The 186,316-nt window shown below is 68.1% G+C and carries 174 protein-coding genes, 4 tRNA genes and 2 pseudogenes; 94 read left to right on the top strand and 86 right to left on the bottom strand.

Annotated elements, in window-relative coordinates:
• Positions 1 to 63 precede the first annotated feature (63 nt).
• The 6 genes from F8566_RS41655 to F8566_RS41630 all read right to left on the bottom strand — a co-directional run bounded on the left by F8566_RS41655 (position 64) and on the right by F8566_RS41630 (position 5,636).
• Entirely contained in the window at positions 64 to 993 is a 930-nt protein-coding gene (locus tag F8566_RS41655; protein WP_151568461.1) for a sulfotransferase, read from the bottom strand.
• Positions 990 to 1,883, bottom strand: a complete 894-nt coding sequence (locus tag F8566_RS41650) for a family 3 encapsulin nanocompartment shell protein (RefSeq protein WP_225993999.1) — start codon at positions 1,881 to 1,883, stop codon at positions 990 to 992. Before F8566_RS41650 ends, F8566_RS41655 begins: the two co-directional genes overlap by 4 nt.
• Positions 1,884 to 1,954: 71 nt before the next feature.
• Entirely contained in the window at positions 1,955 to 3,205 is a 1,251-nt protein-coding gene (locus F8566_RS41645) for a DegT/DnrJ/EryC1/StrS family aminotransferase (RefSeq protein ID WP_225993998.1), read from the bottom strand.
• Positions 3,206 to 3,391: 186 nt separating this feature from the next.
• Positions 3,392 to 4,600 carry a PucR family transcriptional regulator gene (locus tag F8566_RS41640; RefSeq protein ID WP_151568459.1) on the bottom strand — a complete coding sequence of 403 codons (1,209 nt, stop codon included), beginning with the start codon at positions 4,598 to 4,600 and terminating at the stop codon, positions 3,392 to 3,394.
• Positions 4,601 to 4,892: 292 nt separating this feature from the next.
• Positions 4,893 to 5,081: a hypothetical protein gene (locus F8566_RS41635; protein WP_151568457.1), complete on the bottom strand. Its 189-nt coding sequence runs from the start codon at positions 5,079 to 5,081 to the stop codon at positions 4,893 to 4,895.
• Positions 5,082 to 5,390: 309 nt separating this feature from the next.
• Complete coding sequence (locus F8566_RS41630; protein WP_151568455.1) at positions 5,391 to 5,636, bottom strand: hypothetical protein; 246 nt, start codon at positions 5,634 to 5,636, stop codon at positions 5,391 to 5,393.
• Between the two features lie 854 nt (positions 5,637 to 6,490).
• Here F8566_RS41630 and F8566_RS50475 point away from each other — a divergent pair.
• Positions 6,491 to 6,889: a recombinase family protein gene (locus F8566_RS50475; RefSeq protein WP_192810127.1), complete on the top strand. Its 399-nt coding sequence runs from the start codon at positions 6,491 to 6,493 to the stop codon at positions 6,887 to 6,889.
• Positions 6,890 to 6,902: 13 nt separating this feature from the next.
• On the opposite strand, the gene F8566_RS41620 is transcribed toward F8566_RS50475, so the two are convergent.
• The gene (locus F8566_RS41620) at positions 6,903 to 7,631 is read right to left on the bottom strand and encodes a class I SAM-dependent methyltransferase (RefSeq protein ID WP_151568453.1); all 729 of its coding nucleotides are present in this window, start codon (positions 7,629 to 7,631) and stop codon (positions 6,903 to 6,905) included.
• A 215-nt stretch (positions 7,632 to 7,846) separates the two neighbouring features.
• Between F8566_RS41620 and F8566_RS51910 the strand changes: the two genes are divergently transcribed.
• The 9 genes from F8566_RS51910 (at position 7,847) to F8566_RS41585 (ending at position 15,201) form a co-directional block, all read left to right on the top strand.
• Positions 7,847 to 8,089 (top strand): hypothetical protein, encoded by a 243-nt coding sequence (locus tag F8566_RS51910; RefSeq protein ID WP_225993997.1) that lies wholly within the window; start codon positions 7,847 to 7,849, stop codon positions 8,087 to 8,089.
• Positions 8,090 to 8,329, top strand: coding sequence for a cation:proton antiporter regulatory subunit (locus F8566_RS51905; RefSeq protein ID WP_225993996.1), 240 nt, complete (start codon positions 8,090 to 8,092; stop codon positions 8,327 to 8,329).
• 7 nt (positions 8,330 to 8,336) lie between these two features.
• Complete coding sequence (locus tag F8566_RS52735) at positions 8,337 to 8,750, top strand: cation:proton antiporter (protein ID WP_318836472.1); 414 nt, start codon at positions 8,337 to 8,339, stop codon at positions 8,748 to 8,750.
• On the top strand, positions 8,647 to 9,642 hold the full coding sequence (locus F8566_RS41610; protein WP_318836474.1) for a cation:proton antiporter: 996 nt from the start codon (positions 8,647 to 8,649) through the stop codon (positions 9,640 to 9,642). Before F8566_RS52735 ends, F8566_RS41610 begins: the two co-directional genes overlap by 104 nt.
• The gene (locus F8566_RS41605; protein WP_225993995.1) at positions 9,639 to 9,938 is read left to right on the top strand and encodes a LysR substrate-binding domain-containing protein; all 300 of its coding nucleotides are present in this window, start codon (positions 9,639 to 9,641) and stop codon (positions 9,936 to 9,938) included. Before F8566_RS41610 ends, F8566_RS41605 begins: the two co-directional genes overlap by 4 nt.
• A gap of 1,016 nt (positions 9,939 to 10,954) precedes the next feature.
• On the top strand, positions 10,955 to 11,239 hold the full coding sequence (locus F8566_RS41600; RefSeq protein ID WP_151568451.1) for a hypothetical protein: 285 nt from the start codon (positions 10,955 to 10,957) through the stop codon (positions 11,237 to 11,239).
• A 636-nt stretch (positions 11,240 to 11,875) separates the two neighbouring features.
• Positions 11,876 to 12,379 (top strand): hypothetical protein, encoded by a 504-nt coding sequence (locus F8566_RS41595; protein ID WP_151568449.1) that lies wholly within the window; start codon positions 11,876 to 11,878, stop codon positions 12,377 to 12,379.
• Between the two features lie 427 nt (positions 12,380 to 12,806).
• Positions 12,807 to 13,739 carry a pentapeptide repeat-containing protein gene (locus tag F8566_RS41590; protein WP_225994004.1) on the top strand — a complete coding sequence of 311 codons (933 nt, stop codon included), beginning with the start codon at positions 12,807 to 12,809 and terminating at the stop codon, positions 13,737 to 13,739.
• A gap of 58 nt (positions 13,740 to 13,797) precedes the next feature.
• On the top strand, positions 13,798 to 15,201 hold the full coding sequence (locus F8566_RS41585; protein ID WP_151568445.1) for a pentapeptide repeat-containing protein: 1,404 nt from the start codon (positions 13,798 to 13,800) through the stop codon (positions 15,199 to 15,201).
• Between the two features lie 155 nt (positions 15,202 to 15,356).
• Here the strand turns inward: F8566_RS41585 and F8566_RS41580 are convergent, their stop codons facing one another.
• On the bottom strand, positions 15,357 to 16,274 hold the full coding sequence (locus F8566_RS41580; RefSeq protein WP_151568443.1) for a WD40 repeat domain-containing protein: 918 nt from the start codon (positions 16,272 to 16,274) through the stop codon (positions 15,357 to 15,359).
• A 333-nt stretch (positions 16,275 to 16,607) separates the two neighbouring features.
• Entirely contained in the window at positions 16,608 to 17,216 is a 609-nt protein-coding gene (locus F8566_RS41575) for a DUF6183 family protein (RefSeq protein WP_151568441.1), read from the bottom strand.
• 204 nt (positions 17,217 to 17,420) lie between these two features.
• Here F8566_RS41575 and F8566_RS41570 point away from each other — a divergent pair, with 204 nt between their 5' ends.
• Together F8566_RS41570 and F8566_RS41565 are read left to right on the top strand one after the other, a co-directional pair.
• Positions 17,421 to 17,747: a GYD domain-containing protein gene (locus tag F8566_RS41570; protein WP_151568439.1), complete on the top strand. Its 327-nt coding sequence runs from the start codon at positions 17,421 to 17,423 to the stop codon at positions 17,745 to 17,747.
• 1,117 nt (positions 17,748 to 18,864) lie between these two features.
• Positions 18,865 to 19,356 carry a hypothetical protein gene (locus F8566_RS41565; RefSeq protein ID WP_151568437.1) on the top strand — a complete coding sequence of 164 codons (492 nt, stop codon included), beginning with the start codon at positions 18,865 to 18,867 and terminating at the stop codon, positions 19,354 to 19,356.
• Positions 19,357 to 19,562: 206 nt separating this feature from the next.
• On the opposite strand, the gene F8566_RS41560 is transcribed toward F8566_RS41565, so the two are convergent.
• The 7 genes from F8566_RS41560 to F8566_RS41530 form a co-directional block, all read right to left on the bottom strand.
• Positions 19,563 to 19,847, bottom strand: a complete 285-nt coding sequence (locus tag F8566_RS41560; RefSeq protein ID WP_151568435.1) for a hypothetical protein — start codon at positions 19,845 to 19,847, stop codon at positions 19,563 to 19,565.
• Positions 19,848 to 20,988: 1,141 nt separating this feature from the next.
• Positions 20,989 to 21,342: an SLC13 family permease gene (locus F8566_RS41555; protein ID WP_264159530.1), complete on the bottom strand. Its 354-nt coding sequence runs from the start codon at positions 21,340 to 21,342 to the stop codon at positions 20,989 to 20,991.
• 194 nt (positions 21,343 to 21,536) lie between these two features.
• On the bottom strand, positions 21,537 to 21,884 hold the full coding sequence (locus F8566_RS41550) for a hypothetical protein (RefSeq protein ID WP_151568433.1): 348 nt from the start codon (positions 21,882 to 21,884) through the stop codon (positions 21,537 to 21,539).
• A gap of 22 nt (positions 21,885 to 21,906) precedes the next feature.
• On the bottom strand, positions 21,907 to 23,436 hold the full coding sequence (locus F8566_RS41545; protein WP_151568431.1) for a potassium/proton antiporter: 1,530 nt from the start codon (positions 23,434 to 23,436) through the stop codon (positions 21,907 to 21,909).
• 244 nt (positions 23,437 to 23,680) lie between these two features.
• Positions 23,681 to 24,334 (bottom strand): SPFH domain-containing protein, encoded by a 654-nt coding sequence (locus F8566_RS41540; RefSeq protein WP_151568429.1) that lies wholly within the window; start codon positions 24,332 to 24,334, stop codon positions 23,681 to 23,683.
• A 97-nt stretch (positions 24,335 to 24,431) separates the two neighbouring features.
• Positions 24,432 to 25,622, bottom strand: a complete 1,191-nt coding sequence (locus tag F8566_RS41535) for a rod shape-determining protein (RefSeq protein ID WP_264159531.1) — start codon at positions 25,620 to 25,622, stop codon at positions 24,432 to 24,434.
• A gap of 206 nt (positions 25,623 to 25,828) precedes the next feature.
• Positions 25,829 to 26,116, bottom strand: a complete 288-nt coding sequence (locus tag F8566_RS41530) for a TraR/DksA C4-type zinc finger protein (protein ID WP_225993994.1) — start codon at positions 26,114 to 26,116, stop codon at positions 25,829 to 25,831.
• Between the two features lie 457 nt (positions 26,117 to 26,573).
• On the opposite strand from F8566_RS41530, the gene F8566_RS41525 reads away from it, so the two are divergent.
• Positions 26,574 to 27,545 (top strand): HAMP domain-containing sensor histidine kinase, encoded by a 972-nt coding sequence (locus F8566_RS41525; protein ID WP_151568423.1) that lies wholly within the window; start codon positions 26,574 to 26,576, stop codon positions 27,543 to 27,545.
• A complete protein-coding gene (locus F8566_RS41520; RefSeq protein WP_151568421.1) occupies positions 27,542 to 28,249 on the top strand; it encodes a response regulator in 708 nt (235 codons plus the stop codon). Before F8566_RS41525 ends, F8566_RS41520 begins: the two co-directional genes overlap by 4 nt.
• Before the next feature lie 1,001 nt (positions 28,250 to 29,250).
• Here the strand turns inward: F8566_RS41520 and F8566_RS41515 are convergent.
• Both F8566_RS41515 and F8566_RS41510 read right to left on the bottom strand, forming a co-directional pair.
• Complete coding sequence (locus tag F8566_RS41515; RefSeq protein WP_151568419.1) at positions 29,251 to 30,792, bottom strand: tetratricopeptide repeat protein; 1,542 nt, start codon at positions 30,790 to 30,792, stop codon at positions 29,251 to 29,253.
• Between the two features lie 54 nt (positions 30,793 to 30,846).
• Entirely contained in the window at positions 30,847 to 31,635 is a 789-nt protein-coding gene (locus tag F8566_RS41510) for a helix-turn-helix domain-containing protein (RefSeq protein ID WP_192810125.1), read from the bottom strand.
• A 155-nt stretch (positions 31,636 to 31,790) separates the two neighbouring features.
• On the opposite strand from F8566_RS41510, the gene F8566_RS41505 reads away from it, so the two are divergent.
• On the top strand, positions 31,791 to 32,006 hold the full coding sequence (locus tag F8566_RS41505; RefSeq protein WP_151568416.1) for a hypothetical protein: 216 nt from the start codon (positions 31,791 to 31,793) through the stop codon (positions 32,004 to 32,006).
• An 808-nt stretch (positions 32,007 to 32,814) separates the two neighbouring features.
• Here the strand turns inward: F8566_RS41505 and F8566_RS41500 are convergent.
• Together F8566_RS41500 and F8566_RS41495 are read right to left on the bottom strand one after the other, a co-directional pair.
• Positions 32,815 to 33,987 carry an ABC transporter substrate-binding protein gene (locus F8566_RS41500; RefSeq protein WP_264159529.1) on the bottom strand — a complete coding sequence of 391 codons (1,173 nt, stop codon included), beginning with the start codon at positions 33,985 to 33,987 and terminating at the stop codon, positions 32,815 to 32,817.
• Positions 33,988 to 34,779: 792 nt separating this feature from the next.
• On the bottom strand, positions 34,780 to 37,167 hold the full coding sequence (locus F8566_RS41495) for a beta-glucosidase family protein (protein WP_151568412.1): 2,388 nt from the start codon (positions 37,165 to 37,167) through the stop codon (positions 34,780 to 34,782).
• Between the two features lie 91 nt (positions 37,168 to 37,258).
• On the opposite strand from F8566_RS41495, the gene F8566_RS41490 reads away from it, so the two are divergent.
• Positions 37,259 to 37,876: a TetR/AcrR family transcriptional regulator gene (locus F8566_RS41490; RefSeq protein ID WP_151568410.1), complete on the top strand. Its 618-nt coding sequence runs from the start codon at positions 37,259 to 37,261 to the stop codon at positions 37,874 to 37,876.
• Positions 37,877 to 37,885: 9 nt separating this feature from the next.
• On the opposite strand, the gene F8566_RS41485 is transcribed toward F8566_RS41490, so the two are convergent.
• A complete protein-coding gene (locus F8566_RS41485) occupies positions 37,886 to 39,346 on the bottom strand; it encodes an MFS transporter (protein WP_151568408.1) in 1,461 nt (486 codons plus the stop codon).
• A gap of 122 nt (positions 39,347 to 39,468) precedes the next feature.
• Between F8566_RS41485 and F8566_RS41480 the strand changes: the two genes are divergently transcribed.
• Complete coding sequence (locus F8566_RS41480; RefSeq protein ID WP_151568406.1) at positions 39,469 to 40,443, top strand: alpha/beta hydrolase; 975 nt, start codon at positions 39,469 to 39,471, stop codon at positions 40,441 to 40,443.
• A 28-nt stretch (positions 40,444 to 40,471) separates the two neighbouring features.
• A complete protein-coding gene (locus tag F8566_RS41475) occupies positions 40,472 to 42,946 on the top strand; it encodes a glycoside hydrolase family 78 protein (RefSeq protein WP_151568404.1) in 2,475 nt (824 codons plus the stop codon).
• A 176-nt stretch (positions 42,947 to 43,122) separates the two neighbouring features.
• On the opposite strand, the gene F8566_RS41470 is transcribed toward F8566_RS41475, so the two are convergent.
• On the bottom strand, positions 43,123 to 44,481 hold the full coding sequence (locus tag F8566_RS41470; RefSeq protein WP_151568499.1) for a GH1 family beta-glucosidase: 1,359 nt from the start codon (positions 44,479 to 44,481) through the stop codon (positions 43,123 to 43,125).
• 295 nt (positions 44,482 to 44,776) lie between these two features.
• Between F8566_RS41470 and F8566_RS41465 the strand changes: the two genes are divergently transcribed.
• Together F8566_RS41465 and F8566_RS41460 are read left to right on the top strand one after the other, a co-directional pair.
• Positions 44,777 to 47,065 carry a glycoside hydrolase family 3 N-terminal domain-containing protein gene (locus tag F8566_RS41465; RefSeq protein ID WP_225993993.1) on the top strand — a complete coding sequence of 763 codons (2,289 nt, stop codon included), beginning with the start codon at positions 44,777 to 44,779 and terminating at the stop codon, positions 47,063 to 47,065.
• 155 nt (positions 47,066 to 47,220) lie between these two features.
• A complete protein-coding gene (locus tag F8566_RS41460; protein WP_225993992.1) occupies positions 47,221 to 48,357 on the top strand; it encodes an endo-1,4-beta-xylanase in 1,137 nt (378 codons plus the stop codon).
• A gap of 168 nt (positions 48,358 to 48,525) precedes the next feature.
• On the opposite strand, the gene F8566_RS41455 is transcribed toward F8566_RS41460, so the two are convergent.
• Positions 48,526 to 49,149, bottom strand: a complete 624-nt coding sequence (locus F8566_RS41455; RefSeq protein WP_151568400.1) for a TetR/AcrR family transcriptional regulator — start codon at positions 49,147 to 49,149, stop codon at positions 48,526 to 48,528.
• A gap of 294 nt (positions 49,150 to 49,443) precedes the next feature.
• On the opposite strand from F8566_RS41455, the gene F8566_RS41450 reads away from it, so the two are divergent.
• From F8566_RS41450 to F8566_RS41440, 3 genes are read left to right on the top strand one after another with little or no spacing between them, the layout of a single operon-like run.
• Positions 49,444 to 50,787 (top strand): ABC transporter substrate-binding protein, encoded by a 1,344-nt coding sequence (locus F8566_RS41450; protein WP_151568398.1) that lies wholly within the window; start codon positions 49,444 to 49,446, stop codon positions 50,785 to 50,787.
• A 7-nt stretch (positions 50,788 to 50,794) separates the two neighbouring features.
• The gene (locus F8566_RS41445; RefSeq protein ID WP_151568396.1) at positions 50,795 to 51,718 is read left to right on the top strand and encodes a carbohydrate ABC transporter permease; all 924 of its coding nucleotides are present in this window, start codon (positions 50,795 to 50,797) and stop codon (positions 51,716 to 51,718) included.
• Positions 51,719 to 51,728: 10 nt separating this feature from the next.
• A complete protein-coding gene (locus tag F8566_RS41440; protein ID WP_225993991.1) occupies positions 51,729 to 52,601 on the top strand; it encodes a carbohydrate ABC transporter permease in 873 nt (290 codons plus the stop codon).
• Between the two features lie 65 nt (positions 52,602 to 52,666).
• On the opposite strand, the gene F8566_RS41435 is transcribed toward F8566_RS41440, so the two are convergent.
• From F8566_RS41435 to xylA, 4 genes are all read right to left on the bottom strand, one after another.
• Positions 52,667 to 53,428 (bottom strand): SDR family NAD(P)-dependent oxidoreductase, encoded by a 762-nt coding sequence (locus tag F8566_RS41435; protein WP_151568392.1) that lies wholly within the window; start codon positions 53,426 to 53,428, stop codon positions 52,667 to 52,669.
• Positions 53,425 to 53,970 (bottom strand): nuclear transport factor 2 family protein, encoded by a 546-nt coding sequence (locus F8566_RS41430; RefSeq protein ID WP_151568390.1) that lies wholly within the window; start codon positions 53,968 to 53,970, stop codon positions 53,425 to 53,427. The genes F8566_RS41435 and F8566_RS41430 overlap by 4 nt, the downstream gene beginning before the upstream one ends.
• Positions 53,971 to 54,081: 111 nt before the next feature.
• Positions 54,082 to 55,233, bottom strand: a complete 1,152-nt coding sequence (locus tag F8566_RS41425) for an ROK family transcriptional regulator (protein ID WP_151568388.1) — start codon at positions 55,231 to 55,233, stop codon at positions 54,082 to 54,084.
• Positions 55,220 to 56,368: a xylose isomerase gene (xylA, locus tag F8566_RS41420; RefSeq protein ID WP_225993990.1), complete on the bottom strand. Its 1,149-nt coding sequence runs from the start codon at positions 56,366 to 56,368 to the stop codon at positions 55,220 to 55,222. Before xylA ends, F8566_RS41425 begins: the two co-directional genes overlap by 14 nt.
• Before the next feature lie 329 nt (positions 56,369 to 56,697).
• Between xylA and F8566_RS41415 the strand changes: the two genes are divergently transcribed.
• From F8566_RS41415 to F8566_RS41360, 12 genes are all read left to right on the top strand, one after another.
• Positions 56,698 to 57,909 carry a hypothetical protein gene (locus F8566_RS41415; protein ID WP_151568384.1) on the top strand — a complete coding sequence of 404 codons (1,212 nt, stop codon included), beginning with the start codon at positions 56,698 to 56,700 and terminating at the stop codon, positions 57,907 to 57,909.
• 89 nt (positions 57,910 to 57,998) lie between these two features.
• Positions 57,999 to 58,745: an SDR family NAD(P)-dependent oxidoreductase gene (locus F8566_RS41410; RefSeq protein WP_151568382.1), complete on the top strand. Its 747-nt coding sequence runs from the start codon at positions 57,999 to 58,001 to the stop codon at positions 58,743 to 58,745.
• 2 nt (positions 58,746 to 58,747) lie between these two features.
• Positions 58,748 to 60,001, top strand: a complete 1,254-nt coding sequence (locus F8566_RS41405) for a sulfotransferase family protein (protein WP_151568380.1) — start codon at positions 58,748 to 58,750, stop codon at positions 59,999 to 60,001.
• A gap of 38 nt (positions 60,002 to 60,039) precedes the next feature.
• Positions 60,040 to 60,942 carry a sulfate adenylyltransferase subunit CysD gene (cysD, locus tag F8566_RS41400; protein ID WP_151568378.1) on the top strand — a complete coding sequence of 301 codons (903 nt, stop codon included), beginning with the start codon at positions 60,040 to 60,042 and terminating at the stop codon, positions 60,940 to 60,942.
• On the top strand, positions 60,942 to 62,846 hold the full coding sequence (gene cysN / locus F8566_RS41395; RefSeq protein ID WP_151568376.1) for a sulfate adenylyltransferase subunit CysN: 1,905 nt from the start codon (positions 60,942 to 60,944) through the stop codon (positions 62,844 to 62,846). Before cysD ends, cysN begins: the two co-directional genes overlap by 1 nt.
• Positions 62,847 to 62,899: 53 nt before the next feature.
• Entirely contained in the window at positions 62,900 to 63,940 is a 1,041-nt protein-coding gene (locus F8566_RS41390; protein ID WP_151568374.1) for an alcohol dehydrogenase catalytic domain-containing protein, read from the top strand.
• A gap of 143 nt (positions 63,941 to 64,083) precedes the next feature.
• A complete protein-coding gene (locus F8566_RS41385) occupies positions 64,084 to 65,610 on the top strand; it encodes an FAD-dependent oxidoreductase (protein ID WP_225993989.1) in 1,527 nt (508 codons plus the stop codon).
• A 78-nt stretch (positions 65,611 to 65,688) separates the two neighbouring features.
• Positions 65,689 to 66,552: an alpha/beta fold hydrolase gene (locus tag F8566_RS41380; RefSeq protein WP_151568372.1), complete on the top strand. Its 864-nt coding sequence runs from the start codon at positions 65,689 to 65,691 to the stop codon at positions 66,550 to 66,552.
• An 8-nt stretch (positions 66,553 to 66,560) separates the two neighbouring features.
• Positions 66,561 to 67,748 (top strand): acyl-CoA dehydrogenase family protein, encoded by a 1,188-nt coding sequence (locus F8566_RS41375; RefSeq protein ID WP_225993988.1) that lies wholly within the window; start codon positions 66,561 to 66,563, stop codon positions 67,746 to 67,748.
• Between the two features lie 26 nt (positions 67,749 to 67,774).
• Positions 67,775 to 68,689 carry a biphenyl-2,3-diol 1,2-dioxygenase gene (gene bphC, locus F8566_RS41370; RefSeq protein WP_151568370.1) on the top strand — a complete coding sequence of 305 codons (915 nt, stop codon included), beginning with the start codon at positions 67,775 to 67,777 and terminating at the stop codon, positions 68,687 to 68,689.
• 112 nt (positions 68,690 to 68,801) lie between these two features.
• Positions 68,802 to 69,509 carry a 2-keto-4-pentenoate hydratase gene (locus F8566_RS41365; RefSeq protein ID WP_225993987.1) on the top strand — a complete coding sequence of 236 codons (708 nt, stop codon included), beginning with the start codon at positions 68,802 to 68,804 and terminating at the stop codon, positions 69,507 to 69,509.
• Positions 69,510 to 69,594: 85 nt separating this feature from the next.
• Positions 69,595 to 72,549: a glycoside hydrolase family 2 TIM barrel-domain containing protein gene (locus F8566_RS41360; protein ID WP_225993986.1), complete on the top strand. Its 2,955-nt coding sequence runs from the start codon at positions 69,595 to 69,597 to the stop codon at positions 72,547 to 72,549.
• A gap of 138 nt (positions 72,550 to 72,687) precedes the next feature.
• On the opposite strand, the gene F8566_RS41355 is transcribed toward F8566_RS41360, so the two are convergent.
• Positions 72,688 to 73,704, bottom strand: coding sequence for a Gfo/Idh/MocA family protein (locus F8566_RS41355; RefSeq protein WP_151568366.1), 1,017 nt, complete (start codon positions 73,702 to 73,704; stop codon positions 72,688 to 72,690).
• Between the two features lie 132 nt (positions 73,705 to 73,836).
• On the opposite strand from F8566_RS41355, the gene F8566_RS53180 reads away from it, so the two are divergent.
• Positions 73,837 to 73,941: a cholesterol oxidase substrate-binding domain-containing protein gene (locus F8566_RS53180; RefSeq protein ID WP_151568489.1), complete on the top strand. Its 105-nt coding sequence runs from the start codon at positions 73,837 to 73,839 to the stop codon at positions 73,939 to 73,941.
• A gap of 12 nt (positions 73,942 to 73,953) precedes the next feature.
• On the opposite strand, the gene F8566_RS41345 is transcribed toward F8566_RS53180, so the two are convergent.
• A complete protein-coding gene (locus F8566_RS41345) occupies positions 73,954 to 75,525 on the bottom strand; it encodes an FAD-dependent oxidoreductase (protein WP_151568364.1) in 1,572 nt (523 codons plus the stop codon).
• A gap of 43 nt (positions 75,526 to 75,568) precedes the next feature.
• Complete coding sequence (locus F8566_RS41340) at positions 75,569 to 76,750, bottom strand: acyl-CoA dehydrogenase family protein (protein WP_151568362.1); 1,182 nt, start codon at positions 76,748 to 76,750, stop codon at positions 75,569 to 75,571.
• Between the two features lie 100 nt (positions 76,751 to 76,850).
• Here F8566_RS41340 and F8566_RS41335 point away from each other — a divergent pair, with 100 nt between their 5' ends.
• From F8566_RS41335 to F8566_RS41320, 4 genes are read left to right on the top strand one after another with little or no spacing between them, the layout of a single operon-like run.
• Positions 76,851 to 77,741, top strand: a complete 891-nt coding sequence (locus F8566_RS41335) for an enoyl-CoA hydratase (protein ID WP_151568360.1) — start codon at positions 76,851 to 76,853, stop codon at positions 77,739 to 77,741.
• A complete protein-coding gene (locus F8566_RS41330; protein WP_151568358.1) occupies positions 77,738 to 78,880 on the top strand; it encodes an acyl-CoA dehydrogenase family protein in 1,143 nt (380 codons plus the stop codon). The genes F8566_RS41335 and F8566_RS41330 overlap by 4 nt, the downstream gene beginning before the upstream one ends.
• Positions 78,877 to 79,884, top strand: coding sequence for an acyl-CoA dehydrogenase family protein (locus tag F8566_RS41325; protein ID WP_225993985.1), 1,008 nt, complete (start codon positions 78,877 to 78,879; stop codon positions 79,882 to 79,884). Before F8566_RS41330 ends, F8566_RS41325 begins: the two co-directional genes overlap by 4 nt.
• Before the next feature lie 11 nt (positions 79,885 to 79,895).
• Entirely contained in the window at positions 79,896 to 81,017 is a 1,122-nt protein-coding gene (locus F8566_RS41320) for an acyl-CoA dehydrogenase family protein (protein WP_151568356.1), read from the top strand.
• A 61-nt stretch (positions 81,018 to 81,078) separates the two neighbouring features.
• Here the strand turns inward: F8566_RS41320 and F8566_RS41315 are convergent, their stop codons facing one another.
• Complete coding sequence (locus F8566_RS41315) at positions 81,079 to 81,609, bottom strand: nuclear transport factor 2 family protein (RefSeq protein WP_151568354.1); 531 nt, start codon at positions 81,607 to 81,609, stop codon at positions 81,079 to 81,081.
• Between the two features lie 45 nt (positions 81,610 to 81,654).
• A complete protein-coding gene (locus F8566_RS41310) occupies positions 81,655 to 82,443 on the bottom strand; it encodes an SDR family NAD(P)-dependent oxidoreductase (protein WP_151568351.1) in 789 nt (262 codons plus the stop codon).
• Between the two features lie 170 nt (positions 82,444 to 82,613).
• Between F8566_RS41310 and F8566_RS41305 the strand changes: the two genes are divergently transcribed.
• From F8566_RS41305 to F8566_RS41280, 6 genes are all read left to right on the top strand, one after another.
• Positions 82,614 to 83,471: an LLM class F420-dependent oxidoreductase gene (locus F8566_RS41305; protein WP_151568349.1), complete on the top strand. Its 858-nt coding sequence runs from the start codon at positions 82,614 to 82,616 to the stop codon at positions 83,469 to 83,471.
• Between the two features lie 11 nt (positions 83,472 to 83,482).
• Positions 83,483 to 83,965 (top strand): nuclear transport factor 2 family protein, encoded by a 483-nt coding sequence (locus tag F8566_RS41300; RefSeq protein WP_151568347.1) that lies wholly within the window; start codon positions 83,483 to 83,485, stop codon positions 83,963 to 83,965.
• Entirely contained in the window at positions 83,962 to 85,470 is a 1,509-nt protein-coding gene (locus F8566_RS41295; RefSeq protein ID WP_151568345.1) for a glycoside hydrolase family 43 protein, read from the top strand. Before F8566_RS41300 ends, F8566_RS41295 begins: the two co-directional genes overlap by 4 nt.
• A gap of 66 nt (positions 85,471 to 85,536) precedes the next feature.
• On the top strand, positions 85,537 to 88,386 hold the full coding sequence (locus tag F8566_RS41290; protein ID WP_225993983.1) for a glycosyl hydrolase: 2,850 nt from the start codon (positions 85,537 to 85,539) through the stop codon (positions 88,384 to 88,386).
• Positions 88,387 to 88,532: 146 nt separating this feature from the next.
• Positions 88,533 to 89,369 (top strand): CoA transferase subunit A, encoded by an 837-nt coding sequence (locus F8566_RS41285; protein ID WP_151568485.1) that lies wholly within the window; start codon positions 88,533 to 88,535, stop codon positions 89,367 to 89,369.
• A 2-nt stretch (positions 89,370 to 89,371) separates the two neighbouring features.
• Complete coding sequence (locus F8566_RS41280) at positions 89,372 to 90,127, top strand: CoA-transferase subunit beta (protein WP_225993982.1); 756 nt, start codon at positions 89,372 to 89,374, stop codon at positions 90,125 to 90,127.
• Here F8566_RS41280 and F8566_RS41275 read toward each other — a convergent pair.
• Positions 90,124 to 90,753 carry a TetR/AcrR family transcriptional regulator gene (locus F8566_RS41275; protein ID WP_151568339.1) on the bottom strand — a complete coding sequence of 210 codons (630 nt, stop codon included), beginning with the start codon at positions 90,751 to 90,753 and terminating at the stop codon, positions 90,124 to 90,126. The two genes, F8566_RS41280 and F8566_RS41275, sit on opposite strands and share 4 nt — an antisense overlap.
• 101 nt (positions 90,754 to 90,854) lie before the next feature.
• On the opposite strand from F8566_RS41275, the gene F8566_RS41270 reads away from it, so the two are divergent.
• Genes F8566_RS41270 through F8566_RS41260 form a run of 3 tightly spaced genes read left to right on the top strand, consistent with a single transcriptional unit; the run spans position 90,855 to position 94,563 of the window.
• Positions 90,855 to 92,495, top strand: coding sequence for an AMP-binding protein (locus tag F8566_RS41270; protein ID WP_151568337.1), 1,641 nt, complete (start codon positions 90,855 to 90,857; stop codon positions 92,493 to 92,495).
• Between the two features lie 29 nt (positions 92,496 to 92,524).
• Positions 92,525 to 93,745, top strand: a complete 1,221-nt coding sequence (locus F8566_RS41265; RefSeq protein WP_151568335.1) for an acetyl-CoA C-acetyltransferase — start codon at positions 92,525 to 92,527, stop codon at positions 93,743 to 93,745.
• Complete coding sequence (locus F8566_RS41260) at positions 93,742 to 94,563, top strand: MaoC/PaaZ C-terminal domain-containing protein (protein WP_225993981.1); 822 nt, start codon at positions 93,742 to 93,744, stop codon at positions 94,561 to 94,563. The genes F8566_RS41265 and F8566_RS41260 overlap by 4 nt, the downstream gene beginning before the upstream one ends.
• A gap of 7 nt (positions 94,564 to 94,570) precedes the next feature.
• Here the strand turns inward: F8566_RS41260 and F8566_RS41255 are convergent, their stop codons facing one another.
• Complete coding sequence (locus F8566_RS41255; RefSeq protein WP_151568333.1) at positions 94,571 to 95,737, bottom strand: acyl-CoA dehydrogenase family protein; 1,167 nt, start codon at positions 95,735 to 95,737, stop codon at positions 94,571 to 94,573.
• A gap of 119 nt (positions 95,738 to 95,856) precedes the next feature.
• Here F8566_RS41255 and F8566_RS41250 point away from each other — a divergent pair, with 119 nt between their 5' ends.
• Entirely contained in the window at positions 95,857 to 96,678 is an 822-nt protein-coding gene (locus F8566_RS41250) for an IclR family transcriptional regulator (protein ID WP_192810121.1), read from the top strand.
• On the opposite strand, the gene dmpG is transcribed toward F8566_RS41250, so the two are convergent.
• The 8 genes from dmpG to F8566_RS41210 all read right to left on the bottom strand — a co-directional run bounded on the left by dmpG (position 96,675) and on the right by F8566_RS41210 (position 104,378).
• Positions 96,675 to 97,709, bottom strand: a complete 1,035-nt coding sequence (dmpG, locus tag F8566_RS41245; protein WP_151568329.1) for a 4-hydroxy-2-oxovalerate aldolase — start codon at positions 97,707 to 97,709, stop codon at positions 96,675 to 96,677. The genes F8566_RS41250 and dmpG overlap by 4 nt on opposite strands.
• Positions 97,706 to 98,623 (bottom strand): acetaldehyde dehydrogenase (acetylating), encoded by a 918-nt coding sequence (locus F8566_RS41240; RefSeq protein ID WP_192810120.1) that lies wholly within the window; start codon positions 98,621 to 98,623, stop codon positions 97,706 to 97,708. The genes dmpG and F8566_RS41240 overlap by 4 nt, the downstream gene beginning before the upstream one ends.
• 82 nt (positions 98,624 to 98,705) lie before the next feature.
• On the bottom strand, positions 98,706 to 99,743 hold the full coding sequence (locus tag F8566_RS41235) for a ferredoxin--NADP reductase (RefSeq protein WP_225993980.1): 1,038 nt from the start codon (positions 99,741 to 99,743) through the stop codon (positions 98,706 to 98,708).
• Complete coding sequence (locus F8566_RS41230; RefSeq protein WP_151568327.1) at positions 99,740 to 100,012, bottom strand: hypothetical protein; 273 nt, start codon at positions 100,010 to 100,012, stop codon at positions 99,740 to 99,742. The genes F8566_RS41235 and F8566_RS41230 overlap by 4 nt, the downstream gene beginning before the upstream one ends.
• Positions 100,009 to 101,157: a Rieske 2Fe-2S domain-containing protein gene (locus tag F8566_RS41225; RefSeq protein ID WP_151568325.1), complete on the bottom strand. Its 1,149-nt coding sequence runs from the start codon at positions 101,155 to 101,157 to the stop codon at positions 100,009 to 100,011. Before F8566_RS41225 ends, F8566_RS41230 begins: the two co-directional genes overlap by 4 nt.
• Positions 101,158 to 101,350: 193 nt before the next feature.
• Positions 101,351 to 102,559: a cytochrome P450 gene (locus tag F8566_RS41220; protein ID WP_225993979.1), complete on the bottom strand. Its 1,209-nt coding sequence runs from the start codon at positions 102,557 to 102,559 to the stop codon at positions 101,351 to 101,353.
• A gap of 16 nt (positions 102,560 to 102,575) precedes the next feature.
• Positions 102,576 to 103,457 carry an SDR family NAD(P)-dependent oxidoreductase gene (locus tag F8566_RS41215; protein WP_151568323.1) on the bottom strand — a complete coding sequence of 294 codons (882 nt, stop codon included), beginning with the start codon at positions 103,455 to 103,457 and terminating at the stop codon, positions 102,576 to 102,578.
• A gap of 24 nt (positions 103,458 to 103,481) precedes the next feature.
• Positions 103,482 to 104,378, bottom strand: a complete 897-nt coding sequence (locus tag F8566_RS41210) for an SMP-30/gluconolactonase/LRE family protein (protein ID WP_151568321.1) — start codon at positions 104,376 to 104,378, stop codon at positions 103,482 to 103,484.
• Positions 104,379 to 104,616: 238 nt separating this feature from the next.
• Between F8566_RS41210 and F8566_RS41205 the strand changes: the two genes are divergently transcribed.
• Positions 104,617 to 104,889 (top strand): nitroreductase family deazaflavin-dependent oxidoreductase, encoded by a 273-nt coding sequence (locus F8566_RS41205; protein ID WP_151568319.1) that lies wholly within the window; start codon positions 104,617 to 104,619, stop codon positions 104,887 to 104,889.
• A 9-nt stretch (positions 104,890 to 104,898) separates the two neighbouring features.
• Here F8566_RS41205 and F8566_RS41200 read toward each other — a convergent pair whose 3' ends face one another.
• Positions 104,899 to 106,080 (bottom strand): acyl-CoA dehydrogenase family protein, encoded by a 1,182-nt coding sequence (locus F8566_RS41200; protein ID WP_192810119.1) that lies wholly within the window; start codon positions 106,078 to 106,080, stop codon positions 104,899 to 104,901.
• A gap of 101 nt (positions 106,081 to 106,181) precedes the next feature.
• Positions 106,182 to 106,784, bottom strand: a complete 603-nt coding sequence (locus F8566_RS50470; protein ID WP_192810118.1) for a TetR family transcriptional regulator — start codon at positions 106,782 to 106,784, stop codon at positions 106,182 to 106,184.
• A 147-nt stretch (positions 106,785 to 106,931) separates the two neighbouring features.
• Between F8566_RS50470 and F8566_RS41190 the strand changes: the two genes are divergently transcribed.
• A complete protein-coding gene (locus tag F8566_RS41190) occupies positions 106,932 to 107,495 on the top strand; it encodes a flavin reductase family protein (protein WP_225993978.1) in 564 nt (187 codons plus the stop codon).
• A gap of 64 nt (positions 107,496 to 107,559) precedes the next feature.
• On the opposite strand, the gene F8566_RS41185 is transcribed toward F8566_RS41190, so the two are convergent.
• On the bottom strand, positions 107,560 to 108,342 hold the full coding sequence (locus F8566_RS41185; RefSeq protein WP_151568311.1) for an IclR family transcriptional regulator: 783 nt from the start codon (positions 108,340 to 108,342) through the stop codon (positions 107,560 to 107,562).
• Between the two features lie 295 nt (positions 108,343 to 108,637).
• On the opposite strand from F8566_RS41185, the gene F8566_RS41180 reads away from it, so the two are divergent.
• A complete protein-coding gene (locus tag F8566_RS41180) occupies positions 108,638 to 109,672 on the top strand; it encodes a MarR family winged helix-turn-helix transcriptional regulator (RefSeq protein ID WP_225993977.1) in 1,035 nt (344 codons plus the stop codon).
• Here the strand turns inward: F8566_RS41180 and F8566_RS41175 are convergent.
• From F8566_RS41175 to F8566_RS41145, 7 genes are read right to left on the bottom strand one after another with little or no spacing between them, the layout of a single operon-like run.
• Positions 109,638 to 111,140, bottom strand: coding sequence for a class I adenylate-forming enzyme family protein (locus F8566_RS41175; protein ID WP_151568309.1), 1,503 nt, complete (start codon positions 111,138 to 111,140; stop codon positions 109,638 to 109,640). The genes F8566_RS41180 and F8566_RS41175 overlap by 35 nt on opposite strands.
• A gap of 13 nt (positions 111,141 to 111,153) precedes the next feature.
• On the bottom strand, positions 111,154 to 111,450 hold the full coding sequence (locus F8566_RS41170; RefSeq protein ID WP_151568307.1) for a hypothetical protein: 297 nt from the start codon (positions 111,448 to 111,450) through the stop codon (positions 111,154 to 111,156).
• A 43-nt stretch (positions 111,451 to 111,493) separates the two neighbouring features.
• Positions 111,494 to 112,621, bottom strand: coding sequence for an FAS1-like dehydratase domain-containing protein (locus F8566_RS41165; RefSeq protein WP_151568305.1), 1,128 nt, complete (start codon positions 112,619 to 112,621; stop codon positions 111,494 to 111,496).
• A 28-nt stretch (positions 112,622 to 112,649) separates the two neighbouring features.
• Positions 112,650 to 113,774 carry a CaiB/BaiF CoA transferase family protein gene (locus F8566_RS41160; RefSeq protein ID WP_151568303.1) on the bottom strand — a complete coding sequence of 375 codons (1,125 nt, stop codon included), beginning with the start codon at positions 113,772 to 113,774 and terminating at the stop codon, positions 112,650 to 112,652.
• A gap of 25 nt (positions 113,775 to 113,799) precedes the next feature.
• Positions 113,800 to 116,118 (bottom strand): CaiB/BaiF CoA-transferase family protein, encoded by a 2,319-nt coding sequence (locus F8566_RS41155; RefSeq protein ID WP_225993976.1) that lies wholly within the window; start codon positions 116,116 to 116,118, stop codon positions 113,800 to 113,802.
• Between the two features lie 10 nt (positions 116,119 to 116,128).
• The gene (locus tag F8566_RS41150) at positions 116,129 to 117,241 is read right to left on the bottom strand and encodes an acyl-CoA dehydrogenase family protein (protein ID WP_151568299.1); all 1,113 of its coding nucleotides are present in this window, start codon (positions 117,239 to 117,241) and stop codon (positions 116,129 to 116,131) included.
• A 35-nt stretch (positions 117,242 to 117,276) separates the two neighbouring features.
• Positions 117,277 to 118,461, bottom strand: a complete 1,185-nt coding sequence (locus tag F8566_RS41145; RefSeq protein ID WP_151568297.1) for an acyl-CoA dehydrogenase family protein — start codon at positions 118,459 to 118,461, stop codon at positions 117,277 to 117,279.
• A 196-nt stretch (positions 118,462 to 118,657) separates the two neighbouring features.
• On the opposite strand from F8566_RS41145, the gene F8566_RS41140 reads away from it, so the two are divergent.
• Genes F8566_RS41140 through F8566_RS41100 form a run of 9 tightly spaced genes read left to right on the top strand, consistent with a single transcriptional unit; the run spans position 118,658 to position 126,423 of the window.
• Entirely contained in the window at positions 118,658 to 119,206 is a 549-nt protein-coding gene (locus F8566_RS41140) for an FAS1-like dehydratase domain-containing protein (protein WP_225993975.1), read from the top strand.
• Positions 119,206 to 119,664 carry a Zn-ribbon domain-containing OB-fold protein gene (locus F8566_RS41135; protein ID WP_151568293.1) on the top strand — a complete coding sequence of 153 codons (459 nt, stop codon included), beginning with the start codon at positions 119,206 to 119,208 and terminating at the stop codon, positions 119,662 to 119,664. The genes F8566_RS41140 and F8566_RS41135 overlap by 1 nt, the downstream gene beginning before the upstream one ends.
• The gene (locus F8566_RS41130; protein ID WP_151568291.1) at positions 119,661 to 120,062 is read left to right on the top strand and encodes a hotdog family protein; all 402 of its coding nucleotides are present in this window, start codon (positions 119,661 to 119,663) and stop codon (positions 120,060 to 120,062) included. Before F8566_RS41135 ends, F8566_RS41130 begins: the two co-directional genes overlap by 4 nt.
• Positions 120,059 to 121,237, top strand: a complete 1,179-nt coding sequence (locus F8566_RS41125; RefSeq protein WP_151568289.1) for a lipid-transfer protein — start codon at positions 120,059 to 120,061, stop codon at positions 121,235 to 121,237. Before F8566_RS41130 ends, F8566_RS41125 begins: the two co-directional genes overlap by 4 nt.
• A 49-nt stretch (positions 121,238 to 121,286) precedes the next feature.
• On the top strand, positions 121,287 to 122,492 hold the full coding sequence (locus tag F8566_RS41120) for an acyl-CoA dehydrogenase family protein (protein WP_151568287.1): 1,206 nt from the start codon (positions 121,287 to 121,289) through the stop codon (positions 122,490 to 122,492).
• Positions 122,492 to 123,604 (top strand): acyl-CoA dehydrogenase family protein, encoded by a 1,113-nt coding sequence (locus F8566_RS41115; RefSeq protein ID WP_151568285.1) that lies wholly within the window; start codon positions 122,492 to 122,494, stop codon positions 123,602 to 123,604. The genes F8566_RS41120 and F8566_RS41115 overlap by 1 nt, the downstream gene beginning before the upstream one ends.
• Positions 123,601 to 124,515, top strand: coding sequence for an SDR family NAD(P)-dependent oxidoreductase (locus tag F8566_RS41110; RefSeq protein WP_225993974.1), 915 nt, complete (start codon positions 123,601 to 123,603; stop codon positions 124,513 to 124,515). The genes F8566_RS41115 and F8566_RS41110 overlap by 4 nt, the downstream gene beginning before the upstream one ends.
• Entirely contained in the window at positions 124,512 to 125,381 is an 870-nt protein-coding gene (locus F8566_RS41105; protein WP_151568283.1) for an SDR family NAD(P)-dependent oxidoreductase, read from the top strand. Before F8566_RS41110 ends, F8566_RS41105 begins: the two co-directional genes overlap by 4 nt.
• Positions 125,382 to 125,412: 31 nt before the next feature.
• The gene (locus tag F8566_RS41100; protein ID WP_151568281.1) at positions 125,413 to 126,423 is read left to right on the top strand and encodes an amidohydrolase family protein; all 1,011 of its coding nucleotides are present in this window, start codon (positions 125,413 to 125,415) and stop codon (positions 126,421 to 126,423) included.
• Positions 126,424 to 126,487: 64 nt separating this feature from the next.
• Here the strand turns inward: F8566_RS41100 and F8566_RS41095 are convergent, their stop codons facing one another.
• From F8566_RS41095 to F8566_RS41050, 10 genes are all read right to left on the bottom strand, one after another.
• Entirely contained in the window at positions 126,488 to 126,931 is a 444-nt protein-coding gene (locus tag F8566_RS41095; protein WP_192810117.1) for a VOC family protein, read from the bottom strand.
• 13 nt (positions 126,932 to 126,944) lie between these two features.
• Positions 126,945 to 128,654, bottom strand: coding sequence for an AMP-binding protein (locus tag F8566_RS41090; RefSeq protein WP_151568277.1), 1,710 nt, complete (start codon positions 128,652 to 128,654; stop codon positions 126,945 to 126,947).
• Between the two features lie 74 nt (positions 128,655 to 128,728).
• Positions 128,729 to 129,088, bottom strand: coding sequence for a hypothetical protein (locus F8566_RS41085; RefSeq protein ID WP_151568275.1), 360 nt, complete (start codon positions 129,086 to 129,088; stop codon positions 128,729 to 128,731).
• A 1-nt stretch (position 129,089) separates the two neighbouring features.
• Positions 129,090 to 129,824, bottom strand: a complete 735-nt coding sequence (locus tag F8566_RS41080; RefSeq protein ID WP_151568273.1) for an ABC transporter ATP-binding protein — start codon at positions 129,822 to 129,824, stop codon at positions 129,090 to 129,092.
• Positions 129,821 to 130,552, bottom strand: coding sequence for an ABC transporter ATP-binding protein (locus F8566_RS41075; RefSeq protein ID WP_151568271.1), 732 nt, complete (start codon positions 130,550 to 130,552; stop codon positions 129,821 to 129,823). Before F8566_RS41075 ends, F8566_RS41080 begins: the two co-directional genes overlap by 4 nt.
• Complete coding sequence (locus F8566_RS41070; protein WP_151568269.1) at positions 130,539 to 132,770, bottom strand: branched-chain amino acid ABC transporter permease; 2,232 nt, start codon at positions 132,768 to 132,770, stop codon at positions 130,539 to 130,541. Before F8566_RS41070 ends, F8566_RS41075 begins: the two co-directional genes overlap by 14 nt.
• 76 nt (positions 132,771 to 132,846) lie before the next feature.
• Complete coding sequence (locus tag F8566_RS41065) at positions 132,847 to 134,229, bottom strand: ABC transporter substrate-binding protein (RefSeq protein ID WP_151568267.1); 1,383 nt, start codon at positions 134,227 to 134,229, stop codon at positions 132,847 to 132,849.
• Between the two features lie 168 nt (positions 134,230 to 134,397).
• Positions 134,398 to 135,765: an amidohydrolase family protein gene (locus tag F8566_RS41060; RefSeq protein ID WP_225994002.1), complete on the bottom strand. Its 1,368-nt coding sequence runs from the start codon at positions 135,763 to 135,765 to the stop codon at positions 134,398 to 134,400.
• Between the two features lie 5 nt (positions 135,766 to 135,770).
• Positions 135,771 to 136,682: a CoA transferase gene (locus F8566_RS41055; RefSeq protein WP_225993973.1), complete on the bottom strand. Its 912-nt coding sequence runs from the start codon at positions 136,680 to 136,682 to the stop codon at positions 135,771 to 135,773.
• 290 nt (positions 136,683 to 136,972) lie between these two features.
• Entirely contained in the window at positions 136,973 to 138,004 is a 1,032-nt protein-coding gene (locus tag F8566_RS41050) for an enoyl-CoA hydratase/isomerase family protein (protein ID WP_151568261.1), read from the bottom strand.
• Between the two features lie 569 nt (positions 138,005 to 138,573).
• Here F8566_RS41050 and F8566_RS41045 point away from each other — a divergent pair.
• The 5 genes from F8566_RS41045 (at position 138,574) to F8566_RS41025 (ending at position 143,725) form a co-directional block, all read left to right on the top strand.
• Positions 138,574 to 140,754 (top strand): sensor histidine kinase, encoded by a 2,181-nt coding sequence (locus F8566_RS41045; RefSeq protein ID WP_192810116.1) that lies wholly within the window; start codon positions 138,574 to 138,576, stop codon positions 140,752 to 140,754.
• The gene (locus F8566_RS41040) at positions 140,751 to 141,191 is read left to right on the top strand and encodes a roadblock/LC7 domain-containing protein (RefSeq protein WP_151568257.1); all 441 of its coding nucleotides are present in this window, start codon (positions 140,751 to 140,753) and stop codon (positions 141,189 to 141,191) included. The genes F8566_RS41045 and F8566_RS41040 overlap by 4 nt, the downstream gene beginning before the upstream one ends.
• 4 nt (positions 141,192 to 141,195) lie before the next feature.
• The gene (locus F8566_RS41035; protein ID WP_151568255.1) at positions 141,196 to 141,570 is read left to right on the top strand and encodes a DUF742 domain-containing protein; all 375 of its coding nucleotides are present in this window, start codon (positions 141,196 to 141,198) and stop codon (positions 141,568 to 141,570) included.
• A gap of 22 nt (positions 141,571 to 141,592) precedes the next feature.
• Positions 141,593 to 142,186 carry a GTP-binding protein gene (locus F8566_RS41030; RefSeq protein ID WP_225994001.1) on the top strand — a complete coding sequence of 198 codons (594 nt, stop codon included), beginning with the start codon at positions 141,593 to 141,595 and terminating at the stop codon, positions 142,184 to 142,186.
• Positions 142,187 to 143,215: 1,029 nt separating this feature from the next.
• The gene (locus F8566_RS41025; RefSeq protein WP_151568251.1) at positions 143,216 to 143,725 is read left to right on the top strand and encodes a hypothetical protein; all 510 of its coding nucleotides are present in this window, start codon (positions 143,216 to 143,218) and stop codon (positions 143,723 to 143,725) included.
• A 27-nt stretch (positions 143,726 to 143,752) separates the two neighbouring features.
• On the opposite strand, the gene F8566_RS50465 is transcribed toward F8566_RS41025, so the two are convergent.
• The 3 genes and pseudogenes from F8566_RS50465 to F8566_RS41015 form a co-directional block, all read right to left on the bottom strand.
• Positions 143,753 to 144,406: a hypothetical protein gene (locus F8566_RS50465; RefSeq protein ID WP_192810128.1), complete on the bottom strand. Its 654-nt coding sequence runs from the start codon at positions 144,404 to 144,406 to the stop codon at positions 143,753 to 143,755.
• Positions 144,386 to 144,568: pseudogene (locus F8566_RS41020) on the bottom strand (helix-turn-helix domain-containing protein); the annotation flags it as partial. The pseudogene F8566_RS41020 and the gene F8566_RS50465, both read right to left, overlap by 21 nt.
• Positions 144,569 to 144,938: 370 nt before the next feature.
• Positions 144,939 to 145,121: an NUDIX domain-containing protein gene (locus tag F8566_RS41015; protein ID WP_318836473.1), complete on the bottom strand. Its 183-nt coding sequence runs from the start codon at positions 145,119 to 145,121 to the stop codon at positions 144,939 to 144,941.
• A 289-nt stretch (positions 145,122 to 145,410) separates the two neighbouring features.
• Here F8566_RS41015 and F8566_RS41010 point away from each other — a divergent pair, with 289 nt between their 5' ends.
• A complete protein-coding gene (locus F8566_RS41010; protein WP_151568249.1) occupies positions 145,411 to 146,145 on the top strand; it encodes a hypothetical protein in 735 nt (244 codons plus the stop codon).
• A complete protein-coding gene (locus tag F8566_RS41005) occupies positions 146,142 to 147,140 on the top strand; it encodes a hypothetical protein (protein WP_151568247.1) in 999 nt (332 codons plus the stop codon). The genes F8566_RS41010 and F8566_RS41005 overlap by 4 nt, the downstream gene beginning before the upstream one ends.
• Positions 147,141 to 147,350: 210 nt before the next feature.
• Here the strand turns inward: F8566_RS41005 and F8566_RS41000 are convergent, their stop codons facing one another.
• Positions 147,351 to 148,076 (bottom strand): PP2C family protein-serine/threonine phosphatase, encoded by a 726-nt coding sequence (locus F8566_RS41000; protein ID WP_151568245.1) that lies wholly within the window; start codon positions 148,074 to 148,076, stop codon positions 147,351 to 147,353.
• An 18-nt stretch (positions 148,077 to 148,094) separates the two neighbouring features.
• On the bottom strand, positions 148,095 to 148,886 hold the full coding sequence (locus tag F8566_RS40995) for a GntR family transcriptional regulator (RefSeq protein WP_151568243.1): 792 nt from the start codon (positions 148,884 to 148,886) through the stop codon (positions 148,095 to 148,097).
• Between the two features lie 176 nt (positions 148,887 to 149,062).
• On the opposite strand from F8566_RS40995, the gene F8566_RS40990 reads away from it, so the two are divergent.
• From F8566_RS40990 to F8566_RS51895, 16 genes are all read left to right on the top strand, one after another.
• Positions 149,063 to 149,272, top strand: coding sequence for a helix-turn-helix domain-containing protein (locus tag F8566_RS40990; RefSeq protein ID WP_151568241.1), 210 nt, complete (start codon positions 149,063 to 149,065; stop codon positions 149,270 to 149,272).
• A complete protein-coding gene (locus F8566_RS40985) occupies positions 149,272 to 149,490 on the top strand; it encodes a hypothetical protein (protein WP_151568239.1) in 219 nt (72 codons plus the stop codon). The genes F8566_RS40990 and F8566_RS40985 overlap by 1 nt, the downstream gene beginning before the upstream one ends.
• Positions 149,491 to 149,590: 100 nt before the next feature.
• Positions 149,591 to 150,445 (top strand): hypothetical protein, encoded by an 855-nt coding sequence (locus tag F8566_RS40980; RefSeq protein ID WP_151568237.1) that lies wholly within the window; start codon positions 149,591 to 149,593, stop codon positions 150,443 to 150,445.
• A complete protein-coding gene (locus F8566_RS50460) occupies positions 150,445 to 150,915 on the top strand; it encodes a GIY-YIG nuclease family protein (protein ID WP_192810115.1) in 471 nt (156 codons plus the stop codon). The genes F8566_RS40980 and F8566_RS50460 overlap by 1 nt, the downstream gene beginning before the upstream one ends.
• Positions 150,912 to 152,276, top strand: a complete 1,365-nt coding sequence (locus tag F8566_RS40970) for an AAA family ATPase (protein WP_151568235.1) — start codon at positions 150,912 to 150,914, stop codon at positions 152,274 to 152,276. The genes F8566_RS50460 and F8566_RS40970 overlap by 4 nt, the downstream gene beginning before the upstream one ends.
• Positions 152,273 to 152,680 (top strand): hypothetical protein, encoded by a 408-nt coding sequence (locus F8566_RS40965; RefSeq protein ID WP_151568233.1) that lies wholly within the window; start codon positions 152,273 to 152,275, stop codon positions 152,678 to 152,680. The genes F8566_RS40970 and F8566_RS40965 overlap by 4 nt, the downstream gene beginning before the upstream one ends.
• The gene (locus tag F8566_RS40960; RefSeq protein WP_151568231.1) at positions 152,677 to 153,135 is read left to right on the top strand and encodes an ATP-binding protein; all 459 of its coding nucleotides are present in this window, start codon (positions 152,677 to 152,679) and stop codon (positions 153,133 to 153,135) included. The genes F8566_RS40965 and F8566_RS40960 overlap by 4 nt, the downstream gene beginning before the upstream one ends.
• Positions 153,136 to 153,359: 224 nt before the next feature.
• Positions 153,360 to 154,085: a hypothetical protein gene (locus F8566_RS40950; RefSeq protein WP_151568227.1), complete on the top strand. Its 726-nt coding sequence runs from the start codon at positions 153,360 to 153,362 to the stop codon at positions 154,083 to 154,085.
• The gene (locus F8566_RS40945; protein WP_151568225.1) at positions 154,082 to 154,318 is read left to right on the top strand and encodes a hypothetical protein; all 237 of its coding nucleotides are present in this window, start codon (positions 154,082 to 154,084) and stop codon (positions 154,316 to 154,318) included. Before F8566_RS40950 ends, F8566_RS40945 begins: the two co-directional genes overlap by 4 nt.
• Positions 154,315 to 154,623 (top strand): hypothetical protein, encoded by a 309-nt coding sequence (locus F8566_RS40940; protein ID WP_151568224.1) that lies wholly within the window; start codon positions 154,315 to 154,317, stop codon positions 154,621 to 154,623. Before F8566_RS40945 ends, F8566_RS40940 begins: the two co-directional genes overlap by 4 nt.
• 2 nt (positions 154,624 to 154,625) lie before the next feature.
• Complete coding sequence (locus F8566_RS40935; protein WP_151568222.1) at positions 154,626 to 154,934, top strand: hypothetical protein; 309 nt, start codon at positions 154,626 to 154,628, stop codon at positions 154,932 to 154,934.
• A gap of 84 nt (positions 154,935 to 155,018) precedes the next feature.
• Entirely contained in the window at positions 155,019 to 155,378 is a 360-nt protein-coding gene (locus F8566_RS40930; protein WP_151568220.1) for a hypothetical protein, read from the top strand.
• Positions 155,378 to 157,732 carry a DNA translocase FtsK gene (locus F8566_RS40925; protein ID WP_151568218.1) on the top strand — a complete coding sequence of 785 codons (2,355 nt, stop codon included), beginning with the start codon at positions 155,378 to 155,380 and terminating at the stop codon, positions 157,730 to 157,732. The genes F8566_RS40930 and F8566_RS40925 overlap by 1 nt, the downstream gene beginning before the upstream one ends.
• Positions 157,733 to 158,150: 418 nt before the next feature.
• Entirely contained in the window at positions 158,151 to 160,133 is a 1,983-nt protein-coding gene (locus tag F8566_RS40920) for a DUF3987 domain-containing protein (RefSeq protein WP_151568216.1), read from the top strand.
• Positions 160,134 to 160,573: 440 nt separating this feature from the next.
• Positions 160,574 to 161,137, top strand: coding sequence for a site-specific integrase (locus tag F8566_RS51900; RefSeq protein WP_225993972.1), 564 nt, complete (start codon positions 160,574 to 160,576; stop codon positions 161,135 to 161,137).
• Between the two features lie 51 nt (positions 161,138 to 161,188).
• Entirely contained in the window at positions 161,189 to 161,596 is a 408-nt protein-coding gene (locus F8566_RS51895) for a tyrosine-type recombinase/integrase (protein WP_225994000.1), read from the top strand.
• Between the two features lie 89 nt (positions 161,597 to 161,685).
• Here the strand turns inward: F8566_RS51895 and F8566_RS40910 are convergent.
• Positions 161,686 to 161,757: transfer RNA gene (locus F8566_RS40910), tRNA-Val, on the bottom strand.
• A 76-nt stretch (positions 161,758 to 161,833) separates the two neighbouring features.
• Positions 161,834 to 162,244, bottom strand: a complete 411-nt coding sequence (locus tag F8566_RS40905) for a PGPGW domain-containing protein (protein WP_151568214.1) — start codon at positions 162,242 to 162,244, stop codon at positions 161,834 to 161,836.
• Between the two features lie 313 nt (positions 162,245 to 162,557).
• Between F8566_RS40905 and F8566_RS40900 the strand changes: the two genes are divergently transcribed.
• The gene (locus F8566_RS40900) at positions 162,558 to 162,971 is read left to right on the top strand and encodes an SsgA family sporulation/cell division regulator (protein WP_151568212.1); all 414 of its coding nucleotides are present in this window, start codon (positions 162,558 to 162,560) and stop codon (positions 162,969 to 162,971) included.
• On the opposite strand, the gene sthA is transcribed toward F8566_RS40900, so the two are convergent.
• Both sthA and F8566_RS40890 read right to left on the bottom strand, forming a co-directional pair.
• Positions 162,972 to 164,375, bottom strand: coding sequence for a Si-specific NAD(P)(+) transhydrogenase (gene sthA / locus F8566_RS40895; RefSeq protein WP_151568210.1), 1,404 nt, complete (start codon positions 164,373 to 164,375; stop codon positions 162,972 to 162,974).
• 115 nt (positions 164,376 to 164,490) lie between these two features.
• Positions 164,491 to 165,105 carry a TetR/AcrR family transcriptional regulator gene (locus F8566_RS40890; protein WP_151568208.1) on the bottom strand — a complete coding sequence of 205 codons (615 nt, stop codon included), beginning with the start codon at positions 165,103 to 165,105 and terminating at the stop codon, positions 164,491 to 164,493.
• Positions 165,106 to 165,220: 115 nt separating this feature from the next.
• Here F8566_RS40890 and F8566_RS40885 point away from each other — a divergent pair, with 115 nt between their 5' ends.
• From F8566_RS40885 to ppgK, 3 genes are all read left to right on the top strand, one after another.
• Positions 165,221 to 165,961, top strand: a complete 741-nt coding sequence (locus F8566_RS40885) for an SDR family NAD(P)-dependent oxidoreductase (RefSeq protein WP_151568206.1) — start codon at positions 165,221 to 165,223, stop codon at positions 165,959 to 165,961.
• A complete protein-coding gene (locus F8566_RS40880) occupies positions 165,958 to 166,281 on the top strand; it encodes a DMT family transporter (protein ID WP_151568204.1) in 324 nt (107 codons plus the stop codon). The genes F8566_RS40885 and F8566_RS40880 overlap by 4 nt, the downstream gene beginning before the upstream one ends.
• Before the next feature lie 78 nt (positions 166,282 to 166,359).
• Entirely contained in the window at positions 166,360 to 167,130 is a 771-nt protein-coding gene (gene ppgK, locus F8566_RS40875; protein WP_151568202.1) for a polyphosphate--glucose phosphotransferase, read from the top strand.
• 78 nt (positions 167,131 to 167,208) lie between these two features.
• On the opposite strand, the gene F8566_RS40870 is transcribed toward ppgK, so the two are convergent.
• The 9 genes from F8566_RS40870 to F8566_RS40830 all read right to left on the bottom strand — a co-directional run bounded on the left by F8566_RS40870 (position 167,209) and on the right by F8566_RS40830 (position 178,591).
• Positions 167,209 to 170,070 carry a glycoside hydrolase family 38 N-terminal domain-containing protein gene (locus F8566_RS40870; protein WP_225993971.1) on the bottom strand — a complete coding sequence of 954 codons (2,862 nt, stop codon included), beginning with the start codon at positions 170,068 to 170,070 and terminating at the stop codon, positions 167,209 to 167,211.
• Complete coding sequence (locus tag F8566_RS40865; protein WP_151568200.1) at positions 170,061 to 171,281, bottom strand: CehA/McbA family metallohydrolase; 1,221 nt, start codon at positions 171,279 to 171,281, stop codon at positions 170,061 to 170,063. Before F8566_RS40865 ends, F8566_RS40870 begins: the two co-directional genes overlap by 10 nt.
• Positions 171,282 to 171,413: 132 nt before the next feature.
• Positions 171,414 to 172,505 carry an ABC transporter ATP-binding protein gene (locus F8566_RS40860; protein WP_151568198.1) on the bottom strand — a complete coding sequence of 364 codons (1,092 nt, stop codon included), beginning with the start codon at positions 172,503 to 172,505 and terminating at the stop codon, positions 171,414 to 171,416.
• Entirely contained in the window at positions 172,505 to 173,326 is an 822-nt protein-coding gene (locus tag F8566_RS40855; protein ID WP_151568196.1) for a carbohydrate ABC transporter permease, read from the bottom strand. Before F8566_RS40855 ends, F8566_RS40860 begins: the two co-directional genes overlap by 1 nt.
• On the bottom strand, positions 173,323 to 174,330 hold the full coding sequence (locus tag F8566_RS40850) for a carbohydrate ABC transporter permease (protein WP_151568194.1): 1,008 nt from the start codon (positions 174,328 to 174,330) through the stop codon (positions 173,323 to 173,325). The genes F8566_RS40855 and F8566_RS40850 overlap by 4 nt, the downstream gene beginning before the upstream one ends.
• A gap of 46 nt (positions 174,331 to 174,376) precedes the next feature.
• Positions 174,377 to 175,756 (bottom strand): extracellular solute-binding protein, encoded by a 1,380-nt coding sequence (locus F8566_RS40845; protein ID WP_225993970.1) that lies wholly within the window; start codon positions 175,754 to 175,756, stop codon positions 174,377 to 174,379.
• Positions 175,757 to 176,044: 288 nt separating this feature from the next.
• A complete protein-coding gene (locus F8566_RS40840) occupies positions 176,045 to 176,884 on the bottom strand; it encodes an aminotransferase class IV (protein ID WP_225993969.1) in 840 nt (279 codons plus the stop codon).
• Positions 176,832 to 177,860, bottom strand: a complete 1,029-nt coding sequence (locus tag F8566_RS40835; RefSeq protein WP_151568190.1) for a chorismate-binding protein — start codon at positions 177,858 to 177,860, stop codon at positions 176,832 to 176,834. The genes F8566_RS40840 and F8566_RS40835 overlap by 53 nt, the downstream gene beginning before the upstream one ends.
• A gap of 29 nt (positions 177,861 to 177,889) precedes the next feature.
• Positions 177,890 to 178,591 (bottom strand): ArsR/SmtB family transcription factor, encoded by a 702-nt coding sequence (locus F8566_RS40830; protein ID WP_151568188.1) that lies wholly within the window; start codon positions 178,589 to 178,591, stop codon positions 177,890 to 177,892.
• 131 nt (positions 178,592 to 178,722) lie between these two features.
• Here F8566_RS40830 and F8566_RS40825 point away from each other — a divergent pair.
• The 3 genes from F8566_RS40825 to F8566_RS40815 all read left to right on the top strand — a co-directional run bounded on the left by F8566_RS40825 (position 178,723) and on the right by F8566_RS40815 (position 179,000).
• Positions 178,723 to 178,795 (top strand) — tRNA-Gly (locus F8566_RS40825).
• Between the two features lie 29 nt (positions 178,796 to 178,824).
• Positions 178,825 to 178,895: transfer RNA gene (locus tag F8566_RS40820), tRNA-Cys, on the top strand.
• Positions 178,896 to 178,925: 30 nt separating this feature from the next.
• Positions 178,926 to 179,000, top strand: a tRNA-Val gene (locus tag F8566_RS40815).
• Positions 179,001 to 179,108: 108 nt separating this feature from the next.
• Here F8566_RS40815 and F8566_RS40810 read toward each other — a convergent pair.
• The 4 genes from F8566_RS40810 to F8566_RS40795 all read right to left on the bottom strand — a co-directional run bounded on the left by F8566_RS40810 (position 179,109) and on the right by F8566_RS40795 (position 182,120).
• Entirely contained in the window at positions 179,109 to 180,323 is a 1,215-nt protein-coding gene (locus F8566_RS40810; protein ID WP_225993968.1) for a tyrosine-type recombinase/integrase, read from the bottom strand.
• Between the two features lie 43 nt (positions 180,324 to 180,366).
• Complete coding sequence (locus F8566_RS40805) at positions 180,367 to 180,573, bottom strand: helix-turn-helix domain-containing protein (protein ID WP_225993967.1); 207 nt, start codon at positions 180,571 to 180,573, stop codon at positions 180,367 to 180,369.
• A 153-nt stretch (positions 180,574 to 180,726) separates the two neighbouring features.
• On the bottom strand, positions 180,727 to 181,131 hold the full coding sequence (locus F8566_RS40800) for a hypothetical protein (RefSeq protein WP_151568186.1): 405 nt from the start codon (positions 181,129 to 181,131) through the stop codon (positions 180,727 to 180,729).
• Positions 181,128 to 182,120, bottom strand: coding sequence for an AAA family ATPase (locus F8566_RS40795; RefSeq protein ID WP_151568184.1), 993 nt, complete (start codon positions 182,118 to 182,120; stop codon positions 181,128 to 181,130). Before F8566_RS40795 ends, F8566_RS40800 begins: the two co-directional genes overlap by 4 nt.
• Positions 182,121 to 182,270: 150 nt before the next feature.
• Between F8566_RS40795 and F8566_RS40790 the strand changes: the two genes are divergently transcribed.
• Positions 182,271 to 182,903, top strand: a complete 633-nt coding sequence (locus tag F8566_RS40790; protein WP_192810114.1) for a 4'-phosphopantetheinyl transferase family protein — start codon at positions 182,271 to 182,273, stop codon at positions 182,901 to 182,903.
• Between the two features lie 206 nt (positions 182,904 to 183,109).
• On the opposite strand, the pseudogene F8566_RS40785 reads toward F8566_RS40790, so the two are convergent.
• Positions 183,110 to 184,363 (bottom strand): annotated as a pseudogene (locus F8566_RS40785) (acyl-CoA carboxylase subunit beta); the annotation flags it as partial.
• Positions 184,364 to 185,367: 1,004 nt separating this feature from the next.
• Between F8566_RS40785 and F8566_RS40780 the strand changes: the two are divergent.
• Positions 185,368 to 185,766, top strand: coding sequence for an MmcQ/YjbR family DNA-binding protein (locus F8566_RS40780; RefSeq protein WP_151568182.1), 399 nt, complete (start codon positions 185,368 to 185,370; stop codon positions 185,764 to 185,766).
• A gap of 61 nt (positions 185,767 to 185,827) precedes the next feature.
• On the opposite strand, the gene F8566_RS40775 is transcribed toward F8566_RS40780, so the two are convergent.
• Positions 185,828 to 186,145: a serine protease family protein gene (locus tag F8566_RS40775; protein WP_151568180.1), complete on the bottom strand. Its 318-nt coding sequence runs from the start codon at positions 186,143 to 186,145 to the stop codon at positions 185,828 to 185,830.
• Positions 186,146 to 186,316: the final 171 nt, after the last annotated feature.

Here is a 186,316-nt window from a genome sequence, read left to right as displayed (position 1 = left end):
GGCCGAGCCCGCTGCCGCCGCCGGCCACCAGGGCGATCTTTCCGGTGAGTCCGAGATCCATGGTCACCTTCCGGTGGGGGCCGGGAGCAGCGGGTAGCGGTACCGCCCCAGCAGCGGCGCGGCGATCACCGTGCCGGTGAGGGCCTCCCCGCGCGGCAGGCCCCGGATCCACCTGTTGTCCGGCCGGATCCGGACCTCGCCGCGCTGGAGACGGTCGGGGTTGCCTGTGACGGTGTGGTTCTCGCCGAGCGTCGCCACGCCGCCGGCGGTCACCGGAGGCGTGCCGGGCAGGCCCGCCCAGCGGCCGAGCGCCGCGAGGACGCGGGCGGGCTCGGCGGCGAAGTCCTCGTAGCGGAGCCTGCGGTACCGGCCGGGGAAGGCCTCGCCGATCCATTCGGACGCGATGTTGAAGCCGGTCCAGTAGGCGGTGCTGCGGCGGACGTCCATGGCCGGGATGTAGGCCTTGGCGCGCCGCCACGAGTACGCCGTGGCACGCGGGTCGCGGACAAGGTGCAGCGCGTACGCGTCGATCCCGTCCAGCCCGAACAGCGCGGCGGCCTCGGCGGGGAACTTGGAGCTGTCCACCAGGACGTCGGCGCCGAGCACTTCGGCGGCCGTCTCGTACAACGAGGTCATCGCGGCGAGGGTTTCCCGCACGTCGGCGTCCTGGACCGGCCGCCCCCGCGCCTCGGCGAGCCGGCGCCGCGTATGCCGGGTGCGCAGGTGGGCCTGATGACGTCGTACGCGTTCGGCGGCGACCTCGCGCAGCGCGGTCTCGTCGGCGGCCGTGAGGGACAGGACCTTGCCCCAGACCCGGCAGGCGCGCAGGTCCTCGCCGCAGCCGCAGGTGGGGTTGGTGCCGATGCCGAGCACGCCGTTGGACCACAGGTAGGACAGCTCCCCCACGTGGGCCACGCGCGGCAGCTCGCCGAGGATGTTGCCGAGCAGCGTGCTGCCCGACCGGCACCAGCCGGTGATGTAGAGCACCTTCACCGGAGGGCCTCCCCCAGGTCGGCGAGCACCAGGTGCTGGGGCAGGTGGACGGCCAGCCCGACCTGGCAGGACGCCTCGACGGTGTCGGGTCCGCCGTCGCCGCGCCGCAGCACTAGCCGGGAGCGGGCCGGGTCGAGCAACGTGGCGACGGCGCGGAAGTCGCCGAACAACGCCTGGTGCCGGTCGATCATGCGGGTGCGGGACACCCGCACGCCGACGGCGTTGAGGTGGGCGAGGCGGCCGTCCAGCGTGAGCCTCCAGTAGACGTCCGGGTGCACGACGATGCCGTCGCAGGACCCGCCGGTCTCCTCGACCAGCGCGGCGGCCCACGCCACGTCGTCGGCGAGGCGCCCGCGTCCCCGTGCGGTCCGGCGGCCGCGCACGTTGAGCAGCCCGGGAACGGCCTCGTCGGCGCTGCCGTGCAGCAGCACCTCGTTCTCCGCGGTGCAGAGCCGCACGACCACGCGGCGGTCGACGTGGGCGGCGAAGAGGTCGGGATGCCCAGTCAGCCCCTCGGGGAGCGCGACGGAGACGCGCACCTCGGTCACCCCGGCGTTCTCCAGCCGCGGTTCGAACGCCGACTCGGGGCTGGAGGCGTACGAGACGCCGGACCGCGACGGGGTGTCGGACCGGACCGGCTCGGTGACGTGCCAGGCCTGGTCCTCCCCGGCGAGGTCGCGGCTGCCCAGCAGATGCCGGACCGTGTAGCGGGGACGGGCGGTGAAGAAGGGGAAGGTCGTCGTCAGGGTGAGGGGCAGGTCGAGTTCGACCACGGGAGCGTCCGGCCGCGCGGCGGCGAGGGCGGCGGCCAGTTCACGGCCGGGCGAGGGGGCGGCCGGGTCCGCGGTCATCGGCGGGGCGACGGTCTGGGCGACGGTCGGCACGGGCATGCGGTCTCCTTCAGGCGGCTTCAGGCGGCGCGGGCTTCAAGCGGCGCAGGCTTCAGGCGAGCGCGCGGGCTTCAAGCGAGCGCGGACAGCACCTTGCGGACGGCGGTCACGAGGTCGTCGCAGTCGTCCAGGCCGAGGTTGGCCGACAGCGGGATGTCGATGGCCTCCCCCACATATCTGGTGGTCTGCGGCAGCGCCGCACGGGCGGCGTCCGCGTCCGGGCCGAGCAGGAAGCGCCAGTTCCAGAAGGAGCGCACGTTCTTGTCACCGCGGTCGCCGAGCGCCCGCGCGTCCACGCCCTCGGCGCACAACGCCCGCGCGAACCACGCGCACTGCTCGGGCGTCGCGCCCTCCAGGCGGAAGACCAGGGCCTCACCGAGATAGGCGCCGGACGCCACCGGCCGGCGCAGCGCGATGCCGTCCACGCCGTCCAGGCGTTCGGCGACGTGTCCGTAGTTGCGCTGGTGCAGCGCGAGCCGCCGCGGGAGCCTGTCGAGGAGCGCGTCGGCGAGCGCGGCCCGGATCTCGTCCATCCGGAACGAGAAGATCGGGTAAGCGAGGTCGTCGACGGCGGGCGGTTCACCCTCGAAGTGGCGGTTCATACGGTTCTCGTACGCGCCGCTGTAGACGACGGCGCGGGCGTGCGCCTCCTCGTCGTCGGTGAGCAGGAAGCCGCCCTCGCCGGTGTTCAGTGATTTGTCGGACTGCGTGCTGAAGGCCCCGAAGCGGCCGAACGTGCCGAGGTGACGGTCGCCGATGCGCGCACCCAGCGCGGGCACGGCGTCCTCGATGACGGGCACTCCCCACTCGTCGGCCAGGTCGCAGATCGCGGGCATGTCGCTGGCGAACCCGCGCATGTGCACGACGACGACGGCCTTGACGCCCTCGCTGAGCACCCGCTTGAGGTCGTCGAGATCCAGGTGCAGGTCGGCGTCGCACTCCACCAGCACCGGCCGGTGCCCGGCCAGCAGGATCGCGCTCGGCGTGGCGGCGAAGGTGAACGCGGGACAGGCGACCGGGGAGCCCGGCTCCAGCCCGCAGGCCAGCAGGCCCAGCGCGATGGCCGTCGTACCGCTGCTGCACGCCAGCGCGTGGGCGGTTCCGAAGTAGCGGGAGAGACGGCGTTCGAACCGGCCGGTACAGGTGTCGGGATAGGGCCGGTGGTCGTATCGGAAGTACAGGCGGGAACGGACGGCCTCGGTCACGGCCGCCTCGTCCTCCGTGCTGATGAAGACGTCGCCCTTGTCGTAGGTGGGCCACGGTCCGGTCCGGACCGGAGACCCTCCCTCGACGGCGAGTCGTGCCTCCTGACTGGTGAACACGGTAGGTCCTCCACTCGTCGGCGCACGCCGGGCGGCCACCGATCGGCGGCCCGTCACCCGGGTGGCAGCGCCGAGCGTATGTAGAGGATGTCCAGCCCACGTCGACTGGAACGTTCGCAAATTGACGGAATTGTCAGGCGTTGTTTCGACACTTGACTGATCCGCACTCGCCCCGTCGCGGCGCGTTCACAGAGCGGGGTCGTCGTCGCCCAGTTCGGCCGAATAGAGCCCGGCCGAATAGAGCAGGATGCCCTGGACGCTCGTCGGCGAGACACCGGCGAGCGCCTCGACCCGGCTCAGCCGGTAGTCGAGAGTCGAGCGGTGGATGCCCAGTGAACGGGCCGTGCGCCCACGATCGAGGTCGCTACGGTAGAGCGTGCGCAGCGTCTCCCACAACTGCTCGTGGGAACGCACCACGGAGAGCCGCGACTCCAGCCGGTGACGCAGGTCGCCGCGTCCCGCCAAGGCGACGCCGACGGCCGCGTCGGTCAGGAACGCGACCTGGTCATGCTCCCCGAGACTCGCCAGCAGTCCGCCGATCCCGATGGCCTCCTCGATCGCGGCCTTGGCGTCGTCGCGGGTCACCGCCGCCAGCCCGGCCACGAACCCGCGGCCGTAGGCGGCGTGACAGGCCGCGACCAGCCGGATGGCGGCGTTGCGGACCGCGGGACGGCTCTCGGGGTCCTCGTCGTGCGGCGCGGGCAGCAGCGCGATCAGCCACTCCCGGTCCGGGGACGCGGCGCACATCCCGCCCGCCGGAAGCTGGCCGAGCACCCCCGGAGGCACCGCCCCGAACCGCACGGGCTCGGCGTCCGTTTCATCCGGCGGCACGACCGGCGAGAGCGCGGCGAGCACGCACGAACCGGGCATGCCGGTGCCCGCCACCCGCGCCACGCTGGCAACGTCGCCGCCGTTCCACAGCGTGGTCACGACCAGGTCGGCCACGGTACGGCCGCCGGTCCTGCCCATCTCGTCGATGTAGGCGCGGCGGAGCATGGTGGTGACGCGCGGCAGGATCTGCGCCGCCCCCGCGGAGATGCCGAGCAGGTCCTGCGCCGCACGCGGTCTTGCCACGTTCCACAGGTGGCGGAACAGGACCGTGAGCACGATCTGGCAGCAGTGTTCGAGTTCCTGCAGCGGGACCCAGTCGCGGGCGCACCGGCGGGCGACGTCCACGACCCGCCTGCGGTCGTGGACGGAGGGTTCACCGGCGACCGCCGCCTCCAGGAGGCGGCGCACCAGTTCGGGGACGATCTCCTCCCACTCGTAGCGGGATCCGGCGGAATGCAGGGAGGAGGCCAGCGCGGGGGCGGCGTCGGCGGCGATCGCCCGGACGAGGTGATCGAGGTCGAGATCGGGATCGAGGGCAACGGGCAGTACGGGAGACTTCGGCACGGGAACTCCACGGTGGCACGCGTCCTGATGCGGAACAGGGCCACCTTGCGATTGCCGCGTCCGTCCCGTCCATGCACGCAGCGCGACAGCCGTGCCGCACGCAGCGAACACGCCAGGTGATCAGATCAACGCGCCGGGTGGCCGGAACCGGTCATCCCCGGGCGGCCGTCAGTCGCGGACGGCGATGGTGTCGCCGATGCGATGGACGCGCAGCGCGCTGGTCGAGCCGGCGGTGCCGGAGGGCGAGCCGGCCACGATCGCTGAACTGACCGCGTTCAAGATCACGGCTATCTCACGTCTGGCCGCCCAGCACGCCGAACTGGTACGCCTGCGACACCGAGGTCCGCACCATGACCGGCCCCAACACCATGGAGCCCAGGCCACCATCACCAAGATCGGTCAAGCCGATCCAGACAGCGCCGGCCCTGGCTGAGAAGCGCTGCCGGTCGCTGGGAGCCTGGCCTCCGCAAGTCAGGCTCATCGCCCGGCTTCCACCGGCCACGACGACGCCGGAGTATGTCCGAGGTGAGCAGGCGCCCACCGGACCGGGCTGGGGCCAGGCATCTGGCACCCTCCCGGCGCCAGGCCCCGCGGCCGATGCCGCTCACCAGATGTGCTTAGCCGCACATGAGACTCGCTTGTGTGATCAGACCTCGTGCGGCCTGCCGACGCGGGCACCATCGGGTCTATGTCGGTTGGGCTAGGGCGCCGTACTTGGCGCGGTAGGCGGCGTCGATCCGGGCATTGAGTGCGGCAGCTTCCGGAGAGCGCCCGGTGTGGGCGTTGCTGCTCACCCGCCTTGGCTAAGGGTGAGTCCGACCATGGCGAACGCGAACAGGAATCCGATCACGGTGAATGCCATGATCCATGTGCGGACGTCGACGGTTGATGACGCAGGCCAGTAGGGCGGGTGCAGTCCTGGCCTTTTTCGGTACGAGCGTCCTTGGGCGAGCAGGGCGGCTAGTACGGGGTCTTCCTGTTCAACGTGGTGCTCCAGCGCTCGGAGCGCACGCAGCTCGTCTGGGTCCAGCGTCATTGCTAGCTCCTGGTGGTGAGTGGATGGGTGGTGTCATCACGGCCGTGCCCCCGCCGTCCGCGTCAGCCGGTGGGCCAACAAACTGTGATCTGACCGCCGGTGACGCAGGGACAGGAAGTAGTTCTTCTGGGTTCTCTTCCACCATGAGCGGTCGCGGCGGCGGCCACCATCGGGGGCGACACCCATTTGCCGGAGGGGCACCCTGTAGCCGCTGGGGATCCCACCGCGGGGTGGCCGGGGACATGGGTGCCGAACGGGATCGGCACACCGCAGGGCCACTGGCAGCCCGAGAGCTCGACAGGCGGGACACGCAAGTGGCCGATCAGCGCTTGTGGGGCGGGTGTTGGACGTCGGGCGGCGTCAGGGTTCGATGAGACCGGTGCGGATGGCATAGCGGACCAGCTCCAGGTGGATCCTTCATACCGGGTTGGGCCAGGATGTTGGCGCGTTGCCGATCACGGTCGGGCACGGTCGCCGGCAGCTACCCCACCGGCCGGTCCACCAAAGTGCTCTGGCTCTCCAAGCGGCTGCGCGTGATGACGCCCGCCGACCGCGGCTCCGGCATTCGCATCGGATATGCCGCTGTTCCTCACTCACCTAGGAACTGCAGTCCCGCTAGGCGCCTTGGCCGCACACGGCATCAGCCGCGACAAGATCTTTCTCAGAGAAGATCTCCACCCGCGTCAAGTTCTGCCCCCCGCTCGAAAGGCTCCGGCGACCGCCCGGCAGATCAAGGTGCACGCGCCGCGCTGCCGCGTCATCCGGACGGTGTATGAGATGAAGCGGCTGGTGCCGCGACGCCGCCACACTCACCGCCTTGGCCCGACCACCGACCACACGGCCTGATCCTGGAGATGCTCGCCGGACCCCTGACCGGAATCTACGACCCGGCCGGGCCTGGGACGCTGTTGTTCGCCTTCTTCGCCGCCATGGCCGAAACCGAACGCGAGACCATCCGCGAGGCCACGCTGGAAGGGCTGGATGCCGCCGCCCGCAATTGCCGCCCCGTCGTCTTCACCGACGACATGATCCACAGTCCTTCGCCGCCGGGCCGCCGGGCTGCGGGTGAGTCGGTGGAGTCCATTAGCAAGGACCTGATCATCCCCACCGGCAACGGGCTTTGGACCAGGCGCGGTGGGATAAGACCGGCCCGGCACGCGGCATCCCCAAACCTCGATCATCCGGGCGGCAACGGGCACACCAAGAACGCGCAGGTCCACGGATCGCAGGACCCTGCAGTTCAGGGACACTGAGCCTACTTGTCAGTCAACGGACGGCGCTGCGGCGGCGGGCGACGATGAGGGTGGTCGTGGTCATCGGCATGGTGAGGTGGATGAGCTCGAGGTGGTCTGGCTCTAGCCCGGCCACGGTGACGGCGTGGTGAACGCCGGCGGGCACGGGCATCTGGTCGCGGTGGCGCGCCGACCGGGGCCACTGGGGCGTCCACCGGCGGGGTTTGTGTTGGCGTGGTGGCGGCTGCAGCACGTCGGCGATGACGACGACGCCGGTGCGGGTGGTGACGCGGCTGATCTCGGTGAGGCCTTTCCGGGCGTCGTGCCAGTGCCGCAGGGCCAGGGTGCTGAGCACCAGATCGAAGGTGGCGTCGCGGAAGGGCAGAGCCTCGACGCGGGCGCGCGCGAACCAGATGGCAGCGGCGGGCATGACCTGTGCGGCTCGGCCGAGCATCTCGGTCGAGGGATCAATACCGGCCAGGTCGGCATGTGGATAGGTCTGTGCGGCCGATCGCAGCAAATGTCCGGTCCCGCAGCCTACGTCCAGTATCCGGGCCGGGTTGGGTTGGTGCTGGTGGGCGTGCTGCAGGACGGCTTGGTGGACCGGCCGGTAGAGGAGGTACTGAAGCAGACTGCTGTCGTAGGTGCTGGCCCAGGCGTCGAAGGGGCACGGTGGTTCGACGTGCGAGGGTGGTGCAGGCCGGGGAAGCTGGGCGGCCGAAGCGGTCTGTTCCTGGTGGCTGGGTGTGCGCGGCAGTGCCACCTGTTCACGATCTCACCACCCGGTTGGTGGTCCAACGTCCTTCGGTCATCGGTTCTGCCGTGTAGGTACTGATTTGACGGGCGATGGGACGGCTCTGGGATCATGACCCGCCAGGTGGTCGCCCGGCAGCAAGCCTGGTCACCAGGCGATACGCGCGCCCAGGTCTGGGGACGGTGATGTTCTCCGGGGCGGCGACCAGTTCACCAGGAGGGGTCATGGACGTCGAGCGGACATCGTTGCCGGGGGTCGGCCTGCGGCATGTGTTCCCCACGGCCCGGGGCCGCCAGGTGGGTGTGGTGTCGCACCACACCGGCCGCCGTGACCTGGTGATCTATGACAAGGAGGACCCCGACACGCGCGTGTTGTCGGTGGCGCTGGGCGGTGAGGAGGCCAACGCGCTGGCCGAACTGCTGGACACCGGGCGTGTGGTGGAACGGCTGGCCGAACTGCACCGGTAGGTGGAAGGGCTCGTCACCGAGCAGACCCCGATAACGGCAGGCTCCCCCTTTGACGGGCGCAGTCTGGGTGACACCCAGGCACGTGCCCGGACCGGTGCCTCGATCGTGGCGGTGGTCCCCGACGGTCAGGTGATCGCCAGCCCGCGCCCGGACTTTGTGTTCGCCGCCGAGGACGTGGTGGTGGCGGTCGGCACCGGTGAGGGCACCGCGGCCGTCGCCGACATCCTGGCCAGTGGGTGATACGGCAATGCATGGTGCGATCCAACTGATCGAACTCGGTGCGATCATCCTGGCGCTCGGACTGCTGGGCGCGGTGGCCAACCGGTTCTCGGTCTCGGCGATCCCGCTGTACCTGATCGCGGGGCTGGCGTTCGGTTCCGGTGGGGTACTGCCGCTGGGCGCCAGCGAGGACTTCGTCGCGATCGGCGCCGAGGTCGGGGTGATCTTGCTGTTGTTCACCCTGGGGTTGGAGTACACCGCCGGGGAGCTGGTCGGCACGCTGCGGACCCTCGGCGCCCTCAGGGTTGGCCGATCTGGTGCTCAACGCCGCGCCCGGGGTGATCGCGGCATTCCTGCTCGGATGGGGCCCGGTCGCGGCCGTGGCGATGGGCGGCGTCACCTATGTGACCTCGTCGGGGATCACCGCCAAGGTGATGGGTGACCTGGGCTGGCTGGGCAACCGCGAGACGCCGGCGGTGCTGTCGATCCTGGTGTTTGAGGACCTGGCGATGGCCGCCTACTTGCCCATTTTGACCGCGCTGCTGGCCGGGGCCTCCCTGCTGGCAGGCGCCACCACGCTGGGGATCGCGGCCGCCACCATCGCGGTGATTCTTTTCATCGCCCTCAAGCACGGGCGGCTGGTGGAGCGGTTTGTGGCCAGCCCCAGCGATGAGGTGCTGCTGCTGAAGGTGCTGGGACTGGTGGTGTTGGTCGCAGGGCTGGCGCAGCAGCTGCAGGTTTCGGCGGCGGTGGGGGCATTCCTGGTCGGCATCGCTTTGTCCGGGCCGCTGGCGCACACCGCCCGCGAACTGCTGGCACCGCTGCGGGACCTGTTCGCGGCGGTGTTCTTCGTCTTCTTCGGCCTGCACACCGACCCCGCCGATCTGCCTCCGGTGCTGGGGGTGGCCGCGCTGCTGGCGGTGGCGGGGATCGTCACCAAGCTGGCCTCGGGCTGGATAGCCGCGCGGCGAGCCGGAGTGAGCACCACCGGCCGGATGCGCGCCGGGGCGGCGCTGGTCCCGCGAGGTGAGTTCAACATCGTCATCGCCGGACTGGCGGTCTCCGCCGGGATCAACCCCAAACTGGGGCCCCTGGCCGCGGCATTCGTCCTCATTCTCGCCGTCGCAGGGCCATTGCTGGCGCGCACCGCCGAACCGGCGGCCCGCACCCTGCGTACCGCGCGGGCACGCCGCACCACCAGGTTCCAGGAGGTTCCCGGTCCTGGCGGCAACCAGGCCGGATCCCACCACGAGCGCGATGACGAGGGCAACGGCCTCGGGGGTGAGGATCGCCCGCTGGACGACCTGCCTGACGGGGGTGCCCGCCGAAGATGACCCAATCCGCCCACCAGCCGGCACGTCACGTCGGGGTGGACAAACGGCCGCGACGGCCGCCCGCCGCGCATCGGCGCCGTCACCGACCAGGCCGACGACTGGCTGAACGCGATCGCCACGGCTACGGCATCGCCCTCGCTCCCAAGTCCTGCACGCGGTTCTACGCCCGTCCCGGCATCACCTACCGTCCCGTGACCGGGGTCGGCCCCAGCCAGGTAGGCGTGGCCTGGCCGCCCGCCGCCGATACCGATCCCGTCGTTCAGGACTTCGTGCGCTGCTGCCTCGACGTCAGATGACGATCCCTCAGGGGTTGCGTCATGGGGCACGATCCTGACGGGTGAATACCGAATAAGTGCACTGCCCCGGTACCCGCGGCACCACGATGGCCAGCGACGACGGCCTGGTTGGCGGATGGACCCGGGCACGATCGCTGACCACCGGCCGTTCATATGAGGAATAACCCTTGGGTTCGCTGAGCCCTCACGTATGCCTGGGACCCTTGGAGCAGGGGTTAGTCTTCGGATCTATGCCCGTTCTGGCATCTGAAGGGACTTCAGGGTCCCTGAAGATTCATCGTTGCTCGTGTTCGTTTTGCGGCTTCGGTGAAGGTGAGGGGGCTGGAGTTGGCGCTGGCGGTCGTGAAGGACCTACGGGTCGCGCGGGCTCCGGCGACGCCTCAGCGTCATCCACTCTCTGTTCCGGCACTGCAAGAAGCGCCGCTCGATCTTCAAGGACCCCTCCGCCCGGATCCGCATCGGCGAACACCCGCCCAGCCTGGCCCAGCCGCTCGGTGACGACGACATCGACAATGCCGTCCACGCAGCCACCGCACCTTAGGCTCGCCTCACAATCGCCCTGGCCGCCATCCACGCCGCCCGCCCCAAAGCGATCTGCGACCTCCAACTCGACGACGTCGACCTCGGGAACCGACGCCTCACCCTCGCCGGCCGAGCCCGCCCTCTCGACGAACTGACCTACCAAATGCTCCGCGAATGGCTCGACTACAGGCAGAAACGCTGGCCCCACACCGCGAACCCGCGCGTCATCATCAACATGCAGACCGCGATGGAGATCGGCCCCATCAGCAAGGTCTCGCTCACCACACCCTTCCGCGGCCAAACCGCCACCTTGGAACGCCTGCGAGTGCACCGCCAACTCGACGAAGCCCTCTCCTGCGGACCCGACCCCTCCACCTCGCCACGGTCTTCGGCCTCGCCCCCAAGACCGCCATCCGCTGCGCCTCCAGTGCCCAAGCCCTCCTGACCACCACAGCAGAGGAGCAAGATCCAGCACGTCGATATGATCCGCGGCAGTGAGCGACAGCGCGATCATCATCGTGGACCTCTCGGCGAACCAGGAGTCGGCCACCGAGCGGGCAACGCTCGCAACGGCCTGGCTGGTCGAACATGCCATCATCGTGCCGAACGAGCACCCTGACTCGCTCTTCTCCGCAAGCCGGTTTTCACCTGGTCCGAACGTGACGGCAGCAGCGCCCGACTTCCACGTCTACCCGCCCGTTCACTACAACGGAGTCGACATCATCAGCGAACCCGACCGAGTGTCCCGGACCCACGGCCGCCACCGGATCCCGGCCTGACCAGCGCCGGTTTCATAGAGCCGACCACGTGCAAGCCAGCGCCGCGCGGTTATCCGACCCTGCCGGGGCGTACCGTGCCGGTCTTATCCCGCCGTGCCCTGGACCAGCTCGCCGAGGCGCACGGCTACTCCGCGCGCAGCGAACTGATCTCAGTTGCGTCGAGGCCGCAGTTCTGCCGCGACGCACTGTCGCCGATAGCTGGCGGTGTGAGCAGCGGGGGCCTGTACAGATGAAGACCTGTACAGGCCCTCACTCTTGTGATCGGCGGGGCGTCGCCCAATGTGGCGGCACTCCGGCCTGCGACGACGTCCCCGGAATTGTGCTTGCGGCCTGCCATCATCACCGCCATGGCCACGTGCTCCTCCACCACCAAGAGCGGCAAGCCCTGCCCAATCGACGCTCGACCATCGGGGTTGTGCCATGTCCACGATCCTGCCGTGCAATGCGGCCGTCCCACCAAGAGCGGCAGCCCTTGCACGGTTGCCAGCGGCGGCGGTGCCTGCATTTACCACCGAGATCAGGTCGACATCCTGCCAGGGCAACTCCGCATCGACCTGCCTGCTCCCAGCGGGCAACTGGCTGCTGTGATGCCGCCCTTGGACATCTTGGACTTCAGCTAAACGAAGGAGGCGCTCTATGCCGAGGTCAGCCAACGACTTGCACCTGTACGACAAGGCCACCGATACCGTGCGTGTTGGCCGCTATGACCTGTGGCGCCTCATCCTGGCCTTTCGGGAACTGACCGAGAGCGGTGGGCACGGCTGGGCTCACATGCAGGACTGGGACATCTCGTTCGAGCGGCTTGCCGATGCCGTCGACGCAGGCAATCACGTCCCGGACGGCCGCACTGACCCCGACTATCGGATGAGATGCAACCTGAACCATCCTTACCGCTGGCCGACAGACGCTCCCTACAACGGCGGCGCGGTGACGACGGTGCGTGTGACAGACGGCGACTTCGGGACCGACCACGGATCCCACTACGTGCCCTCCGAGAACCTTCAGGACCCGCAGGCGTTGTGCGGCTTCAGTTTCGCGCCCGAAGAGGCCAGACCGATCACCGGCGAGCCCCGCTGCAGGGAATGCCGACGCGAACTCTCCCTGGCTGTCCACCTGCGTGTCCAGCGCCCCGTCTCCTGACCAGCGCGGTCCGACCGTCAAAGCCCCCAGCCCGTCGGGACCTAGACGGACTGGTGGCAGCGGATCGAGCCAGTCGCGAACGGCGGCCACATCGTCGCAGGTCCCCACCCCAGGCGGCGAGTCGGGAGTTGGGTCGAGTCCGTGCGTTCGACTCCGACGTCGAAAAACGATGGTCCTCGCCCCGTTGTGGCCATTGGATGGCAGTGGTGGGCGGCGAGCCGTTGACTGATCCCTTGTGGATCGGATGACACGGTTTCGCCGTCGGGGACAGTACGAGTTCGCGCGGCCAGCCATGCGTGGGGTCGGCACGGTGTTGGCCGGCGGGGGCCTGGTCGCCTTGGCGGCTGTTTATGCGGTGGCGTTGTGGCGGATGCCCGACTGGATGCACCAGCACGATCCCAAGGATCGGCACAGTGCGCGGTTGCTGGTGGTGTCGGCGGGCGGTGCGGTGGTGGTTGCGGTGTCGCTGTTGTACACCGCGCGTTCCTACCGGCTGTCGCACCGAGGGCAGGTCACCGACCGGTTCACGAAAGCGTTGGAGCGGCTGTCCTCCGGCGACATCGACGCCCGGCTCGGAGGAATTCACGCCCTAGCCCACGTCGCCGCCGACTCCCGTCCTCACCACGATGACGTCGTGGAAGTGCTGGAGGCATTCCTGCGCCGCCGCGCACCCAAAGCTCGCCGCGACGACGGGCCGGCCCTGGCCCCACGCCCCCGCATGCCTGAGCGGCCCGACTCCGACGTCCAGGCCGCGTTGACCGCGCTCGGCCGGCGGCCCCGCCGCCCTGAACGCCGCAACCTCGACCTCAGCGATCTTCACCTGGCCCGCGCTCGCCTGGCCGACCTGGACCTGCGCAATGTCTACCTGAGGGGCGCGGACCTGAGAGGCGCGAACCTCGGCCGCATATTCCTGGCGAGCGCGATCCTGAGAGAGGCGAACCTTCGAGGCGCGAGTCTGGATGGCGGGAACTTGGTGGGCGCGTCTCTGGTGGACGCCGACTTGAGAGACGCGAGCCTGGAGCGCACGAACTTGGAGGGCGCGATCTTGAGGAACGCGAGCCTCAGGCGCGCATGGTTGTGGAGTGCGATCTTGAGGGGCGCGAGCCTAAGGGGAGTTGACCTAGGGGAAGCAGGTCTGTCGTACGCGGATCTAAGGGGCACGAGGTTGGAGGGCTTGAATCTGGAGGGTGCGGACCTGAGAGGTGCGAACCTGAGGCGCGCAACGCTGAGGGGCGTGGATCTGAGGGGCGCAAACCTGACAGGAGCGAGCTTGGAGGGCGCGGATCTGCGCGATGTGACCGGCTGGTCCGAGCGGGAGATCCGGGCGGCGGCAAAGGTGGACGAGCGCACACGCTTTTGAGCCTCAAAACGATCGTCGTGAACGCGGTTAGGCGATCGGAGCGCCCGGTTGTGGCCAGGTGACGGCGGAGCTGGAGCGGGCCGCCGTTGACTGGTCGACTGTGAGCGGACGGGTGGGGCGTGCTCTGGAGCCGGTACGACGTCGCTGGACCAGCGTGGTCGAACGGCGTGCGGGCAAGCCGTTGCGGGTGCGGCCGCTCGCGGCGGGATTTTGGATGCTTGTGGCTGCCGGAGCGGCTGCGGCGGCGATCTGGGTGACGACCGCCTGGTTGCTAGATGTCGCCGATGACGCCAAGGCCGGTACCGAGCGGGCCCGTATCCGGGTGGAGGCGGTACGGACCGGGCTGGCCGCCGGCGCCGGTGCGGCGGCTGCGGTCGGGTTGATGCTGGCTTTCCGGCGGCAACGCCACGCCGAGCTCGCCACCGCGCTGAACGAACTGGACGCCGTCGAACGCCGGATCACCGAGCTGTACAACGCGGCCGCCGAGCAGCTCGGCTCTGACAAGGCTCCGGTCCGTCTCACCGCGCTGTACACGCTGGAACGCCTGGCTGATGGCAATGAACGGCATCGGCAGACCATAGTCAACATCATCTGCGCGTATCTGCGGATGCCGTTCACCCCGCCTGGCACACCTACTGCGGAGGAGGAGCGTCGGGAACGCGCACGCCGACACGCCGCTCGCTACCGCGCCGCCCGTGACGGCCAACCCGCGCCAGCCGTCTCGGCAGGTTCGACGGGACTCGATCCGCATGAGGAACACCAGGTCCGCCTCACCGCGCAACGCCTCCTGTACACCCATCTGCAACCCGATGCAGACATCTACTGGAAGGACATCTCCCTAGACCTGACGGGCGCCACCCTCACCGCCTTCATGCTGACCGACTGCCATCTCAATGCCGCCGACTTCAGCCACGCCATGTTCATTGGGAACGCCTGGTTCAACTCAACGGCCTTCACCGGAGAAGCCAACTTTGTCGAGGCAACCTTCACCGGGTTCGTGATGTTCATGAATACGACCTTCACCAAGCGCGCCTGGTTCAGCAGCGCGACCTTTGCCGGGAAAGCTGGGTTCAACGAGGCGACCTTCACTGAGGAAGCCATGTTCACTGACACGATCTTCACCGGGGAGGCCAGATTCATCAAGACAGCCTTCAACCGGGACGCCGGGTTCATCAGAACAATCTTCACCGAGCGCGCCGAATTCGACCGCACGACCTTCTCCAAGGACGCCTGGTTCAACTCGGCAACCTTCACCAGCGACGCCGTGTTTAGCAGAGCGGCCTTCTCCGGAACTCTGAAGTTCAACAGCGCGACCTTTGCCCGCAGGCCCCTGCTGGAGACCTCGCAGGTAGCGGATGTCGAGTTGCCGCATCATGTCCCGGACGGATGGCGGATCGAGCCCGCCAGGGTGACCGGAGGTCGGCTCGTGCAAGCGGCACCCCCGGTGCCGCCCAGTGTCTGACGGCTGAACGCGAAGACTCGCCAATCTGTCTGCGCCACCGACTGGTGCACCAACACCAACATCTCCTCCAGGGGACTATGCAGACGGTGCTACACCCACGTCTGCAGTTCCGACTTTGAGTCCTCGCCGGAGCCACTCCGCTCGGCAGACGGACGCTATTCGGCCAGGGGCTCGCCGGGCTGGTAGACGCGTATCTCGCCGCCATAGCCCTGGAATCCCGTTACAACAGAGGTGGCGAGCATGCCACCGTCAGGTGACCAGTCGAACGCGGGGAGGTAATACCCACCAGACCAGCAGCGCATCAGCAGCGCCATGTCGGAGATCCGCCAAAGGTCGATCCGCTCGTGCTCGCTCGTGAACCGACTCCGTCCAGCGGTCGCCACCAGATAGGCCCCGTCCGGCCGGACGACCGCATCGGCTCCGACCCCGGCAAGCGACGCGACAACTGCTCCGCTTTCGAGATCCACCATGTGAACGGCATCCCCCAGCCCGACGAACATCCGCCGCTCGTCGCCGGTGAAGGAGACCCTCGCGACGCGCGCCTTGCCCCGTGGCAGGTGCAGCCGGCGCGACCCGCCGGCGGAGGACAGCACATCGACCCAGGCGCCGTAGCCGGTGAAGCCGCCGTAGCCACCGTCGGCCTGGTAGCGGCCGTAGCCGGTGTCGGCACGGTATCGGCCAGTGCGGGAACGGACCTCGCGCGGCTGCGGCGGGATCACCACTTCGGCACGCATGTCGACGTCATAGGCGCGGGTCGGCGCCTCCTCGTCCTGGCGCCCCTCGCCCTCCAGGAGGCGCTTGCAGATCCGGTGGGTGCCGGGCACCCACTGGATGTCCTGGCCCCAGAGCACGCTGCCGCTGACGCGGACGTGCTCGGTCCAGTCCTCGGTGCGGAACACCACCAGCTCGCAGTCCTGGCTGGTGACAGCAAGGTACCGGCCGTCGTCGGAGAAGACGAGGTCGCCTGGGGTGCTGGCAGCAGTGCCCTCACCAGGGAACGGGTCGAGCACCAGGGCGGGGGCCCGTAGGTCCAGCACTGCGGGGGCGTCATCCTCAACTATCTGGTCGGTCATCAGTACTTCCATGAAACGGGGAGGTGGAGAGGTCCACGATCGTCACAGAAGGGTCTGACAGTGGGGTCGCGGACGACGCAGCGGACGGAGCGCGCGGCGCGCCCGATCAAGAGTAACGATGCGTCAGCGGCCGAACAGATCGCGGCACGTCGCCAGAACCTCGATCCGGACGGGCCTCAGAGACCGGAGTGATCGCACCACTGTGCATCAGCCAGTGAAGACCACTTCGGGAATCAATGCAGAGGACTCCGGAAACCGACAGATGTTGTCAACGCCGTGCGTCGAGTTAACGTCAGTGGCATGTCGGCTTAAGACTGAGGGTCTCACTCCCGCTCAGTCGCTATCGGTCGCGGCCAGGATCGCGATCGTGTCCCGGCCCGGCCACAGCGCCGCAATACCGAGATCCCAGAACGCGGCCGCCCGGGTGTGCCACGGCGAGCTGAACATCAGCCATTCGCACCGGTGAGCAGCTCTTGCGATCTCCCGACGCGCCGGTACCGGACCTTCCGCGTCCCCGGACAGGGCCCCGGACAGGGCGGCGTACGAACTCCACGCGTCCAGCTCAGCGAGCTCTCGATTCCGACCGTGACTGAGAAGACCGTCGCGGCGGGCGTAATACCGGAGCGCCTCCCGCACCTCGCCGGCATCGGCCTGCCGAACGTCTAGGTCGCCGCGCCGTTCCTCCCAGATCGACTCCGCTTCGAGCCGCAGCAGCACGCTCTTGCCGAATCTGACACGGCCGAGCGGCCGGTCGAACTTGAAGAGGCGCGCCTCGCAGATCGCATCGTCTTGGGCCTGGTAGGCGAGCAGCACGGCCTTTGCGTAGCGAGCGGCCGGCCACCCGACCTCCACGACCTTGAAATCGGACGGTTTCACGGCGCGCAACGGATCGCCGGAGGGGTGCGCACGATCTTGATCCTTTGCCGTCAGGGGCGGGATCACGCTACCGGCTCGTACGTCTTCTGAAGTTTCGTCCCGGGCGGAACGCGCAGGAGCAGGAGCTCCTCCCCGCCGGAAGGCGGATCGTCTCCGGGGTGTGGCCGGAAAAGTCGGGGTAGGCGGCCAACGATCTTCTTCTCAAGTCCGGGGTGTTCGAGGTCGGCCGAGTTCAAGACTGGTGTGGGCTTCGGGGCGAGAGGAGAAACGATGCCGCTCTATCTATCGAGGTTCAGCTACACGCCGGAGACTTGGGCCAGGCTGATCGACAACCCGGAGGACCGCCGACAAGCCGCTCAGTCGTACATCGAGTCGGTCGGCGGGAAGCTCCACGGGTTCTGGTATGCCTTCGGCACACACGACGGCTTCAACCTGTGGGAGGCCCCCGACAACGTGTCGATGGCCGCAGTTGCGCTGGCGCTCAGTAGCGGCGGCGCGCTCAGCTCGTTCGAAACGACGGTCCTTTTGACCATCGACGAAACGCTGGATGCCCTACGCAAGGCCGGACAGGTCCACTACCGAGCTCCCGGCGCGTAGCAGTTCACGCAGCGTTGGCAGTACAGCTAGGGCTCCCGGCGTGCGTAAGGGTCTCCCAGGCCAGGAAGTTGGCCCTGAGCCCTCCCGGCCGCCGGAGCGCGCTTGTCTACGTCTTCGTCTACGCGCACCTCAGCGCCCAACGCGTGCAGGCGCGCGAGCCCGTAGACGTAGACAAACCGCGGCGGCCCCGAGGGGGCGCGGCCGGGGGCGAGATCCTATGGATTTCCATTTTCTTGCTCCGCGCCGACGTGACGTGACACCGGCGCGGGTGCGCGCCTGGCGGCCGCGTGCAGCTCGTCGCCGGCGGCGCGCTGGTGTCACGTCACGTCTGGCCGGGCACGAGGACGCTCGATCGCCAACGGCAGGCTTGGGCGATCGCGTGACCTCGGCAGGCAACCTGTCGTTTGATGCGGAGTCGGCCGGATACCCAAACCGCGATCACAACGACGCGCGCCTGGTGCGCGGCACGAGCGCGCCTTCGTGGCGGATGCGCGCTCCCCAGCGGGAGAGGCGGGCACACAATAAGGGGTCCCGGTAGCAATCGCCGAAAATTCAACGGATATGGGCCCGGCCTGCGCCGATGGGCGTCCTGGTGAGCGCGAAGTCTCTCACGCGGATGGAGGTCGGGTGGTGAGGCGACTTGCTTGTATCGGCGGCGTTTCGGCGTTGGGTGACCGTCCGGCAGCCGGGACCGGATTGCCCTCGGAGTAGCGGTCAGCTATCTGAACTGCGGTGATGTTCGTCTTGGCACCGCACAGAGCTGGCGTTCTGTCCGGTCTGGCGCACTGCGGAAATTCTGCCTTCATGCTGGTCGAACGAGGTCTGGGACCGTCACCAGTCCGGTCGGGTCGCCCAGGGCATCTCAGCCCTGGGCGACCCGACCGAACTCAAGGTTCGGCAGCGTGAAGGTTCTTCGAAAAAGTGAACTCAGGACTGGGCTGACACCCGACAGAACCCCCGCTCTGTCTGGGTGCGGACGGGCGCGCGGTGGAGTGATCGGCGAACCAGCCGCTGTGAGTGCCCGTCTGAAGGGCAAATGGTTTGGCGCTGTGAGTGCCGGGTCGGGGCGGTGAAGGCGAGGGTGGCGATGCCGGATTCCTCAGCTCAAGGACCGCAGTTGCCCGCTGTGCCGGGGGCGCCTTTGGCGTCGAACGGGGCGGGCGAGGCCGAGCGGCGGTCGGCGGTGCGGGTGCTGCCATGGTGGGCCTACAGCTTTCGCGCGGTGGTGGTGGCGGTGCTGAACGGCTTAGCGATCTGGTGGCTGTTGGGCGAGGCCGAGGGCGATCCCAAGTTGCGGATCGAGGCGATCCGTACCGCCTTGACGGTCGGGCTGGGCTCGGGCGGTGCGTTCGCGTTGCTTATCAACGCTCGCCGCCAGTGGTTGCAGGAGCAGGCCCACGTCCACGCCGAACGCGTCGACGCGATCAACCAAGCGCATCAGGAACGGCTCCATGCCCACCAGGCGGCCGTGGACGCCGCGGCGCACCGCCGCGAACCCTCCCGACGAGGACGGCGCCCGGCCCGGCCGATGGCCCCTGCCGAGGCTGGCTCCGCGGACCGGGAGGCTGTCCACGACGACGACCGTCGTCACGCCGAGGAGATTCCCTGACCAGGAGATCGTGAGCATCCGGGGAGGCGGGGATGTGGCAGTCTCGGCGTACTCGCCGAGTTATCAGGGTGCAGCGTCGCCTGCCGCGGTCCGGGGCAGGCGCTGCCTGGATCGCACCTGCTGATTTTTTTGCGGCCCAGTTCGGTGACCTGTGTCGACGGCACGGGTCCGAAGTGCCCCGGCCGGATCCAATCAGGCGCCCGCGGTCAAGGGGAGGTTCCACCCGCGGACCGTCCCCTGGTGCGGGCTGTGACCCTGTCGTACAGGCCCATGAGGATCTGCAGGGGGAACAACACTGTGCAGACGAACGGCAGCGCGCCGGCGAGGAGCAGGAACGCCCCCATGAAGATCGTGACCAAGAGCGCCGTGCCCCAGCCGCCGCCGGCGTAGGCATGGTGCCGATCGGTGCCGGTCACCCAGTTGTCCGGCTCGGCACGCATCAACCGGGCCTGGGCCGTGCGGCCCGCTTTGCAGCCGTCTTGCAGATGCACGCGGACATCCGTCAGGGGCACGCCCCCGCCTACGGGAGTGAAGTCACCGAAGCAGTGCGTGCTCTGGTGGCCGCCGCCCCGACCGCCTCCCTCGTACACACGCCGAGACTGGGTGACGGTGATGGTTCCCCGCTCCCCCGACCAGTCAAGCCCGGCTGCCACGACTCTGGCCGTGTACACGGGTATGTCGTTGATCAGCTTCCCGAAGAGGCAGGCAAGGGGCAGACAGACCAGCAGCCACGTCCAAAAGAGTGGCCCGACAGCGACGTCTCGCCCGTCCCGTTTTCTGACCATGCCCCTCGATCGGATGCCACCGGACTTCGCCCCCTTGATCACAAGCACACCCCTCCCCACCTCGGTGACAGCATGCAACAATTCAATTACGATGCGAAGGATGGCTGTCCCGTGGGCAGGCGCAAGCCACTCCACACTCGCACACCCAGGGGATCGCGGGCGCCGTCCGCCCCCCCGTGGATGGACCCGCAGGGCCCAAGCAAGGTTGCGGAGCGGGCCGAGCGGTGCGGCTCCAACGGCCGTTGCCTGCCTTCCTGTCACCGACGCGAGGGGCGCCATGAGCGTGAGCATGATGGACCAGGTCCTGCGACCACTCGGCCTTGGCCGACGCCCGCATGCCCGATTCTGCGCCGCCCGGCGGCATGCCCCTGACGGCCATGCAGCACCAGGAGCTGGCCGACACCCTGCGGCACCTGCCCGACCGCTATCACGACCGGCTGCCCCGCCCGGTGCTGCAGGTGCATCACCGCCTCGGCGGCCAGCGGACGGTGGGAGAAGGCCGTCGATCAATTCGTCATGGCCCTGTACGTGCGCCAGACGCCGGTCACCGCCGGCGAACGCGACGAGCTGCGCACCATGCTGCAGGCGCTGAACATGCCGACCCACCGCCTCGACACGCTGCCTCGCTCCGCCCCCCTTCCGTTGAGCGCACGTCGACGAACGTGGCCGACTGACGTGACACCGTGCCGCCCGCGACCTGGCGGCCGGACAACCTGCGATCCCACTGCGCGGCGTAGAAGATCACGGTGGACATGTCTGTGGCCGTCGAGCGTGACCAGGCGGCCCCATAAGCCCGGTTCGTGTCCTTTGGATCTTGCCGTTGCCTGATCCTTGCCAGTGGGCGGCGTTAAGCACAGGCAGCTGAATCAGGAGGGGTCCCCGAAGCGAAGACTCGGCTGCGGGACGCAGGTCCAGCCGCTCTCACACCAGGAACGTCACGGGCGGTCAGCAGCACGGTGGTGACGTTGTCCAGCAGCGCCGACGCCGCCGCGGTGATCACGCACAGCATCACCATCAGCCGGTAGGGGCGGCCGCGGGCGCGTTTGGCGGCCCAGATCCCCAGGTATTCGAACACGCCGGTCTGCCGCAGCACCGACGCGATCACCATCATGCCCAGCAGCAGGAAGATGACGTTCCAGTCGACTCCGGTCTGTTCGGAGAAGAACGCGGCGTGCGCGTCGGTGATGTGCAGGGTCAGCATCAACGCCGCCCCGCCCAGCGCGACGTTGGTCCGGTGGGATCTTATCGGTCGCGATCAGGACATACGCGCCGACGAAGATGACGATCGCGGCGACGGCACCCACCAGGCGGCCTCCCGGGACGAGGACGGAAATGACAGAACGACGAATGCATTGCTGGCCAGGCCTCCAGGCACAGCCGGTGCCGCAGGGCGCACTACCGCTGGCTCACGGCGGGGGAGTGGTGGGTGTCACCGGGTGGGGTGAGTTCGACCAGGCGGCGTTCCAGTGCGGCGAGCCGGTCGCTGATCGGCTGGTCGTGCAGCAGTTGGGCGAGCTGGTCGGCTTCGTCACGGTCCAGGACCATGCTGGCGGCAGGGTTGTCGGGATCTGGGTTGTCGGGAGCGGTGTCGTGGCCGGGATCGGCGGTGTCGGGTGGGGTGCTGTAGATGTACAGGGTGCGTGCGCCGGAGATGTGGGTGAAGACGCCGAACCGCTGACCGCGGCGGGTGCGGATGTGGTGCAGGATGCCGGTGCCCGGGACGGTGGCGGGGATGACGTGCATGGTGGTGTGCCTCCGCTTGTGTTCAAGTGACGTGGTCGGATTCGGGGTCGGGCTGTGGGTCGGGATGGCCGTATTCGCCGTGCCAGTAGGCCAGCCGGCCGCGGCGGCCTACCGCGCGCAGGCGACGTTCGGTGGCCTTGCGGGTCGTGCTGGTGGCCACGATGAGCACCTCGTCGCCCTCCAGCAGCACGGTGGTGGGGCCCGGAACCAGGGTGGTGCCGTCGCGGATGATCAGGTTGATCGCGGCCGGTGCGGGCAGCCGCAGCTCGCAGATCTCCACGCCGTGCAGCCGGGAGCCGGGTGGGATGGTCAGGGTGAGCAGTTCGGCGCCCAGAACCTCCAGCGGGGCGGCCTCGACCTGCAGTTCGCGAGCCTGGCCGGGGCGGGTCAGGCGCAATAGCCGGGCCGCCGGCGCCAGGCCAGGCCCCTGGATGAGGGTGAACACCACGACCAGCAGGAACACGATGTGCAGCAGGTCTCGGGCGCCGGTGACGCCAGAGACGATGGGGAAGGTGGCCAGCACGATCGGCACCGCGCCGCGCAGCCCAGCCCAGGAGACGAACGCCTGTTCCCGCCAGGGGATGCGGAACGGCAGCAGGCACGCCAGCACCGAGACCGGCCGGGCGGTCAGCAGCAGGACCAGGCCCACCACGATGGCCGGGCCGATGGCCGACGGCAGCTGGCTGGGGTTGACCAGCAGCCCCAGCATCACGAACAGGGTGATCTGGGCGAGCCAGCCGAGGCCCTCGGCGAACGAGCGGGTGGCGGCGCGGTGCGGCAGCCGGCAGTTGCCCAGCACCAAGCCGGCCAGGTAGGCGGCGATGATCCCGCTGGCATTCACCGCACCGGCGGCGGCGAAGGCGACAATGCCGAACCCGACGATGGCCAGCGGATACAGGCCGGTCGCGGGCAGCGCGGTACGCCGCAGCGCGCTGACCCCCACGCGTGCGACCAGCAGCCCGAGAGCGGCGCCGACGGCCAGTTGGTAGGCGACGTTGCCCACGATGGCGGCCGGGCTGGGCGAGTCGGTGTTGGTGCTGAACACCAGCACCAGGATGATGGTGGGCGCGTCGTTGAATCCCGACTCGGCCTCTACCAGGCCGGTGACCTTGGACGGCAGCGGCAGCGAGCGCAGCACGGCGAACACCGCCGCGGCGTCGGTGGACGACACGATGGCGCCCAGCAGCAGCGCCAGCTGCCAGTCCATGCCCAGCAACAGATGCGCGCCGGCGGCGGTGACCACCACCGAGACGGCCACCCCCGCGGTCGCCAGCACCCCGGCCGGAGCCAGCAGCCTCCGCACATCGGCCCACGAGGTGCTCAGCCCGCCCTCGATGAGAATGACGGCCAGTGCCGCCGTCCCCAGCGCCTGGGCCAGCTGGGCGTCATCGAAGTCCAAGCCCAGCCCGTCCTCGCCCACGACGACCCCGACGGTCAGGAACAACAGCAGGCTGGGCAGCCCCGCCCGGTGCGCCAGGCGGGCGGCGGCGATACTGGCCAGCAGCACCGCCCCGCCGACCAGCAGCGCCAGATACAGCTGCGGCAAGGTCATCGCCCCGCTCCCCGCCCATCGAGGGCTCCGCTACGGCCTTCGGTGTCGGGCGGGGCGGCGCCCACAGTGCCCCTCCCTGCCGGCCATGACGAACTCGCCGGTGAGCGTGCCGCCAGGTCACCGGTGGATCGGGGGCGAACCCATGAGGCGGCTCGGGGCAGGCCGCGGCGGCGATGGATGACGACGGTGTCGATCAGGATGACGATCAGTTCGTGGTGGCGCATGCCGGTCCCCCGTACGGGCGCTAGGAGCGGCCCGGGTCGCTCGCCGTCGGGGCGGCGGGGGCGCGGGCAGTCCAGTGGTGCAGGCTGTGCAGGGGGACGTCGGCCTGGACGATCTGGATCACCGACACCGCCAGTCCCCACTGCCCAAGCACCCACCTGCGGGCGGCGTCCCCGGCGTCGGGGACCGGCGAAACACCGCCGGCGATCATCACGGTCAGCTGGGTCAGATCCCGCTCGGCGATGTAGCGGCGCACCTGGCCCTCCACGATGACACCGGCCGCGACATCGGCCGACGCCGACGGTTCGGCCGCCCGGGCCGCGTAGCGGGCCGGGTCGATGACCGACACCACAGCGATGATCTTCAGCCGCAGGAGCACACCGTCGCGGGTGAAGGCCTGCGACCACGTCTCCAATGGGTCCACCCGCAGCCAGACCCGTTCCCACCGGTCGATGCCCGGCAGCACCCACACCAGGCCCGGACCCCGCACCACCGGGGCACCACCCAGCCGCCAGACCACCAGACGCTGATGCTCGGGGATCACCCGCACCGTCGCCACCACTACGATCCCGGCCACGACCAGGGCCACCACGATGAAGACCACGACCGGCGGCGGCTCCACGCCCTGACGCGGCATGCCGGCAGCCACGCTGCCCACCGTAAGGTCCCCGGCCATGGTGCCCTCCTCCCTCCAGGTCCCGTTACTCCCGCTCGGTCTATCCCGCTCGGTCGCTCCTGGTTGGTTACGCACGTTGGAGCCTGTCTGGCGTCAATCACCCTGGTGCTCGCCCGGTTGTCTCAGCCTGACCAGCGGCGGGCTCCTTTTGCGGGCATCGCAGGCACTGGCGGGCCAGTGGCCGCAGTTTCAGGAGGCCGAAGGCGATAGGCCCGTCACAGCTCCGGCAGTGTCCGTAGTCGCCGGTGCGCATGCGTTCGAGGGCTTGTTGCAGGTGGGAGGTGTGTGCCTCGGCGCGGGTGATCTGGGCGTACAGCGTGGTGCGGTCCGCGGCGGGGCCGGGGCGGTAGCGCAGGGTGGTCAGGAGCTGGTCCAGTTCGAGGCTGCGCCGCAGCAGCTGCCCGAGCAGCTGTTCACGCAGGGCCTGCAGCTGCACGCTGGACAGGTGGTCACGGGCGTCGAGCGGCATGGATGACCTCCGTTTCTCCCGGTCGGTGCCAGCGACCGGTGCTGGCAGCTCGTACACCTGCGGCGCGAGCGATGTCCGCACTGCCGCAGGCGCTGAGCAGATGCGGGCCAGGCCGCGGATGGTGGCGTGGGCGGGGTCAGGCGCGATATGGACGGTCATGGCCAGCTGGGCGGTGACCCAGCCCGGCAGGGAGGGCAGCAGGGCACCGCCTCCGGTCAGCGCCAGCCCCTGGGCGCGGGCCTGGACGCGCAGCCGGACCGGCAGGTCATCGAGCATCTGCTGCAGTTCGGCCGCCAGCTGGGCGCACACGTACCGCGGCAGCCGCGGACCGGGGTGGCCGGGCGAGTGCTCGGGCAGGTACTGGACGAACCGCGCGAGACTCACGCGTCCGCGCATGATCACGGCTAGCTCGACGATGCCGGCGCCGATGTCCATCACCAGGTGAGGACACCGGTCGGTGACCGGCCGTCCGGCTCCGATCGCCGCGGCCAGCGGGGCCTGCACCGTGCGCACCGGGCAATCGGCGGCCGCGTGCACGGCACTGACCGCCCGCCGCAGGTCGCCGCGGGTGGCCGCGACCGGTACCGCCAGCAGGATCTCGCGTGGCAGGGACAGGACGGCGGCCTCGGCCAGCGTCCAGCCGACCAGCTGAGCGCAGCGTTGGGCATCGGTCACCACGCCATGCTCGATGGGATGCACCCGAGCCGACCGCCCACCTTCGGCGCCACCCCTGCGAGTGGTCGGCCAGTCCCGGCGCCTGCGTGCGCGCCGGACGGGCGCGGGCGCCGACAAGGACATCGACGAGGGGCGATCGATCATCACTTGGTGGGCGGGCACACTGACCCGGATGCGGCTGCTGCCCAGATCGAGGGCGGCGTACGGACCGGACTGCGAGTCCGGCTGCGGGCCGGTGTCAGAGATAGTGGTGTCAGAGGGTGAGATGAGCAGCATGCAGATCACCTGATAAGGCTTGGTCAGCGCCGGGATTCAACGCCGGGATTCAACGCCGGGATTCAACGCCCGGATCAGCGCTCGGTCGGCTGTCGGCGGTGCTGGCACGGCACGCAGCAGCGGGCGTAGGGCAAGATCTCCAGGCGGTCGTGGGCGATCGGTTCCCTGCAGTCCTGGCAGATTCCATAGGTGCCCGTGTTCACGCGGGCCAGGGCGGCCTCAATCTCCGCCAAGGTCCGCCGCAGCATGTCACGCCGGCCCGCTGCCTCATCGGAACCTATGTCGACCTCACGCTCAACGAGGACCAGCTGCGCTGCCCGGGCGCGGCGCTCCTGCTCCAGCCGCTCGCAGGCCTGCAGCACGGCCACACTCCCCGGTTCAAAGGCGCCGGCCACGCCACGCGGGGCACCACTCACAGTCATTGCTAAGACACTCCCTTCGGGCCCTGCCCCGCCTTGGTCAGACCGCCTCATCGGCGGCCGGCCGCAGGTTCGGATCGGTGATCTGGCCGCTGGTGACGCTGCGCGGGCAGGAGCCGCGGGTTCTGCTGGGTTCTCTTCCACCCTGGGCGAGCGATACGGCGGCCACCATCGGGGGCAACACCCATTTAGCGCGGGGAACACCCTGTAGCCGCAGGTCACCCCCATGCCCGGCAGCCAGCTTCTTGGGTGCCGCACTGGATCGACTCCTGCGGCCCACCGGCTGCACGATGGACAGACCAGGGCACAGAACAGGAACACAGACTGGGGCGCCTACCGTGAGAGGAAGCGCCCACACCCAGGCCAACGGCCGGGGCGGGCGATGAAGGGGGCGTGATCAGTGCGGCTGTTTTGGCGGGTGTTCTGGCTGAACGCGCTGGTGGGCGTGGTGGCCACCGTTCTTTTGATGGTGGGGCCGTGGACGGTGTCGGTGCCGATCCGGTTGATCGAGGCGGTGGTGCTGGTGGCCGGGCTAGCGGTGATGCTGGCGTTGAATGCTGCCCTGCTGCGGTGGGGGCTGGCGCCGTTGGACCGACTGAGTCGGCTGATGACCACCGTGGACTTGCTGCGTCCCGGGCAGAGGCTGCCTGTCACCGGCAGCGGTGAGGTCGCGGCGCTGATCGAGGCGTTCAACCAGATGCTGGCGCGGCTGGAGGCCGAACGCGGCGCCAGCAGCATCCGCGCTCTGTCCGCCCAGGAGGGCGAGCGCCGCCGCATCGCCCGAGAACTGCATGACGAGATCGGCCAGAGCTTGACCGCCGTGCTGCTGGAACTCAAACGGCTCGCTGACCGGGTCCCCGAGTCGCTGCGTGAGGACGTCCGGTACACCCAGGAGACCACCCGTACCAGCCTGGAGGACGTGCGCCGCATCGCCCGCCGGCTGCGTCCCGACGTGCTGGAGGACCTGGGGCTGGTCAGCGCGCTGACCGCGTTGACCACCCAGTTCGCCACCCACACGGCCCTGCGCGTCCGACGCCACCTGCCCGCGGACCTGCCGCCGCTGAGCCCGCAGACCGAACTGGTGCTGTACCGGATCGCCCAGGAGGCCCTGACCAACACCGCCCGCCACTCCGACGCCACCGCCGCCGAACTGAGCCTCACCCACCAGGGCGGCGGCGTGCTGCTGCGCATCGACGACAACGGCAAAGGACTCAACGGCGCGCCCGAAGGCGCCGGCATCCAGGGCATGCGCGAACGTGCCCTGCTGGTCGGCGGGCAACTCACCCTCGGCCCCGGCCCCGCAGGCGGCACCCGCATCTCGCTGCAGGTGCCCATCACCGTGTCCATCGCCGAGGAAGGACCACCACCATGACCGGCGGCACCACACCGCCCCCCAACACGGGCCGCGCTCCCACCAAGACGCGCATCCTGCTCGCCGACGACCACACGCTGGTGCGCCGTGGCGTCCGGCTCATCCTGGACGGCGAACCCGACCTGCAAGTCGTCGCCGAGGCCGGCGACGGCGCCGAAGCGATCCAACTGCTCCAGGGCACGGCCACCGACCCCCCGGTCGAGGCCGATCTGGCCATCCTGGACGTGGCCATGCCACGGATGACCGGCCTGCAGGCCGCACGCGAGCTGTCACGGCTGCGCCCCGGCCTGCGCATCCTCATCCTCACCATGCACGACAACGAGCAGTACCTGTTCGAGGCCCTCAAGGCCGGCGCCGCCGGCTATGTGCTCAAGTCGCTGGCCGACCGCGACCTGGTCCAGGCGTGCCGGGCGGCGATGCACGGCGAACCGTTCCTGTACCCCGGCGCGGTCACCATGCTGATCCGCAGCTACCTCGACCAGGCCAGGCAGGGGCAGCCCCCCGACACGCCGCTGACCCCGCGGGAGGAGGAAATCCTCAAGCTGGTCGCCGAAGGCCACTCCTCCAAACAGATCGCCGACACCCTGTTCATCAGCGCCAAGACCGTCGAACGCCACCGCGCCAACATCCTGGCCAAGCTCGGCATGAAAGACCGCCTGGAACTGACCCGCTACGCCATCCGCGCCGGCCTCATCGAACCCTGACACCGCTCGACCTACATCCGACTGCCTCCTGCCCCTTCGGCCTTCTTGGCGTTCTGCGCTACGCCGGTCACATTGCAGGAGCCTTCAACCAGTCGGACCTTCAACCCCACGACACCAACGACCAGCAATGCCAGGCAGACAACGCGGGCGACTTGCTAAGGATGGCCATGCCGTAAACGGCTGAGCCGGCGTCCCGACGCAGAAACCGCGTATCCGCTGCCGATGCGGCACGATGAACAGCTCGAGACGCCGTCGATGTGCGCGGTGGCCGCAGATGGCGTCGGCGCGTGGCGGCTACCGTGCCCCTGAGGGCGGTCGGCTGGGCACCGCTCGGCGAGGAGGCGGACGCCCGGACACTGCATCCGCTCCAGCAGCAGGTGTGCCGGCATCGAGACCGCGCCGCCCAGCACCTACGGTTCGGCGGTCCTGCGCACCCCGGCCCCTGCGCCGATCGGGCCGTGCACTGCGCCGGGGCAACCAGAAGTGACCCCGAGCCCAGTCAAGCCCATCGCGGGAGTCGGCGCCCAAGAACGGGGCCAGCAGACCGAGAATGATCACCACACTGAAGAGAATGTATCCGCTCATGGAGGGTCCTTCGCAGATCGCAAGCCCCGGCCGCGCCGTGGGCTTTGGATGGGCCGCGGCACCGGCGTCCAGTGGGTTCGGGCGGTGATCCGGCCGCCGGTGACACGGAGCCAAGAGCTGTTCTCCTGGGTTACTTCCACCATGAGCGGTCAACGCGGCGGCCACCATCCGGGACGACACCCATTTACCAGCGGCAGACCCTGTAGCCACCAGCCGATCCGGTCACCGGCGGCCCGACTCCAGCTTCCCCACAGCTTTCCCGGCCGAACCGAGCACGGGATGCACCACCTGGCGGTGTTATCCCGAACGTGGCCCACGCAGCCAGGTAGCGACACCAGTTCCTGGACGTAGGTTCTTGGACGGCCTCCGCCCTGGTCGCTACGGCGTCCGAAAAGGTACACGTTCCCGGACGTGCGCTACCGTCGGGCAGCCTTCAGGTTCTCTCGCACCGTCCTGGTCAGGGAGTGATCGGGGCCCAGTGCCCGTTCGCAGTCGACGAGAGTCTGCTCATAGAGCGGGATCGCTTGCTCAAGATCACCAACCGTCTGGTAGGCGTGCGCTAGATTGCTGCGGGAGCCCAGAGTGAGGGGATGGTTGTGGCCCAGCACCCGCTCTCGGGCGGTGAGAGTCTCCTCGAACAGAGGGATGGCGCGCGCCAGGTCCCCAGCCATCAGATAAGTGCGGGCGAGGCTGTTGCGTGAGCCGAGAGTGGTGGGGTGGTCTGTCCCGAGAACCCGCTCCTGGACAACGAGGTTCTGTTCGAAGAGCGGGATCGCGTCAGCCAGATCTCCAGCAGATTGATAAGTGTGTGCCAGGCTGTAGCGTGCGCCCAATGTGTTCGGGTGGTCGGGTCCGAAAATCCGCTCGAAGTCCGCGAGGACCTGCTTGGACAAGGGGATGGCGCGGGCCGTGTCCCCGGCCGCCATATAGCCCCTAGCTAGATTGTGACGCGAGACCAGGGTGTCGGGATGGTCGGGTCCGAAAATCCGCTCAGAGTCTGCGAGGACCTGCTTGGACAGGGGGATGGCGCGGGCCGTGTTCCCGTCCAGCATGTCGACCCTGGCCAGGTCGTTACGTGAGACCAGGGTGTCGGGATGGTCGGGCCCGAGAATCCGCTCAGAGTCCGCGAGGACCTGTCTGAACAGAGGGATGGCGCGGGCCAGATTCCCGGCCGACTCGTATGCCCTAGCGAGACCGTTGCGCGAGACCAGGGTGTTCGCATGCTCGGCGCCGAGCAGGCGTTCGAAGGTGGTGACTGCATGCTGGTGGAAGGTGATGGCGCCACTGGAGTCGCCTTGGTCACTGAGGAACAGACCGGTCTCGTTGAGCAGCAAGGCAGTAGTCACAGTGTGGGTGGTGGGTGAGGTGTAACTGGTGAGGGCATTGATGTGGGGTAGCAGAGTGCGCCACAGCGGCCAGTCTGCAGGGGCCCGGTGATCGGCGGGGATCGCCTTGTGAAGAAGCTGAGTGGCTTGGTCGCGAGCTCGGTTGATATCGGTGGCGTGCCGATGTGGGTCGTCAGGGTCGGGGGTGCGGGCGACGGCCTGGACGAGTCGGTGCACGGTGATGGTGTCTGATTCCAGGGTGATCATGTTGTAGGCGTGCAGTGCGCCCAATGCGATGGCAACCTCGACCGGGCCGGCGAGCGGGGCCAGCAGAGTACGTGGGATGGCGTCGGGCGCCCACCAGGCTAGGATCCGCAGCAGGTCACCGGCGAGTGGGGTGTCGGTGAGCGTGTCCAGGGTGATGCGCCAGATCCGGGCGATGGTGCGCTCGCTGTCGGAGCCGCGGGCCGCCTGGTCGTACATCACAGCCGGACTGTCGTGCAGCAGCTGCAGATAGCGGGCCGCTGACAGCTGGGACTGGCGCAGGAAGGCCCCGGCCTGTTCGATCGCCAGCGGCAGAAACCCCAGCTCGCTCACCAACTCTGCGGCACCGACCAGGTCGACGTCGGTCACCTTGGTGTCGGAATGGTCGCCGGTCGCCAGGGTGGTGAGCAGGGCGATCGCCTGCTACTGCGTTAGCACATCCAGCCGGATGACGGTGGCGCCAAGCCGGTGCCAGCCTTGGGCCAGCCGGCTGGTCACCACGATCTGGCCGGGTAGATCGCGATCCAGCAGCGGCGCCACATGAGCGGGATTGGTGACGTTGTCCAGCACCAGCAGCCAGCCCTGGTTGGCGGTCAGCCAGCCGATCGCGTGTGTGACCAGCGCCTCCAACGGCTGCCCGGCCAGCTCGGGTTGCACCGCGACCGCCAGCCCGGCCAGTCCGGCCTCCAGCCCGGTTGTGGTGTCGGCGGTGATCCACCACGCCACCCCAACCTCATCTAGGCGGGTGCGTGCCCAGTAGGCGGCGAGCGTCGACTTGCCGACCCCGCCCAGCCCGTGCACGGCTTGCACCACCACCCCGGCCCGCGTCCCTGCGGCACCCGTCCTGCGGGCCGGCGCTGTCCACGCCCGCGACAGCTGAGCCAGTTCCTCGGTGCGGCCGACGAAGGTGGCCTCCACCCGCGGCACGTTCACCACCCGCAACCGCGCCTGGGACTCCTTGGCGGCTCGGACCGCGCGGCCGCGCGCCGCCACCCACGGAGCGGGCTTCTGCCCGCAGGCGGTCACGAACGCCTTCAAGGTGCCGGTCTGCGGCAGTCCGGTAGCACCGTTCACGATCGCCTGCACCGTCGCCGTGCTCAACCCCGACGCCTCAGCCAACCGGTGGATACTCCACCCGCCCTGCCGGTACAGCTCTGCCAGCTGCTGCACCAACTGCTCAGCCGTACCGATCTGCTCCGGGTCGATCGCCACCACAACCCCCGCCGGGTGTTCGGATCCATAGCAGAAACCAGCACACACCACCCCAGGCCAGCAGGCGCGACAAACAGGACCCAATCGCATCTCGGAATCAAACAGCCGTCCGGCCGACGGTGCTGTCACCAACTCAGCAGGAAGGACATCCCAAGGTGACCAGCACACCCCACCAGCCTGGCGGCCGCGGCCCCGGCCTCTTCATTCCCCAGCACGTGATCGTCGGAGCCCTCTGCCTCCTCCTCGGCGCCCTGGCCGCCGTGCTGGTCTGGCTCGCCCCGGCGGTATGGCTGCCGATCGGCGCCGGCATCGCCGTCACCGGACTGGCACTGGCGCTCTACAACCACTGGCATGGCCGCCACCATGTCTGAACACCCATGGCGCCCGCGGCGCGCCGGACGCTCGTATAACGTCCAGGAAAGTAAACGTTTCCGGACGGGTGGCGTCGTTCATCGCACCACGAGACGTGGCCGGCTCGCCGACGAGCTGCTGCTCTCTGAGCTGGCCTCCGAGGAGCACGCCGTCCCGACGGGCTTTGCCGGGAGCTACTGCTGTACCTCGTGGCTGTACGGAGATCAAAAAGGCCGGTTCCTTGATCGGAACCGGCCTCTGAGCTGGGTGGGCGATACTGGGTTCGAACCAGTGACCTCTTCGGTGTGAACACGGTCAGCTAACCACCGTGACTATCTGTTTCCGCGTTACCGCTGGTACAAGGTCTCTGTTGCGTACTGTTCAACGCTCTCCAAGGAAGCTCAGGGCAATTCACGCGCCCCGCAATTGACGGGTTCAGTCACTGGCGGCTAGGTGACTGAGCGTAGTCGACCTTCATTGGGCCGCGTCTCCCTCAAGTCCACCGAGAGACAAGCGTCACTCTCCTCGCGATGCCCGGAAAGCGAACCGAGTCTCGTTCATGGACGACGCCTCAACCCCGGCGAAACTTCAGCGAGCCAGCGCGGCTGATGCTGATCATCCTTATCGATCACGATGACCTGTACGGAGCGGTGCGGTTTACCAAAGTGGCCTGTGGCGCCAGGCTGGAGACGGCGTTGACTCAGAGATGGCGATCGGCGCCATCGTGCCGCAGGCCAGATCGATTGACCCTGGCAGCGCCGAAGGTCATCTCTGCCACAAGCTGGGTCGAGTTCGCCGCTCGAGCGGATGGCGCGTGGGTGGTGCTGGTCAGCGTGTCGGTGTGACGTCGGCGGTGACGGGGACGTCGGGGCAGGCGGTGTTGGTGACCACGGCGAGCTGGTGCCCGTGGTGGGTGGGCTGCCATTGGCCGCCGATCAGCGGGATCAGCGCGATGTTGGGCGTGGGGCCCGAGGTCCAGTCGAGGTGGCCTGCGATGGTGTCCAGCCGTGTGCTGCCGATCGCCTGGGCGACGGCCCGCCGGTCGGTCGGGGCGTCTGCGTGGGCGAGGGCGTGATGGGCGACCTCGACGAGAGCGTGGGCCAGCCCGAGCGGTTGCAGCCAGAGGTTGCCGGTGCAGTCCTGGTAGGCCGCGGCCAGCTCGCCGGTGGTGATTCCGTCCAGGGACGACCGGTGGGGATGTCCGGGTGTCCAGTACACCAACGTCGCCACGCGGGCTTCGGCGAGTTCATGTTCCATGTCGGCAATGTTCCTTGCGCCGCCGCGCGAGCTGGTGTGGGGGTAGGCCAACCAGCGTGAGCACGTGATGAGTCGCGGGAGACAACCGGCCTCGCGCGCCTGGCGGTGGAACAGCGCCAGATCGGTGGCGGTCGCGGCGCTGGTCACAATGGTCACCGCGTGCCGACGGAGGTCCTCGATCTGGGGACCGAAGTCGGCCGCGGGTTCCCGGTAGCCACCCGGGTCGATCAGGGTGTGCCCGCGTGAGGCCGCGGCGGGGGCGAATCCGTGGCGGTCGTGGCGCAGCAGCCGTCCTTGCAGGTCGTCGTTCCACAGGCAGCCGACCGCGGACGCGTCGCCGAAACTTTCCCAGATGTCGGCGAACACGGTGGCGATGTCGTCCAGTCCCCAGGCGAAGTGGTAGGTCCAGTCGAACCGATGGCCCATGTCGCCGGCGCGCGAATACACATACGCCTGCCATGGGAAGGTGGTCGAGATGCACGGCACGCCGAGTGCCTCGCACGCGTCGGCCACCGCGGGCAGCACCTTGGTGCCCGCCATCGTGATCACCACATCGGCCCTGTCGCGTTCCACCAGCTCCCGCACGGCCTGACGAGCGCGCCCAGGTTCCGACCTGCTGTCGCGGGTTGCGAACCGCAGCGGTCGGCGGCCGGCGTTGCCCACCTCGGACAGGCGGGGCGCCAGCAGGTCGATCACAAAGGACAGCGGGTCGCCCAGTGCGGCCAGGCGCCCGGTCCGCGGCACCACCGCACCTATGCACAGCGACGAGTCCGGCCGCATCCACTACCTCTGCTTCCGTCCATCCGAGGCGACGTTTGCCCTCTGCACCAACCTGATCCAATGAGTAACCAGGCGGCTACTTAAGGTCGCAATCCAGTGGAGACGCTAACCGCACTGTGAGATGAGCGCCGGGGTACACAGAGAGATCTCCCAACGATCTAGCTGCGAATCGGAGTTCCAATCCGCGCCGTACGCCTGACCGGTCCCACCAGCCAGACCTAAGCTCGGGACCTTGATCTCGCGCCGCGACCGGGCGATGCCCCTGGGGAACCTGCCTCCGCGCCGATGCCCTCTCCACTTCATCCGAGGTGTCAGCATGTCCAGGGCCGCGTCCCCACCGACCTTCAGGATGCTGCAGGCGTCGACCGGACCATGGCGGTCGAGGAAAGACCGCTCGAAGTAGTGCCTGCCGAGTGGTGCGTCCTCTCGAGTGGTGGCCGCGGTGCCATCAGCGCGGCATCCGCCCAAACGATTGGCATTCAGGCAGATCGCGTCGTACGCGGATGCTCGTTTCGGCAGTTGCGCACGCGCCGCAGGAGGTAAGCACAGCAAGCCCCGGTCCCCCGGTCGCAGGTCGCCGGTGGCCGATAGCCGGTGGCCGGTGGCCGGGTCGACGGCCTCAGCAACACCCGCCCCCTCTCGGCCGAGCACGCCGGGCAGGGGAATGGCGGAGCACCGAGGATGGCTCCTGGCTCGGTATGGAACAGGTCGCCGTGGTAACAAGGAGCTCGAATACATGGCCGACGGTATCTCGTCTCACACTGAGAGCTCCAAGAGCAGCTCAGCAGCGGATCGGCCGATGCGCAGACGGTGGGGCGCAGCCGGTTGGGCCCAGGCGCCGTCGATCCAGCGAGCCAGGCTGTGTCGGTCGATCTCGAGGGCAACGGTGATGGTCTCCCCTGGTCCGGCCTCAACGGCGGAGAAACCGACTAGGCGCAGAGGCTCGTCCTGGCTGTCCAGGTATGCCTGGACGACGTCGCGGCCATGCCGGTCGCCGGTGTTGCGCAGCGTCACCTGGACGGTGAGGTCATCGGCGGTGGCCTCAAGGTATTCCCAGGAGGTGTAGGACAGGCCATGGCCGAAGGGGAACAGCGGTTCGGTGCCAGCGTCCGCGTAGGCGCGGTAACCGATCAGGCCGCCTTCGGCGTAATCCAGCACTCCCTGATCAGGCTGGGTGGACAGGATCGGGACCTCGGCCTCGGCCGCCGGGAAGGTGGTGGGCAGGCGTCCGCCGGGCTCGGTCCCGGTGAGAATGTCGGCGATCGCGTCACCGCACTCCTGACCCGGGAACCACGACCACAGGATCGCCGCGGGCCGATCTGCCCACGGCATCAGCCAGGGGGCGCCCGCATTGACGACGACGACCGTGCGCGGATTGGCCTCGCAGACCGCGGTGACCAGTTCGTCCTGGCGTCCGGGCAGCGCGAGACCAGGCCGGTCGATGTTCTCGGCCTCGATGTACTCGTCGCTGCCCACGATGACGACGGCGGCATCGGCTGAGCGTGCGGCCTCGACGGCTTTTGCCAGCGCGGTGTCGTCGTCATCGCGAGGTTCGGCGTAGCCCAGGCCGAGCAGTGCGACCGGGTGGGGCAGGTCACGCTGGGGTGTCACCCTGAGCTCGATCACGGGGTCGCCGGTAGGGGTATCGAAGATGAAGGTGTGCGACGGCGGGTTGAGAACCAGGGCTCCGATGTCAGATCCGTCGACGTACTGCTCACACCGCTGCGGTTCCTGATCGAGCACGCGCAGTACGTATTCGCCCGCGCCCAGCACCGAGAGCAGATGGCCGGGACCGGAGGCCAGATGCAGGCGAGCCCGGACGACGAGCTCGGTGACGCCGTCCTCAAGGATCAACGGAAACCACCACTCGGCTGGGGACCGGTGTTCCTCCGATCGGACGCTACCGTCGACCGCCACGTACTGGAGCTGTACTCCTGGCTCGCCCGTCACCGGATGGGATGCGGCAGTGAGCGGCTCCAGCCTGGCCTGCGGAAAGGCTCCGGGGTGCAGGCTGATCTGCACATCGTCTCCGAGGACCCGGCGCAGACCCTCCAACGGGGTGACGACGCGCTCGGGGTTGACGTGAGCGCTCCCGCCGCCCTGAGCGGCGAGCCGGGTGGCGTTCGGCCCGATCAGCGCGATCCTCCGTACGCCGCGCAGTGGAAGAACGCCGTCGTTGCGCAGCAACACCGCACCGCGGACCGCCAGGTCACGGAGCCTGTCCCGGGCGTCGGGCGGAACCGCCGGAGCCGGTGGAGCCGGTATCCCGTCCAGGCCACCGACCCGGGCGGCGAGCCGCAGGATCCGTCTGACCTTGTCGTCGATGACCTGCTCAGGAACCCGTCCCTCCACCACGGCCGCGACCAGCGCATCGCCCCAGGGCCCGTCGGGTCCGGGCATGGCGAGATCGAGCCCGGCCAGGGACGATTCGACGGTCGAGCGAGCGGCGTTCCAGTCTGAGACGAGGACACCGTCAAAGCCCCACTCCTCCTTGAGGAGCTCGTGCTGCAGTGATCGGTTCTCGGTCATCGTGCTGCCGTTGACGCCGTTGTAGGCGCTCATCACCATCCAGACGCCTGCCTTGCGCACGGCCGCCTCGAAAGGCCTCAGATAGACCTCTCGCAGTGCCTTGTCCTCGATGCGCGCGTCATACGACATTCGTTCGGTCTCAGAGTCGTTGCCCACGAAATGCTTGACGCAGGCCGCCACCCCGGCGGACTGGACGCCCTCGATGAAAGCCACGGCGATGTCTGCGGTGAGTAGCGGGTCTTCGGAGAAGCATTCGAAATGGCGTCCCCCCAGCGGAGACCGATGCAGGTTCACGGTCGGCGCCAGTAGCACGTGCACGCCCATCTCCCGTGCCCGCGCCCCCATCAGCCGACCGGAATCGTAGGCCAGCTCGGTGTCCCATGTCGCCGCCAGCGAGGTCGGGCTGGGGAAGAGCAGCGAGGGCGGTGCCCCCGGGCCGAACTCGGTTCCCCGCGGCCCGACCGGGCCGTCCGACAGGCGCAGTGCTTCCAGGCCGACCGCCGGCAAGGGCGTCAGGCTCCAGGCGTCCGCACCGGTCAGGAGCGCCACCTTCTCCTTGAGGGTCAGGGCGGCGAGCCTGCGGGTGAGGTCGGCCTCATTGACGGGATCGGTCATCACTGCTGTTCCTCCTTGTGGTGATCAATCTCAATACCTAGTATTACTCGGTTTTAGCTGTCGCCGTCCGCCGTGGAGTACGGTCATGCGGGTGACAGGCAAGAGAAAACCGCGCGGCCCCTACCGCAAGGGCATCGAGCGACGGGAGCAGATTCTCGACACCGCCCTTGAGGTGTTCTCCCAGCATGGGGACCGCGGCTCCTCACTCCAGGAGATCGCCGACCGGGTGGGGCTCACCCAGGCCGGAGTGCTGCACTACTTCGGTTCGCGAGAAGAGCTGCTGCTCGCCATCCTCAAGCGGCGCGACAAGCTGGACTCACAGGTCGGCGAGGACGTGCGATCCCCTGGCGAGGCGGTGACCCGGACGGTGCGGCACAACATGGAGCAGTCGGGGCTGGTGAAGCTGTTCGTCGCCCTGTCGGCGGCGGCGGCCACCGACCCGGTGCACCACGCGCACGGCTATTTCGCCGATCGCTACCGCGAGCTCACCGGCCAGATCGTGCGGGGGTTGGAGCAGGGCCAGCACTCCGGCCAGGTGCGGAAGGACGTGCAGGCAGATCACATGGCACGGCTACTGCTGGCCGTCTCGGACGGCCTCCAGCTCCAGTGGCTGATGGACCCTTCCGTCGACATGGTCGCGCTGGTCGAGACCTTCAACCAGATGTGCCTGGCATGGGCCGGCCCCGCGGAGGCCGAGCCGGCCCGATGACCGGCGCTCTCACACGGCCGCCTGCCCCACCTCGGTCTCCTCTAGGCTCTTGCCCTTTGGGATCAGCAGGACGGCGAGCAACCCGGCTCCCGCGAAGCCCGCGGCCAACCAGAAACCGTTGGTGAATCCGGCGTCCAGGTAGAACTGGGTGCCCTTGAGCACCTTGCCGTCCTGGGCCATGGTCACGAAGATCAGCTGAGTCAGCATCGTCAGCACGATGCCCTGCATCATGCCTTGCATACCGTTGGCCAGCACCTGCTCCTGCGGCGACACCGCCTCGATCACCAGAATGGGCACGACCGCGACGATCAATCCGATGCCGACCGCGGGCACGATGCCGACGGCGAGGAGCTGGGACGCCGTGTGGTGGAACTGCGACTGGAGGACATATCCCAGCAGGGCCAGCGCCGCACCGGTTCCCAGCAAGAGCCGGGCGTCCACCCTGCGGGCGAGTACTCCCGCCGCCAGCGCCGTCGCCACCAGGAGCACGCTCGCCGGAGCCCCGATCCAGGCCGCCTTCGTGGCACTGAAGCCCAGGCCGTCGGAGATGGTGGGGATCTTCGGCAGGAGGCCGAGCAGCTGGTTGATCGTCCCGGCGCTGTAGACCGTCCCCGCGATCAGTGCCGTCGCGAGGAAGACCGTCCAGACCTGCCGCCGCGCCAGCATCGAGAGATCGAACAGCGGATGCGCGATGACACGTTCCACGACCACGAAGGCGACCACCGCGACGATGCCGCCGCCGATGAAGGCGAACGTCGTGCCGCTCGTCCATCCCCACTCCGCGCCCTTGCCGATGCCGTAGGTGATGGAGGCCAGGCCACCACCGAGCAGAAGCCCGCCGAGCCAGTCGATCCTGGTGCGCTCCTCGCGCACCGGACTCTCGGGCACGAAGACCAGCAGCAGGACCAGGCTCAGCGCGGTGGCGGCGGTCAGGAACCACAGCACGCCGCGGAAGCCATGGTTGTCGATCAACCAGCCGGACAGGAACGGCCCTCCGAGCGCGACCAGCCCGATGCCGCCGCTGATGAGGCCGCTGGCCGGCCCGACGAGCCGGGGCGGGAACACGTCCCGGGCGATCGCGTAGACGAGCGCCGCGATCGCGGCGTAGAAGCCGGCCATTCCCCGCCCGATCAGCAGCAGCGTGTAGTTGGGCGCCAGAGCCGCGATCAGGTCTCCGATCAGCCCGAGCACGGTGATGATCACCATGACGCGCTTCTTGCCGTACATGCTGGCGAACTTGACCACGAACGGCGCGATGAACGTGCCGACCAGGTTGGTGGCCAGCATGAACCACGCGACCTGGGTGGTGTGGAAGTGGATCGCGACCTGTGCCTGGGCGTTGCCTGCGAGCAGTCCGACCACCGACAACAGCTGAGCGGACCAGAGGAGCGCGATGAGCATGAGCGCGTACCGCGCACCGAACCCGGCTCCCTTGGCCGCATTCCGCGGCGATGCATCAGTCGAGGTCATAGGGGCCCTTCCTCGGGGTGGGGTCTTGTGAGCCGGGACACTAGCCGCTAAAACTAAATGACACTAGGTTTCTAATCCGGAAAGTTGCTCTACCTCGCTCCACGTCACGGAGGCGGAACACCATGCCCAGCAGGACCTACGAGCTGCTGGCGAACCTCTTCCGAGAGGCACGCGAAGCCCAGCTCACCGCGGGTCGGGCTGAACTCACCGAAGAGCGCAACCAGCACGAGGCCCTCGGCGACGGTTACCAGCCGAGAGCCGGCGTCAGCGACGAACTCATCGAGGGAACGGTTCCCGGCACCCGTCTGATGACCCCGGCCGGCGCCCGCGACGACCTCGTGATCGTCTTCGTCCACGGCGGCGGTTTCCGGACGGGCTCGCCGCGTACCATCCGACAGCTCGGCTCGCAGCTGGCCCTGAACGCACGTGCCCGGGTGCTGCTGCCCAAATACCGGCTGGCTCCCGAGCACCCCTATCCGGCCGCACTCGACGATTGCGAGAGCGTCTACACCCATGCTCTGTCGCTGGTGCCCGGCGCCAAGGTCGTGATCGGCGGCGAATCGGCCGGTGCCAACCTCGCCGCGGCGCTCCTGCTGCGCCGCCGCGACGCAGGTGACGAACGAGTTCTGGCGGGTTTCCTCTACGGCGGCGTCTTCGACCTGAGCCTGGAGAACTACACCGCCGGCAGCTGGGTCGGCAACGCCGGCACGGATCTGGCCCTGCACCCCGCCCTCGGCCCGATCATGACTTGCGACTATCTCGCGGGCCAGCGGGCCTCCGACGGCTACGCCTCACCGGCACTCTGCGATCTGACAGGGCTGCCGCCGTTGTTCCTCCAGGTGTCCAGCGCGGAATGCCTGCTCGACGACACCCTGGCTCTGACCACTGCCGCCGCCCGGGCGGGTGTCCACGTGGAGCTGGAGGTCTGGCCGCGCATGCTGCACAGCTGGCAGGCCGCGGCCGGATTCTTGCCCGAGGCCACCGAAGCCGTCGAACGTACCGCCGCATTCATCCAGCGGGTCGCCGACGGCCGGATCGTCGACGGTGCCGAGTTGTCGGGTGGCCCGGCCTCCCTCGACGACATTCAGCAATCCTGACCCACATCCCAGTTGCAGGAGCACCACCATGTCGCACGCCTGGCAGGCCGACTTCATCACCCCTTCCTTCCGGACCGGCAGCGAGCCGGGCGATCCCGCGCCCTACTTCCGAGGCGAGTTCACTACCTACGACGTCCCGAACCGGGCGACCCTGTATGTGACGGCGCTCGGCATCGTCGAGCCGTACCTGAACGGGTGCCGAGTCGGGGATGAGGTGCTCGCGCCGGGCTGGACCTCGTACCAGCACAGGCTCCGCGTCAGCCGGTACGACGTCACGGACCTGGTCAGGCCTGGGCCGAACGCGCTGGGCGCGATCGTCGGCGAGGGCTGGGCGGTCGGCCGCCTCGGCTTCGAAGGCAAGCGCAACCACTATGTCGAACGCCCCGCGCTGTTTCTTCAGCTGGAGCTGGAGTACGACGACCGCACCGAGATCGCGGGTACTGACCGGTCCTTCACCGCCGGCACCGGCGCGATCCTGGCCAATTCTCTCTACGACGGCCAGACCTACGACGCGCGGCTGGACCCCGACGGCTGGAACCTCCCCGGCTTTGATGACAGCCGCTGGTCGCCAGTGGAGTTGTTCGACTGGGACCGGGAAACGCTCACTCTCGACACCGCACCACCGATCCGGCGGATCGAGGAGCTCCCGCCCGCCGAGGTCATGACCGCTCCTTCCGGTAAGACAATCGTCGACTTCGGCCAGAACATCTCAGGCTGGGTACGGCTCACCGTCACCGGAGAGGCGGGTCAGACGGTGACCCTCCGTCACGCGGAAGTGCTCACCAAGGGTGAGCTTGCCGTCGAGACGCTGCGCACCGCCGAGGCGACCGACCGCTACACGCTTCGCGGCGGCGGGCCGGAGACATGGGAGCCACGCTTCACCTTCCACGGCTTCCGCTACGTCGAAGCGGACCAGCCCTTCGACGCGATCACCGCCGTGGTGGTGCACAGCGATATGACCCGGACCGGATGGTTCGAGACCTCCGACCCCCTGCTCAACCAGCTGCACTCCAACGTCGTGTGGTCGATGCGCGACAACTTCGTGGGCGTCCCCACCGACTGTCCGCAGCGCGACGAACGACTCGGCTGGACCGGCGACATCCACGCCTTCGCGCCCACCGCAAGTTTCCTGTATGACGTCCGCGGGGTCCTCAGCTCCTGGTTGGCGGACCTGGCCGCCGAGCAGCGGGAGAAGGGGCATGTCCCCTGTGTCGTCCCAGCCGTGGACATGCCGATGCCGACCACCCCGACGGCCCTGTGGAGCGACGTGGCCGTCGGCCTGCCCTGGACGCTTTATCGCGAGTACGGCGACCTGGAGATTCTCCGGCAGAGCTACGATTCCATGGCCGCGTTCGTTCGCGACATGGAGAGCCGGCTGGACGAGGCGGGTCTGTGGAGTACCGGCTTCCAGTTCGGAGACTGGCTCGATCCCGACGCGCCGATGAACAACCCGGCCGGTGGTAAGACCGATCCCCACCTGGTGGCGTCGGCGTTCCTGTGTAAGACCACCGCGGAGATGGCTCAAACCGCCAAGCTGCTGGGCCAGGAGGCCGACGCCGCTCACTTCGCGGCGCTGGCCGAGCGGGTGCGCGACGCGTTCCGCCGCGAGTACGTCACCCCGGCCGGGCGGTTGGCTAACGAGACCGCGACCGCGTACGCACTGGCGATCATGTTCGGGATCCTCGACCAGGACCAGCGCGGCCGGGCGGGCGAACGGCTCGCCAAGCTCGTCGCGAAGGCCGGATACAAGATCTCTACGGGCTTCGCGGGGACGCCGTTCGTCACCGAGGCGCTGAGCAGCACCGGCCACATCGACGAGGCCTACCTGCTGCTGATGGAGACCGGCTGCCCATCGTTCCTCTATCCGGTCACGATGGGAGCGACGACGATCTGGGAGCGCTGGGACTCGATCCGCCCCGATGGCACGATCAATCCCTCGGGCATGACCTCGCTGAATCACTACGCCCTCGGCGCGGTCGCCGCATGGCTGCACCGCGTCGTCGGTGGTCTTTCTCCCATCGAGCCCGGCTACCGGACCATGCGGGTCGCACCGCAACCCGGCGGCGGCCTCACGCACGCGACCACTACGCACGACACCGTGCACGGGCGGGTCCGCGTCGCCTGGCGCATCGCGGAAGGGCGCATGCAGGTCGACGTGACGATCCCCTCCGGCACCGAGGCCGAGGTGACACTCCCTCTCCACCCCGACGCCGCCGTGGTCAAGGTGACGGGCGGAAGTCACAGCTGGCAGTACGACCTCCCCGAAGACCATGGCGTTCGCCCGGACTACACCTTCGACACGCCGTTGGGCACCATCGCTCAAGACCGCGCCACCTGGCGCTCCCTCACCGACGCGTTCGGCAAGCACTTTCCCGGCGTCCCGTTCGACGAGCCCTCCCCCGACACCCTCGACCTGACTCTCAGCGCGGTCCTCGACATGATCCCGGGCGCATCGGCAGAGCTCAGGGCAGATCTCAGCGCCGCCCTCAGCACACCAGCGTGAGTCCTCCAGGTCTCGCACACCCCCTGTCAGCAGTACGCGTTCTCTCCGCTCCCGCATCACCCCTTCGGTTCTGCGTTCATGTGCGAGTTCGCCGTGCCCGCCGCCGCGTCCCATTACTCCGCTGTGAGTGCGCAGCCAGCGGACGCGGCGCGCGAGCCCGAGCCGGTGGGAGGTGGCTATTCGGTGAGGAATCGCTGTAGCCAGCGGCCGCTCTTCTTGACCGTTCGGGTCTGCGTCGCGTAGTCGACGTAGACGATCCCGAAGCGCCGGCTGAAGCCCAGCGCCCATTCGAAGTTGTCCATCAGGCTCCAGACGAAGTAGCCCTTCAGCGGCACACCTTCGGCGACGACTTGGTGGGCGGCGGCGATGTGCTGCTCGATATACCGTTGCCGGTCGTCGTCTTCGATCGTCCCGCCCGCGGCCGGCGTATCCGGGTAGGCCGCACCGTTCTCCGTGACGTACAGCGGTAGCTCAGGCGCCAGCTCGTTGATGCGGGTGAGGATGTCGCGCAGTCCGGAGGGCTGGATCGGCCAGTCCATCTGGGTGCGCGGGAGACCGGTATCGACGGCGATGACGTTTTCGCTGCCTGGCTGGGTGCTGGGCTTGCCGGGGTCCGAGATCGGTCCCGTCGGCGCGGCCACCGTCGTGGGGCAGTAGTAGTTGACGCCCATGAAGTCCAGCGGCGCCGAGATCAGTGGCAGATCGTCCTCGTACTGCTCGAACCACGCCGCCATGCCGGTGTCGCCGAGCACGTCGGCGGGGTACTTGCCGAACAGCAACGGCTCGAGGAACAGGCGGTTCTGCAGCCCGTCCACGCGCCGCGCCGCGTCACGGTCCGCAGGAGACTCCGACGCGGCGTGAACGGGCGCGAGGTTGAGGACAATGCCGTAGGAGCCTTCCGGCGATCGGATCGCTTCCAGGGCCAACCCGTGACCGAGCAGGAGGTGATGCACTGCCTTCATGGCGTTCGCGCCCTCGGTCCGGCCGGGCGCGAGATTGCCGCTCCCGTAGCCGTCCAGTGACGAGCACCAGGGCTCGTTGAGCGTCATCCAGTGCTTGATCACGTCCGACAGGGCGTCATGCGTCACCGCTGTGTAGTCACGGAACCGCTCGGCCGTGTCGCGAACCATCCACCCGCCGGCGTCTTCGAGCGGCTGCGGCAGATCCCAGTGATAGAGCGTCGCGTACGGTGTGACGCCATTCTCCAGGCAAGTCTCGGCGAGCCGCCGATAGAAGGCGAGACCGGCCGGGTTCACAGGGCCCGACCCGTCGGGAACGACCCGCGGCCACGCAATGGAGAACCGGTAGGCCGTAAATCCGAGGCTCGCCAGCAGTCTGATGTCGTCGGCGAACAGGCGATAGTGGTCGGCGGCGACATCTCCGGTGCTTCCGTCAACGATCCGGCCAGGCGTGTGGGCAAAGGTGTCCCAGATACTCGGGCCGCGGCCGTCCGCCGTCACAGCTCCCTCGACCTGGTACGACGCCGTTGCGGTGCCCCAGATGAATCCGGCCGGGAAGTCTTTCCTGCTCGTCACGGTCTCTCCTTCGTGCGTTAGTGCTGCGATGACGCTCGGTGCATCGTTCTCGTCAACAGCGCCGACGAGGTCCCGAGCCAACCTCGACCGCCCTGAAGCATCGCTGCGAAACTAGTACGACTGATACATTTTCACTCTCGCGGCTCTGGCCGCAAGCCCCGCGCGGGGACCCCTGCGCCGACGGTGTAGCTCAACGCCAAGGTCCGCTGGGAGAAAGGGAACGCCGATGAAGCAGTACGCCTACCGCGACTCGTCCCTCTCGATCGACGAACGAGTCCGTGACCTCTTGGGCAGGATGACGCTCGAAGAGAAGGCTGCCCAAACGGCAGCGCCGTTCGGGGCGGTCGTCGATGTGCACACCCCGCCCGAAACGGGCTGGGGATGCGCTGCCGCTGCACTGTCCACGCTCGGGTTGCCACCGCGCGAGACGGCACGCAGGGCGAATGAGCTTCAACGAAAGCACGTTGAGGACACCCGGCTCGGGGTGCCGGTTCTTCTCGCCGAGGAGGCGCTGGTCGGGCTAAAGGTGCGAGACGCGACCTCGTTCCCGGCTGCGATCGCACAGGCCGCTACCTGGGAGCCTGAGTTGATCGAGGCAATGGCCCGCACGATCGGCGCCCAGATGGCCCGCCTCGGAGTGCGCCAGGCGCTGTCTCCACTCGCCGACGTGGCTCGGGATCCTCGGTGGGGTCGTGTCGAAGAGACCTACGGCGAGGAACCGTACTTGGTCGGGGCGATGGCGACCGCGTTCGTCCGCGGGCTCCAGAACTCCGTCGAAGACGTTCCGCTCATCGCCACACTGAAGCACTTCCTCGGCTATAGCGCCAGCGACGGCGGGCGGAACACGGAGCCGGTCCAGCTCGGCCACAACGAGTTGCGCGAGGTGCACGCGACGCCCTTCGAGAGGGCGATCCGTGAGGGAGGTGCGCGGGGTGTGATGCCTGCGTACAGCGCGATCGACCGTGTGCCCGTGTCGGGGTCGAAGGCGTACCTGGCAAGACTATTGCGCGGCGAGTTGGGGTTCGACGGCTTGGTGATCTCCGATCTCGCGGCGGTGGGGCAGCTCCACACCAAGCACGGGACCGCCGGCGACAGTCGCCAGGCGCTCGCCCAGGCGCTGCGCGCCGGCGTTGACCTGGATCTGGACAACACAGTGTCGTCGGATCTGATCGTCGAAGCCGTCCGGTCGGGCGTCCTCGCTGAGGCGGACCTCGACCGTGCCGTGTCCAGCGTGCTACGGGCGAAGTTCGAGATCGGATTGTTCGAGCGACCTTATGTCGACCTCGACGCTGTGCCCGAGACGCTCGATTCGACGGAAGAGCGGGAACTCGCACGCACCATCACGGAGAAGGCGGTCGTGCTGCTGAAGAACGATCCGGTCGGCGGCACCCCGGTCCTCCCTCTGAGCGACGCCCCCCGCACGATCGCCGTGATCGGCCCGAATGCCGATCGGCCGATGGGCCAGCTGAGCAGTTACAGCTATCAGGTTCTCGACAGCATCACGAAGCGGTTCGCACTGGCCGCCGACCCGCAGGCGCGGATGGAGGATCCGAGTCAGACCGCCCCGGACGATGCCCACCTTCTGGTCGACTCGGTCCCGGTCGTGACGTTCTTGGAGGGCATCCGGCTTCGGGCCGGCGACGACTCGACCGTGCTGTACGAGAGGGGCTGTCCTGTCGCCGCGGAGGATCGCTCGGGCTTCGCGGCGGCGGTGAAGGCGGCGTCCGCCGCGGACGTAGCGGTGCTCGTCGTGGGCGATCAGGCCGGGATCAATTCGTCCGGAACGGTCGGGGAAGGCCTCGACAGCACCGAGTGCGCTCTGCCTGGTGTGCAGCGCGAGCTCGTCGAAGCCGTCGTAGCGACCGGCACCCCGACGGTCGTGGTGCTCAGCCACGGTCGTCCCTACGTTCTCGGTTGGATGGCTCAGTCGGTGCCGGCGATCCTCACCTCGTTCTTCGGTGGTGAGGAAGCCGGGAGTGCCGTCGCATCCGTCCTCTTCGGAGATGTCAATCCTGCCGGCCGGTTGCCGATCGCGCTGCTGGAGTCAGTGGGCGCGGCACCCGTCCCGTACTGGCGAACGCTGCAGCCCGGGGCCTACGTCGCCGGATCGACGGCGGCCGTCTTCCCCTTCGGGCATGGGCTGAGCTATACGAGCTTCGAGTATCGCGACCTGGCGGTGGCCTCCCCCCAGCTGCCGACAGACGGACTGGTGCGGCTCTCGTTCACCGTCACCAACACCGGTGAGCGAGCCGGCGACGAAGTGGTGCAGGTATACGGTCACGACGCCATCGGGCGCACCGTGCGGCCGGAACGCACCCTTGTCGCGTTCCGTCGCCTGCGGCTCGAACCGGGTGCGGCGGCGCGGGTCGCGGTCGAGATACCGACGAGCCTTTTCGCGCTATGGGATGCCGAAGACGGCTGGGTTGTAGAGCCAGGAGAGATCCGCTTCTACATCGGAGCCTCGTCCGCCGATGTCCGGCTCCGCACCAGCGTGACTCTGACCGGTGCCGACTACCTGCCCAGGGTGGACCGCGCCTTCGCGAGCCGAACCATCGTCGAGGATGTCGACCAGGTAGCCCCTTAGGCGAACATCGACGCCGGCCAACTGCTCCGTTACCCAGGGCTCTCCTGGTGACCTTACGCCATTTGAAAGTGTGGCAGCTGTACTAATTTCGTGTTAAGTTCTCCTCACCCCGGCCAGGGTTACGTCGGCGCGTTCACGTCTTCACAGGAGGTACGGTGAGCAACCTACGATCGACTCTGCCTGGTGCATGCGCTTTCCGAAGACAACCGAGTCACAGCTACGGGCGTGCCAGGACACGGTCCCTTCACCGTCGTGGATTCCGGCGGATCAGCGCGCTCATCATCGCCACCGTTCTCACCTTCGTCACCAGCGCATACCTTCCGGCCGCCAATGCTGATGCGGCGGCGCTTACCCTGCGAGGGCAAGCGGCTCGGACGGGCATTCTCATCGGTTCCGGGGCGATCAATCCGGCCTATCTCGATGAGCCCCTGTTCGCGAAGGTGCTCGCGACACAGTTCAACAGCCTGTCGCCCGAGAACGAACTGAAGTGGGCCTTCAGCGAACCGCAGCAAGGCGTCTTCGACTTCACAAAGCTCGACCGGCTCGTCGCCTTCGCGAAACAAAACCGCATGGCGGTCAAGGGCCACGGCCTCATCTCCAACTGCTGCAACCCGCCCTGGCTGGAGCAGATCCAGGATCCGGCTCAGCTGCGCGCCGCGATGACCACCCACTTCAAAACACTCATGACTCGGTACGCCGGAAAGGTGGACCGGTGGGACGTCATCACTGAGGCCTTGTCCACCTTCGGCGGTACCGGGCTCGAGCAGAACTACTTCTACCGGGTCCTCGGCCCTGACTACATCGCCGAGGCGTTCCGCATCGCGCACGCCGCAAACCCCAAGGCCAAGCTGTTCCTCAACGAGGCCCTGGTGGAGTACTACCCGGCCAAGCGCCAAGAGCTCTATGACCTCGTCGCCGGCCTGGTGCGGAAAGGTGTGCCCATCAGCGGTGTCGGGCTCGAAACGCACCTGACCTTCTCGCCGCCCGAGCCCGGGGTGATCACAGACATCGTGAAGTCCTACAAGGCACTCGGCCTCCAGGTCGCCATCACGGAGATGGACGTGCACCTGACTCCCCTTCCCGACAATGGCGAGTTCGGGAACCAGGCGGAGATCTACGGGAAAATCGTCAACGAGGCGCTGGACGCCGGGGTACGGGACATCAGTTTCTGGGGCTTCACCGACAAGCACGCATATACCTGGGTCCCGGGGGCGAAGCCACTGGTGTTCGACGACAAGTACCGCCCGAAGCCGGCCTTCTTCGCCATCTGGGCCGCTCTGGCGCGTCACTGATTCGTCTCGCAACAGAAGACCTCGGGGACGACCGGGATGAAGCACGACCGCCCTCATGGCGGCAGTCCCTACTCGCCTTGAACAGGGTCATCCTTCGGTGCTTGCCGGCCCGCAAGCCGGCAGAACCGAAGGATGGCCCTTCCGAGGCCCTCAGCTGCATCGTGACTCTCACGAGAGCGCTTCAGGGACCGCCCACTCGAAGAACGTGCGCATGGCCCGCTCCATGTCATGTGACGGATCGATGAGCCACTGCAACTGAATCCCGTCCCAGGTGCCGATGAGCAAACTGCTCAGCAGCCGGGGATCGCGAGCCGCATCGACGCGGCCCTGAGTCTGATCGTAGGCGAACGCCTCGGCGAGCGATGCGCTCTTCTTTCGGTAACGTTCGACGAACCAGCCGTGAGCAGGATGATCCGGGGCGGACGACTCCGCGGCGAGAATCGCCAGGAGCCTGAGCAGTTCGGGTCGTTCGAGATTGGAACGCACCCTCTCGATGGTTGCGAGGGCGACGCCACGCTCGACGCAGTCGGCCTCGAAGTCGAAGGGCGCGAAGCCCGTCCCGACAGTCACGTCTGCCCGTTCCAGAACCGCTTCGAGCAGCTCGTACTTGGTGCCGAAGTGGTGCACGATGCTGGTCAGGCTCAGATTGAGCTGACGTGAGATGTCGCGCAGTGTTCCACCGTGATAACCGCGAGCCGCGAAAACAGCGGTAGCCGCCTCAAGGATCTCTTTCGAGCGTTGTGCCGACTTGGCATACGGGCCTCGGACACGGCCGGGTCTCGTCGCGCTCATGCCAGGAACCATAGTACGGCCGCCGTCGTGTCCCGCCGCTGCGACCGTGCTGTCTCAGCCGGCCTGGCACGCGCCGCTTCTCGAATCTCGATCACTTGCAGCTCCCCGAACGCCATCGGCTCCACCGCGGGTCGGCACCGCCGGGATGGGCTCGACGTTATGACGAATTAACCGAGGGAAAATGTAGCAGGTGTACGGGTTTCGCTGTAGTGTCGCCTCCACCTGCCCCGGGTCGCTCGAACCACCCCGGGTCGCTCGAAGGAGCCTGAGTCACACCCGCGCCAGGAGGTCGACATGAACACATCTGGACTGATCAGCAGGCGGCGACTGCTCACAGGAGCAGCCGCCGCCGCGGGCAGTGCCGCGGCGGGGTCGCTGCTCAGCGGTTGTAACGCAGGTTCATCAGGCAGCGGCGGCTCGGTGACGCTCACCGCGATGTTCAGCGCCGAGGACCTCCCCAAGGAGACCATCGCCGACTTCGAGGCGAAGAACCCCGGCATCAAGATCAGGTTTTTGCAGCACGACCCTGCGCGCCTCAGTGCGATGCTGGCCTCGGGCAACCCGCCGGACATCACGATCGGCGGCGCGGTGGGCAGCGCGAACACGAACGCCCGGGGCCTCGCGATGGACCTGACTCCCTACCTGGAGAAGAGCCAGGTGTTGAAGAAGGACGATCTCCATCCCGTCAACGACAGCTTCCGCTGGGACGGCCACAGGATCGGCCAAGGTGGCTACTACGGCATCGTCAAGGACTGGAGCCAGGACGCGACGCTCTGGTACAACACCGCGCTGTTCGACCAGGCGAAGGTTCCGCACCTGAGCGACTCGCAGCCCATGAGCTACGACGAGCTGCTGGCCGTCGCCAAGCGTCTGACAGTCAAGCAGGGCGGATCGACGAAGGTCTTCGGCCTCGGTGTCGAGTGGGCTTGGAGCCTGTACGCCCCGATGGCCACGATGGTGCTCCAGCAAGGCGCGCAGCTGTACAGCGCGGACCTGAGCGAGGTCGACTTCACCACGACCGCCGCGCGCCGCGCCTTCAGCTGGTACGTCGACTTCGCCAAGGCGGGCGTTGGCCCGACGTCGTTGAACCCCCTGCCGGACGGCTCGGACATGTCCACCTTCAGCGCCAAACGGATGGCGATCACACAGGACGGCTACTGGTTCGGTGGCAACTTCATCAAGGACTCGGCCCTGAACAAGGACATCCGGATGGCGCCCGCCCCGCTCATGGGCGACAGGCGGATCAGTCCTTGCTACTCCGGCCAAGGAGCATGGATTCCGGCCAAGACAAAGCACAAAAACGAGGCCTGGAAGTTCATGGAGTACTTCATTGCAGGCCCGCCTGCGCAGGAACGGGCCAAGAGCGGGTGGGGGCTTCCTTCATTGAAGTCGTTGCTCCCTAAGCTGCCGCAGGACCTGCCGTACCAGAAGCAGGCGCACAAGGTCGCCCAGAGCGAGCTCCAGTACCTCGCCCCTCTCCCCGACTCGCCGTACGTCACGGCCGACGCTTGGAACGCCACGCTCGACAAGCACCTGCAACGAGTGATCAAGAACAAGCAGACCGTCGACGCCGCCTGCGCCGCGGTCACCGATGAGATCAACAAGCTGCTGAAGCAGGGCAAAGAGCGAATCGGCTGAGGCGGACATGGCACGACACACCTGGTCCCGCTACCCGAGGAGAACGTTCTACCTGTTCGTGGGACCGTGGGTAGTGGGCTTTCTCCTCCTGACCGCCGCACCGCTCCTGTACGCGTTCGGCATCAGTCTGACCAACTTCGACGGCAGCTCGCCCCGGTGGAACTGGGTCGGCCTGCGCAACTACACAGAGCTGCTCGGCGACCAGGACGCCTGGGCGGCCCTGGTCAGGACGATCGTCTTCACGGCGATCGTGGTGCCGCTCAGCGTCGTCGGCGCGCTCGGCCTGGCCGTTCTGCTCAACCGCCGGCTGAAAGCGGTGGGGCTCTGGCGCACCGTCTTCTACCTGCCGTCCGTCGTTCCGATCGTCGCGACGGCCATCATGTGGAAGCTCATCCTGAACCGGGACGCCGGCATTCTGAACGCCATCCTCAGCGTCACCGGACTCGACCGGATCACCTGGCTCGTCGATCCGATGGCCTTCTACGCACTCATCCTCCTGTGCCTGTGGGGCGTCGGCGGCGGCATGATCATCATGCTCGCCGCGCTGCAGGGAGTGCCCACCGAGCTCGAGGAGGCGGCCCGCATGGACGGCGCGGGCCCGTGGAGGGTGTTCCGCCACGTCACCGTGCCGATGATCTCACCGGTCATCTACTTTCAGGTGATCACCGGTGTCATCGCGACCTTTCAGATCATCGTGCAACCGCTGCTCCTCGCCGAAACCAACAGCATGGTGACTCTTGGTCAGGTGCCGCAGGGCACGCACCTGTACATGGTGCAGGTGTGGGAGCAGTTCTTCTTGAGCAACCGCTTCGGCTACGGCTCGGCGATGTTGTGGGTCCTCTTCCTCATCACTCTCGCCTTCACCCTGCTGCTCATGCGGTCGAGCCGTTCGTGGGTCCACTACGAGGTCGACAGCGATGCAGACCGTTAGGAGTCATGCGGTGCACACGAGCAGGACACGCCTGGTCGGCAGTCGCCCGGCACTGCGGCGCCGACGCCGAAGCGCCGGCGCCACCTACATCATCCTGCTGGCGCTTGCCGTGGTCTTCGCCGGTCCGTTCTTCTGGCTGCTGCTGGCCGCGCTCAAGACACGCGGCGAGTGGGTCGCCGTGCCTACAAAGATCCTGCCCGCGGAACCGCAGTGGAGCAACTTCACCCACGCGTTCACGGACATCAACTTCCCCGCCTACGCGATGAACTCGCTGTTCCTGGCAACGACCTACGCGGTGCTCATCACACTGTCCAGCGCGGTGGTCGGGTTCGGATTCGCACGGCTGCAGGCCCCCGGCAAGCGCGTGATGTTCCTCGTGCTGCTGTCCACGATGATGCTGCCGCAGGTTCTGACGATCCTGCCGACATACGTGCTGTTCTCCCGGATCGGGCTGGTCAACACCTACTGGCCCTGGGTTCTGTGGGGCCTGGCCGCGTCCCCCTTCCTGGTCTTCCTGTTCCGGCAGTTCTTCGCGGCGATCCCGCGCGAGCTGGAGGACGCGGCGATCATCGACGGCTGCGGCTGGGGACGGATCTTTGTCAGGATCTTCCTGCCCCTCTCCCGTCCCGTGCTGGTCACGGCATTCCTGCTGTCCTTCACCTGGAACTGGGGCGACTACATCGCACCCGCTCTGCTGCTCGACGCCGACCACACGACGCTGTCCGTGGCCATCACGGCCTGGTACCAGGATCCACACGGCAACCCCCTGCCGACCGTGCAAGCAGCGGCGGCCGCCCTGTACGTCCTGCCCGTGATGCTGATCTTCTTGTTCGCCCAGCGCTACTTCATCCGGGGCGTCGTCGGGTCCGGAGTCAAGGGATGAGGAACTTGGAGCCGGACGGCAGGCTGCGGTGACCTGCCCCCAGGGCGGGGGCAGGTCACTCGACCCTATTGATGTGCGCCGCCGTCAACGCGGATCTCGGTGCCGGTGATGAAGGAACCGTCTCCGGAGACGAGCATCGCGACGACGCCGGCCACCTTCTCCGGCCCGGGGATGCCACCGGGCAGCGCCGGGCTCAACTTCATGAACAGGCCCCAGTCGGTGTCCGGCGGGACGAGACCGCCGATATTGTCGGTGATACCGCTGCTGATCCCGCCGGGAACGATGTTCACCGCCCGCAGTCCCTGCTTGCCGTATTCCGAGGCGAGGCTATGGGTGAACGAGGCGACGCCGCCCTTGCTGGCCGAGTAGGCCGCCATGTAGGGGTGCGCGAAGAAGGCCGAGGTCGAACTGAAGTTGATCACCACGCCGTCCCGCGTCGCCAGGAGGGCGGGGAGCGCCTCGCGGGTCATCAGGAATGTTCCGGTCAGGTTGATCGAGATGACCCGGTTCCACAGGTCCAGAGAACATTCGTGGGTGTGCGCGCCGCGCAGGATGCCTGCGGCGTTGACGAGGACGTCCAGTCCGCCGAGCTCCTGGATGGCCGCCGGAACGACCTGCTGGACGGCGGCCTCGTCGGAGATGTCCAGGAGCTTGGTCGAAAGACGGTCCCCCGCGTCGGCCAGTTCGGTGGTCTCCTTCAAGCCGGTCTCGGCGACGTCCACGGCCACGACCTGGGCGCCCTCTTCGAGCAATCGAAGCACGATGGCACGTGCGATGCCGGAAGCCGCCCCACTGACCAGAGCCCGTTTGCCTTGCAGTCTGTTCATGCGCTCTCGCTATTCGAGGGGAGGGAAGGACTAGGGCGCTCCAGGATGTGGGGGTAGGCGGTGGCGAACCATGCCAGTTCGTCCTCGTTGAGGCTGCCGAGCTCGTAGCACCGGCGGCCCCAGGACTCGATCAGCTTGATCATGGTCGCCGAGTCGTAAACGTCCTTCTCGCAGCGGAACCGGCCGTTGCCCGCGTAGTCGAGGACGGTGATGTTGTTCTCCTCGAAGGAGCTGCCGTCGCCGGGATTCCGCAGGACGTTGCGCAGCTCGCAGACGATTCTGCCGCGTTCGGTGTCCACGAGGTGCCAGGCTTCGGGATAGCGCATCGCGGAGCCGGGAAAGGTGCCGAGCGTCGTGGTGACCCATGGGCGTATCTGTTCGTGGCCCCGCATCGTGCCCACCATCGGGTCGATGTAGGTGGCGTCCGGCAGGAACAGCCGCACGAACGGCTCCCAGTCCCCCGACTCGGCCGCGGCGGTCACCGTATCGGCGTGTAGGCGGAAGGCGTCTTCCAGCTCTTGGCCCGTCCATTTCTGGGTCATGCCGCGAGTCTGGCGATACCCCACATGGCCGACAAAGAGAGATCCCGTTCAGCGGGAAGGATCCGCTGAACGTCGGACGGCTCCGCCTGGGCGAATCCGGCTCCTCGTTCCTTAGTTCTGCCGCCGGACGAGTGGATCGGCGAAGATTCGGTTGAGCACCAGGTCTGCGGCGCCGAGGGAGGCTGCGGAGACACCGAGCGTCGACAGGCGCAGTTCACACGGAGCCAGGTCCGCGGCCAGCACATGCGCGTCGAGTTCGGCCCTGAAGGTGTCGAGGAACCAGGGGGCCAGATCGGCGAAGAAGCCGCCGAGGATCAGCGCTCGCGGGTTCACAAGGTTGATCAGCACAGCGGCGCCCCGGCCGAGCCATACGCCATGTTCACGCAGTGCGTCCAGCACACGTGGTTCGCCTGCTTCTGCACGCTGAGCTATGGCCGCGACCTTGTCGTCGTACCTATCCCCGGCGGCAAGCGCCGTCCGCTGCCGCAAGGCTTCCAACCCGACGACCGCTTCCCAGCAGCCCGTCCGGCCGCAGCCGCAGCGAGCGTGGCTTCCAGCGATCGGCATGTGGCCGATTTCGCCGGCGTAGCCGAAACCACCGCGGTAGACCCTGCCATTCAGGAGGAGCCCTGCCCCGATGCCGATCGTCCCGGTCAGGTAGGCCGAGTCCACCGGCGATCCCCTGCGGTGCTCGGCCACGACGGCGAGGTTGGCGTCGTTGTCGCAACCAACGCCACCGGGTAGCCAGTCGGCGACGCGCACGTCCCGCCAGCGCAGGTTGGGGGCGTGCCGGACAGTAGCGGTATCGGGGTCGACCAACCCTGGTACGGCCAGGCATACCCCGAGCAGGGGCCGGTCCAGCCGGTCGACCAGGGCCGTGAGCGTCGCCCTGGCCTCTTCCGGCGAAGGAGCACGAGCGGCGATCCGTTCTCGCAGGACGACCTCGCCGGAGAGCGTCACCGCGACCGCGTTGACGAAGTCGACGTTGATCTCGACTCCGAGCGCCACCGCCGGGCCGCCGTCCAGCCGCAGAAGCGTCACCGGACGGCCCCTGCCGCCGTCGGCCGCGGGGGCGGTCTCCGCGAGCAGCCCGGCTTCGATCAGGTCGGCGACGATCGCGGAGACCGCCGCCTTGACCAGGCCGGTGTCGCGCGCCAGATCGGCCCGCGACCGGGTGCCGTGGGCCCGGACCTTGCCGAGGACGATCCGGGCGTTGTGCCTGCGCACCGTCGCCGGGGTGGCGGGACCGTCAGCGAACGCCATACAGGTGCTCGAGCGCGAGCTGATCGAGCCGCTCGAACGCCATGCCGCGAGCCGCCACGGCGTCCACGTCGATGATCACGTCCCGCAGCGTACGCCAATCCTCTCCGGCGGCCAGCGTCGGTACGGCCAACTCCTCCACCCTGGCCTGGGCCAGGGCTTCGACCACTTCGGGATCGGCACGGAACGCCCTGACCTTCTCCCGAAGGATCAGGTAGTTGGTCATGCAGGCCTTCGCCGACACCCACACCCCGTCGTCATCCTCGGTGCGCGGCGGCTTGAAGTCGAAGTGGATCGGGCCGTCATAGCCGCCGGCCTCCAAGGCGTCGACCGTCCAGAACGCACCCCGCACATTGCCCGCGCCGAACCGCAGGTCCTGGTCGAAGCGAGGACCGTGCTGGCCGTTGAGGTCAATGTGGAACAGCTTCCCGTGCCAGAGCGCCTGGCCGATGCCGTGGGCGAAGTTCAGCCCGGCCATCTCCTCGTGTCCGACCTCCGGGTTGAGCCCGACGATCTCAGGGTGTTCGAGCCTCTCGATGAAGGCCAGAGCGTGTCCGATCGTCGGCAGCAGGATGTCGCCGCGAGGCTCGTTGGGCTTGGGCTCGATCGCGAATCGCAGCTCGTAGCCTTGCTCCAGAACGTAGGAGCCGAGGATGTCGAAGGCCTCCTTGTAGCGGTCCAGCGCGGCCCGAACGTCCTTGGACGCGCCCGACTCGGCGCCCTCACGGCCGCCCCAGCAAACGTAGGTTCGTGCACCCAACTCAGCGGCGAGGTCGAGGTTCCGCATGACCTTGGCGATCGCGAAGCGGCGCACGTCGCGGTCGTTGGAGGTGAACCCGCCATCCTTGAAGATCGGATGTGAGAAGAGATTGGTGGTCGCCGTGGTGACGCGCAAGCCGGTCTCCGCAAGCGCCTTGCGGAAGGCTCCGAGCCTTTCCTCACGATCCGACTCGTCGAACGCAAACACATCGTTGTCGTGGAAGTTCACGCCATAGGCGCCGAGTTCGGCGAGTTTGCGAACGGCACGGTCCGCGGGCATCAGAGCGCGGGTCGCCGCTCCGAACACGTCCTGCGCGGCCCAGCCGACCGTCCAGATGCCGAATGAGAACTTGTCTGCTGAGGTGGGGGTGTAGGCCACGGGCACTCCTTGTTCCAGGGCAGGGCCGCGCAGCGCCCGCTACCAGCATGAACTATTTTGTTCACTAGATGAACTAAATGTCAACAGCCCCACAGCGCCCGGCAGGACTCCGGGCTGCCGGGCCCGCGACGCCCTCGCTCCCGGTGAATGGGACCGGTGGTTGTCCCACCTGGCGCGTGGCTCTTAACGTCGGCGAAGCCCGGTTGCACCGTCATTGCCGACAAATGCAAACCAGGTTGAACGCGGCCGAAACGTATTTGGGCCCGGCATGTCAATGTGCGCACCGCTAGCGCCCAAGTGGAAAGCCCCTTTCGGAGAAGCGAATGCCGATGCCCGGGTCAATTGACTCCCCCCAGGCCGAACCTCTGCTGCCCGCGTGGAATGCCTTCCTCGACGGCCTTCGCGAACTCGCGCCCGCGATGCTGGACAAGCTGCCCGGACACCTGCGTGACGATCCGCAGACCCAGCACGAGATCGGGCGGTTGATGCTCAGCGCGCTCGCGGCCCGCAGCATCGACGCGATCGCCAAGGACGGCGACCATCCCATGTTCCTGCCCTCGCTCAACGTCGTGCTCAACGTCTTCCAGCCGAACGCCGACACCGTCTACAAGACGGCGCACATCACTCCCGGCGGCAGCTACCGGCTCCGTGGGCGGGCGGGTTCGCTGCGCATCGCCAAAATCGGCACCATGGCCCCGCCCTCGGCGGATGGCGCAATCCAGGCCTCGACCTACCACGACATCAATTCCCTCAAGACCGACGAGGACGGATCGTTCGACGTCCTTCTCTCCCCGTTTCGGCCACCGGACCATGCCGGTGACTGGTGGGAGCTGGACCCCCGGGCCCACACGCTCCTGCTCCGCCAAGTCGCCTACGACTGGTCGGCCGAAAGCGACCCGGCGATCTCCATCGAGCGCCTCGACGTCCCGCCGAACCGTCCCCGTCCCGCTGCCACCGACCTCGCACGACGGCTGCACGAGCTCGCGCCCGGCGTCAGCCGCACCGCCATGCTCCTCATCGAGCATGTCGCGCAGTTGCAACGTGAGGGCTTCGTCAACAAGTTCAAAGTCTGGGACGTCGCCTCGACCCACGGCGGACTGTTCGGCCAGTTCTACTACGAGTGCGCCTACGAGCTGGAGCACGGCGAGGCGTTGCTCATCGAGTCGGATTACCCCGAGACCTGCGCCTACGCATCCCTGATCCTCACCAACCAGATCTTCGAGACCACCGACTGGTACAACAACCACAGCAGTCTCAACGGAAGCCAATGGCGTCTGGACTCCGACCGCAGGCTTCGGGTGGTGGTCTCGGCCACGGATCCCGGCGTGCCCAACTGGCTCGACACGGCGGGCTATCCGACCGGCGTCGTGCAGGGGCGCTGGACCGACTGCAGTTCGAATCCCCTGCCGTCCGCACGCAAGGTCGCCGTCGCCGATGTGCTCGGGATGCTACCTCCCGACACGCCACGGATCACCAGACAAGAGCGTGAACGGATCATCCGCGAACGGCGTGCCAGGCTTCAGCAGCGCCCGCTCTGGTAGCCAGCCCCGCAGGAGTCCGTTCTCACCCATCCCATCGGACCGGTGCTCAGCGCCGCTCCGACCCGGAAGCCCCCGGAGGAACCCGCCCCGTGGCAGCCATCCACTTCGACTTCACCGGCAGCCGCGTGCTCGTCACCGGCGGCTCGAACGGCATCGGTCTCGGTATCGCGAACGCGTTCAGCGAAGCGGGCGCGGAGGTGGTCATCACCGGGACCCGCCCAGCCGCGTCCGACTACGACCACGATCTTTCCGGCTTCGTCTACCGCCCGCTCAACCTGACCGACGAGGCAGGCATCGACGAGCTTGCCGCCTCGCTGGAACGGCTCGACGTGCTCGTGAACAACGCGGGCCAGAACCTCGCGGGCCGGGGCGAGTCGGACCCGGACGTCTTCGCGGAGGTCGTGGCGGTCAACCTGACCGCGACCTTCCGGCTTTCCACCGCGTGCAGACCGCTGCTGGCCGCCAGCAAGCTCGACGGTGGCGCCAGCATCGTCAACATGGGCTCGATGACGAGCTTCTTCGGTCAGAGCCTCGTCCCCGCCTACGGCGCCGCGAAGGGCGGCGTCGTCCAGCTCACCAAGGGCCTGGCCGTCGCCTGGGCATGCGACGGGATCAGGGTCAACGCCGTCGCCCCCGGCCTCATCGAGACCAACATGACCCGCCCCATGCTCGGTGTGGACGCGGTGATGGAGCCCTTGCTCAAGCGCACACCGATGCGCCGGTGCGGGACGCCGGCCGATGTCGCCCCGGCGGTGCTGTTCCTCGCGGGTCCCGGGGCCCGCTTCGTGACCGGACAGACGCTGCCGGTCGACGGCGGCTACTCGGTGCAGGGATGACCATGACCAACAAGATCCGTATCGACGACCTGGCCGAGCCGCGGCTGACGCCCGCACAGGAGGCCGCCCTCGCCTACGGCGAGGCTCAGCTGGTCGACCTCAGCGTCGATGCCGTCCTGGCAGCGGCCGTCCAGGCAAGTGGACTGGACGACTTCGGGCCCGACGACTTCCGCGAACGCCTGGCCCTGTGGCTGTCGGAGATGAACGAGGACGACGAGCGAACAGGGCTCGGCCGGATGTCGATGTTCGGCGACTGCGTACGCCACGCGGTCAATCGTCTGCGCATCCATGACCTGCTCAAACGGCATCCCGAGATCCACGACGTGCCGATCGAGCGGCCCGTCGTCGTGGTCGGCCTCCCCCGGTCCGGCACCACTCACCTCGTGAATCTGATCGCAGCCGACAAGCGCTTCCGCTCCATGCCGCTGTGGGAAAGCCGCGAGCCAGTGCCCGACCAGCGGGAGACCGTTCCGCCCGGCGGCGTCGACCCCCGATGGGACAGGTGCAACAAGGCCTGGGAGGCTGCGCGGAGCGCGCTCCCCCTTCTCGCCTCCATGCATCCGATGGACCCCGACCATGTGCACGAGGAGCTGGCCCTGGAGCTGCCCGACTTCTCCAGCTACCACATCGAGTGGGCCGCCCGCTGCCCAGGCTGGCGGGACTACTACCTATCCCACGACCAGACCCCGCACTACGCCTACCTGCGGACGGTGCTGCAGATCCTGCAATGGCGACGCCCGCGAGAACGCTGGGTACTGAAGTCGCCGCAGCACCTGGAACAGCTCGGGCCGCTGATGACCACGTTCCCGGACGCCACCGTCGTGGTTACCCACCGGGATCCGGTCTCGGTCATCCAGTCGACCGCCACGATGATGACCTACAGCGCGCGGCTGCACTATGGGCACACCCGCCCCGACTGGTACGTCGAGTACTGGGCCGACCGGATCCGCCGCCTGCTCGACAGCGCTGTCCGCGACCGCGACCTGCTGCCCGTGGACCGTACGGTCGACGTGCGCTTCCACGAATTCATGGCCGACGAGATGGGCACGGTCGAGCGCATCTACGACGCCGCCGGTCTGGAGCTCACGCCCGAGGCCAGGGCGCAGGTCGTCGCCTATCGCGACGATCACCCGCGCGGGCGGGACGGTCAGATCGTCTACGACCTGCGTGCCGACTTCGCGGTCGATCCCCAGGAAGTGCGTGCGCCGTTCCGCTCCTACATCGAACGGTTCGGCGTCCGCGAGGAGGTCCGATGACCGGCGGACACCCTCAACGATCTTGGACTGGAGCGGCCGTGAAGCCTCTGACCCATCTCCAGCGGCTCGAAGCCGAGAGCATCCACATCATGCGGGAGGCCGTCGCCGAGAGCGAGCGCCCGGTGATGTTGTATTCGGTCGGGAAGGACAGCGCGGTCATGCTGCGGCTGGCCATGAAGGCCTTCTACCCGTCCAAGCCGCCGTTCCCGCTGCTGCACGTCGACACGACGTGGAAGTTCCGCGAGATGTACGCGTTCCGCGACCGGACCGCGCGCGAGCTCGGTCTGGACCTGATCGTGCACCGGAATCCCGAGTGCGTACGGCTGGGCATCAACCCGTTCGAGCACGGTTCGGCGACGCACACCGACATGTGGAAGACCGAGGGCCTCAAACAGGCGCTCGACCAGCACGGCTTCGACCTCGCGTTCGGCGGAGCCCGCCGGGACGAGGAGAAGTCGCGAGCCAAAGAGAGGGTGTTCTCCATCCGTTCGCCGCAGCACCGGTGGGACCCCAAGCGGCAGCGGCCCGAGCTGTGGCGCGCCTACAACGCGCGGACCAACCCCGGCGAGACCGTACGTGTGTTCCCGCTGTCGAACTGGACCGAGCTCGACGTGTGGCAGTACATCAACATCGAGCGGATCCCGATCGTCCCGCTGTACTTCGCCGCACCGCGGCCGGTCGTGCGGCGCGACGGGATGCTGATCATGGTCGACGACGACCGGATGCCCCTCGAACCGGGTGAGACGCCGACGAAGCAGAGCGTGCGGTTCCGGACGCTCGGGTGCTATCCGCTGACCGGGGCCATCGAGTCCACGGCGGACACCCTGCTCGACATCATCCGGGAGATGCTGCTGACCACCACGTCGGAGCGTCAGGGCAGGGCCATCGACCACGACTCCAGCGCTTCGATGGAGAAGAAGAAGCAGGAAGGCTACTTCTGATGGCCCATGCCGACAGCCGGATAGCCTCCGATATCGAGGCATACCTCGCCGGCCAGCAGGAGAAGTCACTGCTGCGGTTCATCACCTGCGGCAGCGTCGACGACGGCAAGAGCACTCTCATCGGGCGGTTCCTGTACGAGTCCAAGCTCGTCTTCGAAGACCAGCTCGCGGCGCTGGAAACCGACTCGAAGAAGGACGGCACGCAGGGCGACGACCTCGACCTCGCGCTGCTCGTCGACGGGTTGGCGGCCGAACGCGAGCAGGGCATCACCATTGACGTCGCCTACCGGTACTTCTCCACCGAACGACGCAAGTTCGTCGTCGCCGACGCGCCGGGCCACGAGCAGTACACCCGCAACATGGTCACGGGTGCATCCACCGCTGACCTCGCCGTCATCCTGGTCGACGCCCGCAAGGGGTTGCTCACCCAGACGCGCCGCCACAGCTACCTCGTCGCGCTGCTGGGCATCCGCCACATCGTGCTGGCCGTCAACAAGCTGGACATCGTCGGTTACTCGCGCGAGGTCTTCGAACAGATCGATGCCGAGTACCGGGCATTCGCCGCTGAACTCGGCCTCCCCGACGTGGTCAGCATCCCGTTGTCGGCGCTGCGGGGCGACAACATCACGCAGTCCAGCCCGAACACCCCGTGGTATTCAGGCCCGACCCTCGTAGAACATCTGGAGACCGTCGACGTCGACGACGACCGGGCAGGGGAGCCGTTCCGGCTGATAGTGCAGTGGGTGAACCGGCCCCATCTCGACTTTCGCGGCTTCTCCGGCCTCATCCCGAGCGGCGTGATCCGTCCCGGCGATCGAGTGCGCATCCTGCCCTCCGGCGCGGAGAGCACCGTCGCGCGGATCGGCACCTACGATGGCGACCTGCCGGAGGCGGTCGCAGGCCAGTCCATCACACTCATCCTCACTGACGAGATCGACGTCAGCCGGGGCGACATCATCGCCGCGGCGGACGCACCGCCTGCCATCGCCGACCAGTTCGAGGCGCACATCGTATGGATGAGCGAGGACGAATTGCTGCCCGGACGACGCTACCTCGCCAAGATCGGCGCGAGGACCGTCGGGATGGCCGCCGACCATCCCAAGTACCGGGTGAACGTCAACACGCTGGAGCACACGGCAGCCAGGACGCTGAGCCTCAACCAGATCGGTGTGTGCACGGTCCATTTCGACCAGATGACACCGTTCGACCCCTACAAGGACAACCGGGACCTGGGCGGATTCGTCATCATCGACCGCCTGACCAACGCCACAGTGGGGGTCGGGCTGCTGAACTTCGCCTTGCGGCGCGCCGACAACGTCCACTGGCAGGCACTTGAGGTCGACAAGGCCGCCCGCGCCGCCTTGAAGCGGCAAAGGCCGACAGTGGTGTGGTTCACCGGGCTGTCCGGCGCGGGAAAGTCGACCATCGCCAACCAGGTGGAGCGCAGGCTGCACGCGCTCGGGCACCATACCTATCTGCTCGACGGAGACAACCTGCGACACGGTCTGAACCGCGACCTGGGCTTCACCCCGGCCGATCGCGTCGAGAACGTTCGGCGCAGCGCTGAGGTCGCCGCCCTCATGACGGACTCCGGCCTCATCAGCTTGGTCTGCCTGATCTCTCCGTACCGGGAGGACCGCCGCATGGCTCGGGACCTGGTCGAGGACGGAGAATTCGTCGAGGTCTTCGTCGACACCCCGCTGGCAGTCGCCGAGGCCCGGGATCCCAAGGGCTTGTACGCCAAGGCCCGGCGTGGCGAACTGCCGAACTTCACCGGGATCGACTCCCCCTACGAGCCTCCGGAACAGCCTGAACTCCACATCCGGATGAGCGAGACCACCACCGAACAGGCGGTGGAGCGGATCGTCACCTACCTGCTGAACCGGCCCGCCGAGCCCCGCTGACAACCCGGGAGTCCGCCCGATGGCTCCCTCCCAGAACTGAACGAGGAACGCAGATGCAGGCGTATCGACTCTTCGGACAGCATGACCTCCGGTTGCAGGACGAGCCCGACCCCGACTTGAAGGCCGGCGAGGTACGCCTGCGGATGGCCTATGTCGGCATATGCGGCACCGACCTGCACTACTACTTCGCCGAGGACGACGCGCTGCCGAGCCGCCCCCGGCACATCGGGCATGAGCTGTCGGCGACCGTCGCCGAGGCGGCTCCGGACGTCACCTCGGTCTCGGTGGGCGACCGTGTCGCCGTGTTCCCGCTGATCTCGTGCGGCGAGTGCGGCGAGTGCCGCGCCGGCCATCCGATCTCGTGCGAGCGGGTCGACCGTTCGGTCTCGACGGTGGGGTGCGGCGGCCCGATCGGCGGTCTGGCCGAGCACACCGTGATCCCTGCCGATCTGGCGGTGAAGCTGCCTGACAGCGTCAGCCTCCTGCAGGGTGCGCTGATCGAACCCCTCTCCGTGGCGGCCACCGCGGTCCTCCGGGCCAACACCAACAGGGACGGCGTGGCGCTCGTCACAGGCGCCGGGCTCATCGGCATCGGCTGTGCGCTGGCCCTCCGGGCGACCGGGGTGTCGACGGTCGTCGTCGAACTCTCCGAGGAACGCCGGAAGACCCTGGCCGACATCGAGGGGCTGACGGTTCTCGATCCGGTGAGCGACGACATCGACGGCATCGTCCGCTCGATGAGCGGCGGTTCCGGCGCTGACGTCGTCTTCGAGTGCGCGGGTGCGGCTAAGGCCATGGACCTCGCGTTCTCGATCACCCGCAGGCGCGGCCGCATCGTCGTCATCGGGCTGCACGAACGGCCGTACTCGATGAACGCGCTTCTCGTGCTGGCCAAGGAGCTGACCATCCAGGGACACAGCGGTGAGTCCCGAGAGGCATTCGAGGCGGTCATCGACTGGATGGACCGGGGGCTGCTCCCCGTCGACCAGTGGGTGACCCTCGTCGGCTATGACCGGATCGTCGAAGACGCGCTCGAACCGTCCCGCCGGGGACGACTCATCAAGGCCGTAATCGAAGTACCGCGACCTCGTTGAAGGGGCTCATAGGTCCAGGGCAGCTCGTTCAGCACGGGAGCCACACGAGCGTGGGTCTCCGTCGAACCGCATGGCCGCCGTCACCCGACCTAACTCCCGATCAGCGGGAAGGCCAGGGATCACGGGCGTGACACCTTCCTACGATGACGCTGGAATTCACGCAGCGAAGGGACGGATCGATGGCCTACGAGCGCGGGGACAATCCGCCGGCAGGTGACGGCGTCGTCGAGCCGGTCTCCCTGGCCTCGGTTGGGTCCTTCGAGCACGACGCGGACGTCGTCATCGTCGGCTTCGGATGCGCAGGGGCGGCCGCGGCCTTCGAAGCCGCGTCGGCGGGAGCCGACGTGCTGGTTCTCGAACGGTTCTCGGGCGCCGGCGGATCGTCGGCCCAGTCGGGCGGTGAGATCTATCTCGGCGGCGGTACCAGTGTGCAGAAGGCCTGCGGCTTCATCGATACGCCCGAGGACATGTTCGACTACCTTGAGGCCGCGCTGGGGCCGCATGCCGACACGGAAAAACTGCGGCTCTACTGCGAAGGAAGCGTCGAACACTTCGAATGGCTCTGCGCGCGAGGGGTGCCCTTCCAAGAATCGCTGTACGCCGAACCCGCATGGATGGCGCCGACGGAGGACGGGCTGATGTGGCTCGGCGAGGACGCCTGGCCGTTCTCGACGCTCGCCCGGCCGGTTCCGCGCGGACACCGACCACCCGTAGCCGGGTACGGAGGTGGTCTGCTCATGGACAAGCTCGTCGGTGCGGCGACGGAAGCCGGAGCCCGATGCCACACCGACACCCGGGCTGCGGCGCTTGTCGTCGACGAATCGGGACGCGTCGCTGGAGTGGTGGCCCGGCGGTTCGGTGAGACGGTCCGGTATCGGGCCCGCAAGGCTGTCGTGCTGACCACCGGGGGCTTCGTCGACAACGAGCGGATGCTCGCCGACCACGCTCCGGTGCTCCTCGGGCACGGCAAGGTCAGCGACGGCGGCGATGACGGCAGGGGAATCCTCATGGCAACGGCGCTGGGGGCGGCCACGCGCCGGATGGCGAGCGTCGAGGCGGCACTGACGGTGACTCCGGCCATGGCGTGCCGGGGCATCCTCGTCAACGCCCTCGGACAGCGTTTCACCAGCGAGGACGGGTACCCGGGGAGGTTCAGCCACGCAGCCCTCGGCCAGCCCGCCCCCTGGTGGCTGATCCTCGACGAGGAGGGTTTCGCTGCCGCCTCCGCAGGCGCGCCGCCAGAACATGTGGCGGAGACGCTGGCCGAACTGGAGCAGGAACTCGGAATGCCGCCGGGCGTGCTGGAGATGAGCGTCCACCTCTACAACCGGCATGCCGCTCGCGGTGAGGACCCTCTCTTCCACAAGGATGCGAAGTGGCTGCGCGAGCTCAAGGGACCGTTCGCCGCAGTCGATCCGCGGGTCGCGGCCAGGTTCGTGGAGAACCGACGGGAGGCGACCGGGATCTCCGGATTCACCCTCGGCGGGCTTCACACGACGGTCGACGGGCAGGTGCTGCACGTCTCGGGACGGCCGATCGCAGGTTTGTTCGCGGCGGGGCGGGCCTCCTCCGGCATCCACGGGGACGGCTATGTCAGCGGTACCTCACTCGGGGACGGCACGTTCTTCGGCCGGCGCGCCGGGTGGTCCGCCGCCGAGCCCTCCCACTGATCGGGACGGCGAGCGCGGCCCGAGTCGGGCGCGGACTACCGTCACGGCAAGCCCCCGAACTTCCCGGTTAGGACACCAATGACGGAGTTGACCCACGCGTCGACCCTGCGGGAGCTCGCTACCGACAGCGGCGTCCTGCGCTACCACGAGGCGGGCGAAGGCCCGCCTCTCCTGCTGCTGCACGGTTCCGGGCCCGGCGTCACCGGCTGGCGCAACTTCCGCGGGAACCTGCCGGTGCTCGCGGAGCGGTTCCGCTGCCTGATCCTGGAACTTCCCGGGTTCGGCGTCAGCGACCCGACCGACCAGCATCCCATGATCGCCGCCGGGGCGGCCGTCACCCGCTTCCTCGACGGCCTCGGCCTCCCCCAGGTCGATGTCATCGGCAACTCAATGGGCGGGATCATCGGCGTCCAGGTCGCGCTCGCCCACCCCGAGCGCATCAGGCGGCTGGTGACCATCGGCGGCGTCGGCAGGAGCCTGCTCAGCCCCGCGCCCGGCGAGGGCATCCGCCTGCTTCAGGAGTTCACCGACCACCCCACCCGCGAAGCCCTCGTCCAGTGGCTGCACTCCATGGTGTACAACCCGGCGCTGGTCACCGAGGAGCTGATCGAGGAGCGCTGGCAGCAGGCCACCGACCCCGCCACCCTCGAGAGCGCAAGGCGGATGTACGGGAAGGCCGCGTTCGCCGCCGGCACAGCCGCGGCAGCAGCGGCCGACACCCCGCCTTACTGGGCCATGCTGCACAAGCTGAAGGCCCGCACCCTGATCACTTGGGGCCGCGACGACCGGGTCAGCCCCGTCGACATGGCGCTGCTGCCCATGCGGACGATCCCCGACGTCGAGGTGCACGTCTTCCCCGACTGCGGCCACTGGGTGATGATCGAGCAGAAGGACGCTTGGGAGAGCGTCGTCCTCTCCTTCCTCACCCGCAAGGACGGCTGAGGAGACCCATGATGACCAACCGCGTCCTCAACACCCTGATGGAACGGGCCGAGGAGATCCGCGCGCTCGGCCCCGTCAACGAACGGCTTGGCAGGCTCGAGGAGCCGGCCGTCAAGGCCCTGCGCGACTCGGGCGCGATCCGGATGCTGCAACCCCGGACGTACGGAGGCATGGAGGCCCACCCGCGAGAGTTCGCCGAGACCGTCATGGGAATATCCGCGCTCGACGGGTCGACCGGCTGGGTCGCCGGGATCGTCGGCGTCCACCCGTGGGAGATGGCGCTGGCCTCCCCCGAGGTCCAGCGGGAGGTGTGGGGTGACGACCCTGACACCTGGATCGCCTCGCCGTACGCGCCGATGGGTGTCGCCCGGCCCGTCGATGGCGGCTACGTCTTCAACGGGCGGTGGCAGTTCTCCTCCGGCACCGACCACTGCGACTGGATCTTCCTGGGCGCGCTGCTCGGCGACACCGACGGGAAGCCCGTCCAGCCGCCTGCCGGACTCCACATGGTGCTGCCCCGGCGCGACTACGAGATCGTCGAGGGCTCCTGGGATGTGGCCGGGCTCAAGGGCACCGGCAGCAAGGACATCATCGTCCGCGATGCCTTCGTCCCCGAGCACCGGGCGCTTCCCTTCGCCAAGGTCATCAGCGGTGAGGCCGCCCGCGAATCCGGGCTGGACGACCCCGTCTACCACGTGCCGTTCTCGTGCATGTTCCCCCTCGGTATCACCGCCGCCGTCATCGGCATGGCCGAGGGCGCGCTCGCCCACCACCTGGCCTACCAGCGCGACCGGATCCAGATCACCGGGACCAAGGTCAGAGACGATCCGTACTCCCTGTACGCCCTCAGTGAGGCGGCCGAGGAGATCGCGACTTCGCGAATCCGATTCCTGGACAACGCCTGCCGTATGTACGACACGGTCGCGGCCGGCGGCGAGGTCACCTTCGCCGGCCGGGCGGCCGGGCGCCGGGCCCAGGTTCGGGCGGCCTGGCGGGCCGTCCAGGCCATGAACGAGATCGTCCTGCGTTCCGGGGGCAACGCCATGCGCAACGACAATCCGATCCAGCGGTTCTGGCGCGATGCCCACGTCGGGCTGGCCCACGCCATCCACGTTCCGGGCTCGGTCTACCACGCCTCGGCGCTCACAGACCTGGACATCGAACCCCCGCAGGGCCCGATGCGCTCGATGATCTGACCACTCCGCCGATGGGAGGCACACCGATGTCCATCCGAGGACTCGGCTACTTGCAGGTTCAAGCGACCGACGTCGGCCGCTGGCGCGAGCTGGCGATCGACGCGCTCGGCTTCGCGGAGGGCTCCGGGCCTGACCCCGAGGGTCTGTATCTGCGCATGGACGAGCGCCGCCATCGGCTGGCGGTGCTGCCCGGTGAGTCCGACCGTGTGCTCGCGGTCGGCTGGGAGGTCCGCGACCAGTACGCTCTGGCCTCCGTCCGGGAGGCGGTGGAGAAGGCCGGCATCGAGGTGACCGTGTTGTCCGCCGCCGAGTCCGCCGAGCGGAACGTCGAGGCGGCAATCGCTTTCACCGACCCGGTCGGGACGCCGGTCGAGGTGTTCTTCGGCCCTGTGCTCGACCACGGCCCCCTCCGCACGGGGTTGGACCAGCGATTCATCACCGGCCCCCAAGGCATGGGGCATGTCGTCCTTCCGACGCCCCGTCCGGAGGAGGCCGTCGCGTTCTACTGCGAAGTGCTCGGCTTCCGGCCGCGCGGCGCGATGAAGGTCGCCGAGGCGGCGGGCCATCCGGTACGGGTGCGCTTCCTCGGGATCAACGAGCGCCACCACAGCCTGGCGATCTGCCCCGCCCCGCACCAGGGCGACCCGGGCCTCGTCCACCTCATGGTGGAGGTCGACACGCTCGACGCGGTCGGGCGCGCCTTGGACCACGTGAACAGGCTCGGCTTCTCCGTGTCCTCCACACTCGGCCGCCACACCAACGACAAGATGATCTCCTTCTACGTCCGGGCGCCCGGCGGCTGGGACATCGAGTACGGCACCGACGGCCTGCGAGTCGACGAGCGCTACTACACAGCCGAGGAGATCACCGCGGACAGTTACTGGGGCCACGACTGGTCGGGCGCGGAGCCGCTGGCGGCCTTCGTCCCACCCCAGGCGTGAACCCGGGATGATGAGCTCCTCGCGAGCGGCGGCCTGTGCCCGCGCTCTGTATGAAGCACGGGCCTCCCGAAAGCCGATCCCGCCGTTCACCGATGAGGACTCCTCCCTGGGGATGGACGACGGGTACGCCATCCAGCGCGAGCTGATCTCCCTGCTGCTCGCCGACGGCGAAGAGATCATCGGCTACAAGTGCGGAGTGACCTCCGTGCCGATGCAGCGCATGCTCGGCGTGGACTCCCCTGACTACGGGCCGGTCCTCGCCTCGACGGTCTACCCCGACGCCGGGACGGTCCCCCTGGACCGATTCATCGCACCCAAGATCGAAGCCGAGATCGTCTTCGTTCTCGGCGGCCGCCTGGAGGGACCGGACGTCACCTACGCGCAGGCGCGCGCGGCCATCTCCGGCGTGCTGGCCGGGCTGGAGATCGTCGACTCCCGGATCGAGGACTGGCGGATCAAGCTCGCCGACACCGTCGCGGATCTCGCCTCCAACGGAGCCATGGCCGTCTCCCCGACCGCGGTGCCGTTCGCCGATCTGCCCGATCCACGGCTGGTCGGCATGGTGCTCACCCGCAACGGCGAACTGGTCGACACCGGCGCGGGCGCCGCCGCCCTCGGCGACCCGGTCGCCGTGGTGGCGTGGCTGGCGAACGTCCTCGGCCGCAACGGGATCGCGCTGGAACCCGGCCATCTGGTGATGACCGGGGCGCTGCACGCCGCCGTGCCGATGAACGCCGGCGACGTGTTCGTCGCCGAGTTCGACCGCCTCGGCTCCGTCTCCCTGCACGTCGCGGAGGCCCCGGAGCGAACCGAGGCATGACCGAATGCGAGAACTGAGAACCTTGGCATCGCACCTGCCTGCTCCCGGGAACGACGCCGGGCTGCGGCACCCGGGACGACTTCCCATGCACGCCCTGCGTCGCCTTCCCGAGATCGACCTCGACGGGCCATGGGACTTCCAGCTCCTCGACGCCCCCGACATGCCGATCGCGGATGCGTGGAAGACCGTGGACGTGCCAAGCCTGTGGACGATGCACGAGGACCGCGACCGGCCGCACTACACCAACGTCGTCATGCCCTTCGACGAGATCCCACCGCACGTCCCCTCGCACAACCCCACCGGGGTGTACCGCCGCACGGTCGAGTTCTCGCCGCCCCCTGACCGCCGGGTCATCCTGCACGTAGGGGCCGCCGAAGGGCTGCTGCAGGTGTACGTCAACGGCCGACCGGCCGGCATGAGCTCAGACTCGCACCTGGCCGCCGAGTTCGACGTCACCGACCTCCTGCACGACGAGACGAGCACCTTCGAGCTGCGGCTGAGCAAATGGTCCGCCGCCACCTACCTGGAGGACCAGGACCAATGGTGGCAGGCGGGTCTCAGCCGTTCGGTCTTCTTGTACTCCGTCCCGCTGATCCGGCTCGCCGACCTCGACGTGGTCGCCGATTGGGACCCGGCCACCGCGCTGGGCAGCCTGCGGGTCACCGTCGCCACCGAGGGCTTGGCCGGCCTCGACGACACCGGCTGGCAGGTCCGGATCGAGACGCTCGGCCAGTCTTCAACGGCGCCCGTGGCTGCGCGGATACCACCGCAGACCCCGCCCGTGCTTCCGCAGGACCGCTCGACCCGGCATCAGCCGCTGATCCCGCCGGACACGATGGACCTGCTGAGCGAAACCGCTGCGGGCATGGCCCTCCCCCCGGACAAGCGCGCGACCGGCGACGCCATCAGGAACCACCTGAGGCCCGCACAGCGGCCCGGCACCGCGACCTTCGCACTCAACGGCCTGGACGTGCCCCCGTGGACCGCGGAGACCCCGCATCTGGAAGACCTTCTCGTCCAATTGGTGTCTCCGGCCGGGGAGGTCGCCGACGAGACGCGCACCAGGATCGGCTACCGCCGGGTGCGGATCGAGGGACGGGATCTGCTCGTCAACGGCCGGCGGATCCTGATCCAAGGGGTCAACCGCCATGACGTCGACCCGCGCACCGGACGCGTGCTCTCCCCCGAGACGATGCTCGCCGAACTCAGCCTCCTGAAGAGGTTCAACGTCAACGCCGTTCGCACCTCGCACTACCCCAACGACCCGGTGTTCCTGGATCTCTGCGACGAGATCGGTTTCTATGTGGTGGACGAGGCCGACATCGAAGGGCACGCGTTTCTCACCACGCTGCCCGCCGATCCCCGGTACCTGCCCGAGTTCGTCGAACGCGTCTCGCGGATGGTGCTGCGCGACCGCAACCACCCCTCGGTGATCATCTGGTCGCTCGGCAACGAGACCGGTTACGGTCCCGGCCACGATGCCGCCGCCGCCTGGATCCGAGCGGCCGACCCCACCCGGCCGTTGCACTACGAGGGCGCCATCACCATCGACTGGCATACGGGGCACGCCGCCACCGACATCGTGTGCCCGATGTACCCGTCATTCGCGAGCATCGAGGCGTACGCGGCCGATCCTCGCGGCGACCGGCCTCTGATCATGTGCGAGTACGCGTACAGTCAGGGCAACTCGACAGGAGGCCTGGCCTACTACTGGGCATTGATCGAAACGCTGCCCGGGCTGCAGGGCGGCTTCATCTGGCAGTTCAAGGATCACGCGCTCGATCCGGACGGGGATGGCGCCTACCGTTACGGCGGAGACTTCGGCGACCAGCCGAACGACGGGGTGACCGTGCTCAACGGTCTGGTGTTCCCCGACCTCACGCCCAAGCCCGCCCTCTACGAGGCCCGCGGGCTGTTCAGCCCGGTACGGGTCTCGGCAACCGCGGAGGAAGTCCGCTCTGGTGCGTTCACCCTGCGCAACCGGCAGACCTTTTCCGACATCAGTGGTTACACCATGGAACTGCGCGTCGAAACCGATAGCCGCCCTCACGACCCGGTCACCATCCCCACGCCCGACCTCGCACCAGGGAGCGAGACCGCCGTCGACATCCCCGCGTCCCTCCGTGAACAACTCGCGGATGGCTCGGCCCTGGCACTGACCGTCACGATCCGCACGCGGTACTCGACGATGTGGGCACAGGCCGGCACGGAGGTCGCCATCGAGCAGGTGCGCCTGCCGCGGGCGCCGAAGCCCCTCACGTCGTCGCCGCATCACGTGGCCGGGGTTCCGAGCGACGGCGTCCTCACACATCCGCTGTTGCGCCGGGCACCGCGCCTTTCACTGTGGCGTGCCCTCACCGACAACGACGGCTCCTTCCCCCTGGACAACCGATTCGTGCGTACCGGCTTTTTCGAGTTGATCCCCGCGGACGTGCAGATGGACAAAACGGAGGGCATGGTCGTCGTCACCACCCGATACAAGACCGCTTTCGGCGACGAGGTCGTGCACCGGCGGACCATTACCGCGCTCGACGACGCCGACTGGGTTCTCCACGAGACCGTGGAGCTACCCGAAGTCGAGGAGACGCTCCGCGTGGGCATGGAATTCGAGCTCGGCGAGGGATTCGACCGCGTGCGCTGGACCGGTCTCGGACCTTGGGAGAACTATCCCGACCGGTGCGCCTCGGCCCTGCTAGGCACGTGGGAGAGCAGCATTGACGGCTTGGCCGTTCCTTACATCCTTCCGCAGGAGAACGGCACGCGCGGCGCGGTGACCGCGCTGGAGCTCAGCGGGCCGGCGGGCAAGGTGCGAACCCGGCACGCCGGTCCGCTGCACATGAACGTCAGCCGCTTTTCGGTCGCCGAGCTGGAGGCGGCCGCGCACTGGTGGGAACTGCCCCGCAACGCCACCACCATCGTCCATCTTGACGTGGCGCATCGCGGAGTCGGCACCGGCGCTCTGGGTCCGGACACCCGCCCGTGGCACAGGCTCTCGTGCCGTCATTACGACTGGGAGTGGCGACTGACGATCGAGCGCTAAGCCAGTCGCTCAAGAACAAGGAATCGCATTCATGACTTCACAAGCATCTGAACTGACGCTCGACGAGAAGACCTCGCTGCTGAGCGTGACGTAGACGTCCTGACGGCCGAGGAAAGCACAACCTGCGTGGGGACGCCGTCAGACCGACAGTTGCTCGGACGGGTAAGCGACGCCCAGCGCGGCCCTGGCGGTATCCAGCACCTCGAGGATGTCGATGGTCTCGGTGTGCGGGATCAGCGGGCTTTCGAGAAGACCCTCGCGGAGGCAGCGCTCCACCTCGACGATCTCCGGGCCGTAGCCCCAGCCCTGGCCCGCCAGCGGATCCGCGAAATCGGTGCGCCCGTCCGGGCCGTGCAGGGTCATGGACCACGGGCGGCAGACACCCTCCAGCGTGATCGAACCGGTGGATCCGAGGATCGCCGCTTGGTCGGGTGCGGCGGTGGAGACCGAGCACCACAGGTGGGCACGCGGAACGCCGCCGTAGCTCCATTCCATGGCGACGGTGTCGTCGGCGCCTGTAGCAGCCAGTTCGCCCGAGGCGGTGACCACTTCAGGGCGGCCGAGCAGCAGGTAGGCGAAGGTCGCCGGATAGATGCCCAGGTCCAGCAGGGCGCCGCCGCCGTTGGCGATGTCGTAGAGGCGGTGGGCCGGGTCGAACGGGAGGCCCGCGCCGAACTCGGCACGCACCCACCGCGGTTCGCCGATCGCGCCGTCGGCCACGAGCGCGGCGGCCTTGCGGATCAGCGGGTTCAGCCGCATCCACATGGCCTCCATGGCGAAGACTCCGGCGGCGCGGGCGGCGTCGAAGACCTCCCGGGCGTCGGCGGCGTTCAGGCACACCGGCTTCTCGATCAGCACCGCCTTGCCCGCCTGGATGGCCAGCAGGGCCTGCTCGCGATGGTAGGGATGCGTCGTGGCGACATAGACGACATCCACGTCGTCGTCGGCGAGAAGCTCAGCGTAGCTGCCGTAACTGCGGGCGGCGCCGTACCGGGCGGCGAATGCCTCGGCCCGTCCCGCGTCTCGCGCGGCGACGGCGGTGACGACACTGCCCGTGCTCAGCGCGATGTCATGGCACACCGACCCGGCGATACCCCCCGCACCCAGAATTCCCCAGCGAATCACGAACGCCCCTTGGCTCGTCTTGATCAACATGGCTGCGGCCCGCAGCCTGTCACTTGGCTGTGCGGAAAGACCAGCGTTTCCCGCTAAGCGGGAGGCGGGGGTGGTTGGGGTGTGGCGCAGGTCATAGAACCGGCACAAGCGTTAGCGCACCGATCGTGACCACTGCAGCCCGCCTGCAGCAACTTCGAGACCGCCCGCGCCACCCTCAACTCCTACGATCCCGCCCGCGTCTTCAGCAACACCTTCCTCGACATACTGCTTCCCTGACCATCATCTGGACTACGAGCGGTCAGAGCGGTCATCGGGCTGTGACAGGAGGCGAAGGGCCGCTCGATACCCGAACACCATGCCTGAGCCGAGCGGGGTGCCGGGACCGGGATAGACGTGGCCCGCGACGGACGCCGCCGCATTGCCCACAGCGAACAGGCCGGGAATGGGGTCGCCCGCGGTGTCGAGGGCGCGCCCGTCGCCGTCGGTCCGCACGCCGCCCTTGGTACCCAGGTCACCGAGGACGATCTGGACGGCGTGGAACGGTGCCCGCTCGACGGGGACCAGACACGGGTTCGGCCCCTCACCGGTGCCGAAGAATCGGTCGAACGGGTCTTTCCCCCGCTGGAAATCCTCGTCCACGCCCGTGGTGGCGAATCCGTTGAACCTCGCGATCGTCTTGTCCAGGGCGTCGACCGGAACGTCGATCAGCTCGGCGAGTTCCGGCAAGGTGGCCGCGCTGCGCCAGAGCCCGGCCCGGCGGAAAGCGTCCGGGTCCGGGACAGGCTGGGTAACCGCCGGCAGGTTGTCGAACCGGTCGTCGAAGACGAGCCAGGCGGGGACGTGGGTGATCCCGGTGGCCTGTCCCTCGTGCATCGCGTGGCCGAGGCGGTCGTAGGGCAGGGACTCGTTGGCGAACCGCTCGCCCGCCGCGTTGACGAGAACGCCACCGCGCAGGCCGAGCGTGAAGGCGGCATGGCCGTTGGGGAACAGGGTGGCCGGGCACCACCATGCCTCGTCCATGAGGTCGATCGCGGCGCCGACCTCGAGTGCCGCGGCCAAGGCGTCACCGGTGTTGGAATCCGGCGCGGAGGACGTCCAGGACGCCCCGGGCAGCCCGTGATGGCGCTGCCGCAACGTGTCGTCGCACTCGTAGCCTCCTGCGGCGAGGACGACCCCGCGCTCGGCCAGCAGCCGGAAGGTCTTCCCGCCCGTCTCGGCGACGACACCTGCAGCCCTGCCGTCCCGGACGATCGCTGACCGCATACGAACGCCGGTGCGCAGCTCGGCCAGGCCTGTCGCGTCCAACGCGAGCAGGAGCCGCGCGACGAGAGCCTGCCCGCCGACGAGGGTCTCGCGATCCTGGTCGACCCCGTACTGGTCGACGCCGATCGGCGGTCGCAGCACCGCGCGCCTGCCCGCGAGCCGGACGGCGGACAGCGGCTCGGGGAAGATCGCCCGGCCGCCGTCGATCCGGCCGGGCGCGTCGTAGTAGTCGGGAAACGGCTGGTGGGTGAAGGCCACGGACGGGTCGCGTTCGAGGAACTCCACCAACTCCGGCCCGGTCGACACGTAGGCCTTCTGAAGGTCAGCGGGGGTACGGTCGCCGACGACCGCCGAGAAGTACTCAAGTCCCTGTTCGACGGTGTCGGCGACCCCGGCGCGCAGCAGCGCCGGATTGCCCGGCAGCCAGATGGCGGCGCCGGAGTATGCGCTGGTGCCGCCGACATGGTCGGTCTTCTCCAGCACGACGGTCCGCAAGCCGCCGGCGGCGGCCGTGTAGGCGGCGGTCAAGGCGGCCGCGCCCGACCCGACGACGATGACGTCCGCCGTCTCGTCGGGGCGCTCACTCGTTGTGGCCATCAGTTCTCTCCTCAGGTCATCTCTCAGTGCGCTGCGCTCTGGGTCACGGACGTGCCTCTCTGGGCAGGCCGAGCACCCGCTCGGCGAGGATGTTGCGCTGGATCTCGTTCGAACCGCCGTAGATGGTGTCGGCGCGGGTGTACAGGAACAGGCGCTGCAGATCGTCCAGCTCGTAGGGTTCCGCCACGACGAGTGCGGACGCGCCGGCCACCTGCATGGCCAGTTCACCGAGCGAGCGGTGCCAGGTCGCCCACACCAGCTTGGCCACGGACGCGGCACCCATGGCGCCGGTCTCACCGGGCGATCCGGCCAGGGTGCGCAGCGCGTGCAGCCGGAGCAGGTCCAAGCCCATGTGAGCGTGCGCGATCCGGTCCTGGATCACCGGGTCGTCGATCGCGCCGTTCCGCCGGGCGAGCGTGACGACCGCTGCGAGTTCGCGGGCGAAGGCGACCTGCTGGCCGATGGTGGAGATGCCGCGCTCGAAGCCGAGGGTGGCCATGGCGACCTTCCAGCCGTCGCCCGGCTCCCCGACGACGAGTGACGTCTCGGTGCGGGCGCCGTCGAAGAAGACCTCATTGAACTCGGACGTGCCCGTGAGCTGGGTGATCGGCCGGACCGTGACGCCCTCCTGGCGCATCGGCACCAGCAGATAGGACAGCCCGTCGTGGCGACGGGAGCCGGGGGTCGTCCGGGCGACCACGAAGCACCAGTCCGCCTGGTGAGCCAGGGACGTCCAGATTTTCTGACCGTCGACGACCCAGCCGTCGCCGTCGTTGACCGCCCGGGTGGCGACGGCGGCCAGATCCGAACCGGCGTTTGGTTCTGAATAGCCCTGGCACCACAGCTCCTCCACCGCTCTGATCTTCGGCAGGAAACGCTCACGCTGGGCGTCGCTACCGAAGGCGATGAGGGTGGGCCCAAGCAGTTCCTCGCCCAGATGGTTGACCCTGGCCGGAGCTTCGGCGCGAGCGTACTCCTCGTGGAAGACGACCTGCCGGAGCAGGCTCAGGCCGCGTCCGCCGTGCTCAGGCGGCCATCCAAGGGCAGTCCAGCCGTGCGCGCCCAAATGCCGGTCCCAGGCCAGCCGTTCCTCGAAGGCCTCGTGCTCGCGTCCCGGACCGCCCAGCCCGCGCAACCCGGCGAAGTCATCGGACAGATAGGTCTCCAGCCAGTCGCGCGCTTCACGGCGGAAGCGCTCGTCCTCCGCGGAGTACCTCAAATCCATGCGCTACGCTCCTACTGGATGGCCTACCAAACAAATGTTTGGTATATGCGGCTTCCGGGCGGTGCCGCAACCCCCATGTCCGCTCAGAGGGAGAAACAGCATGAGCACCGAGTCAGCCGCGGCTGAAACCCTCAACCCCGCGCAGTCGGCCCAAGAGGTCGTCCTCTACGAGAAGCGCGGGCCCGTCGCCGTAGTCACGCTGAACCGGCCGCAGTACCGCAACGCGCAGAACTCCAAGGTCACCTACGCCCTTGACGCCGCCTTCGTGCGCGCCGTCGACGACAACGATGTGAAGGTCATCGTGCTCACCGGTGCCGGCGAGCACTTCTGCGCGGGCCACGACATCGGAACGCCTGGACGCGACATCGACGAGTCGTTCGAACGCAAGGCCGTCATCTGGTGGGACCACACCGACCGGCAGGGCGTGGACCGGCGGCTCGCCCGTGAGGCCGAGGTGTACCTCGGCATGTGCCGGCGCTGGCGGGAGATCCCCAAGCCGATGATCGCCATGGTGCAGGGCGCCTGCATCGCGGGCGGCCTCATGCTCGCCTGGTCGTGTGACTTCATCGTCGCCTCCGAGGACGCGTTCTTCTCCGATCCCGTGGTCCGGATGGGCATCCCCGGAGTCGAGTTCTTCGCCCACCCCTGGGTGATGAACCCGCGCGCCGCCAAGGAGTTCCTGTACACCGGCGACCGGTTCGACGCGGGGCGCGCACACGCCCTCGGCATGGTCAACCACGTCGTCCCACACGCCGATCTGGAGTCGACGACCCTGGCGATGGCCGCGCGGATCGCCGACATGCCCCCGTTCGGACTGGCGCTGGCCAAGAAGGCGATCAACCAGGCCGAGGACCTCCAAGGCATGCGTGCCGGGATGGATTCGGTGTTCGGGCTGCACCACGCCGCCCATGCCCACAACGCCGAGGTGAGCGCCGACTCCCTCGCCGGGATGGACGCCCGGCGCATGCGCGATGCCGGGGCGGCCCGGTGAATCTCGACCTCGACGAGCGCGTCCGCGCATTCCGTGACGAGGCGCGCGCCTGGCTGCGCGAGAACGTGCCCGCCGAGCCACTGCCGCATATGGACACCGCCGAGGGGTTCGAGGCCCACCGGGAATGGGAGATGACGCTCGCCGCCGACCGCTGGTCCGTGGTGTCGTGGCCGACCGCCTTCCTCGGCCGGGACGCCTCGCTCCTCGAATGGGTGCTGTTCGAGGAGGAGTACTACCGCGCCGGTGCCCCGTCCCGTGTGGCGCAGAACGGCATCTCGCTGCTGGCTCCGATCCTGTTCGAGCACGGAACGCCCGAACAGCAGGAGCGCTACCTGCGGCCCATGGCCGATGGCAGCGAGATCTGGGCCCAGGCCTGGTCCGAGCCGGAGGCCGGAAGCGACCTGGCGTCCTTGCGCGCGACCGCCGTCCGTGACGATGCCCGTGGCGGCTGGATCCTCAACGGCCAGAAGACCTGGAGCTCGCGGGCCGCGTTCGCCCATCGCGGATTCGGGCTCTTCCGGTCCGATCCCGAGGCCGAGCGCCATCGCGGGCTCACCTACTTCCTGTTCTCCCTCCGCGCGCCCGGCATCACCATCCGGCCGATCACCAAACTCGACGGCCACCCCGGCTTCGCCGAGATCTTCTTCGAGGACGTCTTCGTTCCCGACGCCGATGTCCTCGGCACGCCCGGCGACGGCTGGCGAGTCGCGATGAGCACCGCGGGCAACGAGCGTGGCCTGTCGCTGCGCTCCCCTGGCCGCTTCTGCGCCGCAGCCGACCGTCTCGTCGAGCTGTGGAGCGCCGTCCCGGACGCACCCGCCGGGCTCGGCGACCGCGTCGCCGATGCCTGGATCGCCGCTCAGGCCTACCGCCTGTACACCTTCGGCGCCGTCACCCGGATCGCGGAGGGCGGTGCGATCGGCGCCGACGGCAGCGCCAACAAGATCTTCTGGTCGGAGCTGGACGTCCGTCTGCACGAGACGGCACTCGACCTGCTCGGGCCGGAGGCCGAACTCCGCGAGAGCGCGTGGATGGACGGTTACCTGTTCGCCCTCTCGGGCCCCATCTACGCCGGGACGAACGAGATCCAGCGCAACATCGTGGCCGAACGGCTGCTCGGCCTTCCCAGGGGGCGATGATGAGGTTCGCACCGACCGATGAGCAGCGGGACTTCGCCAGGGCGCTCGACGATCTGCTGGGCGTGGCCGCCGTTCCGCACATAGCACGGCTCTGGGCCGAGGGCCACCACGCGGCCGGGCTTCACCTATGGCGCCGCCTCGCCGGCCTGGGCGTGACCGCGCTGGCCGTACCGGAGGAGCACGGCGGGCTGGACGCCGCGCCCGCAGACCTCGTCGTCGCTTTCGAGGCTCTCGGGCGGTATCCGGTTCCCGGACCCGCGATCGAATCAGTCGTTCTCGCCCCCACGCTGCTCGCGGCCGTCCCGGACGGACCGGCCCCCGAAGACCTCGCTGAGGGAAAGATCCTCGTAACGGTCGCCGCGCCTCCGATGACGCCCTACGCGCTGGACGCCGACATGACCGACGCGGTGCTGTTGCTGGAGGGCACGACGCTGCGTGCCGCCACCCCCGGCCGACGACTCGAGTCAGTAGACAGGTCGCGGCGGCTTTTCGAGACGGTACCCGGGCCGACCCTCGTGCGGCTCGAACCCGACACGGTCGCCACGGCCCTCGCTACTGCCGCGCTCACCTGTGCGGCTCAACTCCTCGGTGCCGGGGAACACGCGTTGGCCGTGACGGTGGAATATGTGAAATCGCGACGCCAGTTCGGCCGCGTGATCGGTGAATACCAAGCGATCAAGCACCTGCTCGCCGACGTCCGGGTGGCCCTCGACTTCGCGCGGCCCCTCGTCCACGGCGCCGCCGTGTCCCTGGGCGCGGGCAGCACGGATGCGAGGCGTGATGTCGCGGCGGCGAAGGTCTCCGCCTCCGAGGCGGCCTACCGCGCTTCCCGTGCCGCGCTTCAGGCGCACGGGGCGATCGGCTACACCGAAGAGTACGACCTCAGCCTGTGGATCACCAAGATCCGCGCCCTGGTCTCCGCTTGGGGAACCCCCGCCCATCACCGAGCCGAGCTCCTGGCCGCGCTGACCACCGGCCGCCCCACTCACGCCTCCGACCTTTGAGGAGCACCTGAATGTTCTTCGCGCCGAGCGACGAGCAGTCCGAGCTCGCCGTCACAGTCCGCAACCTGCTCGAACGGCGCGCGGACAGTGCGGCCGTCCGCCGGGCCGCCGCCTCCCCCACCGGCTATGACCCGGCCTTGTGGCGGACCCTCTGCGAGCAGATCGGCGCGGCGGCCCTCGCGGTGCCCGAGGAGTACGGCGGGGCCGGGTTCACTCTCATGGAGACCCACATCGTCCTGGAATGCCTCGGCTACGCTCTCGCCCCGTCGCCGATGCTCGGCTCGGCGGTCCTCGCCGCTCAGGCCCTTCTGCGTTCCGGGAACGCCGAGGTCTGCGCCAGGCTCCTTCCGGACCTCGCCGCAGGCTCCACGACGACCGCGCTCGCTTGGGCCACCGCAGACGGCCGCTGGCCCACCGATCGGTCCGATGTGCGTGCCTACGAAGAGCCCGACGGTCGAGCCGCGCTGACCGGCACCGTCCATCTCGTTCTCGACGGTGCCACGGCCGACACTTTGGTCGTCGTGGCCGAGCGGTCAGACGGTCTCTGCCTGTACGAGGTCGACCCTTCAGCCGAGGGCGTCCTGCGCGCACGGACACCGGGGCTGGACCCGACCCTGCGGTTCGCCCGGGTCGACCTGCGCTCGGCTCGCGCCAGTCTGATCATGGCGGACGCCTCTGAGCTGCTCGCCAGCCTCCATGACGTGGCCGCGGTGGCCGTGACCGCCCTCCAGCTCGGCACCGCCCGGCGCGCTCTGGACATGACGGTCCGCTACGCAGGGGAACGAGTGCAGTTCGGCCGGCCGATCGGCTCCTTCCAGACGCTCAAGCACCGCATGGCCGACATGCACGTCGCCGTCGAGACCTCCCGTACCCTGTCCTGGGCCGCCGCCTGGTCCGCCGCCACCGGTTCGCCGGACCTGTCCTCCCGTGCGTCCACCGCCAAAGCCTGGTGCTCCGACGCACTTTCAGACGTCGCCTCCGAGACCATCCAGCTCCACGGCGGCATAGCCATCACGTGGGAGCACGACGCTCACCTAGTCTTCAAACGCGCGCACGCCACCGCGCAGTTGTTCGGCCAGCCCCACGAGCACCGGCGCCGGTACTTCACTGAGCTCGCCGGGACACCGGCCTGACCGAGCAGCCGTCAGCCGGTCAGAGTCACCAGGCCGAGCCGCTGGCCGGCCGTGTTCGGGCTCACGGTCGCTCCAGGAAGTCGTAGAACCCGGGCGTGCGGTCCTCGCGCAGCCGGGAAAGGTTCCGGTAGCTGATCAGCCAACGGTCCCCCACCTGGCGATACTCCTCGTGATAGTGGCCGTACCCGTGAAGATGTTCCTCGCGATCACCATTCGTCCACCACAAATGGTCCTCCATGGCCCAAACGCCGCGTGCGGTCGTATCGGATGTCAGCTCGATGATGGGCGCGTGGCCGTGGTGGACGGTGGTGAGAGGAATCGGCCCGTCGAGCAGGCCACGGATCGTGGCGGTGAGTTCGTTCTTCCCGGTCACGCGCCTGCGTTCTCCATCGGAAGAAGGTCGTTTCTCCGGAGGGAGGACGCCGAACGTCTCACTGACGACGTCATCGGTGTGAAGGGTGGGGTAGATCTCCCATTCCTTGGAATCCATGCAGCGGAGCCGCTCTGCGAAGACCGTCTTGATCTCCTCGATCGCCAGCAGCCTGTCGACGGCGCTCAGCGTGATCGCTGTGCCGAGTTCATTTCCTGTCATGGTTCTCCTCAGCCGCACCTGGGGGTGGGACTCGCCGACCTGGTGTCAGCTGCCGATCAGGCGCCTAACACCGTCGGCATGGCCCTCGACGATCTGGGCGCGCGACATACCGCTGTGGGCCCGCGCGATCTGCAGGTTCCCTCCTGCCACCCACACCGGCCCGTCGGCCAGGTGCTCAAGCCCCTCCCTGGCGATGTCCTCGGGCTCCGCGATGTTGAGGCCGGGCAGGTCGAGCCGCAGGCCGACCCGCTCCATCGCCGGGGTCCGCGTGATGCCCAGCACGAGGGTGAGGACGTGCACTCCATACGGTTTGAGTTCCAGCCACAGCCCTTCGGCGAAGATCCGGCTGAACGCCTTGGACGCCGCGTACACGCTCAGGGTCTCCTGACCGACGTAGCCGGCCAGGGAGCCCAGCAGCATGATCCCGCCCTTGCCGCGCTTCTTCAGCCTGGCGCCGAAATGCTGGGACAGAAGCAGCAGACTGTCGACGTTCAGGCCGACGACCTCGTGGAACCTGGCCAGATCCCCTTCCACGAACTCGGCACCGTAGCTGCTGGCGCCCGCGTTGAAGATGAACAATCCGACCTCGACGTCATCGGATGCCTCGCGGATCGCCTCGAAGGTTCCGGGATCGAGCAGATCCGCCGCGACGGTCCGAACCTCGACGCCACGGGCCCGGGCGCGGTCGGCCGTCTCCTCCAGCGGTCCGGGCTTGCGGGCGATCAGGACGAGATTGATCCCAGCCCCTGCCAGTTCGTCGGCGAGCGCCGAGCCGACGCCTTCGGATCCGCCTGCCACGACGGCCCAGGGACCGTAGACCTCGCTGTCCAGCATGCCTGCTCCTCCTCGTTCGCCAGAGTGATCACCAGGTGATCTGCCGCTTGAGTCTCTGTGTCGAGGCAACGGCGTCCAAGGCGCGGTCCCGTTGAGCGGGAGGCACGAGGCCACTCCTCCGATCTGACGAGTACCTTCGCGGCGTCGTCGAGAGTTTCGAAGGGTGCTGGATGCGTGTAGGGATCATCAGCCCGGTGGTGACTCGTGTGCCCGGCGAGCACTCCGCATGGGAGGCATCAGCGGGTATCGAGCAGTTGGGGCGGATCGCTCGCGTAGCCGACGATCTCGGATTCGACCACCTGACCTGCAGCGAACACGTCGCCGTTCCAGCCGGGGTCGCTGCCGTGCGGGGAGGGATCTATTGGGACCCGCTCGCGACCTTCGGGTTCCTCGCCGCTTGCACCAGCCGCATCAGGCTCGCCACCCATGTTCTCGTGCTGGGCTACCACCACCCGCTCGAGATCGCCAAACGTTACGGCACGCTCGATCGGGTCTGCGGGGGCCGGCTCGTCCTCGGGCTCGGCGTCGGCAGCCTGCGCGAGGAGTTCGCGCTGCTGGGCGCTGATTTCGAGACGCGTGGGCAGCGGGCCGACGACGCTCTCGCGGCGCTGCGAGCCGCGATGTCGCAGCGTGAACCCGCCTACCACGGGGAGTTCTACGACTTCTCGGAGATCGTCGTTGATCCGCCCGCGGTTCAGCCGCGGGTACCCCTGTGGATCGGCGGTCGGACCCCGCGCTCGCTTCGCAGGGCCGTGCGACTCGGCGACGGCTGGGTGCCGTTCGGTCTCTCCTGCGACGAGCTGGCCGCAGTGCTGGCCGAAGCGGACATTCCCGACGGGTTCGAAGTCGTCCTGGCCGTCGGAGGGCCAATCGATCCGATCGGGGCTCCCGAGGCCGCCGAGCACAGGTTGCGACGCCTTGGCGCCGCGGGCGCGACCGTGGCCGACGTCCGCATCTCCGCGTCGTCGGCCACGCACTACTGCGAACAGCTCGAAGCACTGCACGCGCTGGCCCAGAAGATCCGCTGACGGGAGATCCCATGACCGACATCGAGGAGCGACTAGCCGGGTTGGAGGCCCGTCTCAACCGCCTCGAAGACGAGAAGGCCGTTGAACGGCTGATCTCCTCCTACGGGCCGCTGGTGGACAGCGGCAGCGCCGATGCGGTCGCCGGGCTGTGGGAACCCGGGGGCGTCTACGATGTCGAGGAACTGCTCATGGAAAGCCGTGACGCGATCGCTGCCATGGTCCGCTCGCAGGCACACCAGGAGTGGATCTCGGGCGGGTGCGCCCATGTCACCGCTCCGCCACACGTGACGGTCGCCGGCGATGAGGCCGTTGCCGTCGGCTACTCGCTCATGCTCCTGCGGACGCAGAACGGCTTCGAGGTCCGCCGCGCCACCGCCAACCGCTGGCAGTGCCGCAAGGGGCCTAACGGATGGCGGATCGTGAGACGAACCGCCCGTATCCTCGACGGCCGCCCCCAAGCACCGGCCCTGTTCGCCGACGGTGTCACCGCATGACGTCAGAGCGGGCCACCGGCCCTGAGAACCCCGTCATTCCCGGCTTCCACCCCGATCCGAGTGTGTGCCGGGTCGGCTCCGCGTACTTCCTGGCCACCTCGTCGTTCACCTACTTCCCAGGGGTTCCGATCTTCCGGTCGACCGACCTGGTCAGCTGGACTCAGATCGGCAACGCGCTGGACCGCCGCTCGCAACTGGACCTTTCCGCCACCCGGGGCTGGTCGTCGTTGGGTGTATACGCGCCGACGTTGCGCCACCACGCCGGCCGGTTCTGGCTCATCACCACCACCACGAGCTCGTCCGGCAAGCACAGCTTCTTCGTGACCACCGAGGACCCGGCCGGCCCGTGGTCGGAGCCGGTGCCCGTGGACATCGACGACATCGACCCGGACATCGCCTGGGACGACGCCGGCAACTGCTGGGTCACCTACGCGGGAATCAAGCAGTGCCGCATAGACGACACGACCGGCAAGATACTCGAAGGCCCCCACCCGACTTGGTCCGGGACCGGCCTGCAGTTCCCCGAGGCACCGCACCTGTTCCGCCGCGGCGACCAGTGGTATCTGCTCATCGCGGAAGGCGGCACCGAGCGCGGGCATTCGGTGTCCATCGCCCGGGGCCCGTCACCGCAGGGCCCCTGGGAAGGCTGCCCGGCGAATCCGATCCTGTCCCACCGCAGCACCGACCGGCCCGTCCAGAACACCGGTCACGCCGACATGGTGGAAGCCCCGGACGGCAGTTGGTGGATGGTGCTGCTGGGCGTGCGTCCCCGGGGCCTGACGCCTGGCTTCCACATGCTGGGCCGCGAGACGTTCCTGACCTCGGTCACCTGGGGTGACGACGGCTGGCCGACAGTGGGTCCGGTCGAGCTGAATCCCGCTTCCACACCTGCCGGGACCACCACGTCGACTGAGACTGCAGGTGGCCGTTCACTCCGCGACGACTTCGACGCAGCCGCCCTGCACCCGAGCTGGATCACAGTTCGCCGCCCCCTCGATAACGAACTCTCGCTCGCGAGGCGCCCAGGCTGGCTCACCCTGATCGGCACATCCGCCACCATGGACGATCCGGAACCCGTCTTCGTAGGCCGCCGCCAGCAGCATCACCGATGCCGAGCGCGTTCCCTGATCGACGCCGACGGGTGCGCCGAAGCGGGACTCAGCATCCGCATGGACGAATACAGCCACTACGAGGTGGCCGTACAGGAAGACCAGATCCTCGCGCGCGCGCGGATCGGGCCGCTGGCGTCCGTCGTCGCCCAAGCCCCCAAGCCTGACGGCCCGGTGATCCTGGGCATCGACACCGAAACCGAGTCGGCCCTAGGAAACCCCGACGAAATCGTCCTCGGTTACGAAGCCGCCGAGGGCTTCGTCGCGCTGGCCACGCTCGACGGGCGGTACCTGTCCACCGAGGTGGCCAGCGGCTTCACCGGCCGCGTGATCGGCATGTACGCCCACGAAGGCACCGCCGCCTTCGACTGGTTCAGCTACGAGGGGCTCACCTGACGCTTGGTTCCGTCCCATCCCCTGAGGAGACCCATGTCCCTTCACCTCGGCAAAAGGCGTTCTGCCTTGGCCGCGCTCACTCTGGCCAGTGCCCTGGTCTCGCTTCCCACCACAGTGTCGGCCTCGCCGTCCCCGCTCGGCCTGGGGTTCGAGCGTGGCTTCGCCGCTCCTCCCCTCGACGCCAGGCCCAAGACCCGCTACTGGTGGCCGTGCGCCGAGATCGACCCGAACTCGATCGACGCGGAGATCAAGCAGATCGCCGATCGCGGTTTCGGCTCGGTGGAGATCCAGTGCATGCTGGCCTTCGACCCCGTGAAGAACGGCTGGGGCAGTGCGTCCTTGACCGACCGGATGGAGCGTGCCGCGCAGGCCGGTCGCAAGTACGGCATCGACATCGACTTCACCGTCGGCCCTTCATGGCCGCTGGTGGTTCCTGGCCTCACCCCGGACAGTCCCGAGGCGGCGCAAGAACTCGCCTACGGAAGAAGCGTCGTCGCGGGCGGTACCGCCTACTCAGGGCCGGTGCCCGCCGCACCCGCGCCCACGGCCGGAGTGACCAAGCAGAAGCTGGTGGCCGTCCTCGCGGTCGAGTGCGCCGGATCCTGCACCATGGCCAAACCGGTCAAGCTCAAACGCGATTCGCTGGTCGACCTCACCGGCACCGTCCGCGATGCCTCCCTGTCCTGGACGGCTCCGAACGGCGGTGAGTGGCTGCTGCTCGGCTACTGGCAGCGCGGCACCGGCCAGGCGTCGGTCTCCCGGCAGTCGGTGTCCGGCTCACCCTCCTATGTGGTCGATCACTTCAGCACACGCGGAGCCACGGCCGCGACGCGCTACTGGGACGACCACGTCCTGTCACCACGGTTGCGCGACCTGGTCAAACGGACGGGCGGCGACCTTTTCGAGGACTCCCTCGAACTCGACGCGAACCTGCACTGGACCAGCGGCCTGCTCGATCGTTTCCAGGATCTGCGCGGATACTCTCTGCGAGAGAACCTGCCGGTGCTGTCCATCGACCGCATTCACCGCCAGTACACCTCCGCGACCCCCGCCGACACCCCCGACTTCGAGTTCGACGACGGCAGCGGCGCCCGCATCCGCGATGACTACTACCGCACGCTCACCGACCTCTACATCGGCGAGCACGTCGGACCTCTGAAGAAGTGGGCCAACGCGCTGGGCCTTCGGTACCGGGCACAGCCCTACGGCACGACCATCGACACAGCGCGGATCGACCTGTCGGTCGACGTGCCGGAGACCGAGTCGCTCGGTGCCCAGGACGACTACAGCGAGGAACCGTTCTTCTGGACGGCCGGCGGCGCCGTGCACCTGTCCGGCAAGAAGCTGTTCTCACTGGAGTGCTGCGCGGTCTATAACAGCGCCTACGCCCAGACCTGGCCGCAGATGCTGCGGCATTTCAACACCGCGTTCACTCACGGTGTCAACCAGATCGTCCTGCACGGTGTCGCCGCGGGGCATGTTCCAGGCATGGCCTGGCCGGGGTTCTCGCCTTTCACCATGCAGGGCGGCAACGGCTTCTCCGAGGCATGGGGTCCGCGCCAACCCACCTGGGACGACACCGGCAAGATCACCGGCTGGGTCTCGCGGATGCAGTACCTGCTCCGGCAGGGCCGCCCGTCAGTGGATCTTGCTGTCTATCGGCAGAGCTACGGCAGAGACGTTCGTATCCAGGACGGCGCCAAGGGCTTCACCCTCGACTATGTCGGTCCGACTGACCTGGCCCAGGTCAGCGTGCGCGACGGGCGTCTTGCCCCGGACGGCCCCGCCTATCGGGCACTGATCCTGGATCACCAGCCCACGATGCAGGTCGAAACGGCCCGCAAGCTCCTGGAGTTCACTCAGCGAGGTCTGCCGATCATCATCGTCGGCGAGCCGCCGGCACGCACGCCCGGCGCGAACCGGGCCGCAGCACAGGACGCCGAACTCGGCCGGATCATGCGGCTGCTGCTCGCCCGACCCTCGGTCCGCAGGATCGCCGGCCAGAACGAGCTCGCCCCTGCCCTGGCCGGGCTCAAGGTGCGCGCGGCGGCCGAGTCCAGCGTTCCAGGCCTGGTCACCGTCCGCCGCGCCCGTACCGGCGGAGACCTCTACTACGTCTACAACCCGACCGCCTCCCCCGTCTCCACTTCCCTCTCGCTGGAGGGAGCGGGCAGCCCCTACAAGCTCGACGCCTGGACCGGAAAGATCAGTCCGGTGGGGCAGTACCAGGCCGCCCGATCTCGGACGGTCGTACCGGTCGGCCTGGCCCCCGGCCAATCCACCGTCCTGGCGCTCGGTCGCGACATCTCCCGGCACGCCACAGCGACCACCGGCGGTGAGATCGTGTCCGACGGGAAGGGGATCCGGCTCCGCTCCTCCACAGCGGGTTCTTACACCGTCACTTTGGACAACGGTCGTCCGGTACAGGTGGATGTCCCGTCAGTGGGCGTGCCTCAGGAACTCGCCGAGTGGAAACTCACCGTCGATGACTGGCGGCAGGGCCCGGCCGGTGACCGGGAGACGGTCCGGCACGAACTCGGCCTTCACGGCCTCAAGCCCTGGAAGGAACTCCCCGGGCTCGCCGATGTCTCAGGAACCGGCGTCTACACCACGACGGCCACGCTCAGCGATCTCGACGGCGCCTACCTCGACCTCGGCGACGTCATCGATACCTTCCAGGTCACCGTCAACGGGCGTGTCCTGCCCGCTCCCGACCAGGTGGTCCGGCGGCTCGACCTCACGGGCTATGTGAGGCCGGGCTCGAACACGATCACAGTCCGGGTGGCGACCCCCCTCAGGAACCGGCTCCGGGTGACACCGGGGTTCCCGCTCCAGGCCGAACAGCCCCGCCAGTCCTACGGGCTCCTCGGCCCCGTCAAGATCATTCCTTACCGCGAGGTGCCGATCCAGGAGTAGACGACCGGCGAGGTGTCAGCGGCCGGGTTCCCGGCCGCTGACACCTCGCCGGGCCGGGACGGTCTCGGTGTCCGCGATGCTCCGTTCCAGCAGGTCGTTTGCTTGATGTCCCCTTGAAGGAGCGAAGTTCCGTGGGCGACAAGTCGATGTCCCTGGAGGACTTCGCGGCCACGATCGAATCGGGGATGACCGTCGGGATCGGCGGGTGGGGATCGCGCCGCAAGCCCATGGCGCTCGTCCGCGCGCTGCTGCGCACCGACGTCAAGGACCTCACGATCATCAGCCTGGGCGGGCCCGACGTCGGTCTGCTGTGCGACGCGGGCAAGGTGCGCAGGGTGGCGTACGGCTTCGTCTCCCTGGACAGCATCCCGCTCGATCCGCATTTCCGCGCCGCACGCGAAAGCGGATCGATCGAGATCTCCGAGTACGACGAGGGGATGTTCGTCGCAGGCCTGCGGGCGGCCGCACAGCGGATCTCGTTCCTGCCCACCCGGGCCGGCCTGGCCTCCGACGTCCTCACCATGAACCCGGATCTGCGCACCGTCGCCTCGCCCTACGACGACGAGGTCTACGTCGCCATGCCCGCACTGCGCATGGACGTCGCGCTGATCCACCTCAACCGCGCCGACGCAGCGGGCAATGGCCAGTACCTCGGGCCGGATCCCTACTTCGACGACCTTTACGCGATGGCCGCCGACCGCTGCTACCTCAGTTGCGAAGAGATCGTGCCGACCGAGCGGCTGCTGGACGACGCGCCATTCCAGTCTCTTCTGGTCAAGCGGATGTATGTGACCGGGGTCATCGAGACGCCGCGAGGAGCGCATTTCACCTCGTGCGTTCCCGACTACGACCGGGATGAGCGGTTCCAGCGCGAATACGCGGCGGCCGCCAAGGAGCCGGCGGCTTGGGAGTCCTTCGCTGAGACCTACCTGCGCGGCGACGAGGCACGCTACCAGTCCGCCGTCGATCAGAGGAGCAACTGACCATGCAATGCACGCGTGCGGAGGTCTGTGTGGTCGCCGCCTCCGACTCCTGGCGCGGCGCCGGCGAGGTGCTGGCCCACGCCGTGGGGGCCGTCCCCGCGATCAGCGTCCGGCTCGCCCGGCTGACCCACTCTCCCGACCTGGTGCTCTCGGACGGCGAGGCCTTCTTCATGAGCGATCCTCCGCCGCTGGGGAAGACCGCGGCCGAGGCCGGGACCGTTGAGGCGTGGACGCCGTACCGGGAGGTGTTCGACATCGTCCAGTCCGGCCGCCGGAGGAGCATGATGGGCGCCAGCCAGCTCGACCGGTACGGCAACCAGAACATCTCCTGCATCGGTGACTGGCGGCGGCCCGCACGCCAGCTCATCGGTGTTCGCGGTGCACCGGGCAACACGGTCAATCACCGGACGAACTACTGGGTGCCCAAGCACTCCCCGCGGGTGTTCGTCGAACAGGTCGACGTCGTCTCCGGTGTGGGCAATGACCGGGCCAGGGCCGCGGGCGGCGCGGCGGCGCGATTCCACGATCTCGGAGTGGTCATCACCGAGCTGGCGGTCTTCGACTACGGCCCGGACGGCGCCTTGAGGATCAGATCGGTGCATCCGGGCGTGACCGTCGAGGAGGTCCGGCACGCTACCGGGTTCGCGGTGGACGCATCGACCGCCACGGAGACCCGGATGCCGACCGCGGAGGAGCTGCGGCTCATCCGCGAGGTGATCGACCCCATGGGACTACGGGCGCGGGAGGTGCCGGGCTAACCGAGGCCACCGTAAAGCAGCTTCAGGTACTGGTCGGCCACGTTGTCGGACTGGAGCGGACCCTTCGCGCGGTACCAGCGCACGGACGACCAGACGGCGTCGCGTATGAACAGGTAAGCGAGCTTGACATCGAGATCCGGCCGCACCACGCCCGAGGTCTGTCCGGCGGTCATCACCCGCAGCCAGATCTGCTCGATCCGCAGGCTGTAGTCGGCGACGTAGGCGAAGCCCTTCTCGCCGGCGAGGTTGTCGCTCTCGTTCTGGTAGACCGCCACGGCGTGCGGGGTGTCGTGGATACAGGAGAAGGAAATCTTGATCAGGTTGATCAGCGCCTCGCGGGGATCGCCGCCCTGCCGCTCCACCCCGGCGAACCGGTCGTACAGCCGGGTGAGGAAGGTGCGGAGGATCTCGTCGAGCAGCGCCTCCTTGGAGGGAAAGTGATGGTAGATGCTCCCCGCCAGGATCCCGGCGGCCTCGGCGATGTCCCGCGTGGTCGTCCCCGCGTAGCCCCGGGTGGCGAACAGCTCGGCCGCGACCGCCAGGAGCTGCTCGCGGCGATCGGCACGGCTCGGCGTCCGGCCACCCTCGCGCTTGCCGCCCTGCTCGCGCGACTTGGCCACCACCATCTGCTCCCCCTCACCGCAGGACGCCCTGCCCCATCACCGCCGCCGTATCCGACGCGTCCTCATGGTACCGAACAAACATTTGGTCATGGCGAGGAGCGTCATTGAGCACCTTCGAACGCGCGACGACCGTCCCCGGTCTGCTACGCGGCGCCGACCTGCGCTTCGGAGCCCATCGGGCCGTCGTCGACGGAGAGACCGAGCTGAGCTACCGCGAGCTCGCCGCGCTCGCGGAGCAGGCGGCCCGGGCCTTCCGCGCATGCGGCACGCGCCCCGGCGATCGGGTCGCCCTCTGGATGCCCAACAGGGCGGAGTACATCGTGGCCGCGCTGGGAGCACTCTCAGCGGGTGCCGCGCTCGTCCCGCTGAATACCCGCTACCGGGGCCAGGAGGCCGCGGCCATTCTGGCCCGGTCGCGCGCCACGACGCTTGTCACCTCGAACGGTTTCCTTGGCACCGACTACCTCGGATTGCTGCGCGCGGCCGCCGCGCCTGGCGCGGCGGGGAGCGGGCCCCTGCCCGGCCTGCCGTTCCTTCGCACCCTTGTCGACGTGCCCGGCAGCGGGGAGCCGCACTCACCAGGAACGCTGAGCTGGTCACGCTTCCTCGAACGTTCCGGGGAGGTCCCCGCCGAGGAGGCCAGGGCGGTGGCCGCAGCCGTCCAAGAGGATGATCTCTGCGACGTCCTGTTCACCTCGGGCACGACCGGACGGCCGAAGGGCGTCATGAGCGCGCACCGGCAGACGGTCGACGTGGCACGCATCTGGGCGACGGGGGCACGGCTGACCAGCCGGGATCGGTACGCGATCGTCAACCCGTTCTTCCACGGCTTCGGCTACAAGGCGGGGATCATCGCCGCACTCGGGGCCGGCGCGACCGTCTACCCCGTCGCGACGCTCGATGCCGAGGCGCTCCTGGCGCTCGTGGAACGAGAGCGGATCTCAGTCATGCCCGGGGCCCCGGCGCTCTTCCTCACCCTGCTTGAGCATCCGCGCAGGACCGCCTACGACCTGTCGTCCTTGCGGTTCGCCACCGCCGGCGCCGCGACAGTGCCGGAGTCCCTGTTCAGCCGGATGCGCGACGAACTCGGATTCACCGAAGTGGCACAGGCTTATGGCCTTACCGAGTGCATCATGGTGAGTCGGTCCCGCATCGGCGAGGATCCCCACCACATTGCCGAGACCACCGGTCCGCCCGTCCCGGGGATCGAACTGCGCCTCGTCGACACCACGAGCGGCGCGGAGGCGCCGGTCGGCGCGGACGGCGAGATCCTCGTGCGGGGCAGGAACGTCATGCTCGGCTACTTCGAGGACGAGACCGCCACCCGCGAGGCCATCGACGCCAACGGCTGGCTGCACACCGGCGACATCGGGCGCCTGGACGACCACGGGTGCCTGAAGATCACCGATCGGCTGAAGGACATGTTCACCGTCGGCGGGTTCAACGTCTACCCGGCCGAGGTCGAGAACGTCCTCGCCGCCCACCCGGACGTCTCCGAGGCCGCCGTCGTGGCCCGGCCGGATCCACGGCTCGGCTCGGCCGCTCACGCCTTCGTCGTGCCCGTCCCGGGCGCCTCGCCGGACCCGGCGGAGCTGATCGCTCACTGCCGGGCGCGGCTGGCGAACTTCAAGGTCCCCCACGAGCTGACGCTGGTGGTCTCGCTGCCCCGCAACGCCAGCGGCAAGATCGTCAAGCGGGAGTTGAGCGCGGCCGAACCGGCTCCCGGACCGCCAAAGATTGACTAACAAATGTTTGATAGGTAACGGAGGTCCCCATGCCCGAAGCAGTCATCGTCGCGATGGCGCGCTCGCCGATCGGTCGAGCGCACAAAGGCTCTCTGAAGGACGTGCGTGCCGATGATCTGCTCCGCCAGATCGTCACGGCCACGCTGAAGCAGGTTCCCGACCTCGATCCGAGCACCATCGACGACCTCATGGTGGGCTGCGCCCAGCCCGCCGGGGAACAGGGTTACGGTCTCGCCCGCCAGGTCGCCATCGGTCTGGGGCTCGACGGAGTGCCGGGGACCGTGTCGCAGCGGTACTGCGCGTCGAGCGTCCAGACCACCCGGATGGCCTTTCACGCGATCCGATCAGGCGAGGGTGATGTCTTCGTCTCCGCCGGAGTGGAATGCGTTTCCCGGTACGGCCTTGGCAAGTCCGACGGCCTCGATGGCACCCGCAACCCGCGTTACGCCGCCGCGGAGGAGCGGACGAGGGCCAGGTCCGCCGCGGGCGCGGAGCCCTGGACCGACCCTCGAACCGCCGGTGAACTGCCTGACCCCTACATCGCCATGGGCCAGACCGCCGAGAACGTCGCCCAACTGCGCAGCATCAGCCGCGCCCGGCAGGACGAGTTCGGCGTGCGCAGCCAGAACCTCGCGGAGAAAGCCCTCGCCGACGGGTTCTTCGAAGTCGACATCACGCCCGTCACCCTTCCGGACGGAACAGTCGTCACCCATGACGACTGCCCGCGCCCGGGCGTGACCCTTGAGTCGGTCGCCCGCCTCTCCCCCGTCTTCCGGCCGGACGGCACCGTCACGGCGGCCAACTGCTGCCCCCTCAACGACGGCGCCGCCGCTCTGGTGATCATGTCGGACAGGAGGGCACACGACCTGGGCATCCAGCCTCTGGCCAGGATCGTCTCCACCGGCGTGTCGGCCCTCTCTCCCGAGATCATGGGGCTCGGGCCCTCCGAAGCCATGGCTCAAGCGCTCTCCCGGGCGCGGCTGACCGTGGCCGATCTCGATCTAGTGGAGATCAACGAGGCGTTCGCGGCTCAGGTGCTCCCGGTCTGCGACGATCTGGGACTCGCCCTCGATCGCGTGAACGTGCACGGCGGAGCGATCGCGCTCGGCCATCCCTTCGGGCAGACCGGAGCACGGCTCACCACCACCCTGATCAACGGACTCCGCCGTCGCGACGGCCGTTTCGGCGCCGTGACCATGTGCGCCGCAGGCGGCCAGGGTATGGCCCTCGTCATCGAACGCCTGTCATGACCGGAATGGTGAACACCGACCGTCCGGCCGGCGAGTGGATCGGCCATCCTCTCGGCCGGCGCTCGGTCGCCTGGACCGAGCGCGACGCGATCCTCTACGCGCTCGCCGTCGGAGCGAGAGCCGACGAGCTCGATCTCGTCTTCGAGGCACGGCTCCGCCCGCTCCCGACCTTCGCTCTCACACTCGCCCAGTGGGCGCCCGACGCGCTCGGAGCGCTGCGCGCGTTCGAGCCCGGCCTGGCGCTGCACGGCGCGCAGCGGCTGGAGGTGCTCGAGCCGCTGCCGGCGCGCGGCGAGCTCACCATGACCGCCGAGGTGGAGGCGGTGTGGGACAAGGGCTCCGCCGCCGTCTTCGACGTGCGCGTCGAGAGCCGTTGCTTCATGGCCCGCTGGTCGATCTTCGCACCGGGGCGCGGCGACTTCGGTGGCGATCGCGGACCCGCCGCCTCGCCCACCGCGGCCGAGGGCGACGAGCTGACCGTGGCGTTGGCGACCTTTCCCGAGCAGGCGGCGCTCTACCGGCTCTGCGGCGATCGCCACGCGATCCACATCGACCCGGCCGCCGCGCGGGCGATCGGGCAGCCCCGCCCCATCTTGCATGGTTTGTGCACCCTGGCGACGTCCGCGTTGGGCCTCGCCCGCGCGCTCGGCGCCCACCCCGCGGACCTGCGGAAGCTGAAGGGTAGATTCACCGCGCCCGTCCTGCCCGGCGACACACTGGAGCTGCGAGCCAAGACTTCCGGCACCGCCGCCGACTTCACCGTCGCGAAGGAAGGTCACACGGTCATCGCTGCGGGCCATGCGCTGTACGGCGACTGAGCGCGGCTCACACCATGGGAGGGTGGGCACCGACGTTCAGCTCCCCCGCCCCGTACATCGCCAGGGTCCGGTCGAGGTCGTTCATCCCGAAGGCCTGGACGGTGTGAATGTTGCGCCAAGCCTGCTCGATGGGATGGCCCATGCGCACCATCTCACCTCCGGAGTGCTCGAACAGCCGGTCCACGGCGTCGGCAGCACGGCGGGTCGCCACCACCTGGTCGCGCCGGATCCTGCGGCGCAGGGCCCAAGGAATCGGTTCGTCCTTCTCGGCGTGGCGCGTCAATTCCCGCAGATCGCGGACGATCTGGAGCCAGGACGCGTCCAGGTCGGCTGCGGCTCCGCCGATGTGAGCGTTGCTGAAGTCGTCGCTGCCGGTCGTCAACCCGCTCCAGGCCATGCCGAGCCTGGTCCGCAACCAGCCGACCAGGGCGGCGTACGCGCCCTCCGCCATGCCGATCACCGGTGCCGCCGTCGCGGCGGCGAAAACCGAGGGCAGCGGCACCCGGTACAGGACGCCGGGGTTGGCCTCCAGGCCCGGAGCGGTTCCGTCCAAGCACGGCGCGAAACTGAGCGAACGGTGCGCGGGCACGTAGACGTCGTCCGCAACGAGATCGTGGCTGCCGATGCCACGCAGCCCAACAGTGTCCCAGTTGGCCTCGACGCGCAGATCCGTCATGGGCACCAGGAAGGTGACGAGATCGGCCGGCGCCCCATCGGGCGTAGAGATCATTCCGCCGAGCAGCGCCCAGCCGGCGTGGCGACAGCCGGTGGCCCAGCTCCATCGTCCCTGGATGCGGAACCCACCGCGCACCTCGACGACGTGTCCGGTGGCGGCGTAGGCGGCCGTCACCAGTGCATCCGGTCCCGTCTCCCAGACCTCGTCCTGAGCTTTGACCGGGAACAGGCTCAGATGCCATGAGTGCACGCCGAACCAGCTCACAAGCCATCCGGTCGACCCGCAGGCACCGGAGATGTCGCGGATGGTCTCGACGAAGGCGATCAGATCCGATTCCGAACCGCCGAACCGCCGCGGCACCAGCATCCGGAACGCCCCGGCCTCGGCGAGCTGCTCGACCGACGTCTGGGAGATCTCCCTGTCGCGATCGGCTTGCGCGGCCTTGTCCCGCAGAGTGGGAAGGATCCCACCAGCCTTTTCCCGAGTCCGATCGTCCATCCTGCGTCTCCTTAGCCCGGCGGCGTGCGAGTGTAGGCTAGATCACCTCCCTTCGGCCGGGAATCTCCCGATGAGTAGGACGAATCACCATGCACGACAGTGAAGCCGCTCCTGTTTCCATGATCGATAGACTCGTGCTGGTGCTGGACAGCTTCGATGGTTCCGCCCGGCTTTCCCTCGCGCAGATCGTCCGCCGCAGCGGACTTCCACGTTCCTCGGTGCACCGGATCCTGGAGCGTCTGGTGGCGGTCCGATGGCTCACTCGGGAGGGCAACGACTACCGGCTCGGCATCCGGATATTGGAGCTCGGCTCCCTCGTACTCCAGCAGGACACGCTGCGTGAGGCCGCCCTGCCACTGATGCAACGCCTGGGCACGACCAGCAGGCACACCGTGCACCTCGCCGTCCTGGACGGCGTCGAGATCGTCTACCTGGAGAAACTGGGCGGCCCGTCGGCGGCCGAGCTGCCCTCCCGGATCGGTGGGCGTGCCCCCGCCTATTGCACCGGGGTGGGCAAGGCGATGCTCGCCTATGCCGACGACGAGACGGTGCAGAAGGTCATCGAGAACGGCTTGGCCGCACGCACGCGGTTCACGATCACGAATCCGGTCCAGTTCGTCCGGGAGTTGCAGAGAGTGCGCGAACATGGTGTCGCCTTCGACCGAGAAGAGGCTGTGCGCGGCGTCGGCTGCGTAGCCGCGGCGGTGCGAGGGCCCGGTCCAGCGGTGGCCGCGTTGTCGGTCTGCGGGCCGGTGCGCCAGCTCAACTTCACCCAGCTGACATCCATGGTCCAGCAGGCGGCGCAGCGGATCTGGCGAGCCGCGAACGCCGGAACGCCCGTCCCGTCGTTCCGCGGGGCCCGACCCGGAGCAGGCGGCGCCTGGCCGCCCGGCGTCCTGGACGCCTGGGCAACCTGGCCGCGCATGACCGATTGGCTCTAAGAACCGTCACGTTCGGCCACCAGGCCGAGGGCTACGTCGATGATCATGTCTTCCTGGCCGCCGACGAAGCCGAGTTCGCCGCAACGGCGCAGGATCTCGTGTGCCGGGACCTTGTAGCGCTCGGCCGCCCGCTCGGCGTGGAGCAGGAAAGAGGAGTACACCCCGGCCCAACCCTGAACGATGGCGTTGCGGTCCATCTTGGGCCACCGCGGCAGGTAGGGACGGACGACTTCCTCGGCGGCGTCGAGCAGTGCGGAGACGTCCAGACCAGTGCTGACGCCCAGACGGTCGAACACCGCGGCCAGTACCTCGGTGGGCGAGTTCCCCGCCCCCGCGCCCAGCGCGCACAGCGATCCGTCGATCGACCTGACGCCCGCTTCGTGCGCGATCACCGAGTTGGCGACGCCGAGGCTCAGATTCTGATGCCCGTGGTAGCCGACCCATGCCTCATCTCCGACCTCGGCGACGAGAGCCTCGAACCGGGCCTTGGCCTCATGCATGAGGAGCGCACCCGCCGAATCGGTGACATAGGGGCACTGGCATCCCGCATCGACCATGATCCGGGCCTGCTTCGCCAGCTCCTCGGGCGAGGTGCGATGGGCCATCATGAGGAAGCCGACCGTCTCCATGCCAAGCTCGCGGGCCGCTGCGAAGTGCTGCGGTGAGACGTCGGCCTCGGTGCAGTGGGTCGCGACCCTCACCATGTCGGCGCCGGCGTCGCGGGCGCGGCGAAGGTCCTCGACGGTGCCGATACCGGGGACCAGCAGAACGGCGATGCGAGCCTGCTTCGTCTCATCGCGGGCGGCCGCGATGAGGGTCATCTCATCGGTGGCGGAGAAGCCGTAGTTGAACGACGAGCCGCCGATGCCGTCGCCATGGGCGACTTCGATGACCTCGATGCCGGCCCGGTCGAGCGCACGGACGGTCTGCCGCACCTCGTCCTCGGTGAACCGGTGCGCCATGGCATGGCTGCCGTCGCGCAGCGTGGTGTCGATGATCCGCACGTCGTGGCGGAGTTCCGGCCGGTTCATGCCCGTACTCCGGCCTTTTGCGCCAGCTTGGCCGCGGCGATCAGTTCGCCGACCCGCGCGGCGGCGGCCGTCATGATGTCGAGGTTGCCCGCCCAAGGCGGCAGGTAGTCGCCGTTACCCCGGACCTCCAGGAACACCGCGACCCGTCCGAGCCCGTTCCATTCTGAGCGAACCTCGTCAAACTGCGGCTCGGCACGCAGCGTGTAGCCGGGAACGTACTGCTGCACCTCAGTGACCATTGCCTGGATGGAGGCACTGACCGCCTCGTGGTCGGCGTCCGCGCCGATCGAGCAGTACACCGTGTCGCGCATGATCATCGGTGGTTCGACAGGGTTGAGAATGATGATCGCCTTGCCCTTGCGGGCCCCGCCGACCGCCTCCACGGCACGCGCGGTGGTCTCGGTGAACTCGTCGATGTTCGCCCTCGTGCCCGGGCCCGCACCGCGTGAGGCGACCGAAGCGACGATCTCGGCGTAGTCGACCGGCGTCACCCGCGATACCGCGTGCACGATCGGGATCGTCGCCTGTCCGCCGCAGGTGATCATGGATAGGTTCGGCGAGTCCAGATGTTCGGCGCCGTTGACCGGCGGTGACACCATGGGCCCGAGATGTGCGGGGGTCAGGTCGACGGCCTGGATCCCGGCTTCGGCATAGCGCGGCGCGTTCTCCACGTGCGCTCTGGCCGACGTCGCCTCGAACACGAGCTCCGGCGGATGATCTTGACGCAGCAGCCAGTCGATGCCTTCAGCCGAGGCGCTGACGCCGCGAGACCTGGCGCGGGCCAGACCGTCCGATTCCACCACGCCGACCACGTATCCGACATCGATCACAGAGCTCCGCCGCAGTTTCTCCAAGAGGTCCGTGCCGATGTTCCCGGGACCGACGATCGCGGCCATCACCTTTTCAGCTCCCATGGCGTGAACTGTTGCAGCCGGCTCATGGGCGCAGAAGCGGATGACCCGCTCAGCGGGACTGTGCGACCCTTCCCGGTCGACGCTAGTCGAAGGTCACCTCGACCTCGTCGGACATGGGGAGGGCCTGGCAGCTCAGAACCAATCCCTCCTCCAGGTCCTCGTCCTCGAGGACGTCGTTGCACAGCATCTTCGTTTCCCCGGCAAGCACACGGCAGGCACAGGCACCGCAGAACCCCTCCTCACAGGAGAACGGCGGTTGCAGGCCGCGAGCCCGTAGCAGAGCGAGCAAGCTGATCTTTGTAGGCCACTCCAGCAGATGCTCATCGCCGTTCAGAGCGACCTTGAGTTGGGCACTGTCCGCGGCCCCGGACTCCTCCGGGATATTCTCCACTGCGGCGAAGGGATCACCGGAGAGCGAGTGGAAACGTTCCATGACGATCCTCTCCCTGCCCATGCCCAGCGAGCCCAGAGCCTCGCCGACCGCGTCCATGAACGGCGCCGGGCCGCAGATGAAGGCGGCGTCCCTGGCTGCGTGGGGTGCGGCGAGAGCCGCCAGCGACGCGACGGTCGGCAGCCCCTGGAGGCTCTCAAGGAGATGAACGACCTGCAGGCGATCGGGTGCCGAGGCCGCCAAATCCCGGAGCTCCCCCGCGAAGATCACCGACGCCTCGTCGCGGTTGGCGTAGAACAGCACGGCGCTGCCGGCGCTCCCGGCCAGGAGCGCGTTGACGATGGAGATCACCGGGGTGATGCCGCTGCCCGCCGCGAACAGGAGCAGGTCGGCCTCGAGCGAGTCCGGGGTGAAACGCCCGGAGGGCGGCAGCACCTCGAGGGTGTCCCCCGGGCGCACGTGGTCGCAGAGCCAGTTCGATCCATACCCTCCCTTGACCCTCTTGACGGTGATCCTGAGAGTCGGATCGGCCCCGGGTGCGCTCGACAGCGAGTAGCAGCGCGCCGCACCGGCTCCTTCCCCATCGGGGATCCGCACCGTGAGGAACTGCCCGGGCCGGTAGGTGAACCGGCCGCGGAGTTCCTCAGGCACGCCCAGGACGATCGAGCAGGCGTCGGCAGTTTCGGCGATCACATTGAGAACCGGCAGCCCGCAAGCGGAGGTGTTCACCAGGTGGACTCCGCCTTGGACGGCGCGGGCAGAGACGGCACGGGCAGCCGGCCCTCACGAACGGCGCCCTCGACGCTGTCACGCAACTCGGCACAGGTCGGGAGCACACTTGCCAGGCTGCGTGGTACCGAGCTCCGGCCCAGCTCCGGGCAGCCGGAGGTGTCGGTGGTCCATTGGATCTCCGTGTGCGCGAGGCTGTTCTTCCGCACCAGGACGCACGCCCCGCACCGCCGGCAGGTGACGGGGTACTCGGGCCGTTCGTCGATCATGAGACGTGCACGACGCGGCCTTCGGCGAGGTTCTCCTGGACCTCGCGCTGCCAGAAGCCGTTGGCCCGTTCGGTGTCGATCTCGAACTCGAACCGCCGGGTCATCTCGGGGGTCACGTCCTCGACGTCCACATAGAACTGCTCGTACCAGCGGCGGAGCTGGTAGACGGGACCGTCCTCCTCGCACAACAGCGGGTTGTCGATCTTCGTCTTGTTCCGCCAGATCGCCACGTCCTGCAGAAAACCCTTCTCCACGACCTTGGCGACAGCCTGGGAGTACTGATCGGCGTGCTCCTCGGGCATGCCTTCGGCCTTCTTGACGATCACGCCCCACTGGAGGACGAAGCTCGTGGGAGAGACCGGATAGTGGCAGTTGATCAGAATGCTCTCCAGCGTCCGGTCGCCGGAGACGCTCTTCAACGGATTGATCATGTACGAGGGCCCGTAGTAGGCCGCCTCGGAAACGGTGAGCTTCTCATCCGAGCGGCCGGTCCCGAGGTCGACGTCGGGACGGGACCTGCTGTTCATGTACTGCGCGGCGATGTGCCCCTCGAAGACGTTCTTGAAGAACGTGGGGAACGAGTAGTGGATGTAGAAGAAGTGGGCCATGTCCACGACGTTGTCGACGATCTCCCGGCAGTGGGAGCCCTCGACGAGCAGCCGGTTCCAGGTGAAGGAGGTCCACTCGTCCGAACCGGCCTCAGTGATCTCTGGGATGGTCACTTCGGGCGGTGGCGGGTTGCCTTGAGGGTCGTGCCAGACGAACAGCTGCTGGTTCCGCTCCAAGGTGGTCCAGGAGCGGGTGCGTGCCCGCAGCGGCACCCGCCTGGCGTAGGGGATGCTCGCGCAGCGGCCGTTGCCGGACCAGCGCCAGTCGTGGAACGGGCAGGCGATCTGGTCGCCCTTGACCTCGCCCTGGCTCAGGTCGCCCCCCATGTGGGGGCAGTAGGCGTTGAGGACGCTCAGCTTGCCACTGCCGTCGGCGAACACCACGAGCTTGGTCCCGAAAGCCTCGACGGCGTGCGGCTTGCCATCGTTGAAGTGCTCCAGGAGACCGAGGCAATGCCAACCGCGCGCGTACCGGGTGGGCGGGGCCGCCGCCTCGATCACGCGGGTCTCCTCACCGCCGGTCTGTTGTGTGGTCACGAGAGCTCCAGGGTCGAGGCTGCCGCAGTGCCTCACGGCAACCGCCGGATCGGGGTAGGAGGGGCGCACCTCACCGTCGGCGCGTGAGGTATGAGGTGCGCCTCTCCTCCGGCGAGGCTAGGCCGGGACGGAAGCCCGTTTCACGGGCGTTCCCGCTGGCCGGGACGGCGCCGCCCACATGTTCCCCTGCCGGTCACCAAGCGACCGGCAGGTCGGTCATGCCGCCGGTGAGGATGCCCTCCAGGAAGACCGGCTCACCGTCGAGTTTCAGCCCTGGGAGCCGCTTGAACAGGGTGCCGATACCCACCTCCAGCTCCATGTGGGCGAGCGGCGCGCCCAGGCAGCGGTGCAGGCCGTGGCTGAAGGTGAGGAACTGGTTGGGCTTGCGCAGCAGGTCGTAGCTGTCGGCGTTTTCGAAGGCGTTGTCATCATGGTTCGCGGACGTCACGTCCACCATGACGGCCTCCCCCGCCTTGATCGGGCAACCGGCGATCGTCGTGTCCTCGGCTGCGGCGAAGGGGACCAGGCCAGGACCAGAGGAGTGAGTACGGCCCAGCGTCATGTTGCCGTGGCGGAGGATCTCGTCGACCGCGCTACTGATTCTCCCGTCGATGTCCTCGCTGAGAACTGCGTGCTGGTCGGGATTGAGCAGGAGCGACAGGACTCCCTGCGCGGTGAAGTTGGCGGTGTTGTCGAACCCGCCGACGACCAGCAGCATCGCGATTTCGACGATCTCTCCGTCGGTGAGCTCGTCGTCGGCCTCCTTGGCCGCCGCCAGCGCGCTGAGCAGATCGTCCTTGGGTTCGGCACGGCGCTCCGCGATGAGCTCGTTCAGGTAGACGAACAGCGAGGTCGCGTGTTCCATCACCTGGCTCTCCTCCATGCCGGAGGTCGACAGCAGGGCGTGACTCCACTGCACGAAGTTCGTCCGGCCCTCCTCGGGCACGCCGAGCAAGTCGCCGATGACCCGGATGGGAAGCGGCAACGCGAAGGCGTCGATGAGATTGGCCGAGGTCGCACTGCCTGCGGTCATCCGATCGACCAGCTCGTCCGCGAAGGCCTGGGTCGACTCGCGGAGCCTGTCCACGCGCCGCTGGGTGAAGGCCTTGATGACCAGCCTGCGCATCCGCGTGTGGTTCGGCGGATCCATGAACTGGAGAGTCTGCGTGAGGAACGCGGGGAACTCGATCGCGTACGGGACCGTACGGCCCTCGCGGAACGGCTTGCGGACGAAGGCGCGGTTCTCCAGCATCTCCCGGCAGGCGTCGTGACGGTGGATCAACCAGGCGTCACCGCCGAACTCGAAGGTGACCTTGGTCATCGGCCTGTCCTCACGAAGCGCCCGCATGATCTGCAAGGCTTCCTCCGCGCCGACCGGTCCGTAAGGGAACTGGGCTTTCAAGGTGTCTCCTTGCGGTTCAGGTCGGGAAGGCGAGTTCGGCGATCTGAGCGTTCGCCGGATCGGTGATCTCACCGATCCGCGCGGCGACGCTCTCGGGGGTCGCCTCGGGATCCTGGATCCCGGGCGTGTTGACCATGACCATGCGGGAGATGAAACCGCCCGCCGCGTTGATGACCTCGCCGGTGATCGCGCAGTCGGGATGGACCAGATAGGTCACGACCGGCGACACCTTCTCCGGTGGCATCTCGGCCTGCATCCACTCGACCGTGCCGGGTGGGAGCGACGGGCGCGCGAGCTCCAGCATCCGGGTCGCGGCGCCGGGGGCGACGGCGTTCACCTTGATGCCGTGCGCCGCGCCGGCGACCGCGAGGGTGCGGGTCAAGCCGTAGACGGCGCCCTTGGCGGCGCCGTAGTGGGCCATGTCCGGCTGGCCGGTCATCGCGGCCGAAACGGTGTTGACGATCCGGCCGCTGCCGGAGGCTGCCAAGTGCGGCCAGGCGGCCCTGCAGAGCATGAGGGTGCCGAGGTAGTGAACGTCGATGAAGTCGTGGAAGACCTCAGGTTCCAGATCCTCGAACCGGCCCAGCCGGTAGATTCCAGCGTTGTTCACTACTCCGTCGATGCGGCCGAATCGCTCGATGGTCTGTTCCACGAGCGACTCGACGCCCTTGGGGTCGGCGATCGAGTCGGAATTGGCCAGGGCCGTGCCGCCGGCTGCCTCGATCTCCGCGGCGACCCGCTGTGCCGGGTCGTCGGACGGAACGTTCCCGTCGGTGTCGCCGCCCAGGTCGTTCACGACGACAGAGGCGCCACGCGCGCCGAGCAGAAGGGCGTGAGCACGGCCGATTCCGCGCCCAGCACCGGTCACGATGACGACGCTTCCGGTGAAGTCGAGCATGCGTTCTCCTCTGATGGGGCCCGATCAGGGGCGAGTGCCGCCGCCGGCAACGTCGACGCGGGCGGTCCAGATCGATCCCTGTGCGCCCTCGCGGGACTTGGCGAAGTCGAAGACCTCGAAACCACAGGCGATGTAAAGGGTCTTGCGGTCATCGCCGCCGAGGTCACATGCCGTACTGCAACCGGCCTCCCCTTGGGGGACGGTCACCTGGGCGAGGACCTCGCCGCCGTCAGCGACACGCAGAACCCGGCTGCTGACCGGGAGCGCCACCCAGGCGGCGCCCTCGGCGTCCAGGCACATGCCATCCGGTAGCTCGCCGATGTCCGCGAAGAGCCGGTAGTCCGACAGTTCACCGTCGGCGCCGACGGTGAACGCGACGATCTTCTCGGCGAACGCCTCCGCGGTGACCAGGGTGCCGCCGTCGGCGGTCAGGGCGATGCCGTTGGCGCCCAGCAGATGGTCCGTGCCGGCAGCGATCCGGGCCGCCCCGCCGGGTTCGACGATGATGATCGGCGACGGCGCAGGTTGCTCCCCCGCCCACAGGTCGAAGCCGAGCTGGGTGATATATGCCCGGCCGTCGGCGGCGACGACCATGTCGTTGATCGGCCCGGCGGCCAGACCACGCAGGTCGGCGTAGAGTTCGGCCTTCCCGTCGGAAACGGCGAGCACCACGCGCTCGAACATCGAGTTCACCAGCAGCCGCCCGTCCGGCAAGAATCCGGTGCCTGCCAGCACGACCTCGGCCCCGTCCAGGGCGTCCCTGTCCCCGAGATCGACCAGGACTTCGGCCTCCCCCGCCGGGGAGAGCGCGACGATCCGGTGGTTGTACATGTCGGAGAAGTGGAAGCGTCCGTCATGCCAGCGTGGGCACTCGGTCCAGCTGAACCCCGTTGCCAGGCGCTCGGCGGCATAGGTCTCCATGGAGGCTCCTCGATCACGTGCCCGGTTCTGTATCAGGCCCGGCTGTCCCCTCGACCAGGCGGGCCTGTGAAGCGACTGCGACCGTATGCGCGCGGTTCCAGGCTGGACATCGGCGCTTCCCACTCAGCGGGACTGCTGTGATCCCGCACACACTGAAGTGGACCTGGACGTTGGGACTCACGTTCCGGCAGCGAGTCCGGATCGGGCGGGCTGAGCCCGGGCGTCATGTGCTCCGCTCATGCGGGTGGAGCATCAGGGGTGTTATGCGATCGTCGCCTCTCTCGGCGGCGCCCCGACGCACCCCGCCTGGTACTACAACGTGCAAGCGCACCCACACGTCGAACTGCAGGACGGTCCGATCTCGCGGGACATGATCGCTCGCGAGGTCGAAGGCGCCGAGAAGGCGATGTGGTGGCAGCGCGCCGTCGCGGCCTGGCCGGACTATGACGAGTACCAGAAGAACACCGACCGCATCATTCCGGTGTTCGTGCTGGAGCCTGTCGCCACGTGATGGCGCCGGTCAGATCATGGCTCGGAGCGGGCCTTGCGGATCGAGTCCCATCTGGGTCAGTGCGGCGGCCTGGAAGGCGCCGGCCGGTACGTGGATGGCATGTTGCAGCCCGACGTGGGCGTCACGCCAGAAGCGCTGGAGCACGTTGTCCCGGCGCACGACGTTGCCGCCGGACCGCGCGAAGATCTCGTCCACGGCCGCCACGGCGCGCCATGCGGACCTGACCTGGTCGCGCCGCACGACGGCCCGGTCCTCGAAGGTGATGGGACTGCCCGAATCGGCCTGGTCGTAGAGCCGGCTGATGCCCTCGACCAGCTGCGCGCGAGATGCGGCGATCTCGGCGGCGGCCTCGGAGATCGCGTAGAGCGCCGTGGCGTCCTCGCGGACCCTCGCTCCGGCCGAGGTGACCCGGTCGCGCTGATAGTCGAGATGAGCGTTCAGCGCGCCTTCCGCGATGCCTATGACGGCCGAGGTGATTCCGAGGGGGAACATGGCCCAGAACGGCAGTTTGTAGACGGTCTCCGACCGGCCCGCGCGGTCCGCCGAGAGTTCGCCCTCCGTCACGTCCGCGACCTTGATCGTCCGGTAGTCGGGGATGAAGGCCCCCTCGACGAGGATGTCCTTGCTGCCGGTGCCGCTGAGGCCGATCACGTCCCACGAATCGTCGACGATCGTGTAGTCGGAACGCGGTAGCACCACGTGCAGCCCGCGCACGGGCTGGGCGGGTCTGCCCGTCTCGTCTCCGATGAGAGCGCCCAGGAAGATCCAGTCGCAGTGGTCGGTGCCCGAGGAGAACTGCCAGTGTCCCTTCAGCACGTAGCCACCGTCGGCAGGGGTCGCCACGCCGCTCGGCATGTATGGGGAAGCGATCCAGGTATCCGGATCCTCGCCCCAGACCTCGCCTTGGACCTTGGGGTCCAGGAGCGCGAGTTCCCAGGGATGAACGCCGCCGACACCGCACACCCAGCCACTAGAACCGCAGCCCTTCGCCACTTCCATCACGGCCTGGGCGAAGTCCGCCGGGTGAGCGGCATGGCCGCCGTACTCCGGCGGCTGAAGCAGCCGCATGACCCCCGCCTCACGCACCAGCCTCACGCTCTCCTCGGAGAGCCTGCCGAGCTTCTCAGTCTGTTCCGCATGAGCGGCGAGGTGAGGAGCGATCGACTGCGCTCGGCGGACGACGTCGTGCATCAAGGGCCTCCGGACGGTGGTGGAGACAGCCGCCTCCGTGACGGTCTTTCACGCTATTCGGGGCTGCGTCCGGGCACCGGGAAGGCTCCCACTGATCGGGATCAGGCCGGTCCGCCCGCGTCCGCGAGGATCAACCCGGCCCCCAGCCGAAGGTGGTCCTCGGCCTGCTCCTGGGTCAGATGTCCGGTCAGCCGGGCGACCACGATGCCCCACCACGCGAAGAGGAGGAGCCGCACCCTGCTCATGTCCTCGTCGCCCGGCTCGTCGATGCCGAGGCGGCCCAGGATGAGCGGCGCCACCTGAACATCCGTCTCGAGCGCCTCCACGATCGTCGTAGGGCTCGCAAGGGTCGACTGAAGCATGGCCATGGCGAGCTGAGGACGTCTGGTGAAGCGATGCGTCCATCGCACCAGCAGCTCGGCCACGTCGTCCACGGAACCGGCTCCCTCACTTCGCCGGCCCGGCTGCTCGAAGAGCACCTCCTCAGCCATGACAGCCACGAAGAGATGGGTCTTCGACGGGAAGTAGCGGTAGACCGTCCCGATCGCGACACCGGCGGCCTTGGCGACATCCTGCATCTGAACGCCGTCGAAGCCGTGGAGGGCACCCAGCTCCGTGGCGGAGCGGAGGATCCGCGCCCGGCGGAGCACCTGACTGTGCGCCGCCGGCGCCGCCGGCGGCCGATGCGCGGCCACCCTCGCCACCGCTCCCTCCTCCGCTACGAAGCGTGCGCAACACGTGGGTACGCCATGAACGCGAACGCTAGGACGCCCTCCACTCGGCCGCCCTGCGACTCCCGCACACCGGGAGCGCGGTGTCTTCGGCCTTTCGCCCGCTCTTAGAGTCCGACCATGCCGACCAGCCGTACACAGGGAACAACAGCCGGCTTCAGTGCGGTGGATCCGCTGGAGTTCCGGCGCACCATGGGCGAGTTCGCCAGCGGAGTCACCGTTGTGGCCGCCGTGGACGGCGACGAACCCGTCGGGTTCGCCTGCCAGTCCTTCGCCTCGGTCTCCCTGGACCCCCCGCTGATCCTGTTCTGCGCCGATCATCGCAGCCGCACCTGGCCCCGGATCCGGCACGCCGGGCGCTTCAGCGTGAATATCCTCGGTGAGCAGCAGGAGGACCTCTGCGACCGGTTCGGGTCCAGCCGAGGACGAAAGTTCGCCGAGCTGGACTGGACCACATCGTCTTGGGGAACACCGGTCCTCACCGGAGTGCTCGCCACCGTCCACGCCGAGGTGCACGCGGTGCACACCGCCGGAGACCACGACGTCGTGGTGGGGCATGTGCTGGCGCTCGGGCGGCATCGCGAGGACCGTCCGATGGTGTTCTTCCGCGGCCGGTTCGGGCTCGAGACCACTGCTGAACACGCGGTGGCCGATCCCTGGAGCTGGATCGACGGCTGGGGTTGAGCGGCCTTGTCACTCGACCAGGAGCAGCGACGGGGCGGACGGTCGGGCTCGCAGCGCGACAGGGTCACACGCGCAGCGCTGTGCCGAGCAGTTCGCGGCCGATGCGGTTGACGGCGTCACGCACCAGCGGGGCGACGACCTCCAGGGGCGCTCCCTGAGGTCCGGCGAGCGAAACGGCGGCGACCGGTCTTTCCGGTCCTCGGATCGCCGCGCCGACACATGCGACGCCTTCGACGCATTCGCCTCGCTCGAACGCGAGCCCACCGCGCCCGCGGATCCGCCGGAGCTCCTGATGCAGCACCAGAAGCTCGGTGATGCTGCCCTGAGTGGCCACCGGCAGGCCGCCGGCGTAGAGCGCGTCGACCTTCTCGGCGGGCAGCCATGCGAGCATCGCCTTGCCCAGCGCGGTGCAGTGAGCAGGTGCGCGCCCGCCCACCCTCGATGCGACGGCCGACGCTCTGCGTCCGCCGATCTTGTCGAGGTACTCCACAGAGGTCTCGTCGAGCACGGCGAGATGAACGACCAGATCGGTCTTCATCACGAGCTCGTGGAGCCAGGGGGCCGCGGCGGCGCGGAGGTCGGAGTGTCCACTCTCACGCGCCCCCCAGCGCGCGACCCGCCGACCAAGACCGTAACCGGCCCTCGTGTGCTCGACCCATTGGAGACGCACCAGCTGTTCGAGGATGCGGTGGGCCGTCGACCTCGGCAACCCGGTGCGGCGCGCGATCTCCTCGAGCAGGAGCCTCGCGTTCGATCCTTCGAAGCAATCCATGATGAGCGTCATGCGCTCGACCATCGAGGGGGGTCGTGGCGCCGCTTCGCCGATCGGGGCCAGTGCCATCGTCATGTCAGCACCCTCCGGAATTGGAACTGACATCAATTCTAGTGACGAACCGGCCAGTGAGAAAGTAGATACATGAAATTTATCAAGCAAACTCCGTGGTGCCGACCTGCTGCTAGCTGCATCCTGGGAGCGACACTGCACTCCCACCTCGTCGAGGTTCAGAGATACATGCCCTTGATCAAGTAAGCTTCACCGGACGGCGTCATCGCGATGCCGGCTGTGAGATATTTGCCAGAGGTCCTGTATCTCGTAGATCGACCGACCGGATACGGGCCGCCCTGAGGAAGGAGCCGCCGCCGTGGCCGCGGACGACGGGGACCTCGCGCTGGAGAAGGCGACACTGCGGTTGATCAATGTGGTCGCGTTCGCCTCTGGCACCCGCGCCCACAGCCGCCGCATGCGCGCCGCGACGGGCATCGAGCTCCCGCCGTCGGATCTGCGCTTCGTCGAGCTGCTCAGCGGCCGCGAACCCGTGCCGACGAGCACCGTCGCCAAAGAGCTCGGTATCGACCTCGCGCAGGCCAGCCGCCAGGCCGGTCAGCTGGCGGCCGCCGGGCACATCGTGCGCGAGACCGACCCCGCCGATCGCCGTCGCGTTCTGGTCAAGCTGTCGGAACCGACCGGCCGGGTGCTCGACCAATGGCTGGTCGACTGGAGCCGCGACTACCTGGTGGCCGTCGAACACTGGAGCCAGGAGGACATCGCGGCGACCGCCGACTGGTTTGCCCTGGTTCACAACCGTCTGGTCGAGGCATTGCCCGACCGTCCCCGGTCCGCCGCAGCGGACCGCTGGGTCGAGCTCGCCGGGATCGACCACGACGCCGAGACCAGATTCTTCGCGCGCACGATGATCGGCATGGTCACCTGGGTGGGTCAGTCGAGAGGCTACAACGATCTCTTGGAGCTCCTCGACCTGCCGATCCGGCAGCAGGAGTACTTCACTCTGCAGGTCATCCGGCACAGCGGCCCGCTGTCGATCGCCGACATCGCGGAACGGCTGGCCATCGACCCCTCGCAGGCCAGCAAGCGGCTACGGCAGCTCACCGACCTCCGCCTGGTGGACCGAGCCGTCGACGGTTTCGACCGGCGCAGCAGCCTGATCCGGGTCTCCCGCAAGGGCGCCACCGTTCTGGCGAAGGTCGCCGACTTGCAGATGACCGCCTTCGAGGGCCTGACCGAAGGCATCAGTGCCGAGGACCGTCAGCGCTGGACGCCGCTTGTCCAGGCCTACGTCAGCCAGCTGTTCAGCCGTCGGATCGGGGCCGACGGCGTGATCCGCCCCACGGATCCGGAGCTTTTCAGCCCGCAGCGACCGCGTCCCCGCCGTCCCTGAGGACACGCCGCAGGACCTTGCCCAGGTCGTTGCGAGGAAGCTTCTCCAGCACGCGCACCTCGGCCGGCACCCGCGTTGATCGCAGACGACTTGCGACCCAGGTCTGGACGGCGGCCTCCTCGATGGAGCAGCCGTCCCGGGGGACCACCGCGGCCACGACGAGCTCACCCCATTCCATGTCCGGAACGCCGAAGACCGCCGCGTCCGCGATGTCGGGATGCTCGATGAGGACGTTCTCGATCTCGCCGGGCGACAGGTTCTCCCCGCCGCGGACGATGACGTCGTCGAGTCGGCCTTCGACATAGACGTAACCGTCGGCGTCGATCCGCCCCGCGTCCTGTGTCCGGAACCATCCCTGTCCGTCGAGCCGGGAGGCGGCGGCGTACTCACCGGAGACCTGCGGCCCGCGCACCCAGAGCTCACCGCCCACACCCGCCTGGACCTCCCGCCCGCTCGGGTCGCGCACGATGATCTCGACACTCGGCAAGGGTTTGCCGACGGATTCCAGCCGTCGGCGGATCCCCGGGTCGGACGTCGCCCTCGCCGACCTATGGTCCTCGGGTCCAAGAATCGCGATCGACGAAGTCGTCTCGGTCAGCCCGTACGCGTTGACGAAATCGACGTGCGGGAGCAGATCCAGAGCGCGCTCGATCACCGGTCGAGGCATCCGGCCGCCGCCGTAGGAGAGGTGACGCAAGTCCGGCAACTCCGTGCCGATCCGGTCGAGCACATCGACGATCCGGGCGAGCATCGTGGGCACGACCATCGCATGCGTGATCCGCTGCCGCACCGCGGTCTGGACCCAGGTCTTCGCTTCGAAGTCGGGAAGCTGCACGATCCGGCGCCCTCCGTACAGCGCCGTCAGCAGGCCCGCGACACCGGCGATGTGGTACGGCGGCACGCTGACCAATGCCGCCTCGTCGCGACCGGCTCCGAGCATCTCCGTGCCGCTCAGAACGTACGACGTCAGGTGACGATGACGCAGTACCGCGACCTTCGGCCTGCCGGTGGTGCCACTCGTGTGCAGTAGGACCGCCGGCTGCTCGGGGTCCTGGTCCGGCTCGCTCTCAGCGCGCCGCGCGGCGCGCACCTCGGAAAGGAAGGTGTCAGGATCGGTCACGCGCAGCCCGTCCAGGGCACCAAGGTCCTGTGTCGACCGGAAATCCGCCACCAGCGTGGTCGGCAACTGCTCCCGCACCAATGCGGTGAAGGGTCCGGGCGCCAGCCGGTAGCTGATGGGGGCGAAGGGCCTCCCCGCAACCGCAGCACCGAAGAGCGCGATGGGAAAGGCCGCCGTGGCCGTACCCCCGAACAACAGGGGCCGGCCAGGCTGATCACCCATCAGGGTCACTGCCTTGGCAGCCTGTTCGCGAAGCTCGCCGAGGGTGATGCCGAACTCCGCGTCTCCGATCGCGATTCTGTCGGGCTCGACACTCGAGACGATGTCGAGCAAGGTGGCGATGTTCACCTGTCCTCCGGGCTCAGTCCGAGGACGGCAAGGCCTTGGCGGCCTTGGCGGTCAGCGTCCGGCCGTTGAGGAGCAGAGGCCCCGGACCTCCGCAGACGCACAGCAGTTCCACCGTTCCCTCGTCGTCGCCGTACCGCTTTCCGACAAGCAGTTCCCCGGTGGCCTCGGCCGCCGGTGCCGTACCGGATCCATCAGCGTTGAGGGGTGCGCCCGCGCAGGTCAGGTCGACGTCACCGGCGGAGGCACGGATGACGATGAACTCGGCGGTCGTTCCCGCCGACTTCAGCTTGAGGCCGGGTTTGAGTTCCATCGGGTGGTCGCTCCTTCGTCAGGCTCTCGCAGTCTTCGGCCACTCAGCCGTACATCGTCGGCTCGGCGGCCGCGGTGGGCGCCCAGAGCACGGCCAGGTTGCCCGCCTCGTCCACATCCCGCCCCGGCAGGCGCACCGTCGCCGTACCGATCGCGGTCTCGAGATCGTCCTGGTTGACCACCGCGACCCGGACGTCGACGCGGCCCTCGCCGGACTCCTGGTAGACGCGCTGCACAGAGCCGACGACGGTGTTGGTGTCTCCGACGAGATTCGGGCGGCGAAGCTGGGAGCTCAACGTGACGAGGTCGCCCCAGTCACCGATCCAGTCGGTGATGATCTGGCTGAGCCAGGCGATCCGCTGCGGTCCGTAGTCGAAGGACGTCGCCTGCGCCCGGGTCTTCCTGGCGTACTCCGGGTCGGCCCGGCCGCCGGCCCCCATGTCGATGGTGCCCTCGTCCACCTTCCGCGAGCGGCCGATGGTCAGCGACCCCAGGCTGAACAGGTAGAGCTCGGTGGTCGTGTAGGTCCCCTTGGGCAGTTCCGGCAGATCGCTCCCCTCGCGGACGTCCTCCCAGTAGAGCGGGTCGCCGCCCCGTCGGGTCCGCTCCCAGACGAGCGGATCGGGCGCGATCCGCCTGTGCGAGCTCGAGGACGAAGCGGAGACCCCGCTTCCCGGGTTGGCGAACCGGAGCATGTGATTGGTCATCCGGGCCACGAGCTCGGCGCGGTGGTTGTAGTACTCGGTCATGCCGGAGCACACGAGCGACTCGCCGAGCTGCGGCATGTCGCGGCGCCGGAGGTCGACCGGCGTCTCGATCGCCCGGACACGGTCACCCACCCAAACGGGGCGGAACCATTCGATATCCGCACCGAGGTAGAGGATGCTCAGGTCTTTCATCGCGACATCGTCGTGAGGGATGTGCCCCCAGATGGACGCGTTGGCTCCAAAGCCGATCGAGAAGAGGAACGAGGGCGAGCCTATGAGGCTGTGGAAGCGGGCCTCCTCAGCGTATGCACCGTCGCGGAAGAGCGGGTTGTAGTCACCGGAGCCCTCGCTGTGCCGCCGCAGCCATTCGGCCGTCACCTCGCGCCACGGTCTCGGATTCAGGGGTCGGCCAAGTCCCTTGCGGTACTCCTTCTCGAAACCGTCGAGTGTCGTGATCCGGCTCATCGTCCGTGCTCCTTCATTGGCAGGACCCTCATGCGACGACTCCCGCCTCACGCAGATCCGCGATGTCCTTCCCGGTGAGCCCCAGGTCGGTGAGGACCTCGCAGGTGCTCGCCCCGGGCTCCTCAGCCAGGGGCGGCAGCTCCAAGGTCGTACGGCTGAAGCGCGGTGCCGGCCGTGGGCATGGCACGCCGTCGATATCGACGAACATGCCGCGCGCGGTGGCATGCGGGTGCACCAGAGCCTCGGTCAGCTTGAGCACCGGCTGCACACAGGCGTCGACTTCCTCGAAGGAGCGGGTCCACTCCTCACGAGTACGCGTGGCGAACACGGCGGCCACGCGTTCCGTCGCGGAGGGCCAGCAGTTCCGGTCCATCTGCGGTCCGAGGTCGGCTTCGGCGAGGCCGAGGATCCGGAGGAACTCGCGGTAGAATCGCGGCTCGATCGCCCCGACAGAGATCCATTCGCCGTCCGAGGTCTCGTAGGTGCGGTAGAAGTGCGCTCCGCCATCGAGCAGATTGGTGCCCCGGGAGGACCACGCTCCCCGCGCCGCCATCGCGAGGAAGGGGGCGAGCAAGAGCGCTACGCCGTCGACCATCGCGGCATCGATGACCTGGCCCCTTCCGGATGCGGCGCGCTCCAGCAATGCCGCTGTGATCCCCAGCGCGAGCAGCATTCCGCCGCCCCCGTAGTCGGCGACCAGGTTGAGCGGTGGAACGGGCCCATGTCCCGACTCGCCGATGGCGTGCAGCGCTCCGGAAATGGCCAGATAGTTGAGGTCGTGGCCGGCGGCGGTGGCCAGGGGCCCGTCCTGGCCCCAGCCGGTCATCCGTCCGTAGATGAGCCGCGGATTGCGCCCAAGGCACTCCTCCGGACCGAGCCCCAATCGCTCGGCCGCTCCTGGCCGGTAGCCCTCCACCATGACATCCGACCGTTCGATCAGATCGAGCACCACGTCGCGCCCGCGAGGGTCCTTGACGTTGACCGCGACAGATCGGCGGCCGCGCGAGTGGGCGTCGGCGGGATGGCGGTGCGCACCCACGCGCTCGACGCTCACGACTTCGGCCCCGAGGTCGGCGAGCAGCATGCACGCGAACGGCCCCGGCCCCTGCGCCGCGAGCTCGACCACGCGCGTACCTGTCAGGGGACCCGTCACGGTCGGCTCCGCTTCACATCGAGATTCATCGGAAACCTGCCGGGGCGTCACCGATGACCTTGCGTTCGACCAGCCCGGCGTACGTCTCCTCGCTGAGCCCGAGCTCACCGACGAGAACCTCGTGGTTGTGCTCCCCGAGCGTCGGCGGACGGCGGGTCAGCCAGGTCGGCTGGCCCATCCGGCGGAACGGCAGGGTGGGGAGCGGGATCGTCCCGGCCCAGGGCAGCTCCGTGAGTTCGTACGATCCGCGGCCCGCGAGGTGCGGATGTTCGTGGATCCAGCGCGGGTCGGTGCACAGACCCGCGGGAACACCGGCCGCGACCAGGCGGTCGACGACATCCTCGGGTTTCCTGCCGGCGACCCATTCCGCAATGCGCGCCTCGACCCGATCAGCGGCGGCCTGCCGGCCGACTCGATCACGCAGCTCGTGATCCTCGTGCCAGTCGGCGAACCCGAGGACATCGACCAGCGCCTTCCACTGCCCATCGTCGAGCACGGAAATGCCGATCCAGCGCTCATCGCCGCCGGCTCTGAAGGCCCCCTGGACGTGCGCCTCCACGGCTCGGTTACCCGCCCGGTCGAGCAGCTCGCCGTCGGCGGTCCAGCGGATCACCTGCTCCGACGCCATGACCAACGCGCCCTCGGCGAGCGCGGCCTCGACCAGCATGCCCCGGCCCGTGACCCGGCGCCGCAGGAGCGCCGCCGCAAGCGCGAAGAACGAGTTCGCCCCGCCCATCGGGTCCGCAGGGCCCTGCGGGTTGGTCGGGTCTCCGCCGGGATAACCCGTACGCCAGCACAAGCCGGAGAACTGCTCCACCGTCTGGGCGTAGCCGACCATTTCACGCCGCGGGCCGGTCAGGCCGAAGGCGGGCATCCGGAGCATGACCAGCCGCGGGTTGATGCGGTGGACCTCGTCCCAGCCGAGCCCGGCCGATTCCAGGACGCGCGGAGCGAAGTTCTCGAGGAGGACGTCGGCGTCCTCGATCAGCCGGACGAGCAGCTCCCGTCCCTCCGCTTGCGTGATGTCGAGCGTCACGTTGCGCTTGTTGAAGTTCGCCCCGAGGTAGAAGCTGCCGCACTCCCACCAGTGGTCGCGTGTGACCGGCACACCTCCCATCGTCCGCGATCCGTCGATCCTCCGCGTGCTCTCGACCTTGACGACATCCGCTCCGAAGGCGCCCAGCGCCGAGCCGACATAGGCGCCGACCCACCAAGTACCGAGATCGACCACTCGGAGACCGTCGAACGGGAGGTCGCTCGACGCCACCGGGCGGCGCCCGGTCGGCGCCGGAGGGCCATCGGCCGGAGCGGCCTTCCTCCGCCGAGGCCGGACGCCGTCGAAGAGAAGCGGCGGCTTGGGAGCCATGAAACGGCCGTCGGGGTGCGGCTCGTAGAATTCCCGCGCCACGACCTGCGGATCCTCCAGGATCGTCGCCCCGCTGTGCACCGGTGCGGCCGGGATCCGAAACGCCGCCAACGCGTCGATGCACTCTTGCACGGTGTGCCGCACCGTCCAGGAGCGGACCGCCGCGGTCCACTCCGCCCTCCGCGCGTATCGGCCCTCGAAGGTCCGCATCTGCTCGTCATCAAGCCAGTCCGGGCGTCCGATCAAGACCACGAAGTCCTCGTGATTTTGCGCCGAAGCGAGATTGAGCCCGATCCAGCCGTCCGCGGCCGGTTCCACACTCGGGGTCAGCCGTCTCCTCGGTCGTGGGCTCCGCGATGGCCGCGACACCGAAGCGGTGACGCTGTGGAAGAGGTTGGTGGTGTACACCGTCGCATCGAGCAGGGCGACATCGAGAATCCGCCCCTCACCGCCGCCTTGCAGGGCGGCCGTCGCAGCCCCCGCCGCCATCGTCCCCGCGACCCAGAGGCCCTCCGAGCTTCCTGTCATGATCGGGTACTTCGACATCGAGCCGCGCCAGGTGAGCGATCCCGCCTCGGCCTGCAGAGTGAACTCGCTCCACGGGCGGCCCGTCCCCGCCCACGGCCCGTCCAGGCCCCAGGGGCTGATGACCGCCACGACGGTATCGCCGAAGCCGCTGAGGAGGTCGCGGTCCGGGGCGTCCGGCAGTTCGAGGACGACGATGTCGGCCGGGACGGACGACGCCGATCGGCGCAACTCTGCGAGGTCACCGGACACGCGCATCTTGCCGTGGTTCAGGTAGGAGTCGAAGTGCCGGCCGTGCCCGAGGGTCTCGGCACCGCCGACGCGGGTCACTGAAGCCCCCGCATCGCACAACAACCGGCCCGCGTACGCGCCCGCGATCGAAGAGGACCATTCCAGGACCCGGATGCCTTCCAGCGGGGCGCTGCCGGTGTCACTCGTCTCTGGGTCACTCATCGCCGTCATGTCAGGCCGCCGCCATCGCGTCGCCGAGGGCGGCGAGGATACGGGATGGACCGCCCAGTGCCCAGGACCCCTGCCGCGCCGCCAGGAAGTACCGGTGCAGCGGATAGTCGAGGTCGACACTGATGCCGCCGTGCACCTGCATCGCGGCCTCCAGTACGCGCGTCGGGGCGTCCGCCGCCCACCATGCGGCGATCGCCACCTCCTCTCCCCCGGACGTCCCCCGGTCGAGGAGCCATGCCGCGCGCCAGGCGGTGAGCCGAATCGCCTGAACGTCGATATAGGCGTCGGCGAGCTTGTGCGATACCGCCTGGAAGGTACCGATCGGCCGCCCGAACTGCCTCCGCTCCGAGGCGTAGGACGCCGTCATCTGCAGTGCGGTCTCGACCGTCCCCAGTTGTTCCAGGCATCGCGCGACGGTCTCCGCCGCCTCGATCCAGCGTTCCGCCTCCTCCGTGAGACCGCCAGGAGCGGTCACAACGTCAACGCCGGGGACCTGGTGGTCGTCGAGCGTCAGCCGCCACCGCAACCGGCGATCGACGGACGTGTGGGGCGTCAGTGTCACGCCCCGCCCTTCCGGGTCGACGAGGAGCAGCCCGGTACGGCCTTGATCGTCGGTGACCTGGACGAGAACGCGGTCGGCGTCCGCCGCGAGTGGCACATGGGACATCGCGCCGTCGATCCGCCATGCGTCACCGTCGGGCCTGGCCCGGAAACCGGGAGACGATGTCGACGCCCGCCGCGGTGCCGAGCTGAGGAGCAGGTCTCCGGCGGCGAACGGGGCCACCAGGCGCCGGTGCTGCTCCTCGGTGCCGTAGCGGCTGATGGGGAGGGCGGCCATGACGACGGCCTCGGTGAGGAAGAGCGGCAATGCGGCCTTGGCCGCCTCCTCGATCACGATGCCCTGTTCCACGAAACCCGCGCCGCTTCCACCATGCTCCTCGGGTAGCGCGATGCCGATCAGGCCGGCCTTGGCGAGCTCCGTCCAGAGCGCACGGTCGACCGGCTCGCCAGAGGCCTGCCATGCCGCCAGACGCTCCGGTACGGCGGCGTCTCCGATGATCCTCGCGGCGAGGTCGGCGACGTCCTGTTCCTGCTCGTCGTAGCTGTAGTCCACGTTCGACTCCTGCTCCTGCTCCTGGTCGGTGCCGGTCAGCGGGGGGCGCGCGGAAGCCCGAGGCCCAGCTGCGCGATCAGGTCGCGTTGGATCTCGTTCGCGCCGCCGATGAAGGTCATGACGTTCGCGGAGCCCGCTCCCTTGGCGAACGCGCCACCGGCGACGGCGTCCGGGGAGTTCCCGTCGAGGCCCGCGTCGAGCCCGACGACCTCGTACAGCAGCCGCCGGCCGCGGCCGAACAGCTCCGAGCCGTACACCTTGGCGGCGGACGCCTCGGCGGGTTCGAGCCGGCCGGCGTCGACGGCGGTCGCGAGCTTGGCGTTCAGGAGCCGCTGGAACTCGACTTCCGCTCGAACCCGGGCCAACGCCTGCCGCACGGCCGGGTCGTCCAGCATCGGCGAACCGTCACCGGACCTCGCCTCGGCCGCCCACCGCCGGACCTCGGCCAGCACCTGTTCCACGGGGGCGGTCGACACGAGCGCGACCCGCTCGGTGTTGAGCTGACCGGTGATCATCGCCCAGCCGTTGTTCTCACCGCCGATGCAGTTCTCCACCGGTACCCGGACGTCGTCGAAGCCGACGGCGGCGACCGAGTGATCACCGAGGGTACGGAGCCGGGTCGAGGAGACACCCGGGGCGTTCCGCGGCACGATGAGCACCGAGATGCCGCGATGCCTGGGGGCATCCGGGTCGGTTCGCACCGCGAGCCAGATGTAGTCGGCCGCCTCCATCATCCCGATCCAGAGCTTCTGGCCGTTGATCACGTACTCGCCGCCGTCGCGGACCGCGCGCGTCGTGAGCGAGGCCAGGTCGGTGCCGGCCTCAGGTTCGGAGTATCCGATCGCGAAATGGATCTCACCGCGGAGGATTCCGGGGACGAGGCTCTCTCGCTGCTCCCGCGTCCCGTGGGCGGCGATGGCCGGCCCGACGCTGTTGATCGTCAGCAACGGCAACGGCACATCCGCCTGGGCGGCCTCGTCACTGAAGATGGCCTGCTCCACCATGGAGAGCCCCTGGCCACCGATCTCCTTCGGCCACCCGATGCCCAGCCATCCGTCCTCACCAAGGCGTCGCACCACGCTTCGGTAGGCATCGGTCGCGTCCTCGGCGTAGTAACCGTTGCGGAACCTGTGGCGGAGCTCCGGAGTCATGACCTCGGCGAAGTACGCGCGCAGACGCGCGCGCATCGTCGCCTGTGCTTCCGTCTCCGCCAAGTGCATAGAGGTCTCCTTCAGGCAGGCCCAGGTGAAGCCGGACGTTGCGGCTTCTCGCTGCAGTGTTCCGGTCGGGGCCCTCTCGCGGCAGTGCCGCTTCCGCTCAGTGGGATCACGCGATGACCGGTCGGTGAGGCGGCGACAGACTCCGAGATCCAGGGGGCCTCGGTGGGGCCCGCTACGGCGAAGGAGGCCGACAACGGTGCATGCGCAGCAACTCGATCTCGACGCCTTCGGCGGGGTCGAGGCCGAGCCTCCGCGGGTGGCGCGCTACGCGGTCAACGAGGCGATGATCCGCAACTGGGTCGAGGCGGTCGACGACCGCAATCCGGTGTACGTCGACGCCGATGCCGCCCGGGCCACCGGACGCGAGGGGATCATCTGCCCACCGGCCATGATCTCGACCTGGGTGATGAACGGTTATCGCCGGTGGCGCGAGGTCCAGGCCCTGCGGGAAGCCGGACAGAGGGAGGACTTCGCGTACTCCCGCCTGATGAGCCTGCTCGACGAGGCTGGATTCACCTCGGTGGTGGCGACCGATGTAAGCCAGCGCTACCTGCGTGAGCTCCGGCCCGGTGACCGCATCACCTGCTTCTTCACGATCGACTCGGTTTCGCCGCTGAAGCAGACGGCCCTCGGACCCGGTCACTTCGTCACGCTGAGCAAGCGGTACGTCGACGGTGATGGCGTTCCGGTCGCCGAGGAGGACTTCCGGCTGCTGCGATTCCGGCCCGCGAACAAGGACGGCTGATGAACGACCCGACGACCGGCGCCCAGGTCCGCCGGAGCAGCGTCCCTCCACTCATCGTCACGCAGGACAACGCGTTCTGGTTCGAGGGCGTCCGTCAGGGCAAGCTGCTCATCCAGCGCTGCGGGGACTGCGGTGCGCTGCGCCAGCCGCCCGGCCCTGTCTGCCCGGACTGCCGGTCCTTCCACTGGGACACGATCGAGTCCTCACGACGGGGCACGTTGCACAGCTACACCGTCGTCCACCGGCCGCAGGACTCCGCCTTCACCTATCCGCTCGCCGTCGGCCTCCTCGACCTCGACGAGGGCACCCGGATCGTGGCGGACATCGGCGGCACCGATCCGGCCGAGCTGACGATCGGCATGGCGATGGAAGTCGTCTTCACCGAGCACGCGCACGGCGAGGTGCTCCCCCGGCTGCGGCCGGTGAGCCCCACGTTCCAAGAAGGTAGGACCCCATGAGCCTTCCCGACCTCACCGTCGGAACCGTCCTTCCCGACCTGGAGGTCGTCCTGGACCGGACCACCATCGTGGCCGGAGCCATCGCCTCCCAGGACTTCGAGGACGTGCACCACGACCCCGGCAAAGCCCGGTCGCGCGGCGCCCCCGACATCTTCATGAGCATCAACACGACGAACGGATTCGTCGACCGGTACGTCACCGACTGGACGGGCCCGGAGGGCCGGATCACCGCGGTGTCATTGCGACTCGGTCTGCCGAATTTTCCGGGGGACACGCTGGTGCTCCGCGGCGAGGTCACCGAGCGGACAGAACGCGAGGCGACCCTGAAGGTCACCGGCACCAACTCCCGCGGCGTGCACGTCACCGCCCGGGTGACCCTTGAGTCGGTGAACGCGTGAACGGCTTCGCCGGGAAGGCGGCGATCGCGGGCATCGGGGCGACGGAGTTCTCCAAGGAATCGGGCCGCAGCGAGTGGCGGCTGGCGTGCGAGTGCGTGCTCGCCGCGCTCGACGACGCCCAGATCAGTGTCGACGAGGTCGACGGTTTCGCCCTGTTCACCATGGAGACCAACCCGGAGATCGCGGTCGCCCGGGCGCTCGGCATCCCGGAGCTCACGTTCTTCAGCCGCATCCCGCACGGCGGGGGCGGCGCATGCGCACCCGTTCAGCAGGCCGCGCTCGCCGTCGCCAGCGGTGTCGCCGACGTCGTCGTGGTCTACCGCGCGTTCAACGAGCGTTCCGGCCACCGCTTCGGATCGGGTCCGCCGCCGTTCGCCTACGCGCACAACACCGACCAGGAGTACCGCAACTGGATCAATCCCTACGGCTTGCTGACGCCAGCCGCGCAGGAGGCACTCCTCGCCCGCCGCTATATGCACAAGTACGGGGCGACCAGCGCCGACTTCGGCGCGGTGTCCGTGCTCTCCCGCAAGTACGCGGCGAACAACCCGAAGGCCTGGTACTACCAGCGCCCCATCACGCTCGACGACCATCAGGCATCACCGTTGATCGCCGACCCGCTGCGGTTGCTCGACTGCTGCCAGGAATCCGACGGCGGCCAGGCGCTGGTGATCGTCAGCACCGAGCGCGCCCGCGACCTGCCCCACTCCCCGGCCGTCATCACCGGAGCTGCTCAGGGCGTGGGTCCGCAGCAGATCTCGATGAGCAGCTACTACCGCGATGAGATCGAGGTGATGCCGGAGGTGGAACTGGTCGCCCGGCAGTTGTGGGACCAGTCCGGCATCGGCCCGGAGGACATCGACGCCGCGATCCTCTACGACGCCTTCACCCCCATGCTGCTGCTGCAACTGGAGGAGTACGGCTTCTGCAAGCGCGGTGAGGCGAAGGACTTCATCGCCGACGGCAACCTGGAGCTCGACGGTCTCCTGCCGGTGAACACCCATGGCGGCCAGCTCGGCGAGGCCTATGTCCATGGCGTGAACGGCATCGCCGAGGGCGTCCGGCTGATCCGCGGCACCTCGGTGAACCAGCCGGGGAAGCAGATCGACAACGTCCTCGTCACCGGAGGGTCGCCCGTTCCGCACAGCGCGCTCGTCCTCAGCGTGGAGCGGTGAGCCGAGTGGACATCGACGTGTGCGTGCGCGCGACCCGAAGGAAGTGACCATGTACCCGGACCTGTCCCCCGCCTCGAAGGCGCTGCGTAAGGAGTTGCGCGAGTACTTCACCGCCACCATCAGCCCGCGGGACCGGGAGGAGCTACGGAAGCAGAACGAGGGCGGCCCGACGTTCGACCGCATCCTGCGGCAGATGGGGAAGGACGGCTGGCTCGGGCTCGGCTGGCCGAAGGAGTACGGTGGCCGCGGCGAGGACCCCGAGGCACTGTTCGTCTTCTACGACGAGGCCGTCCGTGCCGACGCGCCGCTGTCGCTGGTCACCCTCAACACCGTCGCGCCCACGCTGATGAGGCACGGGACCGACGAGCAGAAGGCGTACTTCCTTCCGCGCATCCTCGCCGGCGAGCTCACCTTCGCAATCGGTTACACCGAGCCGAGCGCCGGCACCGATCTGGCGTCCCTCACGACGAGGGCACGGATCGACGGCGCCGAGTTCGTGATCAATGGCAACAAGATCTTCACCAGCGGCGGCGACTTCGCGGACTGGATCTGGCTCGCGGCCCGCACCGATCCCGAGGCGGCGCGCCACCGGGGCATCTCGATCATCACTGTGCCGACCACCGCGCCGGGCTTCTCGGCGACCCCGATCGAGACCGTCGGCGGGCACAGCACGTCGGCGACGTACTACGAAGACGTCCGCGTCCCGGTCGGCAATCTCGTCGGCGAGCTGCACGGTGGTTGGAAGCTCCTCACCGACCAGCTCAACCATGAGCGGGTCGCGCTGGCCGCCCGAGGCGGCATCGCAAACGAACTCTTCGACGAGACCCTTGCCTGGGCCAAGACGACACCACTCGGCGAGGGGGTCGTGTACGACCTGCCCTGGGTCAGGGCCAAGCTCGCACAGGTCTACGCGCTGCTCAGTGCCTCGGACCTGGTCAACCTGCGGCTGGTCGCCGACGTCGCTGACAACACGCTCACCGGAGGGGACTCCGGCGGTGCGAAGGTCATCGGCACCGAGTCGGTGATAGCCGCGTACGGAATGCTCCAGGAGGTGCTCGGCGCCGCCGGACTGCTGCGGCCCGGCTCCCCGGGCGCCGCCATCGAAGGCCGTGTCGAGGCGATGGCCCGCCGATCGCAGAACAACTCCTTCGGCGGTGGCACCAACGAGGTCATGCGGGAGCTGGTCGCGGCGAAGAGCCTCGGCATGGCCATCGCTGCCCGCCGCAAGCCCGAGCCCAAGAACGGCGGGAACTGATGGAATTCACCCTCAGCGGCGACCTGAAGGCCGTCAGCGGCCTCGCCGAGCAGATCTTCACAGACAGGGCCGACATCAAGCGGGTGCGAGAGATGGAGGCCCGCGGCGGATTCGACGCCGACCTTTGGCGCATGCTCGCCGAGTCCGGCCTGATCGGGCTCGCGTTGCCGGAGAAGGCCGGCGGCGCGGGACTGGGCATGCTCGGCCTCGTCGCCGTCCTTGAGCAGCAGGGCCGGCGGGTCGCTCCCGTCCCCGTCTGGGCCGTGGTGGCGGGTGCCGCCATGCCGATCGCCGAGTACGGCCGCGAGTCCCAGCGGCAACGGTGGCTGCCCGGCATCCTCGACGGCGGCACCGTGGTCACCGGAGCCTTCGAGCGGCTCGCTTTGCGGGCCACGAAGGACGGCGGTGACTGGGTCATGTCCGGTGAACTCGCCGCCGTGACCGCGGGCCCTGTCGCGACGGCGTTCGTCGTGCCGTTCACGACGAACGCGGCCGGAACCCACGTGGCGATCGTGCCGGCCGACCGTGCCGGCCTCGAGATCACGCCGATCTCGGTCACCGACCACGAGAGCAGCGCCACCCTCGTCTTCGATCGGGTGCGCCTGTCGTCAGACGATCTCATGGAGGCCGAGGGCGCGACGATCGTGGACCGTGTCCGCACACGGTCGCGCATCGCGCTGGCCGCGTTGTCGACCGGGGTGTGCCAGGAGGCGGTGGCCATCACCGCCTCCTACACGTCCCAGCGCAAGCAGTTCGGCCGTCCCCTGTCCACCAACCAGGCGGTGGCGCTCAGAGCCGCCGACGCCCATCTCGACACCGAGCGGATCCGGCTGGCGACGTACAAGGCCGCCTGGCACACCGACAGAGGAGAGGAAGACGAGGCCCGAGCCGCCTCGCTCGTCGCGAAATGGTGGGCGTCGTCCGGAGGGCTTCGGGCGGTCCACGCGACCCAGCACCTGCACGGTGGTATCGGCGCCGACGTCGACTATCCGATCCACCGCTACTTCCTCTGGGGTCGTCAGATCGCGTTCACGCTCGGCTCTGCGGGCGCGATCGAGGCCGAACTCGGCGACCTCCTCGACCAGGTCCCCCCGATCGGAGCGTCCGCGTGACCCACCTCGCCATCGTGACCGGCGCCAGCCGCGGGATCGGCCGCGCCATGGCCCGCCGTCTCGCTTCGGAAGGCATCGCCGTCGCCGCCGTCTCCCGGACCCTCCGTCCGGGCCAGGGCGCCTACGAGGGCTCGCTGGAAGAGACCGTCGCGCTGATCAACGCCGACGGCGGCGACGCTCGTGCGTTCGTCGCCGACCTCGGCCGCAAGGAGATCGACCGTCCCGCGCTCGTCGCCCAGATCGAGGACGCGTTCGGCGCCACCGCCGACATCCTGATCAACAATGCCGCCGCGGCTCGCCGTTACGAGACCCTCTTCCCCGACATGCGGCGTGAGTGGTTCGAGGACTCGGTCGAGACCAACGTGTGGAACACGTGGGACTTGATGAAGGCCGTCATCCCCGGAATGCGCAGGAATGGCGCCGGCTGGATCGTCAACCTGTCCTCGCGCCAGGCGGGACCACGGGTCGGCCCGCCATTCGCGCCGCACCCGCTCGCCGGGTCCGTCCTGTACGGCGGAACGAAGGCCTTCATCGACCGGATGAGCACAGGCGCGGCCATGGAGCTCTACGACGACCACATCGCCGTCAACACCCTCGCCCCGAACCGGGGCGTGGCGACCGCTCATGCCTCGGCAGCGGTACCCGGCTGGCCGTCGGAGCCTGAGGAGACGATGGCCGAGGCCGCGCTCCTGCTCTGTACCGAGGACCCCGCCAAGGTCACCGGCCGGGTCGCCTACAGCCTCCCGCTGCTCAAGGAGTTCAACCGGCCGGTACGGACCCTCGACGGCAGGGACCTGGTCGAGGGGTGGCAGCCGGACGACATCGACGAGGCCGCGTTCCTGCCGCACTACATCAGGTTCAACCCACCGCCGCCACTGCCGGAGGCCTTTCGGACGGGAGCACCAGAGTGAGCACCGCGCTTGAAACGATGCTCGGCCTGGCGGGTCGTGTCGCCCTGGTGACCGGCGGCGGCAACGGTATCGCCCGAGCCACCGCGTTGCGGCTGGCGACCGCGGGCTGCGACGTCGCCGTGGTCGACCTCGATCCTGAGGCCGCAGAACGCACCGCCACCGAGATCCGCGAGCTGGGCCGCGAGGCCGTCGCGCTGGAGAAGGATCTGACCGTCCCGACGGCGCACACCGAGATGGTCGAGGGAACGGTCACGGCCCTCGGCGACCTGTCCGTCGCGGTCAACGTGTGCGGCGGAACGGGCGGCGTCACCAAGTCCTTCCTGGACATGTCGATCGGTGACTGGCACAAGCCGCTGGTACTCAATCTCGACACGACGTTCCTGTCTTGCCAGGCCGAGGCGATCTCCATGGTGCGAGGCGGCCGACCGTCCACGATCGTGAACGTCGCGTCCTCCAGTGGCGTGGCCGCGGCCCCGAATCTCGCCGGATACGGAGCAGCGAACGCCGGCGTCGTGCACTTCACCAAGACGGCCGCCATCGAACTCGCCCCCTACGGCATCCGGGTGAACTGCATCGTCCCCGGCACCCACTGGACCGCGGGCACCAGGCACAGGGCCACCAGCCCGGACTCGCCGCCAGCGGTCCGGGAGTTCTTCACCACCGCGGAGAGCGTCACTCCCCTGGGACATCTCGGCGAGCCGGAGGAGACCGCTGGCGTCGCCCTGTTCTTGGCCTCCGACCTGTCGAGCTACATGACCGGTCACGCCGTCGTGTCCGACGGCGGAATCCTGCACACCACCGCGCGGCCGGCCTTCGGAGAATCGAAGGTCCCCGACGCCATCAAGGACCACGTCGCCACGCGCTGAGGCGGCACCATATACAGAAGGGCGCGCCGACGTGAGCGAACTCGAAATCATCGACATGCACTGCCACCTGCAGCGTGACGCGGAACACGGCCAGGAGATGCGGGACTACTTCCTCACCCCTCACCTGGTGAAGCCCGGCGCCCCGAACCTCGGCACGCTGGACGAGTTCAAGGAGCTGATGGCGGCGACCGGTATCAGCGCCATGAACGCGCTGATGTTCACTTGGAGCGGCCGGTACCTTCGCCACGGGCTCTATACGCTCCCGGACGACCCGGAGGAACGGGCGGCAGGCGAGACGGATCTGCGTCGGCGGATCCTGCGCCGCATCAGCGACAACAACGACTGGGCCGCCTCCATCGCGCGAGAACATCCCGAAGTCGGCTACTTCGCCGGGGTGAACCCGGTGGTCATGGGCCCCGAGGCCGCCCTCGCCGAGATCGAGGGCCAGCGTGCGAAGGGCACGCTCGGCGTGAAGATCGTTCCCTCGGACATGGGCGTGACCGGCTCGGATCCCAGGCTGTTCCCGATCTATGAGTACTGCATTGAGCACGACGTCCCCGTGCTCACGGAGACCGGAGGGCACAGTCCGAACTGCCGCCCGGGGGGCTTCGCCGACGCCCTGGCGAAGTTCCCGGCGCTCAAGCTCGTCTTCGCGCACTTCGGCCACGACAAGGAGTTCGGCGGACCGCTCGACCGGGAGGTGCTCGACCTCACGCGGGCCTACGAGAACGTCCACACCGACACCTCGCTTCGGCTCCACGAAGTCGGGGACGGGAGCGTCGAGCCGGAGGACATGGTCAAGCATCTGCGTGCGCTCGGCACCGATCGAGTGATGTTCGGCACTAACTACGTCTTCTCCGACTTGCTTCCTGAGCGGCCCGCCCACAAGCCCGCGCCGGCGGACGTGGACCCCCGCTTCACGCAGGTGTGGAAGTCGGTTCAGGTCCTCAAGACTCTTCCGCTCACCGACGACGAGCGTGCCGGCATCGCCGCCGGCAACTTCAAGCGTTTGACCGGCTTCAGGCTGCCAGCGGCGCGATGACCTGGCGTTCGGACGTGACCGGCGAGGTCCTGCTCGGAATGCCTCGCCGGTCACGCGTCCGGGGTCAGGATCGTCCGGGTGGTTGGAGCAGCTCGACCCGGATCCGGTCCGGGTCGAGGACGTAAACGGCCCGGAAGCCTTCCATGGGCGCGGAGCACACGATTGGATCCGAGACGGCCTCGACGCCTTGTGCCTGCAGCCGGACCAGGACGGCGTCGAGGTCGTGGACCGTGATGGCCACATGGGCGGCTCCGACATGACCGTTGTCGGGATCGAGGACGACCGGCGAACCGCCGACGTACTGAAGGAGCTCGATGACCGCGGTGCCGTCCGGCGGCCGTACGAAGGCCTGCCGGACGACCACGCCCGGGTAGCCCGTGACCTGGTCGATCCGCGGGCCGCTCCGGTCCAGGGGTCCGATCCGCTCACCGGCGAGCAGGTCGGCGTAGAAGTGCAGGGAGGCGTCGACGTCGCTGACGGTGATGCCGACGTGGTGGACCTGGCTCATGTGCTGAGGCACTTCAGTCCCGCGCTCCGACTGGGAGGAGAGCCGTCCTGCCGTGGTCCGCGAACCGGCTCTCCAGCTCGGCTTTCGCCCGTTCGTCCAGGACGACGTACTCCGGCGTCTTGCCCACTCGGACATAGACCGTGTCGGCCGTGGTCCAGGCGGATCTCCGCAAGGGAGCCTTGTCGACCTTCCCGCTCCCGGTGAGCGGCAAGGCGGTCACCACCCGGATGAACGTCGGCCACCACTTCGAGCCCATGTCGGCCTGCTGAGCGAGGAACGCACCGAACTCGCCCGGATCGAACGTCCGCCCCGGCTCCACTTCGATCGCGCACATCACCCTGTCGCCCGTCACCGGGTCGGGGACGGCGTAGACCGGCGCGGCGGCGACGTTCGGGTGGCGCAGAAGCACTCTCTCCACCTGGGCCGCAGCGAAGTTCTCCGAATCGACTCGCAGCCAGTCCGAAGACCGTCCCGCGAAGTAGAAGAACCCCTCGACATCACGAAAGGCAAGATCACCGGACCAGAAGTCCGCCCCACGGACACGTTCGGCGTACGCCGCCTCGTTCTTGTAGTAACCCTCGAAGGTGTGGGCCAGCCCCATGGCCACGATCTGCCCCACCGCTTCGGCGTTCACGAGGCGTCCCGCGGCGTCGAACTCCGCTCGTGGGCACTCCCGGCCGGTCGACTCGTCCAGGACGCGCACGTCGACGTCGCCCGCAGGCAGTCCCAGCGATCCAGGAGGTGTGTCGGGCGTGCGGTTCAGCCGGAAGACGCCCTCGCTCAGCCCGTAGCCTTCGAGGACCCGGCAGCCGAAACGCTCTGAGAAGCCCGCCACATCGGCGTCGGAGGCCTCGGTTCCGAAGGCCAGCTGAAGGGTGCCGCCGCGATCGCGGGGATCCTCGGGGTGAGCGAGCACATAGGACAGCGCCCGGCCCACATAGTTGACGTACGTCGCGCCGAAACGGTGCACGTCGGCGCTGAACCGGCTAGCGGAAAACCTGCGGACCATCCCGACGGTGGCGCCGGTCGCCATCGCGGGGACCAGGTTCATCATCAGCGCGTTGCCATGGAAGAGGGGCATGCACAGGTACGTCGTGGAGTCCGAGGTCATCTCAACCCGCCGTGCCAGCACGGGCGTGAGCCGGGCGAGCCGCCCCTGGCTGAGGATGACCGCTTTCGGCGCTCCGGTGGTCCCCGAGCTGTACATGAGCGCGAACAGATCCTCGGGCGCCGGACGGGTGTCCGGCAGGGATGCTCCGCGGAAAGGCGCGAGCAGGGCCTGGTACTCCGGACGGTCGATATCGTGGATCCGGTCGGCGGGCACACCGTGAGCCTGGCCCTCGACCAGCTGCCGCAACCGCGACTCCGTGATGATCAGGTCGATGTCCGCGTGCCGGATGTCATCGGCGAGCTCGGCGGCACTGCGGCTGGAGTTGATCCCGACCAGTACCGCCCCGCTCAGTCCGGCGGCCCCGGTCCAGAACACATAGTCGGGCACGTTCTCGAGGAGGAGGCCGACATGGGGCCGTCGGCCTTCGGGCAGATCGACGGCTTTGAGAAAGGCGGCCCTGGCGGAACTCTCCTCGACCACCTGGGCCCACGACCACTCCTGCTCCTCGAAGACCAGGCCACGTGCGCGATCGCCCGCTCGGGAAAGCACGATCTCGGCGAAGGTGTCATGGACGTTCACGGTCGGCGCCGGCGTCGTTCCTTCAGTGCGCATCGTTCGGTGGTCCCATCCTTCGTGAGGGCCGATACCACCGGGAACGCTAGGGTCACGGCGCCGCACGGGCAGCGTCACTCCTGCTGAGCGGAAAGCAGCGCGGCGGCCAGCTGATCGGTGCGCGCCTGACTCTCGACGAGCTGGCGCAGCAGCCACAGGCGAAGGACCTGGGCCGTCGCCGCAGCCACATAGAAGCCCGCTCCCGCGATCGCGACGGCGACGAAGGCGATGGCGAGGATCTGGCTCGATCCGATGTCGCGTGCGTCGCTCTGCGAGAGCGAAGCGCTGTAGGCGACGAAGGCGCCGACGACACCGGCGATCATCAGCAGGGCGCCGATGGCACGGATCGGCCTGTCGGACTTCGCCGATCCGGTCTTGAGCCGGTGTGCCGTCACGGCCTCGTGGAACTCGGCGCGGCGTGCTTCGGTGAGCATGTCAGCCTCCCAGGTAGGCGGTGGAGAGTTCTTCTTCGATCTCGGTGGGCGATCCGGCGCGGACGGCGCGTCCGCTCACCATCAGGACGGCCAGGTCCGCCAGCGGCAGGACGATCCGGGCGAACTGTTCGGCGAGGAGGATGGAGACGCCTTCGGCGGCGAGTCCTTTGACGACCTCGTACATCTCGGTGACCACCATGGGGGCGAGCCCCATCGACAGCTCGTCCAGCAGGAGCACCGCGGGGTTCGTCCCCAGGGCACGCGAGAGTGCCAGCATCTGCTGCTCGCCTCCCGACAATGAGCCGGCGAGCTGGTCGCGGCGCTCCCCCAGGCGCGGGAACCGCGCGTACGCCACCTGCTCCATCGCGTCGAGGGAGACGCGCTCTCCAGCCGCGACCCACAGGTTCTCCCGGACCGTCAGGTTGGCGAAGATCCCCCTGCCCTCCGGGATCGAGCAGACGCCGAGGCGCGCGGTCTCCGTGGCCGTGATCCCAGTGACGTCTCGTCCGGAGAGGCGAAGGGATCCCGAGGTGACGGGCATCAGCCCGCTGATGACCTTCATCGTCGTGGTCTTACCGGCGCCGTTGGGCCCCAGAAGTGCGACCACCGCTCCGGCGGGCACGACGAGATCGACCCCGTGGAGCGCCTCGATGTCGCCGTGCGCCGCGTGCACACCGCGCAGTTCGATGATCGGGTCGTCCGGCCGCGGCGAGCACGGTTCTTCGAGGAGTGTCATGCGGCCCCCTCCGCTCCGATGTAGGCCGCGATGACCGCCGGTGACCGCCGGATCTCCGCGGCCGTTCCGGACGCGATGAGGATCCCGTGGTCGAGTACGTGGATCGTGGAGCAGAGGGACATCACGAGCGGAAGGTCGTGCTCGACCAGGCATACGGCGATGCCGTCGGCGGCCAGCCCGCGCAGCAGCCCGGCGAACCTCTCGCTCTCCTGCTCGGTCTGTCCCGAGGCGGGCTCGTCGAGCAGCAGGAGCTTCGGCCGCGTCATCAGCGCGCGAGCCACCTCGACCACCCGGGCACGGCCCGTGGGGATGCCGGCGACGTTCTCGTTCGCGATGTCCGCCAGTCCGGTGAGCCCGAGGATGCGATCGGTCTCCGCCTCGACGTCGATCCGTTTCCGGGTGTTCGCACGGACGATGTCCCCGGCGACCCGGACGTTGTCGCGAACGCTGAGGGACAGGAACAGCTCCAGGCGCTGGAACGTGCGCGCCATGCCCAGCCGGGCACGCCGGCCGGATCCATGACCGGTGATGTCCCTGCCGTTGAAGACGACGCGCCCGGACGCGAGCGGCTGCATGCCCGTGACGCAGTTGAACATGGTCGTCTTGCCCGCGCCATTGGGGCCGATGATTCCCGTCACGTCACCGGGCGTGATGGTGAGGCTGACGTCGTCGAGTACGACGTTCCCGCCGAAACGGACGCTCACGCCATGGGTCTCAAGCAATGACACGGGCCACCCCTTCCTCGATGCCGAGTCGCTTGTCGAGCCTGCTCGCGAGGTCGGACGGGTAGTCCGAGTCGATGCCGACCAGTTCGGGAGGCGTGGCCCGCGCGGGGCGGTCTCCGAGGATCTTCGCCGGGCGCAGTGCCGCCCCGATCTGCGGCAGGCACAGCCACAGGATCAGGCTGAGAACGACGAACGACGTTGTCCCCAGGACGTCGCTCCATGCGAACGCGTAAAGGACGCACTGGGCGACAATGGCGCCGTAACGGATCTCGGGCGCCTTCGCGAGCGTCCGATGGCGTGCGAAAACGTCGTGGAGGATGCCGCTGGGGTTCTGCGCCACGCCCACGCCCGTGAGCGCTGCGCTCACCAGCACCAGGTGCGAGACGACCCCGAGCGCTCCGTCGAACTCCGGGCGCTCGGTCGCGGCGTTGTTCAGGAGCGCCACGACCGCGGTCAGACCGGCACCCGCGACCAGCCCGCTGAAAAGCGCGCCACTGACGTATCCGATGCCGCCGACGACGGCGAGCATCACCAGCGAGAGGCTGACGGTGAAGACGAAGTGGTCCTTCGTGACCGAAGTGAGGGACATCGACATCAGGATTCCGCCGAGGCCGGCGATCGCCGTCGAGATCGCGAAGACCGAGAGCTTGAGCCAGAGCAGCCGCTGGCCGAGCATCGCGCAGGCCGCCGGGCTGTCCTTCATCGCGGCGAGCCGGCGACCGTAGCCGCCGTTGCGCAGCGCCACCAGCCCGACGCCCAACCCCGCGAAGAGCGCCGCCGAGACAAGGAGGAACACATCGTCGTCCGCGAGGTCCACTGGTCCGAGGGCGAGCCGCGGGAACAGGAGGTTTCCGTTGGGGAAGATCGCGAATGTCCTCCCGAACAGGGTGTGCTCCTGGATGTCTCGCAGGATCATCGAGGAGACGAACACTCCGAAGGCCAGGGTCGCGAGCGCCAGGTAGAGGCCACGGAGCCGGAGGGCGGGAACCGCGACGATCGCCCCGGTCACGGCGGCCGCGATGACGCCGACGACGACGCCGCCGAGGCTCAGCCGGGCCTCGAGGCCTTCGCCGTGAATCCCGGTGTGGAAGGCCGCGATGGTGGCGATGGCGGAGAACGCCAGGGGGGCGAGGTTCAGTTCTCCCGCGTATCCGGTGAGCAGGGTCTGGGAGAGGGCGATGACGGCGAAGGCGATACCGAGCTGCAGCAGGCCCACTGATGACGCGTCGATGAGCTGGCGGAAGGCCATGACGGCGAGCACGAACACGGCACCCCACATGACTGCGCGGCGGACCGGCGGCACCTCGTAGCGCTCTCGCGATCTGGTCGCCGCTCCCCGCAGCCGTTCGTTCCTGAAGAGGAGCAGGATCACGAACAGCACGATCATGGCGAGTGATTGGCGCAGATTGCCGACCCACGACCAGCCGGCCGGCGCGTAGCCGACGAGGTAGCTGTTCATGAGTCCGAGCACGATCGCGCCGAGGAAGGTGAGCGGGATGCTCTTGAGCCTTCCGAAGAGCGCCGCGGCGAAAGCGTCGATGACCAGGAGCGTGAGCGCGTTCGCCTCAAGGGGGCCGCCGATGACCGGCGTGATCAGGACTCCTGCCAGCACCGCGAGCGTGGAGCCGAGCATCCACGCCTGGGCCGACACGCGGTCGGGATCGTGGCTGGTCAGGCTCAGCAGGTCCGGGTCGTCGACGGTCGCCCTCATGAGGACGCCGAGACGCGACTTGACGAACAGCGCGCGCAACCCCACCGCCAGGGCCAGGGCGACGAACAGGCAGATCACCTCGTGATAGCGAAGCGTGACGCCGAAGAAGGTGATGGTCCGATCGACGCCGAAGAGCATCTGAGGGACGCGGGCCTCCTGCGGATCCCACAGCCACTGCGCCAGCGCGACGAGTCCGAGCATGATCGCGACCGTCACCACGATCCGGGTGATCTGCTCGGTGTCGCGCAGTCCGCGCATGATGAATGCGTGCTGAAGTCTGCCCATGGCGGGACCGAGGAGACCCACGACCATGATCAGGGCGGCCCAGGCCGGAAGCTTCCACGCCACTGTGAACTGGTAGTAGGTGAACGCGCCGACCATCGCTTGCGCACCGTGGGCGAAGTTGAAGATCCCTGACGTGGTGTAGGTCAGGACCAGGCCGGACGCGGCGATCGCGTAGACCGCCCCGAGCACCAGACCCAGCGCCGTGTAGGTGAGGAAGGTGGTCAAAAGATCACCCCTGATCGTTGCGCGGGCGCCGGCCCACGGCCTTCGCCGTGGGCCGGAGCCGATCGCCGACGGTGGGTCACTTCTTGAGGAACGCCGTCGACAGGCGATCATTGTTCAGCGTCACGCCCGAGAGCTTGGGGTCGAGTTCGAACACCTTGCTCTTGTCGCAGGAGAACTCGCTGGCCTTCTCCGGATAGACCTGCTTCCACGTACCGCCGTCGAGCCGGACGACCAGCGAGCAGTTGCTGGGCAGGTTGCCGCCCGGGTCGCTCGGAGCGTGGAGGCCTCCACCAGTCCACTGGTGGACGGTGGAGAGTCCGCTGACCATGCATTTGCGGGTGAGGTCGTCTCCGCACTTCTTCGCGGCCGTCGCCCAGAGCAGGAACGCCGAGGTGGCGGACATGCCCAGCAATGCCGGCTTGCCCTTGTCAGCGCGGACGAGGTCGAGGTACTGCTTGACCGCCGTGACCTTGTCGGCATTCTCAAAGGGCTGGAATGAGAGAGACGTGACCAGTCCGTCCACCGCGTGCGACTTGCCGTTCCACTGCGCGGCGACCTGGCTGTACCACTGGGCCTCGGCGACCTTCGGCGGCTTGGAGCCGATCCGGCCGAGCGCCTCGAACATTCCCATCTGGCTCGGGATGGGACCGTTGCTGGTCCAGAGCGCCGAGGCGCCGCAGTCCTTGAACTTCTGAGCGAACGGCACATAGTTCGACTCGCCGTTCTGGCTGATCGTGATGCCGCAGTCCTTGACCTTGACGCCCAGCTTCCCGAGCGCGACGGTGACCTTCGCACTCGCCGCCTTGATGGGCGGCGAATCGGAGAGCACCATCGCCGGGTTCTTCCCGAACCCGGGAACGACCTTGAGCAGCGCGGCGAGGCCCGAGGCGTTGTACCGGTCGACGGGGAACGGCATCGGCTCGTACTTGTCCGGCCCCATGTTGGCGTTCGGGCCGATGGTGAAGGCGGGCACGGCCGGCAAGTCGCAGCCGACCCGGACCGGCTCGGCGGCCTCGTCGTAGGCGAAGCCCTCCCCCACCAGCATGAAGTCGGAGGCACAGGCCTTCTTCATCACCGCGGCGGCGTTCGTCAGCGCGGCGTCGTACCGTGTTCCGACGAGCTTGCGGCCGAGGATGCCGCCCTGCTGGTTGCACCACTTGATCATCGAGTCGATCGCATCGCCGACCTCCTCGCTCAGGCCGGGAGCCGCAGCGAAGCCGCGATCGTCGCCGTATCCGATCTTGATGCTGCCGGCCGTGACGCCCTGGTCGGTGGCGCCCTTCGCCGCACCGGGACCGCACGGCGACGGCAGGTCACCGAACGTCGCGGCCGAAGCAGCCGGACTCCGACCGTCACCTCCGGTCTCGGCGCTTCCCGATCGGTTGGAGCCGCATCCGGATGCGACCAGGGCGAGGGCGAGAACGACTCCCCCTGCCTTCGCTGTCCCGCTTTGTCTCATGACGGCGTGCTCTCCTTCGATCCGCACTGCGTGCAAGAGACTGTGATGTGACCGACAACACAGGCACAGGTCAGGTCCCATTCAGCGGGAAGGTGTGCAGCTCGAGACGTATCGCTGCGCCGGAGCAGCGTCATCGCTCGACCCACCCCGTCCAGAAACGGATTGGCTCTAGTTCATGCCTGACGCGCTATAGACGATCTTTCCTAGCGACATGGTCATCCTGACGCGCTCAGCGTCCGGCTCCGCGAGGACCGAACCCAGAGTTCCTTCGAGCAGGACCAGGTCGGCGAGCATGCCGACGCGAACGTCACCTCGGTGACGCCTGGGCAGGGCCGCAGGGGTCAGGTAGCCACGAAGCGCGGTTCCGGCGTCAACCGCTTCAGAGCGCGATACCGTGCGGCCCGCGTCTGTGAGCCTGTCTCGGCAGTTAGCGATGATCCGCCACGGATCTGCAGGCCCATAGGGCGCGTCGCTGGAGGCGACGGTAGTGACGCCCGCGCGCAGAAGGGATCGGTACCGGTAGAGATCCGCATGCTCGTCAGCCCTGGTACGGCGCAGGAAGTCCTCGCCTCGGGCGGAGAGAAACCCCGGCTGGGTGACCACCCGAAGCCCGTGAGCAGAGATCCATTCCAGGCATTCCGCGGGAATGACGGCACCATGCTCAATGCGATCGCCGTCGATCGATCCTGCGACATCGAAGGCGGACAGCAGGAGTATCAACGACTCCCGGGTGACGCAGTGGACGGCCACCGGGCGACCCGCTGCGTGGATCTCGGTCAGGATCCCTACCAGCGCGGCCAACCCAGGCAGTGCGTGATCGCCTAGTACGACCTTGCGTGCTCCTGAGGTGAGTGGTCCTTCGAACGGCCCTGGATGACCCAGCAGCAGGACGCGTTGTGTCAGCCGACCCCTGGCGATCTGCTCTTGAAGCGAGGCGACGGCCACGTCCTCCAGGTCCGGTGTAGCGTCGGTGACCGAAGTGATTCCCCACTTGCTGAGTCGCCTGCTGACGGGTCCCAGATCCGGAAAGTCGGGGCCGCCGCGGAAAAGATGGTCTGCCCTCCACAGGCGCCCGGTCGGCCCTCCGTGCTCGTCCCGCTCGATGCCCGGATCCCGGATGTCGGTCAGGCCGAGGCAGGTGACCGCCTTGGAGTTGAGTATCCACAGAGCGCCGCTGCGGTGCTGGACTCGCACCGGCCGCTCGCTGTGAAGCGCATCCAGCGCGGGAGCATCGAGATCGCCCGCTATCGATTCGGCATAGCCGACGCCCCTCACCCACCCCGCGCCGTCCGCTGGCGCGGACGCCAAGGCGGTTCTCAGCTCATCCGACGAACGCACCGTTGGAGGCCCGCATAGAACCGATGACTCAGCCGCCGCCCAAGCGAAGAGATGGAGGTGGTGGTCGGTGAGGCCGGGCAGCAGTGTGCATCCCTTGCCGGAGACGACCATCTCCCCCGCGACGCGAGGAATGGCACCGATCTCGGTCACGGTCGTTCCGGTAATGCGGACGTCCACCCGCGCGCCGGCGAGCGTCACACCCTTCAAGAGCATTGTCGAATGCCTAGTTCTGAGAGAACCACCTCAGTGTCTTCCCCGGACTCCGATGCGATGCCGGGAGCCGTCCTCGGCGCGGGAAGTCCCGGAGCGTTCTCAACAGGCTTGGCCTGGGAGCGCCACGACGGGGAAGCAGCCCACCTGGCGACGTCGACCATGGCGATGTCCAGCAACGCCCCTCGGCGTCGAGCGAGGGCGCTCATGGCCTGATGGGCCGCATAAAGTCCCGTCAGCGGATCAGCGATGGCGTCGCCACAGAACACCGGCTCACGCGTCTCCGGATCCCAGGCCACCAGCCCGGCAGCGGCGGCGACGTCGTCCCCGAATCCGACTCGATCGCATGCGCGCCCGTACGCGGTGATGGACACCCAGATGGTCCCCGAGCCTGCAGCGCTGTCAGCATCCAGGCCCCACCGGGCCAATGCCCTCGGCCTGGAGGCTTCGATCACCACGTCGGCCCGGCGCACCAAGGACTGAAGGTCACGCAACTCTGAGGACCGCTCGGGATCGAGGACGACCGAGCGCTGTCCCGCATGCAGCAGGTCATAGAACCCGCGATGGCCTCGCCGTGCGCCGTCCGGACGAGTCGGGGTTTCGACCTTGACGACCGCCGCTCCAGCCAACTGGAGGAGGTGCGCGCATAGCGGCCCTGCCCAAAGTGCACTGAAATCGACGACCAGGGACCCCGTCAGATCGCGTCCGTCCATCCGTGGGTCCGGCAGTGGGCTGGTCAGTGCCCGCTCATCGAGCCTGGTCGGGGCCCGCTCACCGAGCCTGGAGGCAGCGAGCCCGAGCAGGCCGGTCCGTGCGACGATCTCCTCGGCTTTTCGGGTGCTGCACCAGGTCTCGAGCGTTTCCCATGGGGAAGTCTCGGCTGGCGCCCCGGTCACCGCTGCCACCAGATCAGCGTCTGATGGACGAGCACAGGACACGGCGACCCATCCGTCTACCGCTCTCATCAACCGACATGTTCCGCCTACGGAGATCCGCCCGTTCCTGGTGTGACCGCGGAACGCAGCGCGCTCCGTCAGCAGGACTGCCGGATCCGCGATGAGTTCGCCGCCGCCGACAGCACGCATTTGGGACGCACATCGGCGGGCAACTGGCACTGTCGGATGCGGCGGCTTCAACGCAGGCCCGTCAGCTCGACCGGTAAGGGTCGCAAGTCCACTTTCTCGCCAGTGGTCTGTCATTCCTCGACCTCGTCCACGAGGCCCCAGTCCAGAGCCAGGCCGGCCGACACCACCTGGCCGGACAGCGCGAGCCAGGCCGTGCGCCATCTGCCGATGCGCCGGACGATACTGACCGTTCCTCCCGCCCCAGGAACCAGGCCCATCGCCACCTCCGGCAGCCGAATAGCGGTGCAGGCTTCGGCGATGACGCGCCCGGCGAAGGCCGGCAGTTCGATTCCCGCGCCAATGCAATGGCCGTGCAGCCTGACGGCCGTGCGCTCGCGCAGGCGGTGCAGTAGCCATCCAGCCGAACGCCCCGTGCGGAGGAGATGCGCCACAGACACATCTGTCGCCGAACCGAACTCATCGAGGTCGCCACCCGCACAGAAGTCGGGCCCGGCGCCCGTCAGCATGACGTCAAGTGAAGCGTCCACCGTGGCAGTGGTCAGCGCGTCGACGAGCCCGTCACGCATCATCCGGTTGTAGGCGTTCCTTCTGGCAGGCCGTTGCAGAACGATCTGGAGAAGGTCCTCCTCACGGTGGACGCTGACAACTTCGGCGGTCTCTGGCGCCCTTCGGACTGGCCGCGCGGCCCTCCAGCGCGCGAACTCCGCACCTGCCAGCAACGTCGAGTACATGGCGGACTCCGCCATCAGGGCCTGGGCGACCGGCAGGTGCTCCTGTACGCAAAGCAACTGATGAAGGCTGATCGCAGCGACTGGTGCGGCCGACACCTGTGAGCTGAGGGTCGCCACCGCATCGTCTAGGTCGCGTACCGTGACGGCCTGAGCCGCATCCAAGGGCGACCTGGTCAACGCTACGGTGCAGGCCCTCGCCAGACGAAGGGCGTTCGGAGACGGATCGTCAGGAAGCACACCGACGATGACTTGCGGACGCAGTCCCAGATGCGCCGCAAGCTGGGCCTCGTCCACCTCACTCCCGGCATCCTGAAGATCGACCACCTTGAGCGGCTCCGCAGGGACCCCGTCGGTGGTGAGCCTCAGAGGAAGTTCAACCTCGTGGAGTAGGTCCACGAGCCGGGCGATCATCGCGCCCTGCCACTCATCGCGATTGCGACCTCCGAATCTTCACCGTCTGGAGATGTAAGGAGACCCCGCCTGCCACAAGACGCCTTGGCCTCAGAGTTTTGCTTACTCACTGTGCGACCAGAGCTAGCAAGGTGTCATCATCGGCGGCTTGGCGCTTCGTTACCGTCCAGTCAGTGGGATACCAGGTCTTCGTGGCGCGGTGACCAGGCCACAGTGTCCAGAAGCCCAGGCGCAACGTTCGTCTCGATCGGAACGGCCTCAACGATAAGCCACAGGTGCGAGCGCATACGGGAGGGGTGTGCCCGAGGCCGCCCGACAGATTCCCGTACCGGACAGGGGGAACCATGCCGTCTCTCCAGGCGCCCGTCGCCGAGCCCTCACCGAGCTCGCACAAGAGGACCCGACGGCACCCGATCCGCTACCGGATCGGGCTGCTGCTCGTTCTGCCGCTTGTCTCACTGGTGGGTCTATGGGCCTTCGCTGCGGCCTCGTCGCTTGGCGCGGCGCTCGATCAAATGGCAGTCACCAGAGTCGTCGACCGAATCTCAACACCTACCGGGTCCGTTGGTGTGCTGCTCCAGCAGGAGCGCGCGGCCGCGGCCGCCGTCGCCGGATCCAGGGCCGGCAGGACCGTCCAGCAGCTGAGAACGGCCGAAGCCGCCACGGACGCCGCATTGGCCGTCTTCCGCGCCAAATCCCTTCCTGCGGCCGAAGACCTGCTCGGGCGACCGGCACGGCAACTTCTTGGCGACCTTGACCGGCAATATCGAAGTGTTGACGCCCTGAGGGCGAAGGTTCACGCCCGCACGGTCTCTCCCGTCGATGCGATCAGGCAGTACGACAGCCTTTGTGACAGCACCACCAGGATCTTCGGCAGCCTGGTACAGGCCGACGACGCCGAGATCTTTCAGACGACGACAGCCCTGGTGAATGCCTGGCGGGCAAGGGACTACGCGCTACGCGAGGATGCCCTGCTCACCGCCTCGGAGTCCCAGGGTGGCCGGATGTCCGCAGCCGAGTACGCGGCGTTCGTCCAAGCGGTCGGCAACCGTAGGCAAGTCACCGAGATCGCTGCGACCAGCTTGAGCGACGATGTAGACAAACGCATCCAGCCATTGCTTGAGACGCCACAGTACGCCCGCTACCAAGTCTTGGAGAACAGCATTGTGGCGAGCTCGAGCCGCACTGTTCCGGCCGAGACGCTCCAGGAATGGCGCTCGACCAGCCGCTCGATCACAGCGGCCTGGGGGCAGGCCCAGCTCTCCGCCTCGGAGGCACTGACCGACCGGACCGATACGGTCGGGAAGCAGACGGTGGTGCGGTTGGCGATCGTCGGTGGCCTCGGGCTCATGGTCGTCGCGGCGTCGATCCTTCTATCGGTACGGTTCGCTCGCCGCCTGTCCGGAGAACTGCACGGTCTCCAACGCGCCGCACAGCACTTGGCGGAGAACCAGCTGCCCCAGGTGATCGCTCGGTTGCGTAAGGGCGAAGAGGTGAAGCCGCCTTCCGAGGTCTCCCGGTTCAGCACGGGCAGGACGAGGGAAGTGGCGCAGGTCGCCGACGCCTTCACCAAGGTGCAGAGCACGGCGATCCAGGCCGCGGTGGCCGAGGCCGGACTGCGCAAGGGGATCAGTCGGGTGTTCATCAACCTGGCATGGCGCAGCCAATCACTGCTGCACCGGCAACTGAGCATGCTCGACTCGATGGAGCGACGCACGTCCGACCCCGATGTGCTGGAAGATCTCTTCCGTTTGGACCATCTCACCACTCGCATGCGCCGTCACGCCGAAGGACTGGTCATCCTTTCCGGTTCCGCGACCATCCGCGGCTGGGACGAGCCGGTGCCGGTGGACGACCTGCTGCGCGCCGCCCTCGCCGAGGTGGAGGACTACCCCCGGGTGGAGGTCGTGACCGACTGCACGGCCTCGGTGACCGGTTCCATCGTGGCCGACGTCATCCACTTGATCGCCGAGTTGATCGAGAACGCGACGGCGTTCTCGCCCCCGAACACCGAGGTATCGGTCAAGGCGGCGCTGGTGGCGAACGGGCTGGCCGTGGAGATCGTGGACCGCGGTGTCGGCCTGGACGCCGAAGAGCTGGTCGCCCTCAACCAGCAGCTGACGGATCCGCCGGAGTTCGACCTGGCCGACAGCGACCGGCTCGGTCTCTTCGTCGTGGCCCGGCTCGCCGCCCGCCACGGCATCCGCGTCGTACTGCAGGCATCCGCCTACGCCGGGGTCACAGCTGTCGTGGTGCTGCCGATGTCGCTCGTGGTCCTGGAGGGCGGACCGCCGTCCACATCCAGAGCGACCAGGATCCCGCAGCGTCTGACTTCATCGGCTCCCGACCCTCTACCGGCCGAGAAGCCCATCACCCATACCCCGCCGATGCAGCAGCTGACTGCGCGGCCTACGTGGGAGGACGACGACAACTCCTTCGAAGCGCCATCGGCTGGCCCTGTGCCCTCTCCGCTGGAGGACGACGACACCGATGGGTTGCCGCGCAGGATCCGGCAGAACCATCTGGCCCCACAGCTCCGTGGCTCGGCCGTGCGGGGGCACGGCAGGCACGCGCTGCGACCGGCCCAGGACGACGAAGTCGAGGAGCACCGTCACGAGAGCAGCCGCGACATGCTCTCCTCTCTGCAAGCGGGCTGGACCGCCGGCCGCGGCGCCGAAGACGACGACATGGACACCGGCGGGCATCGGCTGCCTGCCTTCGACGAACGACTGCACCAGGGGGAATCATGACCCAGCCGAGCACCGCGAGCGATCTGAGCTGGCTCCTGGACGACTTGGTCGACAGGGTCGGCCAGATCCAGCAGGCCGTGCTGCTGTCCAAGGACGGCTTGGTCATGGGCGCATCCGCCAACGTCACTCGCGACGACGCCGAACACCTTGCCGCCATTTCCGCCGGTGTACAGAGCCTGGCCAACGGTGCGTGCGACCACTTCAGCAAGAAGGAAGTACGGCAGACCATCATCGAGATGGACGATGCCCTGTTCTTCGTCTGCTCCGCGGGAAGCGGCAGCTGCCTGGCCGTCCTCAGTGATTCCGGGGGCAACGCAGGCCTGGTCGGCTACGAGATGGCCATGCTCACGAAACGACTGCGCAAACGCCTGACGGCCGCGCCGCGCCTCGCCTCTGCGGAGGCTGCCGACACAACCAGCGTTCCAGGCGCGAGATGAACCCATGGAGTCGCCTCAGGAACGCCGCATCGGCCCCGCTGCCGGACCGCTCGTCCGCCCTTACGCGCTGACCGGCGGACGAACACGCCCCCAGGGAATCCGGCTGGACCTGGTCACCGTTCTGATCGCCACCGGTGCCGTCTCTGACGAGCAGGCCCGCATGTCCCGCCACCAACGGCGGCTGCTGGAACTGTGCAGGACCCCACACACTCTGGCCGACCTCACCGCAGAGATGAACCTGCCCCTCGGAGTGGTGCAGGTTCTCCTGGCAGACCTCCATCGCCAAGGCCTGGTCGAAGAACACCGCGAGGCACCCCTGGCCGCACGACCTGACCCCCTTCTCCTCAAGAGAGTTCTCGATGACCTCCGCGCCCTCTGACCCACGGCTCGCCGACTCGACCATGGCCACCCAGAACGGGCAAGAAGCAACCGTCGGCGAGCAGAGCAATGCCCACATCGCCCTCAAGATCCTCATCGCGGGCGGATTCGGCGTCGGCAAGACCACCCTCGTAGGCGCTATCAGTGAGGTCCGTCCGCTGCGCACCGAAGAGCAACTCACCGACGCCAGCACCGGAATCGACGATCTCAGCGGAATCGACCGCAAGTCCACCACCACAGTCGCCATGGACTTCGGCCGCATCACCTTCCCCGATGGCATCACCCTCTATCTATTCGGCACACCAGGCCAGGAACGCTTCTGGTTCATGTGGCGCGACATGGTCTACGGCGCCATCGGGGCCGTCGTCCTCGCCGACACCCGCCGGCTCGCGGACAGCTTCTCCGCCATCGACTTCTTCGAACACCGCAACACCCCGTTCATCGTCGCGGTCAACTGCTTCGACGGCGCCAAACGCCACCCCGTCGACAAGATCCGCAAAGCGCTCGACCTGGCCCCGGAGACACCCGTCGTCATGTGCGACGTCCGACAACGGGATTCCGTCAAGAACGTCCTTACGACTCTCGTCCAGCACGCCCTCAACACCGATACACGTTGACACCACACGCCGATCGACGGCACCCACGGCAGGCAGGCCCTGCGACGGTCGTGGGGTGGGGATGGCTTGCACGCGCCGGCCGACGGCCTCTCACTACGCCTACCCGCCGACAGCCGCATCAGGTCGCCCCATCAGCTGCTGGCGCACCTGGCCTGGAGGCAGGTGGCGCACCCGTGACCGCTGGCGCGGGTACGTCGGGCCGGACCCACGCTGTCGGCCTTTGGCGTCTGGCGCCCCCTGGTCCGACCGAAGCAGGCAACTGCCGAGGGCCGGGAGTGGGTGAAACAGGCTCAGATGCGCGCGGCCCCCGTCTTCCCGGACTAAGTTCAGCGGCGACACCTGCCGGAGAGGGTCGAGCTTTGCCATGGAAGCAACCGCGCTGGGCGGGGATGGCTTGGCACAGCACAAACGCCCACCACCGGCGCAGTAACGACGTCCGGCCGCTCATAGTTGCTTCCTCGAGCGGGCAATCGTTCCGTGGATCCGGTCCTGATGGAGGCAGCGCAGTGGCCTGGAATGCCGCTTCCACGCTGGTCGGCCCTGCGCCGTCGCGTCCATCGCTCAGAGTGACCGATCGGGAGTCCGAACTTGTGACCACTTTTTGGAGTGGGGCCAGGCCCGTGCCCCAAATCTGCCCCACGAGCCCCACGACACCTAGACCAGAGCACGGACCAGGCCCGTGATCTGCAGTGACGCTCGGCGCAAGTTCGGGTGACTTCGTGACCTCTTCGGCAGGGACACAGCGTTCAAAGAGGCCCGATCTCGGTGAGATCAGGCCTCTGAACTGGGAAGATGTGGGCGATACTGGGTTCGAACCAGTGACCTCTTCGGTGTGAAGCAACTCAAGCCACATTCCAGCAGGTCAGCAAGGGTCGAGCAGTGCACACACACGGCTGCCGAAGTCCGGTACAGTCCGCGCAGGTGCGCCACCATCGTCAAGCAATCCGTCAGGCAACTTCCGCATGGCCCGACGTCCGAAGGGCGAGTATCTGGCCGTCGATTCCTCGGGCCCTCGGCAAGTGCGATTCGATGCCCGGCGATATCAAACGCACGCTGGCCGAGTCTGGCCCGGAACCTCCGAACGTGCCTGGAGGGCCCCTGTTTGGCTCTACTGTTCACCTTATGAGTTGGGATATTGCCTCGAGGATCTTCATCGCCGTGGTTGGCCTTGTGGGCGTTATCTGGCAGATCCAGCGCACTCACGGCGGAACATGGAAATCCATCAAAGACGAATTGGAGATCTACTCTCTTCTTCCCGATAATAGTCACGCCAAAGAAATCCTTCTCAAACGCGCCGAAGCCGCGATAATGCAACACGTGGAAGACGAGAAAGAGTTGAGACGGGATCCGTTTGGCATAGTACTGGCGTTGACATTCTTGACTATCGGGGCCACAATAGCCGCCTTGGCGTTCCGTGGCGGGTGGTGGCTAGCATCACTACTCCCAGCGGCATTTTTTGTTGTCTTTGGGATTGCGGGACTCAATCTGGATGCCGTCCCGCGCCAGCGAGATGAGAAGGGGAGAGTCATAAAAAACTAATTCTTTGCTGGCGCTCGAATTTACCTCTCAGTGCCCAGAAAATTGCTGATTGTCGAGCTTGGCGACGGCCACAGCCAACGCCTCGAATATCCTGCTAGGCTCACGGTGAATTTCCGGAAACCTCTCCCACGCTCGCATTTCCACTTGCGACAGTTGCCGTGAATGCATAACGGAGGCCCCATTGGTCTCATATTTTACCATTACAATAGACCCGGCCCTGAGGCAAGCATTGGGCACATCCGACAACGCCTGGATGAGGCCAGCTATAACTGCAGCGGCCTGGGCGTCAGTTTTGGCCTGATCGGTGACGAGAGTGTGTGCTTCGAGCGCCCGCTCGACCCTGAGGGAACGATTCCCTAGCTCAGCTGGGTTCATAGTCAGCTTCATTCTCGCCCACGAACGCCGAATAAAAGATCCGCGTTCCTCACTAGGGTCAAAAGGGCCATCGAAGCCCAAGAAATCCACGAGCCTGTCAAATTCGTTGACGACTTGACGGATCGTACGCTCATCGTCCGTGTCAAGGTAAATGTCTACATGAATCGGGTGTGATTGCGAATTTCTGGTCAGCTCAGAGTTGCGCTCGAAACTTGGGGTTCTGGGTTCATCCGGACCCGCCGGACCTCCATATCCGGCGCCGACGACCACAGCAACGCGCCCCATATCGCTGATGTAGTCGTGCACGGCCGGTTCAGGCACTCGAAATGATCGCCCTACACGAATTGCGGGGAGTTCCCCAGAGCGCACGAGTCGATAGACCGTCATCTTCGATACTCGCATTACTGCGGCAACCTCAGCAACAGTAAGGAATCTGATCTCACTCAGCGATCTTTCGCCTGACCCCATTGAGTCTCCCAAACCGTCTGGCCGACGCAGCTCGTCTATCGAGACGTACACAAGCCTATATTGTTCTGTCAGACATCAGGAGCTTGTGATTCGCATGAGTCACTTGAGGTCAGATTGACAGCAGTGTTCCCGTGAACACGGACCACGGAGCAGGAATCGGACAGGGGGCCACAGGTTTTCGCGGCTGCCCTTTTCTGTATACAAGGCCCTCTCACGGAGTTCGTTGGTCAGGGCACTACGGGCAGGTTCAGCGCGGTTCCGTAGCAAGACGTGTAGAAGGTCTGCACAGCTCTGTGTCTCACACTCGGGAGACCTAACGCCTATGGGGTGATACGGCCTCGTCAAGCTTCCAACGGTAAGGGCCGTGGGGTCACCTCAAGGCCTGTCTCTTCGTGCACCTCTCGCCGGAGCTGATGATGATGTCCTCGTCTTGCTCCAGGACGCCGCCCGGTGCCTTCCAATGGACGTTGTCGCGACGTTGGATCAACAGGACCCGCCCTTGGTCATCGACGATGACCCCGGCCACGCTGACAGAGTGGCGGCTATTCGGCATCGCGCAAGCTCTTATGAGCAGGTCCAACTACTAGACTTCACGCTAGTAGACGTAGGTACGAGTTGAGGAGTTGGCCGGCGCGTGAGCGAGTTGCGGCCGCCAGAGCAGATCCCACAAGCAACCTGCCCGCCCTCAAGCAGATCGCCGGGCCTCGCAGCAACTCCGCGCATCAGATCCACGACTAACAGATCCGCAAGGCCCTAACGTCTACCCGGACATTCAAACCAGGAGTTGCCACTCTCCATGGCAATAGGGCACTTGGAAGCGTGCCTTATGGCATCCTTGGAGGATGCGCGAGCCGAAGTGGCCCACGGGAGCGTACTCATCACAGCCGAGACTACTTCGGCATGGCGAGGACGGCCCGTGGCGCAGCCACGCGGCCATTGAATGCTGGCGTGGCACACCCGAAGAATTTATCCATATAACCGCAACCTTGATTGGAGAGATTCAGCCAGGAAACACTAATTTCAAAAGGGCGTTCATCGCAACAATTCGAGAAGACGTATCGAGGCTTGAAAATTTGGATGAAATGATACAAGTCCTGAGGCAATTCAACCTTCGAGAAGTTGCATGGGCCAGGATCGAACTTGCCTCTCCAGATGAGAATTCAACAGCAATCTTGACGGCTCGCCCCAGGCTTCCAGGATTGGAGGTCCAGGTGACTTGCAAGGAAAGAACTAGAGCTTTTGAGATCACAAAGAAAACGTACCGCCAAATGATGATTGGCTATGTGGACCGCCTAGGACAAATTCAGTCATCTTCCTTGATTATCCTCGGAATGCTGCCACTGACACTCGCCTCCATCGTGATTTCAATTGACGCCTTGCCATTGCTTGCAAGAATATTGTTCTTGCTTACATTGGCGGCGTGTGGGTTGCTCGTCATGGACAGATACTATGAGCGCCTTCTCGTCTCCCAACCTTTTGTTCTCACTAGCTCACCGGAACCCTTTCTTGGACGAATTATGGGAAGGGCCTCCCAGTCGATAAGGAGGGCATTCGACAAGCTCAGGAGAGGAAGGTGAATACAAGCCAGGATCTCACAGACGAGGCAAGAGATCTTTCCGAGTCCCGGGATAGAACCATGCAGAACCTTCCCTGGATATTCTCTGGTCTCATTTTTCTCTTCGTTTGCATCAAGATACTTCTAGCCTCGCGGCTCGATACATCAACTGCCCTAGGAATAGCGAGGGCAACCAATCCACTAGATCCACTCCCGGGAATACTTATCACATTTATTCCTGCAGCCAGTGTTGGCGTCGGCACAATTGCCGTATACATGGTGAACAACGTCAGCGGCGCAATCAGCATCTTCAGACATTGGTTGGTCTACTTTGCTTTGGTGGGACTGCTTTCCGTTGTCCAGGATTGGAAGAGCACACTTTTTCAGCTAGCGATCCCTCTTTTGTTTGGCGCGTCGTGGCTTATTGGAAAGCTTGCTCAACATAATGCAGCCAAGCACGGTATCACCCTCGCTGGCGATTCTATGTTCGCCAAGACTGCACAGTTGACCGGTTACCCAAAAGCGACTGACCGGGTTCTTGTGGAGCTCATCGATGAGATCAAGGCCGTGGACGAAAGACTGGACGCTGAAGAAGACTCCTCGGAGCGCCGGAAGTTGCGCAATAAACGATCATCTCTCATAGAGCGTTATGATTCGCGGCTGCGGTCTATCGATTCTGCGCATGCTAGGCCGATAGAATACGTTGCTGTAACCGTAGTTGGAATTTTGGTCTTCTCCTCCTCGGCAACTCTGTTCACCACCGATCCTTGGATACCAGTAGAGCAAGTAACCTTGTCAAATAAAACTACGCTAGTCGGCTATGTGGTCGGCAGTGGGGATAAGTGGACGGACATACTTCAGGAGTCTGACCGGCAGATCAAAACGATAAAGTCTGACGATATAGCTTCGCGAACCGTGTGCTTGGTCGAGAAGAGCGGGGATACAAAGAGGAATGTCAGGACAATTTGGGGCGTAAGGCTCAATAAGGCCAACTACCCAGTTTGCCGCAAACAATAATCTTGCTCACGGGTTTCCTGTTTCTACTATCAGTGAGCTAACCTAAAATCTCCTTGCGCTTCAGTGAGTCAGAAGTACAACGGCCGATTGAGCAAGCTCAAATCAGAGGGCTACGCCGTCCCTCCGGACTGCCGCAGAATCGCGCGTAACGCTCTGCATGCAGGCGGACGTCAATGAGAGAGCCGCTCTAGAGACGCTGCCGGAGTTGCCTCAGGATGGCGTCTCTGAGTCACTGCTAGCCCGTACATCAGCGACTAGGGCAGTGACGTTGTCGGGGGCACCGCAGGCAAGTGCTGCTTCGATGAGGCGATCGACCGTTTGATTGGGACCGCTGTGAGATCTCAAGGCCATGTGAATGTCATGTATGTCGACGACGCTGCTGAGGCCATCGGAGCAGAGCAGGAAACGGTCGCCGGCCTTGAGCTCGCGGACAGTGAGATCGGGCGATCGGCCGTCGGCCCGTCCGTCGAGGAACCGGGCGAGCTTCGGCGGTAGGTCCGGGACATCCGCCGCATCGTGGACCAGCCGCTCATAGACGTGATCCTCACTGACCGCTGTAAGTTCGCCATCGCGCAGCTGGTAGATGCGGGAGTCGCCGATGTTGCCGAATACGGCGTGGTCTCCGGACCACAGCACCGCTACCAGGGTCGTCCCCATGCCCCTGACGCTTGGATCCCCTGCAGCTCGGCTGCGCAGAGCGTCACTGGCCTCGAAGATCGCGCCGCCAAGCGTCGTGGCCAGGTCTTCAACGGGGACTTGACGGTCGTGCGACTTGAGGACGTCGATCACGGTGTTGCTTGCTACGTCGCCGGCGGCATGTCCGCCGAGGCCGTCTGCGACCGCAAGCAGCCGGCGGCCGACGTAACCACTGTCTTCGTTGCGCTTGCGTACAAGCCCGACGTGGGTGCCGAGGGCGGCTTCGATGGCGAGACTCACGATTGATCACTCGTTCGTTTAATCGTCGGGCCATGGGGCCTGGGCGGATTCATCGCGATGCAAGACATGCACGGTTTCGACGCGGTCGCTGGCCACGATGTACTCGGTCACCTCAATTGGCTTGCCGTCGCCGCCTGACGTACCGACTCGCACGATCTCCAGCACCGGCAGAATGGACGGGATCTGCAGCAGTGCCGCCTCTTCTGCGGTGGGCATGCGAGCGCGGTGAATCTCCATCCAGGAGATCGGCCAATGACCTGCCCGTTCCAGGCGGTACAACCAGTCCCCTGGCCCCGGGGCCTGTGATGCCACCTCGGGGGCATCCTCGACTCCGCGGGGATGGATCCACGAGACGTTGATCTGAAACGGGGGCTCCGACGCTGGCCCGGTGACACGAAACCGCCGCATCACCTCGCTACCCACAGGGACGCCCAAGAGGCCGGCGATCCGCGGATCGTTCAGCGGCTCAAACGATGCCTGGGGCTTGATGTGGTGTTTCCACACCTCCTGGCCGGACGCGGACGGGAACGAGTAGCCGGGACTACTTGTCGCGACGTTCCGCTTGACCAAGTTCCCTCTCGGCCGCCGCAACCGCATGGTTCCATGCCGAACGATGATCCCGCGTTTCTTGACGACCTGGATCAGGCCGTCCGCTTCTAGGAGTGACAGCGCGGATCGAACCACCCCACGTCCGACACCGTACGCGCTGGTCAGCTCGTCATAGCCGGGCAGGTTGCTACCTGGCGGGTACTGGCCGCTCTCGATCTTCCCTCGTAGCTCAGCGGCGATCTCGCGGTATCTCGCAGTCACAAGGACCTCCTCCTCCGAAGGTTATCTGTACCGGGACTGTTGACGACATCCCATCGAGGGCCCATCATCAGTACCGGTACTCATCCACGGTTAGTACCGGTACTAACCGGAGGGCGGTGGACATGGATGGACGCAGATTCGCCGCCCAGCCATCCCCTGTTTCTGGAGGTAAACGCATGGTGACGGCCCAGTCCTTGAGCTCGCCATCGTCGGCGCGGCTGTACCGGGTCAGCGAGACCGCGCAGCTGCTCTCGCTGTCTCGGAGCGTGATCTACGAGCTGATCCGTTCGGGGCGGTTGCGCTCGGTCCGCGAGGGCCGGTCGCGCCGGATCCCAGGCTCGGCAATCGCCGAGTACATCGCGCTGCTGGAACGCGAGGCCAGCTGATGACGCGTGAACGGCAGGACCACTCCCCCACCGGTTCGAGTCCCGCGTTGGGCCTGCGGATCCGGTTGATGGGCCTGCCGGAGGAGGTATCGGCCGGCGCGCACGCCTTGGCCGAGGTCTTCGACGTGGTGGAGGTGTCCTCGGCATACCCGTGCCGTGGCGCCTCGCAGAACGTGCGCGCCTATCTGCAGGTGCGTTTCAAGAGCTCGCAGACGTAAGGCGGCCCTCGTCATGGCGACGCAACCGCCTGACGAGGGCCTTGATCGGACCCTTAGGAGGTCCAACCCGATGAACTCTCATTCTTGCACTACGGCGGCGATGAACGCCGATCAGGCGCGGCAGATCGGACGTCACGTCAAGGCGGCACTGCTGCACCAGGTGACCGCCGACCGAGCCACCGAGACCGCGGGCGTCGACATGCTCGGCAACGACGGCGACTGGCGCGGCTACGTCACCGAGACCGGTGTCGGCCCGGCGCGGGCCTTCCGGGCCGCGCTGGACGCGGTCGAGGAGCTCGACGAGTGGGCGATCGGCAACGCCGGCGCCTGTGGCGCCGGCAGCGAGACCTATGCCGGGACCGAGCGGTGGTGTCACACCGAGTTCGGTGTGCTGCCGCTCGGCGATGGCCCGGGCACGCGCGTCTCGCCGGAGCGGATGCGGTCGATCGCCTCAGTGGCCGACGGCCTGGCGCACCTGATCGAGTTCGCGCGCGCCGACTCCCGGTCGGTGGCGGCACCGGATGGCGCCCCGGCTGCACGGCCGGTGGACACCTTCACCGAGGGCGACCTGGCGCGGCGGGCCGGGTTCCGGCTGCCGGACGCGGCCGGGCAGGCCCGTCAGATCGCCCGCGAGATGCGCCAGACGGCCACGAGCTCGGAACGGATCGCGGCGGTGCCGACCGACGCGTGCCGGATTCCGTGGCCGGTGTGCCCCGAGCACGGCAACACCATCTCCAGTACCGGCGGCCGATCCTGGTGCCGCCGGCCCGGTTGCGGGCGCCGCTGGGACTACGACCGCGGCGACATCCCCTGCCCCGAGCCGGTCCGCTGGCGGGTCACCGACCAACACGGCGACGGCGGCCCGATGTGCGACGGCCACGCCCTGGACGCCCGCACGGCCCTCATCGGCGGCACCGTCGTCCCGCTCGACGAGGACGAGGGGAGGCAGCCGTGATGAGCACCGTCCGCCTCACCGCCTTGGCCAAGGCCGCGCGGCCGCCGTGCTTGGCGTGTGACGCCGCGTTGAGCCTGATGGGCTGTGATGCGGCCCTGGTCATGCTGGCCAACCGCGTGCCCGAGGCGTTTCCGCTGTGCCGGGCCTGCCGGGCTGGCGTGGTGTACCTGCTGCACTTCGCCCGCCCCTATAAGCACGCTCGGCACTACATCGGCTGGACCCGCGACCTGGCCGGGCGGCTGGCCCAGCACGAGACCGGGTCCGGTGCCCGCCTGCTGCAGGTCGTCAACGACGCCGGCATCGAGTGGAGGCTCTCTCGGCTGTGGCCGGGCGACCGCCGTCGCGAACGTGCGCTCAAGCGTCAGGGTGGAGCGGCCCGGTGCTGCCCGCTGTGCGGCGTGCGTCCCCGTCCGATCGCCGGACTGCGGTCCGACGGTCCGGCGCGCGTAGCGATGGGGGTGCCGGCATGAAGCCTCGAGTGAACGAGCGGCAGCCCAGCCCGGACCTGTCACCGGACGAGCTGGCCGGCGAGCTGAAGCGCCGCCGCGAGCTGCAGGATGCGCAGCGGTCGGATGAGCTGGCGCGGCTGCGTGCCGAGGCCGGTCACAAGCGGGCCCGTGCCGATGTGGCCGAGGAGTCGCGGCTCGCCGAGCTGGCGCGCGTCGAGCGTGAGGCTGACGTCCGCGCCGAGGCCGAGTTGGCCCGGATGTACCGGGACTTCCGCGCGGCCGGCGAGCGAACGCGGATCCGGTCGCTGATGGCGCGGTCCGGCGAGGCCCGGGCGCTGAGTCTGGACCGGCTGCGCTCGCGCAACCTGGCGATTCTGGTCCCGTTCCTGATCGGGTTCGGCATCTGGTCCACCACCGGTGTTCAGCAGGGCGCGGCCCGGCTGATGTCGGTCACCTCCGGCAGCCCGGTGTGGTGGGTCCTGTGGGGCTTGGAGGCCCTGTTGATCGGCACCGTGTGCTGGATCATCATCGTCCGCGCCCGCCTGGCCACCTCCGGCGGCCAGCTCTCGGACTCGGCCGAGAAGATCGGCATTGGCTGCCTGACGACCTCGATCTTCCTCAACCTCATCGCCGCGGTGCCCGTCGGCGCCGGCCCGCACGTATCGGGATGGGCGCTTCCAGGCGCGATGTTCGCACACGCGATCGGCCCTATCGGCGCCGCCGTGGTGGCGCACCTGATCGGCGTGATCGACCGGTCGATCACCGACGCCGACCCTTGGCACGACAAGGACGGCCAGGAGGTCCCGCGGCTTGCCGCGATGGACCTGCGTCCACCCGCGAGCGCAACGGAGACAAGCACTCCCGAAAGTGCTTCCAAGAGCACCCCGGACAGCGACACCGAGAGCGCAGACAAGCCGACCGCGGCCATGTGGCCGATCCCACGCGAGGGGCGCCCTACGCTGCCGATCATCGCGCGTCCGGCGGCTGCGCAGGATCCCGAGACGGGTCTGCGAACCGGTGATGACCGGCGGGGAGAGCGGGAGGCGAAAGCGCCCCGCGAGCCCCGCCCGAAGGTGCGCCGGCCACGCCCGAACAAGGGTGTCCCCGTGCCCGAGAGCGCTAAGCCCACGCCGCGTCCATTGACGGACGCCGATCACGTTGAACGCCTGGTGAGCGCGATTGACAAGGGCGAGGTGCCCGAGAGCGCATCGATCCGCCAGGTGCAAGGTGCTCTTGGACTGGGGTTCGACCGGGCCCGCCGGATCCAGAACCTGTACCGCGCGCGTCTCGCCGAGATGGACCGCCAGATCAGTGAGTCCCTTCCGAAATCTGCGGCGCCGACGCGCCCGGACCTGTCGGTGGTGGGAGGTGCGCCGCGATGACGATTGCTCACCATGCCCTCACTGGGCAGCCCGGGCAGGTCGTTGGTGAGGCCGGTTCGCCGACCGATCTGGACCTGCGCCGCCAACTGCGCGAGGCGCGCGAGGAACTCTGGGCCCGCCGTGAGCAGGAAGCGGCACTGCGCGAGACCGCCGAGGCACTGTTCCGTGACCTGAAGGCCTCGCACGCGCTGTATGTCGAGATGCACGTGGCGTACGTGGAGTTGCTGACGCACGCCCGTGCGGCTGTCGCGGCGGCCTCGCGCGGTGAGGTCGCGCCGACCGCCTACATCGCCGGTTACCTGGAGGAGATCGGCCTGCAGCCGGCGCCGGGCGCCGTCGCTGACGCCGTGGTGGCCGAGGGCCTGGCGCTGGCCGTGCGGCTGAGCGGGGGTGAGGCGCGATGACCGCCCCACAGCACTACGACACTCCGCAGCACTACGAGGCCGCCTTCCCCGGCGACCCGCACATGGTCGCCCAGGCGCGGCGCTGGACGCGGGCGGCGCTGGCGGGCGCGGGCGTGCCGGACGAGTTGGTGTGCGACGCGCTGACGTGCGTGTCTGAGCTGGCCACCAACGCCTCCAAGCACACCGCCTCGGGCGAGCCGGGCGGCAAGTACCGCGTGGTGGTGGAGGTGGCCGGCGGGCGGGTGCACGTGGAGGTCGTCGACCAAGGCGGCCCCGGCACCCCGGATGTGCTGCTGGGCGGCGGCGAAAGCGGCCGTGGCCTGTGGATCTGCGCGGCCTTGGGTGTCGTGAAGTACGCCGTCGTCCCGTCCGGCGGCCGCCGTGTGTGTGTCGACCTGCCTCACTCCGCCGACGGCACCCACGACGCCGCCCGCGATGGCGGTGAGCAGCGGTGACGCCCCGCGAGCGCGGCCGGTCCGGCCGCGGTTGCTGGCGCTGGTGTGCAGCTTCTGGTCCACGGCCAACGGCGCGTGCGGCGGCACCGATGCAGTGCGCCCGTACGTGGTCGGGCCGCGGTGCCGACGGCACACTCCGGCCGCGCTCGCAGGGCTGCCCGAGCCCGGCCCCGACCGGGCTCCCGAATCTTCCCTTTCCTCTGACCTTTGAGGAGGTCAACCCCATGATCGAAACGATGTTCACGCGCTGGGACCGGGCGGGCGACCGCCGCCGCTATCAGGAGCTGTCACACAATCTGGACCAGGCAATCGGCGAGCTGTACGTGATCGCCGACCCCGACACCCGCGCCGAGTTGCTCGAGCACGCCGCTGACCTGCTGGACGACCTGGCCACGGTGCACACCCGCGCCTGGGGCCGTGACGAGGACCGTCACGGGCGCCCAATGGCCATCAGGCTGGGCGCCGGCGCTTCCCCGCTGCGCCATGTCGCCTGGACCGAGCGGGCCGTACTTGGCCAGCCCGGCGCCTCGCTGCCGGTCGACGACGATCAGGGCACCTGGCTGGACCTGGCCGGGGCCTCAAGCCACGGTGAACGCGCCGTGCTCATCGGCCGTCTAGCGGTGCTGGCTGACCAGCAGCTGGGCGCCGTCGCGGCCGGGCCGCTGGAACAGGTCGCCGACACCGAACAGCACCTGCATGAGCATGGCCCCGGTCGGCGGCCCGCCGATCCGCAGGCGAGCGTGCGTGCGCTGATCGCGGCGGTGTTCTTCACCATCGGCGTGTTCATCGCGGTCAGCGTGCTGGTGGTGTCGTGGCCGGAACGGATCGCGCTGGCCGTGCCGGTCTCGACCGCGTTCTGCGCGGTGATGTGGGCGCGGACCCGGTTCGTGCTGCGGTGGGTCTGGCCGGTCCAGATCACCGCCCGCGTGGTGCGGAGGACGGACCGGTGAGCGGCCGTTTGGTGCCCCGCCCCCTGGTGGGGGCCGTGATCGTGGGCGCGGTGGTCGCGGTGGTGTTCGTGCCGGTCCTGGCCGTGTTGACCTGGGCGACGTCGATGCATGAGGGCGCCGCTCGGATGCTGGCGGGCCTGGCGGCCGCCGCGGCCGCGGTCGGGTACCTGCGCTCACTTCGGACCGGTGCGGGGTGGCGGTGCCCTTTCGCCGGCGGGCGGTGGCGCCGATGAGCACGCTCACCGCCTTTCCCCGCACGCCCGGCCCGGGCGCCGGGCAGGGCGTGTGGGCGCGGCTGGTTCCGGTACTGCGCGGCGTGTGGGCCGTGCTGGCGTTGTTCGCGGCGTGGCTGGACGAACAGGTCACCGCGCTGGCTGGGATCGCGCCGCTGGGCCCACGGCTGCGGAGCCTGGGCGAGGCGATCGCTGACCAGTACCGTCTCGGCCGCGCCGACGCGACTGACTGCGACCTCGACGTCATCGACGTCGAGGTCATCGAGGACGTGTTCACCCCTGATGAGCAGCAAGGAGCGGCGTAGCGATGGCCCACATCGATGAGCTGGCGTGGATTGAGTTCCGGGGGTCGCTGGGCGAGGCGTTCCTGGACTACGGCGAGGTGCTGGAGGAGATCGGCCGCCAGTGGAAGTTCGAGCTGGAGCTGGCGGCCGGTGAGGCCGAGGCCGCGATCGCCTCGCTGAAGGGCCATTGGTACCTGGTGGGCGTCGACACCAAGTGGAAGGCCCGCCAGATCGCCAAGCGCCTCAAGCGCATGCAGGAGATGGCGCACGGCATCGAGTCGCATGGCCGCCGCTTCCACGGCGCCTACCGCAAGCACTTCCTCGGCCGATGACCCTCGCTCCGGGTGCCGCCCCAGGGCGGCACCCGGAGCGAGGCCGATTGTTTCCCCTATTCACAACCCTCGGAGGTGACCGTCATGGGTTCGTCCGCAGTCCGCCGCATCGAGAGGATCGGCGCCATCACCTTCCGCGGCAAGGTCGGCAAGAACATCGCCGCCTACGCCAAGGAAACCCAGCAGCTCGGCCGCGATCTGGGCCGCCAGCTCGACCACGACGCCGGCGCCGCAGAACGCGCCATGCGCAAGCTCAAAAAGCACCCGCGGCTGCGGCACGTCAACGTCTACGTGCGGGCCCGCTGGGTGTCGCGGCACCTGCGGCAGGCCCGGGACCTGTGCACCGGGATCTGCACCGAGGCCGTGAAGTTCAACCTCGAATCTCGCCGCCAGTTCATCGACATCGACAAACCACGCAAGCACACCGGGGAGGTGGATCTCTGATGGCACGCAAAACCCAGACCCTGCAGATCGCCCAGGACGCCACCGTCGAACGCATCACCGTCGCCGCCGTCTCCAAGATCGGCGTACTCGTCCCGCCGTGGGCGATCCTCGGCCTGGTCACCGTCGTCGCAGCGATCTCCCACGCCAAGTGGGGACAACCGCCGGCGGTGACGTGGGCGACCATGGCCGCCACCCTGTCCACCGTCGTCATGACGGGCTTGACCTGGGCAGTCTCCCACCAGCGCGGGCTACTGGGCCGTGTCCACTCGACGCTGACCGCGCTGTTTGGCGGCCTGTGGTTCACCATCGCCACCATCACCGGCATCGGCACGCAGATCACCCTCGGGATGCTGTTCTTTGGCGGCGGCACCCTGGCGGTGGCGTGGAACATCCGGGCGGTGATCCGGCAGACGCCGTCGCTCGACGGCGGCTCGGTCGACCCGCTGGCGTTCGTGTTCGACAAGGCCAAGGACTCCTTCGGCCTGTCCGGCGCCAAGGTCCGTACCACCGAGGTCGACGACTACAAGGTCAAGGGCAAGATGGCGCTGCCGGCCGGGGAGAAGACCGCCGATGACGCCATCAAAAACACCGCCTACATCGAGTCCGGCCTGAAGTTCCCGCCCGGCTCGGTGAACGTCGCCCGCGATGAGGACGACGCCTCCCAGGCGCACGTCACCATTTCCGACCCGCGCATCATGAAGCGGCCGCTGCCCTGGCCCGGCCCCTACCGGCCCGGCGGCTCGATCGCCGAGGCGCTACGGCCCGGCATGTACCAGGACATGAGCGAGGTCCTGCACCCCTTCACCGGTCACCAGCTGCAGATCATGGGCATGACCGGGTCCGGCAAGTCCATCGGCGGCGCGTGGAACTACCTGGCCGAGATCATCTCGCGCGTCGACACCGCGGTGTTCGGCATCGACATCTCCAAGGACGATCAGACCCTCGGCCCCGTCCGCCCAGGGCTGCACCGCTTCGAGACCAGCAAGCCCGGCGCGGTCGACCTGATCCGCACGATGCACGGTGAGATCCCCCAGCGCACCAAGTGGCTGTCTGAGCACGGCTTCCAGAAATGGACCAAGGGCTGCGGGCTCTTGTACTGGTTCCTGTGGATCGAGGAGTACTCCAAGCTGTACGAGGCCCTGGGCGAGGCCGATCAGACCAAGGTCGAAGAGATCGTCAAGGAGATCCGGTCCGCTGGCGGCTCGGTGGTGATCTCGCTGCAGCGCGCCGATTACACCCAGGTCCCCACCCTCATCCGCTCGCAGATGGCCAAGATGTGCTTCGGCCTGGCCGACGACGATGACGCCAAGTTCGGCACCAGCGACCGGCAGCGTAAGGCCGGCGTCGCGCCGGAGCAGTGGGAGAACCACCAGCCCGGCATGGCCTACCTGGACGCCCCTGGCATCCGCGCCACGCACTACGCGATGCCGCTGCGCACCTTTGCCTGGGGCAAGACCGACAACGAGGCCAACGCCAACATGCGCGCCCACGCCGCGGCATTCCCGGCTGCCGCCAAGAACGCCGACGAGTTCACCGCCCGCCTCGCCGACCCTTCGGGCTCAGCGGCCCGGCGCAGCCCGGCCATCGCGATGCCTGCCAGCGCCGACCCCGAGGGGACCCTCGTCGGCGCCCAGGACGACGCCGTCGACGAGCTCGACACCGTCCGCCGCCCGGTCGACACCGTCGACGACGGCGCGGGTGAACGCGACGAGCGGTTCGCCGAGGTACTTGCGCAGGCGGCCGAGCTGGTCATCACCGCCCAGCACGCCTCCACCACGATGCTGCAGCGCAAACTCCGCCTCCCGCACACCGACTGCCTGCGCGTGATGGAGGTCCTGGAACGGCGCGGCGTCATCGGCCCGCAGAACGCCAGTGAGGCCACCGGCCGCCCCGTCCTGGTGCCGGCCGACGCCGAGGCCGCCCGGGCCGTGGTGGACCAGCTGCGCGACGACGGCGACGCCGTCAGCCAGCACGTGCGCACCGACGACCCTTCCCCCGACCTCACCGCCGGACCCGACGACCCGATCACCGACCCCGGCCCCGAGGACCTGCTGGAGACCCCACCAGAGCAGCAGGAGGGGCCCAAGATGTCGCCCGAGGCCGCCCGCCGCCTGGTGCACGACTGGCTCCGCCACCGCGCCGCCACCGGCCGCCTGACCTTCACGGCCGGCGATCCGGAGTTCCAGAAGGTCCGCGACAGGTCCGGGATGAAGCGGTCCTGGTCCTACAAGGTCCTCGGTCAGCTTGTCGACGACGGCGTCTTGCGCCGCGACAAGACCGGCGGCGCCAACACCACGTTCACCATCATCGACCTGGCCCCGCTCGACGGTCCCGACCTCAGCCAAGCGGCATGACTCGTCACGGGGCGCGGGCGCCTCTCGCGCGTGTACGGCTGCGCGTGGGATCGCGCCCGCACCCGAAGTTGATCTTGTCACGGGCGGGTGTCACGCGCGTGTCACGCCACCTGTCACGGGCACCTGTCACGGCCGTGACACCGCCTCTGACCTGTAACTCCCTCCCCCAGCCCCCGCCCGTGACACCCCGACCTGTCACGGGGCCCCGCACGCCGAACTAGCCCCCGAGCCCGGCCCGGACTGTTACCCCGTGGCGGTCCGGGCTTTTCTCGGCCCGCTAAGTCACATCTGCCTCACCGCGAACACCCCTCGCGGCTGATCTGTTCTTTGCTCTCGGAGGACTGATGGAAGCTCCAAGCGTTCCTGCCACGCCCACGTCGCGGCAGAACCGGCCTGCCGGTCCGTGCGTGGTCGTCCGATGAGTAAGCCACCGCTGCGCGTGTTGGACGGCGGGCACGGTGAGCCCGGCGATTCGGCTCGGCCGCTGCCCCACGACATCAGTGCCGAGCAACAGGTGCTGGGCGCGATGATGCTGTCCGCCCGGGCCGTGGCCGAGGCCCGCGAAGTGCTGGACGGCACCGAGTTCTACCGGCCCGCCCATCAAGTGATCTGGCAGGCGATCTGTGTCCTGGCCGACCGAGGCGACCCCTGCGAGCCGACCGCAGTCGCCGCCGAGCTCGGCCCGCGACAGCTCGGCAAGGTGGGCGGCGGCCCGTACCTGCACACGCTGATCAGCGAGACGGTTTCGTCCACCCAAGTCGCCTACTACGCCCACCGGTTGGCCGATCTGGCCTACGCCCGCGCTGTGGCGATTACCGGCATCCGCCTGACCCAGCTCGGCCACCAGGCGGCCGACGGCGACACCGCCGATCTCCGCGGCGCCGTCGCCGACACCGTCCAGGACATCACCGGCACTCAAGCGCGGGGCTGGCCCGCACCCACGCCGTTGGAAGCGGCCCGCGATCTGCCGAGCTTCCCGTTGCCGATGCTGCCGGACTGGATCGCCGAGTACGCGGCCCGCCTCGCTGAGCAAACCCAGACACCCAACGATCTGGCCGGATGCCTGGCGCTGGCAGTCCTCGCGGTCGCCGCCAGCGGGAAAGTGTGGGTTCAAGCGCGTGGCTGGCGCGAGCCCACCAACCTCTTCACCGTCATCGCCCTCGGTCCCGGCAACCGCAAATCCGAGGTGTTCGCCGCGATGACCGGCCCGATCCGCGCCGCCGAAACAGCCCTGCGCGACCAAGCCCAACCGCTCATCACCGACATCGCCCTGCAACGGCGCGTCGCCGAGGCCGACATGGAAAAGGCCGAGAAGGCCGCGATCAACGCCATCGATTCCATCGTTCGCGATCAGCACCTGGCCGACGCGCGCATCGCCGCGGAACGCCTGGAGAACCTGCAGGTTCCGGCCGCGCCGCGGCTGTTCTCCGACGATGCCACTCCTGAGGTCCTGACCTCGCTTCTGGCTCAGCAGGGCGGGCGGATGGCGGTGCTGTCGCCTGAGGGTGAGATCTTCTCCATCGCCGCTGGCCGCTACAGCGGCGCCCCGAACTTCGCCGTCCTCAAACACGGCCACGCTGGCGAAGGCATGCGCATCGATCGCGTCGGCCGCCCCTCGGAAATCATTGAATCCGCGCACGTCACCCTCGGCGTATGCACCCAACCTGACGTGCTGGCCGGGCTGGCCGACACTCCACAGTTCCGCGGGCAGGGCCTGCTTGGCCGGATCTTGTACTCGGTCCCGGCCTCGCTGCTGGGCTACCGCGACAACGCCCCCGACCTCGTTCCCGTCCAAGTCGCCCAAACCTACGCCGCATCCCTGACCAACCTGATCATCCGGCTGCACGCCCTTACCGAACCGGTCGTGCTGGCTTTCACCGATTCCGCCATGACAGCCGTTCAAGATCTGCTGCGCGACACCGAGCCGCGCTACCGGCCCGGCAACGACCTGGCGCACATGCCCGACTGGGGCGGCAAGTTCCCCGGCGCCGTTGTCCGAATCGCCGGCCTGCTGCACTTGGCCGAGCATCATCACGGCACCTGGAACCGGCCCATCACCGCCGCAACGTTCTCCTTGGCCCGGCAGATCGGCGACTACTTCCTCGCCCACGCCCAGGCCGCCTACGACCTCATCGGCGCCGACCCCGACCTGGCCGACGCCCGCGCCATCCGCGACTGGCTCATCCGCACCGGCAACCACCGCTTCACCGCCCGCGACGCCGTACAAGCCCTACGACCCCGCTTCCGCAAGGTCGCCGACCTGGACCCCGGGCTGCGCGTCCTGGAGGCCCACGGCTGGCTTCGCCGTCTTCCCTCCTCACCCCGAGGGCACGGTGCCGGCCGTGCTCCCGCGGTGGTCTACGAAGCCCACCCGGAGATCGACTCGGAGGTCATCTCATGACCACCGAGCACAATCACTCACAGTCACCGGCATGCGTGGTTGAACCCTGTCTGCACCCCTGCACGCATGCACACAATGCACAGAAATTAATTGATGTGCATTCCGTGCATGCGTGCAGCCGTACAGAGCCCTACCGAGACCCCTCTACTGCCTACGCACTGTGACGATCACATCAGGAGGAATGTACCGATGACCGAGCACCTCTCCCCCGCCCTCCCGAGCCCGAGGAGCAAGGCCGGGCGACGAAGCGGGAGGAGTCGAAGCGGCGGCCGCGAGGCGATGGCGGCCTGCGATGGAGCGAGAGCCGCCAGCGCTGGATCGCTGAGATCACGGTCGGGTACACGCCCGCTGGCAAGCGGATCGTCCGGTCGGCCAGCGACAAGAGCAAATCCCGGGCGCTCAAGAAGCTCCAACAAAAGCTGCGTGATCGCGACGACGGCTTGCCGAGTGAGGACACCAGATACACCGTCGCCCAGGCCGTCGAGAACTGGCTGCAGTACGGGCTCACCGGACGGGAGGCGACCACGGTGGAGACAAAGCGCATCCTCGCCCGCAAGCACGTCATCCCCGAGCTGGGCGCGCGAAAGCTCCGAGAGCTGTCGGCCGACGACGTCGACGAGTGGCTGGCCCACAAGGCCAAGGAGGTCAGTACCCGCACGCTGCAGGAGCTCCGTTCCATCCTGAAGCGATCGGTCGCCCGCGCCCAGGCCCGCGACAAGGTGAAGCGGAACGTGGTGATGCTCTGCGAACTCCCCAAGGGCAAAGCCGGTCGGCCGTCCAAATCCCTGAGCATGGCCCAGGCCGAGGCCGTGCTGGAAGCGGCCGAGACCGCCAAGCCCTGGCTTCGTGCGTACGTGGTCCTGTCGCTCCTGACCGGCGCCCGTACCGAAGAACTCCGGGGGCTGACGTGGTCGCATGTCGTCGCCTACGACTCCGCCCGCCAGGAATGGCGCCCAGTCACCTCCGCTGGCTGGGAACACGACGAATTCGCGCTGTACGTCTAGCGCTCGGTACGCGCGACCGGTGACACCAAAACGCCGAAATCACGCCGCACGCTGAAACTCCCGCGCCTTTGCGTCTACGTCCTGGCCCGGCTCTGGGACAACCTGAGCGCAGCCAACGCCATCCCTGGCGACGACGGCCCCGAGCGGCTGGTGTTCGGCACCCGGAACGGCACCAAGATGAGCGCTGGCAACGTCCGGCGCGAGTTCCGGCGGGTCATCAAGCGGGCCGGCCTGGACGAGGCCGAGTGGACGCCGCGGGAGATGCGGCACAGCTTCGTGTCGGTGCTGTCGGCCAACGGCGTGGCCGTGGAGCACATCTCGCGCCTGGTCGGGCACAAGGGCACCGCGGTGACCGAGACCGTCTATCGGCTGCAGATCCAGCCGGTCATGGAGGAGGGCGCGACCGCCATGGACCGCATCTTCCCGGGCGCCGGCGGCGGGGCACAGTCAGGCAGTTAGTCAGGTTCGACGCACGGACGCCGCACGGAAACGACGAGAGGCCGCTTCCGGAAGATCGGAAGTGGCCTCTGAACTTGCTGTATGCGGGGTGGGCGATACTGGGTTCGAACCAGTGACCTCTTCGGTGTGAACGAAGCGCTCTCCCACTGAGCTAATCGCCCCGGTGGAACGGCCTTGCGGCGTTCCGACGTCGGAAACTCTAGCGCATCCAGGCGGGTGGTCACACATCGGTTAGCGTCAGCGCCAGGGGGTCCAGTCTTCGATGTTCCACGGGAGGTTGAAGCTGTAGACGACCAGGTAGGCGATGACCGCGGCGCCGACCAGGATGCCGCCGACGACGGCCAGGATGGTGTTGCGGCGCTTCTTGCGGGGGTCGAGGGCCTTTTCCTTGGCCTTCTCGGCGGCCTGCTTGGCGTGATGGAGGGCGCGCTGGGCCCAGGCGAACTCGGTGGCGAGGATCGCCAGGCCCACGATGATGCCCAGGATGCCGGGGCCGGGGGCGACCATCATGATCAGGCCGCCGATGAGGACCGTCACGCCCACGGTGAAGACGCCCAGCCGCCAGGTGGTGTTGAGGAGCCGGTTGCGGCGGACGAACTCGCGAAAGCGAACGAAGGGTCCGGCGTCCTTTTCATGGTTTATTGCCACGTATTTACTCTATGCCAGAGGGATGGCCGCATCGGGCCGTGGGCCGGTTCCGGGCAACTAATCGCGCCCTCCCGATCGTCACACAGGGAGGGGCCTGAGGCCGGGAGGGGGTGGCCCGATTGATCCGCTTTTGCCCAGGTCAGAGCGTACTTTTGAAAACGTGAGATAGATCACACAGGGGCACCGAGACGGAATGTTCCCACATCTCAGCTCCGTTACGCGTCATAGATCGCGGGGACATCCGTGAGAGGGAGTGAGGTTCCCACCGGAGCACGCCCGCGCGTTAGCGGGACCGACGTCTGAAGGAATGGCCATGAACAGCAGCACCACCGTCTCAGCGGAGCTGGGCCTCCGTCTCGTCGTCCCTGACCGCACGACCGTCCCCCTGCTCGCCGGGCTGGAATACGCGGCTGATGATCCGTACGCCATCCGGATGGCCTTCTACGTCGGCAACGACGAGCCGGTGGAGTGGATCTTCGCTCGCGAACTTCTCACCGTCGGCATCGTGCGCAAGGTCGGGGACGGGGACGTGGAGGTGTGGCCCACCGACAGCGACACCACGTTGAACATCGCGCTCTCGTCGCCGTTCGGCAACGCGCTGTTCGAGGTGCCGCTCTCCCCGCTTGCGGAGTTCTTGCACCGGACGTACCAGGTCGTGCCGGCCGGGCAGGAGTCGGAGTTCGTCGACATGGACGCGGAACTGGAGAACCTTCTGTGGCCGTCTTGATCACTCGCTGAGGCGGGCGATCTGGCGCATCTTGTTCATCGCGTCGAGCGCCGCCACCTTGTAGGACTCGGCCAAGGTGGGGTAGTTGAAGACGGCGTTCACCAGGTAGTCGACGGTGCCGCCGCAGCCCATCACGGTCTGGCCGATGTGGACGAGCTCGGTGGCTCCCGTGCCGAAGACATGGACGCCGAGGAGGGAACGGTCCTCTGAGGAGACCAGGAGTTTCAGCATTCCGTAGGAGTCTCCGATGATCTGGCCTCGGGCGAGTTCGCGGTAGCGGGAGACCCCTACTTCGAACGGCACCTTCGCCTCGGTGAGCTCGTCCTCGGTGCGTCCCACGAAACTGATCTCGGGGATCGTGTAGATCCCTATCGGCTGGAGCTCGTGCATGCCCGTGACGGGCTCGTCGCACGCGTGGTGGGCGGCCAGGCGGCCCTGTTCCATGGACGTCGCGGCCAGGGACGGGAAGCCGATCACGTCGCCCACGGCGTAGATGTGGGGTACCTCGGTGGCGTAGTTCCCGTCTACCTTGATCCGGCCGCGGCGGTCGGCGCTGAGCCCGGCGGTCTCCAGATTGAGCTCGTCGGTCATGCCCTGGCGGCCGGCCGAGTACATGACGGTGTCGGCGGGGATGCGTTTGCCGCTCTCGAGGATCGTGATCGCTCCGCCGTTGCGGCGTTCGACCGAGGACACGCTCTCCCGGAACCGGAACGTGACGGCGAGATCGCGCAGGTGGTATTTGAGCGCCTCGACGACTTCGAGATCGGCGAACTCCAGCATGCGGTCGCGGCGTTCGACCACGGTCACCTTGGTGCCGAGCGCCGCGAACATCGACGCGTACTCGATCCCGATCACCCCGGCGCCGACGACCACCATCGTCTCGGGGATGCGCTCCATGTTGATGATGCCGTCGGAGTCGATGATCGTACGGTCGTCGAACTCCACGGTGTCGGGCCGCGCGGGCTTGGTCCCGGTCGCGATGACGATCTTGTCGGCGGTGACCTTGTGCTCGCGGTCCTGGCCGTTGCCGACGCCGATGGTGTGCGGATCGAGGAAGTGCCCGGTGCCGGAGAGGACGGTGACGTGGTTGCGGGCCAGCTGGCTGCGGATCACGTCGATCTCGCGGCCGATGACGTGCTGGGTGCGCATGCCGAGGTCGGCGACCGTGATGTCCTCCTTGACCCGGTAGCTCTGCCCGTACAGCTCCCGCTGGTTGAGCCCGGTCAGGTAGAGGACGGCCTCACGGAGGGTCTTCGACGGGATCGTGCCCGTGTTGATGCACACTCCGCCGATCATGTGGCGCCGGTCGACGATGGCGACCCGCCGTCCGAGCTTCGCGGCGGCGATGGCCGCGCGCTGCCCGCCGGGGCCTGATCCGAGCACGAGAATGTCGAAGTCGTTCACGCTCCCCAGTCTGGCCGCGCGAAGGCCCCCACATAAGGCCTATGACGGAAGCAATCCCGTCAAGATCCCCCGCGCTTCTTGATCTTGACGTGCGCGCCTGCGGGCGTCGGCGTTCTCAGGTGAGGCCGGTTACCAGGTCGTTCAGGCCTTCTTTGATGCGAGCCAGGCTCAGACCGCGGCGATGGCGCTGGTAGCGGAAGAGGTTGGCGGCCAGAGGGGCCAGGAGGGCGTCCGCGAGGTATTCGGCGTCGGCGTCCGGGCGGATCTGGCCGACGAGCATCCTCAAGTGCATCTGGTAGAGCCCGTACGAGCCGTCGTTGAAGCGGGCGTACGAGGAGTTCATCTCGGCCGCTAGAAGGAGCTCGGACTGTTCCTCTGTACGTTCGGCCAGCGCGTGCAGGAACGCCCGTACACGTTCAACGGGCTCTCCCCCGGGGCCCAGCGGCGGCGGGCCGGAGAGGAAGCTCGCCTGGAACTCCCGCTCACGGTCGTCGATCACGGCGTAGACCAGGCCGGAGCGATCACCGAAGCGGCGGTAGACCGTGCCGACGCCGACGCCGGCCGCCCGCGCCACCTCGTCCATGGACAGCGCTTCGACGCCGCGCGTCGCGATCATGTCGGCCGCCGCGGCGAGGATCTTGCGGCGGTTCTGGGCGGCGTCGGCGCGTTCCACCGGCGGGCCGCCCGCGATCGGCAACGCGTGCTGACGGCCACCGGATTCGTCGCTCACCGTCACAGGCTACCGATACGGAGAATGCTCCACTTCTGTTTGCAACCCGGAGAACTCTCCGGTTAGCCTCGACTCCACAGTTAAGTGGAACCCCTTCCGGTTAGAGGTGACGGCAGTGAACGAGCTGGCAGGCAAGGCGGCCTTGGTGACCGGTGGCAGCCGCGGCATCGGTGCGGCGATCGCGCTGCGTCTCGCGCGGAACGGAGCGGATGTGGCGCTCACCTACGTGCAAGCACCCGATCGGGCCGCCGCCGTCGTACGCGAGATCGAGCAGCTGGGGCGCCGCGGGTTGGCCATCGCGGCCGACGCGGCCGATCCGGTGGCGGTCAAGGCCGCGGTGGAACGCGCCGCGAGCGAGCTGGGAAGGCTGGACATCCTGGTCAACAACGCCGGGGTCGCGCCATACGGGCCGCTGGAGGACGTCCAGATCGAGGAGATCGACCGAACGCTCGCGATCCACGTGCGAGCGGCCTATGTGGCGTCTCAGGCGGCGGCACGGCACCTGCCGGACGGCGGACGGATCATCAGCATCGGCAGCAGCCTCGCCGAGCGGGTGCCCTACCCCGGCTGGACGCTGTACTCGATGAGCAAGTCCGCCCTGATCGGGCTCACGAAGGGGCTGGCCCGTGATCTCGGGCCTGCCGGCGTCACCGCCAATCTCGTTCACCCTGGCTCGACGGACACAGAAATGAATCCCGCCGACTCCCCCGAAGCGGAGTTCGAACGCGGGTTCACGGCCCTCGGACGCTACGCGCAACCGGACGACATCGCCGCCACGGTCGCACACCTCGCCGGTCCGGCGGGCGCGTACATCACGGGCGCGGCCCTCACGGTCGACGGAGGGGTCACAGCGTGAAGCTCGCCTGGATCCTGCTGGTGGTGGCGGCGCTGCTGGAGTTGGTCTGGGCGACCGCGCTGAAGCAGTCCAACGGCCTCGCGCGGCTATGGCCTGCCGTGATCGGCATGGCCGTGGCACTCCTCAGCGTCGTCGTCCTGTCGGTGTCGCTGCGCGACCTGCCGGTGGGGACGGCCTACGCGGTGTGGGTGGGGCTCGGGTCGCTCGGCGTGGCGATCACCGGCATCGTCGTCCTGGGCGAGAGCGCCTCCCCCGCGCGGGTGGCGTGCCTCCTTCTCATCCTCGTGGGGGTGATCGGCTTGAAGGTGGTCGACGGATGACCAGCAGGGTGACAGGCCACGGAACGAACGGGCCGTGGGAGATTTTTTAACTTTGCGGAGTGCGGGCACGGTAGGGACATGAGCACGGAGATGCTGGGCATCGACATCGGCGGGTCGGGGATCAAGGGCGCCCCGGTGGATCTCTCCACGGGCGAGTTCGCCCAGGAGCGCATGCGCGTCGCGACGCCGCAGCCCGCCGAGCCCGAGCCGGTAGCCGAAATCGTCGCGCAGATCGTGGACCACTACGGCTGGACGGGCCCCGTCGGCGCGACGTTCCCCGGCGTGGTGGTGGACGGCGTCACGCGTTCCGCCGCGAACGTGGCCAAGAGCTGGATCGGGGTGGACGCCGCGAAGCTGTTCGGCGAGGCCACCGGGTGTCCGGTGACCCTCTTGAACGACGCGGACGCCGCCGGGATCGCGGAGATGAGCCACGGCGCCGGCAAGGGCACGATGGGCACGGTGATCATGCTGACTCTGGGCACGGGGATCGGCAGCGCGTTGTTCGTCGACGGCGTGCTGGTTCCCAACACCGAGTTCGGCCATCTGGAGATCGACGGCCATGACGCCGAATCACGGGCGTCCGCCAAGGCCCGCGAAGACCACGAGCTCAGCTGGGAGAAGTGGGCCAAGCGCCTCAGCGACTACATGTCCCATCTGGAGGCCTTGATCTCGCCTTCCCTCATCATCATCGGCGGTGGCGTGAGCAAGAAGGCCGACAAGTTCGTGCCGCTGATCCACGGCGTGAGCGCACCGATCGTCCCGGCGAGCCTCCTCAACAGCGCCGGGATCGTGGGCGCCGCGATGGCCGCCGCAGCCACGGTCCCCCGCAAGCTCACCCGAACGGCCTGACCACCCCGTCCGGGGACCGGCTGAGCCCCGGATGGAATCCCACCCCGGCGGGGCCAGCTGATGGGTACTGGTTCAGGTTCAGCTGGGATGCTGCCGTGGGAGGCGTAGGGTGGCGATCTCCCACGGGCGTAGGGGTCTGGTGACGCCGCCGGAGATCGTTGCGGTGGTGGGGCCGGGTTGCTCGGCGACGAGGCGGAGTTCCAGTTCGCCCTCACGTTCGCGCAGGCTGCTCATCACCACGCCCTCGCCGCTCACCTCGATACCGTGCCGGGCGGGCGGCAGGGGTGCGCTGGAGGGGCCGTAGCCTGCGGCTGTCAGAAGGTCGTGCCGGAACGACTCGGCGGCGGCGAGCACATCCGCGCCAGGATGGGCCCTCACGCCCGGATGGGCGTCCGGGCCGGGATCCGCACCCGAGTACGGCATGATCGCGAGCTCCATGACCCGTTCGCCCCGGCACTGGGCCTTCGGCGTCGGGAGTTCGGGGCCGGCGGGCTGGTCGCGGTTGGCGTTGTGATGGCGCGACAGGTAGCCGACCGAGCGCACGAGGGTCAGCGCCAGTTCCCGGCCGTCGCCGGTCACCTCGTACTCGGTGACGTGCTCCAAGAGGGCCGCCAGCCCTCCCGCGGCCACGAAGGCGGAGGCGGGGAACGTCGGCAGGGGCACTTCGCCGCAGCCGCCTTCCGACGCCAGGCCGCGTTCGACGATCGCGAACTGGCCCTCCGCGAAGGACGAGGACGCCGGGACCGGCAAGGGCAGATGCAGGCGGACCCGGTGGTCCTCGCAGCGGTTGTCGAACGACACGCGCAGTCGCACGAACGGCTCACCGGCACGCAGTTCGACGCGCATCACGACCGGGACGGTCTCCTCGGCGTCGGAGCGCGCGTCGTCGACGAGGTCGCCCCTCGCGGGCCATCGATACGTCCGCACGACGTCGAACGCGGCGACCAGCGGTCCGGCCGATACGGCGCGCACCTCGACCGACTCGGGGGTGTCCACGAGCCGGTCCAGGCGGGGTGGCGCGTAGTTGTACGTGTCGCCGAGGTCGCCGCCCTCCATCACCCGTCCGAGGCCCTCCATGACGTGCCCGAGACCGTCCATCACGTGCCCGGAGCCGTCCATGGTCTGGCCACCGGCCGCCGCGATCGAGAACGTGCCGTCTTCGGCGATCTGGACACGCAGCAGGCCGTTGTCCAGGACGTCGTCGCCTTCGGCTCGGACCGGCCGTTCGACCGCGGCGGTCCCCGGAACGGGACGGACGGAGATCACGCCCAGCGGCGGCGCCTCCACCTGGGCGACGACCGTACGGCGCGGGTCGGCGATCGTGACGACGCGCCACTCCCCTTCGGCATCGCGTACGGCCTCGCGAACGTCGGCGATGTCGAAGGGGGTCTCGGCGCGCTGTGTCACGAAGAAGGTCAGTGTCCGGCCCGACACGGTCCAGTCGCGGATGTCCTGGCCGAACAACGAGCGCCCGAACACCCGGTTGAGCACCATCGGGAGATCGGACGCGGGATGCACGGCGTCGTCCAGTGTCGTCGCGGCGACTTCGAGCGTCTGCGTCGGGTACGTGCGTCCCTCGGCGTCCTCCAGCACGACCTCGCCCTCGGCCGCGACGTCCAGCACGACCATCCCGGTGCGGCGCGCCGGAGTGGGGTTGAAGACGAGGTGGCCGTCGAACGGCACCGCGGCCGCGAGCCCGGCGGTCACCAGGTCGCACACCGCCCGCCCGAGCTGCTCGGCCTCGGCCATGCGGGCCGCGACCTGCTCGGCCGTCTCGTCACTGCCGCAGCCCGTCACGGAGTCGTGGCAGCTCACCTCGATCAGGCGGCGCCAGGCCATGTCCAGGAAGCTCGCCGCGCTGCCGTCCCACCAGAGCGCGTCGAGCGGCTCGGCGTAGCGTTCGACCAGACGTTCGGCCCGGCTCATGGCCTGCTTGAGGTGGGCACGCGCCGAGATGACGCCCGGCAGGATGTTGGCGCGGGCGTAGGAACGCAGCTCGCCGCGCACGCGCAGGAGCCCCTCGGTCGAGGTGTCCTGAGTCGCCATGTATCCGGCCAGGGTGTCCAGCCTCGTGCCACCGCCGAGGCTGTCGATCTGGTCGGCGAGGTCGCTGGCGGGAGCCGTGTGGTCGGAGCCGTACATGGCCAGCAGCGGGCCGCCTTCGGGACGCCAGGCACGCATGCGTGCGGCGAAGTCGGCCACCCGGCCCGGCAGGAGCTCGGCGTCGGCGACCTGGCCGACGCCGTGTTGCATGTCGCCCTGGCCGGCGTCCTGGCCAGCGACCTGGCTGACAACCTGGCCGGCGGCCTGGCCGTCGTCGTATTTCCCGTCGCCGTTTTGTCCGTCGCCGTATCGGCCCGCCTCCTCGAACATGCTGGCCGCATTGCCGTATCCGCCTTCGGGGAGATATTCGGTGCGGATGGCGGTCCCGTCTGGGGACTCCCAGGCGAACGCGTGTGTCCGTACAGCAGAAGGAACGCCCCGCCAGACGCACGCGTGCTCGATCCCAGCAAGCCGCAGGATCTGCGGAGTCTGCGCGCAGTGACCAAACTGATCGGGCAGATAGCCGACGCGCATGGCCGCGCCCAGTTCCTCCGCCCGGCGCAAGCCAAGCTCAAGGTTGCGGATGATGTTCTCGCCAGAGCACAGAAACTCGTCGTGCAGGATCTGCCAAGGCCCGACAGCCAGCCGCCCCTCTCGGACGAGGGCCGCAACCCGTTCGCGGCGTTCCGGCCGGACCTCCAGGTAGTCGTCGACGGCCGCCATCTGCCCGTCCAGCGTGAAGTGCTGGCGCGGGTCGGCCTCCATCCGGTCGATGACCTCGTCCAGCAACGCGACCAGCCTCAGCCGGAAGCGTTGGAACGGCAGGTACCACTCGCGGTCCCAATGGGTGTGCGGGACGACGACGATCGAGGTCTCGGTGGCCTCGGTCATCCGCATAGCGCGATCACCTCGTTCTCGTGGGATTCAAGGCGGTGCATGCCTCCGGCCAGGGCGGGCACCCGGACGTCGTCGCCCCGTACGGCGAGACGGCTGCCGTCCGGGCGGACGAGCACGGTGCCGTCGGCGCCGAGGGCGATCAGCTCGTCGTCCACCCTGAGCACCATCGGTGCGTCGCCGCCGGGCCCGGTCGTCACGGCCGTACGACCGGCGGCGATCGCGCCGAGCACGTCGTCGCCCTCCGCGAGCACCCAGGTCGTGGGCTCGCCGAGCGACTTGTGCTGCGCCGGATCGTGGTAGTCGCTGCCGCCGAGCGGGACGACGTCGGGCCGCCAGAGCGACGCCCACGACAGCGGGGCGCCCCAGCGCCGGTCCCACCAGGAGGAGTGCCAGATCTCGGCGTGACGGGGGCGTGCCTCGGCCGGCAGGTCGCGGCGCCAGGCGCAGTCGCCGCTGAGCGGGTGGTTGATGGAGATCACGCCGCCTTGCCTTCCGGTGAACGCGACCCACTCGTCTGACGGTTTCCGGAAGTCCACCCAGCCCGTTTCGCCGAAGACGTTGGCATGTCCGAGGTCGGTGGTCACCTCCTGGCCGGGCACGAGGACGATTCCGGCGCGGGCCCCGGTGGCCGCCAGCTCGGGGTGGTGGCTGACGGTGTTGTGGTCGGTGACGGCGAGGAAGTTCAGGCCGCGTTCGACCGCGCGGCAGGCGAGTTCGGGAACGGTGAGGGTGCCGTCGCTGTGCACGGTGTGGGAGTGAAGATCCCCGGCGAGCCAGCGCATCCCCGCCGGGGCGGGCAGATCTCTGACGGGGGCCCTCTCGGGTATCGATGGCCAGGCGGTCTCCGCCGGAGCGGGCGGAGCGGAAGCCGAGGTGACCACGGTGACCTCGTACGGGACGCCGGTCGCCGGGATCCGGTGCAGGCCCAGCCACACGTGCCAGATTCCGGGCTCCGGCTCGCCCGGCAGATACCCGGGCGTCGCCCACTCCGCCCCGATCGTGAACTCGCGCCTCGCTCCCCCGGACCAGCCGCGGAAACCGCCCGGGCCGTGGCAGCCCAGGTCGATGACGCCGCCCTCGAACGACAGCTGGACGCTGATCGACGCCGTTCCCGGTGCGACCTCGAAGGGCAGCTCACGCAGCCCTTGCTCCAGCCTGTCCTCCAGCGTCCACCGCCCGCGATGCACCGCAGTCGTCGTCGCCGTGCTCACCACACCCCCAGAAATGACCGTGCCACCAAATGGAGAACGTGCGTCACGCTGGCCCCCTCACGCTGGCCCCCCTCACGCTGGCCCTGGTCACGCTGGCCCTGGTCACGCTGGCCCTGGTCACGCTGGCCCCGGTCACGCTGCCACCGTCACGTCGTTTCCGTTCACCAGATCTCCATCGCTGTAGAGCAGGGCGCGTCCCGCGCGCGGCACGGCCCAGCCGTGCTCGTCAGGCTCGGGTTCGCTGCCTTCGCCGACGAGCGCGTGGATCAGGACTCCTTCGACGTCCAGTGTGACCAATGAGGAGCTGCCGAGATTCTCGACGACCGCGACACGGCCGCTGAACGACCCGTCCACGGGGCTCGGCGAGTAGTCCAGATAGTCGGGCCGCACCCCGTACACGACGGCCTGCCCGTCGGTGACGAGCCCGCGCGCCTCCTCGGGGAGCGGCAGCAGCACGCCCGCGGCCTCGACCTGCTCGCCCCGGACCCGCGCGTCGACAAGGTTCATCGGGGTGGAGCCGATGAACGCGGCGACGAAGAGGTTCGCCGGGCGCCGGAAGACCTCCGCCGGAGTGCCGATCTGCCGGATCCGGCCGGCCTCCATGACCGCGATCCGGTCGGCCATCGCGAGCGCCTCCGCCTGGTCGTGCGTGACGAAGACGGTCGTGACGCCCAGCTCGCGTTGCAGCTTCTTGAGGAACGTCCGTGCCTCCAGCCGCAGCCGCGCGTCGAGGTTGGACAACGGCTCGTCCAGCAGGAACACCTGCGGGCGGGCCACCATCGCACGCGCCAGCGCGACCCGCTGCTGCTGGCCGCCCGACAGCTCGCTGGGGCGGCGCGCCAGGAGCCCGTCCAGGCCGAGTTCGGCGGCCACGTCAGCGGCTGCGGCGTGCCGTTCGTTCTTGGCGGCCTTCTTGATGCGCAACGGGTAGGCGATGTTGTCGGTGACCGACATGTGCGGGAAGAGCGCGTAGTCCTGGAAGACCATGCCGACGTCGCGGCGCCCGGGCGGCAGCCGCGTCACGTCCGTCTCGCCGATCCGCACGGAGCCCGCCGTCGCGGTCTCCAGGCCGGCCACGGTGCGCAGCAGCGTCGTCTTGCCGCAGCCGGACGGGCCGAGCAGCGCGAAGAACTCGCCGTCCGCGATCTCCAGATCGAGGGCGTCGAGGGCCCGCACGCCGCCCGGATAGACCTTGGTCAGGCCGCTCAGGGTGATGACCGCCATCAGCGCTTGATCCCTCCATGGAAGCGGAATCCGTACCGGCGGCTCACGAAGAGGTACATGCCCACGACCGGCAGGGAGTACAGCAGCGAGAACGTGGAGATCAGGGCGAGATCGGGCTGCCCGCCCTCGGTGTAGAAGGTGTACATGATCACTGATGCCGGGGCCTTGTCCGGGTCGCGCAGCAGCAGGAACGGCATGAGGAAGTCGCCCCAGACCTGCGCCACCGTCCAGACCATGACCGTGGCGAGGCCGGGCCGGATCACCGGGACGACGACGTGCCGGAGCGTCTGCAGCGGCGTGGCGCCGAAGACCCGTGCCGCCTCCTCGTACGACGTCGGCGTGGCGTCGGTGAAGTCCTTGAGCACGAAGATGGCCGCCGGCAGCAGCCCGCCCGTCAGCACGAGGATCACGCCGAGATGCGAGTCGATCAGGTTGAGGTTGAACGCGAGCAGGAAGATCGGCACCATCGCGGCCGTGCCGGTGATGATCGACGACAGCAGGAGCAGCACGTACAGCAGCACGTCACGGCCCGGGATGCGCACCCGGCTGAGCGCGTACGCGGCGAGCGCGGCACAGGTGACCACCAGCGCCGCCGCACCGGCCGCGAGGATGATCGAGTTACGCAGCGAGGCGAGCGCGTACGGGTTGTCCATCAGCACCTGGAAGTTGTGCAGGGTGAAGTCCGGCAGCGACGCCGAGATCCGCGGGTCGGAGTCGAACGGCGTGAACGCCAGCCAGAGCAGAGGCAGTGAGAAGAAACCCAGCACGAGGGAGACGAAGGTGGCGAGCCCGATCCGCCTCAGCACCTCACGCACGCTCACACCGCCACCCCCTTTCTCCGCTTGCCGCGTCCGCCGCGCCTGCCGTGTCCGCGCCTGCCGCGTCCGTCGCGTTCGCGGCCGTCGCGTCTGCCGCCTCCGCCGCGTCCGCCGCGTCCGTCGCCTCCGTCGCGTTCGCGGCGTTCGCGGAGGGCGCGCAGGTAGAGCAGAGCGATCACGAGGTTGATGAGGATCATCACGAGCGAGATCGCCGCGCCGAAGCCGAGCCGCCCGTCGCCCAGGGCGGTCCGGTAGACGTAGACCGACATGATCTCCGACTTGCCGTCCGGCCCGCCCGCGGTGATGAGGAACGGCGTGAAGTCGTTGAACGTCCAGAGGCTGACGAGCAGCAGGCTCGTCAGGATGTGACCGCGGATGCGCGGGAGGACGACGTCGCGCAGGGTCTGCAGAGTGGACGCGCCGGCCAGCCGGGCGGTCTCCAGATGCGACGGCGGAACGTTCCCAAGGGCGGCGCTGTAGAGCATCATCGAGAACGCGGTGCCTCGCCAGATGTTGAAGACGATGATGCACGCCATCGGATGGTCGAGCAGCCACGCGGTCCCGGGCGTGCCGAGCAGGGCGTTCAGCGTGCCCGAGTCGCGGTCGAGCAGGGCGATCCAGAGGAACGCGATCACCGAGCCGGGCAGGATCCAGGCGAGCAGGATCACCGCCTCGACCAGCCGCCGCACCGGCCCTGACCGGTCGCGCATCACCCAGGCGACCGAGAAGCCCAGCACCGTCTGGCCGATGACCGCCGAGCCGACCACGAACTGCAGCGTGAGCCACAGCGAACTGTGGAATTCCTCGTCACCCAGCACGGACGTGTAGTTGCCGGTCCCGACGAACTTGGGATCACTGGCCGCGATACCGGTGAGCCGGTAGTCGGTGACCCCCAGGTAGAGCGTCCAGACCGCGGGGAAGACGAGGAACACCGCGATCAGCACGAGCGCCGGCGCGACGAACGCGGCGGCACGCCGGGTGCCGAGTCCCGCCGCGTCGTCGTTCACCCTGCGCGACGGCGTCGGGCCCGTCGCGGCGGCGGTGGTGGTCGGCTCAGCCGGTGGAGATGTTGGCGGCGCCACCGACGATGCCCTCCAGCTTCTTGGTGTACTGCGCGGCCGCCTCGTCGGGGGTCTTGCCGGAGACGACGCTCGCCGTGGCCTCCTGCAGCGCGGTCGAGACCTGCGGATAGGCGGCGAGACCGGGCCGGTACGCGGTGATCGGCAGGACCTTCTCCGCGATGTACGACAGGAAGGCGTCGCCCTTGAGGATCTCGGTGTTCACGTCCGTCCGGGAAGTGATCTCAGGCGTGCCGGCCGTCCGGGCCTTGTGCATCTCCGGCGAGTTCATGAACGTCAGCAGCTCAAAGGCCTGCTGCGGATACTTGGTGTTGGGGTTGATCACGGTGACGGCGCCGCCGGACATGCTGACGAACGACTGGCCGCGGATGGCCCTGCCGGGCGTGATCGCGGGGAACATGGCGTACCCGACGGCCTGGTCGCGATCGGCCATCTTGGCGATCCCCGTCTTCGGATTGATCACGTCGCGCCAGAAGTAGTCGCCCTCCGCCAGGATGCCGATCTTGCCGGCGGCGAACGCGGCGAACGACTTGTCGCGGCCCTTGGCCTCCTGCTGCAGCTTGGGGTCGCCCAGGCCCTGACCGTAGATCTTGGAGTAGAGGCCGAGCACCTCCTTGACCGCCGTCCCTCCGCCCGTCCACTTGCCGTTGGCATAGACCTCGGCGCCGGCGCCGGCGAGCAGTGGCAGGACGCCCTGCATCGAGGTGGCCTCGCCCATCGCGGTGCCCGCGTTCAGCTGGATGGGAGTCACCCCGGGCACCTTCTTCAGTGCCTGACCGGCGGCGATGATCTCGTCCCAGCTCTTGGGCTGCCAGTTGGCGGGCAGACCGGCCCGTGCGAACAGGCGCTTGTTGAAGTACAGCACCCGCCCGTCCGTGCTGGCCGGGATGCCGTACCGCTTGCCGTCGAACGTGGCCAGGCCCTGGACCGACCTGGGGATGTGCGCCCAGCCGTCCCACGTGTCGGCACGGGCACCCGCCACGTTCGTGAGCGGTGCGATGTAGCCGGCCTGGGAGAACTCGCCGACCCAGATGCCGTCCATGTCGAAGACGTCGGCGCCCGACCTGGACTTCAGGTCGAGGGCCATCTTGGTCTTGTACGGCTCGTCGTCGACGCCGTAGCCGCGGAAGGTCACCTTCGCGGTGACGCCCTTGGCCTTCTGGGCCTCGACGAACCGCGGGATCACCGTCTTGGTGATCCACTCGGCCTCTTCGGTGTTCTTGCCGCCCTCGATGGCGTTGCGGGTGATGACGAGGGTGAAGCTCTTGGCCTTGGCGTTCCGGTCGGGATCGGTCGAGGACGAGCCGCCGCCGCACCCGGCGACGGCCGCGCCCGCCATGAGGAGCGCGGCCATCGCACCGATGCGCCGCCGGGAGCCGGAGCCCCACGGGAAAAGCGGCCGCCGGGAGCCGGAGCTCCGTGAGAGAAGCGGCCGTCGCGAGCCGGAGCTCGGCGAGAAAAGCGGCCGTCGCGAGCCGGTGAGCGGGCGCCGCGAGGCGATGGGGAGTCGTCTGGAGTCGGAGGGGGACCGTCGGGAGCCGGCGGGAGAGAAGTCCACGGTGACCTCCATTGCGTGTCACCGTTAACGTGAACGAAGAAAGCGATCACGTAAAGACCCCGCCGGGTCACGGCTTGTTCAAGATCACGGATCCATGAGCTCGGCGCTGCGCGCGGCGAAGACCTCCATCGCCTTGCTGGTGATGGGTCCCGGCGCGGCCGGAAGCGCGGTGCCGTCCACGGCGTGGATGGGCTGCACGTCCCGGGTCGTGGAGACGAGGAACGCCTCCTCCACCTGGTAGAGCTCCTCCAGCGGGAGGTCCTCCTCGTCGGCGCCGAACCACTCCAGCACCAGCGCGCGGGTCACCCCGGCCAGGCAGCCGGCCGTCAGCGGCGGCGTGATGAGACGGCCGCCCTTGACCACGAAGATGTTGCTGCCGGTGCCCTCGGACAGGTTGCCCACCAGGTTGCCGAAGATCGCCTCGCCGCCGCCGCGCTCCTTGGCGTAGGCGAGCGCGAGCGCGTTGTCGGCGTACGACGTCGTCTTGAGCCCGTTCAGCGCGCCCCGCTCGTTGCGCGGCCACGGCACCACGGTGACGTCGGTGGTCGCCGGGAACGGCTTCTGCTCGGCGGCGATGATCGAGATCGTGGTGCCCTCGTTCCCGCGGTCGGAGCCGAGCGGGCCGGGGCCGCTGGTGTAGGTGATGCGGATCCGGGCCAGCGGCCACTTGGGCGCCGCGGCCAGGACCTCCAGGGTGCCCTGGGCCAGCGCGTCGTGGTCGGGCTCGGGCAGCCCGAGGCCGGCGGCGGAGCGGGCCAGCCGCTTGAGGTGCCGGGTGAGGGCGAACGGCTCCCCGTTCGTCGCCTTGACGGTCTCGAAGACGCCGTCGCCGACGAGCATGCCGTGGTCGAACACCGACACCTTCGCCTGCTCAGGGTCGAGCAGTTCCCCGTTGAGCCAGATCTTGCCCTGCCCGGTCGTCACCGGAAGCCACCTCCAATAGCCGAGCTGCCTTGAGCTCGGTCTCATGCCATTCCCGGAGCGAATCGGACCCCCATGTGATGCCGGCGCCGGCGCCGAACCGCAGCAGGCCTTCCTCCGCCCAGAAGGTGCGGATGCCGACCGCGAGCGCGGCGCGCCGGGAGTCCGCGTCCACCCAGCCGATGGCTCCACAGTACGGGCCCCGCGGAACGGGTTCGAGTTCATTCAGCAAGGTCAGCGCGCTGGACTTGGGCGCACCGGTGACCGACCCAGGTGGAAACGTGGCCCGTAGCAGCTCGGGCCAGCCGTTCGGCTCGGCCAGCCGGGCCCGGACGGTCGAAACGAGATGCACCAGGCCCGGGGCCTCTTGGGGGACGCACAACCCCGGCACCGTCACAGACCCGATCTCCGCGACCCGTCCCAGATCGTTCCGGACAAGATCGACGATCATCACGTTCTCGGCGCGGTCCTTGGGCAGCAGCTCCTCCACCGTACGGGCCGTGCCCTTGATCGGCCCCGACTCGACCACGTCGCCGTCCCGGGCGAGGTAGAGCTCCGGCGAGGCGCTGGCGATCTCCAGTCCCGGCAGCCGCAGCGTCATCGCGTACTCCGCCGGATGCCGCCGTGCGAGCCTCACGCCCAGCCCCGCGATGTCGGCGCCCTCGGGCATCGTCGCCGAGAGGATCCGGCACAGGTTGGCCTGGTAGACGACCCCGTCGGCGATGGCCGCCCGTACGCGTTCGACGCCCCGTACGTACTCGGCCTGGCTCAGCGAGCTGTGCCACTCCCCCGGCGGGCCCCACACGCCCTCCGGATGCGGCGCCCGCCGGACGTGCTCGAACCGGGCACAAGTGATCTTGCCCTCATAGGTGACCACGACGGCCCACCAGCCCCGCGAGTCCAGCGCCGCCGGGTCCGTCGTCACGTCGGCCAGCCCGGTGGCCAGCAGCCCCCCGACGTGAGCGAACGCATCCTTCATGCTCTCAGTGTGACGCGGGCGATCAGGCGTCACGCATCCTGGGGCAGGATGCAGCCGAACGAGTCGGCCAAACCTCGCATCCCGGCCTCCGTGGCCGTCAGCGCCCGCCGTGTGCTCCCCCGCTCGAACCACCCGAGCTCGATCATCCTCTCGGTGAGCGCCGCCCCCACCGCCCCGCTCAAGTGCGGCCTGCGCTCGGTCCAGTCGAGGCAGTACGCCGCGAACCGCCGACGCCCCTTCCTCAGCCTGGCCACATCGATCCCGAGCTCACCCAGGCGTTCCTCGCCCTTCTCCGTGACCTCGGGCTCGTCCGACTCGATCAGCCCGGAGTCCACCAAGGCGGCGAACAGCGCCACTCCCGCCTCTCCTGCCAGATGGTCGTAGCACGTCCGCGCCGTATGCAGCCGCCGGGCGTCCCGTGACTGCTTCAGGCTGCGCACCGTCACCGGCGGGCTGATCCGGCTCAGCGCCTCGATGACCTGGGCGATCTCGGGTCCCCTCAGGGAGTAGTACCGGTGCCGGCCCTGCTTGATCACCGTGACCAGCCCGCCGTCCAGCATCCGCGCCAGATGCGAGCTGGCCGTCTGCGCGCTGATCCCCGCGACCCGGGCCAGCTCCCCCGCCGCCAGCGGCCGCCCGTCCAGCAACGCCGTCAGCATCGCGGCCCGGGCCCGGTCGGCCAGCAGCGCCGCCACCACCGAGATGTCGGAGTCGTACGCGAGGTCACCCATGCCTGGACCTTATGCGTTCCAAGCTTCGACGCCCGTCGAAGCGACGCCCGCGAAACCGGTTTGGGGAAGCCGCGACTTCACGCTAAGGTTTTCCTCGTCGCCGCAAGGGGCCCCGGCCCCGAGCAGCACAAGCGGAAGTGGCTCAGTTGGTAGAGCATCACCTTGCCAAGGTGAGGGTCGCGGGTTCGAATCCCGTCTTCCGCTCTGAGGGGCCTTGCGGAAGGCCTCCCTCTGGTGGAGTGGCCGAGAGGCGAGGCAACGGCCTGCAAAGCCGTGTACACGGGTTCAAATCCCGTCTCCACCTCAACCCGTACTTCCCAAGAAGCACGGACAAGGGCGATTAGCTCAGTGGGAGAGCGCTACCTTGACACGGTAGAGGTCACTGGTTCAATCCCAGTATCGCCCACCACCCTTTCCCGAGGTCAAAGCCTCGTCCCAACAAGATCGGGACGAGGCTTTCGCCGTCTCCTGGCGAGAAACTGGAGATCATCCGCCGGTGAGCACTACCGTGCAACGCTCATTCCCCCGCGGCTCGGGCACGCTCGGTAATCGTGGCTGCAAGGTCGAGTGGGACGATCCGGAGGAGATGGCGCCGTTCGTCAGCTGTCAGTTGCGCGACAGAGCTGTCCCAGCGGGCCTGCAGAACGTCCAGGACGCGCTGTTGCATGTCAGGGGTGACGTGCTCGTAAACGTCGGCCATGCCGGGCAGTTTGTGGCCTAGCCGGGCCGCCCGGGCGACATCAGGGATGAGGTCGTCGGCCAGCCAGGTGCGCTGGGTGTGGCGGCCCTCGTGGAAGGTGAACCCGGCCAAAATGGCAGGCGTCCGGACCTCCGGATCGGGACTATCGGGGTTGCCGTCCCAAGCGGGCCGCCAGAATCGGCGGCTGAAGTTGCTACAGCGCAGCGCACCGCCTCGCGCGCCGGTGAACGCGCGGCGGTACGGGCACTCATTGATCAATGCCTCATAGAGGGTTGCCAGGAACGGCGGCAGTTGAATCCACCGTTTGGAGGCGGGGCTCTTGGGCCGGGGTGCCTCTTCTATCTGCCCGCCGGCTTCCCGCAGCGGCCGGCGCACCGGGATCTGCTTGTTGGTCCGGTCATACAGTCCGGGCCACTGGGAGATCAGCTCTGACCATCGCGCACCGGTGTAGGCATCCATCAGCGTCAGAACAAACCCAGGGTAGCCGGCAAGATCGGCCATCCGCAGTGCCGCTCTGAGCACCTGAACCGGCGTGGCCACCAACCGCTCCACCTCGTCACCACCCGAGGTGACCCGGATCCCCTGACAGGGGCTGGCCGGAATCTTTCGGGCGCGAACGGCAGCGTTCATAATCGTTGAGAACAGGGAGAAGACCGAGGCCACGGTGGACTCGGCAAGGCTGTCATGCAACTCGTTGACCCACCCCTGCACCTCCAGATGGTTGTTGACGATCAGGATGAGCGGCCAGTCCTCCCACTGCGGAAGGATGTGGTTACGCAGCTGCGAGCGGTACTTGGCTTCGGTGTTGATCGCCAGGCGGCTCACCGACAGCCAGTGCTCGGCGAAGTCAGCAAAACGCGTCTCGCCCTCGTCAGGATCGATCCAGGTGCGGCGCCGGATCATTGCTTCCTGTTCTTCCCCCCAGTGTTCGGCCGCGGTCTTGGTCTCGAACCCAGGCTCGGACCCATAGGTGCCATCGGGCCTCTTGTAGCGGGCCCGCCATTTCTTGCCCAAGCACTCGGCATATGCCAACTTCTTCCTCCTTTCTGATCCGGTCGGTCTGCACGAAGACGACTCACTGGGGCGTGGGCGGCATCGGCCTGACCGGTGCTCTGCCGCCCTGTCGCACGATCTGCGTGAGGTCGTTCTCGCTGAAGCGCAGGTGCCTGCCGATGAACGTGCAGGGGATCGCACGGGACGCGGCCTTCTTCCGCAGCCACGACTCGGGAATCTTCAAGACACGCGCTGCCTCGCTGGGCGTGTACACGCGTAGCTCGTCCATGCCGCAAGCACATCTGCCGGAGCTCGCAAACCGCCCACAGAGCACTGCACACCGTGGCTGCGGTCCCACCCACAACTCCCTTCGACTGTCAGTGGCTTGACAGTCGCCCTGCGGCTGGGTGTTGGCAGCGTGTGAGGTGTCGCCCATTCCCGATCAAGCGCGGAGGACAACCGTCGGAGTACGCGGTGTAACTCCTGTAGTGCCGGGGCGTGAGCGCTGACCGGCGTGGAGCGTGGCTGTGGTGGCACCGCAGCGGTCGCAGCGGCGGTCTTCCTCCTCGGACGGCTTGATGGGGTCGATGCAGGCGGGGCAGACCAGTTGGTGCGTGGCCCATGTGGCGGTGTGAGCGACCATGGGGAAAGGTCCGATGTGCGGGCAGCGGCTGCCCTTGCCCGACAGCAGGTCGAGCGCGAACTCGTCGAACTTCGCCTTGATCCATGCGGCGTCGGACGGGCCGACGCTGGAGCCGGTCTTCTGGGCGTGGAGGTTCATGTAGCGGCGAACGTCGGAGACTGCTGCTTGGAACTGGTCGTCGTAGGCGGACTTGGCAACGTTCACAGTGGGGTCCCTTCGAGGGTGTTGAGCGGGTTCAGGGACAGCGCGAGATGAGGGCTGTCCCCGTCAAGAGCGGTTGTGAGCTGGGGCGGAGACAGCGGAGACAGAGGAGACACAGGTTCTTCGGGCACGTAGTAGTGGCCCTTGCCGTCGCTGTGGAGCTGGTTGTCGTCGCCCATCCGCTTGACCGTCTTCTTGGTCAGGTCATAAGAGATGCCGGTGGCCTCGCTGATCTGTTTGGGGCCTTGGCCGGGGTGGTGTCTCAGATGGGCGATGATCGCGAGGCGGGTGTCGATCATGGCCAGTTCGTCGGCGGGCTGGTCGAGCATTCGCCAGGTACCGGCCTCGGCGTTGAAGGCCATGGCATACTCGGACTCGTCCACATCCCGTCCGGTGACCAGGAGGACGCCGTCCGCTTTGCCTCTCGTCCGCCGGAGGACGAGGATCGCGTCCGCGGCTCCGGCGATGCCGTTCGTCCCGGAGACGTCCGCGAGGAAGTCGTCCGATTCGATCTTGCGGGTGTGGTGGACGACGAGGAAGGTGACGCCGTACCGGTCGGCGATGGCTTTGATCTCGCCGACGGACCGATAGTCGGTGTCGTAGGCCGACATTCCGACCTGTCGGGGACCACGCACCTTGGCGAAGACGTCGATCACGACCAGGCGGGCGTTCGGGTGGGCGTCCAGCCATGCGGTGATGCGGTCGACGCCGCCTTGGCTGAGGGCGGGGCATTCGATCACGCACGTCAGGTCCTTCGGGGGCATGGCCCCGGCAAGGACCGTCCGCAGACGGGACTGGAGTCGTCGGCCTGTGTCCTCCAACGCCAGATAGAGCGCGGGGCCGGCGTCGACGTCGACCTTGCCCAGAGCCTTGCCCCCTGAGGCCACGGTGACGGCAAGGCCCAGGGCAAGCCATGACTTGCCGACCTTCGGGGGCCCGGCAAGGACGGTTACGCCCCCCGTTGCGGCTGACGTACTGGCCCGCCCACGCAGGCGATCACGCTCGCCGACCGAATACTACCTCGGCTGGGGTGCAGTCGAGGTCTTCGGCCAGGACGAGATAGAGCGCGTTGTAGACGCAGTTGGCGGGCAGTTCCCAGGCGCACGACGAGCGTGGAAGATCGCTATGGTTATGCTCCAACGGTGCTCGAGGAACTCATGCCGCCCACCGTGGCGATAGCGGAAGTGTTCGGCGACGTGGCCGATGTCGAGTTGTTCCCGGAAGAGCAGGCGGTGATCGCCGTGGCGATCGAGGGCCGCCGCCGAGAGTTCACCACCGGACGCCACTGCGCGCATCTGGCGTTGTCACGGTTGGGACTGCCGCGCACGCCACTGTTGCCAGGTCCCAGTCGTGCGCCGATGTGGCCGCCCGGAATCGTCGGCAGCATAACCCACTGCGAGGGCTACCGGGCCGCGGCCGTCGCGCACGCACAGGACATCGGCAGCGTCGGTATCGACGCCGAACCCAACCAGCCTTTGCCCGAGGGCGTCGCAAGGCTCGTGGTCTTCGACGACGACTACACCGTGCCTGCCGGCTACGGTGTGCACGCCGATCGTTTGCTGTTCTGCTGCAAGGAGGCGGTCTACAAGGCCTGGTATCCGCTTACCGGGCGTTGGCTGGGCTTCGAGGACGTGCGCGTCAGGATCGAGGAATTGCGCTTCACCGCCAAGCTGAAAGTTCCCGGGCCGATCCTCGACGGCGTCGAAGTGACCGGCTTCACCGGCCGGTGGATCGCCCGAGACAGGCTGATTCTCGCGGCAGTCGTCGTGGGCTGACCGACACCCATTGGAGCAGAACTCAGCCCACGGGGACCTCAAACGTTGAACCGGAACGTCGGATACTCTGCTGTGAGCTGCGGAGATGCGGTTTTGCGTGAGCGGATCCAGCACGGTCGGCACCTTGGTTCTCAAGACATCTGATCCAGGCGTCGTATGAGGTCTGTACCGGAAAGATCGACGGCAGCTTGTCGAAGCTTCTCATGTGGGGGGTTTCCGTGTTTGCGCTGCGGCAGCGGCGCGGATTTGGCGCGTAGCATTTTCAGTGAGCGGGCCAGGATGTGGCGGGTTTCGCGGGGGTCGATGATGTCGTCGACCAGCCCGCGCTGGGCCGCATAGTAGGGGTGCATCAGTTCGTCGCGGTATTCGTCGATGCGTCGGGCCCTGGCCAATTCCGGGTTCTTGGACGCGGCGATTTCCTTGCGGAAGATGACGTTGGCCGCGCCCTCGGCGCCCATCACCGCGATCTCGTTGGTCGGCCACGCGTAGGACAGGTCCGCGCCGATGGAGCGGGAGTCCATCACGATGTAGGCGCCGCCGTAGGCCTTGCGCACGATGAGCTGGATGCGCGGCACGGTCGCGTTGCAGTACGCGTACAAGAGTTTCGCGCCGTGGCGGATGATGCCGCCGTGTTCCTGGTCCACGCCGGGCAGGAAACCGGGCACATCGACCAGGGTGATCAGCGGGATGTTGAACGAATCGCAGGTGGAGACGAACTTCGCGGCCTTCTCCGAAGAGGAGATGTCCAGCACGCCTGCCATGTTGTTGGGCTGGTTGGCGATGATGCCCACGACATGGCCGTCGATGCGCGCCAGCGCGGTGATCACCGATCCGGCGAAGCGCTCGTGGACTTCGAGGAACTCGGCGTCATCCACGACCTCGGCGATCAGCGCCCGCATGTCGTAGGGGCGTTGCGGATCGGCGGGCACCAAGTCCAGCAGCGCGTTGTTGGGTCGGTCGATGGTGTCGTCGGTGGCGGCGACCGGGGGCTGCTCGTGGTTGTTGGCCGGCAGCATTGATATCAGGTACGGACTCCTTCGAGGCAGGACTGTTCGTCGTCGTGGACGAAATGCGCCACACCCGAGATCGCGGCGTGAACGTCGGCGCCGCCCAACTCGTTCTGGGTGACCTTCTCCCCGGTCACCGCCTGGACAACGTCGGGTCCGGTGATGAACATCTGCGAGGTCTCGCGGACCATGAACACGAAAATCGGTCAACGCGGGTGCGTAGGCGGCGCCGCCCGCGCACGGGCCGACCATCACCGAAATCTGCGGGATGACACCCGAGGACGCCACGCAGCGGGAGAAGATGCCGCCATAGCCGGCCAGCGCGGTCACACCCTCCTGGATCCGCGCCCCCGCCCCGTCGTTGATCGACACGATCGGGGCGCCCGCCGCCAGCGCCATGTCCTGAATCTCCGGCGATATATTGCCGAGAATGTCGCCAACCTTGATGCCAAAAGCAGATTTCAAGCTGGAGTGATAGTTGGCATGCGTCGGCTCGCAAAGGCTGGACAAACTGGGCCCGATTTCGGCTCGCAGATTGACCTCGATGACTCAAGAGTCACAGAGGTCTGAGTATCTCGATGACCCACCCGTTTTGTGCTGGTGTTGAACCACTCGACTTTCGCACTTTCCGGCCGTCGGCGGAAAGTGCCGGGTGATCGCGGGTTGACGACACTCCGGGGTTGAGGGGGTGCGTGCGTCGTGGTGGTGCGGGAGGAAGCATCGACCTGTCCTGATCCACTCTGCAGAGAGCAATCCGTCGATGCTTCCGCTGCAGCCGGGGTCGGGTGGGGAGTGAGCCTCCTGTGGTCGGGGGTTGGGGTGATCGCGCCGGTTCGGAGAGGTGCAGGCCTGGGGCAGCCAGACTTACCTGGGCCCACGGACCCCGGGGGGCGTGCCGGAGGTCCGGCGACATGATGATGGATGGGGTGTCCCCCGGCCTGCCGGGGGATGTGACCGCTCAGTCTTTGGAGGCCGCCCACGTCGTTCCTGCTCGGCAGGGCGAGTGGTCCAGACAGCAGCTTGGCAGGAGCCGGTCACATCGGCATCGGTTGAGGGAGGCGGCCCCGGTCAGGCCCGTTCCCGTTCCGGTGGCGACGCGGTCGCCCTGGTCCGATCGGCCTGGCCGGGTGGTCAGGTCCAGTGAGGGCGTCGTCGCCGAGTTCGTTCAGGATGTGGACCGCTTCGAGGACGATGCGGCGGGCTTGGGAGAGCGCTGCACGTTTGCCGTCGATGCGGTCCTTGACCTGGGTGTAGTACTGGTGGCCGGGCGCGCCTGCGCGGGAGTGGTTCGCCCGCCTAGCCTCATCCGGTCACCGGCACGCGCGTCCCGAAGTTGGATTCGAACACCCCAGACGGCCGACACTGATCAGACAGCACGAAAAATCTGACAGGGCCCCCCGGAGACTCTGATGTGCTGATGTCCTACCCGGCGGGCAGGATGGGCGCGGGAGGTACAGATGAGCGACATCGCGGACGTTCCACCCGCCGTTGTGGGCCGGTTCCGGGTGATCTGCGGGGAACTGCCCGAGGCGTACGAGGAGCCGTCGTGGATCGGCCTGCGGTGGCGGATTCGCCGGCGGACGTTCCTGCACGTCTACACCACCGACGAGAGGGGGTCGGCGTACATCGATATGGACGATCCGGCCATCCTGATGACCTTCCGGGCGCCGCCCGGGGAGTTGGCCGCGCTGGCGCATGCCGGCCCTCCATTCTTCCGGGCCGACTGGGGTGTGAATGTCGTGGGAATGGTGCTGGACGACGAGACGGACTGGGTCGAGGTTGCCGAGCTGGTGACGGACAGCTATCGCGTGCAGGCGCCCCGCCGCCTCGCGTTCCGGCTGAAGGCAGGTGGATGAACCGCCGGCTAGCTCCCCACGTTGCCGCTTATCCAGGTTCGGTGCTGAGAAACATTCCTATTCACGGTGGGATAGGTCGGGTTGCCGCACTGGCCAGAGATATTTCAGGAGACGATTCCGATGACGACATCACCCAGTGCCGCATGCTCCGGCCGTCTGGCCGGAGCATGCGGGTGCAGTTCATTCCGGGCGTGATCGGCTTCACGAACTGGTAGATGCCTTCGCAGGTCCACCGCGGCGTGACATCGAGGAAGACCTCGCGTCGTTCGTTGGGGAAGCCCGCATTGCCGGTCTTTCCGTAGCCGGTCGTGACTACCTCGCCGGTCGGCACCGCGCCCTGGCTGGGCAGTGCGGGTGCGATGAAGGGCTCCGACAGCAAGATGGGCTGGTCAAGCGCAGGATCGCGAGATCGCCGTCCATTGCCGGGACGCGCTTTCACTCGGTTCGGGTATCGGCCTCGAGCACGGTGAGGTCGCGCACCGCATACCGGTGATGCTCGGCCTCTTCCTTGAGCACGACGCTGAGGCAGCGGCGTACGACGTAGTCCTTG

The sequence above is a fragment of the Actinomadura rudentiformis genome, from assembly GCF_008923185.1.
GTDB classification, from domain to species: Bacteria; Actinomycetota; Actinomycetes; order Streptosporangiales; family Streptosporangiaceae; genus Spirillospora; species Spirillospora rudentiformis.
The sequence above is the reverse complement of the archived record's forward strand: the minus strand, read 5'-3'. Positions and strand labels throughout refer to the sequence as shown.

Bases quoted from the DNA above. Each gene is read 5' to 3' on its own strand.
- F8566_RS41650 (WP_225993999.1), bottom strand. From the start codon at position 1,883: ATGCCCGTGCCGACCGTCGCCCAGACCGTCGCCCCGCCGATGACCGCG.
- F8566_RS41635 (WP_151568457.1), bottom strand. From the start codon at position 5,081: ATGAGCCTGACTTGCGGAGGCCAGGCTCCCAGCGACCGGCAGCGCTTC.
- F8566_RS41630 (WP_151568455.1), bottom strand. From the start codon at position 5,636: ATGACGCTGGACCCAGACGAGCTGCGTGCGCTCCGAGCGCTGGAGCAC.
- F8566_RS50475 (WP_192810127.1), top strand. From the start codon at position 6,491: ATGCTCGCCGGACCCCTGACCGGAATCTACGACCCGGCCGGGCCTGGG.
- F8566_RS51910 (WP_225993997.1), top strand. From the start codon at position 7,847: ATGGACGTCGAGCGGACATCGTTGCCGGGGGTCGGCCTGCGGCATGTG.
- F8566_RS52735 (WP_318836472.1), top strand. From the start codon at position 8,337: ATGCATGGTGCGATCCAACTGATCGAACTCGGTGCGATCATCCTGGCG.
- F8566_RS41605 (WP_225993995.1), top strand. From the start codon at position 9,639: ATGACCCAATCCGCCCACCAGCCGGCACGTCACGTCGGGGTGGACAAA.
- F8566_RS41595 (WP_151568449.1), top strand. From the start codon at position 11,876: ATGCCGAGGTCAGCCAACGACTTGCACCTGTACGACAAGGCCACCGAT.
- F8566_RS41580 (WP_151568443.1), bottom strand. From the start codon at position 16,274: ATGACCGACCAGATAGTTGAGGATGACGCCCCCGCAGTGCTGGACCTA.
- F8566_RS41570 (WP_151568439.1), top strand. From the start codon at position 17,421: ATGCCGCTCTATCTATCGAGGTTCAGCTACACGCCGGAGACTTGGGCC.
- F8566_RS41555 (WP_264159530.1), bottom strand. From the start codon at position 21,342: ATGCTGACCCTGCACATCACCGACGCGCACGCCGCGTTCTTCTCCGAA.
- F8566_RS41550 (WP_151568433.1), bottom strand. From the start codon at position 21,884: ATGCACGTCATCCCCGCCACCGTCCCGGGCACCGGCATCCTGCACCAC.
- F8566_RS41545 (WP_151568431.1), bottom strand. From the start codon at position 23,436: ATGACCTTGCCGCAGCTGTATCTGGCGCTGCTGGTCGGCGGGGCGGTG.
- F8566_RS41540 (WP_151568429.1), bottom strand. From the start codon at position 24,334: ATGGCCGGGGACCTTACGGTGGGCAGCGTGGCTGCCGGCATGCCGCGT.
- F8566_RS41535 (WP_264159531.1), bottom strand. From the start codon at position 25,622: ATGATCGATCGCCCCTCGTCGATGTCCTTGTCGGCGCCCGCGCCCGTC.
- F8566_RS41520 (WP_151568421.1), top strand. From the start codon at position 27,542: ATGACCGGCGGCACCACACCGCCCCCCAACACGGGCCGCGCTCCCACC.
- F8566_RS41495 (WP_151568412.1), bottom strand. From the start codon at position 37,167: ATGACCGATCCCGTCAATGAGGCCGACCTCACCCGCAGGCTCGCCGCC.
- F8566_RS41485 (WP_151568408.1), bottom strand. From the start codon at position 39,346: ATGACCTCGACTGATGCATCGCCGCGGAATGCGGCCAAGGGAGCCGGG.
- F8566_RS41480 (WP_151568406.1), top strand. From the start codon at position 39,469: ATGCCCAGCAGGACCTACGAGCTGCTGGCGAACCTCTTCCGAGAGGCA.
- F8566_RS41475 (WP_151568404.1), top strand. From the start codon at position 40,472: ATGTCGCACGCCTGGCAGGCCGACTTCATCACCCCTTCCTTCCGGACC.
- F8566_RS41465 (WP_225993993.1), top strand. From the start codon at position 44,777: ATGACGCTCGAAGAGAAGGCTGCCCAAACGGCAGCGCCGTTCGGGGCG.
- F8566_RS41455 (WP_151568400.1), bottom strand. From the start codon at position 49,149: ATGAGCGCGACGAGACCCGGCCGTGTCCGAGGCCCGTATGCCAAGTCG.
- F8566_RS41450 (WP_151568398.1), top strand. From the start codon at position 49,444: ATGAACACATCTGGACTGATCAGCAGGCGGCGACTGCTCACAGGAGCA.
- F8566_RS41445 (WP_151568396.1), top strand. From the start codon at position 50,795: ATGGCACGACACACCTGGTCCCGCTACCCGAGGAGAACGTTCTACCTG.
- F8566_RS41435 (WP_151568392.1), bottom strand. From the start codon at position 53,428: ATGAACAGACTGCAAGGCAAACGGGCTCTGGTCAGTGGGGCGGCTTCC.
- F8566_RS41430 (WP_151568390.1), bottom strand. From the start codon at position 53,970: ATGACCCAGAAATGGACGGGCCAAGAGCTGGAAGACGCCTTCCGCCTA.
- F8566_RS41425 (WP_151568388.1), bottom strand. From the start codon at position 55,233: ATGGCGTTCGCTGACGGTCCCGCCACCCCGGCGACGGTGCGCAGGCAC.
- F8566_RS41415 (WP_151568384.1), top strand. From the start codon at position 56,698: ATGCCCGGGTCAATTGACTCCCCCCAGGCCGAACCTCTGCTGCCCGCG.
- F8566_RS41405 (WP_151568380.1), top strand. From the start codon at position 58,748: ATGACCAACAAGATCCGTATCGACGACCTGGCCGAGCCGCGGCTGACG.
- cysN (WP_151568376.1), top strand. From the start codon at position 60,942: ATGGCCCATGCCGACAGCCGGATAGCCTCCGATATCGAGGCATACCTC.
- F8566_RS41390 (WP_151568374.1), top strand. From the start codon at position 62,900: ATGCAGGCGTATCGACTCTTCGGACAGCATGACCTCCGGTTGCAGGAC.
- F8566_RS41385 (WP_225993989.1), top strand. From the start codon at position 64,084: ATGACGCTGGAATTCACGCAGCGAAGGGACGGATCGATGGCCTACGAG.
- F8566_RS41380 (WP_151568372.1), top strand. From the start codon at position 65,689: ATGACGGAGTTGACCCACGCGTCGACCCTGCGGGAGCTCGCTACCGAC.
- F8566_RS41375 (WP_225993988.1), top strand. From the start codon at position 66,561: ATGATGACCAACCGCGTCCTCAACACCCTGATGGAACGGGCCGAGGAG.
- bphC (WP_151568370.1), top strand. From the start codon at position 67,775: ATGTCCATCCGAGGACTCGGCTACTTGCAGGTTCAAGCGACCGACGTC.
- F8566_RS41365 (WP_225993987.1), top strand. From the start codon at position 68,802: ATGGACGACGGGTACGCCATCCAGCGCGAGCTGATCTCCCTGCTGCTC.
- F8566_RS41360 (WP_225993986.1), top strand. From the start codon at position 69,595: ATGCACGCCCTGCGTCGCCTTCCCGAGATCGACCTCGACGGGCCATGG.
- F8566_RS41355 (WP_151568366.1), bottom strand. From the start codon at position 73,704: ATGTTGATCAAGACGAGCCAAGGGGCGTTCGTGATTCGCTGGGGAATT.
- F8566_RS41345 (WP_151568364.1), bottom strand. From the start codon at position 75,525: ATGGCCACAACGAGTGAGCGCCCCGACGAGACGGCGGACGTCATCGTC.
- F8566_RS41340 (WP_151568362.1), bottom strand. From the start codon at position 76,750: ATGGATTTGAGGTACTCCGCGGAGGACGAGCGCTTCCGCCGTGAAGCG.
- F8566_RS41335 (WP_151568360.1), top strand. From the start codon at position 76,851: ATGAGCACCGAGTCAGCCGCGGCTGAAACCCTCAACCCCGCGCAGTCG.
- F8566_RS41325 (WP_225993985.1), top strand. From the start codon at position 78,877: ATGATGAGGTTCGCACCGACCGATGAGCAGCGGGACTTCGCCAGGGCG.
- F8566_RS41320 (WP_151568356.1), top strand. From the start codon at position 79,896: ATGTTCTTCGCGCCGAGCGACGAGCAGTCCGAGCTCGCCGTCACAGTC.
- F8566_RS41315 (WP_151568354.1), bottom strand. From the start codon at position 81,609: ATGACAGGAAATGAACTCGGCACAGCGATCACGCTGAGCGCCGTCGAC.
- F8566_RS41310 (WP_151568351.1), bottom strand. From the start codon at position 82,443: ATGCTGGACAGCGAGGTCTACGGTCCCTGGGCCGTCGTGGCAGGCGGA.
- F8566_RS41305 (WP_151568349.1), top strand. From the start codon at position 82,614: ATGCGTGTAGGGATCATCAGCCCGGTGGTGACTCGTGTGCCCGGCGAG.
- F8566_RS41300 (WP_151568347.1), top strand. From the start codon at position 83,483: ATGACCGACATCGAGGAGCGACTAGCCGGGTTGGAGGCCCGTCTCAAC.
- F8566_RS41295 (WP_151568345.1), top strand. From the start codon at position 83,962: ATGACGTCAGAGCGGGCCACCGGCCCTGAGAACCCCGTCATTCCCGGC.
- F8566_RS41285 (WP_151568485.1), top strand. From the start codon at position 88,533: ATGTCCCTGGAGGACTTCGCGGCCACGATCGAATCGGGGATGACCGTC.
- F8566_RS41280 (WP_225993982.1), top strand. From the start codon at position 89,372: ATGCAATGCACGCGTGCGGAGGTCTGTGTGGTCGCCGCCTCCGACTCC.
- F8566_RS41275 (WP_151568339.1), bottom strand. From the start codon at position 90,753: ATGGTGGTGGCCAAGTCGCGCGAGCAGGGCGGCAAGCGCGAGGGTGGC.
- F8566_RS41265 (WP_151568335.1), top strand. From the start codon at position 92,525: ATGCCCGAAGCAGTCATCGTCGCGATGGCGCGCTCGCCGATCGGTCGA.
- F8566_RS41260 (WP_225993981.1), top strand. From the start codon at position 93,742: ATGACCGGAATGGTGAACACCGACCGTCCGGCCGGCGAGTGGATCGGC.
- F8566_RS41255 (WP_151568333.1), bottom strand. From the start codon at position 95,737: ATGGACGATCGGACTCGGGAAAAGGCTGGTGGGATCCTTCCCACTCTG.
- F8566_RS41250 (WP_192810121.1), top strand. From the start codon at position 95,857: ATGATCGATAGACTCGTGCTGGTGCTGGACAGCTTCGATGGTTCCGCC.
- dmpG (WP_151568329.1), bottom strand. From the start codon at position 97,709: ATGAACCGGCCGGAACTCCGCCACGACGTGCGGATCATCGACACCACG.
- F8566_RS41240 (WP_192810120.1), bottom strand. From the start codon at position 98,623: ATGGGAGCTGAAAAGGTGATGGCCGCGATCGTCGGTCCCGGGAACATC.
- F8566_RS41230 (WP_151568327.1), bottom strand. From the start codon at position 100,012: ATGATCGACGAACGGCCCGAGTACCCCGTCACCTGCCGGCGGTGCGGG.
- F8566_RS41215 (WP_151568323.1), bottom strand. From the start codon at position 103,457: ATGCTCGACTTCACCGGAAGCGTCGTCATCGTGACCGGTGCTGGGCGC.
- F8566_RS41210 (WP_151568321.1), bottom strand. From the start codon at position 104,378: ATGGAGACCTATGCCGCCGAGCGCCTGGCAACGGGGTTCAGCTGGACC.
- F8566_RS41205 (WP_151568319.1), top strand. From the start codon at position 104,617: ATGCGGGTGGAGCATCAGGGGTGTTATGCGATCGTCGCCTCTCTCGGC.
- F8566_RS41200 (WP_192810119.1), bottom strand. From the start codon at position 106,080: ATGCACGACGTCGTCCGCCGAGCGCAGTCGATCGCTCCTCACCTCGCC.
- F8566_RS41190 (WP_225993978.1), top strand. From the start codon at position 106,932: ATGCCGACCAGCCGTACACAGGGAACAACAGCCGGCTTCAGTGCGGTG.
- F8566_RS41185 (WP_151568311.1), bottom strand. From the start codon at position 108,342: ATGACGATGGCACTGGCCCCGATCGGCGAAGCGGCGCCACGACCCCCC.
- F8566_RS41170 (WP_151568307.1), bottom strand. From the start codon at position 111,450: ATGGAACTCAAACCCGGCCTCAAGCTGAAGTCGGCGGGAACGACCGCC.
- F8566_RS41165 (WP_151568305.1), bottom strand. From the start codon at position 112,621: ATGAGCCGGATCACGACACTCGACGGTTTCGAGAAGGAGTACCGCAAG.
- F8566_RS41155 (WP_225993976.1), bottom strand. From the start codon at position 116,118: ATGAGTGACCCAGAGACGAGTGACACCGGCAGCGCCCCGCTGGAAGGC.
- F8566_RS41145 (WP_151568297.1), bottom strand. From the start codon at position 118,461: ATGCACTTGGCGGAGACGGAAGCACAGGCGACGATGCGCGCGCGTCTG.
- F8566_RS41135 (WP_151568293.1), top strand. From the start codon at position 119,206: ATGAACGACCCGACGACCGGCGCCCAGGTCCGCCGGAGCAGCGTCCCT.
- F8566_RS41130 (WP_151568291.1), top strand. From the start codon at position 119,661: ATGAGCCTTCCCGACCTCACCGTCGGAACCGTCCTTCCCGACCTGGAG.
- F8566_RS41120 (WP_151568287.1), top strand. From the start codon at position 121,287: ATGTACCCGGACCTGTCCCCCGCCTCGAAGGCGCTGCGTAAGGAGTTG.
- F8566_RS41115 (WP_151568285.1), top strand. From the start codon at position 122,492: ATGGAATTCACCCTCAGCGGCGACCTGAAGGCCGTCAGCGGCCTCGCC.
- F8566_RS41095 (WP_192810117.1), bottom strand. From the start codon at position 126,931: ATGAGCCAGGTCCACCACGTCGGCATCACCGTCAGCGACGTCGACGCC.
- F8566_RS41090 (WP_151568277.1), bottom strand. From the start codon at position 128,654: ATGCGCACTGAAGGAACGACGCCGGCGCCGACCGTGAACGTCCATGAC.
- F8566_RS41085 (WP_151568275.1), bottom strand. From the start codon at position 129,088: ATGCTCACCGAAGCACGCCGCGCCGAGTTCCACGAGGCCGTGACGGCA.
- F8566_RS41080 (WP_151568273.1), bottom strand. From the start codon at position 129,824: ATGACACTCCTCGAAGAACCGTGCTCGCCGCGGCCGGACGACCCGATC.
- F8566_RS41065 (WP_151568267.1), bottom strand. From the start codon at position 134,229: ATGAGACAAAGCGGGACAGCGAAGGCAGGGGGAGTCGTTCTCGCCCTC.
- F8566_RS41050 (WP_151568261.1), bottom strand. From the start codon at position 138,004: ATGATCGCCCGGCTCGTGGACCTACTCCACGAGGTTGAACTTCCTCTG.
- F8566_RS41040 (WP_151568257.1), top strand. From the start codon at position 140,751: ATGACCCAGCCGAGCACCGCGAGCGATCTGAGCTGGCTCCTGGACGAC.
- F8566_RS41035 (WP_151568255.1), top strand. From the start codon at position 141,196: ATGGAGTCGCCTCAGGAACGCCGCATCGGCCCCGCTGCCGGACCGCTC.
- F8566_RS41030 (WP_225994001.1), top strand. From the start codon at position 141,593: ATGGCCACCCAGAACGGGCAAGAAGCAACCGTCGGCGAGCAGAGCAAT.
- F8566_RS41025 (WP_151568251.1), top strand. From the start codon at position 143,216: ATGCCCGGCGATATCAAACGCACGCTGGCCGAGTCTGGCCCGGAACCT.
- F8566_RS41015 (WP_318836473.1), bottom strand. From the start codon at position 145,121: ATGCCGAATAGCCGCCACTCTGTCAGCGTGGCCGGGGTCATCGTCGAT.
- F8566_RS41010 (WP_151568249.1), top strand. From the start codon at position 145,411: ATGCGCGAGCCGAAGTGGCCCACGGGAGCGTACTCATCACAGCCGAGA.
- F8566_RS40990 (WP_151568241.1), top strand. From the start codon at position 149,063: ATGGTGACGGCCCAGTCCTTGAGCTCGCCATCGTCGGCGCGGCTGTAC.
- F8566_RS40985 (WP_151568239.1), top strand. From the start codon at position 149,272: ATGACGCGTGAACGGCAGGACCACTCCCCCACCGGTTCGAGTCCCGCG.
- F8566_RS40980 (WP_151568237.1), top strand. From the start codon at position 149,591: ATGAACGCCGATCAGGCGCGGCAGATCGGACGTCACGTCAAGGCGGCA.
- F8566_RS50460 (WP_192810115.1), top strand. From the start codon at position 150,445: ATGAGCACCGTCCGCCTCACCGCCTTGGCCAAGGCCGCGCGGCCGCCG.
- F8566_RS40970 (WP_151568235.1), top strand. From the start codon at position 150,912: ATGAAGCCTCGAGTGAACGAGCGGCAGCCCAGCCCGGACCTGTCACCG.
- F8566_RS40965 (WP_151568233.1), top strand. From the start codon at position 152,273: ATGACGATTGCTCACCATGCCCTCACTGGGCAGCCCGGGCAGGTCGTT.
- F8566_RS40960 (WP_151568231.1), top strand. From the start codon at position 152,677: ATGACCGCCCCACAGCACTACGACACTCCGCAGCACTACGAGGCCGCC.
- F8566_RS40950 (WP_151568227.1), top strand. From the start codon at position 153,360: ATGATCGAAACGATGTTCACGCGCTGGGACCGGGCGGGCGACCGCCGC.
- F8566_RS40940 (WP_151568224.1), top strand. From the start codon at position 154,315: ATGAGCACGCTCACCGCCTTTCCCCGCACGCCCGGCCCGGGCGCCGGG.
- F8566_RS40935 (WP_151568222.1), top strand. From the start codon at position 154,626: ATGGCCCACATCGATGAGCTGGCGTGGATTGAGTTCCGGGGGTCGCTG.
- F8566_RS40930 (WP_151568220.1), top strand. From the start codon at position 155,019: ATGGGTTCGTCCGCAGTCCGCCGCATCGAGAGGATCGGCGCCATCACC.
- F8566_RS40925 (WP_151568218.1), top strand. From the start codon at position 155,378: ATGGCACGCAAAACCCAGACCCTGCAGATCGCCCAGGACGCCACCGTC.
- F8566_RS40920 (WP_151568216.1), top strand. From the start codon at position 158,151: ATGAGTAAGCCACCGCTGCGCGTGTTGGACGGCGGGCACGGTGAGCCC.
- F8566_RS40900 (WP_151568212.1), top strand. From the start codon at position 162,558: ATGAACAGCAGCACCACCGTCTCAGCGGAGCTGGGCCTCCGTCTCGTC.
- ppgK (WP_151568202.1), top strand. From the start codon at position 166,360: ATGAGCACGGAGATGCTGGGCATCGACATCGGCGGGTCGGGGATCAAG.
- F8566_RS40870 (WP_225993971.1), bottom strand. From the start codon at position 170,070: ATGCGGATGACCGAGGCCACCGAGACCTCGATCGTCGTCGTCCCGCAC.
- F8566_RS40860 (WP_151568198.1), bottom strand. From the start codon at position 172,505: ATGGCGGTCATCACCCTGAGCGGCCTGACCAAGGTCTATCCGGGCGGC.
- F8566_RS40845 (WP_225993970.1), bottom strand. From the start codon at position 175,756: ATGGCCGCGCTCCTCATGGCGGGCGCGGCCGTCGCCGGGTGCGGCGGC.
- F8566_RS40835 (WP_151568190.1), bottom strand. From the start codon at position 177,860: ATGAAGGATGCGTTCGCTCACGTCGGGGGGCTGCTGGCCACCGGGCTG.
- F8566_RS40830 (WP_151568188.1), bottom strand. From the start codon at position 178,591: ATGGGTGACCTCGCGTACGACTCCGACATCTCGGTGGTGGCGGCGCTG.
- F8566_RS40805 (WP_225993967.1), bottom strand. From the start codon at position 180,573: ATGGACGAGCTACGCGTGTACACGCCCAGCGAGGCAGCGCGTGTCTTG.
- F8566_RS40780 (WP_151568182.1), top strand. From the start codon at position 185,368: ATGAGCGACATCGCGGACGTTCCACCCGCCGTTGTGGGCCGGTTCCGG.